The sequence below is a fragment of the Roseobacter sp. genome (assembly GCF_045106495.1).
Classification (GTDB): Bacteria; Pseudomonadota; Alphaproteobacteria; order Rhodobacterales; family Rhodobacteraceae; genus Roseobacter.
This window is the reverse complement of record NZ_JBGCEQ010000003.1, coordinates 283,545-514,230: the sequence shown is the minus strand read 5'-3', so window position 1 is coordinate 514,230 and position 230,686 is coordinate 283,545. Positions and strand designations below refer to the sequence as shown.

At 53.7% G+C, this 230,686-nt stretch carries 217 protein-coding genes and 1 pseudogene (2 of these 218 only partly in view); 92 read left to right on the top strand and 126 right to left on the bottom strand.

From position 1 onward, the window contains the following. The 9 genes from AB8B75_RS04380 to AB8B75_RS04340 form a co-directional block, all read right to left on the bottom strand. Positions 1-11: the 5' end (the start) of a hypothetical protein gene (locus AB8B75_RS04380; protein WP_405360126.1), read on the bottom strand. Its footprint begins 1,273 nt before the window's first position; the window shows 11 of its 1,284 coding nt (coding positions 1-11); the start codon lies at positions 9-11; its stop codon lies beyond the left edge, outside the window. After that, positions 8-1,531: a VWA domain-containing protein gene (locus AB8B75_RS04375; protein ID WP_405360125.1), complete on the bottom strand. Its 1,524-nt coding sequence runs from the start codon at positions 1,529-1,531 to the stop codon at positions 8-10. The genes AB8B75_RS04380 and AB8B75_RS04375 overlap by 4 nt, the downstream gene beginning before the upstream one ends. Then, positions 1,528-2,511, bottom strand: coding sequence for a VWA domain-containing protein (locus AB8B75_RS04370; RefSeq protein ID WP_405360124.1), 984 nt, complete (start codon positions 2,509-2,511; stop codon positions 1,528-1,530). The genes AB8B75_RS04375 and AB8B75_RS04370 overlap by 4 nt, the downstream gene beginning before the upstream one ends. Then, positions 2,508-2,993 (bottom strand): DUF4381 domain-containing protein, encoded by a 486-nt coding sequence (locus tag AB8B75_RS04365; RefSeq protein ID WP_405360123.1) that lies wholly within the window; start codon positions 2,991-2,993, stop codon positions 2,508-2,510. The genes AB8B75_RS04370 and AB8B75_RS04365 overlap by 4 nt, the downstream gene beginning before the upstream one ends. Next, on the bottom strand, positions 2,990-3,973 hold the full coding sequence (locus AB8B75_RS04360) for a DUF58 domain-containing protein (RefSeq protein WP_405360122.1): 984 nt from the start codon (positions 3,971-3,973) through the stop codon (positions 2,990-2,992). The genes AB8B75_RS04365 and AB8B75_RS04360 overlap by 4 nt, the downstream gene beginning before the upstream one ends. 11 nt (positions 3,974-3,984) lie before the next feature. Further along, positions 3,985-4,974 carry an AAA family ATPase gene (locus AB8B75_RS04355; RefSeq protein WP_405360120.1) on the bottom strand — a complete coding sequence of 330 codons (990 nt, stop codon included), beginning with the start codon at positions 4,972-4,974 and terminating at the stop codon, positions 3,985-3,987. Positions 4,975-5,008: 34 nt separating this feature from the next. After that, positions 5,009-5,977 (bottom strand): HAD family hydrolase, encoded by a 969-nt coding sequence (locus AB8B75_RS04350; protein ID WP_405360118.1) that lies wholly within the window; start codon positions 5,975-5,977, stop codon positions 5,009-5,011. Between the two features lie 68 nt (positions 5,978-6,045). Next, positions 6,046-7,674: an arylsulfatase gene (locus tag AB8B75_RS04345; protein WP_405360117.1), complete on the bottom strand. Its 1,629-nt coding sequence runs from the start codon at positions 7,672-7,674 to the stop codon at positions 6,046-6,048. Then, positions 7,667-8,611, bottom strand: coding sequence for a formylglycine-generating enzyme family protein (locus tag AB8B75_RS04340; protein ID WP_405360115.1), 945 nt, complete (start codon positions 8,609-8,611; stop codon positions 7,667-7,669). The genes AB8B75_RS04345 and AB8B75_RS04340 overlap by 8 nt, the downstream gene beginning before the upstream one ends. A gap of 997 nt (positions 8,612-9,608) precedes the next feature. Here AB8B75_RS04340 and AB8B75_RS04335 point away from each other — a divergent pair. The 8 genes from AB8B75_RS04335 to AB8B75_RS04300 all read left to right on the top strand — a co-directional run bounded on the left by AB8B75_RS04335 (position 9,609) and on the right by AB8B75_RS04300 (position 19,002). Beyond that, positions 9,609-10,319, top strand: coding sequence for a hypothetical protein (locus AB8B75_RS04335; protein WP_405360113.1), 711 nt, complete (start codon positions 9,609-9,611; stop codon positions 10,317-10,319). Positions 10,320-10,321: 2 nt separating this feature from the next. Then, positions 10,322-12,406 (top strand): flagellar biosynthesis protein FlhA, encoded by a 2,085-nt coding sequence (flhA, locus tag AB8B75_RS04330; protein WP_405360111.1) that lies wholly within the window; start codon positions 10,322-10,324, stop codon positions 12,404-12,406. Next, positions 12,403-13,173 (top strand): flagellar biosynthetic protein FliR, encoded by a 771-nt coding sequence (locus tag AB8B75_RS04325; RefSeq protein ID WP_405360110.1) that lies wholly within the window; start codon positions 12,403-12,405, stop codon positions 13,171-13,173. The genes flhA and AB8B75_RS04325 overlap by 4 nt, the downstream gene beginning before the upstream one ends. Further along, positions 13,170-14,246: a flagellar type III secretion system protein FlhB gene (flhB, locus tag AB8B75_RS04320; protein ID WP_405360109.1), complete on the top strand. Its 1,077-nt coding sequence runs from the start codon at positions 13,170-13,172 to the stop codon at positions 14,244-14,246. Before AB8B75_RS04325 ends, flhB begins: the two co-directional genes overlap by 4 nt. Next, the gene (locus tag AB8B75_RS04315; RefSeq protein WP_405360107.1) at positions 14,246-14,653 is read left to right on the top strand and encodes a hypothetical protein; all 408 of its coding nucleotides are present in this window, start codon (positions 14,246-14,248) and stop codon (positions 14,651-14,653) included. Before flhB ends, AB8B75_RS04315 begins: the two co-directional genes overlap by 1 nt. A gap of 1,335 nt (positions 14,654-15,988) precedes the next feature. After that, positions 15,989-16,129: a hypothetical protein gene (locus tag AB8B75_RS04310; protein ID WP_405360106.1), complete on the top strand. Its 141-nt coding sequence runs from the start codon at positions 15,989-15,991 to the stop codon at positions 16,127-16,129. A gap of 255 nt (positions 16,130-16,384) precedes the next feature. Then, on the top strand, positions 16,385-16,660 hold the full coding sequence (locus AB8B75_RS04305; RefSeq protein ID WP_405360105.1) for a PqqD family protein: 276 nt from the start codon (positions 16,385-16,387) through the stop codon (positions 16,658-16,660). A gap of 581 nt (positions 16,661-17,241) precedes the next feature. Further along, positions 17,242-19,002 (top strand): asparagine synthase-related protein, encoded by a 1,761-nt coding sequence (locus AB8B75_RS04300; protein ID WP_405360104.1) that lies wholly within the window; start codon positions 17,242-17,244, stop codon positions 19,000-19,002. Positions 19,003-19,045: 43 nt separating this feature from the next. Here the strand turns inward: AB8B75_RS04300 and AB8B75_RS04295 are convergent, their stop codons facing one another. The 19 genes from AB8B75_RS04295 to AB8B75_RS04205 all read right to left on the bottom strand — a co-directional run bounded on the left by AB8B75_RS04295 (position 19,046) and on the right by AB8B75_RS04205 (position 34,963). Beyond that, entirely contained in the window at positions 19,046-20,134 is a 1,089-nt protein-coding gene (locus AB8B75_RS04295; RefSeq protein ID WP_405360102.1) for an ABC transporter ATP-binding protein, read from the bottom strand. After that, positions 20,131-20,940, bottom strand: a complete 810-nt coding sequence (locus AB8B75_RS04290) for an ABC transporter permease (protein WP_405360101.1) — start codon at positions 20,938-20,940, stop codon at positions 20,131-20,133. The genes AB8B75_RS04295 and AB8B75_RS04290 overlap by 4 nt, the downstream gene beginning before the upstream one ends. After that, complete coding sequence (locus AB8B75_RS04285; RefSeq protein ID WP_405360100.1) at positions 20,940-21,884, bottom strand: ABC transporter permease; 945 nt, start codon at positions 21,882-21,884, stop codon at positions 20,940-20,942. The genes AB8B75_RS04290 and AB8B75_RS04285 overlap by 1 nt, the downstream gene beginning before the upstream one ends. Before the next feature lie 110 nt (positions 21,885-21,994). Continuing rightward, a complete protein-coding gene (locus AB8B75_RS04280) occupies positions 21,995-23,104 on the bottom strand; it encodes a PotD/PotF family extracellular solute-binding protein (RefSeq protein WP_405360098.1) in 1,110 nt (369 codons plus the stop codon). A 41-nt stretch (positions 23,105-23,145) separates the two neighbouring features. Continuing rightward, positions 23,146-24,252 carry an NAD/NADP octopine/nopaline dehydrogenase family protein gene (locus AB8B75_RS04275; RefSeq protein ID WP_405360096.1) on the bottom strand — a complete coding sequence of 369 codons (1,107 nt, stop codon included), beginning with the start codon at positions 24,250-24,252 and terminating at the stop codon, positions 23,146-23,148. Between the two features lie 114 nt (positions 24,253-24,366). Continuing rightward, entirely contained in the window at positions 24,367-24,954 is a 588-nt protein-coding gene (locus AB8B75_RS04270; RefSeq protein ID WP_405360094.1) for a peroxidase-related enzyme, read from the bottom strand. Further along, complete coding sequence (locus AB8B75_RS04265; RefSeq protein ID WP_405360092.1) at positions 24,951-25,406, bottom strand: hypothetical protein; 456 nt, start codon at positions 25,404-25,406, stop codon at positions 24,951-24,953. Before AB8B75_RS04265 ends, AB8B75_RS04270 begins: the two co-directional genes overlap by 4 nt. A gap of 23 nt (positions 25,407-25,429) precedes the next feature. Beyond that, a complete protein-coding gene (locus AB8B75_RS04260; protein WP_405360091.1) occupies positions 25,430-26,896 on the bottom strand; it encodes an NAD(P)-binding domain-containing protein in 1,467 nt (488 codons plus the stop codon). 30 nt (positions 26,897-26,926) lie between these two features. Continuing rightward, the gene (locus AB8B75_RS04255) at positions 26,927-28,276 is read right to left on the bottom strand and encodes an MFS transporter (RefSeq protein ID WP_405360090.1); all 1,350 of its coding nucleotides are present in this window, start codon (positions 28,274-28,276) and stop codon (positions 26,927-26,929) included. Then, the gene (locus tag AB8B75_RS04250; protein ID WP_405360089.1) at positions 28,273-29,004 is read right to left on the bottom strand and encodes a hypothetical protein; all 732 of its coding nucleotides are present in this window, start codon (positions 29,002-29,004) and stop codon (positions 28,273-28,275) included. The genes AB8B75_RS04255 and AB8B75_RS04250 overlap by 4 nt, the downstream gene beginning before the upstream one ends. Positions 29,005-30,307: 1,303 nt before the next feature. Next, on the bottom strand, positions 30,308-30,817 hold the full coding sequence (locus AB8B75_RS04245; RefSeq protein WP_405360088.1) for a flagellar basal body-associated FliL family protein: 510 nt from the start codon (positions 30,815-30,817) through the stop codon (positions 30,308-30,310). An 11-nt stretch (positions 30,818-30,828) separates the two neighbouring features. Beyond that, positions 30,829-31,560, bottom strand: a complete 732-nt coding sequence (gene flgH, locus AB8B75_RS04240) for a flagellar basal body L-ring protein FlgH (RefSeq protein ID WP_405360086.1) — start codon at positions 31,558-31,560, stop codon at positions 30,829-30,831. A 9-nt stretch (positions 31,561-31,569) separates the two neighbouring features. Continuing rightward, entirely contained in the window at positions 31,570-31,992 is a 423-nt protein-coding gene (gene flgA / locus AB8B75_RS04235; RefSeq protein ID WP_405360085.1) for a flagellar basal body P-ring formation chaperone FlgA, read from the bottom strand. Next, positions 31,989-32,774, bottom strand: a complete 786-nt coding sequence (gene flgG / locus AB8B75_RS04230) for a flagellar basal-body rod protein FlgG (RefSeq protein ID WP_405360084.1) — start codon at positions 32,772-32,774, stop codon at positions 31,989-31,991. Before flgG ends, flgA begins: the two co-directional genes overlap by 4 nt. A gap of 22 nt (positions 32,775-32,796) precedes the next feature. Continuing rightward, positions 32,797-33,510 carry a flagellar hook-basal body complex protein gene (locus AB8B75_RS04225; protein WP_405360083.1) on the bottom strand — a complete coding sequence of 238 codons (714 nt, stop codon included), beginning with the start codon at positions 33,508-33,510 and terminating at the stop codon, positions 32,797-32,799. 1 nt (position 33,511) lies between these two features. Further along, the gene (locus tag AB8B75_RS04220) at positions 33,512-33,781 is read right to left on the bottom strand and encodes a flagellar biosynthetic protein FliQ (protein ID WP_405360082.1); all 270 of its coding nucleotides are present in this window, start codon (positions 33,779-33,781) and stop codon (positions 33,512-33,514) included. A gap of 1 nt (position 33,782) precedes the next feature. Further along, a complete protein-coding gene (fliE, locus tag AB8B75_RS04215) occupies positions 33,783-34,109 on the bottom strand; it encodes a flagellar hook-basal body complex protein FliE (RefSeq protein ID WP_405360081.1) in 327 nt (108 codons plus the stop codon). Between the two features lie 48 nt (positions 34,110-34,157). Further along, complete coding sequence (flgC, locus tag AB8B75_RS04210; RefSeq protein WP_405360080.1) at positions 34,158-34,550, bottom strand: flagellar basal body rod protein FlgC; 393 nt, start codon at positions 34,548-34,550, stop codon at positions 34,158-34,160. A gap of 14 nt (positions 34,551-34,564) precedes the next feature. Beyond that, entirely contained in the window at positions 34,565-34,963 is a 399-nt protein-coding gene (locus tag AB8B75_RS04205; RefSeq protein WP_405360079.1) for a FlgB family protein, read from the bottom strand. An 81-nt stretch (positions 34,964-35,044) separates the two neighbouring features. Between AB8B75_RS04205 and AB8B75_RS04200 the strand changes: the two genes are divergently transcribed. Then, complete coding sequence (locus AB8B75_RS04200; RefSeq protein WP_405360078.1) at positions 35,045-36,412, top strand: FliI/YscN family ATPase; 1,368 nt, start codon at positions 35,045-35,047, stop codon at positions 36,410-36,412. 7 nt (positions 36,413-36,419) lie between these two features. On the opposite strand, the gene AB8B75_RS04195 is transcribed toward AB8B75_RS04200, so the two are convergent. From AB8B75_RS04195 to AB8B75_RS04170, 6 genes are all read right to left on the bottom strand, one after another. Next, positions 36,420-37,718: a DUF1217 domain-containing protein gene (locus AB8B75_RS04195; protein ID WP_405360076.1), complete on the bottom strand. Its 1,299-nt coding sequence runs from the start codon at positions 37,716-37,718 to the stop codon at positions 36,420-36,422. After that, complete coding sequence (flbT, locus tag AB8B75_RS04190; protein WP_405360075.1) at positions 37,718-38,122, bottom strand: flagellar biosynthesis repressor FlbT; 405 nt, start codon at positions 38,120-38,122, stop codon at positions 37,718-37,720. Before flbT ends, AB8B75_RS04195 begins: the two co-directional genes overlap by 1 nt. Beyond that, positions 38,119-38,490 carry a flagellar biosynthesis regulator FlaF gene (gene flaF / locus AB8B75_RS04185; protein WP_405360073.1) on the bottom strand — a complete coding sequence of 124 codons (372 nt, stop codon included), beginning with the start codon at positions 38,488-38,490 and terminating at the stop codon, positions 38,119-38,121. Before flaF ends, flbT begins: the two co-directional genes overlap by 4 nt. Before the next feature lie 69 nt (positions 38,491-38,559). Next, complete coding sequence (locus AB8B75_RS04180; RefSeq protein WP_405360071.1) at positions 38,560-39,807, bottom strand: flagellin; 1,248 nt, start codon at positions 39,805-39,807, stop codon at positions 38,560-38,562. A 209-nt stretch (positions 39,808-40,016) separates the two neighbouring features. Then, the gene (locus AB8B75_RS04175; protein ID WP_405360069.1) at positions 40,017-40,376 is read right to left on the bottom strand and encodes a flagellar biosynthesis protein FlgN; all 360 of its coding nucleotides are present in this window, start codon (positions 40,374-40,376) and stop codon (positions 40,017-40,019) included. After that, a complete protein-coding gene (locus AB8B75_RS04170) occupies positions 40,366-40,644 on the bottom strand; it encodes a rod-binding protein (protein ID WP_405360068.1) in 279 nt (92 codons plus the stop codon). Before AB8B75_RS04170 ends, AB8B75_RS04175 begins: the two co-directional genes overlap by 11 nt. Before the next feature lie 116 nt (positions 40,645-40,760). Here AB8B75_RS04170 and AB8B75_RS04165 point away from each other — a divergent pair, with 116 nt between their 5' ends. Together AB8B75_RS04165 and AB8B75_RS04160 are read left to right on the top strand one after the other, a co-directional pair. Next, complete coding sequence (locus tag AB8B75_RS04165) at positions 40,761-42,164, top strand: flagellar hook-length control protein FliK (RefSeq protein ID WP_405360067.1); 1,404 nt, start codon at positions 40,761-40,763, stop codon at positions 42,162-42,164. A gap of 10 nt (positions 42,165-42,174) precedes the next feature. Next, on the top strand, positions 42,175-42,840 hold the full coding sequence (locus tag AB8B75_RS04160) for a flagellar hook capping FlgD N-terminal domain-containing protein (RefSeq protein ID WP_405360065.1): 666 nt from the start codon (positions 42,175-42,177) through the stop codon (positions 42,838-42,840). A gap of 508 nt (positions 42,841-43,348) precedes the next feature. Here AB8B75_RS04160 and AB8B75_RS04155 read toward each other — a convergent pair. From AB8B75_RS04155 to AB8B75_RS04140, 4 genes are all read right to left on the bottom strand, one after another. Then, entirely contained in the window at positions 43,349-44,167 is an 819-nt protein-coding gene (locus AB8B75_RS04155; protein ID WP_405360063.1) for an ABC transporter permease, read from the bottom strand. Continuing rightward, the gene (locus AB8B75_RS04150; protein WP_405360062.1) at positions 44,164-45,039 is read right to left on the bottom strand and encodes an ABC transporter permease subunit; all 876 of its coding nucleotides are present in this window, start codon (positions 45,037-45,039) and stop codon (positions 44,164-44,166) included. The genes AB8B75_RS04155 and AB8B75_RS04150 overlap by 4 nt, the downstream gene beginning before the upstream one ends. Positions 45,040-45,067: 28 nt before the next feature. Next, entirely contained in the window at positions 45,068-46,195 is a 1,128-nt protein-coding gene (locus AB8B75_RS04145; RefSeq protein ID WP_405360061.1) for an ABC transporter ATP-binding protein, read from the bottom strand. 80 nt (positions 46,196-46,275) lie between these two features. Beyond that, complete coding sequence (locus tag AB8B75_RS04140; protein ID WP_405360060.1) at positions 46,276-47,358, bottom strand: polyamine ABC transporter substrate-binding protein; 1,083 nt, start codon at positions 47,356-47,358, stop codon at positions 46,276-46,278. 152 nt (positions 47,359-47,510) lie between these two features. Between AB8B75_RS04140 and AB8B75_RS04135 the strand changes: the two genes are divergently transcribed. From AB8B75_RS04135 to AB8B75_RS04105, 7 genes are all read left to right on the top strand, one after another. Further along, positions 47,511-48,200 (top strand): GntR family transcriptional regulator, encoded by a 690-nt coding sequence (locus AB8B75_RS04135; protein WP_405360058.1) that lies wholly within the window; start codon positions 47,511-47,513, stop codon positions 48,198-48,200. Positions 48,201-48,284: 84 nt separating this feature from the next. Beyond that, positions 48,285-49,682 carry an aspartate aminotransferase family protein gene (locus tag AB8B75_RS04130; RefSeq protein WP_405360056.1) on the top strand — a complete coding sequence of 466 codons (1,398 nt, stop codon included), beginning with the start codon at positions 48,285-48,287 and terminating at the stop codon, positions 49,680-49,682. 190 nt (positions 49,683-49,872) lie between these two features. Next, complete coding sequence (locus tag AB8B75_RS04125) at positions 49,873-51,021, top strand: ABC transporter ATP-binding protein (protein ID WP_405360055.1); 1,149 nt, start codon at positions 49,873-49,875, stop codon at positions 51,019-51,021. A 116-nt stretch (positions 51,022-51,137) separates the two neighbouring features. After that, on the top strand, positions 51,138-52,244 hold the full coding sequence (locus tag AB8B75_RS04120; RefSeq protein ID WP_405360053.1) for an extracellular solute-binding protein: 1,107 nt from the start codon (positions 51,138-51,140) through the stop codon (positions 52,242-52,244). 72 nt (positions 52,245-52,316) lie between these two features. Then, positions 52,317-52,604 (top strand): DUF1330 domain-containing protein, encoded by a 288-nt coding sequence (locus AB8B75_RS04115; protein ID WP_405360051.1) that lies wholly within the window; start codon positions 52,317-52,319, stop codon positions 52,602-52,604. Next, on the top strand, positions 52,604-54,244 hold the full coding sequence (locus AB8B75_RS04110) for an ABC transporter permease (protein WP_405360049.1): 1,641 nt from the start codon (positions 52,604-52,606) through the stop codon (positions 54,242-54,244). The genes AB8B75_RS04115 and AB8B75_RS04110 overlap by 1 nt, the downstream gene beginning before the upstream one ends. Before the next feature lie 3 nt (positions 54,245-54,247). After that, positions 54,248-55,426, top strand: coding sequence for an ABC transporter permease (locus tag AB8B75_RS04105; protein ID WP_405360048.1), 1,179 nt, complete (start codon positions 54,248-54,250; stop codon positions 55,424-55,426). 55 nt (positions 55,427-55,481) lie between these two features. Here the strand turns inward: AB8B75_RS04105 and AB8B75_RS04100 are convergent, their stop codons facing one another. Both AB8B75_RS04100 and AB8B75_RS04095 read right to left on the bottom strand, forming a co-directional pair. After that, positions 55,482-56,807: a lytic murein transglycosylase gene (locus AB8B75_RS04100; RefSeq protein ID WP_405360046.1), complete on the bottom strand. Its 1,326-nt coding sequence runs from the start codon at positions 56,805-56,807 to the stop codon at positions 55,482-55,484. Positions 56,808-56,877: 70 nt separating this feature from the next. Further along, positions 56,878-57,597 carry a helix-turn-helix transcriptional regulator gene (locus tag AB8B75_RS04095; RefSeq protein WP_405360045.1) on the bottom strand — a complete coding sequence of 240 codons (720 nt, stop codon included), beginning with the start codon at positions 57,595-57,597 and terminating at the stop codon, positions 56,878-56,880. Positions 57,598-57,675: 78 nt separating this feature from the next. Here AB8B75_RS04095 and AB8B75_RS04090 point away from each other — a divergent pair, with 78 nt between their 5' ends. Further along, entirely contained in the window at positions 57,676-58,368 is a 693-nt protein-coding gene (locus AB8B75_RS04090; RefSeq protein ID WP_405360043.1) for a glutathione S-transferase family protein, read from the top strand. Here AB8B75_RS04090 and rnr read toward each other — a convergent pair. From rnr to dapD, 7 genes are all read right to left on the bottom strand, one after another. Further along, positions 58,365-60,620: a ribonuclease R gene (rnr, locus tag AB8B75_RS04085; RefSeq protein ID WP_405360041.1), complete on the bottom strand. Its 2,256-nt coding sequence runs from the start codon at positions 60,618-60,620 to the stop codon at positions 58,365-58,367. The two genes, AB8B75_RS04090 and rnr, sit on opposite strands and share 4 nt — an antisense overlap. A gap of 4 nt (positions 60,621-60,624) precedes the next feature. Further along, on the bottom strand, positions 60,625-61,224 hold the full coding sequence (locus AB8B75_RS04080; RefSeq protein WP_405360040.1) for a TIGR04282 family arsenosugar biosynthesis glycosyltransferase: 600 nt from the start codon (positions 61,222-61,224) through the stop codon (positions 60,625-60,627). Next, a complete protein-coding gene (locus AB8B75_RS04075) occupies positions 61,221-61,643 on the bottom strand; it encodes a GNAT family N-acetyltransferase (protein WP_405360038.1) in 423 nt (140 codons plus the stop codon). The genes AB8B75_RS04080 and AB8B75_RS04075 overlap by 4 nt, the downstream gene beginning before the upstream one ends. Continuing rightward, a complete protein-coding gene (gene dapE, locus AB8B75_RS04070) occupies positions 61,640-62,785 on the bottom strand; it encodes a succinyl-diaminopimelate desuccinylase (RefSeq protein WP_405360037.1) in 1,146 nt (381 codons plus the stop codon). The genes AB8B75_RS04075 and dapE overlap by 4 nt, the downstream gene beginning before the upstream one ends. 173 nt (positions 62,786-62,958) lie before the next feature. Continuing rightward, a complete protein-coding gene (locus tag AB8B75_RS04065; protein ID WP_405360035.1) occupies positions 62,959-63,324 on the bottom strand; it encodes a hypothetical protein in 366 nt (121 codons plus the stop codon). 10 nt (positions 63,325-63,334) lie between these two features. Next, complete coding sequence (locus tag AB8B75_RS04060; protein ID WP_405360033.1) at positions 63,335-64,297, bottom strand: hypothetical protein; 963 nt, start codon at positions 64,295-64,297, stop codon at positions 63,335-63,337. Between the two features lie 47 nt (positions 64,298-64,344). Then, positions 64,345-65,172 (bottom strand): 2,3,4,5-tetrahydropyridine-2,6-dicarboxylate N-succinyltransferase, encoded by an 828-nt coding sequence (gene dapD, locus AB8B75_RS04055; protein ID WP_405360032.1) that lies wholly within the window; start codon positions 65,170-65,172, stop codon positions 64,345-64,347. A gap of 154 nt (positions 65,173-65,326) precedes the next feature. Here dapD and AB8B75_RS04050 point away from each other — a divergent pair, with 154 nt between their 5' ends. Next, complete coding sequence (locus AB8B75_RS04050) at positions 65,327-66,169, top strand: TIGR00730 family Rossman fold protein (RefSeq protein WP_405360030.1); 843 nt, start codon at positions 65,327-65,329, stop codon at positions 66,167-66,169. Between the two features lie 221 nt (positions 66,170-66,390). Here AB8B75_RS04050 and AB8B75_RS04045 read toward each other — a convergent pair whose 3' ends face one another. The 3 genes from AB8B75_RS04045 to AB8B75_RS04035 form a co-directional block, all read right to left on the bottom strand. Beyond that, positions 66,391-67,128, bottom strand: coding sequence for a DsbA family protein (locus AB8B75_RS04045; RefSeq protein ID WP_405360029.1), 738 nt, complete (start codon positions 67,126-67,128; stop codon positions 66,391-66,393). Then, positions 67,128-68,312, bottom strand: coding sequence for a 23S rRNA (adenine(2503)-C(2))-methyltransferase RlmN (gene rlmN / locus AB8B75_RS04040; RefSeq protein WP_405360027.1), 1,185 nt, complete (start codon positions 68,310-68,312; stop codon positions 67,128-67,130). The genes AB8B75_RS04045 and rlmN overlap by 1 nt, the downstream gene beginning before the upstream one ends. A 79-nt stretch (positions 68,313-68,391) precedes the next feature. Then, complete coding sequence (locus AB8B75_RS04035; RefSeq protein ID WP_405360025.1) at positions 68,392-68,922, bottom strand: invasion associated locus B family protein; 531 nt, start codon at positions 68,920-68,922, stop codon at positions 68,392-68,394. Between the two features lie 178 nt (positions 68,923-69,100). Between AB8B75_RS04035 and AB8B75_RS04030 the strand changes: the two are divergent. Continuing rightward, positions 69,101-70,081, top strand: a pseudogene (locus AB8B75_RS04030) (asparaginase). Between the two features lie 368 nt (positions 70,082-70,449). Here AB8B75_RS04030 and serB read toward each other — a convergent pair. After that, positions 70,450-71,328, bottom strand: a complete 879-nt coding sequence (serB, locus tag AB8B75_RS04025; RefSeq protein ID WP_405360023.1) for a phosphoserine phosphatase SerB — start codon at positions 71,326-71,328, stop codon at positions 70,450-70,452. Between the two features lie 157 nt (positions 71,329-71,485). Between serB and AB8B75_RS04020 the strand changes: the two genes are divergently transcribed. From AB8B75_RS04020 to AB8B75_RS04010, 3 genes are all read left to right on the top strand, one after another. Next, positions 71,486-72,625, top strand: a complete 1,140-nt coding sequence (locus AB8B75_RS04020) for a phosphoserine transaminase (RefSeq protein ID WP_405360022.1) — start codon at positions 71,486-71,488, stop codon at positions 72,623-72,625. Between the two features lie 97 nt (positions 72,626-72,722). Further along, positions 72,723-74,318 carry a phosphoglycerate dehydrogenase gene (gene serA, locus AB8B75_RS04015; protein ID WP_405360021.1) on the top strand — a complete coding sequence of 532 codons (1,596 nt, stop codon included), beginning with the start codon at positions 72,723-72,725 and terminating at the stop codon, positions 74,316-74,318. Positions 74,319-74,384: 66 nt separating this feature from the next. Next, a complete protein-coding gene (locus AB8B75_RS04010) occupies positions 74,385-75,113 on the top strand; it encodes a metallophosphoesterase family protein (RefSeq protein ID WP_405360019.1) in 729 nt (242 codons plus the stop codon). Between the two features lie 359 nt (positions 75,114-75,472). Here AB8B75_RS04010 and tdh read toward each other — a convergent pair whose 3' ends face one another. Both tdh and AB8B75_RS04000 read right to left on the bottom strand, forming a co-directional pair. Then, entirely contained in the window at positions 75,473-76,513 is a 1,041-nt protein-coding gene (gene tdh / locus AB8B75_RS04005) for an L-threonine 3-dehydrogenase (protein WP_405360017.1), read from the bottom strand. Then, the gene (locus tag AB8B75_RS04000; RefSeq protein ID WP_405360016.1) at positions 76,510-77,697 is read right to left on the bottom strand and encodes a glycine C-acetyltransferase; all 1,188 of its coding nucleotides are present in this window, start codon (positions 77,695-77,697) and stop codon (positions 76,510-76,512) included. The genes tdh and AB8B75_RS04000 overlap by 4 nt, the downstream gene beginning before the upstream one ends. A gap of 407 nt (positions 77,698-78,104) precedes the next feature. On the opposite strand from AB8B75_RS04000, the gene AB8B75_RS03995 reads away from it, so the two are divergent. Further along, positions 78,105-79,283 carry an acetyl-CoA C-acyltransferase family protein gene (locus AB8B75_RS03995; RefSeq protein WP_405360015.1) on the top strand — a complete coding sequence of 393 codons (1,179 nt, stop codon included), beginning with the start codon at positions 78,105-78,107 and terminating at the stop codon, positions 79,281-79,283. On the opposite strand, the gene ubiB is transcribed toward AB8B75_RS03995, so the two are convergent. Both ubiB and ubiE read right to left on the bottom strand, forming a co-directional pair. After that, positions 79,284-80,828, bottom strand: coding sequence for a 2-polyprenylphenol 6-hydroxylase (ubiB, locus tag AB8B75_RS03990; RefSeq protein ID WP_405360014.1), 1,545 nt, complete (start codon positions 80,826-80,828; stop codon positions 79,284-79,286). Position 80,829: 1 nt separating this feature from the next. Further along, positions 80,830-81,582 (bottom strand): bifunctional demethylmenaquinone methyltransferase/2-methoxy-6-polyprenyl-1,4-benzoquinol methylase UbiE, encoded by a 753-nt coding sequence (gene ubiE, locus AB8B75_RS03985; RefSeq protein WP_405360012.1) that lies wholly within the window; start codon positions 81,580-81,582, stop codon positions 80,830-80,832. Between the two features lie 86 nt (positions 81,583-81,668). On the opposite strand from ubiE, the gene mutM reads away from it, so the two are divergent. After that, on the top strand, positions 81,669-82,520 hold the full coding sequence (mutM, locus tag AB8B75_RS03980; RefSeq protein ID WP_405360011.1) for a bifunctional DNA-formamidopyrimidine glycosylase/DNA-(apurinic or apyrimidinic site) lyase: 852 nt from the start codon (positions 81,669-81,671) through the stop codon (positions 82,518-82,520). A gap of 64 nt (positions 82,521-82,584) precedes the next feature. Next, positions 82,585-83,361, top strand: a complete 777-nt coding sequence (locus AB8B75_RS03975) for an enoyl-CoA hydratase (RefSeq protein WP_405360009.1) — start codon at positions 82,585-82,587, stop codon at positions 83,359-83,361. 102 nt (positions 83,362-83,463) lie between these two features. On the opposite strand, the gene AB8B75_RS03970 is transcribed toward AB8B75_RS03975, so the two are convergent. Further along, positions 83,464-84,636: a Hint domain-containing protein gene (locus AB8B75_RS03970; protein WP_405360007.1), complete on the bottom strand. Its 1,173-nt coding sequence runs from the start codon at positions 84,634-84,636 to the stop codon at positions 83,464-83,466. 251 nt (positions 84,637-84,887) lie between these two features. On the opposite strand from AB8B75_RS03970, the gene rpsT reads away from it, so the two are divergent. The 6 genes from rpsT to gyrB all read left to right on the top strand — a co-directional run bounded on the left by rpsT (position 84,888) and on the right by gyrB (position 92,556). Then, the gene (rpsT, locus tag AB8B75_RS03965; RefSeq protein WP_405360006.1) at positions 84,888-85,151 is read left to right on the top strand and encodes a 30S ribosomal protein S20; all 264 of its coding nucleotides are present in this window, start codon (positions 84,888-84,890) and stop codon (positions 85,149-85,151) included. Positions 85,152-85,670: 519 nt separating this feature from the next. Next, positions 85,671-87,038, top strand: a complete 1,368-nt coding sequence (gene dnaA / locus AB8B75_RS03960; protein WP_405360004.1) for a chromosomal replication initiator protein DnaA — start codon at positions 85,671-85,673, stop codon at positions 87,036-87,038. 144 nt (positions 87,039-87,182) lie between these two features. After that, positions 87,183-88,301, top strand: coding sequence for a DNA polymerase III subunit beta (gene dnaN / locus AB8B75_RS03955; RefSeq protein ID WP_405360003.1), 1,119 nt, complete (start codon positions 87,183-87,185; stop codon positions 88,299-88,301). A 41-nt stretch (positions 88,302-88,342) separates the two neighbouring features. Continuing rightward, a complete protein-coding gene (recF, locus tag AB8B75_RS03950; RefSeq protein WP_405360002.1) occupies positions 88,343-89,446 on the top strand; it encodes a DNA replication/repair protein RecF in 1,104 nt (367 codons plus the stop codon). Further along, on the top strand, positions 89,443-90,063 hold the full coding sequence (locus tag AB8B75_RS03945) for a LysE family translocator (RefSeq protein ID WP_405360000.1): 621 nt from the start codon (positions 89,443-89,445) through the stop codon (positions 90,061-90,063). The genes recF and AB8B75_RS03945 overlap by 4 nt, the downstream gene beginning before the upstream one ends. A gap of 78 nt (positions 90,064-90,141) precedes the next feature. Then, positions 90,142-92,556 carry a DNA topoisomerase (ATP-hydrolyzing) subunit B gene (gene gyrB / locus AB8B75_RS03940; protein WP_405359999.1) on the top strand — a complete coding sequence of 805 codons (2,415 nt, stop codon included), beginning with the start codon at positions 90,142-90,144 and terminating at the stop codon, positions 92,554-92,556. Positions 92,557-92,626: 70 nt separating this feature from the next. Here gyrB and AB8B75_RS03935 read toward each other — a convergent pair whose 3' ends face one another. Both AB8B75_RS03935 and AB8B75_RS03930 read right to left on the bottom strand, forming a co-directional pair. Beyond that, entirely contained in the window at positions 92,627-93,433 is an 807-nt protein-coding gene (locus tag AB8B75_RS03935) for an enoyl-CoA hydratase (protein ID WP_405359997.1), read from the bottom strand. 77 nt (positions 93,434-93,510) lie between these two features. Then, complete coding sequence (locus AB8B75_RS03930) at positions 93,511-94,467, bottom strand: fatty acid desaturase (protein WP_405359995.1); 957 nt, start codon at positions 94,465-94,467, stop codon at positions 93,511-93,513. Between the two features lie 158 nt (positions 94,468-94,625). On the opposite strand from AB8B75_RS03930, the gene AB8B75_RS03925 reads away from it, so the two are divergent. Continuing rightward, a complete protein-coding gene (locus AB8B75_RS03925; protein ID WP_405359994.1) occupies positions 94,626-95,453 on the top strand; it encodes a transcriptional regulator in 828 nt (275 codons plus the stop codon). A 119-nt stretch (positions 95,454-95,572) separates the two neighbouring features. On the opposite strand, the gene AB8B75_RS03920 is transcribed toward AB8B75_RS03925, so the two are convergent. From AB8B75_RS03920 to AB8B75_RS03895, 6 genes are all read right to left on the bottom strand, one after another. Further along, complete coding sequence (locus tag AB8B75_RS03920) at positions 95,573-96,385, bottom strand: ferritin-like domain-containing protein (RefSeq protein WP_405359992.1); 813 nt, start codon at positions 96,383-96,385, stop codon at positions 95,573-95,575. A gap of 172 nt (positions 96,386-96,557) precedes the next feature. Beyond that, a complete protein-coding gene (gene cueR / locus AB8B75_RS03915) occupies positions 96,558-96,947 on the bottom strand; it encodes a Cu(I)-responsive transcriptional regulator (RefSeq protein WP_405359991.1) in 390 nt (129 codons plus the stop codon). Further along, positions 96,944-99,199, bottom strand: a complete 2,256-nt coding sequence (locus tag AB8B75_RS03910; RefSeq protein ID WP_405359990.1) for a heavy metal translocating P-type ATPase — start codon at positions 99,197-99,199, stop codon at positions 96,944-96,946. Before AB8B75_RS03910 ends, cueR begins: the two co-directional genes overlap by 4 nt. Positions 99,200-99,263: 64 nt before the next feature. Beyond that, positions 99,264-100,766 carry a heme biosynthesis protein HemY gene (locus AB8B75_RS03905; protein ID WP_405359988.1) on the bottom strand — a complete coding sequence of 501 codons (1,503 nt, stop codon included), beginning with the start codon at positions 100,764-100,766 and terminating at the stop codon, positions 99,264-99,266. Positions 100,767-100,779: 13 nt separating this feature from the next. After that, positions 100,780-102,297: a COG4223 family protein gene (locus AB8B75_RS03900; RefSeq protein WP_405359986.1), complete on the bottom strand. Its 1,518-nt coding sequence runs from the start codon at positions 102,295-102,297 to the stop codon at positions 100,780-100,782. Between the two features lie 69 nt (positions 102,298-102,366). Continuing rightward, complete coding sequence (locus AB8B75_RS03895; protein ID WP_405359985.1) at positions 102,367-103,077, bottom strand: uroporphyrinogen-III synthase; 711 nt, start codon at positions 103,075-103,077, stop codon at positions 102,367-102,369. Between the two features lie 75 nt (positions 103,078-103,152). Here AB8B75_RS03895 and tsaD point away from each other — a divergent pair, with 75 nt between their 5' ends. Genes tsaD through AB8B75_RS03870 form a run of 5 tightly spaced genes read left to right on the top strand, consistent with a single transcriptional unit; the run spans position 103,153 to position 106,348 of the window. After that, on the top strand, positions 103,153-104,250 hold the full coding sequence (gene tsaD / locus AB8B75_RS03890) for a tRNA (adenosine(37)-N6)-threonylcarbamoyltransferase complex transferase subunit TsaD (protein ID WP_405359983.1): 1,098 nt from the start codon (positions 103,153-103,155) through the stop codon (positions 104,248-104,250). After that, on the top strand, positions 104,247-105,209 hold the full coding sequence (locus AB8B75_RS03885) for an NAD(P)H-dependent glycerol-3-phosphate dehydrogenase (RefSeq protein WP_405359981.1): 963 nt from the start codon (positions 104,247-104,249) through the stop codon (positions 105,207-105,209). The genes tsaD and AB8B75_RS03885 overlap by 4 nt, the downstream gene beginning before the upstream one ends. After that, positions 105,210-105,482: a YciI family protein gene (locus AB8B75_RS03880; protein WP_405359979.1), complete on the top strand. Its 273-nt coding sequence runs from the start codon at positions 105,210-105,212 to the stop codon at positions 105,480-105,482. Beyond that, complete coding sequence (locus AB8B75_RS03875) at positions 105,482-105,901, top strand: EVE domain-containing protein (RefSeq protein WP_405360184.1); 420 nt, start codon at positions 105,482-105,484, stop codon at positions 105,899-105,901. The genes AB8B75_RS03880 and AB8B75_RS03875 overlap by 1 nt, the downstream gene beginning before the upstream one ends. A gap of 51 nt (positions 105,902-105,952) precedes the next feature. Further along, a complete protein-coding gene (locus tag AB8B75_RS03870; protein ID WP_405359977.1) occupies positions 105,953-106,348 on the top strand; it encodes a DUF1761 domain-containing protein in 396 nt (131 codons plus the stop codon). Between the two features lie 235 nt (positions 106,349-106,583). Here the strand turns inward: AB8B75_RS03870 and AB8B75_RS03865 are convergent, their stop codons facing one another. From AB8B75_RS03865 to AB8B75_RS03855, 3 genes are all read right to left on the bottom strand, one after another. After that, positions 106,584-106,925 carry a DUF2853 family protein gene (locus AB8B75_RS03865; protein WP_405359975.1) on the bottom strand — a complete coding sequence of 114 codons (342 nt, stop codon included), beginning with the start codon at positions 106,923-106,925 and terminating at the stop codon, positions 106,584-106,586. Between the two features lie 285 nt (positions 106,926-107,210). Then, a complete protein-coding gene (gene ahcY, locus AB8B75_RS03860) occupies positions 107,211-108,602 on the bottom strand; it encodes an adenosylhomocysteinase (protein WP_405359974.1) in 1,392 nt (463 codons plus the stop codon). A 133-nt stretch (positions 108,603-108,735) separates the two neighbouring features. Beyond that, entirely contained in the window at positions 108,736-109,050 is a 315-nt protein-coding gene (locus tag AB8B75_RS03855) for a hypothetical protein (RefSeq protein WP_405359972.1), read from the bottom strand. A gap of 221 nt (positions 109,051-109,271) precedes the next feature. Between AB8B75_RS03855 and AB8B75_RS03850 the strand changes: the two genes are divergently transcribed. Beyond that, positions 109,272-109,868 (top strand): HD domain-containing protein, encoded by a 597-nt coding sequence (locus AB8B75_RS03850; protein ID WP_405359971.1) that lies wholly within the window; start codon positions 109,272-109,274, stop codon positions 109,866-109,868. Next, complete coding sequence (locus AB8B75_RS03845) at positions 109,865-110,350, top strand: GNAT family N-acetyltransferase (protein ID WP_405359969.1); 486 nt, start codon at positions 109,865-109,867, stop codon at positions 110,348-110,350. The genes AB8B75_RS03850 and AB8B75_RS03845 overlap by 4 nt, the downstream gene beginning before the upstream one ends. A 16-nt stretch (positions 110,351-110,366) precedes the next feature. On the opposite strand, the gene AB8B75_RS03840 is transcribed toward AB8B75_RS03845, so the two are convergent. Then, positions 110,367-110,921 (bottom strand): ActR/PrrA/RegA family redox response regulator transcription factor, encoded by a 555-nt coding sequence (locus tag AB8B75_RS03840; protein WP_405359968.1) that lies wholly within the window; start codon positions 110,919-110,921, stop codon positions 110,367-110,369. An 87-nt stretch (positions 110,922-111,008) separates the two neighbouring features. Further along, positions 111,009-111,626, bottom strand: coding sequence for an SCO family protein (locus tag AB8B75_RS03835; RefSeq protein WP_405359966.1), 618 nt, complete (start codon positions 111,624-111,626; stop codon positions 111,009-111,011). 96 nt (positions 111,627-111,722) lie between these two features. On the opposite strand from AB8B75_RS03835, the gene regB reads away from it, so the two are divergent. The 12 genes from regB (at position 111,723) to AB8B75_RS03775 (ending at position 127,989) form a co-directional block, all read left to right on the top strand. Next, positions 111,723-113,111, top strand: coding sequence for a sensor histidine kinase RegB (regB, locus tag AB8B75_RS03830; RefSeq protein ID WP_405359965.1), 1,389 nt, complete (start codon positions 111,723-111,725; stop codon positions 113,109-113,111). 80 nt (positions 113,112-113,191) lie between these two features. Then, positions 113,192-114,742, top strand: a complete 1,551-nt coding sequence (locus AB8B75_RS03825; RefSeq protein WP_405359963.1) for a PAS-domain containing protein — start codon at positions 113,192-113,194, stop codon at positions 114,740-114,742. A gap of 48 nt (positions 114,743-114,790) precedes the next feature. Further along, on the top strand, positions 114,791-115,267 hold the full coding sequence (gene tsaE, locus AB8B75_RS03820) for a tRNA (adenosine(37)-N6)-threonylcarbamoyltransferase complex ATPase subunit type 1 TsaE (protein ID WP_405359961.1): 477 nt from the start codon (positions 114,791-114,793) through the stop codon (positions 115,265-115,267). Further along, positions 115,264-116,283: an aminoglycoside phosphotransferase family protein gene (locus AB8B75_RS03815; RefSeq protein WP_405359959.1), complete on the top strand. Its 1,020-nt coding sequence runs from the start codon at positions 115,264-115,266 to the stop codon at positions 116,281-116,283. Before tsaE ends, AB8B75_RS03815 begins: the two co-directional genes overlap by 4 nt. Next, positions 116,259-116,951 carry a nucleotidyltransferase family protein gene (locus AB8B75_RS03810; protein WP_405359958.1) on the top strand — a complete coding sequence of 231 codons (693 nt, stop codon included), beginning with the start codon at positions 116,259-116,261 and terminating at the stop codon, positions 116,949-116,951. The genes AB8B75_RS03815 and AB8B75_RS03810 overlap by 25 nt, the downstream gene beginning before the upstream one ends. Then, on the top strand, positions 116,944-119,901 hold the full coding sequence (gene addB / locus AB8B75_RS03805; RefSeq protein ID WP_405359957.1) for a double-strand break repair protein AddB: 2,958 nt from the start codon (positions 116,944-116,946) through the stop codon (positions 119,899-119,901). The genes AB8B75_RS03810 and addB overlap by 8 nt, the downstream gene beginning before the upstream one ends. Further along, positions 119,898-123,284: a double-strand break repair helicase AddA gene (addA, locus tag AB8B75_RS03800; RefSeq protein WP_405359956.1), complete on the top strand. Its 3,387-nt coding sequence runs from the start codon at positions 119,898-119,900 to the stop codon at positions 123,282-123,284. The genes addB and addA overlap by 4 nt, the downstream gene beginning before the upstream one ends. 36 nt (positions 123,285-123,320) lie before the next feature. After that, the gene (gene trxA, locus AB8B75_RS03795; RefSeq protein WP_405359955.1) at positions 123,321-123,641 is read left to right on the top strand and encodes a thioredoxin; all 321 of its coding nucleotides are present in this window, start codon (positions 123,321-123,323) and stop codon (positions 123,639-123,641) included. 146 nt (positions 123,642-123,787) lie between these two features. Then, positions 123,788-124,345: an ATP-dependent protease subunit HslV gene (gene hslV / locus AB8B75_RS03790; RefSeq protein ID WP_405359953.1), complete on the top strand. Its 558-nt coding sequence runs from the start codon at positions 123,788-123,790 to the stop codon at positions 124,343-124,345. After that, the gene (locus AB8B75_RS03785; protein ID WP_405359952.1) at positions 124,342-125,424 is read left to right on the top strand and encodes a hypothetical protein; all 1,083 of its coding nucleotides are present in this window, start codon (positions 124,342-124,344) and stop codon (positions 125,422-125,424) included. The genes hslV and AB8B75_RS03785 overlap by 4 nt, the downstream gene beginning before the upstream one ends. Next, positions 125,421-126,725 (top strand): ATP-dependent protease ATPase subunit HslU, encoded by a 1,305-nt coding sequence (hslU, locus tag AB8B75_RS03780; RefSeq protein ID WP_405359950.1) that lies wholly within the window; start codon positions 125,421-125,423, stop codon positions 126,723-126,725. Before AB8B75_RS03785 ends, hslU begins: the two co-directional genes overlap by 4 nt. 37 nt (positions 126,726-126,762) lie before the next feature. Then, complete coding sequence (locus AB8B75_RS03775; RefSeq protein WP_405359949.1) at positions 126,763-127,989, top strand: MFS transporter; 1,227 nt, start codon at positions 126,763-126,765, stop codon at positions 127,987-127,989. Here the strand turns inward: AB8B75_RS03775 and AB8B75_RS03770 are convergent. From AB8B75_RS03770 to AB8B75_RS03760, 3 genes are read right to left on the bottom strand one after another with little or no spacing between them, the layout of a single operon-like run. Then, positions 127,973-128,569: a Smr/MutS family protein gene (locus AB8B75_RS03770; RefSeq protein WP_405359948.1), complete on the bottom strand. Its 597-nt coding sequence runs from the start codon at positions 128,567-128,569 to the stop codon at positions 127,973-127,975. The genes AB8B75_RS03775 and AB8B75_RS03770 overlap by 17 nt on opposite strands. Then, complete coding sequence (locus tag AB8B75_RS03765; protein ID WP_405359947.1) at positions 128,566-129,603, bottom strand: murein transglycosylase A; 1,038 nt, start codon at positions 129,601-129,603, stop codon at positions 128,566-128,568. The genes AB8B75_RS03770 and AB8B75_RS03765 overlap by 4 nt, the downstream gene beginning before the upstream one ends. Continuing rightward, positions 129,600-130,259 carry a Tim44/TimA family putative adaptor protein gene (locus tag AB8B75_RS03760; protein ID WP_405359946.1) on the bottom strand — a complete coding sequence of 220 codons (660 nt, stop codon included), beginning with the start codon at positions 130,257-130,259 and terminating at the stop codon, positions 129,600-129,602. The genes AB8B75_RS03765 and AB8B75_RS03760 overlap by 4 nt, the downstream gene beginning before the upstream one ends. Before the next feature lie 105 nt (positions 130,260-130,364). On the opposite strand from AB8B75_RS03760, the gene AB8B75_RS03755 reads away from it, so the two are divergent. Both AB8B75_RS03755 and secB read left to right on the top strand, forming a co-directional pair. Next, positions 130,365-130,844, top strand: coding sequence for an FxsA family protein (locus tag AB8B75_RS03755; protein ID WP_405359945.1), 480 nt, complete (start codon positions 130,365-130,367; stop codon positions 130,842-130,844). Between the two features lie 59 nt (positions 130,845-130,903). Next, entirely contained in the window at positions 130,904-131,383 is a 480-nt protein-coding gene (secB, locus tag AB8B75_RS03750; RefSeq protein ID WP_405359943.1) for a protein-export chaperone SecB, read from the top strand. Position 131,384: 1 nt separating this feature from the next. Here secB and dnaQ read toward each other — a convergent pair whose 3' ends face one another. Genes dnaQ through AB8B75_RS03730 form a run of 4 tightly spaced genes read right to left on the bottom strand, consistent with a single transcriptional unit; the run spans position 131,385 to position 134,098 of the window. Beyond that, positions 131,385-132,071 carry a DNA polymerase III subunit epsilon gene (gene dnaQ / locus AB8B75_RS03745; protein ID WP_405359942.1) on the bottom strand — a complete coding sequence of 229 codons (687 nt, stop codon included), beginning with the start codon at positions 132,069-132,071 and terminating at the stop codon, positions 131,385-131,387. Beyond that, the gene (coaE, locus tag AB8B75_RS03740) at positions 132,064-132,711 is read right to left on the bottom strand and encodes a dephospho-CoA kinase (protein ID WP_405359940.1); all 648 of its coding nucleotides are present in this window, start codon (positions 132,709-132,711) and stop codon (positions 132,064-132,066) included. Before coaE ends, dnaQ begins: the two co-directional genes overlap by 8 nt. Next, the gene (locus AB8B75_RS03735; RefSeq protein WP_405359939.1) at positions 132,654-133,502 is read right to left on the bottom strand and encodes a shikimate dehydrogenase; all 849 of its coding nucleotides are present in this window, start codon (positions 133,500-133,502) and stop codon (positions 132,654-132,656) included. Before AB8B75_RS03735 ends, coaE begins: the two co-directional genes overlap by 58 nt. Next, positions 133,499-134,098: a Maf family protein gene (locus AB8B75_RS03730; protein ID WP_405359937.1), complete on the bottom strand. Its 600-nt coding sequence runs from the start codon at positions 134,096-134,098 to the stop codon at positions 133,499-133,501. Before AB8B75_RS03730 ends, AB8B75_RS03735 begins: the two co-directional genes overlap by 4 nt. A 402-nt stretch (positions 134,099-134,500) precedes the next feature. Between AB8B75_RS03730 and hemJ the strand changes: the two genes are divergently transcribed. From hemJ to AB8B75_RS03695, 7 genes are all read left to right on the top strand, one after another. Then, positions 134,501-134,950, top strand: coding sequence for a protoporphyrinogen oxidase HemJ (gene hemJ, locus AB8B75_RS03725; RefSeq protein WP_405359936.1), 450 nt, complete (start codon positions 134,501-134,503; stop codon positions 134,948-134,950). Between the two features lie 128 nt (positions 134,951-135,078). Continuing rightward, positions 135,079-136,386 carry a transcription termination factor Rho gene (rho, locus tag AB8B75_RS03720; protein WP_405359935.1) on the top strand — a complete coding sequence of 436 codons (1,308 nt, stop codon included), beginning with the start codon at positions 135,079-135,081 and terminating at the stop codon, positions 136,384-136,386. 30 nt (positions 136,387-136,416) lie between these two features. Continuing rightward, positions 136,417-137,703, top strand: coding sequence for a tRNA uridine-5-carboxymethylaminomethyl(34) synthesis GTPase MnmE (gene mnmE, locus AB8B75_RS03715; RefSeq protein WP_405359934.1), 1,287 nt, complete (start codon positions 136,417-136,419; stop codon positions 137,701-137,703). Positions 137,704-137,716: 13 nt separating this feature from the next. Next, positions 137,717-139,579 carry a tRNA uridine-5-carboxymethylaminomethyl(34) synthesis enzyme MnmG gene (gene mnmG, locus AB8B75_RS03710; protein ID WP_405359932.1) on the top strand — a complete coding sequence of 621 codons (1,863 nt, stop codon included), beginning with the start codon at positions 137,717-137,719 and terminating at the stop codon, positions 139,577-139,579. Beyond that, positions 139,579-140,181 carry a 16S rRNA (guanine(527)-N(7))-methyltransferase RsmG gene (gene rsmG, locus AB8B75_RS03705; RefSeq protein WP_405360183.1) on the top strand — a complete coding sequence of 201 codons (603 nt, stop codon included), beginning with the start codon at positions 139,579-139,581 and terminating at the stop codon, positions 140,179-140,181. Before mnmG ends, rsmG begins: the two co-directional genes overlap by 1 nt. Beyond that, positions 140,174-140,983: a ParA family protein gene (locus AB8B75_RS03700; RefSeq protein ID WP_405359930.1), complete on the top strand. Its 810-nt coding sequence runs from the start codon at positions 140,174-140,176 to the stop codon at positions 140,981-140,983. The genes rsmG and AB8B75_RS03700 overlap by 8 nt, the downstream gene beginning before the upstream one ends. A 10-nt stretch (positions 140,984-140,993) precedes the next feature. Further along, positions 140,994-141,893, top strand: a complete 900-nt coding sequence (locus AB8B75_RS03695) for a ParB/RepB/Spo0J family partition protein (RefSeq protein WP_405359929.1) — start codon at positions 140,994-140,996, stop codon at positions 141,891-141,893. Here the strand turns inward: AB8B75_RS03695 and hemW are convergent. From hemW to rph, 3 genes are read right to left on the bottom strand one after another with little or no spacing between them, the layout of a single operon-like run. After that, positions 141,890-143,047, bottom strand: a complete 1,158-nt coding sequence (gene hemW, locus AB8B75_RS03690) for a radical SAM family heme chaperone HemW (protein ID WP_405359927.1) — start codon at positions 143,045-143,047, stop codon at positions 141,890-141,892. The two genes, AB8B75_RS03695 and hemW, sit on opposite strands and share 4 nt — an antisense overlap. Further along, positions 143,040-143,651 carry an RdgB/HAM1 family non-canonical purine NTP pyrophosphatase gene (gene rdgB / locus AB8B75_RS03685; RefSeq protein ID WP_405359925.1) on the bottom strand — a complete coding sequence of 204 codons (612 nt, stop codon included), beginning with the start codon at positions 143,649-143,651 and terminating at the stop codon, positions 143,040-143,042. Before rdgB ends, hemW begins: the two co-directional genes overlap by 8 nt. Beyond that, positions 143,648-144,361, bottom strand: coding sequence for a ribonuclease PH (rph, locus tag AB8B75_RS03680; RefSeq protein WP_405359923.1), 714 nt, complete (start codon positions 144,359-144,361; stop codon positions 143,648-143,650). The genes rdgB and rph overlap by 4 nt, the downstream gene beginning before the upstream one ends. 112 nt (positions 144,362-144,473) lie before the next feature. Between rph and hrcA the strand changes: the two genes are divergently transcribed. Together hrcA and AB8B75_RS03670 are read left to right on the top strand one after the other, a co-directional pair. Continuing rightward, entirely contained in the window at positions 144,474-145,538 is a 1,065-nt protein-coding gene (hrcA, locus tag AB8B75_RS03675) for a heat-inducible transcriptional repressor HrcA (RefSeq protein ID WP_405359921.1), read from the top strand. A 9-nt stretch (positions 145,539-145,547) separates the two neighbouring features. Continuing rightward, positions 145,548-146,111, top strand: coding sequence for a nucleotide exchange factor GrpE (locus tag AB8B75_RS03670; RefSeq protein WP_405359919.1), 564 nt, complete (start codon positions 145,548-145,550; stop codon positions 146,109-146,111). A gap of 33 nt (positions 146,112-146,144) precedes the next feature. Here the strand turns inward: AB8B75_RS03670 and mutS are convergent, their stop codons facing one another. After that, positions 146,145-148,781 (bottom strand): DNA mismatch repair protein MutS, encoded by a 2,637-nt coding sequence (mutS, locus tag AB8B75_RS03665; RefSeq protein WP_405359918.1) that lies wholly within the window; start codon positions 148,779-148,781, stop codon positions 146,145-146,147. Positions 148,782-148,919: 138 nt separating this feature from the next. On the opposite strand from mutS, the gene AB8B75_RS03660 reads away from it, so the two are divergent. Continuing rightward, positions 148,920-151,175, top strand: a complete 2,256-nt coding sequence (locus AB8B75_RS03660) for an NADP-dependent malic enzyme (protein ID WP_405359916.1) — start codon at positions 148,920-148,922, stop codon at positions 151,173-151,175. Between the two features lie 3 nt (positions 151,176-151,178). Here AB8B75_RS03660 and msrA read toward each other — a convergent pair whose 3' ends face one another. Beyond that, positions 151,179-151,841, bottom strand: coding sequence for a peptide-methionine (S)-S-oxide reductase MsrA (gene msrA / locus AB8B75_RS03655; RefSeq protein WP_405359914.1), 663 nt, complete (start codon positions 151,839-151,841; stop codon positions 151,179-151,181). 191 nt (positions 151,842-152,032) lie between these two features. Here msrA and AB8B75_RS03650 point away from each other — a divergent pair, with 191 nt between their 5' ends. Continuing rightward, positions 152,033-152,725 (top strand): HAD family hydrolase, encoded by a 693-nt coding sequence (locus AB8B75_RS03650; protein WP_405359912.1) that lies wholly within the window; start codon positions 152,033-152,035, stop codon positions 152,723-152,725. 27 nt (positions 152,726-152,752) lie between these two features. Here AB8B75_RS03650 and AB8B75_RS03645 read toward each other — a convergent pair whose 3' ends face one another. Continuing rightward, positions 152,753-153,970: an argininosuccinate synthase gene (locus tag AB8B75_RS03645; protein WP_405359910.1), complete on the bottom strand. Its 1,218-nt coding sequence runs from the start codon at positions 153,968-153,970 to the stop codon at positions 152,753-152,755. Positions 153,971-154,101: 131 nt separating this feature from the next. On the opposite strand from AB8B75_RS03645, the gene ilvA reads away from it, so the two are divergent. After that, entirely contained in the window at positions 154,102-155,337 is a 1,236-nt protein-coding gene (gene ilvA / locus AB8B75_RS03640) for a threonine ammonia-lyase IlvA (protein ID WP_405359909.1), read from the top strand. Between the two features lie 9 nt (positions 155,338-155,346). Then, the gene (locus tag AB8B75_RS03635; protein WP_405359907.1) at positions 155,347-156,159 is read left to right on the top strand and encodes an SDR family NAD(P)-dependent oxidoreductase; all 813 of its coding nucleotides are present in this window, start codon (positions 155,347-155,349) and stop codon (positions 156,157-156,159) included. Here AB8B75_RS03635 and AB8B75_RS03630 read toward each other — a convergent pair. Further along, positions 156,156-156,488, bottom strand: coding sequence for an Hpt domain-containing protein (locus tag AB8B75_RS03630; protein WP_405359905.1), 333 nt, complete (start codon positions 156,486-156,488; stop codon positions 156,156-156,158). The two genes, AB8B75_RS03635 and AB8B75_RS03630, sit on opposite strands and share 4 nt — an antisense overlap. A gap of 147 nt (positions 156,489-156,635) precedes the next feature. Between AB8B75_RS03630 and AB8B75_RS03625 the strand changes: the two genes are divergently transcribed. Then, positions 156,636-157,910 carry a PP2C family protein-serine/threonine phosphatase gene (locus tag AB8B75_RS03625; RefSeq protein WP_405359904.1) on the top strand — a complete coding sequence of 425 codons (1,275 nt, stop codon included), beginning with the start codon at positions 156,636-156,638 and terminating at the stop codon, positions 157,908-157,910. On the opposite strand, the gene AB8B75_RS03620 is transcribed toward AB8B75_RS03625, so the two are convergent. Further along, positions 157,907-158,344, bottom strand: a complete 438-nt coding sequence (locus AB8B75_RS03620) for an NUDIX domain-containing protein (protein WP_405359902.1) — start codon at positions 158,342-158,344, stop codon at positions 157,907-157,909. The two genes, AB8B75_RS03625 and AB8B75_RS03620, sit on opposite strands and share 4 nt — an antisense overlap. Positions 158,345-158,425: 81 nt before the next feature. Between AB8B75_RS03620 and AB8B75_RS03615 the strand changes: the two genes are divergently transcribed. The 8 genes from AB8B75_RS03615 to AB8B75_RS03580 all read left to right on the top strand — a co-directional run bounded on the left by AB8B75_RS03615 (position 158,426) and on the right by AB8B75_RS03580 (position 167,653). Beyond that, the gene (locus tag AB8B75_RS03615; protein WP_405359900.1) at positions 158,426-159,415 is read left to right on the top strand and encodes an Hsp33 family molecular chaperone HslO; all 990 of its coding nucleotides are present in this window, start codon (positions 158,426-158,428) and stop codon (positions 159,413-159,415) included. Then, the gene (locus tag AB8B75_RS03610) at positions 159,405-160,001 is read left to right on the top strand and encodes a CoA pyrophosphatase (RefSeq protein ID WP_405359899.1); all 597 of its coding nucleotides are present in this window, start codon (positions 159,405-159,407) and stop codon (positions 159,999-160,001) included. Before AB8B75_RS03615 ends, AB8B75_RS03610 begins: the two co-directional genes overlap by 11 nt. Beyond that, positions 159,977-161,158, top strand: a complete 1,182-nt coding sequence (locus AB8B75_RS03605) for a CCA tRNA nucleotidyltransferase (protein WP_405359897.1) — start codon at positions 159,977-159,979, stop codon at positions 161,156-161,158. The genes AB8B75_RS03610 and AB8B75_RS03605 overlap by 25 nt, the downstream gene beginning before the upstream one ends. 172 nt (positions 161,159-161,330) lie before the next feature. Next, on the top strand, positions 161,331-163,169 hold the full coding sequence (locus AB8B75_RS03600; protein WP_405359895.1) for an ABC transporter ATP-binding protein: 1,839 nt from the start codon (positions 161,331-161,333) through the stop codon (positions 163,167-163,169). Further along, positions 163,166-164,998: an ABC transporter ATP-binding protein gene (locus AB8B75_RS03595; protein ID WP_405359894.1), complete on the top strand. Its 1,833-nt coding sequence runs from the start codon at positions 163,166-163,168 to the stop codon at positions 164,996-164,998. Before AB8B75_RS03600 ends, AB8B75_RS03595 begins: the two co-directional genes overlap by 4 nt. A gap of 40 nt (positions 164,999-165,038) precedes the next feature. After that, positions 165,039-166,268 (top strand): class I SAM-dependent RNA methyltransferase, encoded by a 1,230-nt coding sequence (locus AB8B75_RS03590; RefSeq protein WP_405359893.1) that lies wholly within the window; start codon positions 165,039-165,041, stop codon positions 166,266-166,268. 17 nt (positions 166,269-166,285) lie between these two features. Further along, positions 166,286-167,065, top strand: a complete 780-nt coding sequence (locus AB8B75_RS03585) for an ion transporter (RefSeq protein ID WP_405359891.1) — start codon at positions 166,286-166,288, stop codon at positions 167,063-167,065. 87 nt (positions 167,066-167,152) lie between these two features. Further along, positions 167,153-167,653, top strand: a complete 501-nt coding sequence (locus tag AB8B75_RS03580) for a murein L,D-transpeptidase family protein (protein ID WP_405359889.1) — start codon at positions 167,153-167,155, stop codon at positions 167,651-167,653. On the opposite strand, the gene AB8B75_RS03575 is transcribed toward AB8B75_RS03580, so the two are convergent. Further along, positions 167,650-168,174, bottom strand: a complete 525-nt coding sequence (locus AB8B75_RS03575) for a CAP domain-containing protein (RefSeq protein WP_405359887.1) — start codon at positions 168,172-168,174, stop codon at positions 167,650-167,652. The two genes, AB8B75_RS03580 and AB8B75_RS03575, sit on opposite strands and share 4 nt — an antisense overlap. Positions 168,175-168,341: 167 nt before the next feature. Between AB8B75_RS03575 and AB8B75_RS03570 the strand changes: the two genes are divergently transcribed. Both AB8B75_RS03570 and AB8B75_RS03565 read left to right on the top strand, forming a co-directional pair. Further along, complete coding sequence (locus AB8B75_RS03570) at positions 168,342-168,953, top strand: L,D-transpeptidase (protein WP_405359886.1); 612 nt, start codon at positions 168,342-168,344, stop codon at positions 168,951-168,953. A gap of 140 nt (positions 168,954-169,093) precedes the next feature. Continuing rightward, positions 169,094-169,270 (top strand): hypothetical protein, encoded by a 177-nt coding sequence (locus tag AB8B75_RS03565; RefSeq protein WP_405359884.1) that lies wholly within the window; start codon positions 169,094-169,096, stop codon positions 169,268-169,270. A gap of 73 nt (positions 169,271-169,343) precedes the next feature. Here the strand turns inward: AB8B75_RS03565 and hemH are convergent, their stop codons facing one another. Continuing rightward, complete coding sequence (gene hemH, locus AB8B75_RS03560; RefSeq protein ID WP_405359882.1) at positions 169,344-170,414, bottom strand: ferrochelatase; 1,071 nt, start codon at positions 170,412-170,414, stop codon at positions 169,344-169,346. Between the two features lie 54 nt (positions 170,415-170,468). After that, positions 170,469-171,281 carry a methyltransferase domain-containing protein gene (locus AB8B75_RS03555; protein ID WP_405359880.1) on the bottom strand — a complete coding sequence of 271 codons (813 nt, stop codon included), beginning with the start codon at positions 171,279-171,281 and terminating at the stop codon, positions 170,469-170,471. A 24-nt stretch (positions 171,282-171,305) separates the two neighbouring features. On the opposite strand from AB8B75_RS03555, the gene AB8B75_RS03550 reads away from it, so the two are divergent. Genes AB8B75_RS03550 through AB8B75_RS03535 form a run of 4 tightly spaced genes read left to right on the top strand, consistent with a single transcriptional unit; the run spans position 171,306 to position 173,600 of the window. After that, positions 171,306-172,028 carry a ComF family protein gene (locus AB8B75_RS03550; RefSeq protein ID WP_405359879.1) on the top strand — a complete coding sequence of 241 codons (723 nt, stop codon included), beginning with the start codon at positions 171,306-171,308 and terminating at the stop codon, positions 172,026-172,028. A gap of 41 nt (positions 172,029-172,069) precedes the next feature. Beyond that, positions 172,070-172,327, top strand: coding sequence for a glutaredoxin 3 (gene grxC, locus AB8B75_RS03545; RefSeq protein ID WP_405359878.1), 258 nt, complete (start codon positions 172,070-172,072; stop codon positions 172,325-172,327). Then, positions 172,327-173,160, top strand: coding sequence for a carbon-nitrogen hydrolase family protein (locus AB8B75_RS03540; RefSeq protein WP_405359876.1), 834 nt, complete (start codon positions 172,327-172,329; stop codon positions 173,158-173,160). The genes grxC and AB8B75_RS03540 overlap by 1 nt, the downstream gene beginning before the upstream one ends. Continuing rightward, positions 173,157-173,600 carry a MarR family winged helix-turn-helix transcriptional regulator gene (locus AB8B75_RS03535; protein ID WP_405359874.1) on the top strand — a complete coding sequence of 148 codons (444 nt, stop codon included), beginning with the start codon at positions 173,157-173,159 and terminating at the stop codon, positions 173,598-173,600. Before AB8B75_RS03540 ends, AB8B75_RS03535 begins: the two co-directional genes overlap by 4 nt. On the opposite strand, the gene ubiG is transcribed toward AB8B75_RS03535, so the two are convergent. Next, positions 173,597-174,343, bottom strand: coding sequence for a bifunctional 2-polyprenyl-6-hydroxyphenol methylase/3-demethylubiquinol 3-O-methyltransferase UbiG (gene ubiG / locus AB8B75_RS03530; protein WP_405359873.1), 747 nt, complete (start codon positions 174,341-174,343; stop codon positions 173,597-173,599). The genes AB8B75_RS03535 and ubiG overlap by 4 nt on opposite strands. 48 nt (positions 174,344-174,391) lie before the next feature. Here ubiG and pip point away from each other — a divergent pair, with 48 nt between their 5' ends. From pip to infB, 6 genes are all read left to right on the top strand, one after another. Then, a complete protein-coding gene (gene pip / locus AB8B75_RS03525; RefSeq protein WP_405359872.1) occupies positions 174,392-175,363 on the top strand; it encodes a prolyl aminopeptidase in 972 nt (323 codons plus the stop codon). Continuing rightward, positions 175,360-176,256, top strand: coding sequence for an ABC transporter substrate-binding protein (locus tag AB8B75_RS03520; RefSeq protein ID WP_405359870.1), 897 nt, complete (start codon positions 175,360-175,362; stop codon positions 176,254-176,256). Before pip ends, AB8B75_RS03520 begins: the two co-directional genes overlap by 4 nt. 133 nt (positions 176,257-176,389) lie before the next feature. Beyond that, positions 176,390-176,980, top strand: coding sequence for a ribosome maturation factor RimP (gene rimP / locus AB8B75_RS03515; protein WP_405359869.1), 591 nt, complete (start codon positions 176,390-176,392; stop codon positions 176,978-176,980). Continuing rightward, positions 176,981-178,597, top strand: coding sequence for a transcription termination factor NusA (nusA, locus tag AB8B75_RS03510; RefSeq protein ID WP_405359867.1), 1,617 nt, complete (start codon positions 176,981-176,983; stop codon positions 178,595-178,597). A gap of 22 nt (positions 178,598-178,619) precedes the next feature. Then, a complete protein-coding gene (locus tag AB8B75_RS03505; RefSeq protein ID WP_405359866.1) occupies positions 178,620-179,240 on the top strand; it encodes an RNA-binding protein in 621 nt (206 codons plus the stop codon). Between the two features lie 9 nt (positions 179,241-179,249). After that, positions 179,250-181,727 (top strand): translation initiation factor IF-2, encoded by a 2,478-nt coding sequence (infB, locus tag AB8B75_RS03500; RefSeq protein WP_405359865.1) that lies wholly within the window; start codon positions 179,250-179,252, stop codon positions 181,725-181,727. 71 nt (positions 181,728-181,798) lie between these two features. On the opposite strand, the gene AB8B75_RS03495 is transcribed toward infB, so the two are convergent. The 4 genes from AB8B75_RS03495 to AB8B75_RS03480 all read right to left on the bottom strand — a co-directional run bounded on the left by AB8B75_RS03495 (position 181,799) and on the right by AB8B75_RS03480 (position 184,558). Beyond that, a complete protein-coding gene (locus AB8B75_RS03495; protein ID WP_405359864.1) occupies positions 181,799-181,933 on the bottom strand; it encodes a hypothetical protein in 135 nt (44 codons plus the stop codon). Between the two features lie 127 nt (positions 181,934-182,060). Beyond that, positions 182,061-182,459: a (deoxy)nucleoside triphosphate pyrophosphohydrolase gene (locus tag AB8B75_RS03490; protein ID WP_405359863.1), complete on the bottom strand. Its 399-nt coding sequence runs from the start codon at positions 182,457-182,459 to the stop codon at positions 182,061-182,063. A gap of 5 nt (positions 182,460-182,464) precedes the next feature. Continuing rightward, positions 182,465-183,691, bottom strand: a complete 1,227-nt coding sequence (argJ, locus tag AB8B75_RS03485; RefSeq protein WP_405359862.1) for a bifunctional glutamate N-acetyltransferase/amino-acid acetyltransferase ArgJ — start codon at positions 183,689-183,691, stop codon at positions 182,465-182,467. Positions 183,692-183,694: 3 nt separating this feature from the next. Then, a complete protein-coding gene (locus AB8B75_RS03480; RefSeq protein ID WP_405359861.1) occupies positions 183,695-184,558 on the bottom strand; it encodes a peptidylprolyl isomerase in 864 nt (287 codons plus the stop codon). Positions 184,559-184,732: 174 nt separating this feature from the next. Here AB8B75_RS03480 and secA point away from each other — a divergent pair, with 174 nt between their 5' ends. Then, positions 184,733-187,438: a preprotein translocase subunit SecA gene (gene secA / locus AB8B75_RS03475; RefSeq protein ID WP_405359860.1), complete on the top strand. Its 2,706-nt coding sequence runs from the start codon at positions 184,733-184,735 to the stop codon at positions 187,436-187,438. Positions 187,439-187,450: 12 nt separating this feature from the next. On the opposite strand, the gene AB8B75_RS03470 is transcribed toward secA, so the two are convergent. The 15 genes from AB8B75_RS03470 to AB8B75_RS03400 all read right to left on the bottom strand — a co-directional run bounded on the left by AB8B75_RS03470 (position 187,451) and on the right by AB8B75_RS03400 (position 205,473). Further along, entirely contained in the window at positions 187,451-187,873 is a 423-nt protein-coding gene (locus tag AB8B75_RS03470; RefSeq protein ID WP_405359858.1) for a RidA family protein, read from the bottom strand. Further along, positions 187,874-188,302, bottom strand: a complete 429-nt coding sequence (locus AB8B75_RS03465; RefSeq protein WP_405359856.1) for an acyl-CoA thioesterase — start codon at positions 188,300-188,302, stop codon at positions 187,874-187,876. Between the two features lie 90 nt (positions 188,303-188,392). Next, positions 188,393-190,015 (bottom strand): AMP-binding protein, encoded by a 1,623-nt coding sequence (locus AB8B75_RS03460; protein ID WP_405360182.1) that lies wholly within the window; start codon positions 190,013-190,015, stop codon positions 188,393-188,395. Then, on the bottom strand, positions 190,015-191,175 hold the full coding sequence (locus AB8B75_RS03455; RefSeq protein WP_405359855.1) for an acyl-CoA dehydrogenase family protein: 1,161 nt from the start codon (positions 191,173-191,175) through the stop codon (positions 190,015-190,017). Before AB8B75_RS03455 ends, AB8B75_RS03460 begins: the two co-directional genes overlap by 1 nt. Continuing rightward, entirely contained in the window at positions 191,175-191,975 is an 801-nt protein-coding gene (locus tag AB8B75_RS03450) for an enoyl-CoA hydratase family protein (protein ID WP_405359853.1), read from the bottom strand. The genes AB8B75_RS03455 and AB8B75_RS03450 overlap by 1 nt, the downstream gene beginning before the upstream one ends. Next, on the bottom strand, positions 191,968-192,453 hold the full coding sequence (locus AB8B75_RS03445; protein ID WP_405359852.1) for a MarR family winged helix-turn-helix transcriptional regulator: 486 nt from the start codon (positions 192,451-192,453) through the stop codon (positions 191,968-191,970). Before AB8B75_RS03445 ends, AB8B75_RS03450 begins: the two co-directional genes overlap by 8 nt. Then, positions 192,450-193,205 (bottom strand): SDR family NAD(P)-dependent oxidoreductase, encoded by a 756-nt coding sequence (locus AB8B75_RS03440; RefSeq protein ID WP_405359850.1) that lies wholly within the window; start codon positions 193,203-193,205, stop codon positions 192,450-192,452. Before AB8B75_RS03440 ends, AB8B75_RS03445 begins: the two co-directional genes overlap by 4 nt. After that, the gene (locus tag AB8B75_RS03435; RefSeq protein WP_405359848.1) at positions 193,202-195,487 is read right to left on the bottom strand and encodes a bifunctional salicylyl-CoA 5-hydroxylase/oxidoreductase; all 2,286 of its coding nucleotides are present in this window, start codon (positions 195,485-195,487) and stop codon (positions 193,202-193,204) included. Before AB8B75_RS03435 ends, AB8B75_RS03440 begins: the two co-directional genes overlap by 4 nt. Positions 195,488-196,110: 623 nt before the next feature. Further along, the gene (locus AB8B75_RS03430; RefSeq protein WP_405359847.1) at positions 196,111-198,531 is read right to left on the bottom strand and encodes a methyl-accepting chemotaxis protein; all 2,421 of its coding nucleotides are present in this window, start codon (positions 198,529-198,531) and stop codon (positions 196,111-196,113) included. A gap of 197 nt (positions 198,532-198,728) precedes the next feature. Then, the gene (locus AB8B75_RS03425) at positions 198,729-199,646 is read right to left on the bottom strand and encodes a LysR family transcriptional regulator (protein ID WP_405359846.1); all 918 of its coding nucleotides are present in this window, start codon (positions 199,644-199,646) and stop codon (positions 198,729-198,731) included. 187 nt (positions 199,647-199,833) lie between these two features. After that, the gene (locus AB8B75_RS03420) at positions 199,834-200,808 is read right to left on the bottom strand and encodes a D-2-hydroxyacid dehydrogenase family protein (RefSeq protein WP_405359845.1); all 975 of its coding nucleotides are present in this window, start codon (positions 200,806-200,808) and stop codon (positions 199,834-199,836) included. Further along, a complete protein-coding gene (locus AB8B75_RS03415; protein ID WP_405359843.1) occupies positions 200,805-201,044 on the bottom strand; it encodes a hypothetical protein in 240 nt (79 codons plus the stop codon). The genes AB8B75_RS03420 and AB8B75_RS03415 overlap by 4 nt, the downstream gene beginning before the upstream one ends. Before the next feature lie 51 nt (positions 201,045-201,095). Further along, complete coding sequence (locus AB8B75_RS03410; RefSeq protein ID WP_405359842.1) at positions 201,096-202,187, bottom strand: 4-oxalomesaconate tautomerase; 1,092 nt, start codon at positions 202,185-202,187, stop codon at positions 201,096-201,098. 85 nt (positions 202,188-202,272) lie between these two features. After that, a complete protein-coding gene (locus AB8B75_RS03405) occupies positions 202,273-204,300 on the bottom strand; it encodes a tripartite tricarboxylate transporter permease (RefSeq protein WP_405359840.1) in 2,028 nt (675 codons plus the stop codon). Between the two features lie 66 nt (positions 204,301-204,366). Continuing rightward, a complete protein-coding gene (locus AB8B75_RS03400; RefSeq protein WP_405359839.1) occupies positions 204,367-205,473 on the bottom strand; it encodes a tricarboxylate transporter in 1,107 nt (368 codons plus the stop codon). Positions 205,474-205,605: 132 nt separating this feature from the next. Between AB8B75_RS03400 and AB8B75_RS03395 the strand changes: the two genes are divergently transcribed. Together AB8B75_RS03395 and AB8B75_RS03390 are read left to right on the top strand one after the other, a co-directional pair. Beyond that, positions 205,606-206,280, top strand: a complete 675-nt coding sequence (locus AB8B75_RS03395) for a response regulator (RefSeq protein ID WP_405360181.1) — start codon at positions 205,606-205,608, stop codon at positions 206,278-206,280. Then, complete coding sequence (locus tag AB8B75_RS03390) at positions 206,277-207,647, top strand: sensor histidine kinase (protein ID WP_405359838.1); 1,371 nt, start codon at positions 206,277-206,279, stop codon at positions 207,645-207,647. The genes AB8B75_RS03395 and AB8B75_RS03390 overlap by 4 nt, the downstream gene beginning before the upstream one ends. Positions 207,648-207,713: 66 nt before the next feature. Here the strand turns inward: AB8B75_RS03390 and AB8B75_RS03385 are convergent, their stop codons facing one another. From AB8B75_RS03385 to AB8B75_RS03295, 19 genes are all read right to left on the bottom strand, one after another. Next, positions 207,714-210,644 carry a hypothetical protein gene (locus AB8B75_RS03385; RefSeq protein ID WP_405359836.1) on the bottom strand — a complete coding sequence of 977 codons (2,931 nt, stop codon included), beginning with the start codon at positions 210,642-210,644 and terminating at the stop codon, positions 207,714-207,716. Between the two features lie 151 nt (positions 210,645-210,795). Beyond that, positions 210,796-211,827 carry an AraC family transcriptional regulator ligand-binding domain-containing protein gene (locus AB8B75_RS03380; protein WP_405359834.1) on the bottom strand — a complete coding sequence of 344 codons (1,032 nt, stop codon included), beginning with the start codon at positions 211,825-211,827 and terminating at the stop codon, positions 210,796-210,798. A gap of 175 nt (positions 211,828-212,002) precedes the next feature. Then, positions 212,003-213,607: an isochorismatase family protein gene (locus AB8B75_RS03375; protein ID WP_405359832.1), complete on the bottom strand. Its 1,605-nt coding sequence runs from the start codon at positions 213,605-213,607 to the stop codon at positions 212,003-212,005. Positions 213,608-213,613: 6 nt separating this feature from the next. Beyond that, positions 213,614-214,462 carry an N-acyl homoserine lactonase family protein gene (locus AB8B75_RS03370; RefSeq protein ID WP_405359831.1) on the bottom strand — a complete coding sequence of 283 codons (849 nt, stop codon included), beginning with the start codon at positions 214,460-214,462 and terminating at the stop codon, positions 213,614-213,616. Positions 214,463-214,475: 13 nt separating this feature from the next. Next, positions 214,476-215,351 (bottom strand): amidohydrolase family protein, encoded by an 876-nt coding sequence (locus AB8B75_RS03365; protein ID WP_405359829.1) that lies wholly within the window; start codon positions 215,349-215,351, stop codon positions 214,476-214,478. Then, positions 215,348-216,445, bottom strand: a complete 1,098-nt coding sequence (locus tag AB8B75_RS03360; protein ID WP_405359828.1) for a vWA domain-containing protein — start codon at positions 216,443-216,445, stop codon at positions 215,348-215,350. The genes AB8B75_RS03365 and AB8B75_RS03360 overlap by 4 nt, the downstream gene beginning before the upstream one ends. Continuing rightward, a complete protein-coding gene (locus AB8B75_RS03355; protein ID WP_405359826.1) occupies positions 216,442-217,323 on the bottom strand; it encodes an AAA family ATPase in 882 nt (293 codons plus the stop codon). Before AB8B75_RS03355 ends, AB8B75_RS03360 begins: the two co-directional genes overlap by 4 nt. Next, positions 217,324-218,346: a xanthine dehydrogenase family protein molybdopterin-binding subunit gene (locus AB8B75_RS03350; RefSeq protein WP_405359825.1), complete on the bottom strand. Its 1,023-nt coding sequence runs from the start codon at positions 218,344-218,346 to the stop codon at positions 217,324-217,326. Between the two features lie 2 nt (positions 218,347-218,348). Next, positions 218,349-220,220 (bottom strand): xanthine dehydrogenase family protein molybdopterin-binding subunit, encoded by a 1,872-nt coding sequence (locus AB8B75_RS03345; protein WP_405359824.1) that lies wholly within the window; start codon positions 220,218-220,220, stop codon positions 218,349-218,351. Beyond that, a complete protein-coding gene (locus AB8B75_RS03340) occupies positions 220,220-220,702 on the bottom strand; it encodes a (2Fe-2S)-binding protein (RefSeq protein ID WP_405359823.1) in 483 nt (160 codons plus the stop codon). The genes AB8B75_RS03345 and AB8B75_RS03340 overlap by 1 nt, the downstream gene beginning before the upstream one ends. A gap of 3 nt (positions 220,703-220,705) precedes the next feature. Further along, a complete protein-coding gene (locus AB8B75_RS03335) occupies positions 220,706-221,497 on the bottom strand; it encodes an FAD binding domain-containing protein (RefSeq protein ID WP_405359822.1) in 792 nt (263 codons plus the stop codon). Continuing rightward, positions 221,497-221,967, bottom strand: coding sequence for an SRPBCC family protein (locus tag AB8B75_RS03330; protein WP_405359821.1), 471 nt, complete (start codon positions 221,965-221,967; stop codon positions 221,497-221,499). Before AB8B75_RS03330 ends, AB8B75_RS03335 begins: the two co-directional genes overlap by 1 nt. A 49-nt stretch (positions 221,968-222,016) precedes the next feature. After that, entirely contained in the window at positions 222,017-222,376 is a 360-nt protein-coding gene (locus AB8B75_RS03325) for an SRPBCC family protein (protein WP_405359819.1), read from the bottom strand. After that, positions 222,376-225,570: a flotillin domain-containing protein gene (locus tag AB8B75_RS03320; protein ID WP_405359817.1), complete on the bottom strand. Its 3,195-nt coding sequence runs from the start codon at positions 225,568-225,570 to the stop codon at positions 222,376-222,378. The genes AB8B75_RS03325 and AB8B75_RS03320 overlap by 1 nt, the downstream gene beginning before the upstream one ends. Before the next feature lie 18 nt (positions 225,571-225,588). Beyond that, positions 225,589-226,413: a phosphoenolpyruvate hydrolase family protein gene (locus AB8B75_RS03315; RefSeq protein WP_405359815.1), complete on the bottom strand. Its 825-nt coding sequence runs from the start codon at positions 226,411-226,413 to the stop codon at positions 225,589-225,591. 3 nt (positions 226,414-226,416) lie between these two features. After that, positions 226,417-228,564: an ABC transporter permease gene (locus AB8B75_RS03310; protein ID WP_405359814.1), complete on the bottom strand. Its 2,148-nt coding sequence runs from the start codon at positions 228,562-228,564 to the stop codon at positions 226,417-226,419. Continuing rightward, entirely contained in the window at positions 228,557-229,354 is a 798-nt protein-coding gene (locus AB8B75_RS03305; protein WP_405359813.1) for an ABC transporter ATP-binding protein, read from the bottom strand. The genes AB8B75_RS03310 and AB8B75_RS03305 overlap by 8 nt, the downstream gene beginning before the upstream one ends. Further along, positions 229,351-230,412: a branched-chain amino acid ABC transporter permease gene (locus tag AB8B75_RS03300; protein ID WP_405359811.1), complete on the bottom strand. Its 1,062-nt coding sequence runs from the start codon at positions 230,410-230,412 to the stop codon at positions 229,351-229,353. The genes AB8B75_RS03305 and AB8B75_RS03300 overlap by 4 nt, the downstream gene beginning before the upstream one ends. Position 230,413: 1 nt before the next feature. Beyond that, positions 230,414-230,686, bottom strand: the end of a protein-coding gene (locus tag AB8B75_RS03295) for a branched-chain amino acid ABC transporter permease (protein ID WP_405359809.1). Its footprint extends 741 nt past the window's final position; only the last 273 of its 1,014 coding nucleotides appear in the window; the start codon falls outside the window, past its right edge — the gene reads right to left on this strand; the stop codon is at positions 230,414-230,416.

Sequence of the window (230,686 nt, the reverse complement as noted above, 5' to 3'; positions counted from 1 at the left end):
GACTGTCTCATGGCGTTCTGTTCGCTTCGAGCAGGAAGCGCGACCGCAAAAAGTCGCTGGTGCGTGTGTTCACAGTGTTCATCCATTGCTCCGTCGTCAGTATGGCGATGCCCTCTTCGGTAGGCACCTCCATCTGGGTATCCGCTCCGCGAGCGGCTTCGTTATCAAAAACAACGTCATCCGCCCCGATTCCGGACTCTTCGCCGGTGTCAGACTGTTCCCGTGTCGTTTCGACGTACTCGACAATCTCTTTGGCAATTTCGAGGTTCTCCGCCGCCCCGGGAAACGAGGGGTCGCGTTCAAGCACCGCTTCAAAGGCCCGGACGCCGTCACGGTAGTTGCGGTTTCTGATAAAGGCCACCGCTCGTATGAAATCCGCTTCGGCCGTATCGACGCGACCAAGAACTTCGGCGGTCTGTTCATAGTTCCCGTTACGAAACAGCGCGTAGCCTTGCCAGAGCGGGTCAACAAACACTTCCGAAGCCCGGCCATAGTCTTTGCGGTCATAGGCTAGCCGGCCCTGCTGATCCTGTGTGAAAAAGTAGTCCTTCCACCCGTCGGCGCGCGACGATGACGGTGCGGACAAGCATACTGATACCATAAGCAAGAGCCCCCACTGCATGGTCCAACCCCGCCGAAACCACAACAGCGTCAAAAGCGCGGCAGGCCATGCAAACCACCATGCGCGATCGTTCCATTGCTGGTTTTCGTCTTCTAGTAACGCTCTGCGGTAAGCAGCGTTCAGGCTGCGATCGATCTGTTGGACATCGCGGTCGTCCGGCGTTGCATAGATCACAGGCACATCACTGATCTGATCCAGCCCCTGATCATTGGTCCCTTCGGGTAGCATTACAAGAAAGGCGACACTGGCGCCTTGAAGCTGCGACACGATGGAAAGATCGGAGGTTTCAACACCATCTAGGACAAAGAGAACCCCGCCGGGTGTTTCCTGTGTTGCCAGAATGTCATCGGCGATCATCAGCGCCGCCGTTGCATCTGATCCATCTGCTGGCATGATATCGGGCAAAAGACCTTCGAGATACGGCAGCATGATCTGCGCATCCTCCGTCAGAGGCACCACCCGATGCGCAGTTCCGCTATAGGCTACCAGCGCTGTCTTGGCACCTGCACGCAGTTCGAGCAGATCGCGAATCTTTTGTTTGGCGCGCTCAAGACGCGAGGGCATGAGGTCGGTCGCCTCCATCGATGCCGTCACTTCCAGCACGATCACAACAGGCGCGGTTTGCGCCATGAAGGGATCGGGCACTCTGGACCACGTTGGGCCGGATGCGCCAAGAATGGTCAACGCCAGAACCACAGCCACCCCATCAATGGGTTGAAACCGTCGCGCAGATTTTGCCCCCAACAACATGGCGTCACGAAGATGTGGCGCAAGGCCATCATTGGCCATCGGCTCGACATTGGCGCGCTGACGAGCGCGCCACCAGACCAGCCCGATAAGAGGCAATAGAAGCAGCCAAAATGGCCGTATCAAATGAAAGGCTTCGAGGAACACGGACAGATTATTCATGCCACCGCCCCACGCCGTTGACGCAAATGCAGAAACGCCACGGCGAATACGCCCAAAACGGCCGCCAGTCCAAGCGGCAAGAAGGCGAGCGATTGACGCGGGCGATAAGACATTGTTTCCACGGCGCGCGGCGTGAGCGCATCAATCCGTTCATACACTTCGGTCAAAGCCGAGAGATCGCCCGCATAGAAGTATGATCCACCCGTGCGTCTGGCAATCTCTTGCAGCGTTTGGACATCGACCCTGTTTTCGCCGGATGCATCTGGATCGCCAACGGCAATCGTGAAAATTTCGACACCTTCCGTTTTCGCAATTTCGGCAGCGTTTACGGGGCTCATTTGGCTTGCGGTATCAGCACCATCTGACAGCAGTATCAGCAACCGTTGTTCAATCTCACTTGCTTCAAAGGTGCGGATCGAAAGGCCCAAGGCGTCTCCCAAAGCCGTGTGCGGCCCAGCCATCCCGACCTCTGTCTCTTCAAGAAGCTCGACAATGGTGTCGAGGTCTTCGGTCAAAGGCGATTGTAGGTAGGCTTGGCTCCCAAACACGATTAGCGCAACTCTGTCGCCCTCTCTGGCTTGCACAAATGAGCTGACCACATTCTGCACGGCGACAAAGCGTCGAATACGCTCTCCATCCTGTGCAAGAAAGTCGGCCTCATCCATTGAGCCGGAGATATCGATCGCCAGGATAACATCGCGCGCGGACTTAGTGATCTCGATCGGCGCGCCAACCCGTTCAGGTGCGGCCAGTCCGACGACGAGCAGGCACCAGATGAGCACTGCAATCACCATCTGAAACCTTGATCGGGCCAGAATAACTGACCCCGCTCGAGGTGTCGTGTCTGTTGCAGCAACAATCTGGCGGAAAAACGGGAAGCGCACTGCGGGCACTTTCTCCCGGTATGGCGGTGCAAATCGCCAAACCAGCCACGGCAGTGGCAAGGCGATCAGCGCCCAGGGGACGGCAAGCGAAATCATATGTTTGGACCGCGTTTGTGGTTCACGATCCAGTGGTGCGCCGTATCAATCAGTTCATCGGACACCGGAATTGCCGGATCGTAAGGCGCGCGGGCAATCTGCTCTGCGAGATCCTTCCGAATGGGTTTTCCTTCGCATGTGCGCTCTAAAAACGCCGCCCAGTCATCACCGTATAGGCTCGCAACCTCTGCACGGGGGAAGGTGACAAGGGCAGCATGGCGGATGATACGCGCCAGCATCCCGACATCTTTGGCGGCAAGCGGCAGGGCGGCGATGGCATCGCGCCTGTATGCATTCGCCTTGTGGCGTTTAAAAAGGACCCTGATCAGACCGAAAACACTTATGGTGAGCAACAACGCCAGCACGTACCAACCCGCTGTTTCAGGCACCAGCGAGATCGGCGCCGGTTCCGAAGGTGGAACCAATTTGTCCAGAAGATCTATCAGGTTCTCAGGCGTTCCAGTTTCAGTGTCGCTGCTCATCCCGGCCTGAGCCCCATAAGTCTTCGCATCTGTGTCAGGCTGTCTTCGGCAGACGACAGCGGGAGAACAGGCACTCCCGTCGCTCTTTGCCAATCCAGAATTTCGGCAAGCCTGCCGCTTGCCAGCTCCGAAAGCGTCTTATGAGTTTTGTGATCGCCCGTGTCGATCGCGACCTGAAGATTGCCGTCCGATACAACCAGATTTGCACCCGCGGGCAGGTCATCCGCAAACGGATCAGATACAAGACCCAAGATCAGGTCGTTGTGGCGCGACAAACCTGATACCAGCCCTCGGGTCTGTTCATCCGTCTCGCTGAAGTCACTTAGAATAATGAGTAAATGATTTCTTGGCGCAATCCGTGCCACAGCATGCAGGACCTGATTAATCGACACCGGCACAACGTCAGGAGCATCCGCGCGTAAAAGACTGTTTGCGTCCCCCAGTGCGGTCAGAAAGCGGTTCAAAGCGGTGCGACTTCTTTGTGGACGTACTTCTGCTATGATCTGGTCCCCAAAAACGATCCCGCCCACCCGGTCGCCTTGATCCAGAATGCGGAATGCTGAAAGGGCCGCGCACTCCGCCGCCGTTACCGATTTCATATTGTGTTTTGAACCAAAGAACATCGACATGCGCTGATCGACAACAATCAGCGCGGGCCGGTCACGTTCTTCGGTGAATACGCGCACGTAGGGTTTTCCGGTCCGTGCCGTGACTTTCCAGTCGATGGACCGCACATCATCCGAGGGTAAGTAGTCACGCAGTTCTTCAAAATTCAATCCACGTCCTCTGAGCCGGGATGCATGGCGACCGTTCAAAGCGCTTCTGGCGGGCTGACGCGGCAAAAATGTGAGAGACTTGGCCTGCCTTTCCAAGGACCGCAGGTGCGCGAGATCAACGTAGCACCGAGTATCCATACGAACTTCTGCCCATTCCGATGCTGGCCAAGTTCCCGTTCGTATCCTCGCGGCCTTATCCCGCATGTTGGTCTCCCTCAGGCCAGCGCCACTTGTCGAAGAATTTCATCGACGACCTGATCCGGCGTGACGCCTTCGCCCTGCGCCTCGTACGAAAGCCCCAAGCGATGCCGAAAGACATCCGGTGCGATTGCACGCACATCCTGCGGATCTACATAGTCTCTGGCTTTGAGCCAGGCGTGCGTTCGTGAACATTTGTCCAACGCCAGCGACGCCCTCGGACTTGCCCCAATTTCAATCCAGCGCTGCAGTTCTGGTCCAAACGCCTCAGGAATACGTGTGGCGTTCACCAAGTCGGCCATATAACGCTCAATGGCGTCTGACACGTGAATATCGACGATTTCCCGGCGCGCGGCAAATATTGCTTCCTGCGGGATTGCGGCGGCCTTCTTCTTGGTCGACTTTTCCTCATGGACCCGATTTGCAGCGGCTTCTTCTGAACGCACAAGACGAATGACTTTCACTTCGTCTTCAACCGGTGGGTAGGTGATCATGACATGCATCAAAAACCGGTCCATTTGGGCTTCTGGCAGCGGATAGGTTCCCTCTTGCTCAATCGGGTTTTGAGTTGCCATTACCATAAAAAGAGGCTCCATCGGGTGGGTCTTGCCCGCGACCGTGACCTGCCTTTCTTCCATTGCCTCGAGTAAAGCGGACTGAACTTTTGCCGGTGCTCGATTTATCTCATCCGCAAGCACAACGTTTGCAAAAATCGGTCCCGGCTCAAAACGGAATTCAGCGCCTTCGGCCGTCTGGTGATAGACTTCCGTCCCAGTGACATCGGCAGGCAAAAGATCTGGCGTGAATTGAATGCGGCTGAACTGGCATTCAAGGTTTTTCGCCAAAGCCTTGATAGCGCGTGTCTTGGCAAGGCCAGGCAATCCTTCGACCAGCAGATTTCCGTTGGCCAAAAGCCCAATAAGTAGACGTTCGATCACAGCCTCCTGACCGATAATCGACTGGCCCATGCGTGCTCGAAGCTCGCCGATTTGGTCCAAGGTTGACATCTTTTTCCCCGCTGTCAGCGGCCGTACAATCCGGTTAGGGCCAGATTTGCGACCAGTCTTCTTTCATGTCCACGATCAGCCATCCCCGGTCCGGGCCCTCGTCCAGACCCTGCGCCAGTTTTCCCACGGGACCGTCCCGATCATAGGCGAATTCTCGGTCTGCGTCCGTGTGATGCACAATCAGACCAAACCGGGGTCCATCACCGGCCGTCGACCACTCCAACATTGCGAAATCGCCGTCGGAGTTGCCCCCCACAAAAATCGGTCGTTTACCGATTTTTGCGTCGATTCCCACCGGCTTGCCAGCTTTGTCATCGATAAAGGCAATGCCGGGTTCTTTAACAACCGTCGGCACGCCCTCCAGCACTTGATAGCTTGATTCCAGTTGCGATCCGATCACATGCTCTGGGGGAATGTTGTAAGCTTCTTCTGCAAAAGCACGCATGAAGTGCACCCCTCCGCCGGAGACGATGAACGTTTTGAAATCCTGATCCCGCAGATAGCTGAGCAGTTCCAGCATCGGCTGGTACACCATCTCGTCATAGGGCATATCAGTTGTCGGGTGCCGAGCACGTTCAAGCCAGTCCCGTACATCTTCCTGAAAGGCATCAACGCTGAGGCCGGAATGGGAGACTGTCACGATTTCCAGAAGACCCTCTTCGCCCTGCGCCAAGGCACCTTGCATGTCCCCGGCGGCAGCTGCCTTCAGGGTATCGCTCGTCAGAATGGACGGTTCTGCATCCCCCATCCGAGCAATGCGATCAAAGGCGTAGAGCGCCTGAAAATAAAACGGCTGCTCTGCCCAAAGTGTGCCGTCATTGTCGAAAACCGCCACACGGTCAGCTGGAGTGACATATGTATCGGACCCGACGTCGGTTACGCCGGTGACAAATTCGATGATCCTCTCTTTCGCGTCCGTCTCGTTCCACGAAGGCAAGGGATCCGCAGACGCCGCTGAAACACCGGCCAGTATGATGACCGAGACGAATACACGAATGAGCATATCAGTTCTTTCTGATTGTTGGGTCCGGGCCGCCACATGTGGCGACCCATTTCAACTCGTTTGGGGCTTTATTGTGTACCGCCCGGCTGGGCCAGTTTTTCCATGACCTGTTCGAGGCTGAAGCTCGCCGCCTTCTGACGTGGCGGATACTCCTGGAATGTCTCGAGGAACCGGCCGACATAGGCCTGTGCCGGTACGAGCATGTAGGCACGGTCGATCATCCAATCGTAGTAGGTGTTGGACGTACGATAACTGCGTTCATACGGATCGCGCCGCAAGTTGAAGATCAGCGGCAAACGCAACTCGGTCCAGGGTTCGGACCATGCTTTGAGCGTCGTATAGGCGCGTTGCTCCAGGAAAATCAGTTTCCAGTCGTTGTAGCGCAGCGCCGTCAGGTCACCATCATCAGAGAAGTAGAAAATCTCGTCACGAGGCCCTTCTTCGGCTTCACCTGTAAGAAAGGGCAGAAAGTTGTAGCCATCCAGATGGACCTTGTAGTCACGCCCACCACCAACTTCAGCAATTGTGATGCCGTCAAGCAGCTCTTCTTTCACTGTTGGACGACCTGCGGCTGCGAGATACGTCGGCAACCAATCCACGTGATGCATGATCTCGTTCGAAACTGATCCGGCTTCGTTCTTGCCGGGCCAACGCACCATTGATGGGACACGCCAACCGCCTTCCCAGTTCGTGTTTTTCTCACCAAAGAACGGCGTCATCGCCGCATCCGGCCATGTGTTCATATGGGGGCCGTTGTCTGTGGAATAGTGGACGATGGTGTTGTCCGCGATGCCCAGTTCATCCAGCAGCTGAAGGAATTGACCGATGTGCAGGTCATGTTCCACCATACCGTCAGAATACTCATCCTGACCGGAAATGCCGCGCATCTCGTCTTTGACGTGCGTGCGGAAGTGCATACGCGTACCGCTCCACCAGCAGAACCACGGCACACCCTGTTCCGTCTTGCGCTTGATGAAGTCGATCGCCGCAGCGACTGTCTCGTCATCCACGGTTTCCATGCGCTTTCTTGTCAGCGGGCCGGTGTCTTCGATCTGACCATCCGCCGAGGATTTAATCACGCCGCGCGGTCCGTAGTTCTCCCGGAACGTTCGACCGTCCGGCATTATCGTATCGCCCGGGTAGTCCTCGTTTTCAGGCTCTTCCTCGGCGTTGAGATGATAGAGATTGCCGAGGAATTCATCAAATCCGTGGTTTGTCGGCAGCATCTCGTCTCTGTCGCCAAGGTGGTTCTTGCCGAACTGACCAGTCGCATAGCCTTGCCCTTTGAGCAGACCCGCAATGGTCGGTTCTTCGACGCGCATGCCAAGGTCTGAGCCCGGCAGGCCAACCTTCGACAGACCTGTCCGGAAAACGGACTGTCCCATAATGAAGGACGAGCGCCCCGCGGTACAGGACTGTTCACCGTAATAGTCCGTGAAAATCATCCCTTCGTTCGCGATCCGGTCGATGTTGGGAGTGCGGTATCCCATCAGACCCATGGTATAGGCCGAAATGTTCGATTGGCCGATATCATCGCCCCAGATGACAAGAATGTTTGGCTTGTCACCAGCGGATGTCTGTGCGGCGACCTCTTTCGCCGCGCCAACAACTGTTCCCGCGGCTGCGACGGCAGAAACGCTCGACAACAGCATTGCGCGCCGGCTGATGCCAACGCCTTCCTTGTTTTCATTACTCATTTGAACTATCTTCCTCTCCTGTTTTTGTTGGTCTTTTGATGCATCTGAAACCGATGTGGCTCATGCCACTGTCGACCATCTGTGCGTGTCTGGCCGCTGGCCGGTATCGGCGGCAATAACTCGGCGCGCAAAGAAATGAGCCGCCTTTCACGACTTTTCTTGGAATTTTCACATTGGGCTGGGCCGGATCATAGGATTGTTCAATCCCAACACCGCGGGGATTGTCCATCGTACAACACGCACCGTTTTCCTTTTTGGGATGATGGCTCGTATACCAGTCCAGCGTCCACTGCCAAACATTGCCTGCCATGTCGAAGAGCCCGTATCCATTTGAAGGATAAGACCCAACCGGTGCCGTTCTGTGCAGGTTTTTCCTGGCCGTATTCCGCCACGGAAAGTCACCCTGCCAGGTCTTGGCCATTATTTTACCATCTGGTTTAAACGTGTCACCCCATACATAATCCGCGCCATCAAGGCCCCCGCGTGCGGCAAACTCCCATTCTGCTTCCGTGGGAAGGTCGCAGCCGGCCCATTTCGCGTAGGCTTGGGCGTCCTCAAATGCAACCTGAACGACAGGGTGATCGCCGCGTGACGAAATATCGCTGCCTGCTCCCTCGGGCTGCTTCCAATTCGCCCGGGGGACATAGGACCACCAGTTGCGCATGTCTTTGAGATCTACCGGACCCTTTGTCATATTGAACACCAATGATCCCGGTACGAGTAAGAACGGGTCGGCTCCCGGGAAATCCGAAGGCTTCAGCGGGCGCTCAGCGACCGTGACATAACCGGTTTGCGAAACAAACTCGGCGAACATGTCGTTGGTTACCGCGACTGGACTCATCCAAAAGCCATCCACGGTCGTCTTGTGGATCGGAGCCTCGTCTGCGTAGTGGCGATCCGAACCCATTTGAAAGCTTCCGCTCTCAATCCAGACCATATTTTGATCATGATGTTTGATGAATAAATCCACTTTAGAGAAAGCGCGGCCAGACTGTTATTTTCCAAGTGTGATCGCCAAGCAAGCGTGCCGACTCAAACCGCCTAACGAACTGATAAATGTGTCCCAACTGTTGTGTTGGAAATCAATTTACCGCTTTGATTCAAGGTCTTGAAAACTAGAGCTCCGTTGAAGTCATATTCGTTAACAGTTTAATACATCTATGGGTGGTGTAAACCGGTTTGCAATCGTGTCTTAGATTTTCACCCGATTTTCTGCATATGAATTTACCCCACGAACGCAAATTGGCTTTTAAAACAATCCCGGTTAGGTGCCTTGGTTACACAAAAGCTTTGTTTTTCGTGGTTTCGATTAGTGAATATGTTCATGGAACAATTTTAACAAAAAAAATTATCACCTGCGGAATTCATATAGCCAGAATCTGCCTGCGAACGGAATTGAGTGGCCCAAAATATTACGCGACCGGTCCGTACTGAAGAAAGAAACGTTGCCTCGCCAAAAAATGGCTATGCTGTCGCCCATTCCACAGCAAAGTGTTGTTCTATCGCGAAGTGCGCCCTGTCCAAGCCGATGAAGCGTGCGATCACCTGACCAAACGGTCTGCTGTTCGATATGGTCAGAGCACCAGTCTTCGCTGCGCATTTCATCTACTGGTGCAAAGCTCATTCGCTGGTTTTTCAGTCGCGGATCGACAATCCTCGGTCAGCAAGATCGACGTGGCTTTCGGCATCACCGTTACTTTTTGTCTAGAGACTATCAAACCCCAGAAACAATCTGTGCTCTCGTCACCGGCGGTGTTTCAGGAGTGACACGCATGACGCCAGAGACGGTGTTGGCAATGCATTTTCGCGGTGTGGCAGCCGATAGGCGCAAAGTGACCACATGGCCGCTCTTCTTCAAGAACTGGTTACGCAAAATAAACTTTACTCAAATACGTTCTAAACGATGTGAAATACATTAGTCATGAAAGTGCAGAATGCAGCTTGGTTTTTCCTTTTTCCAATTCGCGTTGGTTAAGTGTACAATATTATTATCTTTAAGTATTTTTTCGTCGACAGCGCTTGCGGCGTCCAACAACATTTGTGACCAGGCGGCCGCTGTTGCTTCACGAGAATCCGGTGTTCCGCTTTCCGTTCTGCGTGCTGTAACGCGCACCGAAACAGGGAGAAAGCGCGGTACTCAATTGGAACCTTGGCCCTGGTCAGTGAACGTTGAAGGCAATGGATCTTGGATTCCCACCAGACTGGGCGCTGAAAACTTCGCTGCTGCAAAACTGAGTGCAGGAACGAGAAATATGGACATCGGTTGTTTCCAACTCAACTACCGATGGCACGGGCACGCGTTTTCGTCGATTTCCGAAATGTTCGAACCCGTCTCGAATGCGAGATATGCCGCGCGTTTCTTGACGGAACTTTTTGAGGAAAAGGGCGATTGGACCAATGCAGTCGGCGCATTCCATTCAAGAACGCAAGAGTTCTCTGATCGATACAAAAAGAAGTACTCCGCAATATATGCAGAGCTCAATGGCACGTCGCGCTCATCGTCTCTGGGCAGTTTGCAATCAGCAGAATGGAACCAGTTTCCACTTTTGAAACCCTCAACAGCAAAGCCGCGGAGAGGCTCGCTTGTTCCCCTGGCAAATGATTCCGGCAGAGGCAGCTTATTTTCTCAAAATGGAGGGATATAGCGTTGCAAAACCTCACTGTAAAAGCGTTTTTAAACCCGACAATCCTATTGGCCGTCGCGTTGATGGCAGTCATTGTCATGATGATTTTACCGATGCCGGCTTGGGTGCTGGACGTCGGGTTGGCTGCGTCTTTCGCGCTTGCCATTCTCATATTTACGATCACGCTGTTTATTGAAAGACCGCTGGACTTTTCTGCCTTTCCGACGATCCTGCTGGCATCTTTGATGCTCCGTCTTTCGCTGAACGTCTCGTCAACAAAGCTCATTATTGGTCAGGGACATACAGGCACAGATGCTGCCGGTGACGTCATTGAAGGCTTTGCCCAATTCGTAATGGGCGGAAGCGTTTTTCTCGGTTTGGTTGTCTTCTGTGTCCTCTTGATCGTCAATTTCATGGTCATTACCAAGGGCGCGACACGAATGGCAGAGGTTGGCGCCAGATTTGCGCTCGACGGGATGCCAGGTAAACAGCTTGCCATCGACAGCGATATGTCGGCAGGTGCCATTACGCACGCCGAAGCCAAAGAGCGTCGGGAAAGAGAGCAACAAGAGACTACTTTCTTCGGATCTCTCGACGGCGCATCCAAGTTTGTAAAAGGCGATGCGGTTGCTGGGCTTCTGATTACCCTTCTCAATCTGGCCGCCGGGCTCGTGATGGGCATTGCGATTCACGGGATGCCGCTTGGGCAAGCCTTCGAAACCTATGCGATTTTGACGGTTGGCGATGGGCTGGTTTCACAAATACCGGCCGTAGTAATCTCGATCGCCTCGGCCCTTCTACTGGCTCGGGGTGGCGCTCAGGGCGCCACCGATCTGGCCGTGTTCAGCCAACTGGGTAAGCACCCGTCTGCTCTTGCAACGGTCTCGGGACTGATGATCCTCTTTGCCTTGTTTCCGGGCCTGCCTTTCACACCATTTCTGTTTGGTGGCGCTATTTTGGGTTTCATCGCATACCGGTCCTACAAGACGTCGAATGCAAACTCAAAAAAGGCGGAAATCGACACGTCGACCGCCGAACTACCCAAAGAAAAGCCACTGGGCGACCTGCTTGAAATCGATGATATTCACGTCGAGTTTGCACCCGATCTGGTCAATATGGTTTTGGACCCAGGTACCGGCTTGGATGCCAGGATATCCAATATGCGCACCCACGTGGCCAAGGTTTTCGGCCTCATACTTCCCGAAATTCGCCTGACTGACAGCGCAGCTCTTCCGGTTGGAACCTATGTTGTTCGAATTCAAGGTGTTGAACAGGCGCGCGCGCAACTTAATCCAGATCAAATTCTGGCACTCGTTCCCGAAGAAACGGCGGCTCTTCCAAACGGCACAGATACAACTGAGCCTGTCTACGGGGCGCCGGCAAGGTGGATAAACAACCGCGATCAGGAACAAGCTTCCATCGACGGGCTGACTCTGGTTACACCGGCTGAAATTCTGGCCACGCATCTATTGGAAACTGTAAAAAGAAACTTCAGCCGTTTGCTATCGCTCAAGTCCTTGCGGCGGCTTCTTTCCGAAATGGTAAATGTTTCTGATCCAAAGCGCGCCGAAGCCAGCCGCAAGTTACTGGACGAAATGATCCCGGATAAAGTACCGATCGATGTTTTGCATTCTGTATTGCGGCTGCTTCTGGATGAGCAGGTTTCGATAAGGAACCTGCCCCTGATTTTGGAGGCTACCGCAGAAGCCCGGGCACAAAACGCGCAGCCCGAAGCAATTTGTGAACACGTCAGGCAACGCCTTGGGTTCCAATTAGTGGCCGAAATGAAACGCGAAGACGGTACATTGCCTCTGGTGCAGTTGGCACCGGAATGGGAAGACACGTTCAACACCTACCAAGTCGAAGCCGATCGCGGATTGGATATTGCGCTGCCGCCAGACATTTTCAATTTGCTTGCGGAGAACATGTCCGAAAAATTGCAGGCGGCCAGCCAAAACGGGATCAACGCTGCTATTGTAACAAACACACGCCGCAGAAGATTTCTAAGAACTGTCATGCGGGCAAAGGGGATTTCCAACCCAGTCCTCTCCTTCGAAGAGATTGGATTGGACGCACGGCCTTCTCTGGTCGGCGTTGTCGCGGCATGACAGCGCTTGCGGAACTCATGCCAGTTGTGAACGAAACACTGTGGCAAGGATTTCTGGTATTTTTGCGCGTCGCAGCACTGGCTTCAATGTTGCCGGCGTTTGGCGAGCAGTCGGTCCCGGCAAGGATCAAGCTGAACGTGGCATTGGCATTCACGGTTATTGTGACACCCGCAGTTGTAACCATGGGCATTCCACAGCAGCAAAGTGCTTTGTCGATCATAATTTTCACAGAAGTATTTGCCGGTCTAGCTCTCGGCATAGGTATCAGATTGTTTGTTCTCGCCCTTCAAACAGCCGGCACAATTGCGGCAAATGCAACGTCGTTGTCTCAGGTTTTTGGCAATTCTGGCGTAGATCCAATGCCTGCAATGGGTTACATCTTGATTGTAGGTGGCTTGGCTTTGGCCGTGATGTCCGGTTTACATGTAAAAGCTGCACAGTTGGTCATTTTATCCTATGAATTCATGCCAATGGGTCGCTTTACGGAAGCCACTGTACTGACCGATTGGGGCGTTTCTCAAGTCGCCCGCGCGTTCACGCTCGCCTTTACGCTTGCCGCCCCTTTCGTGATCTTGTCCGTTCTTTATAACGTCGCACTTGGCGCAATAAACAAAGCCATGCCGCAACTTATGGTCGCATTCGTCGGTGCCCCAGTAATCACGGCGGGTGGGCTTTTTTTGCTATTGGTTTCATCGCCTCTCATTCTCTCTGTCTGGCTTGAAGCCATGGACGGGTTTTTGAGCAATCCATTTGGACCTGTCCGATGAACGATGAGAGCGATAAGACCTATGACGCAACGCCGCAAAAGCTGCTCGATGCCCGCAAAAAGGGAGAAATCGCCCGGTCAACGGAGTTACTGACTGCCTGTGCATATGCTGGGTTATTGATCGCCTTCATCGGTGCAGGCGGTAGTGGTTTAATGCAGCTCGGTACGTCAATGATGGTCTTAATCGATCAATCTGCTGAACTTGCACCGCTTTTTTTTGGTGGTGCAGCCGCAGCTCCGACCCAAGGATTAATGCGCAGTGTTGCTGGGTCTTTGTTGCCAATTTTTCTCGTTCCCGCAGTGGCCGTATTGATATGTCTGGTCACACTTAAAGGCATCGTTTTCGCACCAACAAAGATCGCCCCAAAGCTTTCTAAAATATCCGTAATCGCAAATGCCAAGAACAAGTTTGGCCGCACCGGCTTGTTTCAGTTCGCTGTGAGCTTTTCGAAGCTGTTGATCTACTCGGCTTGTCTCGCATTCTTCATCAATGCACGTCTCGAAGAAATGGTTTCCGTTTTGCAAACCAATCCACGGATCATTGTTTCGCTTCTCGCTGAGATATGCTTGAGCTTTCTTCTGGTCGTAGTCATCGTTTCCGGTGTTATTGGCTTTATTGATGTGATTTGGCAGCATTTTGAACACCTCAGGAAAAACAAAATGTCCCGCAAGGAAGTTATGGACGAAACGAAAAATAATGAAGGTGATCCACATATGAAACAGGAGCGCCGACAGCGCGCTCAGGCAATAGCGGGCGCGCAAATGATGGCCGATGTGCCAACTGCTGATGTGATTGTCGTCAATCCAACCCACTTCGCGGTTGCCCTTAAATGGGAAAAGAAACCCGGCCAAGCCCCGATTTGCGTTGCCAAAGGTATTGACGAAGTTGCATTGCGGATACGCGAAGTTGCCAACGAGAATTGTGTCCCAATTCATAGTGATCCTCCGACGGCGCGTGCGCTTCATGCCACGACAGAAATTGGCGACGAAATCTCACCGGATCACTACCGGGCCGTTGCTGCCGCCATTCGCTTTGCGGAGGCCATGCGCCAAAAAGCGAAAGGTAGGATCTGATGCAATTGAATTCGCTACGGGAGATTCAGGCACTGGTCGAAGCAAAATACGAAGTGAGACGTCAGGCTTTTCAGAACCTGGTCAAAAGAGAAAATGAACTCCGCTCAGAAATTCGACGAATTGACGAACAAGCGGCGGGAGCAAATGCGCGAAGTGATACGGAAATGCAATCCATTGGTGCTGATGTCATTTGGAAGTCTTGGGTCGGAAAAGCAAAACTGTCTTTGAACCGAAAACTGGCCTTGGTTCTTGCGGAAAAGGAGCAACACATTCGTCAGGTGAAACAGGCATATGGCAAAGTGGTTGCAGCAGAAAAGTTGGTAGATGATCTTTCAGCTCAAGAGCGCAAGTCTCAGGAAGTGCAAAGACTTTCTGCTGCGTTAGATATGAGCCTCGATAAGCGTTAGTAAAATGCGGAGAATGTCATTTCCACCGCCCAATTCAGAGTTCCCAGATTTACTCAGCATGAAAATCTACTTATTCGAGTTCAAACTGTCATACTGGTTAGACAGCTTTCCCGACGACTGAAGAAAAAAGACAGCTTCGAGAAAGGCGTTGAAGTGTTTATCACTAAATGACCATTCCCGATCTCGTTGGTACCGCGCCAATTGCGGTGAAACGCATGCCAGTTACGTCTAAGATCAAATGGAAGTTCGCTGGGCCCAGTGGCAAGAGGAAAGCACGGTCAAAAATACCTTTCACACAAAATTGTTTTGAAAATGGAAAACAATTCCTTCGCCCGAGATGACATAGACGATCGATTCCGATCGTCTGGAAATGTTGTTTTGTTGATGTGGAAACAGCCGCGCATCTCTTGCGCTATTAGCGAGCTATTGAAAAGGTCGCCAATACCTGTGCGCACATACCGAACAACAGCAATGATTGCAGGTCAAGCTAAGCGCGGTCAGTTATGATGCCGAAATTTGAAAACTCTTTGTCACAATAGCCGCAGAGCCTGAGAGAAATGCGCAAGCTGCAGTAGTTGTTTCGCTTTTTCAAACACACCAAGGCACTGAAAGAGCGCCTTGGCCAGACTCTGGTTCTCGCACTCACAATCAATTGTAAGAGCAAGCTAGAAGCGTGTGGCTCCCGACTAAGAAAACGTCAGATCACCACGAGGTGTGTTCGAAGGAAATGACGCATCAAGGAAGTCTCCCGCGGAACCACCTTTAGTAATACTCTCAACCGAACCGTGTGACCGGATTAATGGTCTTTCATAAGCTAATTTCATGTTTATCCCTTTTTTTGTTAGAGAAGACAGCGAACGAATTTCTGGTCCTCCTGAGATACAATTTATGAAAGATACACGCTTTGATTGCAAGGCAAAATTCCGCTCATCACAATCTTCTTGTCGGAAAAATGTAGCCATGTCGAACTTGCAACACATAGGCTAAACAATTGGGCAAAGTGGTAGAGTAAATCGATTTGCCAGAGCGCGCCCGTATCTTCCAGAATAGAGCGACTCGCTGTTTGGCCGAGCATCTGATGCGAATTTTAATTCAGTGCCAATTGCACACATCTGACGCGTCCACGGGTCCGCAATCTCGATAGCATCAAGTGCTTCTCAGCGAATTCCTGCCAATATGACTGTTTTTTTGGCATACAATAAGCAAATATACGGTTAACGACTGATTAACACCTGCTTGACCCCGTTGGCGCAATTGACTGCTATGCAGTACAACTCCATGTTGTACAAACGTTCGCTGACTCGGCGATTGTTAGAACCTATTGGAGGACTATCGATGACGAAAGCGCCATATACGGCACCCGTTTTGCGTGCTCATGGGAAAGTGGAAGCCTTGACAAAAGGTGGCACTGACGGCGGTTCCACAGACGCCATGTTCCCACAAGGTACGCCATTTTCATCACTCACCTTCTCCTAAAAAGGTGTGGCCTCAGGATCTGTTTGGACAGGACCTGAGGCCAAAAAATGCGTCAGGAGGTTTCTGCGAATACTGACTTTTTTGAAGAAATAAATTTTTGGGGCCTCCTGACCTGTTGGGTTCAACTAGAGTCGTCTTTATTGATGTGGCGTAGACAGGCAAAACGTCGTAATTGCGCTTGTTCGTCAGTACCCTTATGGGCCAAGTTAGCCTGAAAACTCAAACGTACATCTTTTAGAAACCTGTTATTGAATTATGTCACCAGTCCACTTCAAAGCTAAGTCTGATGTCGTAGATACGGACATCGGCGAGGATCGCGTACTGCTCGATCTGGAGAAAAACACCTATTTCACACTCAACCCGACAGCTGCGGAAGTTTGGCAAGCCGTCAATGAGCCGAGTTCGCTGGAGGCCCTTGTTGCTGTTGTGACCGAGAAGTTCGACGTCACCGCTGATCTGTGCCGACCCGACGTTGAACGACTCCTTAAGGAGCTGTTGGACGCAGAGCTTGTGACAGAAGTCGACGCGTGAATGCGTCTTTTGCGCCAAACTAGACTCATTCTCTTCTATTTTATGGCAAGTGTTGTGTTTGGGCTTCTCTGGTTATTCGCGACGTATCAAGACATCCGTTCTTTGCTCTTGAAGAACCGCTGCGCGGGTACAACAACGCATCGTAGTTGTGTTCCGAGAAACACTGTGCGTGGCGTTCGTCGGACTACGCACTTGATAATCGGAACTTCGTACTTGACGCAAGCGACTGCCTGTCTGGCTGTGCCATACTGGCGCCTTGTTCCGAGTATAGGTAATGTGGCTTTGCGCAAAGAATATGGCGACGTTGCGCTTCGGGCGCGCGCCTGGCTGGTGTGGGACGACAAATCAGTTTTGGAAAGAGTCCGCGAGTTCTCGAAAAACTTCTGTCGAGTGCAAACTCCAAAATTCAACCCTAAATCTTAACTATGCATGGGGTTTTAGCGCGATTTTCCCTTGACCAGATTGGCTCAATCGACACCGTAACCGCGAAGCAGTGTGCACGTCTTGAAACCAAAGGTTGGCAGCTTCAAGAATTTGGAAGACCAAATGTTTTAGCAACCATAGGCGCTGCGGACCACCTCGTGCTCGATGGTGTGTTCTTTGCGGGTCTTACATGGGTAAACAATCGGTCTGAGCTACGGCAGAAGCTGGACGTAAACTTCGATGAAGCCGTAACCGACCTGGCTTTGCTCGCACAGCTCTGGCTAGAAAAGGGAGGCAAATTTCCCAAGGACGTGTCGGGTGCATTTTCCTTCATTGTATTCGATCCCCGGCACAACGAAGTTGCCATCTATCGCGATCACTTTGGCATTGTTCCGCTGTACTACTGCCAGCAGCCAGGGCAGTTGACCTGCGGCACAGATTTGCGAGCGGTGCTGCATCTCTCCGGTCTCCCGGTGAAGGCCAACACGAAACGCCTAGCCGACTTTATCGTTGGCGAAGAAATCGACAAAGAACAAACAGCATTTGCGGAACTCAAACGCCTGCCGGGCGCTCATCGCCTGTCATTTGATGTCCAAGCCCCTGAAGAAGTATGTGTACCTCAACGATATTGGGCGCTTCCACTTCCTGCAGAGATTCCTTTAAAGGATGCGCCAAATGCTCTCCGAACGCATTTGGAGAACGCCTGTTTGGCGTGTATCGACCCGCCTGGGCGTCTGGGCACGATGTTGAGTGGTGGACTGGATTCGTCGTCATTGACCGCACTGGTGGCGCACGCATTGTCCGATCAGGGGCGTCCGGCTCTACCTGCACTATCTTTTGGTTACCCCGGTAGACCATACGATGAGAGCGCCTACTTTAACGAACTTAACAGTCACTCGCATACCCACCCGGAACTCATCAGCGTATCTCATCCACCTGACTTGGCTGAACTGCCGTCAATCGTCGACGAGCAAATGGACGTGTTTCTAGCCTACGGCCTGCAGAAGAGCCGTGCGATTTACCATGCCGGGCGTGGTTGCGGTTTGACCTATCTGGTCGATGGCCATGGGGGTGACGAAGTTATTTCCCATGGCTATGGGCACCTGATCGAGCTTGCGACAACCCGCCGTTGGTACGCGCTCATTTCTGCGACGCGAGGTGCAGCAAGCGTGCATGGCGCTTCATTCGGCGGGCTTTACCTGTTGTTGATTGGACGATACGGCGGCCTGAGCAAGCGCAATTTAGTCAGAAGGATGATCCTGCGGGTCGCGCACATTTTACAGCGCAACAAAAAGAAGACATCCAGCATCTTTGACGCCAGCGCACTACTGGCGTCAACCGTGACATCGACGAATGCGCTGGATGAGGAAACGCGTTACGACTCCGAACGAGCCAACAATGCAGACGCAAGTGAGCCCGAGAATCGCGAGAAGACCGAGCATCGCAAAATTCTGCAAGCTCCGCTCATGGAACATGCGTTTGAGGTGTTGCATCGAGCGGCTTGCGCGGCGGATATCTTACCGGTTTATCCTTTCTACGACAGACAATTTGTGGAATTCTGCTTGTCCTTGCCGTCAGAGGCGAAGCTTCGCAACGGGACAACGCGCTGGGTATTGCGCGAAGGGCTAAAGGATATCCTCCCCGAAAAGATAAGAACCAGAAAGACCAAAGCTGATTTCAACGCCGAGTTTGAGGCGTCTGTTCGGAACCACGTCTCCTCGAACGATGCGCCATTCTATAGCGGGACAGAAGCATTTGTGGATATCGACGTTGCCAGACGCCTGGAGCAATCCATTCGGGATACGCCCCAAAGCGACGTGGCGGAACTGCGTGCATACTGGCGTGTTCTGGTGCTTCGTGAATGGCTTACAGCTCTGAATCAGTGGCGCAAGCTCCAGGAGTCAGGAGAACTTATCTAAATCTGCGAATTCTGTCAGGTGTTCGACGCATTGAGGCCGCGCCCTAATCCGCGAGTACTGACATACTGCCTGCGTCCCAACCCACCCAGATAGGATCGCTCCCGGTAACCTGACCGATTTCGGCGTCAACGAAGGCTTTCAAATGCATGGGATCATTTTCGCCCACCGCAACCTCTATCGTCATACGAGATCCCAGAAAGGTTTTCGCGACCACACGGCCTTGCACGGCGTTAGCGGTTTCAGGACGAGTTTTATGGAACCCAAGCTTTTCAAGGCGTACTGAGGCCGTAATGTGCTGGCCAATGCTTGGTGCTTCGCCAGAGGACACACCATGTAGGGTCAGTCCACGCCAATCCATCACAACCTCATTGCCTTGTGCCCCTCTGACCTTTGCAGATATCAGGTTCGTGTCACCGATGAACTCGGCTACAAATCGGCTTGCGGGACGAAAGTATAGGTCTTCTGGCGTGCCATCCTGTTCAACGCGGCCTTTGTTCATCACGACAATACGATCTGACATCGTTAAGGCTTCTTCTTGATCATGGGTGACAAAGAAGAAGGTTTTGTTGGTACGCCGCTGGATTGACTTCAGCTCTTGCTGAACCTGACCCCGAAGCTTCGCGTCCAATGCCGCAAGAGGTTCATCCAATAGCAGCAAAGCCGGATCCGGTGCCAATGCCCGCGCCAGAGCGACCCGTTGACGTTGGCCACCGGAGAGCTGCCCCGGGTAGCGATCCAGCAATTGATCGAGTTCAAGAAATGAGGTTATTTCATTGGAACGGCTTTGAATCTGACTTCGTGTCATGCCTTTTAGTTCCAAGCCAAAGGATATGTTTTGGAGAACCGTCATATGGGGAAACAAGGCATAGTCCTGAAAAACCATATTCACGTTGCGTTTTTCTGGCGGCTGATTTGTTACGTCCGTGCCATCAAGAATGATCTGACCGGTATCTGGTCGCTCAAACCCACCCAATATTCGCAGCGTTGTGGTCTTTCCGCAGCCGGATGGCCCCAAGAATGTCACGAACTCTCCGGAAGCGATATCAAGTTGAAGGTGTTCGAGGGCAACAGCATCTCCAAAACGTTTTGAGATACCGTCAATGCGGACCAATGGTGCGTGATCGGACGTCATGTATCGCCCTCCTTCTTCATGCGGCGGGTAAATCGCTCAGCCCAGATACCAATTGCGGCAGTCAGGATCAGTGCAATTGTTGCAATGGCGTTGATCTCCGGGCTCATGCCTGAGCGCAGCATGGCGAAAATATACACGGGCAGGGTCGGTTGGTATCCACCGAGAAAAAATGACCGCACAAAATCATCGAAGCTGAGCAGAAGACAGAAGATAGAAGCACCCAGGATCGCTGGTACCAGATAAGGCATGGTGATCCGCAAAAATGCGATGAACGGATCCGCTCCAAGATCGCGGGCGGCTTCAATCTGGCTTTTCGGCAAAGTCGACATCCGCGCCATCACGACGAGGACGACAAACGGCACGTTATGCACTGCGTGAGCCCAGATGACCGCCCCCATGCCGGGTTCAATCCCGAGCCAACGGGCATAAATGCGGAATGCTATTGCGGAGATGATCCCCGGGACCAAAGCCGGCAGAATGGTTAATCCGAAAATGACGGCGCGCCCGACAAATTTTTGTCCTTCCAAAAGCACTGCAATCCACGTTCCGATAATGACCGAGATCAACGTCGAAAGTACGGCTATTGCCACCGAGTAGCCGAATATGAACAGCACGTCAGTGTCCGCAAATACGCCCGTGTACCATTCCAGTGTCCATGAACGGATCGGGAAACCGATGAACTTGGAGTCCTTGAACCCCATCATCACCATCAGGATCAGTGGAACAAACACGTATAGGACAAATGCCCAATAAATGCAGGTCAAGAAGATCCGGTTGGAGCGGTTCTGTTCTACCCTGTAGTTCATCAGGTGTCACCCTTACGGAGCAGCTTCATAAATTTCTGGAATACCGCTGTAATGACCAACGCCGCCACGAACATGATCGTGGCGAATGCGGCCCCGGTAGGCCATTCATCACCAGCGACATGGAAAAAGCCGGCGATGGTCTCGGCGAAAACGGTTGTTGACGGGCCTCCAAGCAAAACTGGTGTGGCGTAAAAACCGGTCGAAATCAGAAACACAAGCGTGCATCCCGATGAAATGCCTTCGATTGTTAATGGCAGTGATATCCGGCGGAAACGGGTCCATGCGCCAGCACCGAGATCCGCGGCTGCTTCGTTCATGCTTTTTGGCAGCTTTTCGAGCGCAGAATACAGTGGCAGGAGCATGTAGAGCGCAGTCAGATAAACGATACCTATGCCCATCGAAAAGGTTGTGTACATGAAAGGGATGGGTCGCTCGATCAACCCCAACCATTTAAGTACTTGGTTCACGGCACCAGTATTGCCGAGAAGGATCATAATGGCGTACGTCCGCACGATCTCACCCACCCAGAATGGAACAAGAAGCAAGAGCAGTAAAAGCATCTGGTTTTTGCGGCTGACATGACGCGCTAAAAAATAGGCCACTGGATACGTGATGATAAGGGTGCAAAAGGTGAAAACGGTCGCGAAGATCAGTGTTCGGAAAAACGGCATCCAGAAAATGCTGTCTCCAAAAAAGCGTCCGTAATTGGCAAGCGTAAAGTGTTGCTCAACATCAGCGGCAACGGGATAGGCATCGGTAAGCGACACGCTCAGCATTTGTAGCATCGGCCCAAGATGCTGAGTCAGAACCCATATGATCGGAAGAATTGCAAGGACCTGAAATTGCCGGCGGGGGGATGATGTAGCCAGTTTCATCAGCGCCAGATACGGCCTCCAAAGAGCCAGCCGGCCCCAAAAGGTCGCGCGCGAAGTATCATGTGCCATTGGGTTGGGGGTCCTATCACCGAAATACGCGATGGATTATTTTGTTGTCCGAAGGTGGCGCATGGTTTCTGCCCGGCAAAGTGCAGGGCAGAAACGCGCCGCTTTGATTGTCAGGCAGCTTTGATGGCTTCGACGGCAGGGTCAACCAAGCTGTACTTCAGTTCGTTTGCTTCTGCGCGGAAGAACTGAAGATTGGCCAGTTGCTCATCCGGGAAAGACGTCGATTGTTTTTCCAATTCGGTCAGATACTGCGTCGAATCCTTGTAGGTCGAGATAAATCCGGAGGCCTTCGTCATCGATGCACCAATTTCGGCCGAAGCAAGGATCGCATCCAGGAATATGTAGGCGTTGTCCACGTTCGGCGCATTGTTCGCGATGTTGTAGGTATAGACAAAACCATAGGAACCTTCGCGCGGAATGGTCATCGCAATCGGAAATCCATCATTCATCAAAGCGGCCGCTGGTCCATTCCAGGAGTGACCCAGAACGATGTCCTGGTTCACCATCATCTGCTGAAATTCAGCACCACTATCATAATATTTGCGGACCAGAGGCTTGTTCGCAATCAAGAAGTTCTTTGCCTCTTCGACGATAGCTGCTGCTTTTTCCGGGTCGTCCAGATAAGCAACCATATTGCCATCATAGCCCAGCTTGAGCATCACCATCGACATCATATCTTGGATGATATAGGCGGTTTGCTTGGCGTATTTTTCACTGAACAGAGTGTCCCAGGTCAGAGCCTCTTCCTCGCTTACGACTTCGGTATTGTAAGAAAGCACTTGCATACCCGAAAGGATCGGAGCGCCCCATTTATTGCCGTTTATGGTTGCCCAATCGGACTCTGAGAAGGTCGGATTGATGTTGCCCCAATTGCTCAGACGGCCCGTGTCCAATGGTGCAAGTAGATCGCTGTCGATGAATTGAAGGAACCTGTGACCGGCCACGGTCATGATATCGACCGTGGGGTTGGGTTGTTCGGCTGCCAGCAAGTTGAACTGTTTGCCCTGATCATCAACCAAACGGATGTTGATTTTAATTCCGGTCTCCGCCTCGAATTGATCCTTGAAGGCCTCAGGTACGAAGTCGTTGTATGTCCATATGTTCACCTCTCCACCCGATTGGGCGGCCGCCCGTCGCAAGTAGACTGGAGACGCAAGAACTGTGCTCGCGGCGGCTGCCGTTCCTAGAAACCGGCGGCGGTTATATCTGATTTTTGTCATGTTTCTTCTCCTTGTTGGGTCATTGTATTTTTTTGTTTTAGTTAGTTTGTGTGTTGAGCGATCTTTTTAGTGTTGGCCAGAACACCGGTTATGGCCGCTGTTTTCAGATCGTTTAAGCTATACCGCTCAAGTTCAAGTGCCTCGAGTATCAGGTTTTCATCTTCAAAGTCCCGATCATACATCGCCGAAAAAATGCGAATGCCAGCTTCATGCAGCAGGGCCGGATGGCCAGACAACCTACCGAGCTTGGCCGTTAGCAAGAGCCCGTAAGGCACATCTTCAGTAACATAACGGCTATCTGCCGTCGCAGGGCCAATGCCACCATTGCCCTGAGCATGCATTTGCTGATTCATCTCCGAAATCGAAGCAACAGGCACGTGAAATGACAGGTGAAAATGCTCAAAGATGGTTTTCACCTCCAATCCAAGGGCTTTGGCAATGGCAAGGCGTTCCTGATCAAGCTTTTCAAGAAGCTGGCCGACTTTTGGAGTGACGTTCTGGCCCTGGCTCCAGGTCTCACCGCGCTCCATCCGCGTAATGTTGCCCAAAGCGATGCCCATATGATTTTGCGGATTCAGATTCGACAGTGTTATGGCGAGAAGCCCATCACGAGGTTGGAATCGATCCCCAAAGAGTCGCTTGCAAAGCGCCAGTGCGGTGTCTGAATACTGCGATGGAACGGTGCAGAGATCGATACGGCTGCGGACCGTGTTGATTTTCACTTCGACGCCCGACTGGCGCCGTCCGGTGCAGATTGTTGTGCCCCAGGCCGTGATGGGAACTGTCAGCCCACGTCGGGCCAAAAGCTGCGCCAAATAGATGGCGCCAAGTGATGCATGGGACGAAATAATCACTTGATGTTGCGCGCCGATATGCGGCGCAAGCGCATCCAGAACAGTCTTGTGACCATAGCCAGGCAAAGCGACAATCAGAACATCATTTTCCTGCGCCAGCATTTGTGCAGAGAGAGCGGTGCTTGGTGCAAATACCGCTTCGAGAGCACCAACAGCTGTGAGGGGCTGTCCGCTTTTCAGGTCTTGTGTACCTTCGCCAGAAGGCGACCAAAGCATTGCATCGTGGCCATTCTTGTAAAGGACTGCAGCTGTGCCAAACGCGATCGAACCCGCGCCGGCTATTCCGATATTCATTCGCGCAAACAACCTTTCCCAAATGGCATCATCACTCTTGCCATTTTACCAATCGGAAAAGACCCATTATCGGGTCTGCTCGATGCAAAAATAAGAAAAAGTAAGTGCATTGGTCTAAGATACATCATGTTTGCGCACCGGATCACCCAGCACGTGCATCAATCTGTTGGCCCAACCAAAGAGTGACGATGAGAGGATCAAATCCAATATCTCGGCTTCGTCCAAGCCAGATTGCTGCAAAGCTTCAATATGCTCCGGTCCCGCTTGGGAAGGGCACTGGGAAAGAGCAACTGCAAAATCAAAGATTGCTCGCTCGCGCGGTTCGAGATTTGCATTTGATCCATTCTGGAAAAGCTCATCGGTGGTTTTCGTCGAGTTTTCGAGTTGCGCGTGGCGCATTGCATGAACCGCAGCGCAATAGATGCAATGATTGACCATAGAGGCTCCCAATGCGCCCAATTCACGCTCCGATCGGCTCATGCCGCCTTTGTCATACATGATTGCGTTGAACAGCGGTGATCTCACTTTCAGGCTTTCAACGTCATGCGCGAGTGTTAGAACGTAATCAGAAACCTTGGTGTTTGATGGCGTGACTTTCAGCGCCTCAAGTTGCTCTTCGGTGGCCTCAGCGAGATCAACCGGAACGACGCGTGGTTGCCAATGCGGAACATTGCGGGTGTATTTCGTGATGACCTCACTCATTGCATTCCGCCGTTCATCAACCGCAACCCGGCAATCAAGCGGATCTGATAGGCCAGAAAGGCATTCAACTCGGCAAGCCTTACAATATCAGCATCAGTAATACCGGCGCTTTGAAGTGCCTTGATGTCCGCGTTCGTCACGTCGCGCGTGTCAGCGGCGACCTTGTCCATAAAACACAAGACTTCCTTAAGCCCGCTTTCGGGGCAGACAAAGGCTGGATCCGCCAATGCGGTATGCTCCCCCGCATCTTTTCGGAAGTGTTCAGACAGCTCGGTCTCGTTGTTGAGCAAAGCAATCCGCGCGGCCAATCCTGCGCGCAGGGCGCGGCTCCAACATCCAAAGTCTTTTGGGCGTAAAACCGCGTCTTCTGCCGCTTGCGTCATCTCAAAGATGTTGGAACGGCCGTCTACAGCTTTGCAAACCGTCGTGTCTGGCGAAAGAGACGTGGTCATTAACACGGTGTTCTCCAACAACATCAGACCATCGCTCCGGTCTTTGGTTTGATCTCAAGCTCTGACGGTTGCCACTCTGTGCCATCCAGTTCCGGCTTGCTGTAGTCTTTCATTGCCTGCCAATGCTCGGCGACATCTTCGGCATAGAGCCGGGCCGCGATTGCACGCGCCAGCCAACTTGCACCTTCGGAAATGCCAGGAATATCGCCGCTCACCTTACCCAAACTCGCGGACGCCCCATAGTTGAAACAATAGACATTCCCAAGCCATGGAGCCGATCCTGGAGTCTTCTCAAGGAATGTGAAGTCCGGATTTAGATAGGGAAAGCGGCCCAGATTGCTTGATGCTTCATCGATTGGGGGCGTGTAAACGTCTTCCCACAAGAGGATGTCGCCAGCAGCCTCGCCAAACTCGGTTCGAGACATGGGGTCAATGGTGAAACCTGTACCAAGAATGACAAAGTCGGTATCGTAGCTTGTCCCATCGGAAAACCCAACTTCGACCGTGCCGTTTTTCTCGCGTGTCGAAGAAACAGATTTTCCAAAGTGGAAATAGGCATTTGCATGACCGCTCACGCGCTGGGTTGAACCATGCGGTGGCGGTGTTTGGGTGTCAAAAGAGTATTGCATGAAGCGCCAGCGCCACTCATCCGTAAGCTCGGCGAAACCCGCGGTAAATCCAAACGAACCAATCCCCATCATCTTGTTGATGATTGGCATTTCCTTGCGTCTGATCAGATGCCGCACTTCTGCCGCACCGTGTTCCAGCGCCTCAGCGGAGTTGTCTACCGCAGAAGCACCAACGCCCACGACTGCGACACGTTTGTTTTCGAGTGCCGAGAAATCGATCTCATGGGCACTGTGGGCCCATTGATGACGTGGCAGTTCCTTGACAAACTCAGGTATGTTTGGCTCACCTGTGCCATCCCGACCCGTTGCAAAAACCAGCTTACGCGTCAGGATTGTCTTTTGCGACGGGCCGGAGACATGAAGGCGTAGCAGATCGCCTTCAGGTTCGACCAAGTCAACCGAAACGCCATTTTCGATATCAATGTCCAAGACCCGGCGATACCATTTAAGATAATCCATCCACATCGGACGCGGTATCTTGTCGAGCGAGTTCCATGCGTCAGTTCCGTATTGTGACCTATACCATGCCTGAAAACTCAGCGCGCCGTGACCGTAAGCCGGGCCGGTCAACTCTTTCGGTGACCGCAGCGTTTCCATGCGAGCATAGGTGACCCATGGACCTTCTAGACCTTCCGGGCTGCGGTCAAGAACCCGCATGTTATGAATGCCGCCCGTTTTCAATGCCATCCAGGCAACCATACCACACATGCCGCCGCCAATAATGACCACGTCGCTGACGCCCTCGCGCGCAGGAACCCAGTCTTTGCCAGGCCAACATAGAAAGCTCAGGTCTTCTTGCAGACGCGCTTCCAGCGCGGGCAGTCCCTGCGCGTCAATCTTAGGTGCAGGCGGTGTCGTCATTGCGTTTGTCCTGTTTGCCTTCAGTGCGTCTTACTGTGCTGGATTTACGTCGTTCCACCTCGGATGCAGCACATTGATCCGGTACGCGTGTTTATGCCTATGGCGTGACCCCGAGGCCGGGGTCTCCAGCAAATGAGCGTGATCGGGGGGAAGCTCGGGGTGTTCATGCTCTCGCACCAAAGGATCGTGCGCCGGCCACACTTGTGTTGAAAATATCGTAAGGAGTGCTGTCAACAAAGACAAGGCGAGCAGAGCATGTTCCAATCCAATCCAAAGCGCCGCTTGCCCAGCCAGCGGATAGGCAATCAACCAACCTGCGTGTGACAGCGAGAATTGCGCCGCGAAAACGGCAGGCCTGTCAGCCGTCTCAGCAGATCGTGCGATCACCAGACCACCCGGTGTGAGTACAAGAGATGACGCAATGCCAAAACCAATCCAAAGTCCTGCGTATCCCCAAAGGCCCAGCGGTAGGACGACACCAAGACCCAACGCCGCGTGAAGCAAAGCGCCATGCACCATCGTACTACGGTCGCCTTTCCATGCAATATGTTGCGGTACCAAGACAGCTCCGATGGCCACACCCAAACCGTAGAACGCCATCAAAATGGGCAAGAAACGTTCGGGATCGCCCAATTTGGAACCAGCGACCACCACGGTGTTCACAAGAACCCACGCCATGCTGAGCGACAGCGCAAAGTTCAAGATGAACAGCCCTCTCAATCGTGGTGTATGGCGATAGATGCGGAGGCCCTTGAGAGCGCGATCAAGAAAGGGCCCTTTTTTCTCGAGAGGCGCGTCTGCCGGGAAACGTGTAGCTGCGAGCGCAACAACAGACATGACAAAAGCACTTGCCGCGAACCAGAAAAGAAATTCCGCCGCAACCAGTTGCAGCAAAATAGCAGCGATGATCGGGCTGGCGATTGCCTCTAGCGTGTACGCGAGCCGGGACCAAACAAGCGCGCGACTGTAAATTTCTTCATCAGGCAAAATTTCTGGAATCAGCGACTGAAAGAGCGGCGTGAAACCTGCCGAAACTGCAAAGAAGAACAATGCGAGTACCGCAATCTGCCAAACGTCCGTAGCAAATGCCATCGGCAACAAGAGCGCCATTCTACTCAAGTCAAGCGCGATCATCACTTGCTTTCGTTTGCGACCCGCCAGTATCGCTTCAGCAATTGGGGCAATACCAACATATGCGACCATCTTCACAGCCAGCAAAAACCCAAGGATTTGCCCGGCAGCGGCCACGCCGCCGATGCGGTATGCCGAAAGGGACAGCGCTACCGTCATGAGACCGACAGCCAATAGAGATGAAACTTGCGCAGCAAAGAGACCGCGAAAAGACGGATTGGCAATTGGACTGATCCGAACACGTTTCATGGTGCCAGAGCGTTCCAAGGCGCTGAGAAAGCACTAAGTCGGACCGTACCCTTTTCAATCTGGCATTTGACTGCACAATCCAGAGCATTTCTGGCCCGGGTGCCGACCGGCTCATCGATAATATTCGCTTTGCCAACTGCCAGAAACGCAGGCAGATCTGATCTGAACCAACCAAGGTTGGCAATCTCTTTGCTGCGGGCCAGCGCGGCGAATGTCGCTTCTGCTTCAGCTCGCCTCAATCCTCTCGGTCGATAACCATACGGTCCGGAGCAGACGCAGCCATCATGTGCCTGGTTGACATATCGGTCGCTCAGCAAACGGGTGAAAAGCCGGTTATTGACGATGTGTCCTTGATAGTACTGAAATCTAAGAGAAATGATGGCCAAAACTTCGGCGTCCAGGTTGCACAAGAGCGCAAAACCATCATTCATTCCCGAGGTAGCCAGCACGCAAAGGCGCAAGTCTGCCTGCCGCGTGGCGAGCAAGCTTTGTCCAAACGTTTCTTTGAGCATCTTCGGAAACTCCACGCGAATACCATCAATGGCGTAGAGCGTACCGCCTTCGCCTAGTGTAGCAAGGACTTCTGAGTTGATATGCCACCAAAATGTAACGAACTTTACGGTAACTCTCCCAGATAGAGTAGGCGTTTCAACATAACTAACTTCGTTTCTAGGGCCCCTGGTATTCCTCTCCCTCGAACTGCCGGAAAACTTGTGAGGAGAGAACACGATCGCTTCCTTTCTGACACCGAACCCGGATTTCTAGTCATTTCGCGGAAAAATCCTAGGCAATCATAGCACCAAATGAACAGGGTAACATGTGTCCAGCGCAGTCGTCTGACCTCATCAAAATCTTCAAGAATTCCCGTCAAGTTTAGCGCTGATGCGAAAGATTCAACAATCAATTTAGCGTTCCGAGCTATTCCGAGAACGTCCAAAAGGCCTTACTCGTCAATGCTGCTCTTCTCCGTTTCGTTGATTTTTATCACTTCGGCACCGGTTTCGCGTCATGGTAAAATGCAAGAATGATTTTCAAACGGACCGGTTACCAGAACGACGCACTGTCAGCGTGCCATAAGTACACGAAGATTGTGCAAGCCCACTATTCGTCTTACGGGGCCCTTCAAACCCGAACCGGCGAAAATAAAACTGATCGCGCGTCGCCTGGCGCAAACGTGCCATGCATCGGCCAAGGTAAGATGACTGAGTGTGTGTTCGCAAAAAAGGGCAACACACGCTCGCAAATGAAATTTTCTACGAAAGGAAGGGCGCGACCGGACGCCACGCAGTCGGCATAAATCAAACGCGGTAGGACAAGATGACCTTCAATCTATATGTCTTCACCAATGATAGCGGCGCGAAACTTATCAAGAAACTTTTTTGTATCAAGCGCATAAGCAAATGTCTCAAGCGGTGACATCAGGTTACTCAAGCTCTCTCATATCAATGACGCAAAATCCGAAAGACTTCGAAGTTCTTTGGTGGCAATTGTCCATCGCGGTGTTTTTGATCGGGTGAAGTTCAGAAAACGAGACCAAATTGGTTGTCCGGAACTTGAAAAGCTGCAGTGCAAAGCATCAAAACCTCATCGTGAGCTTGCGGATCGAATCTGTCTCTCGCAGAACACCTGTTGACGGCGCCTTATGGCGGCTTGGCCTACATGAACTTTTCGTCTGTTTTCGAAGTTGACAATCTACGTATTGAACATCTTGCGCGAGAGTCGAAACGTGTCCATCAGTTTCCGCCGCAGACTGCCGATGGATCCAGTCATGCCCCGAACTCAATCTAGTTAACTTTACGGCTCCACTTCAAAAAATCGCTGCCTTGTTCTCTCAAGGGCCCGCAACATCGATAACTTGCTTTCAGAAGATCGCACCTGCGTCGTATTCCCTGACGTATTCAATCGTCATTTCGTAAAGTACAAGGTTTCACAGTTCATTCAATAACAGGTGGCAAAGGCTCGTTTTTCTAAAAAAATTGCTTGGAATTAAGGTGTTAACAGAAAATATTACTCTCGGTCGTTCGCGCAGTATTAATAGTCTTGGCGTGCAATTTCAAAGATTAACACATCATTTGCGACATCTGGCCCCATCACCATTTGCGCGACTTCACGCAAATCGCGCCTCAAGACATCAAGATTTTCATTATTAACAAAAGCGCCATCGAAACCGCCAACGCTCGCGTGATCGAAGAGAATACGCAAAAACTCATTCCTAAGCTTTGGCTCTTTGTCAAAAACTTCCTCTCCGTAACCCACGGCAACTTCGATACTGAGAGCCATTACCACCATCGCGGATATTCGATCCTCATCCACTAACGGAACAACAAATTGGTTGGGAAGCTTAACGTACTCCATACCAACGGAGGAAATTTCTTCTTCGTTTGTTTCGTCCTTGGAAGTGGCTTCGTTTTGATCTTTTTCTTCATCCTCCACAGCAACTTCCTGCTCGACCACTTCAACAGCAGGGCGCAAGAAAATTCCCGCCCCGACACCTGCTCCTGATCCAATGAAAAGCATCAATATTGGCAATAGCTTTTTCATGTTTCTGTCTCCTAAAATGGCAATACAGCGTCGAGAACTTGTTGGCCGATACGCGGTTGTTGGACATCGCTTATTTGTCCGCGGCCGCCATAAGACACGCGAGCGGTCGCTATTTTGTCATAGGTAATTTCATTTTGGCGAGAGATGTCTTCTGGGCGCACATAACCTGTAACCAGAAGTTCCCGCATCTCGAAATTCACGCGAAGTTCCTGACTACCCGAAATCGAAAGGACGCCGTTTGGTAAAACATCAACGATCGTTGCTGCCACACGAAGTGTGAGCTTTTCGTTACGCTTTACAGATCCATCACCTGAAGAATTACTATTCGAGTTGATACCAACGGCCTCTGATGTCGAAGCACCTTCCGGCAAACGTTCGTCAATACGTTGTGGCAAACCAAAAAGACCGGAAATGCTAAGGCTCTCGGAACCCGATCGCGATCTGTCCGTCGCATTAGAGATTTCAGCTTCTTCGTCAATTTCAATGACAACGGTTAGGATATCACCTTGTTGCACGGCACGTCTGTCGCCGAGCAGAGACTGGCGCGCACCGGACCAGAGTGACGCCCGCTCCGTCGGCCCTTGCGCATCGGCGCGCAAAGGTAAACCTGGAGACAGCATTGCGTTATGTTCAGCTGTGCCATTCGGCGTACTAAAGGAAGGCGCTTTTCCGATGTGGTCCATGCGACTACAAGCGGCAATCAATGCGATGCACATTACGACAGAAATATTTCGAACGTTCATTTGTGACCTCTAGTTTTTTACGTGTACCGAACCGTCGGCGTGGATTTGTCCGAATAAAGTCGCCCTGGAAGTCAAGTTCATGATGCGCACCCGGTCACCAACTCCGCCTCGCTCCAGCGATCGACCTTCCGTGGTGATCACCAGGCCATCGGTCTCAAAGCGAAGCATTACAATCTGGTTGCGGGTTACTAGAGCAGGTGGTCCAACGTCGTCGAACAGGATCGGACGTCCCGCATAGAGCGTTGTCTTGGCTTCTTGCCCAATTACATCAATTGCCCGATCAAAACCGTTCCCGGTTTGGCCAGCTTTTACAATGATATCAACGTCGCTGATAATGGCATTAGCGCGGATTGTACGCGTTGGTACAACCGTCTCTGCCAAGGCCTTCGTGCCCAGACATAGGGTCAGAAAAATGAACCAACAACGTATCATCGGATTTGCGTCGTAGCGCCCATCATTTGATCGGCGGCAGAAATAACTTTGGCATTCATTTCATAACCCCTTTGTGCTTCGATCAACTCTGTAATCTCACGCACCGCGTCGACAGAACTGTCTTCCAGATAACCTTGCCGCACCGTACCAAGGCCATCCTCTCCCGGAGTTGAAACAAGTGACGGGCCAGAAGCTTCTGTTTCTACGAAAAGGTTACTTCCGAGGGCTTCGAGGCCTTTTGCATTCGTAAAACCCGCCATGTTAAACTGACCCAGCAATTGCGCGTCCGGTGCATCTGCAAAATACGCATAGACCTCGCCAGCAGCGTTGATCGAAATGCTGCGCGCGTCATCTGGAATGACAATTTGCGGTTCCACAGGAAACCCATCCGACGTTACAATCAAACCTTCGCCCGTGCGCTTCAGCGCACCATCTCGCGTATAGGCCGTTTGCCCGGAGGGCAGCGATACTTCCAGGTAACCCTGCCCCTCAATTGCAAGGTCAAGGTCACCACCCGTTGCACTTAGGGAACCCTGTTGCAACTGGACAGACACCGCTGCCGGACGGACACCCAATCCCAATTGTACCCCTGTTGGCATCACGGTTCCGTCAGTTGCGCTGATGGTTCCAGGGCGGGTCAATTGCTGGTAATGCAGATCAGCGAATTCAGCGCGTCGCGCATTATAGCCTGTCGTGCTCATGTTCGAGAGGTTGTTGGAAATCGTCTCAACTCGCATTTGCTGAGCGCTCATACCGGTTGCTGCAATCTTTAGGGCGCGCATTTGGCACCTCCTGTTGTAATGGTTACTGTGAAAGCGCTTTCAACGCCTGGCGAACGCGTTGATCTTCCGCATCCAGAAAACTCGCACCTAGTTCATAGGCACGTTGCACTTCGATCATTCGGGTGATTTGCAAAACGGCATCGACGTTGGAGTTTTCGACAAACCGCTGAAGGACGCGTCCATTTTCCGCTGGCTCATATCCATCATCCGCACGGAACATAACGCCATCTTCTCGGATCATCTCACGCGCATTCAACGGTTGAACGACACCAATTTGCCCGACGGGGTTGCCTTCACTGGAAATCGTTCCGTCAGCGGACACAGCAATATCTTCTGCACCGGGCGGAATGAAAACCGGCGCACCGCCCGCATCTAGCACCCTGTATCCATCGAATGTAACCAAATCACCGTCAGCATTCGGAGAAAACACACCTGATCTGGTCAGTCTCTCGCCTGCTGGTGTCTCCACCAAAAAGAAACCTTCACCTTCAATTGCAAAGTCAAATGTACCGCCAGTTTGCGTGAGCGCGCCTTGTTGAAAAGACGTATGACGCACGTTGCCTTGTCCCATCGACAAGCTTGAACCCCCATCAACAGCCTTAACGTATTCCGAAAATACAAGACCTTCCTGACGGTAGCCTGACGTAGCGGAGTTGGCAATATTGTTCGCCACAATACGCATTTCGCGCATCAGACCTGCCTGCCGGGTCAATGTAGTATAACCAGTGTTTTCCATCCTAGCCTCCGATAATCAACGGGACGATCCGATTATGGAAAAATGACACCAATGTTTGTGTCATGAACCCCATCGACATCCAAAAAACGATAATGATGGCCGCCAACTTTGGTACAAAAGTCAAAGTCATTTCCTGAATTGATGTCAGAGCTTGAACCAATCCGATGGAAACGCCGGTTATCAGCGCCGCCGTCAAGATCGGCAGCGATATAATCACCGAGATCCACAGCCCCTGCCGCAGCGTGTCAAAGAAAATGACTTCATCAAGCATTCTATACGGGCATCCGTAGAATTTCTTGATAGGCTTCCACAACTTTGTTGCGCACCGAAACCGCCGCTTCTACGGCAAGCTCTGTCTGGGCCAAAGCCTGAACAAGGGCGTGCGGGTCCGCATCTCCAATCATCGACTGTTTAGCGGTCTCTTCAGTTTGAGCGAGCGTTTGCGCAAAATCCAACACAGCCTTGCCAGCCGTTTGCGAGATACTCGGTTCGTCCGGTGCAGGTTCCGTCGCAGGGCGCGCCTGCACATAACTGCTAATCGCAGCTGTGGATCGCGCGTCGGTGAATTTCTGAATTGCTGAAACAGCTTTCATATCCATTCTGGATCTCCTTAAAGGCTAGCGGCGATTCATACCGCTTCGTCATGGTTACTTCCGCAGCAAGTCCATTAAACTGGCGGACATTTTACGGGTTTGTTCAAATACTTTGAGGTTTGCTTCGTAGCTGCGCTGCGCTTCACGCGCATCACCAAGTTCGATCATCAGATTGACATTGGAACCGTCGAAGTAACCAGACTCGTCCGACATAGGATGCGAGGGATCATAGACACGCTCCAAAGACGACTGGTCTAATCGAACACGACTCGTCTCAACTTCTGAAACACCACTACCCCCATTAAAAGAAGTCTCGAATGCCACAAGCTTCCTGCGGTAGCCTGGCGTATCAGCATTCGATATATTCTCAGATAGATGTCGCAAACGCGTGGCCTGCGCCTTCAAACCACTCGAGGTAACTGTCAGTGCTTTTACAAAATCGTTCATGATACGTTCCCCAACTAAGTTCTTCTGAGCGTTGAGCGCAGGATGTTGAGGGAAGACTTATAGATCGCCAGAGCACGATCATGCTGACGCTTAGCGCCCAATGACTTCAACATCTCGCCTTCCAATGAAACGGTATTTCCGTTCGGAGACGCGACTGTCGTGTCATCAATGATTGGCGCGGCAGTCGAACCGTTTGGCGAACCATGAAGATGATTTGCCCGCGTCGCGCGTTGCCCTGAGACATCGCGATTGGCCATGTTATTTTGATAGGTTTCAGCGAAGGGTGCGAGATCCCTCGCCTTGTAATCAGGTGTATCGGAATTGGCTACATTCTGCGCTGATACCGCTTGCTTTTGCCCGGCGTGCACCGCCATGGCATGCGAAATCCTGAAGACTTCTAAATTTTCAAACATCCGGGCTTCTCCCTCATGTGATTTCATCAAGACTTAACCCTGATTCCTTTAGAAAGAGTTTGCGAAACTCAAAGGATTGACATGAACAAGCCGCTTCCCTTCGATGGATTGACCGCCCAGATCACAGATCTGAACCCAGTGCGGGCCATAGGCCGCGTAACGCGCGTCGAAGCCGGCGTAATTCACGTCTCAGGTCTGGCCGGTAAAGCACGTATTGGCGATCTGATTATTGTTTATCGACAAGGAGAACCCCTGTCGGGTGAAGTCCTCCAGTTGGAGGGCGATAAGCTTGTTTTGTTGCCGGACCAAGCGCCAGATGGTGTCGCCCTGCAGGATCGTGCGGCATTGTTAGAAGCCCGCGGCATAGCGCCTGCTGCTTCATGGATCGGCCGGGTAATCGATCCTTTTGGGAATCCAATTGATGGCAAGCCATTGTTGCGAGGAAAGCTAGCCAGAGCTCTCAGGAGCGCGCCGCCTGACCCGGCAGTCAGGCGCGGCATGGGCGACCGTCTCAATACAGGGATGGCCGGAATGAATACCATGTTGCCCATCGTAAAAGGACAGCGAATCGGTCTTTTCGCTGGTTCCGGCGTTGGCAAATCCAGCCTCTTGGGTCATCTTGCACAAAATATGTCTGCTGACATTGTGGTTATTGCAATGATCGGTGAACGTGGACGCGAATTGCGCCATTTTATTGAGAACGTTCTTGGCCCTGAAGGTTTGAAGCGGGCCATAGTTGTATGTGCTACATCTGACCAGTCGCCATTGATCCGCAGGCGTTGCGCCTGGACGGCAATGTCAGTTGCTGAACACTTTAGGGATCAAGGCCAATCTGTTTTGCTTTTGGCAGACTCCGTAACAAGATTTGCTGAAGCACACCGTGAAGTCGCTGTTGCTTCAGGCGAAGCACCAGTGCTTCGCGGATATCCGCCATCGACGGCACACCTAATTATGTCATTGTGTGAGCGTGCAGGGCCTGGTCAAGATGCACAAGGCGACATCACCGGAGTATTCAGCGTGCTTGTCGCGGGATCTGACATGGAAGAACCTATTGCGGACATATTACGCGGCGTGTTGGACGGGCACGTTGTGCTCGACAGAGCAATTGCTGAACGCGGCAGATACCCTGCAATCGACGTATTGCGTTCGATTTCGCGCAGTCTGCCTGAAGCGGCCTCGGACGCGGAAAATGCTTTGCTATCTCGCGCTCGCACCTTGCTGGCGGTTTATGATCGAAATGCTATGATGATCAGAGCCGGACTCTACTCGGTTGGAAGCGATCCGGAGATTGATGCAGCTGTCCAGATCTGGCCTGAACTAGACGCTTTTCTGGCCAAAGTGGAAACACAAAGCGTTAAAAACAGTTTTTCCCAACTGGAATTAATCCTAAGACGAGTAAGAGGCGCGAGTCCTTCTGGGAAGCAAATCCATCCGAATTCTGCCGCGTAGTCTTCCTCTAGGATTGCAGCAATGTCAAAGCGATCGAAGCGGAGGAAGCGCTCCCGTTAAATTCATTCAACTGTGAACGCACGACAAACTTGGTAATTAGATCATCGAGCACATCCGGATCAGAGAATTGGTTAACCTGATCGCTACCAAATACAGCTTTCGCCCTTTCCTTGAACACAGTTAGTTGCTGATCGATGTCAATCTGGCCGAATTCAGATGGCAGGTTTAACGCGTTCTCAAAAAGGCTGCGCAGAGGTGGCTCACCCATTATCGTGAACCACTTTGCGTCATTGGACATATCTGTTTCGTCGATTGCTTCGAGTTCAAAACTTCCGTTGCTTATGACAACAGGTAAGTCGTATTCAACGTCCGAAGGAAACTCAAAGTTCTTAGAAATGTAGCTATCTATAATCAAATCCGAAAAACCGATTTGCCGTACCTGAACATCTTCCGCGATCCCAAATCCAAATGCGCTTGCCAAATCTCTATACGCGGGGTTATCGAGTTGGTTTGCAAGTGCAGTGTTCGCTACAGAGCCTTCTTCAAGAACGCGCTGAATCTTTTCAAGTTCGGGACTGACTGGTGTGTTTTCATCGGGTTCGAAAGAAATAATCGCTTCAAAATCCTCCTGCAAGCCAAATGCTCCCAGTACAATCTCCAAAAGCTGAGTATCGGCGACAAGATCTTCAGCTGACGCCACCAAACCAATATTGCCAGCAAAGTAATCTGTCTTATCTTCCACCTGCGTTGAAAACTCGGTTACTGCGGATGCAATTTGTTCAGCTGCCTGTCTCTGTTCAGACTTAACCGGAGGGCTTGCAAGCTCGCCAAGTACACGTTGTGCATAAAGAGCTAAACGCATGGAATCGTTCTGTTGCCCTGCTGAGACTTCGAAACTGTTTGCGTTGTATCGTGCAACAATATCATCAACGAAACCGCTGTTCTCGATCGGCGAAGATTCACCGGGGCCCAAACCGAAAGCTTTCGAGAATTCTTGATATCGGTTGTCGGAAAACCTGTTTGCAAGTGAATCCCGCGCAGTCGTGCCTTCGTCCAAAATTTTCTGAATGAAGTATTTGTTGTCAATGTCGTCCTGAATGCCAAATGCTCCTAAAGCGACCTCAAGAAGTCGCCTGTCTGAAGTTAAATCTTCAGCGGTTTTTACTTTGCCGATGTTTTCTTTGAAATACTCGGTGCTCCGAGTAATTTGACTACTGTTGGCAAACGACTCGATTTGGGTGTCGTAAGTTCTTTGCAAGAACCTCCAACCCGTTAGACCGCTGGATGGGACAATTGGCGTAAACATCAGAACGGTCGTGCTGCGAGCAGCCTGTCTTCGCGAGGTAGAAGAGCACGTAACGCTTTCAGAGCACGATAATGCTGTTTTTCGACCAGTCCACACGTGGCTTCTGCAAGAACATTCCTACTGTCTGCGTCAGTAAAAACTTGGCTCAACTCTTCCAATTGACGCAAAAGAGAAAGATGGGCATCGTCCGGATCTTTGTCGCCAGACAATACCAGCTGCATTGCAAAGCAAGCTCGACGCACTGGTGTTTTGGCATCCTCAGGATGAATTGCATCTCTCAGGCGCAAAATATTTGCACCGGGCGTCATAATAGCCAGGCGGCTTCTCCGATCACCATTTTCGATCACAACACCGTTAATCAGGACACGTTCTTTTGGGCTCAACTTGAGGACAAGACCACTCATTTGACTTCTCCCTCTTGTTTTAGGCCACCCAGGATCATTGCATTTATTTCCAACAGCGGAACTGCTGTTTCTTTTTTGCGAAGGACTTTGTGCGTGTGCAGCTGAGTAAATTCCGCGAGATAAACAATCCGTGCTCTCAACTCATCAGGCAGCATGTTGTTGTCGTCCATTACGTCAATGGCCAAAGCAGTCCAAAGCTTATTGTTTTCGTACAACGCCTCCGCCAACAAATTGAAATCGTCGTTTTTTATTGCCTTTTTCAAGCGGTGAGAAATACGCGCAATTACTTCATATTCTGCACTGCGGGCCGTTCTGGTCGGGGCCGCTGCTGGCGCGTATGCGCTTTGGGCCTGTGCGTAAGCGTTCACGATGCCACCTTTATTGAATACCTGTTAAAAAATTCAGGGGCGCGGAAACCCGCGCCCCTGAAGTAACGCTTAACGGAAGAGAGACAGAATTGTCTGCGGTGCCTGGTTAGCAATCGACAGAGCCTGAACACCCAATTGCTGCTGTGTTTGCAGAGCCTGCAGTTTCGCAGAAGCAGCTTCCATGTCCGCGTCAACAAGTGCACCAATGCCCGATGTCAGACCGTCTGTCATCTTGCTCACGAAGTCAGCCTGCGTCTCAATCCGACGACCATTGGAACCAAGCGAAGCGGCTGAATCGATCGAAGACTGGATCAGACCCTCGATAGCGCCCAGAGCTGCGTCGGCACCTGCTTCGGTAGTCACGTCAAAGGAGTTCAGCAAAGCCAAGTTGCCGCCGATTGTTGTGTTACCGTCATCGGTGGCACCTGTAAGGCCGTTAACGCCAGCCGCCGCAAAGGCCGCAGCTGCACCGGAATTGTTGGTTGCATCGATCTGTCCGGCGGTTGTTGCATTAGCCTCAAAAGTGAAGTCGAGTTCCATCCGATCAGCAGCGAATTGAAGCGCCGTGACCATTTTGGCTTGAATGCTGGCTTGCGTATCCCCATCAACCACACTGACGGCGATCTGATCGGCGGCAGCGATAGCTACGCCATTGATGGATTCGATGTTGAACATGTCTCCTGCAACAAGGTTCGCACCGACGGTCATAACGGCACCTGTAGCCCCGTCTGCGCCAGTAAAGGCAGTACCTGCCGCAGCTGCGGTACCGGTGCCCGCAGCACTGAAAACACCAGCTGTAGTTGACAGATCCTGCTTCGCGACGTCAATGTTGGACGAAACTACACCAGTTGCATTTCGATCAAGCGACGAAAGGATGCTTGATGTGCCAGTGCCTGCATCATAGCTGTCGTTCGACAGCAGGTTAAGGCCATTGAACTGAGCTGCTCCGGAGATAGAACCGATCTGAGCCGTCAGTGCTTCGATGTCTGTTTGGATCTTGGCCCGGTCAACGTTTTCTTCTTGCGAGTTTACGACTTTACCTTTGATTTCAGTCAGTAGGTCTGTAATGCTTTCGGCAGCGTTCAGCGCAACACCTACGGTGGACTGGCCCAGAGCAAGTGAGTCGGAGATAGCTTCAAAACCAGCAACGTCCGAAGACATCACTTTGGAGATGGCCCAGGTTGCCGCGTTGTCTTTTGCGCTGTCGATCGTTTTACCGGTGGAGATCTCGCTTTGGACTTTGCCGAGGTTCATGTTGATGGATTTCAGAGTCTGCAGCGCGACCATTGCGCTGTTATTGGTAAGAATGCTGGACATAGCATGTTCCTTTGATCATTCACGCTTTGCGTGGATTGTGCTCGTTCGTATTTACGTCAGAGCGAAACAGTCTTTCTGACCAATGCGACCGCCTGAGTTTAGACGACGCGCCACCCGACCTCGGATGCATCTCAAACATGCACCGTCAAAGGCTAATGAGTGCTTAAGTCGCAACTTTCCAATCGTTCCGTTTTTATTCAAATCGCGCTTCAGGCGCGTTTCTCCACAACGCCCTCTGGCGTTACATCAATGGTGCGCCGTTCGCCTTTTTCATCATACGTATCAAGTGAACTTCGTACGCGACGCATTGCAGCCAATCTGCGGGCGACTGTACGGATGCCTTCTAATGCCTGGTCGAGCAACGCCTGATTACGTTGAACCTTGGAATTCAGGTTTTCCAACGGCTCGCGAGAAGCCAATTCTAATTGGGACAATTCGTCGATCAAAGCTTCTTTACGCTCAAGTAGGCGACCAACTTCATCCAGGTTGCCTTCTAGCAGCGCGGCGCGCTCCGACTCCAATACATCGTCCAAGGCGTCGATGACGTCTTTAAATTCTTCATTTGTCATTTTGCTTTTCCTTCAGTGCTTGAAACAGTGATTCGCTTAATCCGATACCGCCGGCCTTGACCATCTGCATGGCTTGCTCCTGGACGAGAAAGGACCCGAATTGTTCTTCTCCAGCGCCACCGCCAAAGTGGTCGCTTGTCTTGCCTAACCCTGCTGATTTCAACATTTCTGCTAAAAAACTGGCTTCGAGTTTCTCTGCAACATCACGCAGAGCTTGATCGTTTTTTGCAGTCACTGGCGGACCGCTGATCGGTGGAATCGCTGACATCTCAAGTGTCTCCAATTGCAACTATTTTTTTCCAGCATGCGCGCAATCGGTAAAGATGCAGTAACCAACCAATGTCATACAGTGCTCGAAACGTGGAAGAACTCCCGGAGATGCCTGTGCTTGAAATTCCAATGCTGCAAACAACGGCGAAAGCCGACCGAAATGCCACCTCGCAACCGAAAGAGGTGAAGACCAACGCAGAGAAGGATACATCTGACGTTGATTTTGAAAGTGCCTATGCCAGTGAAACGGAAGAAAAACCGGTGGAACCTGACAAGCCCAAGTCAGATGCAAAACCCGATGATCCGGAAAAAGTACAACAACCGAAATCAGAAAAAAACAATCCGGATTCTGACGAGGTTTTAGTGGCCAAGAAAGGCGCGATAACTGAGTCAGAAACTGTCGAAGGCGCAGACCTTTCAAGCAATAAAGTCAAAGAGCAGGAAGCCGCCCAAAAGCCAAAATCTGGAATGAACGAATGGGCCATTACGCAGAATTTTGTGACGGGTAGCGAAAAAGAAAGAGCGCAACCTGTTGCGGATACCAAACCTGAACAAAAATCATCTGAAACGCTTCAGAAAGCGCCCGTACAAGAAATGGCAATTGCCGCGAAAGTATCCGCTATTGATGAAGCAAAGGCAAAAGACGCCTCAGGAGGCAGACAAGAGCTGCGACCCGTCGCTTCGTCACAGGAAGTCGTTGCCGTCCCCGAAACAACCACTAAGCGCGCGCAACACGCAGGAGACACAGGTTCTCCAGCGACAGCGCAGTTGACCGCGCTCACTCAAGCAAAAAACCCGGAGCAGTTGAACATACCTCAAACGGTTGCATCACCAGCCGTAGAGAAATCCGCTGAAAGAGCTTTGAGAAAGGGCATAGATGAGCGAAATTTTTCCGAAACGGAAATGAGTTCGCGTGCAGATCCCAAAATCAAATTGCCGGCAGCGCCTTCAATTCAGTCTTCACCAACTACCGCGGCGCAACCTTTGACGCAGCTCACAGCGCACCAAGATGGTAGCGGTCTGGACATTCCTTTAACAGTCAACAGTGACGCGGAGGGCCCAATTCCTTGGGATTCTCGCGCTTCCGCATCGACTGCGCTTGCTCAAACCATTGCGCGACCAGAAACACCCGGCATGATCGGGCGGCAAATGGCGGAAGTACTTCAAAGAATGCCGGACCGCCCGGTCGAATTGGCATTGAACCCCGAAGAGTTGGGAAGAGTACGACTGAGCATATCTGCTGCTGAAGGGGGTATCACAGTCAGTGTCTTGGCCGAACGGCCTGAAACGCTCGATCTGATGCGACGCCATATTGACCAGCTTGCACGAGAATTTCAGGCTTTGGGTTACAACAGTATAAACTTCGCTTTCAACGAAGGGCAGTCAGAACACAACAAGGGCAACAGTGACGGCTCTCAATCCGGTCCAAACTCCAATCTTTTGGCTGCGGAGACCTCTGAGAACACAGTCGCCCCAATTCAACTTGCTGCGTCGACCGGCGTGGATCTTCGGCTCTGAGGAGACAAAAATGGAAATAACCAATTCGCAAGCATCCCAATCAGTGGATAGAACTGCATCGGCAACGGCCCAGACTTCAGCAGTATTGTCGTCGGATTTTGAGACATTTTTGCAAATGCTGACGGCTCAGGCCAAGTATCAGGATCCATTGGAGCCAATCGACTCATCTGAATACGCAGCTCAGCTTGCTCAGTTTTCGATGGTCGAACAACAAGTGTTGTCAAATGAATTGTTGGAAGCCCTTACGAGTCAAGTGGGCGCCGGCAATATCGGCGAAACGGCAAGTTGGATTGGTATGGAGGCTCGGACTATGGCAGCTGCGCAATTCGACGGGAAGCCCGTGACCGTGGCTCCGAAGATTGAGGCTGGAGCAGATCAAGCCTTTCTTGTCGCCTACAATGCCATTGGGGAAGAAGTTCAAAGAAAAGAGATTTCAACTTCTGATTCATCCGTAGAATGGTCCGGAGTTGGGGACGATGGCGCGCCGCTCCCTTTTGGCCTTTACACTTTCAAAGTTGAAAGTCGTTCCCTCGGCCAAACGGTAGGAACAAGCCCTGTTGAGTCTTACACTCGAATAACCGAAACGCGCCGTCAGGATGATGCAACTGTCCTCGTCTTACAAGGTGGCGTGACAGTTAAGGCTGATGAGGTGACGGCCCTGCGAGAAGCGCTTTGAATTCTGGCGGTTTCCCGATCTACACGTTTTGGTGCCGCACATAGTGGTGGCATCCATCCAAAAGTTCGCAAAGAGCGTTATTTCATGAAGTGCGCAGTACTGAATGTAACCTGCAAGCGAGTGAACTTGAATCAGACCTCAAGGTTGCCACTGGCTCTCCCAAAACATGCTAACTCCGTCTTCTCGATGACTTGAAGAGAAATATCTTTTGGTTTTGCCGAACAACAAAAACCTGTGTCGTCGTTCCCGCGCAGCTGCGCCACTCAAATGGCGAAACCTACTGTTTTAGCGAAGTTTTTCCCGATCTTAGCGATTGCTTTTTTCAGTCAAAAACATGTGCGGCAAACTGCGCTGAGTATTTTAGTTAACGCCAATACAACCAGATTTAGAAACCGCTGCACACACGTGAAAAAACAAAATCGAAGACCTTTCAGGCATTTCGTAGATTTAGGGTCATAGTAAATAGTGACGTCGGCCATTGGTAAAAAGGGAACCAAAGGAGAGTCAATTATGCAGTCCGGGCCGCAGCCTGTTCGTCTCGTTGCTGTTTTACGCTGTTGTGCTTGGTGACCAACGACGCTGCAATCACCCCAATGGTCACAATGCCGATCATGATTGTCGAAAGCGCGTTTATCTCTGGTGACACGCCCAAACGCACTGCAGAGAATATTTTGATCGGTAGTGTTGTCGCAGATGGACCAGCGGTGAATGAAGCAATTACCAAATCGTCGAGGCTAAGCGTAAAGGCCAAAAGCCATCCGGAAATCACAGCCGGGGCTATGATGGGAAGTGTCACCAGTCGAAACGCGTCAAAATTGGAACATCCAAGGTCAAGTGCAGCCTCTTCAAGTGAGCGGTCAAAAGTCATCAATCGCGAAGAGACCACAACGGAAACATAGCACATAGAAAAAGTGGTGTGCGCCAACACGATGGTTAAGATACCGCGATCCAGTCCAATCCCGATAAAAAGCAACAGTAAGGACAAGCCAGTAATCACTTCCGGCATAACCAAAGGCGCATAGATCATACCTGAGAAAAGTGTTCGCCCAAGAAACCGCCCGCTCCGCACAAGCACAAGAGCGGCCATAGTGCCGAGAACCGTGGCAAACGTAGAGGACAGCACACCCACTTTTAAAGTCACCCAAGCCGCATCTAGAAAGGCTTCGTTCTGGAGCAACTCACCGTACCACTTTGTCGAAAAACCTGCCCAAACGGTCACCAATTTGCTTTCATTGAAAGAATAGATGATCAAAATCACCATTGGCAAATAGAGGAACACAAACCCAAAGGTCAGCGAGACGACATTGAACCAACTGAGCCTGTTCATCCCTCTTCCTCCGCCTGCCGCTGCTGGTTGCGCTGGAACAGAATGATGGGGATAATCAGGATCAGCAGCAAGATCACGGCAACCGCACTTGCCACAGGCCAATCGCGATTATTGAAGAATTCCTCCCAAAGCACTTTACCGATCATTAATGTGCCAGATCCACCGAGCAAAGATGGGATAACGAATTCGCCTAGTGCCGGAATGAAAACAAGAAAGCTGCCAGCAATGATACCGTTTTTGGATAGAGGGATGGTCACCAGCCAAAAAGCCTGGAACCTCGAACAGCCGAGATCTTCAGCCGCCTCGATCAAGGAACCGTCGAGCCGATCAAGCGCAGCATAGATTGGCAGGATCATGAAGGGAACATAGGTGTAAACGATACCGATATAGACCGCCAGCGTCGTATTTAGGATTGTAAGTGGCTCGGAAATCAAACCGGTCCAAAGCAGAAGTTGGTTGAGAAGACCTTCCTGACTCAAAATGCCCATCCAAGCATAAACGCGTATCAGAAAAGACGTCCAGAAGGGCAAAATAACCAGCATCATCAGGGTCGCACGCCACTCTTCGGGCGCGCGTGCCATGGCATAAGCCACCGGGTAGCCAACCAGCAACGTTAAAACGGTTGAAACTATCGCGATACGTAAAGAACTGACATATGCCTTCCAATAAAGATCATCGGAAGCCAAAAACGCGAAATTCTCAAAATCGAGCGCCGCAAAAAATGGGCCGAAACCATCGTCTAAAGTGGGCGTATACGGCGGAATTGCCAAGTCGATGTCTGAAAGTGATATTTTAAAGACGATAACGAATGGAATTAGGAACAAAGCCAGAAGCCAAGCATAAGGTACCGCAATCAATGCAAATCTCTGCATCAGATGGTTTCCCTTTTGAGCAGCACATTCATTTTTCCAAAAGAACCCCGGCTGTGGCCGTCCAGGCGACCCAAACCGGATCTTCCCAGGTAAAACTACGCCGAGATATGCGGCGCGTGTTGGCAGTCTGCGCTTTAATGATCTGACCGCCAGGCAATTCAACATGATAGGTCGACAAATTGCCCAAGTATGCGATGTCCAATACAGTACCTTGCACAGCGTTTTCTTGGTCAGCAGGCCTTTCAGCGCTGATCGAGATCTTTTCCGGTCTGATGGCTAAGTGACAGGACTGACCTTCAGAAAAAACCTTTTCGGATGCAGCCAAAAACGGCGCGTGACCGTCCGCCCAATGTACTTCCTGTTTGCCGTCAGCCTGGGGTTTAGACGTGCCATTGATGATATTCACATCACCAATGAAATCTGCGACATAGACGCTGTCAGGCGCTTCATAAATACGCTCCGGCGTCGCCACTTGCATGATACGGCCTTCATCCATAACGGCCACACGACTTGCAACCGTCATCGCCTCTTCCTGATCATGCGTCACGATCACAAAAGTGGTGCCTGTCTTCTCTTGGATGTCCATTAATTCAAACTGGGTCGCTTGACGCAACTTGGCGTCCAATGCGCCAAGGGGCTCGTCCAGCAATAACAGTTTAGGCGACTTTGCGAGGCTGCGGGCAAGCGCAACGCGCTGGCGTTGGCCACCAGAAATCTGGTGAGGCTTACGGCGCGCAAATTTTTCGAGCCGTGTCAGCTTGAGCATTTCGCCAACACGATCGTCAATATTGTCCTTTGACATGTCACTGCGTCGCAAGCCAAATGCAATGTTTTCGTAAACGCTCAGGTGTGGAAACAGCGCATAGGACTGAAACATCATATTGACCGCGCGTTTGTTCGGCGGCACCGGTGCAATGTTCTGTCCTGCAAGTTCGATCAGACCCTCTGTCGGAGATTCAAAACCGGCCAGCATACGCATCATGGTCGTTTTACCGCAGCCTGAAGGCCCCAGCAGAGCAAAGAATTCCTGCTCAAAAATATCGAGAGTCAGATTGTCAATTGCCGTGTAGTCACCGAAACGCTTAGTCACATTCTCAAAGCGTATCAAAGGTTTCTGTGAAGGGTCATCCCACGGGGCAAAGACGGTTTGGGTCACGTCATGTCCTTTTTGCACCCATAGAATGGGCAAATGAAATGGGGCGGCGCACTCTGGCCCCGCCCAATCTGCCTATCCACTTACGTCCCGGATTTAACCTTGGTCCATAACCGAGTAACCGTCCGTTGCACCTTCGCCGGATAGGGTGAGAACGTATATAGGTTTTGCACGGTTTCATCGTCAGGATAGATTGCCGGATCACCAATCACGTCCTCGGAAAGCAATTCCTGCGACGCTTTGTTGCCATTCGCAAAGTACACGTAGTTGGATGCATCCGCCATGTTTTGCGCATCCATGATAAAGTTCAAGAATGCATGCGCCGCGTCGGGGTTCGGCGCATCGGTTGGAATGGCCATCATATCGAACCACATCAGTGATCCTTCCGCGAAAGCATTATATGCAATTTCTACGCCGTTGTCGGCTTCAGCCGCGCGATCACGCGCTTGCAAAACATCTCCCGACCAGCCCACCGCAACGCAAATATCGCCATTGGCCAGCGCGTTGATGTATTCAGAACTGTGGAATTTCTTGATATAAGGCCGAACGGCCATCAAAGGCGCTTCAGTTTTTGCAATGACGTCGGAATCCTGACTGTTGGGATCTTCTCCCAGAAATTTCAGGACCATCGGGATGATTTCGGTCGGCGCATCCAGAAAGTACACACCACATTCGGCGAGTTTTTCCATGTTTTCAGGCTGCAAGACGAGATCCAGGCTGTCCAAAGGCGCGTCCTCACCCAAGATCTCTTTGACCTTGCCAAGGTTCAGGCCAACGCCGGTTGTGCCCCACATATAATTGATCGCATATTCGTTGCCAGGATCATATTGATCAGTGCGCTCCTGAATTACGTCCCACATGTTCTCAATATTTGGCAGCTTTGACTTGTCCAATTTCTGGAAGGCGCCAGCAGAAATTTGACGTTGCAGGAAATCCGCAGTCGGCACCACAACATCATAGCCAGATCCACCCGCCAGCATTTTGGTTTCCAGAACTTCATTGCTGTCGAAAACATCATAGATGAGGTCAATGCCAGTTTCGGTTTCGAATTTCTCAAGCAATGCTTCGTCAATGTAGTCCGACCAGTTGTATACGCGTACTTCGTCTGCAAAAGCCACGGTCGCGCAGCACGCAAGCACTGCACTGCTCATCATGAGCTTATTCATAACACTCTCCCGTCTGTATTGACCGGGTTTGCCCCGGCTCAATTGAATTTGATCAAGTTTTGCCTCTGTGGGCAAGATGCTCTATGCTTTCACGCGATCACACCCTGTGCAAGGGATCTGCCTGTTTTCATCGCAAACACTAAAAACGGATCATGCAAATGCTTAGAAATCCAGCACCCGCCGATCCGAAACTCGAAGGAAAACTGCCGGCACACCGGCATGTCTACGAGCAGCTCAAATCGCGCATCCTGTTTGGCGATCTGGTACCGGGCCAGGCTGTCACGATCCAGGGCCTGATCGAAGATCTCGACGCAGGTATGACACCAGTACGCGAGGCCATTCGGCGGCTCACATCAGACGGGGCGTTGTGCATGATGGGCAACCGCCGGGTAATCGTTCCCATGTTGACTTCAGAATGCATAGAACAAATTGATTTCATGAGACAATCCATGGAACCACAGCTTGCCAGACTGGCCGTCAAACACGTAGATGTACTTGTATTGGACCGCCTCCGCCAAGCTGATGAAACCTTGAATCAAGCAATTTCAATGGGAGATATACCGGGGTATCTTACACAAAACTATCGTTTCCACATGATACTCTACGACGCGGCGCAAGCCCCCATCTTGAGCGCTACAGTGGATCGTCTCTGGTTGCGCTTTGCGCCTTCTTTGCGCGTCGTGTGTGGTCGTTTTGGCACGTTGAACTTACCTGACAAACATGCCGATCTTTTGGTCGCGTTAGCAGACCGCGATGCGGAAGCTGCGGCGCGAGCCATGGCTGAAGATGTTCACCAAGGTATGTCGCAAATCCGAGCCTCACTTGAGCTCAACGCCACATGAGGGCGATTCGATTGACTCTCAATAATTTGATCATATTGTGACGAAAGGGCTTTGAGCCTTTATCTCCGCAGCACGGGTTTTGTCATGTCCACAATCACGAACCATATGCCCACCGCCGAATTGCAGCCATTGGATGCGGCACATCATATGCATCCGTTTACTACCAACGATGAACTGGCGGACAAAGGCGCACGTATTATCACGCGTGCGAAGGGTGTGTTTTTGACCGACAGCGATGGCAATCAAATCCTTGACGGTATGGCAGGGCTGTGGTGCGTCAACATCGGCTATGGCCGCTCCGAAATGGCTGAAGTCGCCGCGCGTCAAATGATGCAACTACCGTATTACAACACGTTTTTTATGACCACACATGTTCCGGCAATCGCTCTGGCGCAGGAGATCGCAAAATTGGCTCCTGAAGGTCTGAACCACGTATTTTTCGCCAGCTCTGGTTCAGAGGCCAACGACACAAACATTCGCATGGTCCGCACCTATTGGACGGAAAAGGGCAAAGCTTCTAAATCCCACATCATCAGTCGCAAAAACGCCTATCACGGGTCCTCGGTAGGGTCTGGGTCACTCGGTGGGATGGCATATATGCATGCGCAGGGTGGACTCCCAATTCCCGGTATTCATCATATCAATCAACCCGACTGGTGGGCCGAAGGCGGTGACATGACACCAGATGCCTTTGGTATGTCGCGCGCTCAGGAATTGGAGGACAAGATCCTCGAATTGGGAGAGGACAAGGTCGCGGCCTTTATTGCGGAACCAATTCAGGGTGCGGGTGGCGTCATCGTACCACCCGACAGCTATTGGCCGGAAATCCAACGGATATGCGACAAATATGAAATTCTATTGATCGCGGATGAGGTCATCTGCGGTTTTGGCAGAACGGGAAATTGGTTCGGCAGCCAGACCATGGGTATACGCCCGCAAATCATGACAATCGCAAAGGGTTTGAGCTCTGGCTATCAACCCATCGGCGGTTCGATTGTTTGTGACGAAGTGGCTGAGGTGATCGGCGCCACGGAGTTCAATCACGGCTATACATATTCCGGGCATCCTGTCGCCGCCGCGGTCGCCTTGGAAAACTTGCGCATCCTGCAAGATGAAGAGATCATCACACATGTGCGAAACGTGAGCGCGCCTGCTCTGCAAGAAGGTCTTGAGAAGTTGCGCGAGCATCCGTTGGTCGGTGGGGTTTCATTGAAAGGCATGATGGCCTCTCTCCCGCTTACGCCGCACAAAGAAAGCCGCGCCAAATTTGCCTCCGATGCCGGAACTGTTGGATACATGTGCAGGGAGAGGTGTTTTGCCAACAACTTGGTAATGCGGCACGTGGGGGATCGCATGATCATATCGCCGCCTTTGGTCATTCAACCCGAAGAGATTGATGTATTGATCACCCGTGCAGCCAAGGCACTGGATGAAACCTACGCGCAGTTGAAAGATCAAAATCTTTTACGGTCAGCTTCATAAGACGATGTATCTCGCGCCTCGGGTGCACTTCTGACCCTTTAATCTGCAGGAAATTATCGCTGTTCTGGCTATTTTCCCAGAATTTTAGCGCATTTTCTTGGCGAAATTCCGGCAAATAGCCTTGAATCTAGCCAGAATACACTTACGCTCAGTTAAGCTCTTGCAACTTTCCGAGTCTATCGTGTTACCTATGTCGCAATCAGCGCGGGAAACGCCAGACACAAACGGGGAGCCAATTTTGGCAGAAACATCCAAATCAGACGCGTTCGTGGAATTCGATCGCGTTCAAAAAAGCTATGACGGCGAGAACCTCGTAGTAAAAGACTTGAACCTGTCGATGCCCAAAGGCGAATTTCTGACAATGCTGGGGCCATCGGGGTCCGGAAAAACCACCTGCTTGATGATGCTGGCAGGCTTTGAGACAGCTACACATGGCGATATTCGTCTTGACGGCGTATCTATCAACAATATTCCGCCCCACAAGCGTGGGATTGGCATGGTTTTTCAAAATTACGCGCTTTTCCCACATATGACTGTAGCAGAGAACCTCTCGTTCCCGCTTGAGGTCCGCAAGATGGGCAAATCCGACCGCGAGGCGAAGGTAAAGCGTGCATTGGACATGGTTCAGATGGGCAGTTTCGCGGGCCGCAGACCGGCTCAGCTCTCTGGTGGACAACAACAACGGATCGCCTTGTCGCGTGCATTGGTGTTTGAACCGGAATTGGTTTTGATGGACGAACCGCTCGGTGCTTTGGACAAGCAATTGCGCGAAACGCTGCAATTTGAGATCACCAAACTGGCCCATGATCTGGGTATCACGGTCGTATATGTGACCCATGATCAGACGGAAGCCCTCACAATGTCAGATCGGGTTGCCGTGTTCGACGACGGTCGCATTCAACAATTGGCGCCACCAGACAAACTCTATGAGGAGCCGGAAAACAGTTTCGTTGCCCAGTTCATCGGGGAGAACAACACGTTGGAGGGCGTCGTGAAGGAGATCAAGAGTGGCTCAGCGCTTGTTCAACTCGATGGCGGTGAAGTCATCGACGCCAAACCTGTGAACGTCGCCGCTGCCGGGGAACGCACACGCGTATCGATCCGCCCCGAGCGCGTTGAATACAACAAGGAACGCCTCAGCGAGGATGCGCATACTCTAACGGCGGAAGTACTCGAATTTGTATACATGGGCGACATTTTTCGCACGCGGCTGCGCGTTGCAGGAACAGATGAATTCATCATCAAAACGCGAAACGCGCCAGACGTGGAACGCCTGACACCGGGGCAGCAGATCGAAATCGGCTGGCTGCCCCAAGATTGCCGCGCATTGGATGCCTGACGGGCGATGCGCGAGATTTGTCGTGTCCCAGAGGGCGCGATCAAAAGAGAGGCGGGGATCATGCCCGTTGTCGTCAGCCTCTGGACATCAAACGGGCCCATAATGGGAGACAACCAATGAAACTGACCAAGACGCTTTTGGCATCCACTGCACTAACACTTGCGGCTGGTATGACTTTCGCCGATGGGCATATGGCATCTGAGATGACCATCGTCAGCTGGGGGGGCGCTTACTCGAACTCGCAGTTGCAGGCCTACCATAAGCCCTATTCCGAAATGACCGGCGTTGAGATCATCAACGATGAATCCTCTGCCGAAGCGGTGGCCAAACTGCGCGCGATGAACGAGGCTGGCAATATTACTTGGGACGTTGTCGATGTGACGGCTGCAGACTCAATTCGCTTGTGCGATGAAGGCCTGGCCATGGAAATCGACTTTGACGAGCAACTGGCGCCTGCGCCAGATGGCACCCCCGCAAGTGATGATTTCGGCGATACGCTGATCAACGACTGCGCCATCCCACAGATCGTGTTTTCGACAACCTTTGGTTACCGCACCGACATGGTTGGCGACACGCCCCCCACAACCGTGTGTGACGTATTCGACACAGCGACCTATCCGGGTCAGCGGTCGCTAGAAAAGCGCCCCATCGGCAATATGGAATGGGCGTTGCTCTGCGATGGTGTTGCGAAGGCAGATATCTATGACGTGCTTGAGACTCCAGAAGGACAGGAACAAGCGCTGGCCAAGCTCGACACGATCAAGGACGACGTAGTATGGTGGTCCGCTGGTGCGGACACGCCGCAATTGTTGGCTGACGGCGAAGTCGTCATGGGTTCGACCTACAACGGACGTTTGTTCAGCGTCATCGTCGAGCAAGAGCAACCTGTTGCGATGCTTTGGGATGGTCAGATGTTCGATCTAGATGTGTGGATCATTCCCACTGGTCTGCCAGCAGATCGCGAGGCCCGTGCTTTGGACTATGTGAAATTTGCCACGGACACGCAGCGATTGGCCGATCAGGCGAAATACATCAGCTATGGCCCTGCGCGTGCATCCTCCGCACCTCTGGTCGGGCAACACGCGGAGTTGGGCATCGAAATGGCCGAGCATATGCCAACTGACCCTGCCAATGCTACAAACGTGTTCAACTTCAACTACGAGTTCTGGGCGGATTATCGCGACGATATCGACGCGAAATTTCAAGCCTGGCTGGCACAATAATCCCATTTAGGGACCAATAGCCTTGATGGGGGCCAGGAACTGGCCCCCATCAAACCAAAAAAGGACCTTACCATGCCCAAAGGCTACATCATTGCCCACGTCACCGTAACGGACCCTGAAGCGTATAAGGAATACGTGATCAAGGACACGCCGATCCTCGAAGGATTAGGCGGGCGTTTTGTCATTCGTGGTGGCCAGTCCCAAGTGGTCGAAGGCGAAAGTCACGAGAGGCATGTTGTCATCGAATTTCCGTCTTACGAGGCAGCACAAGCGGCCTACAATGATCCCGACTATCAAGAGGTTGCCAAAATCCGGCGCCGGACAGCACAAAGTTCTATCATTCTGGTGGAAGGTACCTAATGACTGACACCACGCAAAACGCCGGCCCGATGATGGCCGCAGATGGCACAACGCTGAAATCTTCACTGAACCGCGCTCTGCGTCGTCAGAAACTGCGGGCGTTAATGTTGATTGCGCCGTTGCTGCTTTTTGTGTTGTTGACCTTTATCGCCCCGATTGCGGACATGCTGTTTCGCTCTGTTGAAAACCAGATCGTTGCCGAAACATTGCCGCGCACCACAGATGCCATAAAGGATTGGGATGGGGAAACCGGTGACATCCCACCGCCTACAACATTTGAGGCGCTCTACAAAGACATCTTTATCGCCAAGGAACGGAAACTGCACACGCGTCTCGGCTCGCGTCTGAATTATGAGCTGACGGGTGTTTCTTCCCTGTTCCGCAAGTCCGGTCGCAAGGTCGAGGATATGGGTGAGGTTTACCAGGATCAGTTCGAAGATCTGGATGCTTTCTGGAAAGACAGCGAAAACTGGAATGCCCTGATGGGCAGTGAAGACTGGTACAAGGAACAAACAGCGTGGGATCCCAAATCTGGTGCAGCACAACCAGCATTTGAGATACGCCCTGAAATCAAAGCCTTACTTCCAGAAACAGCCACGTTCTTTGAGGCTTTCGCAGACTTCGTACAGAACGAAGACGAAAAAAACCTCGCAAAACAGGATCCGTGGGCGCTTGTTTATTCAGGGCTCTATTTCGACCTTGAAACCAAGCCTGACCTGTCATCTATATCCGGGCCCGGATCTGCTGAATTGCTTGAAGCGATGGGGGCAATCGGCGCTTTTGAAACGGTCGACTTTACGGCCGCCTTTGAAGATGTCGACAAGGATTGGCACGATATCGCTGTCTGGCAAATCATCCAGACTTATAGCCCGGCCTTTACCTCGGGGTATTTCCTCAACGCCATAGATATGAAGAAATCGCCAGAAGGCGCTGTCATGCGACCGGAGAACGAACAGCTTTATATCAAACTGTTTGTCCGCACGCTCTTCATGTCACTGGTCATCACCGGCAGTTGCATTTTGCTGGGGTATCCGGTGGGATGGATCCTCGCCAACCTGCCGGCACGCACGGCGAACCTTCTGATGATCCTTGTCCTTCTGCCGTTCTGGACGTCATTGCTGGTCCGTACGTCCGCCTGGAAGGTCATGTTGCAGCAGCAAGGCGTCATTAATGACACCCTTGTTTGGCTGGGCGTTGTGGCGGACGATAGCCGTCTGGCGCTCATCAACAATCAGACCGGTACGATCATCGCGATGACGCATATTCTCCTACCATTCATGATCCTGCCACTTTACTCGGTGATGAAAACCATTCCCCCCTCCTACTTGCGCGCGGCAAAATCGTTGGGAGCAACCAACTGGACCGCTTTCTGGCGGGTTTATTTTCCGCAATCCGTACCCGGCATTGGCGCGGGTTCGATCCTCGTCTTCATCTTGTCGATTGGCTACTATATCACACCTGAGCTGGTCGGTGGTACCACCGGTACCTTCATCTCCAACCGGATAGCCTATCATATTTCCAGCTCTCTAAACTGGGGCCTTGCGGCGGCACTGGGGGCGATCCTCCTCGCTGTGGTTCTGGGTCTCTATTGGGCTTATGACAGGATCGTTGGCATTGATAACGTGAAGTTGGGGGGCTGAACCATGGCGGCACTCACACCAATATCCCGCACGCCTGTATCCTTCTATGTACCCGTTGTTGCAGCGGCAGGTGCCGTGGCTGGTTTGCTGGTCGGCACAGCCCAGGGCAGTTCTCTCCTCGGGATCGTCGCAGGCGCCATCCTGATCGGTGGTCTGGCCTATATCATCACCCAGGTGATCAAAGCCAAACAACCGTCAAGATGGGCTTTGGTGGTCCTCTTGGCCATCGCCGGGTTTGCTTTGGGAGGTATTGCGGCAGGTATCATCGGTGCTGCATTTGGATGGTTCTTTGGTTGGTTCAGTTTCTGGCTTTTCGAAGGACGATACCGCGCGTATGTAGCCCCGTATCTCACGCCGGGCCAGGTTCTGTGGCACTACACTTTTCGGGTGATCTGCGGCGCCATTCTTGTATTTTTGATCACACCAATACTCGTGGTCATGCCACTCAGCTTCAACGCACAGGACTTTTTTACCTTTACACCTGAGATGCTGCGATTTGATCCAGCTGGTTATTCTCTGAAACACTATCAAGACTTTTTGACCAACTCCGATTGGCAAAACGCTCTCGCGAATTCCGTGAAGATCGCCCCGATGGCGACGCTTCTCTCGGTTAGTTTTGGCACTTTGGCAGCCATCGGCCTCAGTCAGCCGCATGTTCCCTTCAGGCGTGCAATCATGGCAATCCTGATTTCGCCAATGATCGTACCGCTGATCATCTCCGCTGCTGGCATGTATTTTTTCTACAGCCGCATCGGACTGCAAGGCACATATATCGGGGTAGTTCTGGCACACGCGGCACTGGGCATTCCCTTTGTGATCATCACGGTCACAGCGACACTTGTGGGATTCGACAACTCGCTGACCCGTGCCGCCGCCAACATGGGTGCCGGTCCGGTCACGACGTTCTTTCGCGTCCAAATGCCACTCATCCTGCCAGGTGTGATTTCGGGCGGCCTCTTTGCGTTCATCACAAGCTTTGACGAAGTCGTTGTCGTTCTGTTCGTGGGGTCCGCAGGCCAGAAAACGCTCCCATGGCAAATGTTCACGGGGTTGCGCGAGCAAATCAGCCCGACCATCCTCGCTGTGGCGACAATCCTTGTGGTGGTCTCAATTGCCCTGCTGACGGTTGTGGAATTGCTCAGGCGCCGGTCGGAAAGGTTGCGAGGCATGTCACCTACTTGAGACCGCATCGCACCTTCAAATACCCTGAGACCATAAAATACGCGGTGCTCTCGCCCTAACGCAAACGTTTCAACAGCGCCAATGAAGCATATCCGTCTGGCGCGAGCCCTTGGCTGCGCTGATAGGCTCTTACCGCGTCGATCGTGTTGGGACCAATTCGACCATCCACGCCCTGCGTGCTGAAACCCGCGCGCGTCAGACGTTCTTGCATCTCCTTGCGTTCGGCAAAGGTTAGTGCGCGATCACCGCGCAGCCAGCTGGCCTTGATGGCTGGGCCCCCCTTGATACGGTCGCTCAGATGACCCACGCCAATGACATAGGCATCGGCTGCGTTGTACCGCTCTATCACGCTGAAATTCTTGAAGATCATGAACGCCGCACCCTGTCCGCCTGCGGGCAGTAAGATCGACGCCGCACCATGATTGGGAACGTTGCGTCCAGTCATATCAACCACACCCAGGCGCGCCCATTGCCGAGGCGACTTGCTGATTTTGCGGTCGGCAAGTGCATAGTCAAATTCTTGCGGCAACTGCACTTCAACGCCCCAGGGTTGGCCCGTCGCCCAGCCAAAGCGCGACAGATAAGCAGCCGTCGAGGCCAGCGCATCCGTCGGGTCGTCAGACCAGATGTCACGTCGTCCGTCGCCTGTAAAATCAACGGCATAGTCGAGAAAGGACGTGGGCATGAACTGCGTATGTCCCATTGCACCCGCCCAACTGCCGGTCATGTTACGGGGGCTGGTGTCACCATTTTGCAGGATCTTGAGCGCCGCAATCAATTGCGCTTCAAAGAACGCACCGCGCCGTCCATCGTAGGCCAGTGTCGCAAGAGAACCGATGATATCATTGTTACCACGGTATGACCCATACGCACTTTCCAGACCCCAGACCGCGACGACAACTTCCTTTTCAACACCAAAGCGTTTCTCAATGGCATCCAATGTGCGGTTGTGCTTCTTCAGCGCAGATTTGCCGTTTGCAATCCGCGTGCTGGAAACGGCGCTGTCCAGATACTCCCAAAGTGTTTTGCTAAATTCCGACTGGTTGCGGTCGCGGCGGATCACATCCGAATCGTATTGCACACCGTTGAAAGCCGCGCGCAAGGTGTCGTTCTGAATGCCTTCGGCACGGGCCCGTGCAGCGAAGCCTTTGATCCAGTTGTCAAAACCCTCATTGGATGCCGCAGGTGTGACCGCGGGTTTTGGTTGCGCCGCCAGCTCCGGTGGTCCCAATTTGGGACGCAGCGAAAGACTTGCTGGCGAGATGACTTCTGGTCCTGGCCGAACAACCGGTCGCGTTGTTTCGGTCGCACCAATGGCAATCGAAGTGTCGCCAAATACCCCAGCTGCCAATACAGCCACGCCCAAGATGTTCCACCGCATGATATGCCCTACTGCTGCACTATTTTTTGTTTGATTCAGTGTAGCTCGAATCCGTAATTTTCAAAAGAATTCAATCAGAGGTTTTGCGATCATTTGCCGATTGATCCACATAGCGGCGGATGATCTCAAGGTGTTCACGCAACATCGGCACGCGACGAGGCCGGAAACTGTGTTCGGTGCGCTGCAGGGCGCTCATCCGATCCAACCTGAATGTCCTAAAATCCTTCCGAAGATGGCACCACGCCATCAGCACATTGGTTTTATCGAGATAAACCAACCCTAATGGATCGACCTGCCGCACGGTTTCCGCGCCCAGCCTGTCCTGGTAATCAAATTTTACGGTGACTTCTTCCCATGTTGCCGCACGTAACGCGGCAACATCGATGGAGATTTCCGGTAATTTCACAAACCGATGCGCGTCCAGTACCGCGTGTTGCAATCTATGTGCCTGACGGGGTGGTACACGCGCCTTGATTTTTGCCAAGGCAGAACGCGCGGCCTTGGCCAATGCCGGGTCACCAATCACGGCAACATCGCGCAAGCCCAAAACCAATGCCTCCAACTCATCATCTTCAAACCCCAGCGGCGGCAGGGTCGCGTCTTCGATCAAAGTGTAGCCAAAACCTGCTTCGCCATCGATCACGGCGCCCATGCTGCGCAATGCGTCGATGTCACGGTAAATGGTCCGCTCCGACATATGCATCTCATTGGCCAGTTGCATGGCCGTAATCGGAGGCGGCAGTCGACGCAGTGTCTGCATCATTTGGAAAAGGCGGTGTGTTCGGCTCATGGCACCATCGTATCACAAGTGCTGACAGAAACTGACAGGATAAGCGGCTAAATTCTTCAACAGCAAAAGGAGCACATCATGATCACGCTGTTAACCTACCCACCCGCCTTCGGTCAGTTTTCTGGTAGCCCTTTCTGTACCAAAGCCGCACATTTGCTCAAGCTCTCTGGTCAGCACTGGAAACGCGAGGACACATTGGACCCGCGCATGATGCCTTACAAGAAACTGCCCGTGATCCGCGCCGAAGATCAGTTGATCGGTGACAGCGATATGATCCGGGCGTTTTTGGAGTCCCGTGGCGCTGCATTCGACGCAGGGCTTTCAGAAATGGATAAATCGACGTCGCGTGCTTTTATCCGCATGGCAGAAGAGCATATCTATTTTCATATCGTGTTGGATCGTTGGGGCAATGACGACATTTGGCCCAAGGTGCGCGAGACCTACTTCGCCACCATTCCAAAGTGGATTCGGGGTGTGGTGGCGCATAGAATCCGCAAAACCCTTTTGTCAGGAATGATGGTGCAAGGGCTTGGTCGCTTTACACCAGAACAAAGATTGGCCCGGTTAGAGCCTGATCTGGATGCGATTTCGACACGCTTGTGGCAAAATAAATTTCTCTTTGGCGACAGACCAACGGCCGCAGACGCGTCTGTGGGTCCGATGCTCAGTGCCAGCATCGCAAGCCCCGGTGAAACCCTGCTGTCATCCCGTATCAAGGAAAATGCCATCCTGATGGGATACATCACTCGGGTAGAGGACATGCTCGATTAACGTCGGGTACGTTTGACTTTGCGCTTGGTTTTGTCCGCTTTGCGCTTTGCCTTGACGCCGCCTCGTTTGGGCGTACGTCCAGCAGGCGACCTGCGGCCTTGGGGGATCGCATCACCCTCCAAAGCCAGTAGTTCGAGCGCAATTCCCCCGGTAACGGGTGCTGCTTCTGCCAGTCGCACCGTGGCGCGCTGCCCCAGACTGATCATCATGCCGGTATCAGAACCCATCAGCGTTCCAGCCTCGGCGTCATAGTGGAAGTATTCCCGCCCGATCGAACGCATCGGAATGAGTCCATCGGCTCCGGTTTCGTCAAGCTTCACGAAAACTCCGAACCGCGCGATGCCACTGACCCGGCCGGAAAACTCATTGCCGACGCGCTCGCTTAAAAAAGATGCCATGTAGCGATCTGTGGTATCGCGTTCGGCAATCATCGACCGTCTTTCGGTCTCGGAAATATGCGTACCAATCTGCTCAAGCTCGTCGTAATCCTCCGGTCGCAATCCGTCCTTGCCCCAACCGTGCGCGGCAATGAGCGCGCGGTGCACGATCAGATCAGCATAGCGGCGGATCGGCGATGTAAAATGCGCGTAGCGGGGCAAAGCCAAACCGAAATGGCCGAGATTGTGCGGTCCATAGTAGGCCTGTGTCATAGACCGAAGGGTGGACATATTGATCAGCTCGGCCTCATCGGTCCCTTCCGCCTCTTTCAAAAGCCGGTTCAAATGCGCGGTCTTCAAAACCTGTCCCTTGGCCAGATTAAAGCCGTTGGCTTTTGCAGTCTCGCGCAGCGCATCCAGCTTCTCCGGACTGGGCTCTTCGTGAACCCGGAATAACAGAGGAACTTTCTTGGCAATAAGCGTTTCGGCGGCGGCCACATTGGCCAAGACCATGAACTCTTCAATCAACCGGTGCGCGTCCAAGCGATCTTTGAAATTGACCGCTGTGACTTTGCCGTCTTCGGTCAATTCAATACGCCGTTCCGGCAAATCCAACTCAAGGGGCTGGCGCCTTTTGCGCGCCGAGACCAATGCGTCATAAGCGGCATAGAGCGGTTTCAAAACCGGCTCTAACAAAGCACTACAGCGGTCATTGGGCGCGCCGTCCACTGCTTGCTGCACCTCTTCGTAATGCAGCGACGCAGGCGAACGCATCACTCCGCGGTGAAACCTATGTGAGAGCTTGTTACCGTCGGCGTCCAACTGCATCCGGACGGCTATGCAGGCGCGCGGCACGCCTTCGTGCAGCGAGCATAAGTCACCCGACAGACGGTCCGGCAACATTGGCACAACCCGGTCCGGGAAATAGGTCGAATTGCCCCGTTTGCGCGCCTCGCGATCCAGCGCTGAACCGGGCGTCACATAAGCTGCGACATCAGCGATCGCAACCCAGACAATATGACCGCCGACATTTTCGGGGTCCTCATCTGCATGGGCAAAACAGGCATCATCATGGTCCCGTGCATCAGAGGGGTCGATGGTGATCAAGGGCAAATCCCGCAGATCTTCGCGCCCTGCAAGGCCAATCGGCTCAGCGCGGTCCGCCTGTGCAATTACATCGTCGGGGAAAGCGTCCGGAATGCCTTGTTGATGGATTGCAATCAGCGACACAGCTTTGGCCGCTGACGGGTCGCCAAGTCGCTCAACAATGCGCGCGCGTGGTAGTCCCAAACGCCCTTTCGGACCGGCCTGTTCGGCCTCTACCAATTCACCGTCCTTTGCGCCATGCGTGGCATCGCTGGCCACCTGCCATTCCTTGTCGGACCCTTTATCGACCGGTAGAATGCGACCACCCTCCGCCGTTTTGCGGAAAACGCCCATGACGCGCCGTGGGTTTGTCCCGATGCGCCGGATCAGTCGCGCCTCATAATGGTACGCCTCGCCCTTAATCAGCGTCAATCGCGCCAGAATACGATCACCAGCTCCCAAGGCGGGATCCGATGCCCGGGGCACCACAAGGATAACGGGCTCGACCCCAGCACCCTGCCATTCCATCGGTTTGGCAAACAGATCGCCATCCTTGTCCGGTCCCGTGATCTGTAAAACACTGACGGGCGGCAAGCGATCAGGATCCTGGTAACTGCGTTTGCGCTTTTCGAGATGGCCTTCGGCTTCCAACTCCTTTAGCACCCGTTTTAGGTCAATGCGCGCCGCACCCTTGATGCCAAAGGCCTTCGCGATATCCCGCTTGGCGGTCAGCGCCGGGTTTTCGCTGATCCAATCGAGAATTTCTGATTTTGTGGGGATGCGCGTCATGCCCTCAGGTAACACGCACACCGGGTGGCGTCATGCGCAAATCGCATGCCTTGTCCACATCGTGCAGCGTATCGACATAGGCAATCCGCGCATAGGGCAGCGTTGCAACTGTATCTGCCAATGCGTGTTTGGTAGACCAGCGCACATCTTTGAAAATTTGTGGTGAAAACGCGCGCATGCGCTTTAAACCAATCAACCAATATCCGCCATCTGGTGCCGGGCCAAAAACCGCGTCCGAAGGCCCCAAGGCACGAAAAGCGCGCGCAATATGAGTGCGTTCAATTCCAGGTATATCGGCACCGATAATACACATTGGCCCGGGTCGATCCATGGCAAAGACGCGCGCCATACGGTTTCCCAGATTACCGCGCCCCTGCGGCATGCGAGCAATCTGCATAGGCCAAACACGACTTTTGACGCCGATGCCATCCGGGCTTACCGCAAGGACCAACTGCCAACGCGGGTCTTGAACGCGCCTGACCAACCGCAACGCTTGATGGCGAAACCACCATGCCGCCGGGATCATACCAATATCCTGACCCAGGCGCGTTTTGACGCGTCCAGGATGTGGTTCCTTGAGCATCACGACCAGTGTCCGCGTCACAAAATCAATTCCATGTCGCGATGATCAATGCCCGCGTCATCATAAACCGGACCAAAGGCGTTGAAGCCAAGCTTTTCATAAAAGGCCAAGGCATGAAGTTGCGCTCCCAGCTGCGCCCTTTGCACATGCGGATGACCCCTGGCGACCTCTAGCGCGGCTTGAATGAGCGCGGCACCCAAACCGGTTCCCCTTTGGGTTTTAAGCACGCAGACGCGTCCGATTTTAGCCGTATCTTCAATGATCAATATCCGTGCCGTGCCGATAGGTTTTTTTTCGCGTTGCGCTAGAAGGTGAAGGGCGCCGTTATCGCGGCCATCTACCTCATCAGTTTCCGATACACCTTGTTCATCAATGAAAACGCTACGGCGCAGAGCCAGACAGGTATCAATGTCATCCGTAAGCCCGATGTCGAAATTCATGCAAAGTAGTCTTTCAATACTCGGGTGTAGATGACCTTTAGTTGATGAATGTGGTCGACGCGCACGTGCTCATCTACCTGATGCATTGATCGCCCGACCAAGCCAAATTCCACTACCGGGCAGTGATGTTTTACAAAGCGCGCATCAGACGTGCCACCCGTCGTGGACAAAGCGGGCACAATGCCGGTTTCAGCCTCAACTGCCTTGGCAACAAGATCAGATAGCGGGCCCGGTGGTGTAATAAAACTCTCCCCGGAGATTTTGATCTGAATATCGGATTGGACGCCGAACTCAGTCTCTATCTTCACCAATTCGGCTTCTAGCCAGGCGCTCAAGGACGCACCGGTGTGGCAATCGTTGAACCGGATATTGACCGCGGCGCGACAGTCCGCAGGGATCACGTTATTCGCCGGATTGCCAGTATCCACGGTAACAACGGCCAATGTGGAGGGATCAAAATGTTCGGTTCCTTGATCCAACGTATGGCTGGCCAAACGGTCCATCAGGCGCATCATGGCGGGAATGGGGTTCAAAGCGCGGTGCGGATAGGCTGAATGCCCTTGTTTGCCGATGATCTTGATCCACGCGGTCATGGACCCGCGGCGCCCAATTTTCATCATATCACCCATGACATCTGGGCAGGTCGGCTCCCCCACAAGGCAGACATCCATGCGTTCGCTCGCATGTTCCATATGCGCCAGCAAAGCCTTGGTGCCGTCTTGCGCGTCACCCTCTTCATCGCCGGTGATCGCCAGAATGATGGCGCCATCTGGTGGTGTGTCTTTGACAAAATCCACAGCCGCTGCGGCAAATGCGGCCACACCGGATTTCATATCCGTGGCCCCCCGGCCGTAGAGCACACCGTCTTCGATCTGCGCACCAAAGGGCGGTTTGGTCCAGGCATCGGCGTCTCCAATGGGAACAACATCAGTATGTCCATTGAAACCAAAGGTCTTTTCATGCGCCTTGTCACCCCACCGCGCAAACAGGTTTTTTACCCCGCCTCGATCCGCCCAGACACAATCAAAACCCGCGCTCTTCAGCAGGTCATGGAGGATGCTGAGCGCTCCTTCATCTTCGGGCGTAACGGAGCGGCAGCGGATCAAATCAGCCGTCAGGGAAACAGGATCAAGACCAGCCATCAGGCATTCCTTTTTGGTTCATGTGTTTGTCACGGATAGACTTGTGGCCAAAATGCGGAAATGCCAAGGGGCATAAGAAAAAAGCCTTCCATGACGTTGTTCTGGTACCCTGATACTTCATCGCAACAGCGTTTCAGCGCCCAGTTTGAATGCGGTCACAGCGCACGACGGTTTTAGGGTGTATACCAGTCGGTTTCTGTTTCTGGATGCGTGCCATAAAACGGCTCCATTTGCGCAATAATCACAGCATTTTCATCCAGTGCGCGCCGCATCAGGCCACGTTCTTCATCGTCAATCTCATGGCCCTCGGCCAAACGATCTTCCAATGTGCCGTAGCCGGTTACATCAAGCGGCGCGGTGTCCGCCTGCTTCAGGACTGCAACCGTTTCGCGCACGGCCTCGGCCTCATCAACACCACTGGCAAAGATTACCAATCCTGCGCCTGTCGCTTTCTTAGGCAGACCATCGCCCGCTTTCCGTCCAATCTGGACAACAAGGGTATAAACTTTTTGGCGCGAGGGCTTCTTTGGCGAGGTCATACCTTGCTTGTTATGACTTGGGGAAAGGCACCACAACGGCTTTTTCAACCAATGCATCAGGCGCCCAGCCCGAATAAGGTTTCCATTCCATCGCCATTTCATGCAGATGGCGGACACCGGCAAGGATGGCGGTGCCGAGATCTGATTTCATTTGCAGATAACCTGTCGCCTGTTCTTCCCAACGAAAAGCCATGCGACCTTTGGCATCATGCGTCTCGATTGAATCGAGCAATATCAGAGCGGTGCAAGCAGAGTGGGCGGGATGCGAAGTGTCAAGTGACACGATTTCGACGACTTCGCCCGGAAACCACCCCCCATATTCGGACAGGATGCAACTGCCCTTCAAGCAGTTTTCCAGGGCTTTGCGATGGACTTCGCGTGTGTCCTCCGGGCCTACGGCAGCCACCAGGTCGCGCAATTCCGACGACATTGATCGCGCTATCAGTTGCAGGATGCGCGACAGGTCATTGCCGTCATAGGTTTGCAGATCGTGACCTTCGGGCAATTTGTCAAGTTTAACCCGACGCGTATTATGCGCCCAACGAAACCCGTTCATCAAAGCAGCCCGGATCGGCGACGGTCCCTTGCGGTAGTGTTCCTGAAACGCGTCCCAATTCCAGTAAAGATCATCCGCACCTGCGCCGCCTTGCAATCTGTCAGCCAACAGTAAAGCCGTGGCAGTCAGGAAACTGTTCAATCCTTTGTCGGGCAGGGCCGCGATAAGCAAAAGATCGGCGTGCAGCGTTTCTGCGTCTGACATCGACAACATGCACTTTTGGTCGAATACGATCTTGCGGAGCAGCGTCCTGTGTCCCGGCTTCAAGCGTTCGGCCAACTCTCCGAAGCCAGTTGCTGAAACGGACCGCAGATCAGATAAAACCTGCATCGTTTGGAAAGATATCGGTACAGAGGCGTGCTGCATATGATCGGGATAAACATAGAAAGAGGCTGAATTGCTGCGCAAAACGAGCAATTGGCGGGAATTCCCTAGGCAATACTGCCTCAGGTATTGAGTTCTGATTAATCCCGCAGCAATTCGTTGATCGATGTTTTTGAGCGTGTCTGCGCATCGACCTTTTTAACGATCACCGCGCAATAGAGGCTAACGCCATTTTTGGAAGGCATCGACCCTGCCACAACGACAGACCCGGAAGGCACCTCGCCATAGGTAAACGCACCCGTTTCGCGGTCCACAATTTTGGTGGATTTTCCAATGAACACACCCATGCCCAAAACCGATCCTTCGCGCACGATACAACCCTCGACCACTTCTGAGCGCGCGCCAATGAAACAATTGTCTTCGATAATTGTGGGGCCCGCCTGCATCGGTTCCAAAACGCCGCCAATGCCAACTCCGCCAGACAAGTGCACATTCTTGCCGATCTGAGCACAAGAGCCAACGGTGGCCCAGGTGTCGACCATTGTGCCCTCGTCCACATAGGCGCCCAAGTTGACAAAGGAGGGCATCAAGACCACGCCCGGCGCAATGAATGCAGACTTGCGCACCACGCAGTTGGGCACCGCGCGAAACCCGGCTGATCTCCATTGGTTGTCACCCCAGCCGGCAAATTTACTGTCGACTTTGTCCCACCAGCCGCCTTCTTGCGGGCCGCCACCCTGGCGCTCCATGTCCTTGATGCGGAAACCAAGCAAAACGGCCTTTTTGGCCCATTGGTTCACATGCCAGTCGCCCCCTGCCTGCTTCTCTGCAACGCGCAATTTGCCACTGTCCAAAGCAGCCAAGGTATCTTCGATCGCATCGCGGGTTTCGCCGGTCGTAGCAGGCGTTATGTCTTCTCGTGCCTCCCAGGCGGCTTCGATGGCGGTTTCAAGCTGTACGTTGGACATAAGGACCCCAAAGGAAAAAAATGTTAATGCAGCGGCTATACAAGGGCCGGAGTGGACGCGCAATCGTTCAAGACTGTGATGACGACGCCAAACCCATTGCATCTTGAGGCACAACATGGCCCCCTAACCCAAATGAGTTTCCGGAGTATCCGAGATGAACAAGCCCCGCCACCCTTTGCGTGACGCACACACCGACCGCGATGCCATCAAAGAGGTGCCCGACACGCCCCAGACAAGGGCACCCGCCTATCGTTTGGCTTTTGCCGACGTCGATTTCATGTGTCGCGAAGAATTGCGCCCGGTGCGTTTGCAGTTGGAGCTTTTGAAACCGGAAATGATGCTTGATGCTCTGAACATCACAAGCACGATCGTGCTATTTGGTGGCGCACGAATTCCGAGCCCCGACAACAAGCATAAAGCGCGCACCAAAACACTGGCGGATTTGTCCCATTTCTATGATGAGGCCCGCGAGTTCGCGCGTCTGATGACGCTCAAAAGTCTCGAAAGCGATGGCCGCGAGAATGTGATTGTCACCGGCGGTGGACCGGGTGTGATGGAGGCAGGCAACCGCGGGGCCGTTGATGCGGGAGGCCATTCAATCGGGCTCAACATCGTGTTGCCGCATGAGCAAGCACCAAATGAGTACGTCACGCCGGAGCTTTGCTTCAATTTCCACTATTTCGCGATCCGCAAAATGCACTTTTTGATGCGCGCGCGGGCCATCTGCGCCTTTCCCGGCGGCTTCGGCACGATGGACGAGTTGTTTGAAACACTTACGCTGATCCAAACCGGGCGCATGCAGCCGGTGCCAGTGCTGCTCTTTGGGCGAGACTTTTGGGAACGCATTATGGATTGGAAAGCTTTAGCAGATGCAGGTACCATATCCGAAGAGGATTTATCGCTATTTCGGTTTGTGGACAGCGCATCCGAAGCAATGCATCTCATCGAAAACTGGGAAGACCTGCCAGCGCGCGACGCCCTTCCAGGCCGTGGCTAGTGCATCGCTATCCTGCGGCTCCAATCTTGCCTCTCGATGATGAACCCGGCCCTGTCTGATTGCCTTTCTGGACAAGGGGATCGGCGATAAATGAGGAACAGGCAATAGGGCGGTTGTCTTTCATTCATTAGAAAAGACGGTCGGTCACTTGTTCGGCAAAAAAAAGGTCTGCGACACAGCCTTGCGAATTGTTTCAAAGTGACGTTCCGAGCTCTCTGAATTCATCGACATTCTGTAATCAGATCTTCTCGCTCCATCGCAACAAGTTGCTCAAGGTCCTTTTCCGACAGCGCGCCAACCACCAAGGTACGACCGATCATCAGTCCCGGTGTGCCAGGGATGCCCAACCCACGACCCAAAGCCAATGCGTCTTCAATTCGTTCTGCCATCACTTCGCTTTCAGCGTCGGCCATCACTTTCTCTGCATCCAGACCGTGCCTCTCGGCCAGGCTCCGCACGCCCGGCAAGCCCGGGCGCAAAACACGCTGCATCATGTCCAGGTGGATCGTGGTGTGATCCGCTTGATTGGCGGCCGCCAAAGCAACACTAGCGGCCCATCGTGATCGTTCACCCAATAGTGGCAACTCATGAAAACTGAGGTCGATGGACATCTCAGAACTTTGCAAATCCGCAAGACGTTTGTCCAAAATCGCGCAGTAGGGGCAATAGTAGTCGCTAAAAACAGCAATCGGCACGCGCCCGGGTAGCGGCGTTTGAGGAAAGACGGCTTCACAAAGATTAAGCGGTAGACGCTGCGTCGCTGCCGCCTCCTCAGGTGTCTCAAGTCCGGTAAACAGATCCGGTGCCGCACTTATTTTGCCGCGCTCCAACCTGCGAAATCCGGGTATAGCGGTCAAGTCGGAGAACGCCATGTCTTGACGCCGATGGCGCAGAATTTGCGGAATCGACAGCGCAATGAAGCCGGCGCCTCCAATCACCAGTGCGTCCCGGCGTCGCATTATTCGCCTGCCAGACCCGCTTCGGCTTCGATCTGGCGACGTGACTTACGCGCGCGCTCGGTTGCCGATTTCAGCTGTCCACAGGCCGCCATGATGTCTTCGCCCCGCGGCGTACGCACAGGGGAGGCGTATCCCGCGTTGTAAATAATATCAGCAAAGGCGCGGATGCGGTTATTGGAAGAACGCTGGTAAGGCGCGCCCGGCCATTCATTGAAAGGGATCAGGTTGATCTTGGCGGGGATACCCTCGATCAGCTTGATCAGTCTGTGCGCGTCTTCATCGCTATCGTTCACGCCTTTTAGCATCACATATTCAAACGTGATCCGCTCGGAATTGGAAACTTTCGGGTAGCTGCGCAACGCGTCCAGCAACACTTCAAGGTTCCATTTCTTATTGATCGGCACGAGCTTGTCGCGCACTTCGTCAGTTGTTGCGTGAAAGCTGATTGCCAGCTGGCAGCCGATCTCCTGTGCCGTGCGCGCAATCTCCGGCACAACGCCAGAAGTGCTCAATGTGATCCTGCGGCGGCTCAGTTGAATGCCTTCGGGATCCATCGCAATGAGCATGGCATCCCGCACATTTTCAAAGTTATAGAGCGGCTCGCCCATGCCCATCAGAACAATATTGCTCAGCAACCGCGCTTCATAGGTGCGCGTCCCGGTTTCGGGCCATTCGCCAAGATCATCGCGTGCCATCATGACCTGCCCAACAATTTCTGCAGCGGTCAAATTGCGCACCAGTTTCTGTGTCCCGGTGTGACAGAACGAACAAGTCAGCGTACATCCGACTTGAGAGGACACGCACAAGGTACCGCGCCCTTCTTCCGGGATATAAACGACCTCGACTTCATGCCCACCGGCAATTCGCACCAGATATTTGCGGGTGCCATCTTCACTGATCTGTTTGGACACAACTTCCGGCACGTCGATAACAAAACGTTCCTTGAGATCCGCGCGATAAGCTTTGGACAGGTTCGTCATCTGATCAAAATCACGCACGCCCCATTGGTAAATCCACTGCCAGATCTGCCCGACGCGCATTTTGGCCTGCTTTGCCGGCGTACCGGCTTCAGTCAAAACGTCTCGCAGCGCGTCGCGAGTCAAGCCGACCAGATTGACGGGCCCTTCCGGCAATTTACGCGGCATGGTGTGTACATCTTGCGTGATCGGCGCGGAGGCAGACATGGCGATTCCTAACGTGGCGAAGATGCGCTTCTATATAGAGATTCACGCAAGGATCAAAACGAAAAGACCTGATGGCGTCCTAGCTGGCGCAGCGTTTCTCGGCGGTTTCCACAGCGGCCGTGAAACCGCGCAGCGAGAACGTGTCTTTGGTGTTAGTGCCGCGTGTGGAAACACCTGTTACGACAGCGACTGCGCCTTTTTTCATTGCGGCAACAATCTTTGCATCCTCAGCAGTGTTTTCCGGCCACGCCCATTCACCATCAGTGAAAAGGCCAAAATCCGTGCCGCCGATGTTGATGTTCACCTTGGATCCGGTAGCGAAAGTATACCCGCCGCGGAATGTCACCTGCGCATTGGCGTTTGCTGCAGGGTTAAAGAGAACAATCAACAAAATATCGCCACGCGTTGCCGCAACAACCCGACCATTGCGCGTGTTCACCGTTTTGTCTGGTACTGCGACGCCCCAGCATTCTTTAGGATTTGTATCCTCGAAAACGCTCCAGTCTGTCTCAACTGCCACCAGATTGCTGCTTTGCTGTTGAGCCTGTGCAGCCACCGATATCATCAGCAGCGCTGAGATCAGCCCAACAAAGAAACCTAAAATTCGCATGTCAAACAGCCTCCAGCCGTCTCTACCTCAATATGTAAATGGTCCGCTTGGCACGTGTTTTTTATGCGCGCTCTCTTGCATGACCCATTAATCTTCTCGACAAGAGGTATAGTAGCGCAAAATCTGCAGGACACGAAAGAGCGATTAGCAGGTTTTTGCCAGATTCTTGAGGGATAAAATGACGCAAGCTGCGGCGATGGTCGAAATCTGGCGAGGAGATTTTCTGGAAAGCGCGCATTCCGGCCATGCGGTGATCTGCGACGATACCGGCCAGATTGTTGAGGCCTGGGGCGATCCTGAAAAAACAGTGCTGCCGCGAAGTTCGTCCAAAATGATTCAGGCTTTGCCACTGATCACGTCAGGCGTCTTTGACCTGGCTGGCCTGACATCCGAGCACTTGGCGCTCGCCTGCGCCTCTCACAGCGGCGCCGCCAGTCACACCGATCGCGTGCGCGCTTGGATGGATACCTTGGGCTTAGAAGACGGTGCGCTGCGCTGTGGACCGCAGATACCAGATGATCGCGAAGCCCGGGAAGGACTGATCCTTGCTCACACAGCTCCGTGCCAAGTTCACAACACTTGTTCAGGCAAACACGCGGGTTTTTTGACCCTATCGCAACATCTGGGCGCGGGGTCTGAGTATATTGACCCGGACCACCCAGTGCAAAAGGCCTGCCTTGAAGCTTTCTAGACAACTACACAGGAAACTTCACCCGGCCATGGCATTGACGGGTGCTCGGCCCCTAACCCTGCCGCCAGTCTGCATGGTGTCGCGCGTGCCATAGCGCATTTTGCGGCGGCCCCTGCTGACAGCCCAGAGGCGCGCCTGCACCAGGCGATGCGCCTGCACCCGGAACTTGTCGCCGGTGAAGGGCGCGCTTGCACCGAATTGATGCGGGCTATGGACGGCAAGGTTGCCATCAAAACCGGAGCGGAAGGGTTCTTCGTTGCTATTCTGCCCGAACAAAAACGCGGCGTGGCGCTAAAAATCACAGATGGCACGACGCGGGCCTCAGAATGTGCCATCGCGGCCATTTTGATCAAGTTGGGCGTTCTAGACCCTGAACATCCAGCTGCCCGCAGGCGCATCAACGCGCCAATTGCGAATCGACGCGATATTCAAACAGGTTGGATCAAACCTGCAGCGGTGCTTGCTTGACGAAAATTGGTGAATTTCAGCGAGCTCGGTAGAGTCACCCGCCCCAATGTGCAGACTTTGATATTGTCGACGGTTTCGTCAACGTCATTGGTCGGCAAGGCGCAACATCCTGGCAATGGCTTGGAGCCTTTTTTGTTTCCGACGCCTGTGCCGTTACGGTCTTGCACATGCCGAATCGGTTGTCTGGATTGCCCTGGGCCTTGCCAGTGTTTTCGAACCATCCATTCAGGCCGCCATGATTTTGGTGCCCTTTTGTTCGGATTTCAGTGTTTTTGCTGACATGATTGGTGAATACGAACTCTGGCAAACCCTTTCCTCCTGATTTCGCAGGCTGAAATAGAGCACGGTATCAGGATGAGCCGTCTTGCCTACGCCACCGCAAAATCGCTTTTTGCGTAGCCTTGCAGGTACAAAAGCGCCGTAAGATCACCATGGTTGATTCGGACGTCGCATTGCGCGGCGACCACAGGTTTGGCGTGAAGGGCGACACCCATTCCGGCACGCCCGAGCATGCCAAGATCGTTGGCGCCATCCCCAACCGCCAGGACGTCTTGATCCGACAATTCCAAACGCAAGGTGATCTGCTCCAGAGCATCCACCTTGGCTTGTTTTCCGAGGATCGGAGTACCAACCTTGCCCGTCAGATGATCCCCTTCGAACAAGAGCGAATTTGCGCGGTTTTCGTCAAACCCGAGCTGAACGGCCACCTTGCTTGTAAAATCCGTAAAACCGCCGGAGACCAGCGCAGCATAGGCTCCGTTGGTCTTCATCGTGGCAAGCAAAACCTGGCCGCCGGGCATGAGGGTAATCCGCTCTTTCAAAACCTTTTGAATGGTTGTCACGGGCAACCCTTGCAACAACCCCACACGCGCACGCAAAGCTTCCTCAAAATCCAACTCGCCATTCATCGCGCGGGCTGTGATGTCTTTGACCTCTTTACCGATCCCGGCTTCATCCGCCAGTTCGTCAATGCATTCCTGTTGGATCATCGTGCTGTCCATATCGGCCAACAACATCTTTTTCCGCCTGTTTGTCGCGGGCTGAACCACCAGATCCACACCCTGACTTTGAAGGTCTTCCCAAACACGCCACTGATTGTCAGGGATTTCGACAACTGCAAATTCCGCAGCCTCGTTAGGCGCCAACCACATCACGTCTCCGCCGCCCCATGCATTGCGCAACGCCCCCACAAGCGCCGCTTGTAAGTTGCGCGCACACGGCGCAGCTATCAAGGTCACAATATACATGCGCAAAGTTTCCGATCGGCACAGAGGTGTCGCAAAAAAGCGAATTCGCGGCGTTCTAGCTCCGTTTTTGCCATTGCACCAGACCGACGTGCCCCATAGACCCTCCCGTGGGACACCCTTCCCCAACGAAGGGCGCTTATCTGGAAGGATAGCATTGATGGCTATACAACAACCGGTCACGCGGCCGGCCAACCCGCGTTTTTCTTCTGGCCCCTGTGCCAAACCCCCAACACATGATTTGACGAAACTGGCTTCCGCGCCTTTGGGCCGGTCGCATAGAGCAGCCCCAGGCAAGGCCAAGTTGCTTGAAGCGATTGAAACGACGCGGGAAATTCTCGGCGTCCCGGGTGACTACCGTATTGGCATTGTGCCAGCCTCGGACACCGGTGCTTTCGAGATGGCGATGTGGTCGCTTTTAGGCGAACGCCCCGCGCAAATGGTTGCGTGGGAGAGCTTTGGCGCAGGCTGGGTCACGGACGTGGCCAAACAGCTCAAGATCGAGCATTCGGTTCATACAGCGGACTATGGCGAGATCGTCGATATGGCCGCATTGAACTATGACAATGATGTTTGCTTTACCTGGAACGGGACCACTTCTGGCGTGCGTTTGCCGTCCGGTGATGTGATCCCCGCAGACCGAAAAGGGCTGACCCTTTGTGATGCGACATCAGCTGCATTTGCTGTCGATCTGCCTTGGGACAAACTGGATGTGAGCACATTCAGTTGGCAGAAAGTGCTTGGTGGAGAAGCGGCGCACGGCATGTTGATCCTGTCGCCCCGCGCCGTTGAACGGTTGGAAAACTACACACCCGTATGGCCCCTGCCGAAGATTTTCCGTCTGACCAAAGGTGGCAAACTGATCGAAGGCATCTTCAGGGGTGAGACGATCAACACGCCTTCGATGCTGTGTGTTGAAGACTATCTGCAGGCGCTGGCCTGGGCAAAGTCTGTTGGTAGTCTGCCGGGCCTCATTGCTCGGGCGGACGCCAATACCGCTGCGATTTCGAAGTTTGTGCAAACCCATGATTGGATCGAGTTTCTGGCTATTGACCCGGCAACACGGTCAAACACGTCCGTCTGCCTAAAGTTCACAAGCGATCTGATTGCAGATGGCGCGCGTTTTGCCAAAGCGGTGGCAAGTCGGCTTGCCGATGAAGTCGTCGCGCTTGATATCGGCGCATACCGGGATGCCCCTGCCGGGTTACGTATTTGGTGCGGTGGTACGGTAGAAACAGCAGATATCGAAGCAATGTTGCCGTGGCTCGCATGGGCTTTTGAAACCGAAATCGCATCTTGAACAAGAATGGCTTGAAGCCCGCCCTACCGGCCTTTGGCAATGCGGGTGCTCAAGCCATCGCTCTTACCTCTCATTCTTCACTTCATAGGACCACAAAATGGCCCCCAAAGTACTCATTTCCGACAAGCTCTCAGAAGCCGCCGTTCAGATCTTTCGCGATCGCGGCATTGACGTCGATTTCCAGCCGGATATTGGCAAAGACAAAGAAAAGCTTGCCGCCGTCATCGGCAATTACGATGGCCTCGCAATACGCTCTGCCACCAAGGTCACTGAAAAGATCATCAACGCGGCAACCAATCTCAAGGTGATTGGTCGCGCTGGCATCGGGACCGATAACATTGACAAGGATGCCGCCTCCAAAAACGGCGTGATCGTGATGAACACGCCTTTTGGAAACATGATCACCACTGCAGAACACGCCATTGCCATGATGTTCGCCGTCGCGCGACAAATTCCTGAGGCCTCCGCTTCGACGCATGCGGGGAAGTGGGAAAAGTCCAAGTTCATGGGAGTCGAGCTGACAGGTAAAACACTAGGCGTCATCGGTGCTGGCAACATCGGCGGTATTGTATGCGACCGCGCGCGTGCGTTGAAAATGAAAGTCATGGCGTATGATCCCTTCTTGGGCGAAGAAAAGGCCAAGAAGATGGGCGTTGAAAAAGTCGAGTTGGATGACCTGTTGGAACGCGCCGATTTTATCACATTGCACGTGCCCTTTACCGATCAAACCGCCAATATCCTCAGCGCTGAAGCCATCGCCAGAATGAAACCCGGTGTGCGCATCATCAACTGCGCGCGGGGTGGGTTAGTAGACGAAACGGCCCTGGCCGAGGCCTTAAAATCAGGCCACGCGGCAGGCGCTGCTTTCGATGTTTTCGCCAAGGAACCCGCAACGGAAAACCCGCTGTTTCATTTGCCAAATGTTGTATGCACCCCGCACCTGGGAGCTGCGACATCAGAAGCACAGGAAAACGTGGCGTTGCAGGTTGCAGATCAGATGTCCGACTACCTGCTTACCGGAGCAGTAACCAACGCGTTGAACATGCCATCGGTGACAGCTGAAGAGGCGAAAGTCATGGGTCCATGGGTCAAGCTGTCTGGTCATTTGGGCAGCTTCATCGGGCAAATGACAGATGAACCCATTAAGGCCATCAACATTCTTTATGATGGTGCGGTCGCTGAAATGAACCTCGATGCACTCAATTGCAGCGTCATTGCCGGTATCATGAAAAAGGTAAACCCGGATGTAAACATGGTGTCCGCACCCTTTATTGCCAAAGAGCGCGGCATCCAGATTTCGACCACAAATCAAGACAAGTCTGGCGCCTTCGAAGGCTACATCAAGGTGACAGTCGTGACGTCCAAACGGGAACGTTCGGTCGCTGGTACCGTTTTCTCGGACGACAAACCGCGCTTTATCCAGATCAAGGGCATCAATATCGATGCTGAGATTGGCGCGCACATGCTTTATACTACCAACGAAGATGTGCCAGGCATCATTGGGACGCTGGGTCAAACCATGGGCGACAATGGCGTCAACATCGCCAACTTTACGCTCGGGCGGGCAGAAGCGGGCGGCGAGGCGATTGCGTTGCTTTATGTGGATGAACCCGTCCCCGCTGAAGCGCGTGCAAAACTGGCGGAGACGGGCATGTTTACACAAATCAAACCACTACAGTTTGACGTGGCCTGAACCTCTGGTATCTGAAACCATGTGTCGCCCGTTGGCGGGCGGCGCGCCATTCATCAAAGGCCTTTTATGACCCATCCGATCTACGCCATCGGCGATGTCCATGGCCAGCTTGATGAACTCCATCGCGTCCTCGCCTTGATCGATGCGGACAGCGGCCCAGATGCCAAAATCGTTTTTGTCGGGGACTACGTCGATCGGGGTCCGGAAAGCCAGGGTGTTCTGCAGTTATTGATCGAAGCACAAAACGAAGGGCGCAATTGGGTGACGATCAAGGGTAACCATGATCGCTACCTCAGTCGGTTTCTGGAAAACATGATTGTGCAGGACCCTGCGACGCGGGCCGATCTGACATGGTTCAATCCGCGGCTGGGCGGGGACAAGACCCTGGCGTCCTACGGGGTGTCAACGGACGAATGCATCCCGCTTGAGGCTATTCAGCAGGCCGCCATCCAAGCCGTTCCTCAGGCACATCGGGAGTTTCTGGCGCAGCTTCCCTTGATGCATCAAACCGATGAATTATTGTTTGTACACGCCGGAATCCGACCTAGGATCGCTTTGGACCAACAGGTCGAAGATGATCTGATCTGGATCCGCCAACCGTTTCTGGAATACCACGCCTCGCATGGTCCACTTGTCGTGCACGGACATACGGCGCTGGAACAGCCCGAACATGCCGGGAACCGGGTAAATCTCGACGGCGGTGCTGGATATTTCAGACCTCTGCATGCGGCGGTTTTCGAAGGTCGGGACTGCTGGTTGTTATCGGACGCGGGCAGGCAACCGTTGCGACCATAACGCAGCCAAGATCATAGCCCACCCCAGGACAGCTTGCCCGTGAAGGCTCAGATTATTTCGCGCTGAAAAGAAGAGAAGATCGACTAGATCTTTTAATGAGGGTGGTGCACCCACAACCAATTGTACCGGCAAACCATCTAATATGAGCAGATAGTAACCATAGTAGATTTGTGGCGATGCCCAAACGAAAACCCAAAACAGAAAAAGTGCAGTTAGCCCCCGCAAAATGAGGGTTTGATCTCGGGCAAGGTACCGAACCAAGCACACCGCACCCAAGCCCAGGACAAGAGACAGGATCGCCAAACCAACCTGTCCCGGCATGGTGAGAGTGAAAAAGCTGTCTTCTGCGTAGATGTGAGCTACCCCGTCCAGTCCAAGACAACTTTTCCGGATCCGCCCGACTTCATTGCGGCGAAACCCGCTTCAAAATCGTCCACACCAAATCGGTGTGTGATGACACGGCTGACGTCCAACCCGTTTTGCAACATTGCAATCATCTTGTACCAGGTTTCAAAGATCTCTCGACCATAGACCCCCTTAATGGTGATCGCTTTGAACACGATACGGCTCCAATCCACTGGGCTTTGACCCGGCGGAATCCCAAGCATGGCAATGCGCCCTCCCATCGTCATGGCTTCCACCATCTGATCCAGCGCCCGCTGGTTTCCCGACATCTCAAGGCCGACATCAAACCCTTGCTTCATCTTCAGCTCGGCAATGGTCTCGGCCAAATCGGCCTCCGCGACGTTCACGGGTACCACGTCCGAAACCCGGCCGGCCAGCTCGAGGCGGTCGGGGTTGATGTCGGTGATGACCACATGCCGTGCCCCAACATGGCGCGCAACGGCGGCGGCCATAATCCCGATGGGACCTGCTCCGGTGATCAGCACGTCCTCGCCCACCAGATCAAAGCTCAACGCGGTATGCACAGCGTTGCCTAACGGGTCGAGGATGGCACCAATGTCATCCGAAATCTCATCCGGCAGGGGAACCACATTAAAGGCCGGCAACCGAAGGTATTGCGCAAAGGCTCCCTGTTCGTTGACACCAATCCCGCGCGTGGCAGGGTCCAGGTGGAATTTCCCGGCCCTGCTTTGCCGCGAGGTCTTGCCAATCAAATGACCTTCACCAGAGCAGCGCTGCCCGATTGCCAGATCAGTGACATTGCGCCCAAGTTCGACGATTTCTCCAGCGAATTCATGGCCGGTGATCATTGGAACAGGTACGGTTTTTTCCGCCCAGGCGTCCCAATTCCAGATATGAATATCGGTGCCACAAATACCGGTTTTATTTATCCGTATCAGCACGTCGTCCGCGCCGATTTCCGGCACCGGGGCATGGGTCATCCAGAGGCCTTCGCGGGCATGTAGCTTCGACAGGGCTTTCATCTCATTGGTCATGCAATCACCCCGCAGGCCTTGCCCGCTTTTTCAAAAGCTCTCAGAGCCCGGTCTAGATTTTCGCGGGTCAATGCAGCGTTCATTTGGGTGCGAATTCGGGCCTGACCTCGCGGCACCACCGGAAAAAAGAAACCCGAAACAAAGACCCCTTCGTCAAAAAGCTGTGCCGCCATGTCTTGCGCCCGCTGCGCCTCACCCAGCATCACCGGGATAATAGGATGCGCGCCAGGCAGCAGGTCGAATCCCAGTTGTTCGAGCCCGGCGCGCCAATAGGTTGCGTTTTCAAACAACCTGGCGCGCAAGTCATCTCCCTGTTCCGCCAGTTCAAGCGCTGCGAGGCCTGCGGCGACAATTGAGGGCGGTAGAGAATTGGAGAACAGATAAGGCCGCGCGAGTTGACGCAACAAATCAATGACAGGTTGCGCGCCAGAAATGTAGCCGCCGATGGCACCACCCAGTGCCTTGCCCAATGTGCCAGTCAGAATGTCCACATCCACACCTGCATGGGCGGGTGTGCCAGCCCCTTTTGGCCCCATGACGCCGGTCGCGTGGCAATCATCGACCATGACCATGGCGTCGTACTTATTCGCCAGCGCTTTAATTTCTGGAAGTTTGGCAAGCGTCCCATCCATGCTGAAAACACCGTCCGTGGCAACGAGAATGAAACGCGCTCCCTCTTCACGCGCCAGTTTCAGCTGACCTTCCAGATCAACCATATCAGAGTTTGCATAACGGTATCGCTTCGCCTTGCAGAGCCTGATGCCATCAATGATGGAAGCATGGTTCAACGCATCAGATACAACGGCATCCTGTGGTCCCAACAAGGGTTCAAACAATCCGCCATTCGCGTCAAAACAGGCGGCAAACAGGATTGAATCGTCTTGTCCGAGAAAACTTGCCAACTTTTGTTCCAAGTTTCGATGTAAATCTTGAGTGCCGCAGATAAAGCGAACTGAGGCCATTCCAAACCCGCGAGGGTCCATCGCGTTCTTGGCGGCGTCGATCAATTTCGGATGATCCGCCAAACCCAGGTAGTTGTTGGCACACAAATTGATCACATCCCGGGTGCCAACGGATATCTGTGCACCTTGCGGCGAGGTGATCAACCGCTCACGTTTTGTCATCCCATCGGCCTCGATCTGCGCGAGGGTGTCTGTTATGTGGTCCAGATAGGCTTGCGTCATTGTGCGACTCTCCCGATTTCCACATTTCTACCATGGCGGATTGAGTTCCGAAATAGAGGGATTACAGAATAACGGATTAATTCCCATATCTCGGAATCAAGTTTTTTGCGCAGCCAAGAAAGCACGGATTTCGCCGCCGATTGCGGCACTCCGTTCGATTTAACTGACCATGGAGCGAGACGCGCCAGATAGCTTTTGACCGCATCAAGCGAAAGACCCTGCGTGCGCCGCGTTTCTTTAAGGCGAAGAGGAAGCTGCTTCAAAATAATATGATTATTTTCCGACTGTCGGGACTTCACCGGTGTGCAGAAGCTGTCAACTGAAAGAAGCACGCCGACGGGATATCGTTGCTGAGTGCGCCGCAATCGGTCAACATGGTCGCAACGCAAAAATTTCGGGAGATCACCATGGCCAAAGAGATCGTCATACTCGACGGTGCACGTACAGCAATTGGCACGTTCGGCGGGTCCCTTGCGGCGACGCCACCAATTGAACTGGGCACTGTTGCCGCCAAGGCCGCGCTCGAACGTTCTGGTGTCGAGGCTGCCCAAATTGGTCATGTTGCATTCGGGCATGTGATTAACACCGAACCGCGAGATATGTACCTCAGTCGGGTCGCGGCGATGCAAGCAGGTGTGCCGGAGACGGTGCCAGCCATGAACGTCAATCGCTTGTGCGGTTCGGGTGTGCAAGCAATTGTATCTGTCATGCAATCCTTGATGTTGGGCGACGCCGCTTTTGGTCTGGCAGGTGGCGCCGAGAATATGTCCCGCTCGCCTTTTGTTGTGCCTGACCAGCGTTGGGGCGCTAAAATGGGCGATGTCCGAACTCTGGATATGATGCTCGGCGCGCTGAACTGTCCCTTTGGCACTGGTCATATGGGAGTGACGGCGGAAAATGTTGCCGACGAGCACGGGATCAGTCGCGCGAATCAGGATGCCTTCGCCCTCCAAAGCCAGGCACGCGCCGCTGCCGCCATGGATGCTGGCCATTTTGCCAGTCAGATCGTTCCAGTTGATGTGCGCGTGAAACGAAACACCATCGCGTTCGACAGGGACGAACACCCCAAAGCCACAACACCAGAGGCACTGGCAGGATTGCGCCCCGTGTTTCAAAAGGATGGTTCCGTAACAGCTGGCAATGCCAGTGGGATCAACGATGGCGCTGCAGCGATTGTGCTTGCGACAGCCGAGGCCGCAGAAAAAGCGGGTCTCAAGCCCAAAGCACGGATCTTGGGCTACGCACATGCGGGTGTCCGGCCAGAGGCTATGGGAATCGGACCCATTCCTGCGGTCGAAGACCTGCTGCGACGCACCGGCCTGAGCGCTGGTGACTTCGACGTGATCGAAAGCAATGAAGCATTTGCGGCTCAAGCTCTGGCCGTCAGCCAAGCGTTGGGTCTGGACCCAACCCGGGTCAATCCGAACGGCGGCGCGATTGCGCTGGGCCATCCGGTTGGGGCCACAGGTGCCATCATAACCATCAAGGCGCTCTATGAATTGGAACGTATTGGTGGCTCAAAGGCGCTGGTGACAATGTGTATTGGTGGCGGACAAGGGATTGCACTGGCATTGGAGCGGATTTGATCAGAAAGCCAGATCAACCAAAATCAAGCACGCCGCACCCCCGATACCGATGGAAACACCAAAGAGCACAGCCAGGAACATACGTTCCAGCAAGCCGCGCCGGGATGTCGGCGGCTCGGGGTTGTTCTGCTTGATCAAGGCTGCCTCGACCATACCCGGCAATCGTGGACCAAATCGTGCGATTACCCGCGCGGTATTGGCAAGATCGGTCAAAACAGCCTTGGGCCCAATAGATTTGGAGATGTAATCTGTCACAATTGGGCTAGCGACCTGCCAAATATTGATCTGCGGATTCAATGAACGTGCCACGCCCTCGACCACGACCATCGTGCGCTGCAACAAGATCAACTCGGTCCGGGTTTCCATCCCGAAACGCTCGGTGACTTCAAAGAGATAGCTTAAAAGTCTTGCCATTGAAATATGGTTGGCATCCATCCCGAAAATCGGCTCACCAACAGCACGCAGCGCACGGGCAAAATCATCCACATCCTTGTCGGCAGGCACATATCCAGCTTCGAAATGCACCTCTGCCACGCGTTTGTAATCCTTACGGATAAAGCCAAACAAAATCTCGGCATAGACACGGCGGGTGTATTCATCAATGTGGCCCATGATGCCAAAATCATACGCAATAATATCGCCATTGGGCGCGACCTTGAGATTGCCTTGATGCATGTCCGCATGAAAGTAGCCATCGCGCAGGGCGTGGTTCAGGAAGAGCTGCAACACGCGTTCGCTGAGCGCCACCCGGTCGTGACCTGCTGCATCGATGGCGGCATTGTCACCCATCGGCGCACCGTCTGCCCATTCCAGCGTCATGACACGGCGCGCTGAGTACTCCCACTTGATCACAGGCAGTTGAAACCCATCGTCATTCTTGGTGTTGGCGGCGAACTCCGATGCGGCGGAGGATTCGAGCCGCAAATCCAACTCGCCACGCACCACACCGTCGAAATGTTCGATCACTTCGATGGGTCGGAGGCGGCGTGAGCCGGGCGAGAAAATCTCCACCATGCGTGCGGCCAGGTAAAAGGCATCAATATCCTTGCGAAAAGCGCGTTCGATGTTGGGACGCAGCACTTTGACGGCCACAGCTTCATTGTTCGACGCAAGTGTCGCTTTGTGGACCTGCGCAATGGAAGCTGCGGCAACGGGTGCGCTAAAGTCGGAGAAGATCTGATCAACCGGCAGACCCAGTTCGCGTTCGACTTCAGCCTTGGCCTCCTGAACGGAAAATGGCGGCAACTTATCCTGCAGTACGCGCAGTTGAATCGCCAGCTCGTCGCCAACCACATCAGGCCGAGTAGACAGGATCTGGCCGAATTTGATGTAGGCGGGTCCCAGGGCAGTCAAGGCTCGGGTTGCGGGCGGCATGTTAGGATCACCTGCGTAGCCCAGCCATTTGAAGGGCAGGCCCAGCGCACGTGCAACAAACCGCAATGCGGGTGGTGCTTCAAAAGCATCCAGAACAACGTTCATTGCACCAGTGCGTTCCAGAGTTGCCCCGGTTCGGATCAACCGCCAAATGTTGTGCGGTCCTCTCATCTCAGAGTTTCCAACCTGAATGCAGCGCTGCGATGCCCATTGTCAGATTGCGGTATTTGGCGTTTCCAAAACCCGCATCTTTTACCATCTGCAAAAACATTTCCTGATTTGGAAAATTGCGGATCGATTCCACGAGATATTGGTAACTGTCCCGGTCGTTCGCAATCATCTGACCCAAGCGCGGGATCACGTTGAAGCTGTAAAGATCATAGGCTTTTTGCATCATCGGGTTTGGCAACTGGCTGAATTCCAGTACCATCAAACGTCCACCAGGTCGCAAAACGCGGTACGCCTCGTTCAGGGCTTCCTGCGGACGGGTCACATTCCGAATTCCGAAGCTGATCGTATAGACATCGAAGCTGTTGTCTTCAAACGGCAGCGACATGGCATCGCCCACAACCCAATCCAGGCTGTCGTGCATCTGCTCGGCCTCGGCCCGCTTGCGTCCTTCGATCAACATCGGTTCCGTCAAATCCAAAACCGTTGCATGTCCCGAACCAGCGCGCTTCAAAAAGCGGAAAGAGATATCGCCTGTTCCCCCCGCCACATCCAATAGCTTTTGCCCAGCGCGTGGGGCCAGCCAGTCCATCATCGCATCTTTCCACAGACGATGAACACCACCAGACATTACATCATTCATAACGTCGTATTTGCCTGCGACGGAACTGAACACACCCTGCACACGCCCGGCCTTTTCACCCTCAGGCAGAGTTTCAAATCCAAAATGAGTGGTTTTGTCGCTGTGATCGGTCATCGGCTCTTGTGGTCCTTGCGCTTCGCGCTTTGTTATAGGGCTCTGGGTGCCATGCACAATGCGGCCCTTTGGCCACAGGGGGGAATATGCCGGAACTGCCTGAAGTTGAAACCGTCCGTCGTGGGCTGGCCCCGGCAATGGAAGGGGTCGTAATCGCCAAAGCCGATGTCAACCGACCTGATCTGCGCTGGCCGTTTCCCGTCGATATGGCGGCACGCCTGTCCGGTAATCGCGTCGAAAAACTGAGGCGCAGGTCCAAATACATTTTGGCTGATCTGTCTTCGGGCGAAACGCTGTTGATCCATCTGGGCATGTCTGGGCGCATGATGGTGTCTGGCGATCCCTTGGGTCAGTTTGTGCACTTCCATCCCGCACCCGAAAAGCATGACCATGTTGTCTTTCACATGGAAAACGGCGCGCGAATTACGTTTAACGATCCGCGTCGCTTTGGTGCCATGGATCTGATGGCAACTGCGACAGCTGAAACTCACAAACTTCTGGCTGTGCTGGGGCCTGAACCCTTGGGCAACGATTTTCACGAAACACATCTGGTTTCGGCCTTCAAAAACAAGATGACGCCGATCAAGTCCGCATTACTGGATCAGAGAATTGTTTCCGGTTTGGGCAATATTTACGTGTGCGAGGCGCTTTTCCGGGCAAAAATCCGCCCGACAAAAAAAGCGGGAAAACTGACTAAACCTAAGGTTGCAAGCTTGGTTCCGATCATTCGCGAGGTGCTGACCGAGGCCATTTTGGCAGGCGGGTCTTCGCTAAGGGATTTCCGACAAGCCGATGGAGAGCTTGGGTATTTCCAGCACAGCTTCGATGTCTACGGACGGGAAAGCGAACCTTGCCGCACCCCGGATTGTACCGCGCAAATCAAGCGAATCGTTCAGTCGGGACGCTCATCTTTCTATTGCGCGCAATGCCAAAGATAGCTTGAACCCAGACAAACAGGTGTTATTGACTCGAAATTCAAGACAACAATCGAGAGCTTCTCAAATGGCCTATGAAACGATCATCGTTGATGTAGAGGACCATGTGGCCCAAATCACGCTGAACCGGCCGGACGCGCTAAATGCCCTGAATGACGACCTGATGAAAGAATTAGCGGACGCTCTGAGCGCCGCGCAAGCAAACGATAAGGTTCGTTGCATCATCATCACCGGATCGGAAAAAGCATTTGCGGCTGGCGCGGACATTGCCATGATGAAGGACAAGTCATTTGTCGAGGCTTTTTCAGGTGATCTGTTCACGCCGGAAACTGAGCAGATCATGCGGGTGCGCAAACCTATTATCGCCGCTGTGTCGGGGTACGCCTTAGGCGGCGGGTGCGAATTGGCGATGATGTGTGATTTCATCATCTGCTCTGAAACCGCCAAATTTGGTCAACCCGAAATCAATCTGGGCGTGGTGGCTGGCATCGGCGGCACCCAACGTCTGACGAGAATTGTTGGGAAGTCCAAAGCAATGGACATGAATCTGACCGGCCGTTTTATGGATGCGGAAGAAGCTGAGCGCTCGGGTCTCGCATCTCGTGTTGTTCCATGCAAAAAACTGCTGGAAGAAGCCAATAGTGCTGCACAAAAAATCGCTGCAAAATCGATGATATCCGTGATGGTTGTCAAGGAATCCGTCAATCGCGCCTATGAAGTTCCTTTGCGGGAAGGGCTCTTGTTTGAACGCCGGATGTTCCATGCGCTGTTTGCAACTGAGGATCAATCCGAGGGCATGTCAGCATTTTTGGAAAAGCGCGAAGCGCAGTTCCGCGACAAGTAAAACATCGCTTCTGCGGCTATTTGAAACTGCGGCGCGGGAATTTTTGCATAGACATCGCGACGGGCAGGACATCGGAGCGGCTATCTCGTTGACTTCGCCGTTTCACAAGAGCGCGGCTTGATCGCAATCTTGCAAATGAATACGGGTTTCTGCGACTGTCAGGCATTCACGGGCTGGTTTTGGATCGGCCTTCGCAATTCTCATAATTTTCAAACGGTCCGCAATCGAACAGCGCGACAAGAAGGTGCGCCCAGGCAGAAAAGTTTCGACGTGTGCTCCTTCCGCAAAAATAATGTGGTGGTCATCAAGAAGAAGGTGGTGGTAACTCACCTGCAAACACCCTTTCATGATGCGCACTTTCGGCAGATCCGTGAGTCCGCGCGCAGGCATCAGATAATCTTTGCCAAATAAGAGGCGGTGCTGCGGCGACAAGCGCAAAGTTCTTTGTGGGCGGCCAGGACCCAGGCTCCCGGGTTTAAACTCGATCGGGTATTGACCGTATTTTACCAGTTCCGTTGTGTTGAGGTGACGAACCCCGACCCATCTGACCGGCAATGCCCCGGCATCTTTCGTCACAATCAGATCCCCAATTTCGAGATCTTCCACGGGAATTTGCCCTTCTGGTGTTAGGATCAGTGTCCCGCGCACAAAACAGGGCACGGCAGGGGATCCCGTTACATAGCTGTCGGTATTGGCATCATAGCGGTATCCGATACCCGACATTTGGTCTGCCATAACCGAATCTCCATCGACGGTACCTACATTGTTCGTTCCCGGAAACCCGGATAGGTTTTGAACTTCCGGCGGGTCAGAAGACATGTTGAAAACGATGTAGTCACCGCTATCCGGGTCAACCAATGCGATGGATTCTGCATGCGCGCCGCTGTTTCCTTCGGTCAGAAGGTTAGTGCTGACGCCCCCAGCTCCGGATTCAACGCCCCCTTCGGAGGCCTCTTGCGCCCAGTCTGGCACCGTTCCGGAAATTTCGTTGATGATAAAAAGCGTTTCGCCGGGTTGTAGAACCGTACCGGGCGGAAAGGTGTGATAAAGGCCATCTTGCGCCGTGTCAGGTGCTCCTGATCCCGTGGAATCGGAGTAGATCTGCCAACCCGAGATGTCTAGTGACGTGCCGTTCGTGTTTGTAAAAGAGACGAACTCATCTTCCTGCGTTGCGGTACCATCACCGTCAGTATCGTGTTCTTGCTCACCGCTGTGTCGAGCGCTGTTGTCCCCGTACACCTGATCGAATTGGACACCTTGAAGATTTGCCGTCATGCTGCAGCTTTCGATACAAATTTGCGTTGTTGGCTATCAGAGGCCAATTGCGATTTGCTTAACGTGATCTAAAGACGTGTGGGCATGATAAAATTTCTGATTTGCAATCCTTCAAAACCTGCTTATAGAGCAGCCCATACATGCGCGTGCAGCCCGCTTTGGCTAGAATCACCTTTGGTTGAACCTCAACCGGATCGGGTCGGCATCGTGCTATGATGATTTAAATCGACCAGAGAGAAGGTTAAGCACACATGGCAAACTCGCCACAGTCCAAAAAACGCGCCCGTCAAAACGAAGCCCGTTTCCAGGTCAACAAAGCCCGTCGTTCGCGGATCCGCACATTTCTTCGCAAAGTAGAAGAGGCGATTGCGTCCGGCGACAAGGAGGCTGCAGCCGCGGCTCTGAAAACAGCCCAACCCGAAATGATGCGGGGTGTGACAAAAGGTGTGTTCCATAAAAACACCGCAGCGCGAAAAGTCTCTAGGTTGTCTTCGAGAGTCAAAGCACTCGGTTAACGAGAGTTAACAAAAAGTTAACAAAAGCGCTCGGTTTCGAGCGCTTTTTTGCATTATTGGGACTCTTTTTGGGGTTTTAGAGATTCTTTTATAAAAATTTAGAGTCAAGATTGAAGTTCAGTTGCCGGGTCGCTTACGAAATTGCTACCAGTGTACAGCGATTCATTTCGCCATGGGGGGACAGGCTCTGATCGTTAGGCTCGCACTGCTGCGAACGTCAATGACGTGAAGAACTGGGTGTTGCGGGTAACGTAACACAATCAGTCTGCAAGCGTTGCTAAACAGCGTTTTGCCCTGTCGTAAAAAATACGGACGGCGTCGTCTGACATGACAATGGGCTCCTTTGCGCGGGGTTTGGTCGGTTGGGTTGTGCCTAATCTGTACATGTCGGTGGGTGGCATTCCATTCCCTTTCGGGGAGTGGTGGGGTGGTACATTGGCGAATGGAAATGCGGGCTGGGTACTTCAAAAATGGAGACCTGCTTCAACTGGGAACGCTTAAAGGGAAAACAGGTCAAATATGACGAAGGAAAAATGGGGGCAGTTGAGGCACAAGCTGCTTAAGACTGTAGGGCAAAACAATTACACCAACTGGATCGAGCCAATCGAGTTTCGAGCGAGCGGCGACGGCATAGCGACATTCGATGTGCCGACAAATTTTCTGGGAAACTATGTAAACCAGAATTTTTCTGATCTGATACTTCATGAATTGAGGGCTGAAGACCTCAGTGTCTGCCGTCTGCGATTTGCGGTGCCGGTTCCAGTGGCTGCTGAAAAGAATTGCGGTTCTGTGGACATCGCTGCTCAGAAAAAGCCCCGACCAGCCACTTCAAAATCAAATGGTGCCATGTCCACGGCGCCGTTGGACAAGCGTTTCACCTTCGACACCTTTGTCGTCGGCAAACCCAACGAACTGGCCCATGCTGCTGCCCGGCGTGTTGCAGAAGGTGGTCCCGTCACTTTCAATCCCTTGTTCCTTTATGGCGGCGTTGGCTTGGGTAAAACACACCTGATGCATGCAATTGCCCATGAATTGCGCCAGCGACGTCCAGATCTCAATGTGCTCTACTTGTCTGCCGAGCAATTCATGTATCGGTTCGTGCAAGCCCTTCGCGACCGCAAAATGATGGATTTCAAGGAAATTTTTCGTTCCGTCGATGTGTTAATGGTGGATGACGTGCAGTTCATCGCCGGCAAGGACAGCACGCAGGAAGAATTTTTTCATACATTCAACGCCCTCGTTGATCAGAACAAGCAGATCATCATTTCAGCAGACCGTGCGCCGGGCGAGATCAAGGACCTTGAAGATCGCGTGAAGTCCCGCCTGCAATGTGGTCTGGTTGTCGACTTGCACCCCACGGACTACGAACTGCGTCTTGGTATTTTGCAAAGCAAGGTTGAACTGCAGAAAGCCAACTATCCCGAGCTCAAGGTCGAGGCAGGCGTGTTGGAATTTCTGGCACATCGCATCTCGACTAATGTGCGGGTTCTGGAAGGCGCGCTGACGCGGCTCTTTGCCTTCGCCTCGCTGGTTGGTCGTGAGATTAATATGGAACTCACGCAGGACTGCCTGTCAGACGTTCTGCGCGCCTCCGAGCGGAAGATCACCGTAGAGGAGATTCAACGCAAAGTGTCGGATCACTACAACATCCGTCTGTCCGACATGATCGGACCAAAGCGATTGCGCAGCTACGCGCGCCCACGTCAAGTGGCGATGTATCTTTGCAAAAAGATGACCAGCCGGTCACTGCCTGAAATTGGTCGTCGGTTTGGAGGGCGTGACCATACAACGGTAATGCACGGCGTCAAACGGATCGAAGAGTTGAAACAGCAGGACGGTCAAATTGCCGAAGATCTGGAGTTGCTGCGCCGCGCACTGGAAGAATAGTCACACATTTGACCTGCGACTGTGCAAAGTGGTCGCAGGTCTTGACGCCCTGAACTTTCCAACACACAAACAATAAAAGTCTTGTGAAGTCGGTAGAACAGGGTAACTTGCCTTTCCCGACTGGTGGGAAGGATAAAAAACACCATGAAGATCAGCATTGAACGCGCGGCCTTGCTAAAAGCGGTGTCCCAGGCTCAATCCGTTGTTGAACGGCGCAATACAATACCAATTCTTGCCAATGTGTTGATTGAAGCCGAGGGAAGTGATGTTACCTTCCGCGCAACGGATCTCGACATCGAAGTTGTCGACAGGGCGCCGGCGCACGTAGAGCGTGCAGGCGCGACCACAGTTTCAGCCACAACACTACACGAAATTGTCCGAAAACTGCCAGATGGCGCGCTTGTGTCGCTGACCGCAGACGGAACCACTGGCCGGTTGACTGTGGAAGCCGGGCGGTCCAATTTTTCCCTGGCCACCTTGCCAAAAGAAGACTTCCCGGTGATGGCGTCTTCAGAATACGCTTCGAACTTCTCCGCCCCGGCGCCGGTTCTAAGACGGCTGTTCGACAAATCCAAATTCGCCATCTCGACAGAAGAAACGCGGTATTACCTGAACGGCGTTTACATGCATATCTCCTCCACAGATGGCGGTGGTGTTTTGCGCTGTGTTGCCACCGATGGCCACCGCCTTGCCCGGATCGATGCGGATTTGCCAGATGGCGCCACAGACATGCCGGGCGTTATCATACCCCGCAAAACAGTCGGCGAATTGCGCAAGCTGCTTGAGGACGACGAGATGAAAATCGCCGTGTCCGTTTCCGAGACCAAAGTGCGCTTTGCCACACCCGATATCACGCTGACATCGAAAGTCATCGACGGGACGTTCCCGGATTACACGCGGGTCATTCCGCAAGGAAATACGCGCAAACTCGAGGTAGATGCCAGCGACTTTGCCAAAGCCGTAGATCGCGTGGCCACCGTGAGCTCAGAACGCTCACGCGCTGTAAAACTACAGCTGGATGAGGACCGCCTTGTGCTTTCGGTGAATGCCCCGGACAGCGGTGCTGCAGAAGAAGAATTGGCAGTCTCTTATGGCGACGAACGTCTTGAGATTGGATTCAACGCCAAGTACCTGTTGGAAATCGCCAGCCAAGTGGACCGTGAAAACGCGGTGTTTATGTTCAACTCGTCGGGCGACCCTACTCTGATGCGGGAAGGCAATGACCAATCTGCGGTCTATGTTGTCATGCCAATGCGCGTTTAACCTATAACACCGGGCCACTTTCCCAACCTCAAGGTGATGTCGTGACACTTGCGCTGACATCTCTCACCATATCGCATTTCCGATCCCACAAAGTGGGTCGCATGAGCTTAGATGCACGCCCTGTGGCCCTCTACGGGGCCAATGGCGCAGGCAAGACCAACGTGCTGGAAGCGGTTTCCCTGTTCACGCCAGGGCGCGGTTTGCGACGGGCCAGCGCCGAAGACATGACCCGACGGCCCGAGGCCTTGGGGTGGAAGATCACCGGCGTTTTACAATCGCTGCATCAAGTGCACGAAATAGACATCTGGTCAGAGCAAGGCGCCGCGCGACAGGTCAAAATTGACGGCAAGGCCGCAGCGCAGACCGCATTGGGACGCATTGCGCGCGTTTTATGGCTTGTCCCGGCCATGGACCGGCTATGGATCGAAGGCGCCGAAGGCCGGCGACGGTTTTTGGATCGTATGACCTTGAGTTTTTTCCCCAGCCACGCTGAAGCATCGCTTGCCTATGAACGCGCCATGCGCGAGCGCAACAGATTACTCAAGGATGGGGTGCAGGATGCGGCATGGTATGGCGCATTAGAAAACCAAATGGCGCAATCGGGTGCGGCGATCGATGCCAGCCGGCGCGAGACCCTGGCGCTACTGGCCGACGCGCAACGGAATGCAGCAACAGCTTTTCCAACCGCTGATCTTACATTGACCAACGCAGAAGGTGTCGTGCCGTCAACCGAAGACGATCTTCGCACAGCGCTGGCTGAGAACCGATCTCGCGACATGGCCGCTGGTCGCAGCCTGATTGGGCCGCATCGGGCGGATCTCAGTGGGGCCTATAGCGCCAAAGCTATACCCGCCAAGGATTGCTCCACCGGAGAGCAAAAGGCACTCTTGGTGTCGTTGATTCTTGCCAACGCGCGCGCATTGTCCCGGGATTTTGGCGCGCCGCCCCTCTTATTGCTGGACGAGGTTGCAGCCCATCTGGACGCGAACCGCCGTGCGGCATTGTATGATGAGATCGGGGCACTTGAGGCTCAAGCCTGGATGACGGGGACCGGGCCGGAACTATTTGAAACGCTCGGACCGCGCGCGCAATACATTCACGTTACCGAAACTGACGGCATGTCACATATCTCAACGCCGCGATGACCATATCATTGGCAGATCTGTTGCTCTATTCAGGAGCGCTGGTAATCCTGTTCATGACGCCAGGCCCGGTCTGGCTCGCACTTATGGCGCGCGCCCTCTCCGGCGGCTTTGCTGCGGCCTGGCCACTTGCCCTTGGCGTCGCGGTGGGCGACGTCATCTGGCCGCTCGTTGCAATACTGGGCGTTTCGTGGATCCTGTCAGTATTCGATGTCTTTATGGTGGTCATGCGATGGGTCGCTTGCGGCGTTTTCGTCGTAATGGGCGCTCTCTTGATCAAACACGCAAGGGCACAAATCAGCACGGACAGCAGACTGACCCGTCCCGGGCTTTGGCCGGGCTTTCTTGCGGGTTTGATAGCCATCCTCGGCAATCCCAAGGCGGTGTTGTTCTACATGGGGGTGCTACCCGGGTTCTTTGACCTGCGTGCCGTGACGCGCTGGGACGTTGCAGCCATCCTGGCTGTTTCGGTTGCAATTCCCATGTTGGGCAACCTAATGCTTGCCGCCTGTGTGGGGCAGATCAGGTCGATCATTACGGCCCCGCAAACACTTGTGCGCATCAATGTCACATCCGGAATACTACTCATTTTGGTCGGTGTGCTTATCCCCTTAATCTGACACAAAATATTGTGCCAATTGCGTGACATTCCCGACCAAAAATCGTATACAATTACAAAAATATGAAGGTTGAGCGGCATGACCGACAATGAGCAGGCGCCTGAGGAATATGGCGCTAATTCCATCAAAGTTCTCAAAGGCTTAGAGGCTGTCAGAAAACGTCCTGGCATGTATATCGGCGATACCGATGACGGGTCGGGTTTGCACCATATGGTGTATGAGGTCGTCGACAATGGTATCGACGAGGCTTTAGCCGGTCATGCCGATGCCGTCACGGTCACAATTCACGAAGATTCGTCGGTTTCCGTGGGAGACAACGGACGCGGCATCCCGGTAGGCATTCATGACGGAGAGGGCGTTTCCGCCGCCGAAGTGATCATGACACAGCTGCACGCGGGCGGAAAGTTTGACAGCAATTCCTACAAGGTGTCAGGGGGTCTGCACGGTGTGGGCGTCTCCGTTGTAAACGCGCTCAGCGATTGGCTGGAATTGCGTATTTGGCGCGAAGGAAAAGAACATGTCGCACGTTTCGAAGGCGGGTTTACGACTGAGCATCTAAAGGTCGTTGGCCCTACCGAGCAGACAGGCACACAGGTGCGCTTCATGGCTTCGACAGGGACTTTTTCAAACCTGGAATACTCCTTTGAAACGCTTGAAAAGCGGTTGCGCGAATTGGCGTTTCTGAATTCCGGTGTCAGGATCATTCTAACAGATGAGCGCCCTGCCGAACACTTGCGTTCGGAGCTCTTTTACGACGGTGGCGTCAAGGAATTTGTCAAATATCTGGACCGTCATAAAGCTTCGGTAATGCCAGAGCCCATTTTCATAACAGGCGAAAAAGACGAAATTGGTGTTGAAGTCGCCATGTGGTGGAACGACAGCTACCATGAGAATGTGCTGCCCTTCACCAACAACATCCCGCAACGTGACGGCGGTACCCACATGGCCGGCTTTCGGGGCGCTCTGACACGGACAATCAACAACTACGCCCAGACCAGTGGCATTGCCCGCAAGGAAAAAGTGAGCTTCACCGGCGATGACGCCCGTGAAGGGTTGACCTGTGTTCTGTCCGTGAAAGTGCCGGATCCAAAGTTTTCCTCGCAGACCAAAGATAAACTTGTGTCCTCCGAAGTGCGCCCTGCCGTTGAAGGATTGGTGAACGAGAAACTGGCAGAATGGTTCGAAGAGAACCCCAGTGAAGCCAAGATTGTGGTTGGCAAGATCATCGAAGCTGCCCATGCCCGCGAAGCCGCGCGCAAAGCACGGGACCTGACGCGCCGCAAAACCGCGATGGATGTGAATTTCCTGGCTGGGAAGCTCAAGGATTGTTCCGAAAAAGACCCGGCCAAAACCGAGGTCTTTCTTGTCGAGGGGGACAGCGCAGGTGGGTCTGCGCAAACGGGGCGAGACAGGCAAACGCAAGCAATTTTGCCCCTAAAGGGCAAAATCCTGAATGTGGAACGCGCACGGTTTGACCGCATGCTGGGTTCACAAGAGATCGGCAATCTGGTGATGGCTCTGGGCACCGGCATTGGCCGTGACGAGTTCAACATCGAAAAATTGCGGTACCACAAGATCGTTATCATGACAGATGCCGATGTGGATGGGGCGCATATTCGAACCCTGTTGTTGACATTCTTTTACCGCCAAATGCCTGAATTGATTGAAAACGGACATCTATATATCGCGCAGCCCCCTCTTTACAAAGTGTCCCGAGGCAAGTCGGAAGTATACCTAAAGGATCAGGCGGCGATGGAGGATTACCTGATCCAGCAGGGCATTGACGGGGCCATGCTCAAGCAAGGTAATGGCGAAGAAATCACCGGTGCTGATCTGTCCCGTGTGGTTGATTTGGCGCGGCAAATGCGCCGTGTGTTGGAAGCCTTCCCAACGCATTACCCCCGCCATATTCTGGAACAGGCGGCCATCGCCGGAGCCTTTACCCCTGGTGTTGTCGATGCCGACCTACAGGGGACCGCCGACAAGGTCGCAAAGCGCCTGAACCTTATTGCCGCTGAGTATGAACGCGGTTGGCAGGGGCGGATCACACAAGATCATGGCATTCGTCTGGCCCGTATTCTGCGCGGCGTTGAAGAAGTACGTACTCTGGACGGTCGGATCTTGCGCGGTGGCGAAGCTAAGCGCACAGGCGGCTTTACCCAAAGCCTGCAGGATGTCTATAACTTACCGGCCACTTTGGTGCGCAAAGACCGCATGCAATCGATCCTTGGACCCATGGACCTGCTCGACGCGATTTTGCAAGAAGGCGAAAAAGGGCTGTCCTTGCAGCGCTACAAAGGCCTCGGCGAGATGAACCCGGATCAGTTGTGGGAAACGACGTTGGATCCTGACGCGCGCACGTTGCTGCAGGTCAAAGTGAACGATATGGCTGAAGCGGATGATCTCTTCACCAAGCTGATGGGTGATGTTGTGGAACCCAGGCGGGAGTTCATTCAGCAGAACGCGCTGAGTGTGGAAAACCTGGATTTTTAGGGCGCCGAAGTCGCATTGAACCGCGGGGATTATGGTGCCGTGTGTTTCGTGGCAGCCCAAGGGCGATGCCCTATTCGCCTGTCCACTCCGGCATTGGTTCTTTGGCGAGAAAGGATTGAATTCCGCGTTCAGTGTCAAGAGCCATCATGTTTTCCGCCATGGCCGCGCCCGTGAAGCTATAAGCTTCAGCGAGATCCATATCTGCCTGTTTGTAAAAGCCTTCTTTCCCAATTTTGATGGCAACAGGAGCTTTGGAGACAATTTTTTCAGCCATTTTGCGGGTGCTTTCCGCAAGTAGTTCTTGTGGTACAACTTGATTGACAAGACCGATTTCTGCAGCGCGTTTCGCGGGTTGAAACTCGCCCAGCAACAACATTTCCATCGCGTGCTTTCGCGTCACATTACGCGATAATGCGACCATTGGCGTCGAGCAAAAAAGCCCGATATTCACTCCGGATGTGGCAAAAGTGGCCGTGTCAGACGCAATCGCCAAATCACATGTGGCAACCAACTGGCAACCGGCCGCCGTCGCGATGCCCTGAACCTCGGCAATAACGGGTTGCGGCAATTGAACGATGGACATCATCATTTTGGAACAAGTGGCAAACAGCTTGTTGAAATAGGCTTGACCACCATCCGCATTCTGCCGATGCCCAGTCATTTCTTTTAGATTATGGCCTGCACAGAAATGTGCCCCCTGCCCGCGCAGAATGACAACTTTTATAGTTTGGTCTTGCCCAATCCGATCAAGCGTCGATTGCAGCGCAGCCAACATTTCTTCGGACAGCGCATTCAGGGTCTTGGGCCTGTTCAACGTAACGGTGGCAATGCCATCCGATTGATCCAGCAATACGGGTGCGTCTGGATTTTGCGTCATGAAACCTCCGGGGCTGCGCCATTACTTCCGACATCAAAGCGGGAACCGGGACACATCTGCAAGCAAATTATCGGTTATTACAATGTAGCCGTCTCGGCAATTTTCTCAGGTTGCGCCGCTCGTGTATCCGCAGCCCAAAGGCTATGCGGCACGGGGTCTTTTGCTTTGAGTAGGAACAAGCGCGCAATCTGTGTGTAAGATCGGTACGCATATCCTCCGTTTCTCTCCAGAAATGCGGCGCGTCGCGCCTCATAGAACGGCTGCAACTGATACCATGGCAAACTAGGGCATGCATGGTGCACGGCATGCAGATTGTTCTTCAGAAACAAAAAAGATAATAGACCGCGATCTTCGATGATCACGCTGCGACAGCGGGCTTTTTCATGGGCACAATGTTCGAGAAAAGTGCGGATTTTCAGAACTGAATGACTGACATAGACGCAAACCAGATATAGCCAAACCGGCATATCCGCCACCGCAAGCCACCAGAGCAACAACGGTATTAATCCAAAGAAATGAAAGACATATGCGTCTTTTATGGGTTTGTTTCGCTGAAAGATCTCAATGCCATCCTGCCTGTAGAATCCCCACATCGAGATCATAGGCCCAATCAGGATACGCCCAAGCAGTGTGTTGTTCCATTTGTAGAGCATCTTCCTCGTGATGGACCAAGTCTCCCAAACTGCCGGATCGACAAAGTTACTCTCGGGATCGTCATAAGGGTCGGTCAATGTCGGGTCGTGATGATGCGCCAGATGGGTGTCCCGGAAACGAAAATAGGGAATGAGAAGACCAAGCGCAGGAAAAACCAAAGCCGTGTTCAAACGTTCGTTTTTGAAGGGGTGACCATGCAGAACTTCGTGATTGAGAGACGAATACAAGGCCAAGGCGAGCACCAATATGATCGCGCTGATCATGGGCCCTAATATGTCATAGGCTGAAGTCGATACAAAAAAACCGGTGTAGCAGATCAGGGCGATGATCAGAGTGGGCCACTCGAATGATCGGGTCGCAAAATTATTGGCGTCGTTCAACTAGTCTCTTTCTCATTCAGTTTTCCAAATTGTCTCCCCACGTGACTGTGTCAGGCGACCAGTATGTGGCAAGAGCGTGAATCTGTCAGGAATACATTACATATGTAATGATAAGCACTTTTTGTTGTGGAAAATTATTTATGATGTACTTAAGCACCATGGATAAACGCCTTCTTTCTGCAGAGTTCAAAAAGCGACTTGAGCAAGTACTCAATTCGCATCCTTCTGGCAAAGGTCAATTTCTACGCGACGTTGGCATGGATCGATCTGCGTTGAGCCAATTTCTGAACCCTGATCTTGATCGGCTGCCGCGCGCCGAGACGCTGCGCCGTATCGCACGGGTCAGTGGCGTTTCGGTGGATTGGTTACTTTGCCTGGAAAATGCGCCGGAGGGGCGTCAGGAAGTCGCAGAAAGCGTTCAGATCGAACAGGCGGTACAGCCGGATGGTTCCACGCCGCTGGATCAATGGCGCAGTGCGGCGGCTGGGTACAAACTACGTTACGTGCCGTCGACCCTGCCCGATATGGTCAGCCTGTCGTCTGAAACAAACGCCGAGGTGTCAGATGCGCGGGGCGAAGGTGTTGAAAATGTTCTCGGGCAGATTTCTTTGGACGACATGGACGTCGAGATTGCGATGCCGATCCAAACCTTGAAAGACTTGTCCGCGCGAACCGGATTGTGGCGTGACGCAAATGCCGATGCGTGCCGCGCGCAATTGAACTATATGGCGCGAATGTGCAACGAAAATTACCCCACGCTGCGTTTGCATCTATACGATGGCACGAAAACATTTTCGGCACCCTTCACCGTTTTTGGAAAGCAGCGCGTGGCGCTCTATATTGGCGACGCCTATCTGGTTGTCAGCGGCCCCGAACAAGTCAAGGATTTTGCCAAACAGTTCGACCGCCTTGTAAGGCGCGCTGTTGTCGGAGCTGATCAAGCACACGTGTTTCTCCATGATCTAGCCCAGAAAATTCGCGGGTAACCGTCTCGCTGCATAATAAATTTAGGGTTTCAACGCTCCCAAAGACCTATATCGCATCAGTCGTCAATGACTCAGTTGAGAACGCCGACGATCGCCCCCAGAAACTTTTGACTGCGGCTTCAATCCACGAGCGGCCAATAGAAATCCGGTGGTATCCCGGCCTCCGCGCGTTTTTCTTCGTTGAAGGGCGGTTTCAGACCACCTTTGAAATACTTTCTGACCAGCGCATGAAAAACCTCCTTCGGGTCCGCGTCTTCCCTGCCGCAGCAAAAGTTGAACCACTTGGAGCCATAAGCCACGTGGCTGACCTCTTCGGCGTATATGATTTTGAGAGCGTCGACGGTCTGTTGTTCGTCCACCTTTTCAAACAGCTGAATCATGCCCGGGGTAACATCGAGGCCACGTGCTTCCAGCACCATGGGCACAATTGCGAGCCGACCAAGAAAATCCTCTGCGGTATCGTCCGCGGCACGCCACATGCCGCCATGCGCCGGCAGAGCGCCGTAAAAACTACCCGCCGTTTCGAGACAATCGCATAGAAGGTTGAAATGCTTGGCTTCATCATCCGCCGCGCGGACCCAATCATCATAAAAACCCATTGGCATACGAATATGCGCAAAACGGGCAATGATGTCCCAATGCAAATCCACTGCGTTCAGTTCTATATGCGCGATGGCATGCAACATCGCCTGACGGCCAGTCGGGGTACCGGGTTTGCGTTTGGGCATATCACGTGGGCTGAGCAATTCGGGCTTTGCTGGACGGGCGGGATGCGCTGGCGCAGGCGCTGATCCGAGTGCGATGGGTTGATCATTTTCCCGTGCGGCCTGCCAAGTAGCTGCATGTGATCTAGATTTTTCAGTTTTCTTGCGCCCATCCGCAGTGCTCAGCACATCGACGGCCATATCGGTTAGGGTAGCTGCGTGAGACATGCATGTTCTTTCTTGAGATAGCGCAAGTTTGTATCAGTCGGACAAAAGAACCCCTATCAAGAAGGCCCAAAGATCAGAACCCGTGAAACACCCTGCGACGCTGAGATCAAAAAAGAATTGTCGTAGTTGCCATAGCGATTAGACTTCCAATTGCAAATTCTGGCACGTCAGATCATCGATCAGATGCAAGATCAGCCAAGATGGGGCAATCAGGTCGCTCATTTCCGGCGCACGCATCAATGAGGTGTGAAAGTGTGTCGCGCATTTGGCCAAGTGCGTCGATTTTTTGATCAATCTGAGCGAGATGCTCCTCTGCCAAGGCCTTCACGTCGGAACTGGCCCTTTGTTGATCGTTGTAAAGACGGAGGAGTCCACGGCAGGCTTCAATCCCGAAACCCAAAGAGCGCGCGCGACCGAGAAAGGCGAGCTTGTGCAAGTCGGTATCACAAAAACTGCGGTACCCATTCGCGCTGCGCGCTGGCGCAACCAATCCTATCTCTTCATAGTAGCGGATGGTTTTTACGGGAATTCCCGTACGGTTCGCCACGTCAGAAATGTTCAAGACAGACTCCTTTTCAGATCACGCAGTCGTAACGCATTGCTGAGAACAAACAGGCTCGACAAGGCCATCGCGCCTGCTGCCAATTGTGGCGACAACGAAAGACCGTAGGGAGCATACAAAGCACCGGCCGCCACCGGGATGAGTGCTGCGTTGTAGCCAAAAGCCCAAAAGAGGTTTTGCTGGATGTTGCGCATTGTCGCTTTGCTTATATTCACTGCGGTCATCACACCATTCAAATCGCCCGACATCAGCACAATATCTGCGGCGCTGATCGCTACATCTGTACCGGTTCCGATGGCCACACCCACATCTGCCGTGGCAAGAACCGGCGCGTCATTGATGCCATCGCCCACGAAGGCCACCTTTTGGTGTTTGTGGCGCAGCTCAGTCAACGCCGCAACTTTGCCCTCAGGCAAAACGTCAGAGACAACCGTATCGATGCCCATTTCGCCGCCGACGGATTGTGCGGTTTCTGCCCGGTCCCCCGTGATCATCGCGACACTGACGCCCTGTGACTTCAGCGCACGCACCATCTTTGCGGCATCTGGTTTGATCTGATCGGATACGGCCGTCAAGGCAGCCAGCTGTCTGTCGATCGCTACGAAAAAAACCGTGGCGCCTGTCAGGGCCAGTCGCCTAGCCTCCGCATCAAAGGTTTCGGTGTCAACATTGTTTTCGGCCATCAATTGCATCGTTCCGACCAGCACTTCACGTCCTGCCACTTTACCAACAATTCCCCTGCCCCCGAGAGCCTCGACTTCTGTGGCGTCTTGTGTGGCGACTTCAGCTTCTTCTGCAGCAGCAACGATCGCGCTGGCAATGGGGTGTTCAGCTCGGGCTTCGATGCTCGCGATCAGACCCAAAACTTCCACGCGGTCAAACCCATTGTGCAGGATTAAGGACTTCAGGACAGGCTTGCCCAGGGTCAGAGTCCCGGTTTTGTCAAAAGCAATCAGGTCCACATCCGCCAGCGATTGCAAAGCATCGCCTTTGCGAAAAAGCACACCCAGTTCCGCAGCACGTCCAGTTGCGACCATGATAGACGTCGGTGTCGCAAGACCCATCGCACAGGGGCATGCGATGATCAAAACGGCAACACCAGCGACCAAGGCGTGTGATACTTGAGGCGCAGGTCCAAAACTGAGCCATGCGACGACCGTTGCCAGAGAGACCATCAAGACCACCGGCACGAACCAGAGCGTAACCCGGTCCACCAATGCCTGAATGGGAAGTTTTGCGCCCTGGGCGTCCTGAACCATTTGGATGATACCAGACAGAACCGTATCCTCACCGACGCGTGTGGCCTTGAGGGTCAGGCTACCTGATCCATTGATGGTGCCACCGGTCAGATCATCACCGGCCGATTTGCCGACCGGCAAGGGTTCGCCTGTGATCATGCTCTCATCCACATGGCTCGTACCTTCGGTGACCACACCATCTACGGGGATGCGCTCTCCAGCGCTCAGAAGAATGGCATCGTTCACCGCGATCTCTTCAACTGCAATCGTACTGATTTTCCCCGCCCGCAACACACGTGCGGTTTTTGGTCTGAGGCCCATCAATGTTTTGATCGCGGCCCCGGTACGCCCCTTTGCGCGCGCCTCTAGCCACCGTCCCAACAGGATAAAGACCACAATCACTGCTGCAGCTTCAAAATAAACGGCCTGAGCGTCCGCGGGCAGCCAATTCGGCACCAGTAGAACGCAAAGAGAAAACCCGAAAGCCGCCGCTGTTCCCAAGGCAACAAGGCTATTCATATCTGGTGCGCGCTTGGCCAATGCCGCAAATCCTGTAGCATAAAACCGGCGACCGGGTCCGGCCAGAACGGCCGCTGTTAAAACGCACTGCAGCCACCAGCTGGCTGTCAGTCCGATGGTTTGCATAATCAAATGGTGGAAACCTGGCAGCACATGCGACCCCATTTCCAACACCACCACCGGGGCCGCCAAAAGCGCGGCTAAGCAGGTTTGATTGCGCAGGTCCCGCGCTTCATCGACGCGTCTGGTTTCCTGTTCGTCGAGGGTGCGACTATGCACGACTTTTGCCGGGTATCCTGCGTTTGTAGCAGCTTGCGCCAAAGCCTGCGCATCAATCTTCGCGCCGTCCAGCGAAACAGTAGCTTCCTCCGTTGCCAAGTTGACCGCGACGTCCAAAACGCCATCGAGCCCTGCAAGAGCTCGATCAACGCGGCCGACACACGACGCGCAGGACATTTTTTCCACAGATAGAGTAACGGTTTGAGAATCCAGCACACCAGCTTCCCCGTATTACGGACAAGTTAGTACATAAGGGTTCCAGTTACTGGAAGGTCAACCCTCAGGCTTGTTTTTCTGCTTCTTTGAGCTGATCTTGGGAGTTATCAGCTTCCGGCGGCAATATTTCCGCGTCTTGGATCACTTCGCCCTCAGGTGCCTCATTCGTTGGTTCAGAGCCACTTTCCTCCAAGGCACCGACAATCAAGGGTAGCATTTGCACCCCACCAGGCATGGCCACTTCAGATGTCGGCGGCGTTTTCCAGGCAAGGGTATCAAAACTATCGCAGTTTTCACATATCGACGCCCATTCCGAATGGATATGTTGGCAATTGTCGCAAATCCATTGAGGGCCACGCGATACCGTCAGGGCTTTTGCAAGCCACCCCCGAACCACGGCATCGTCGGCTCCCTCACCACGCTCAATAGCCGCCAACAAGGTGACAGATCGTGCTGTCGGATTGGTCTCTACCAAATCGCCCAGCGCCCGACGTGCTTCAGGGAAGTCTTCATTCGCGATGTGCAATTCCGCCAACAACATCCGCGTTTCGGCGTGGTGCATATTCAGGCGTGTTAAGGCCACGAACCGTTTGATCCTCTGCGGCGGCGTCTCGTCAGGTGCTATGCTAGCAAATGCTGCGGCAAGATCTGGGTGTGGCGAGGTTTCCCAAGCCTTTTTCAGCAAGCGCGTCGCCAAACGCGGTTTACCTTTCGAAATGTAACTTTCCGCCGCCATGACCGCTGCCGGAATGAGATCCGGCGAAAGTTTGTTGGCTTCAATTGCCTTTTCTTGCAGATCGATAGAGCTGTCCTCTGCGAGAATGTCCTTGGCTTGCGACAACGCAAGCACCGCGTCGCGTCGTTTGTGAACATCACGCGGCAGACTACCATGCTTGAGTTTCGCGCTCAGGGTCTGACGGGCACCAGACCAGTCTTCTTTCTGGGCCTGTAACCGCAGCAAAACATCTTGCGTTTCTTCATGCTTGGGTTTGATCGCAAACGCACGTTCCGCAAGCTGCAAAGCTGTTTCTGTATCGCCATCGGCCAGTTTCTGTTTCAAGATACCCCGCACCCCGACAAATCGCGTCGCATCATTGGCCACCAATTTCTTGTAAGTCTCCTCGGCCTTACGCCGATCTCCCGCCATTTCAGCGGCCTGGGCGGTGAGCAGATTGGTCAGCGCGGGTTTGTTCAGGTATTTGTCGGCCTTAGCGGCCTTTGCCATCGCAACCCTGCCCTCCCCACTTGCAAGCGCCATCATGCCTTCGGACAAAGCATCAAACCCTTTGCGTTCACGGTTTCGATCGAAATAACGTGACAACGCCGTTTCATCACCATTCAAAAACCGCCACGTTGCCAACAACAATGATAGCAGTTTCAGCATCAGCCAGACCGCAGCCACCAGAGCAATGACGGCCAGCACAGACTGGATCGGGCTAAACGTGAATTCGCTACCCATCACGGTAACCTGTACGCCACCTTCGCTTTCCAGAAGGTAGCCCGCACCTAGCGCCAATGCCGCCACTGCGGCGACAAAGAGAACAATTTTTATCAAAGACCAAAGCATAATAACGTCTTTCTCAGTTTACCGTCAGGCTGTCTGCCATTTCTTGGGCGGCTTGGCGTGCGTCTTGCCTTGCAGCGGCGCCATCTAGCCAACCCTGCATGGCGGCTTTTGCCACTTCGGGCAGCGCATCAAGCTCGACCAGAGTGCCCTCAAGGTCTTCCGCGTTTAATGCAGCCTCTGCGCGCGACAAGACAGCATCTGCGTCATCGCCTTCGCGCGGGGTCACCGACCTTATGCTCAATTGGCGGCGAAAGAAGTCACCCACACCGCCGACTTCGGTCTCAGGCACTTCCGCGCGCGCCGCTGCGAGTCCCGCCCGGGCCGCGTCCGGAAAGTTTTCGCGAAGGAACGACATGCTTGGCACACCTTCAGCGGCCGCGATCCGCAATGCATCGGGAACATCGACCGGCGTGACCTCTTCCAAAGCGGACAAAGCAGGCTCAAAAGTTTCACCGCTCTCGACAGCAGTCACCACACGCGTCAATGCAGCTTGGGCAAGAAGGCGTTCGGCCTCCGACCTTGCACGAGCTTCGTCTTGTGCAATCTGGGACTGCAAAGTTTGCACCGCCGATTGCAGTGACGCAATTTCCTCAGCGTTCTGGGTGTTGTCAATTGGCTGTTGAACAATGGTTTCGACGGTTTCTACAGGTCGTGCCTCGATGGTTTCGACCTGTTGGCCCATTTCTTCGACACGTTCGGCCAATTCCGATAGCGCGGATTTGACCCCATCAATATCTGTCAAAGCAACGTCGAAGGCTTCCAATGAAGGTGCAGGGTCTTGGTTCGGTGGTTCTGTCTCCAATAGCGCAATACGCTCCTCAAGTGCAGAGGCTTGGTCGACAAGCGGCGTCAAATCAGCTGTCTGGCGTTGTAACGACGCTGGCAAATAAGCATCTAGTTGATCACCGCGACCAGCGACAAAACCAATCACCGCAGCAACGATGCCGCCGAAGACCGCAGGCCAGATAGAACTTTTTTGCACAACTGGCGGTGGCGCCACCGGTTGCGGTTCTTCAACAATCGTATCTGAGGCCTCTTCCGAAACTACTTCCGCATTTTCCGCGTCGCGGTTTTCGGTCTCCGCGACAAGGTCGTCTTCACGTGCGTCCGTCGCATTGTCCGTTTCGTCAGTCAGGACTTGCTCTGTCTCTTGATCTTGCTCCAACAGCTCTACAGAGTCTTCTGGTGCGTGCGTCAGTTCATCAGCCTCTGCGACACCTTCGCCGTCAGAAGTGTAGGCCGCACTGTCGGTTTCGTCAGACAGGACTTGCTCTGCCTTGTCGTCCTGCTCCAAAAGTTCTGCAGATTCATCTGACGAATCTGTCGGTTCATCTGTCTCTGTAATCTCTGCGTCGTCGAGCTCTTGTTCCTCGGCGGCAGGCTCGCCATCGATCTTCTCATCCTGGTTCAGTTGCGCATCTTCCAGGACTGGCTCGATGGCATCCAAAGGCGTTTCGGGCGTGTCGGCGTCTGTTTTGGTGTCAAACGACTCTGCTTGAACATCCTCTTTTGAATTCTTTGCTTTCGCCAAATCCCTCACCCTTTTCGAATCTTCATGTGCGCCACCCACTAACAACCTTACTCGCGCATACCTTTCCCCTCAACCCAAGCTGATGCGACAGGCAAGCTTTTCAAGGCTTTTAACCATCGCCTCCGCTGTAGGAGAGTGAGCTGTTTCAAGTTGTGCTTCACTCAAAACAAGGAGTGGTTGTGCAACCGCATCACTCATGGCAAGCAAATAAGGTCGCGCCCGACTTGGACAGTTTTCTGAAAATTGCTGCGCCGTGCGCGGTGAAAAAATGGGCACAACAACGGGCGTCTGGGCCGCCAGCAAGGAATACGCCTCTGAAGTCAATTCCATCAGTATTTGTTCATACAAAACCGCGCGTTTCGCTCTCATTCCGGCTTGTGACAATCTGTCTACAATGTCCCCTCGCACATGAACCCCGGAGAGGTGCCAGAGAAAAGCGGCCGTTGGATTCGCGATCAACTCAGCAACCAATTCATCAGAAGTACCGCCCAGACAAGATCCGCGCCATCCTGCGCGAATGGCCTTCGCACATGTTGCCGCCCCGACGCAAAAGGCAACCCGCCCCTGCCCTTCTAGCGCAAAATCAACTGCATTGGAGGAGGTGAAAATCGCAGCATCTTCTGGGCCAATGTTTGGCTTTGCAGGTGTGGGAACAATTCGGACCAATGGGCTGAGCACCACCTTAAAATGCGCGCGCAATGCGTCAGGCATCTGGCGGATAAAGCGCTCGTTTGCCCCCTCTGGTCGGGTCATGATTAGCGGGATGCGCGCAGTCTTCAAGAAGGAGCCTCAGCATTGTTTGCGACCGACTATGGTGTTACCTCCCCGCACAAGCGCATGCAACGGGGTCACCTCTTGACAGTTTCAACCACCGTTCTTGGAATAGAAAGCAGCTGCGATGACACCGCGGCAGCAGTTTTGCGCCGTGATAAGACAGGTAAAACGGAGATCCTGTCATCTGTTTTATATGGACAATCCAGCTTGCATGCAGAATTTGGGGGTGTTGTGCCCGAGATCGCAGCGCGCGCGCATGCAGAGATGCTGGATCATTGCGTTGAGGAAGCGCTTGCGCAGGCCAACACATCGCTGGAAGCCGTAGATTTCCTGGCGGTTACGGCCGGACCAGGCTTGATCGGTGGAGTGGTGTCGGGTGTGATGTGCGCCAAAGGATTGTCGGTCGCCACCGGCGCGCCGCTCTATGGGGTCAATCACCTTGCCGGCCACGCGCTGACCCCACGCATGACGGACGACATCGGGTACCCTTACCTCATGCTATTGGTCTCCGGCGGCCATTGCCAGTTTTTGGTCGTACGGGGTCCGGATGATTTCGACCGTCTGGGCGGGACAATTGATGATGCGCCCGGTGAAGCGTTTGACAAGATCGCGCGTTTGGTTGGCCTGCAGCAACCCGGGGGCCCGGCTGTGGAACGCGCCGCGCGTAAAGGTGACGCCAATATCTACACCCTGCCCCGACCGCTTCTGGATCGGCAAGATTGCGACTTGTCCTTCTCCGGGCTTAAAACCGCCGTTTTAAGAGCCCGGAACAACATTGTTGCAGAGCATGGCGGGCTTCCCGAGCAGGCCCGATCCGATTTATGCGCAGGATTTCAAGCAGCTGTTGTTGATGTACTCGCGGAAAAAACATCACGTGCTTTGCGCATCTATTTGCAATCCAATCCGCCGCAGCCCGCTCTATGTGTAGCAGGAGGCGTCGCGGCCAATGGCGCCATCCGAATGGCCTTGGAACGCGTTTCCAAGAAGTTTGGCGCAGATTTCATTGCGCCCCCCATCGCCCTATGCACTGACAATGCAGCGATGATCGCATTTGCCGCGCTGGAACAGATGGCAGACCGCCCACCCGATGATCTGACTCTTTCCGCGCGGCCACGTTGGCCGTTAGATCACACCCGTCCCGCTATGCTTGGCAGCGGCAAAAAGGGGGCCAAGGCATGAATTTGGCCGTTTTGGGTGCGGGTGCCTTTGGTACGGCGCTGGCCATCTGCCTATCGAAATCCACGCCTGTGGCGCTTTGGTGTCGCAACCCAGACCAGACCAGACAAATGGATCTAGACCGTGAAAACGCCGCGCGTTTGCCAGGGTGCCCGTTTCCCGATGATCTGTTTCTAACTAATGCACTTGATAAAGCTTGCGCGGCCGACGCTGTGCTGCTGGCCGTGCCCATGCAGCAGTTGCGCCCCTTTGTTCAGTTAAACAAGGATGCTCTCAACGGCAAAACCCTGGTGGCCTGTTGCAAAGGGATGGACCTCGAGACCGGTTTGGGACCCTTGGACGTGATTGCGCAAGCGCTGCCTGATGCCAAAACGGCTCTGCTGACAGGGCCGAGTTTCGCCCATGACATTGCAATCGCCCTGCCGACCGGCCTGACCCTCGCTTGTCGCGATGATGACTTGGGCCGTGCATTGCAACTTGAGCTGTCGACACCAACACTGCGCCTCTATAGGATGCATGACACAATTGGTGCATCCTTGGGTGGAGCGCTCAAAAACGTGATCGCCATAGCCTGCGGCACCGCAATGGGCGCGGGTCTTGGCGAAAGCGCGCGCGCGGCTCTAATGACCCGCGGCTTTGCAGAGATGCAGCGATTGGCTCGGGCCAGGGGTGCAGAACCCAAAACACTGTCGGGCCTCTGCGGTTTTGGCGACTTGGTGTTGACATGCACGTCTGCTCAGTCACGAAACTACAGGTTCGGTGTCTCGATTGGTTCAGGAACTGGTTTTGATCCTGCTACAACAATTGAGGGTGCCGCAACGGCCTGTGCCGCAGCCCAAGTCGCGCTGCAAACAGGTCTGGACCTCCCGATCACTTCCTGTGTTGCGGCTCTGGTTGAAAAAAGATTGGATGTATCAGAGGCCATACGTAGCCTCTTGTCCCGTAGCCTGAAGGAAGAATAGATGCTTGTTGCTCTCATCGCTCATGACAATCCCGGCGCTTTGCCAATCCGACAGGAGAACCGCCCAGCGCATGTAGAATACCTGAAAGCAGGCGATGCGGTGCAACAGGCCGGTCCTCTTCTGGACGAAAAAGGCGAGATGGCCGGCTCTTTGATCATTCTGGATGTCGCGGATATGGATGCCGCTCGCAGCTGGGCCGCAGGAGATCCATATGGCAAAGCAGGTCTGTTTGCGTCTGTTCAGCTGATCCCCTGGAACAGGGTTATCGGATGATGGCGTACTGGCTATTCAAATCCGAGCCCTCCACCTGGAGCTGGGACGACCAATGCGCAAAAGGCGACGTTGGCGAGGAATGGGATGGCGTGCGCAACTACCAGGCACGAAATTTCATGCGCGAGATGGCCATCGGTGATCTGGGATTTTTCTATCACTCGCAAAAGGAGCGTGCGATCGTGGGCATCGTTGAGGTTTGCGCCGAAGCGCATCCCGATAGCACAACCGACGATGCGCGCTGGGAATGCGTAGACATAAAAGCCGTAAAGCCGGTGAAAACGCCTGTAACTCTAGATGATGTGAAAGCGAAAGAAGAGTTGTCAGAAATGGTTCTGGTGCGCAATTCGCGGCTTTCGGTTCAGCCGGTATCAGCAAAGGAGTGGCAGATCGTCTGCGCCATGGCTGGTATTTCCGACTAGCGCAACAGCTTCGCCGATGGCAATCTGAACCAAATGAAGGAGGAGTTTGCCATGGAATTCTTGAGTGTCTTGGTGGCGGGGGTCGCAGGCTTTGCGTTTGGTGCAATTTGGTACACGGTGTTAGCCGAAAAGTGGATGGCTGCATCTGGCGTACCGCTCGACGAAAGTGGCGCGCCTGCGAATAGATCTGATCCAGTGCCCTATGTGACAAGCCTTTTCGGCGCCATTTTGGTGGCAGGCATGATGCGCCACGTGTTCGAACTCAGCAGCATCGATACGGTTGGCAAAGGTCTAGTGTCTGGATTTGGCATCGGGCTGTTTCTCGTAAGCCCGTGGATTGCAACATTTTACAGCTTTGGCGCGCGCTCAAAAAGCTTGATCCTGATCGATGGCGGATATGCAACTTTTGGATGTACTGTGATTGGTCTGATGCTGACGCTGTTCTGATCAGTTGTAGGTGCCAAAAAAATGAAGGGTCCTGACGCAGCGCCAGAACCCTTCTTCACCCCACGTGCACTTCACCCACAGCACGAGATTGAAACTGGTCCTGGCCATGCTGGCCGGATGACTAAGCGATACACGCAACTGCGCGAAATCTCAATCTCTCAATAGTTTAAAAGCCGTGCAAAAATGAAACGCCTCCTTAACAAAAGAGGCGCTCCAAACAGCATTGCCTTCGACATCAGCCGTAGACGGATTCTTTGCCGAAGTGCTTGGTCAGCATGTAATAAACGACAGCGCGATACTTGTTGCGCTCGGATTTACCGTAAGTTTCAATGGTCTTGTCAATTGCAGCAGTCAGCTCAGGCCCGTCAGACAAACCAAGTTTCTTGATCAAAAAGTTGTTTTTCACCGTTTCAATTTCACCGGCCTGGCTGCTCGCAACAGTAGACGCGTCTGCATTATAAATTGACGGACCACAGCCAATTGTGACCTTGGTCAGCAGATCCATATCCGGTGTCATACCGCATTTATTCTTCAGATCGTCTGCATATTGCGCAATCAAATCATCCCGTTTGCCCATAAAAAATCTCCCACCTTGGACTTTTGGTCAGTCAAATCTGACCTCCAAGAAAGCCTAAAGGCTAAAGGCAGCCCGCAAAAGGGGTTTTTGCAACTTGGTTTTCCCCGTCACTCTTGTCGGCGACTGCCCGCCAAAGCGCCGATCGCAAATTTTTGGGCGCTTGGGTATAAAAACGTTGTCGGTGGAAACACCAGAAGAGTTGGATTTAGTTTACAGTAAGGACACGGCGCAAAAAACCCCGCCACACGGATTGCATGGCAGGGCTCTTTTCAAATTGCTCGGAAATCAGTAGCGGTAGTGCTCCGGCTTGAACGGACCTTCCGGCGCGACACCGATATACGCAGCCTGGTCGGCATCCAACTCAGTTAGTTTCACACCAATGCGGTCAAGATGCAGGCGGGCCACTTTTTCGTCCAGATGCTTGGGCAGGATATAAACGTCGTTTTTGTAGTCATCCCCCTTGGTCCATAGCTCAATTTGCGCAAGGACCTGGTTGGTAAAGGACGCAGACATTACAAAAGACGGGTGACCCGTGGCGTTTCCGAGATTCAGCAAACGTCCTTCAGACAAAAGTATCAAGCGATTGCCATTTGGCAGCTCGATCATGTCCACTTGTTCTTTGATGTTGGTCCATTTGTGGTTTTTCAGTGCCGCGACCTGAATTTCATTGTCGAAGTGGCCGATGTTGCCAACGATCGCCATGTCTTTCATCGCGCGCATGTGCTCGATGCGGATCACGTCCTTGTTTCCGGTGGTGGTGATGAAAATGTCAGCGGACCCAACCACATCTTCGAGTAAAACAACTTCGAAACCGTCCATCGCAGCCTGCAGCGCGCAAATTGGGTCGACCTCGGTTACCTTTACCCGTGCACCAGCGCCACTCAGAGATGCCGCTGAGCCTTTGCCCACATCGCCGTAGCCCATAACGACAGCCACTTTGCCCGCCATCATCGTGTCGGTGGCGCGACGTATGCCGTCCACCAAGGACTCTTTGCAGCCGTATTTATTGTCGAACTTCGACTTGGTGACAGAATCGTTTACGTTGATCGCCGGGAATGGAAGTTGTCCTTGACGCACCAGTTCATAGAGACGGTGAACACCTGTAGTTGTTTCCTCGGACACGCCCTTGATCTGATCGCGCATTTTCGTGAACCAGCCAGGGCTGGCGGCCATGCGTTTTTTGATCTGCGCAAAAATAGCTTCTTCTTCTTCGGATTTGGGGATCGCGATCAGCTCATCCTCACCGGCCTCAACCCGCGCACCCATCAGAATGTACAGTGTTGCGTCACCGCCATCGTCCAAGATCAGATTGGGTCCTTCGTCGAACATAAAGGATTTGTCCAGATAGTCCCAATGCTCTTCCAGCGTTTGACCTTTGATCGCGAACACAGGCGTACCGCCTGCAGCGATCGCCGCCGCAGCGTGATCTTGGGTTGAGAAAATGTTGCATGACGCCCAGCGCACGTCCGCCCCAAGAGCAACCAACGTTTCAATCAAAACGGCGGTCTGGATGGTCATGTGTAGCGAGCCGACAATCCGCGAGCCCTGAAGCGGCTTGCTTTCGCCGTATTCTTCGCGCAACGCCATAAGGCCTGGCATTTCGGTTTCGGCAATGTCGAGCTCTTTTCGCCCGTATTCTGCAAGGGCGATATCTTTTACGATGTAGTCATTAGCCATTGGGTGCGGTTCCTATCCGTGCGATTTGCAGCGCAGATAGCACCCGCAATGCAGCGAGACAATGCTTCAGGTTGAATCGACATGAATACAAAGTAAAAGCCGGTTTTTCGGCGCCCACTCAGTCGAAGAAAAACTAGCTCGCAGTGCCTTCAACGTCCGGTTCCTGAGGTCCTTCGAAGAAATCCGTACCTGCTGCAACAATGCAGCTGACACCGTTTGGCGCGGTTACTAACACGGTAAACGTGCCGGATTCCGGGGACGACCAGATTTCCATAAAAGATTGAGCAGAACGGGATTTCTGCAAGCCACCGGCGATAAAATGCTCGGCATATTTTTTCTTTAGCCCGTCAATGACTGCTTGGCGCGGGCCGCAATTGGCGGCCTCAGCCGGCGGCGATATGCCGGCCATACCAACAGTCAAACAGGCGAGGGTGAGTTTCTTGAACACAGCAAGATCCTTTCATCTTCGCTTCTGACAGAAGAGGAAAGCGCTCCAATTGGAAAAACATACGCCTTCCCCCGATGATTAACATCGAGACCACGGCTATGGTTTACAAATGGTTTACAAAACAACGAACATCAATAAGTAGTGGTAGTCAGTGGTAAGATACACACGATGCTGCTTTAATTTTTGGCATAATCTAAATACAGACATCAGGCTTTGACATTATGGCAACACCTAAACGTGCATGGCAGCGCATGCTTTCAGGTCGCAGGCTGGATCTGCTGGACCCGACGCCTGTCGATATCGAGATTGAAGACATTGCGCATGGCTTGGCTTTTGTGGCGCGCTGGAACGGACAAACGCATGGGGATTATGCCTACTCTGTTGCAGAACATTCTCTTCTGGTGGAGAGGCTTTTTGCGCGCATCGCACCCAAGGCGCCGGCCAAATGGCGGTTGGCCGCACTGCTCCATGATGCGCCTGAGTATGTGATTGGCGATTTGATTTCTCCGGTAAAGGCCGCGGTTGGTCCAGGCTATGGCGCGCTGGATGATCGGCTTGCCGCTGCAGTTCACATTCGATTTGGTTTACCCGCAGCCATTCCAAAACACATTAAGAGACAGATCAAGAAAGCGGATAAGATCAGCGCATGGATGGAAGCTACTCAGATCGCAGGTTTCTCCAATTCAGAAGCAAATAAGTTTTTTGGCACGCCTGATGTAGCAATTATCAATGATTTGACGATTGTTCTGCGGGCACCGGTTGAGACGCGCAACGCATTTACAGACCGCCATGATGACTTATTGAGGCTCATGGGATGATCAAAGTGCGCCCCGCAATGGAGTTGGACAGCGGGTCCATGGCAAGACTTCTCAATGACATCATTGAAAAGGGCGGTACAACGGCACTAACCAGACCCGTCACCGATCGGGATCTGGGAGAATGGATGGCGAGCGCACCGGGTCAATCGGCCTGGAGCGTCGCCGTAAACGAAAGTGAAGCGGTTGTGGGCTTTCAATGGATTTCGCCGCATTCGAAATTGCCGCCCGCGGCCGCAGATATCGCGACATTCGTGCAGTTGGGTCAGACCGGAATTGGAATCGGTTCCGCGTTGTTTGAAGCCACATCAAAAGCTGCAAAAATGCTGGGGTACCGCTGGATCAACGCAACAATCCGCGCGGATAACGAAGGTGGACTGACCTACTACCAGAGCCGTGGATTCCGGGACTGGCACTTCGAGGAGAAAGTTGGCCTTGAGAGCGGGCAAATTGTTGATCGAATCAGTAAGCGATTTGACCTCTAGGCCGCCCGTTCCAGCTCTATCGCGGCGATCGCTTTGCCAGAATCCGTTGCAAAGTTCTGCGGTGCATACTGAGCCTGCGGGCCGTTTCGCTGACATTCCGATCACATAGCTCGTAAACCCGCTGAATATGTTCCCAGCGCACTCGATCCGCACTCATCGGGTTTTCAGGAGGCGGCGGCATGTTGTCACCATGTGCCAGCAGCGCATTTACAATATCCGCCGCATCCGCTGGCTTAGACAGATAATCCGTTGCCCCGATTTTCACGGCCGCGACCGCAGTCGCAATAGCGCCATATCCTGTCAGTACAACAACACGCACGTCCGGACGGTATTCTCGGAGCACTTCGACCACATCGAGGCCATTTCCATCCTCCAGCCGCAAGTCAACGACTGCGAACGCTGGCGGTCTGGCCGTTGCAATGGCTTTGCCTGCTGCAACCGAACCGGCAGTTTCAACTGCAAAACCACGTTTTTCCATTGCTTTTGCGAGGCGTCGCAAAAAGGGTTCGTCATCGTCCACCAACAAAAGGCTGGTATCTTCTTCAAGGTTCAATTCAGATGCATCCAGCATTGGAAGCCTTTCTTTGCGCACATATTTTACACTATATGTTGCAGAGCGGGCAAATCGTCAAATTTGTTGCCCCTAAAAATGGACTTATCAGGCGTTTTCGGCAAAACACGCCACTGTGGCAGCCATGTCTTCAACGGCGGTTTCGCGGCGGAAAAATTCCACAAAACCGTGCTCGGGCAACACCAAGTAGCTGAACGTGGAATGATCCACCAGATAGTAGTCGTCTTCTCCGGCCTGTGCTTTGTAATAAGTGCGATAGGCTTCGCTCGCGGCCTGGACCTGCTCCGCTGAACCCGTGAGTCCAATCATGCGTTCATGCAGGTTCTGGGCAAAATCACCAACGACCTCCGGCGTATCCCGTTTGGGATCGATCGAGATAAAAACCGGCGTCACGGAGATGTTTTTTTCTGCGAGGGCATCAACAACTTCTGCATTTCGCGCCGTATCAATGGGACAGACATCAGGGCAAAAAGTATACCCAAAATAAATGATCGTAGGTTCGGTGATTACGTCACTGTCGGTTACGGTTTCACCTTGTCCATTCACCAATTCGAACGGACCGCCAATCGAGGCGGCCCCGCCCGCGATCTGGCTTGCACGACACTGTGCGAATTGGTCATCACTTTGCGTGGATTGAGTAGCATACCAGACACCTCCGAGAAGTCCGATAACCGCGACAATGGACAATACAGCGACATAGCGCATGGGTTTCGCTTCTCCTAAAGTACGTTAGGGTGTTCCTATCAAATCGCAGTCGTAACGTCTTGCGACATCTATGCAACTCAATAAGCGGTGAGTGAGATGCCGGACACCAATGTCAGACCTATGAGCGGCGACACCCGCGCAAATTGGATCCGGCTCCGGACCATGATTTTGTTGCGCTGGTTTGCCATTGGCGGACAACTGTCAGCAATTGCCGTTGCGCACTATGGTTATGGGCTGCAACTGGAAATCGGGCTTTGCTATTTTGTGGTTGGCGCCTCCGTGATTGCCAATCTTGTGTCCATATTCGTTTTTCCGGAAAACAAACGCTTGAGCGAAGTCGAAAACATGATGATGGTCATGTTCGACCTTCTGCAGTTGAGTTTTCTCTTGTTCCTTACCGGCGGCTTGCACAATCCTTTTGCGCTTTTGATGTTAGGGCCAGTCACGATTTCAGCCGCAGTGTTGACGTTGCGGTCTACCGTCGTTTTAGGCAGTACTGCAATTGTTCTGGTGTCGTTTTTGTCGCAATTTTATCTTCCGCTTCGCACGGAATCCGGGCTCGTCCTGGAATTTCCACAACTCTTTGTATTTGGCAATTGGATCGCTTTGATCATCGCCATCGTCTTTATTAGTGCCTATTCAGTGCGGGTAACTTCTGAAATTCATTCCATGTCAGATGCGCTGGCGGCCACGCAAATGGCGTTGGCACGGGAACAAATGCTCACCGATTTGGGCGGTGTGGTCGCCGCCGCTGCCCATGAGCTCGGCACACCCTTGGCAACGATCAAATTGGCGAGCGGAGAGCTTTATGAAGAACTGTCTGAACACCCGGATCTGCGTGACGATGCCGCTTTGATCCGCCAACAGGCGGATCGGTGTCGGGACATTTTGCGCGACATGGGGCAGACGGGGAAAGATGATTTACACCTGCACCGCGCGCCTTTGATGGCGGTTATCGAAGAAGCCGCGGCACCACATATGGGGCGCGGCAAAACCGTTCATTTTCAGCACCTGGAAGACGCTGCGCTGCAGCCCGTTATTCTCAGGAAGTCCGAAATCATCCATGGCTTGCGTAATCTTATTCAAAACGCCGTAGATTTTGCGGAAGCCGAGGTCTGGATCGAAGCAAGTTGGAACTCCGAAACCATATCTTTGCGTATTATGGACGACGGTCGTGGCTTTCCTTCACAGCTTTTGGGCAGGATCGGAGATCCATTTATGCGGCGGCGCCGGCCAGAGCCCGGAAACCCTATGCGTCCTGAATATGAAGGTATGGGACTGGGCCTCTTCATTGCCAAGACCCTGCTGGAAAGATCGGGCGCGGAGCTACAATTTGCGAATGGGCGGGACCCGGCAAATCCAAATGCGAAAATGCCGTTCGATTTTGGGGCCGTCGTTAAGGTCACCTGGCGCCGGAACAGAGTCACCGCAAAACAGGACGATCATGAATTTGGGCTAGGTGAGAATCAGCACATCACGGTCTAGTTGCACGTAAAATTAACCCACCGTTAACCAAGCTAGGCAAATAATGTGCTGTTTTCAAACAAGACAGGAATCTGCGGCCTATGCCTCTATGGGACATCGCTGCTATCGTAGGTGCGGCTGGTTTAAGCGCGCTAGTGGCCTTGCTGTGGATCAGCAGGACGCCCAAACAGGCTGCGAACTCGACATCTGATAGACGAACGGCATTGAGCCCGGACGGCGTTTCCTTTCTTTTTGACCAAGAAGAATTGCAACACGTCTCAGAAACCGCCCAACAGCTCTATCGTGTGACGCCGGGCCAGGATGACTGGCAGTCATGGCGCGAAAGGATGCTGAATAGATTTCCTAGCTTGCCGGAAAGGCCACCGCTCAATCATCCCGGTTGCATGACCGTTGAAGCACGTCACGCCGAGGATATCGCAACGCTGAACTTCACGCATCGCGGTCAATACATTCAAGTTCATATGAACGATGATCGTATGATCAATGCGGCGCAATCGCAAAAACTGCGGGCAATTCATCGCGAGCTGGCTGATCTTCGTCGGGCCAGTGACACAACGCCGCATGCCGTCTGGCAAGTTGATGCGCAAGGCAAGGTGACATGGTTCAACGCGGCCTATGAGGATCTCTACGAACGTTTGCACAAAACTGCGCCGCAAGCGACCAAGCCCGTCTTTGAAATCATCGAACAGCAAAACCAGAAGGTCGGACGTCAGAGGGTTTCTACCCGAACTGCATTGGACGGCGGTAAAGACTGGTTTGACGTAAACGCTGTCACCGTTGGCGACATCACCATTTTCCACGCTGTTAATGTCAACGCTATCGTCAAATCGGAAGCAGCGCAGCGAAATTTCGTACAGACGTTGGCGAAAACTTTCGCCCAACTTTCAATTGGGTTGGCAATATTCGACCGTAACGGACAATTGGTCCTGTTCAATCCTGCTCTGATTGACCTGACGGATTTACCAGCTGACTTCCTCAGCGGTCGGCCGACGCTTTTGTCATTTTTTGACCGTATGCGCGAAAACCGCCGCATGCCTGAGCCAAAGAATTACCATTCCTGGCGCCAAGAGATCGCTGATGTGATCTCTGCCGCAACGGACGGCAGATATCAAGAAACATGGACCCTCGAAACTGGCCAAACTTACCGTGTGCGCGGCAGACCGCATCCCGATGGTGCCATCGCTTTTCTGATTGAGGACATCAGCGCCGAAATTTCCCTAACCAGAAATTTCCGGGCCGAATTGGAACTGGGTCAATCTTTGATGGATACATTCGACGAGGGTCTTGTCGTCTTTTCGTCCACTGGAGTGCTGACTTTTTGCAATGTCGCATATCGGGACCTTTGGGGGCTGGACCCAGACAACTCTTTCGCCGATGTGACAATTCTGGATTCTGTGCAGGAGTGGAAACGGTCATGTAAACCAGGCGCGCGCTGGGCAGCGCTGACTGATTTTGTTCGCAACATCAGCGATCGAACGAGCTGGAACATGACAGCGACGTTAAACAGTGGAACGTCATTGTCTTGCACGGTGTCACGGATTGCATCTGGCGCGACCGTGATCCGGTTTGCCACTACCGAAAGCGCTACAACCAAACCAAAGCTCCCTAATCCAAGCGCGCGTGCATCTTAAACTGTCTTAAGCCTTGCAGCCGGTTCTGCGCAGAGTAAGCATAGGGGAATGGCGGGGAACTCTTTTTCAATGTTGTTGTCATCCGGCGCGGCAACAACCGATGCAGCGGCACAATTGGCGCCAACTCTGGCATCAGGCGATACAATTTTGCTGCACGGACAGGTTGGTGCTGGCAAAACCCATTTTTCCCGGGCGATGATCCAATCGCTGCTTGCAGTACCCGAAGATGTGCCTTCACCAACTTTCACATTGGTGCAAACCTATGACACAAAGGCAGGCATAATTTGGCACACCGATTTGTACAGGATCGGCTCTACAAACGAGATCGAAGAACTTGGTCTTCTGGATGCGTTCGAAACTGCGATATGTCTGGTTGAATGGCCTGACAAACTTGGCGTTCTGAACCCAAGCGCGGCGCTCAATCTGACGCTGACTGATGGCCCCGACGAAGATTCCCGCATGATGACCGCTCATTGGAAAGATGCACGCTGGACCGACAAACTGAAGTGCTGGATACCGAAATGAGCCGACGCGCTGAGATAAGTGAATTTGTCAAGCGGGCCGGGTGGGGTGATGCACATATCACGCCCTTGGCAGGCGATGCTTCAAACCGTCGATACGATCGCGTACTGCGGCAAGATGGGACAACCGCCGTCTTGATGGATGCACCCCCGTCAAAAGGGGAAGACGTCCGGCCTTTTGTAAAAATTGCAACCTTCCTCACGGTAGCCGGGCTGAGCGCGCCACGGATTTTTGCGCAGGATACAGCGCGCGGGTTTTTGTTGATTGAGGACCTTGGTGATGATCTTTTTGCGCGGGTGATTGCGACCGATCCTTCTCTGGAACTGGCTCTCTATCAATCCGCGGTAGATGTCTTGTGTCACCTGCATCAAGAGCCACCGCCTGATCTGGCGCCATATTGCGCCTCAGTTACCGCGCCGCTCGCCGCATTGGCTTTCGACTGGTACTTGTTTGGCGCGACGGGATCTGTTGATGCTGCCGCGAAAACCGCCTTCGGCGAAGCTTTTCATGACTTATTCCGACCTTTGGACGCACAGCCACAGGTCTTGATCCAGAGAGATTATCATGCCGAAAACCTTCTTTGGTTGCCGGAACGAAAGGGAGTCCAGAAGGTTGGCTTGCTTGACTTTCAGGACGCCATGCTTGGTCATGCAGGCTATGATCTGGTGTCGATATTGCAAGACGCGAGGCGCGACGTATCGGCGGAATTGGAAAAGCAGATGATTACGCGATTTCTGGCACAAAGCACGCAAGATCCAGAACAATTCGCCGAAAGCTATGCAATCCTTGGGGCACAACGCAATCTTCGCATTCTGGGCGTCTTTGCGCGTTTGTGCCTACGTGATGGAAAGACGCATTATGTCGACCTGATCCCGCGCGTCTGGGAGCACATTCAAACCAACCTGAAACATCCCGCTTTGCAAGACATCGCGAAGGTACTCAACAACACGCTGCCACCGCCATCATCGGAAATTCTGGATAAATTGAGATCACAATGCGCGACATGCCCAGATCGTTGATGCTTTTTGCTGCGGGCTTTGGCGCGCGGATGCGACCTCTGACCAATGACCGACCAAAACCGATGGTTGAGGTGGCCGGTAGACCACTGATCGACTACGCCTTGGACCAGGCGGCGAACATGCCATTGGACAGTATTGTCGCCAATACGCACTATAAACCCGGACCGCTTGAGAAACACCTAGCAGACACGGGCGTTCAGACGCTTCTGGAAAGTCCGGACATACTGGACACGGGCGGCGGTTTGCGCAATGCGCTGCCAATTCTGGGCGACGACCCGGTGTATACGCTCAACACAGACGCGGTCTGGGTCGGGCAAAGCCCTTTAGATCTTCTGCGTGACGCGTGGCAACCGGATGCCATGGACGCTTTGTTGATCTGTGTGCCAGTTTCCCAAACACTTGGCTATGATGGATCGGGAGATTTCCAAATCGATCCGCAAGGGCGCTTGATGCGCGGGCAGGGGCATGTCTATGGCGGCGCCCAAATCATCAAAACCGACCGCCTTAAGGACGTGGACCAGACTAAATTTTCGCTCAATCTGATCTGGGATCTAATGTTGGCAGAGAACCGGCTGTTCGGGCTAAGCTACCCTGGCGAATGGTGCGACGTAGGTCATCCGGCAGGTGTCGACATCGCCCAAGCCAGGCTGGCGCAAGGCAGTGTTTGACCCCAACGCCAAACACCGCCTTTTCGGCATCGCACCAGGCATCGATTTTCCACGCGAACTGGCAGAAGGGCTACTATCGCGTCTGGAAAACCAACCCCCGGAGGCCATGGCGCGCATTCAGTTGATCGTGAACACCCGCCGCATGCAAAGAAGATTGCGAGGATTATTTGACGCAGGCCCGGCAATTCTTTTGCCGCAAATTCGTCTGGTCACGGATCTCGATCTGCTCGATCCGGCCATCACGATACCAAAAGCCGTAACGCCGTTACGTCGCAGGCTGGAGTTGATTGCGCTGGTATCTCAACTGCTCAACCAGGAAAAAGACTTAGCGCCACGCTCTTCGCTCTACGACCTGACCGACAGTCTGGCCGCCTTGATGGACGAGATGCAAGGCGAGGGCGTGACCGGCGATGTGATCGCCAACCTGGACGTGACGGATCAATCCGGACACTGGCAACGCGCCCTGAAATTCATCCAGATCGCACAAGCTTACCTGGATGACACCCGTTCATCTCCGGACAGCGAAGCACGTCAGCGTTTGATCGTTACAACGCTTGCCGCCAAATGGGTGCTCGATCCCCCGAAACACCCCGTCATCATTGCAGGATCTACAGGGTCACGCGGGACAACAATGCTGCTAATGAAGGCCGTTGCCAAGTTGCCCCAGGGTGCCTTGATCCTACCCGGTTTCGATTTTGAAATGCCCCGCTGGGTCTGGTCCCATCTCGATGATGCGCTTTTGTCCGAAGACCATCCTCAGTTTCGGTTTCACCGATTGATGTCCGAGCTTGGTGCAGACCGTAATGACATATCAGCTTGGCACGACACGCCCGCACCGTCGTCAGCTCGAAACGCCCTTGTTTCGCTGTCGCTTCGACCAGCCCCAGTGACCGATGCGTGGTTGACCGAAGGCACGCAGCTCAATGGAATCGCAGACGCAACTAAGGATGTAACGTTACTCGAAGCTTCGAGCACACGCGACGAAGCTATGGCGATTGCCTTGCGTTTACGACAGGCGGCTGAGCGAGGCGAAACTGCGGCGCTGATCACACCGGACCGGACTTTGACCCGCCAAGTCACGGCCGCATTGGATCAATGGGACATCCTGCCCGATGACTCCGCCGGGATACCCTTACAACTGTCGCCGCCGGGGCGGTTTTTGCGTCATGTCGCCGGGCTGTTTGTGCGAAGGCTCGATGCGGAGACGTTGCTGACCTTGCTCAAACATCCGCTGAGCCACAGCAGCGTGGATCGGGGTCCGCATGCGCTCACTACGCAAAGGTTCGAATTGCGCATACGGCAAAAAGGCTTGCCTTACCCCGATCCTGACGGTGTGATCCGGTTGCTGCAAAAATCTGTGATTAAAACCGAGGAACAAGCCAAAATAGACGATTGGGCGCGGTGGGTAGGACGTACTTTTTGCGGCCACATGACCAGCGAAACGCGACCTTTGACGACATGGGTGGACGCGCATGTCGCGCTTGCGGAGGCAATTTCCTCCGGCGCAAACGGGCTTGACACAGGTGAGCTTTGGCAAAAGAACGCAGGCCAAAAAGCGCATGAGGTCATGGAAAACCTCAAAGAGCATGCCGTTTTCGGCACCGCCATGACAGCTTCTGACTATGCCGATCTCGTCGGCGCGCTGCTCTCTGGCGAAGAGATCCGCGACAGGGACGCACCGCATCCCAACATCATGATCTGGGGCACGCTGGAGGCCCGGGTTCAAGGCGCGGATCTGGTTATTCTGGCCGGTCTGAATGACGGCACCTGGCCCGAAGCCCCGTCGCCTGATCCCTGGCTGAACCGCGCACTACGACACCAAGCCGGCCTGTTGCTGCCAGAGCGGCGCATTGGACTATCTGCGCATGACTACCAACAGGCGATCGGGGCTAAAGAAGTTTGGCTGACACGCGCCATCCGTTCTGATGGCGCGGAAACGGTAACGTCTCGATGGTTGAACAGATTGCAGAACCTGCTTGCGGGGTTGCGCGAGCAGAACGGCCCGTCAGCGCTCCGCGAAATGCGGATGCGTGGCAACCTGTGGCTGGCAAAATTGCGCGTCTTTGAACATGTGGAGCGCACAAACCCTGCGGCCCGGCCATCGCCACGACCGCCGATAGCAGCAAGGCCACATGCGTTATCGGTGACAGAGATCAAACGTCTGATCCGCGACCCCTATGCAATTTATGCGCGCCATGTGTTGCATCTGAACCGCCTCGGCCCGCTTGTTCAAAGCCCCGATGCCCTGATGCGTGGCAATGTAGCTCACGACATCATGGAGCGCTTCGTTAAAGATACTCTGTCTGACCCGGAACTCTTGACAGCGGGCCATCTGAGCCATGTTGCCCGTCAGGTTATGACCAATGATGTACCCTGGCCAGCAGCGCGTGCCATGTGGCTGGCCCGGATCGACAAGATTACCCAGTGGTTTGTGGACCGCGAAAGCGCACGCCGGACTTATTCAACGCCCGTGGCTTTCGAGGGGCAGGCGAAGGGCGCGCTTTATTGGCCGGACATCGGTTTCACGCTTTCAGCGCGCGCGGACCGTCTGGACAAGACGGAGCAGGGCGATGTGCTGCTTTACGACTACAAAACCGGCAAGCCGCCGACCAAAAAACAACAAGCCACCTTTGATAAACAACTGCTGATCGAAGCTGCGATGGTTGAGCAAGGCGCGTTTGAAACGCTCGGCATTTGCCATGTTGCGATGGCCATTTTCATCGGCTTGGGCACATCGCCAGCAGAGGTACCAGCGCCCATCGAAGATGAACAACCCCGCGAGGTACTGAGCAATCTGCGCAAGCTCATCGACGCCTATCTGACACCGGAACAGGGGTTTACTGCACGGCGCATGATGCAAGAGGACAAGATCGAAAGCGATTATGATCAGCTGGCGCGGTTTGGCGAATGGGACGCCACCGACGAACCCGTGCCCGAGGATTTGACATGACGCCGCGCAACGAGGCCTCGGACGCGCAGGTGCGCGCCGCCCGGCCGGATACCTCAACCTGGCTGGCTGCAAATGCCGGGTCGGGCAAAACGCGGGTGCTCACAGATCGTGTAGCGCGACTGTTGCTCGATGGGGTACAACCGCAGCATATCCTGTGTCTGACCTACACCAAGGCCGCCGCCTCGGAGATGCAAAACCGGCTGTTCAAGCGCCTGGGCACCTGGGCCATGTTACCGACGCAGGAACTGGCAGCATCGCTGCACGATCTTGGCATTGCAGGGCAGATCGGTGCGGACAGGTTGCGCGATGCCCGAACACTCTTTGCCCGCGCCATTGAAACGCCGGGCGGTCTGAAAATCCAAACGATCCATTCGTTTTGCGCCTCTTTGTTGCGACGGTTTCCACTCGAAGCGCGGGTCAGCCCGCAGTTTACCGAGATTGAAGACCGTGCAGCTGACCTGCTACGGGCCGAGGTTGTTGATCAAATGGCGGATGGTCCCGAAGCCAAGCTTATTGATGGCATCGCAAAGCATTACACCGGCGAAGATTTTAGCAAACTCACGCGCGCAGTGGTTGCCCATCGCGACACTCTTTCCCAACCGATGTTGTGGCCAGACATACTGTCTCTGTTTCGCCAGCCGCCTGACTTGTCGGAAGAAAGTATCGCAGACACTGTCTTTCTGGGCGAGGAGGCCGACCTAATTGCAAAGCTCCTTCCTTCGATGCTTGAAAAAGGCGGCAATGACGCGAAAGCAGCTGAAAAGCTGGCCCGGATCGGGCTTCTTGACGTGAGCGCTCTGCCCGACCTGGAGAGCATATTTCTGACCGGTGCCACTGCCAAATCACCGTTTACAGCCAAAGTCGGCAGCTTCCCAACCAAAGCGACACAAGGCGCTTTGTGCGATCACATGCCAGCGCTCAATGCCTTCATGGAACGGGTTGAGAACGCACGCGAGGCCAGGCTTGCGCTTGCTGCAGCACGCAAAACCCAAGCGCTCCATGAATTCGCTGCGCCCTTCATCGCCCGCTACGAAGAGCAAAAACTCCTGCGCGGTTGGCTCGATTTTGATGATCTGATCTTCAATGCCCGCGATCTTTTGAATGATCCCGCAGTGGCCGCTTGGGTACTGTTTCGCATCGATGGCGGCATTGACCATATTCTGGTGGACGAAGCTCAAGACACAAGCCCAGCGCAATGGGATGTCATCCGCAAGCTGGCTGCCGAGTTTTCCAGCGGCGAGGGCGCGCGCAAGGAAGTGGCGCGTACGCTGTTTGTGGTCGGAGATAAAAAACAGTCGATCTATTCTTTTCAAGGCGCCGATCCAAAGGAATTCGACCGAATGGAGGCGGAATTCAAGGATAAGCTTGAAGCCGCCGGAAATGAATTTCAGAGCCTGACACTGGCCTATTCCTTCCGGTCTTCCGACGCGATATTGCGCGTCGTCGACACCGCTTTCGAACAGCAAACGGATGCAGGGTTCAGCGACGACGCCAAACATATTGCTTTCAAGGGTGTTTTGCCGGGGCGCGTTGACATCTGGCCACTGATCGAACGCCAGCCCAATGAGGACAACCGCGTTTGGTATGAGCCCCTGGATCGACGCGGCGCACATCATCACACGGTTGTTCTGGCCCGGCAGATCGCGGATCAGATCCAGCAGATGATCGAAACAGAACAAACCATTCCGATCAGTTTGCCTGATAATGCAGGGCATGTAAGACGGCCGGTCGCGCCCGGAGATTTCCTTATTCTGGTGCAGCGCCGTTCCGATCTCTTCGCAGAGATCATCCGCGCCTGCAAAACGAAAAACCTGCCAATCGCTGGGGCGGACAGGCTTAAAGTTGGCGGCGAACTGGCCGTTCGGGACCTTGCCGCTCTTTTGTCCTTTCTGGCCGTGGCCGAAGACAGCCTTTCGCTCGCCACCTCGCTCAAATCGCCGTTGTTCGGGTGGTCCGAACAAGACCTGTTCACACTCGCGCATGGCCGGTCAGAAGAGCACCTTTGGCAAACCCTGCGGAATCGTGCAGAGCAATACCCCGAAACGCTATCCGTTTTGAACGATCTGCGGGCCAATGTTGACTTTCTGCGGCCCTATGACTTGATCGAGCGGATTTTGACGCGCCACAAAGGCCGCCGAAAATTGTTATCGAGGCTGGGGCATGAGGCTGAGGACGGGGTGGATGCGCTGTTGTCCCAAGCGCTTGCCTATGAGCGCAATGCGATTCCAAGTCTCACTGGGTTTCTAGTCTGGATGGAAACGGATGATCTTGAGATAAAACGGCAAATTGACAGTGCGTCTGACCAGATCAGGGTCATGACCGTGCATGGCGCAAAAGGTCTGGAAGCGCCGATTGTTATCTTGCCCGATACCGGGAAGCGCACGGTCCAGATCAAGGATGATATCCTCAAAATGCAAGGCCATGCGGTCTGGAAAACGCATGCGGCGGATATGCCGGGCGTGATGAAAGAACGCACCGATCAGATGAAAACCTCCCAGTATGAAGAGCGGCTCAGACTTCTTTATGTCGCGCTGACGCGGGCAGAGAAGTGGCTCATTGTTGCGGCGGCGGGCGAGCTTTCGAAGCAAAACGACAGTTGGTATCAGATCGTTGACGCGGCCTTGGATCGCACAGACGGCGTCGATGTGACGTTTCAAGGCTTGGATATCAAACGCCACGCCCATGGGGAGTGGGATGGGCTGCCAATCGCAGAAGCGAAAAAGAGCGATGATCTGGAAATCAGCCTGGAAAACTGGTTCTGGAAAGCGCCGCCCGATGCAGCCCCCGCGATGGAAACTCTGTCGCCCTCCGAACTTGGCGGGGCAAAGGCGTTGCCCGGTGACAGCGGCAGAGACGAAGACGCCGCCATGGCTTACGGCACGCTGGTGCATAGCTATCTGGAACACCTGAGCAGAATGCCGGAAAACCAATGGCCGGTGACCGCAACATCACTAAGTTCCTCCGGGCCAGATGATGACAATCACGCAGAGGCCTTCCAGGAAGCACAACGGGTTTTGCGATCTGATGCCCTGGCGCCTCTTTTTGCGGACGACTCGCTGGCAGAAGTCGCGATTTCAGCGCCCTTTGCCAAAGCACGTCTTTCGGGCGTGATTGACCGGCTGATTGTGTCTTCCGACCGGGTTTTGGCCGTGGATTTCAAAACCAACCGGATCGTTCCGCCAAGCCCCGAGGACTGTCCCGACGGCATTTTGCGTCAAATGGGCGCTTATGCTCATGCTTTGGCCCAGATTTACCCAAACCACCGAATTGAAGTCGCCATATGTTGGACCTTTGCTGCGACCCTGGTGTATTTGCCGCACGAAATCGTGACGCGGGCGTTAGAAAGCACGCTACATCTTGACGCGGGAGAGGCGGCTACATAAGTTCATCCCTCAAGCATAGCCAGTCAGGAGATCACGATGGCCACCCTTGCTGTAACTGATGAAACTTTCGACACCGAAGTGAAAAATTCCGACATCCCCGTTGTGGTCGATTTCTGGGCTGAGTGGTGCGGCCCCTGCAAGCAAATCGGTCCGTCTTTGGAGGAGCTCTCCACCGAAATGGACGGCAAGGTGAAGATCGTAAAAGTGAACGTGGACGACAATCCGAACTCCCCCGCTCAAATGGGCGTGCGTGGCATCCCTGCCTTGTTCATTTTCAAAGACGGCCAGGTCGTATCCAACATGGCGGGCGCAAAACCGAAGGCCGCCCTGCAAAGCTGGATCGAAGAGTCAATCTGAGACGTAGTGATGATTTGACTTTCAAGGGCGTTCCAATGGGGCGCCCTTTTGCCGTCTGCGCACACCGTTTAAGCGACGGCGGGCGGATGCACTTGTACCCCTGAAACCGGCGCGCCATATAGAGCATCACTAGTAAGGAGGCCGAAATGGCACGAGAAGAGTTCCCCGGTTGGCATGGCACAACCATCATTGGCGTGAAGAAAGCCGGTGAAGTGGTCATCGCGGGTGACGGACAGGTATCACTAGGTCAGACCGTGATCAAAGGAACCGCACGCAAGGTGCGACGCCTGAGCCCCGGCGGATTTGACGTCGTCGCCGGGTTCGCCGGATCCACCGCGGATGCATTCTCCTTGTTGGAACGCCTGGAGACCAAACTCGAAGCAACGCCTGGTCAGCTGGCACGCGCCAGTGTCGAGCTTGCAAAGGACTGGCGCACCGACAAGTACCTGCAAAAGCTCGAGGCCATGCTGATTGTTTCAGATGGCAAAGACATCTTTGTGATCACCGGCGCAGGTGACGTTCTGGAACCAGAACATGACGTGGCCGCCATCGGATCAGGCGGCAATTATGCATTGGCTGCGGCGCGCGGGTTGATGGGCAGCGACCGCGACGCCGAAACGATTGCGCGCGACGCCATGGCCATTGCCGCAGATATCTGCGTCTACACAAATGGCAATCTGACGGTTGAAAAGATCACTGCATGATTGACCGAGACGATCTTCGGGCCTCTGTCAGCGCCGGGATTGTGACAGAAGCACAAGCCGCAGCTTTGATAAGCCTTGCTCATAGTCGCAGTGGCGCGCGCGAAAACCTGGCACCGGGCGATGAGCCGTTTGAACTCTTCAAAGGCTTCAACGAAATCTTTATTGTGGTCGGCCTTATCATTCTGGCCATGGGCTGGGTTGGTATCGTCACCTTTAGCATGACGTTCGACCCTCTGAGTCTGCGCAATACCCTGATCTTCTCTGGCGTCTTTGCCGCCGCATCCCTTTGGATCTTGTCCGAATACTTTGTCCGACGTCGCCGGATGGTGGCCCCTGCCATTGCACTGTCAATTATGTTTGCCATCAATGCCGCTTATGGGTTTGCGGGCGCATTTTCCGAAATATTCATGGTCGCGCAGGGCGACAACAGCAGTCTGCCCCGACCTTTGATCTTCGCAACACTCGCGTTGTTCATTTACTGGTGGCGGTTTCGGGTTCCCTTTGCGCTAGCCCTCATCGCCATCGCAGGTTTTGGCGTGGCCATCCTCATCGCAGGCAACAGCAGGGGGTCGCCTAACTCCATTGAGGCGCTGTTTCTCTTGTCAGCTGGCGGTCCATTTGCGTGGATCACCTTGGCAGTGGGCATTTTTGTTTTCTCCATCGCCATGTGGTTCGACATGTCAGATCCACACCGCGTGACACGTCGGGCCGCGAACGGGTTCTGGTTGCACGTGGTCGCGGCACCTGCATTGGTAAATACCATTGCACTGACACTCTTGGACAGCGATCAGGCTTGGTCGAACGCCGCTCTTGTGGCTGTGTTGACGCTTTTCGCGTTGGTGGCGATTGTCATCGACCGGCGATCCTTTCTGATTGCGGCCATTGGCTACACGGTGATCCTAACCGCCGCGATCTTCGAGGGCGATGGCGCTGTGTTCACCGTTTTCTTTCTGGGCGTTGTGCTACTTTTTCTGGGCGCTCGCTGGGAACGCATCCGCGGTCGCCTTCTGACATTTCTGCCAGGCTTCATCCCCTTGCACCGGTTGCCGCCGTCTCATCTTACAAAGGCCTTATCATGACTGACCTTACCCCCCGCGAGATTGTCTCGGAACTGGATCGATTTATCATCGGTCAAAAGGATGCGAAACGCGCCGTTGCCGTGGCCCTGCGCAACCGGTGGCGGCGCAAACAGCTCAGCGATGATTTACGCGATGAAGTCTATCCCAAGAACATCCTCATGATCGGTCCCACTGGTGTCGGGAAAACCGAGATCAGCCGCCGTCTGGCCAAATTGGCACGCGCGCCGTTTCTCAAGATCGAAGCCACCAAGTTCACTGAAGTCGGCTATGTAGGTCGCGACGTCGAGCAGATCATCCGCGATCTGGTGGACAGTGCCATTGCGATGACGCGCGATTACATGCGTGATGACGTCAAGGCCAATGCAAGGCATGCTGCCGAAGAACGCGTCATTGACGCCATTGCAGGCGCAGACGCCCGTGAGGGCACCCGCGAAATGTTCCGCAAAAAGCTCAAATCCGGCGAGCTGGATGACGAGATGATTGACCTTGAAGTTGCGGATACGTCGAACCCTTTCCCGACGATGGACATTCCCGGACAACAGGGTGGTATGGGGATGATGAACCTTGGCGATATCTTTGGCAAAGCGCTGGGCGGTCGCACCACACGAAAAACTTTGCGTGTCTCCGAAAGCTACGATGTTTTGATCAGCGAAGAGGCGGATAAGCTGCTGGATGACGAGACCGTCACCAAAGCGGCCATTGATGCGGTGGAACAAAACGGCATCGTATTCCTCGACGAGATCGACAAGGTTTGTGCCAGATCCGACGCGCGCGGCGGCGATGTCAGCCGGGAAGGGGTGCAACGCGACTTGCTGCCTTTGATCGAGGGGACAACCGTTAGTACCAAACATGGGCCGGTGAAAACCGACCATGTGTTGTTCATTGCCTCTGGCGCCTTTCACATCGCCAAACCTTCGGACCTGCTACCGGAGCTTCAGGGTCGTTTGCCCATCCGCGTGGAATTACGCGCCCTGACAGAAGAGGATTTCGTGCGCATCTTGACGGAAACGGACAACGCCCTGACCCTTCAGTACACCGCACTCATGGGAACCGAGCAGGTCAATGTCACCTTCGAACAGGATGGTATTGCTGCCTTGGCCAAGATTGCCGCAGACGTGAACCAGTCGATTGAGAACATCGGCGCGCGGCGGCTTTATACCGTCATGGAGCGGGTTTTTGAGGAGTTATCTTTCAATGCCCCTGATCGCGCCGGGGAAGACATTGTCGTTGACGCCGCCTTTGTGGAAAAAAACCTCGGCGAACTGACGCGGTCCACCGACATCAGCCGATACGTGCTTTAAAGCTTTCAATCCTGCGGCATGCCTGCGACACCGGGGCATGGGATATATGCGCTTCCTAATTGAAAACCGGCTGTTTTTGACAGCCGGCTTTTTACTGTCTTTCAATTCGTCCTTTGGTCAAACCTATTTTATCTCGCTTTTTGCGAACGAGATCAAAACCGCGTTCTCCTTAACGGATGGTGGCTGGGGCGGCATTTATGCCATCAGCACAACGCTTTCCGCGATCACCATGATCTGGGCAGGTTCGCTGACTGACAGGTTTCGTGTCAAAAACCTCTCCTTTGCCGTCATGGTTTGTCTGGCCCTATCTTGCGTCACAGTGGCGGTGGTACCCAACGGCTTTTTTCTCATCATAGTGGTTTTCGCATTGCGCCTGATGGGTCAGGGAATGATGTCTCAACTCAGCGCGGTTGCGATGTCACGATGGTTTGTCGCCACGCGCGGACGGGCGCTTTCGCTCGCGTCAATGGGATACGCGGTCGGACAAGCGCTTTTACCGGTGATATTTGTTGGTTTGTTAGCATTTTTCGAATGGCGGCTGCTCTGGATTTTTGCGGCAGTGTGCGTTGTGGCCTTTATCCCGATCATTCAAATGTTGTTGCAACAGGAACGCACACCGCAGTCTCTGGCGGACAACACGCAGCGTTTTGGCATGGGTGGCAAACACTGGACACGCAGAGAACTGCTGAGGCACCCGCTGTTTTTCTGTCTTATCCCTCTTGTTGTAGGCCCCTCTGCTTTCGGGACTGCGTTGTTTTTTCATCAGGTGCATTTGACAGAAGTGAAAGGTTGGAGTTTGGGCTCTTATGTTGCTCTGATGCCGATCTACACGCTGGCTACGATATCGTTTACTTTTCTGACCGGGTGGGCCATCGACCGCTTCGGCGTGAAATGGATAGTGCCGTTTCAGTTGATCCCTTTTGGTCTTTCATTTGTCGTGCTGGCCTTCGCGGATAGCATCTTCATGGCCGCTATGGGGCTGGTGATTTTTGGCATCGGGCAGGGAATGCAAGGCACGGCAACCACTGCATTTTGGGCCGTGTTTTATGGCACCAAGAATCTGGGTGCCATCAAAGCCACCGCTGCAGCACTAATGGTTTTCGGCTCGGCGATTGGACCCGGCATAACCGGTGCACTAATTGACCTTGGAATTGATTTTTCGGATCAGATGTTCCCGATCGCATTCTTCTACTTTGGCGGCGCAGCACTTGCAGGATGGGGCATCTTTCGCTTTCAGCGCGAACTGCCTAACGCCGCCGTTTGAGATAGACGTAAAACGCGCCGCCGCCGCCATGGCTGACATGTGCCTCGCTCACCTGCATGACCGCCGAAGCCAAAGGCGAAGTACTTAACCATTGTGGCACCTGATGGCGCAATATGCCAAATCGAACAGGGATCGGGCCACCCTCGTCTCTGTTCTTCCCCTTGCCGGTAATCACCAGAACCAATCTCTTTCCCGATGCGCTCGCACTCAGAATGAATTTGGTCAGCGCTGAATGTGCATGATCCAGGGTCATACCATGCAAATCTATGCGCCCTTCAGGTTTCAGTTTTCCGCGTGTCATCTTGCCAAATGTCTTCTTGTCCATTTGCACGGGCGCATGACGCAGCATATCGGGCAATGACGGAGACAAAGAGATCGTGCTTTTCTTCGCCTGTCGCTCCTGTGGAAAGGTTGCATTTTGCCTACCAAATTCTGGTTTTTGGACCTGATTGATTTTGGTCGCACGTTTTGGCGTCAAGGCGTCCGGGTCAAACGTGCTGCGGCGATCGAACGCTTCTGTTCTGTCTGTTACCTTCCGCCAGAGCGCAACATCCTCTGCCGAAAGCTTGCGCCTGGTCACAGCGCACCATCTGGCGCCATGGCATAAGCGCGCTGAATGGGAAGCAGGACAATCATGCGACCGGGGTCTTTCAGTTTTCCCGCTTCACGTCCCGCCTGATCTCCAGTGCCAAAAAAGACATCGGCGCGCTGCGCACCCTTGATCGCAGATCCCGTATCTTGTGCGACCATCAAACGCCGCAGCGGGTCCTCGCCGTCCTTTTCAATCCAAACGGGTGCGCCCAATGGCGTGAATTTCGGATCCACCGCAATACTGCGCAGAGTCGTCACCGACCGGTTCATCGCCCCCAGAGGCCCTCGATCTGATGGAACCTCGCTTACCTCCCGAAAGAAAACATACGACGGATTGTGAAAAAGCAGCTCGCGACCGGCCGCAGGATTACGTCGCACCCAGTTCTTGATCACTTCTGCGCTGACCTGATGTGGTTGATAGGTCCCGCGACGCACGAGCTCTGCGCCGATGGATTTATATGTGTGCCCGTTAGCGCCAGCATATCCGACCCGCAGCTTTTCACCGTCTGGTAGATTGACTCGCCCGGATCCTTGAATTTGCAAAAAAAACAACTCAACTGGATCATCGACCCAGGCAATCTCCAACCCGCGCCCGCGCAAAACACCGCCATCAAGAATCTGTCGCCTGGAATACCAGAGACCAGTTTCCTTTGCCTCCGGTGGCATTGCATAAATCGGGTATCTGAAACGCCCTGTCTTTTGTCGCGATCCAGTGAGTTCGGGTTCAAAATACCCTGTAAAAAGTGCAGGGTTGCCATCTTCGATTAAGACCGGACGAAACAGCAGTTCAAAAAATGCCTTTGGATCGGGATTGGAAGTTGCATAGGAACACACGGCGCGCCAGTCTGGGTTGTCCATATCCTGGCACGTTGTGCGAAACGTCTCAAACGCCGCAGCGTGATCGTCCGATTGCCACCCATCGAGATCGTCAAAGGACAAAACATTTATGCTGGTTTCAGCGGTGACAGGGCCGATCATTCCGAACGACCCCGCCAAAATCGCCGCCGCCAGCGACAGTTTCATGCGTCCGTGGAAACAAGCAGCCAGTTTGGATCATCTGATCCCATGGCGCGCGCGAAAGCCCAGGTGTCTTTCTGGCGCTTTAACTCACTCGCGTTGCCATCAACTACTTCACCTTCGCTGTTACGCACCACCGACGTAAGTTCCGCGACAAAGCGAATGGTCAATTCCGCCTCTTTGGTTACGTCGTCAAAAGTTGCTTCCATCAATTTCAATTCGCTTACGCCAATGAAGTTGGCCTCAACGGACAAGCCCTGATCTTCACGTGCGGCAATCCCATCGACAAAGGAATCATAGATGTCCTCTGCCAAAAACGGCTGGATGTCTGTCAATTCGCCGTTCTCATAGCCCATCACGATCATTTCATAAGCACCACGTGCCCCGCCAAGAAATTCGGTGACACTGAATGATGGCTCGATCCGCTTCATGGCAGCCAGCGCTTTTGCAGCAGAACTGTCTTCTTCCACGTGATCGACAATATCCAGATCCGGCCCACCTTCGATGACTTCGAATTCGGGGCCTCCCAAACGGTTTGGTTGTTGTTTGGGCGCTGGAGGCTTCTCGAACCCGTCACGCGTTCCCAGCACGTTTTTCAGACGCAATATCAGAAAAACAGCGATGCCAGCGAGCACCAAAAGCTGTATCAGGGGCGAATTCATAGAAACCTCATGTCGGGTAAATCGTGGAAACGGGCGTATACTGTTCTTATGTAGGTGTCGGGCTTGTGCAAGTCCACTCCACGACTGACGAAAGGAAGCATCAAAATGTGGCTATTTATCGCTTTTCTCGCGGTACCACTGATTGAAATTGCGCTGTTTATACAAATTGGTGGCGCAATCGGTCTGGGTTGGACATTGTTAACAGTTGTTTTTACGGCTGTTCTCGGGACTTGGCTGGTCAGGAATCAGGGTCTTATGGCCATGAATCAGTTAAAATCTTCTTTTTCTGATCTGAGAGATCCAACCGAACCACTTGTGCATGGCGCTATGATCCTGTTTTCGGGCGCTTTGTTGCTCACGCCAGGATTTTTTACCGACGCAGTCGGGTTTTTGCTCCTCGTTCCGGGGTTTCGAACCGCGATCTACACAGCGATCCGCGCCCGTGTGAATGTTCAGTCCTTTGATACAGGACCACGACAGCAACGGCAACGCCCGTCGAGCGATGATATCATCGATGGCGAGTACTCCGAGGTGAAACCAGACATGGATCGGGTCAACAAACCATCCAAGTGGTCCGACCATTGAGAACTCATTACCAAACTGTTAAGGCTCGCCCGATTTATTTATCACCTTAGGAGCAACCCATGGCTGAAGCCCAAGCACAACAACAAGCGCCACAAATGCGCGTCCTCGGACAGTTCATCAGGGACATGTCTTTTGAAAACATTATGGCGCAAAAAGGCGCCCCCGCCGATGTCACACCTGATGTTCAGGTCCAGGTCAATCTCGACGCCAAAAAACGCGGCGCTGAGCATCAATACGAAACGTCAATCAAGCTGAATGTCACGTCAAAGGCAAAAGACTCCGATACAACTCTTTTTGTTTTGGAAATTGATTACGCCGGAATCTTCCACATCGACAATGTACCCGAAGATCAGCTGCACCCGTTTTTGTTGATCGAATGCCCTCGGATGATCTTCCCTTTCCTGCGTCGTGTTGTCAGCGACGTGACCCGCGATGGTGGCTTTCCACCACTCAACTTGGAAAACATCGACTTTCTAGCACTTTATCGGAACGAAATTGCTCGTCGCCAAACTGAGGAACCGCCCAAAGCGGACGCCTGAGTTAGCCTTTTAGCCACAGAGCGTCGCTGCCCAGTTTAGCCACAAATTCGGCATGAGCGGCGGCCTCTTTTTCGGTTAGCCGAGAGACCAGTGGCTTTGCGCGCGGCCGGGGGGTCCACTCCACACCGCCCGAAGCAACCGCATTCTGCGATGCCGTGGAAAGACCGAAATCCGGTTGCCGACCCCCGATGAGCTCAAGATAGACCTCGGCGAGGATTTCACTGTCCAAAAGAGCGCCGTGCAGCGTGCGCGATGAGTTATCTATGTTGAACCGTCGGCACAGCGCGTCCAGTGACGCTGGCGAGCCTGGAAACCGTTTGCGCGCAATTTCAAGCGTATCAATGGCCTGTTCCCAAGGAATTTGCGGCAAACCCATCCATTTCAGCTCAGCATTGAGGAATTTGATGTCGAAAGCCGCATTGTGGATGACCAGCTTGGCGTCGCCAATAAAATCCAAAAAGGCCCGGCCTACTTCAGCGAATTTCGGTTTGTCGCGTAGAAAATCGTCGCCGAGCCCGTGCACTTGAAACGCCTCTTCCGGCATTGCACGTTCGGGGTTGATGTATTGATGATAGGTTTCGCCAGTGGCCATGTGACCCATCAGTTCAACCGCGCCAATCTCCACAATCCGATCGCCTGACTGCGGGTCAAAACCTGTGGTCTCGGTATCCAGAACGACCTCACGCACAACGCATACTCTCTTTGATCTGTTTGACGATACTCTGAACCTGCAATCGGGCATGTTCAACTGTATCTGTCACGATTACAAAGTCGGAACGCGCGCATTTTTCAGCATTGGGCATTTGTTTCGCTCGGATCTGATCAAAGGTTTCACGCGTCATCTTACCCCGCTCCAAAACACGTTTTTGCTGTTCATCCGCGTCAACCGTAACACAAGCAACCGCATCCATCGCGGTATTTCCGCCTGTTTCAAACAACAGGGGAATGTCCAAAACAACGATATTTGCAGCTGTCTGAGATAAAAACTTTTCCCGGTCGCTGGCCACCAAAGGGTGTACAATACTTTCGATTTTCTGCAAAGATCCGGGTTGGGTTTTAATTATTTTTTTCAATACGCTACGTGAAACTTCACCCGCTTTCACGGCGTCTGGATATAGTCTCGAAATCGGCGCGACAGCTGCCCCATTTTTCGCATAGAGGCGGTGCACGGCGGCGTCAGCGTCCCAAAGCCCACAGCCTTCTTCAACGAACATCTGAGCAGTCGTCGACTTGCCCATCCCGATCGAGCCGGTCAATCCAAGCTTGAACACTAACCCGACACCGCGCTGCGCGCATCCGCGTCGACCTCGGGTCTGCGTCCGAACCATCTCTCGAAACCGGGTACCGCCTGATGTAGAAGCATCCCAAGCCCATCGACAGTAACACAGCCCTTATTTTCGGCCACTTGCAACAACCGTGTTTTCAATGGGGTATAAACAAGATCCGTCACGACAGCAGCTTTCTTGATACCGTCCAGCGGCAAGGACATTTCAGGTTTTCCAACCATCCCGAGCGATGATGTGTTCACGATAAGGTTAGATTCTTCGAACATGCTGCCCGCCTCGGCCCATTCAACCACGCGTACCTGACTACCAAAATCGGATTGCAAATTGTCGGCGCGTGCGCGTGTTCTGTTTGACAAAAGAATTTCGGGAACGCCTGCTTCTAACAAGGATACGATAACCCCACGTGCCGCACCACCGGCTCCTAAGACAGCGGCCGGGCCTTGCTTGGCATTCCATAGCGGAGCACCGGCTTTCAGGTTTTCTATGAAGCCGTAACCATCTGTATTATCTGCATGAATTTCGCCATCTTCACCGAAAGTCAAGGTGTTCGCTGCGCCGATCAACTTGGCCCGGTCTGTGATCTGATCCGCGAAGCCCAGAACAGCTTCCTTATGCGGTATGGTGACGTTCACACCAACGAAACCGGCTTTGGGCAGTGCTGTCAAAACGCCTCGCAAATCTGACTCCGCAACATCCATCGGAATATAAAACCCCCTAATGCCATGTTTTTTCAGCCAATGCCCATGCAATTGCGGCGATTTGGAATGAGCGATCGGAGATCCGATGACGCCGGCCAGCGGAATTTTCCCAATGTGCTCTGCGGTATTCGTCATTGTTGCAAATCTCCACGCAGCGTCAGATAGGCCAACAACTGCAGCAAGGGCAATCCCAGAACATTGAAGTAGTCGCCCTCAACGCTGGTGAAGAGCCGGACGCCTTCTTCTTCAAGCTTATAGGCACCAACCGAATGTTTGATGCTGTCCCAGTTGCGCGCGACATATCCCTTAATATAGGCGTCGCTGGCATCTCGCATCCTCAGCCGGACTTGTCCGACATGTCGCCATATTGGTTTGCCTGCCTCACAAATAACCACAGCAGACAACAAGCTATGGCGGTCATTACGAAGCTGATGCAGCTGTTGTTCCGCCTGCTCTGGTGTTTCGGGTTTGGAAAACAAAACGCCTTTGTGATCCAGTACCTGATCGCATCCCAATACCAGCGAACCAGGGTTTTTCTCGCTGATCTTACGAGCTTTGATTTCCGCCAACATATCAGCGATGTCTCGCGGCGGGGCTCTCTCTGCCAACATCCCTTCTCGCACGAGTTCCTCATCGACATGTGCCGGTTGAATAGTGAACTCAACCCCTGACTGGCGCAAAAGTTGTGCCCTGATTTCAGAACCGGAGGCCAATATCAAAGGCTGAGACATGTGGATAACTCTGTGAACAGCATTAAGGATTTCTTAATTATTTCTTCTGAGCAAAACAGCGAGATTTCACAAGTCGTCCTTACCCTGTGATCTAAACTCTGTTTTGCAATACTTGCTCTATTGCGGAAAAGGACAGTCTTGGCCATGTGTACAAATCAGTTTGTCTGATTTTACCCACAGAATTGTACAACGGCTTTTTCATTCTCAATTTTTCAACCCGTTGATGTCGCTCGCCTTCTCCACAATTTCTATTTTGTCCCCCTCCGAGATTACAACTTTTCCCCACACGGATAACCCGATGAACAAATCAATAATCCACAGAAATCTGACGGCCTACTAAATCATCATCCTTTTATCTTTCTTATTATATTAATACTTAGGTTGGGCAGAACGGAGAAATGAATGACAGACCTTCTCGCCGTCGGATATCCTTGGATCAAGGCATTCCATATCATGTCGGTCATTGCTTGGATGGCAGGCCTGTTCTATCTGCCACGTCTCTTTGTTTATCATGTTGAGCAGGTGGATCAAAGCAGTGAGACGCATGGGTTGTTCCTGACGATGGAATTGAAACTGCTACGGGTGATCATGAACCCTGCGATGATTGCGACATGGGTTTTTGGACTGTGTTTGGTTTTCACGCCCGGGATCGTAGATTGGTCTGACATCTGGCCCTGGACCAAAGCTGCTGGGGTTCTTGCTATGACATGGTTTCATCATTGGCTGGGGCTGCGGAGGAAAGATTTCGTTGCGGGCGCAAACAGCCTGACCGGACGGCAGTACAGAATGATGAATGAGGTACCCACGTTGCTGATGGTGCTGATTGTTTTGTCCGTTGTCGTTCGCTTTTGAATGAATTGACTTAGGCCTGAACCCGGCCTATGAAGCGTTTACCATCCCGTCCGGGAATGGCGCAGACCAAACATTTCCAATAATCACATCAGCTGGCTGAGACGCCATGGCTGGTTACAGGTATTTCCATGACATCAGATATAATCGACGCACCAACTGCTCCCGAGACGCTTGAAACTCTCAATCTCGCGGATCTGAAGCGCAAAAGTCCAAAAGATCTGTTGTCGATGGCAGAAGATCTGGAGATCGAAAACGCCTCGACCATGCGCAAAGGCGAGATGATGTTCCAGATTCTCCGCGAACGTGCTGATGAAGGTTGGCAGATTTCCGGGGACGGAGTGCTGGAAGTACTTCAGGACGGATTTGGGTTCCTCCGCTCGCCAGAGGCGAACTATCTGCCGGGCCCGGATGATATTTACGTGTCGCCAGAAATGACTCGGAAGCATTCTTTGCGGACTGGAGACACAATTGAGGGTGTTATTAAGGCACCTGACGACAATGAGCGCTATTTCGCATTGATTGACGTTACCAAGATTAATTTCGAAGAACCTGAAAAAGCCCGGCATAAAGTTGCTTTTGAAAACCTGACACCGCTTTACCCGGATGAGCGTCTGACGATGGAAGTGGATGATCCAACCGTCAAGGACAGGTCATCGCGTATTATCGATTTGGTAGCGCCAATTGGGAAAGGTCAGCGTTCGTTGATCGTGGCGCCGCCTCGGACAGGTAAAACAGTTCTGCTGCAGAACATCGCAAACTCGATCGAAAAGAACCATCCAGAATGCTATCTGATTGTTCTGCTTATTGATGAACGGCCTGAAGAGGTCACGGACATGCAGCGCTCTGTGAAGGGTGAGGTTGTATCCTCAACCTTTGATGAACCTGCGACCCGGCACGTTGCGGTCTCCGATATGGTCATTGAAAAAGCCAAACGGCTTGTTGAACATAAACGCGACGTGGTTATTTTGCTGGATTCGATTACGCGTCTAGGTCGGGCCTTTAACACGGTTGTGCCATCTTCAGGTAAAGTTTTGACCGGGGGTGTGGATGCGAATGCGTTGCAACGTCCAAAGCGCTTCTTTGGTGCGGCTCGAAACATTGAGGAAGGTGGATCCCTGACGATCATCGCAACAGCCTTGATTGATACAGGCAGCCGAATGGATGAAGTGATTTTCGAAGAGTTCAAGGGCACCGGTAACTCGGAAATTGTTCTGGACCGCAAGATCGCGGACAAACGCGTCTTCCCGGCGATGGACATTCTGAAGTCAGGCACCCGGAAGGAAGATCTGCTGGTGGACAAAATTGATCTTCAGAAAACATTTGTTCTACGCCGAATTCTCAACCCCATGGGCACGACAGATGCGATTGAATTCCTGATTTCTAAGCTGAAGCAGACCAAGACCAATTCAGATTTCTTCGACTCTATGAATACGTAACTTATTGTTTAAAAACAGTGAGTTAACCAAATGGATACGATTTACGCTTTGGCATCTGGTCAGGGAAAGGCAGGCGTGTCTGTCATTCGTATTTCTGGCCAGGATGCATGGAAATATGGTGAAGCCATATGTGGTAAACTGCCTGAGCCCAGGCGTGCCGCGTCGCGTTCTCTAAAGGACGAAAGTGGGGATTTGATCGATCATGCATTGGTGCTTTGCTTTCAAGCGCCTGCGAGCTTTACGGGCGAAGACATCGTTGAATTTCACGTTCACGGAAGTGTTTCAGTGGTTCAGGCTGTCTTTACCGTGCTTTCCCGATATGACTCTCTGCGACTTGCTGAACCTGGTGAGTTTACAAGGCGTGCGTTGGAAAACGAAAAACTAGATCTGGTTCAAGTCGAAGGATTGGCCGATTTGATTGACGCTGAAACCGAAGCGCAGCGAAAGCAAGCTGTTCGGGTTTTGTCTGGTGCTTTAGGCGACCGTGTCGAAGGGTGGCGCAAAAAACTCATTCGCGCAGCCGCTCTTCTAGAGGCAACGATTGATTTCGCGGACGAAGATGTCCCAGTTGATGTTACGCCAGAGGTTGACGATCTGCTGAGTGAGGTCATTTCGGAAATTTCGAAAGAGATTGCAGGCTCTTTTGTTGCTGAGCGGATACGGTCCAGTTTTGAAGTGGCTCTCGTTGGGCCACCGAATTCTGGTAAGTCTACTTTACTCAATCGCCTCGCCGGGCGAGACGCTGCAATTACATCAGAAATAGCTGGTACCACGCGTGATGTGATTGAGGTTCGAATGGACTTGCAAGGTCTTCCCGTTACCTTTCTGGATACAGCAGGCTTACGTAAGACCAATGATGAAATTGAAACAATCGGCGTTTCTCGAGCCATCAGTCGCGCTACGGCGGCAGATTTGCGTGTGTTTCTACGAGAACCGGGAGATGAATTTATACTTCCTCCCTTGGAGCATGACATCGTGTTGCGACCGAAAATCGACATGTCAGAAGAGAAAGAGGGCGGTATTTCTGGTAAGACCGGAGAGGGGCTTCAAGCGCTTGTGCACCGAGTTCAAACCGAATTGAAGGATCGAGCTGGATTGGCGGGAATTGCGACCCATGAAAGGCACCGCACTGCCATGGAGCGTTCTTTTGAAGGTTTGGTGGCATGTCAGAAGATCGTCGCGCGAGGGCCAGACGTCTATGATATAGCTGCAGAAGAACTTCGATCGTCGATTCGAGCTCTCGAAGCACTGGTTGGCCGTGTTGATGTAGAAAACCTATTAGATGAAATTTTCTCGAGCTTTTGTCTTGGGAAATAAGGGAGTGTTTCACGTGAAACATTTTGATGTTCTGGTTGTTGGTGGTGGCCATGCGGGCACAGAGGCAGCACATGCTTCCGCGCGTGTTGGGGCAGATACTGGTATGGTGACAATGACGGAAGCCGGAATCGGGGTAATGTCCTGCAATCCTGCTATTGGTGGCCTCGGAAAAGGTCACCTTGTGCGGGAAATAGACGCTTTGGATGGCGTGATGGGTCGTGTGGCGGATAAGGCTGGAATTCAGTTTCGTCTTTTGAATCGTCGTAAAGGGCCAGCCGTACAGGGTCCCAGGGCTCAATCGGATCGTCAAATCTACCAAAAAGAAATGCTGACTGAAACGAAATCGCAGGAAAATTTGACAATCGTCTTGGGCGAAGTTGTTGACTTCTTAATGTCGGGGCAACGAGTAGAAGGGGTAGTTCTGCAGGACGGAAGTCACGTAAGAGCTGCGTCTGTCGTATTGACCACGGGTACCTTTTTGCGAGGGGTAATTCACGTGGGCGATGCTTCCCACTCTGGGGGGCGCATGGGCGAAAAGGCGTCGATTAAGCTGGCAGAACGTATGGATTCGTTTCAGTTGCAGACAGGACGCCTTAAAACTGGCACGCCGCCACGATTGGATGGAAAGTCAATAAATTGGGCTATTCTGGACTCGCAACCAGGGGATGATGAAGCCACTTTATTTTCTTTTATGTCGACGGGCGTTTCGGCTCGACAAGTTTCTTGCGGAATCACCCATACCAATACGCAAACTCATGATATTATTCGTAAAAATTTAAATCGATCTGCGATTTATGGCGGTCATATTGATGGTATTGGACCAAGGTATTGTCCGTCGATTGAAGATAAGATCGTGCGATTTGCGGACAAAGACTCGCATCAAATTTTCTTGGAACCCGAAAGCCTGACGACAACAACTGTTTACCCAAATGGGATTTCAACATCTTTGCCAGTGTCGATTCAATGCGATTATGTACGATCGATCCGTGGACTTGAGGAGGCGGACATCCTTCAGCCGGGGTACGCAATAGAATATGACTACATTGATCCAAGATCTCTGAACAGCGACCTGTCTTTGCCAACCGTACCGGGGTTGTACTTGGCAGGTCAGATCAACGGCACAACCGGTTACGAAGAAGCAGCGGCACAAGGGCTGGTTGCCGGTCTAAATGCGGCGCTTGCAGCCAAGAAGCGTGAACCGATCCTGTTTTCTCGGGCTGAAAGCTATATCGGTGTGATGATAGATGATTTAACAACGCGAGGTGTTAGTGAACCGTATAGAATGTTCACATCCAGAGCAGAGTATCGTTTATCTTTGCGCGCAGACAATGCGGACCAAAGACTTACTCCCATAGGTATGGAATTAGGTTGCGTTGGCAGCGAGAGGTCTAAGATGTTTCTGGAGAAAGCTGACAAGTTAAACAACGCTCGGGATTCATTGATTAATTCGAACTATACGCCGTCCGAGGCCGCGCGCGTTGGAATAAAAATTAACCAGGATGGGTCGCGTAGAACAGCAATGCAACTGCTCGCATTTCCCGATGTTACTTTTGATGAAATCAGGGTTCTCGATTCAAAGTATTGCGGCATTGACGAGCAAATTGGTAAGCAAATGGAGCGAGAGGCGCTCTATGCAAATTATATCGAGAGACAGCGGCGGGACATCGAGTCACTTCAAAAGGACGAAGCGTTGGTGATTCCTAGCGATTTTAACTACGATTCCCTTGACGGACTCTCCAATGAGCTAAAATCAAAACTCAAAGCGATCCAGCCGGCTAGTTTGGCTCAAATGTCGCGGATTGATGGGATGACGCCGGCTGCCTTGACTCTCATTCTTGCCAGACTGCGCAGAAAGAAGCGAAGGCAGACTGCTTGATGGATTGTGAGTTAAATGTTTCACGTGAAACACTGAACAAGTTGGAATCCTACGTCGAGCTGATTAAAAAGTGGAACCCGACCATTAATTTGGTTTCCAAAGGAAGCGTGGCAGAGTTATGGGATCGGCACATACGGGATTCACTTCAGGTGTATCGCTTTGCTTCTGAAGGTGAATATTGGGTGGATATTGGAAGTGGAGGTGGGTTTCCCGGCTTGGTGGCCGCAATTCTCGCGCAGGAGTGTCACCCAAATCGACATATTGCGATGATCGAAAGCGATGTTCGCAAATCTACATTCCTTCGTAGCGTAATTCGGGAGTTGGACTTGCCCGCTTCTGTGATCGTAGGTCGTATTGAGAAAGTTGAACCTGCAAAAGCTCATGTATTGTCCGCACGTGCTCTGGCTGACTTGAACCTCTTGCTGGAATTCGCACAGCGTCACTTGGTTGTCGGAGGTCAGGCGCTATTTTTTAAAGGAGAAACCTGGGAGAAAGAGGTGGCGATTGCGCGCGAAACATGGTCATTTGAGTTAGCCGTCCATAAAAGTGAAACGAACGCCAAATCAGCCATTCTAGAGGTTAAGGATATAAAACTTGTCTAATCCATCGAGCCAGGCTGCCCCAAAAATCATTTCAATCGCAAATCAAAAAGGTGGGGTTGGAAAGACTACGACAACGATCAATCTTGCCGCAGCCCTTGCAGAAGCTGGAAAGCGGGTCTTGGTTGTTGATCTCGATCCTCAAGGCAATGCGTCCACAGGCCTCGGAATTGATTCAGAAGACCGCGAGTTCACAACCTATGACCTTTTGCTGGAAGATATTGATTTAAAATCAATAATTTTGCCAACTACGACTGCGGGTTTACATATAATACCTGCGACCGTCGATCTGAGTTCCGCAGATATTGATCTTATTTCAAACGAAAAACGCAGTTTTCTTTTGCACGATGCTTTGCGTCAAACGGCAATGGATGAATTTGAGCTGGATTATATTCTAATTGATTGTCCGCCATCGCTTAACTTGTTGACGGTTAATGCGATGATTGCGTCGGACTCAATTCTGGTGCCGCTTCAAAGTGAGTTTTACGCCCTGGAAGGGCTGTCACAATTGATGTGGAGTATTCGCGAAGTTCGACAAAGCGGGAACAAGGATCTTCGGATCGAGGGGATCGTATTGACGATGTACGACCAGCGTAACAACTTGTCCTTGCAGGTCGAGCAGGACGCGCGTGATAATCTGGGCGAACTTGTTTTTAAAACACGGATACCACGAAATGTCCGGGTCAGTGAGGCGCCCTCTTTTGCGATGCCTGTCCTGTCCTATGACACAGCTTCAAAAGGCGCGCAGGCTTACAGGGCCTTAGCTCGTGAAGTTCTTGAAAACAATGAAGAAAAAGTTGCCTGAGGGGGCCAAAATGGCAAGTGGAGCAGATCGAAAACGAGGTCTTGGACGGGGACTCTCAGCGTTGATGTCAGATGTTGCGGAAACCGAACGGGTCACAAGTACTGGTCCGTCCGCGGCGGAGCGTCTGGTTCCCATTGAGCAGATTTCTCCCAATCCTGATCAGCCTCGAAAGAGATTTGAAGAAGGCCATCTTGCAGATTTGGCGGCGTCGATACGAGAAAAAGGTGTCATACAGCCGCTGATTGTGCGTGCGTTGAAAGGTCAGGAATACCAAATCGTAGCGGGCGAGCGACGGTGGCGCGCAGCTCAGATTGCCAAGTTGCATGAACTCCCTGTCGTGGTCCGTGAATTTACGGATGTTGAGGTTCTTGAGGTCGCAATTATTGAAAACATCCAACGTGCTGATCTGAATCCGATTGAAGAGGCCGTCGGCTATCGGCAACTCATGGATCGCTTTGGGCATACCCAAGAAAAAATGGCGGAAGCCCTGGGTAAAAGTCGCAGCCACATCGCCAATTTGCTCCGTCTTCTGAATCTACCGGATGAGGTGCTGGAAATGGTGCGTGGCGGCGGTTTGAGCGCTGGTCATGCGCGCGCGTTGATCGTGGCGCAAGATCCATTGAGTATCGCAAAAAATATCGTAAAGAACGGATTGTCGGTCCGTGCCGTGGAGGCTCTGGTAAAAAAGGAAAATGCGGTCGCTCAAGACCGACCACCGTCGCAAAGCAATGGGCGTAAGACCGATGCAAAAGACGCGGACACAAAAGCGCTTGAGGGTGACCTTTCGGCGGCTCTCGGCATGAAGGTCGAGCTAAATCACGCGTCGGGTGGCGAAACAGGTCAAATGGTTTTGCACTACCAGTCGCTCGAAGATTTGGATGAACTATGCCGTATGCTCGGCGGAAGCTAATCCTCCAAGAGCTTTGAAATTACAGCATTTGATATTATAAGTCCTTGATTTAAAATCATTAAATTTCTATCTTTGATTTCAACAAAACCCATTTCTCTCAAGTCAGTGACTGTCGAAGGATCTAGTGGTGAGCCGGCAAGTGCCTCGTAACGATTGAGGCTTATGCCCTCTTTCAACCGCAGGCCCATCAGCAAGAACTCACTGACTTGTTCGGTTGCTGTGAGGCGGCTGCGAGTGCTTTCACCCAAGCCTGATGCTACTGACTGAAGCCAGCGGTTTGGATTCGAATAACATTCGGTTGCATACCGTTGACCATTAAGAGTCAGCCGACCATGTGCTCCGGGTCCTATGCCAATATAATCGCCATAGCGCCAATAAATGAGATTGTGCCGAGACTGAGCACCGTCTCGCGCATGGTTCGACACTTCGTATGCTGGCAGCCCATGCCGATCACAAATCTCTTGAGTCATGGAAAACAGATCTGCACCTAGATCTTCATTGGGCAAGCCGCGTAGATTTCCTGCATTGTAGCGGTCACCAAAGGCTGTGCCTTGTTCAATGGTTAATTGGTAGAGCGACAGATGATCCACACCCAAGGCCAGCGCGCATTCCAATTCGGATTTCCACTCAGCCAGAGATTGGTTTTGCCGGGCGTAGATCAGGTCAAAACTCACCCGGTCAAATGTCTTTCGCGCAATCTCGAAGGCTTGCATTGCTTCGTCCGCACTGTGGAGCCGTCCGAGGCGTTTAAGATCCGGATCGTTCAGCGCTTGGATACCCATGGAAATCCGATTGACGCCTCCATCACGAAAAGCGAGGAAACGACCGGCCTCTACTGAACTTGGGTTTGCCTCAAGCGTGATCTCCAGGTCGTTCGCGCAAGGCCAATTATACCGGATTCTCTCGATGATTTTGGAGACTGTTTCGGGGGACATCAGGCTGGGCGTGCCGCCGCCAAAAAATACCGAGAGCAATACGCGACCGTGTGTTTCTGCGGCGGTGCGATCCAGTTCTTTCAAATAGGCTTCGCACCAGGCTTTCTGATCGATTTGCCGCGACACGTGGCTGTTAAAATCACAGTACGGGCATTTGGCTTCGCAAAATGGCCAATGCAGATAAAGACCGAACCCACCCTGTTCCCAATCTTCAGCCAAAGCAGCCTGCGATCAATTGGTGGAATGCTTCTGCGCGGTGACTTATCCGATTTTTTTCAGCAGGCTCCATTTCGGCAAAAGTCAGGTCATAACCATCCGGTTGGAACATGGGATCATAGCCATGGCCAACTTGACCCCGCATGGGCCAGACCAATGTTCCGTTAACTTTGCCTTCAAAAACCTCGTCATGCCCGTCTGGCCAGGCAAGCACAAAGGTAGCTCGGAATCGTGCGCGACGGGGGTGCCTTGCGTTTCTCTCTTCAAGAAGGGTGTGAGTTTTCGTCATGGCCAAGAAGAAATCTCGACCCGCAGGGGTTTCGGCCCAATCGGCGGTATACACGCCTGGTTGATTGTCCAGCGCTTCGACTTCAATGCCTGAATCGTCCGCCAAGGCGGGAAGACCGGTTGCTTCGACGGCAGCCCGCGCCTTGATCCGCGCATTGCCCACGAAAGTCGCCTCCGTTTCTTCCGGTTCTTTCAGGTTCATTTCCGCCGCACCGACAACGGCCACACCATAGGGTTCAAACAGCTGCTGCATCTCTTCCAGCTTACCCGCGTTATGGGTGGCAATCAGAATGCGTTTGCCGTCGAACTGACGCGTCATGCCGTCGCGGCTCTTTGAGCGGCTGCCAATTCAGACACACCTTTTTCCGCCAGATCCATAAGGGCGTTCATTTGATCTCTTGAAAAAACAGAACCTTCTGCGCTCATTTGAACTTCGATTAGTTGATGCGAGGCGGTCATAATGAAGTTACCGTCCACACCGGCTTCAGAATCCTCGGGGTAATCAAGATCCAATACGGGCTGGCCAGCATAGATCCCGCAGCTGATCGCGGCCACAGGATCGGGCATCGGATCACTAATCACGTCACCTGTTTTCATCAGTTTATTGACAGCCAATCGAAGTGCCACCCATCCACCGGTAATTGACGCACAGCGCGTACCGCCGTCGGCCTGTAAAACATCACAATCCACGGTGATTTGCCGCTCTCCTAGTGCCACACGGTCTACACCAGCCCGCAAAGACCGCCCAATCAGCCGTTGTATCTCAACTGTTCTGCCGCCCTGCTTGCCCGCTGCAGCTTCGCGACGCATGCGGGTATTGGTTGCGCGGGGCAACATGCCGTATTCGGCCGTGACCCACCCCAGCCCCGACCCTTTGATAAACGGTGGAACCCGGTCTTCTATGGTAGCCGTGCACAGGACATGTGTGTCGCCCATTTTGATCAGGGCGCACCCCTCGGCGTGTTTCGTGAAATCCGTTTCGATGGAAACGGCCCGCATTTCGTCCAGGGCTCGACCGGAAGGGCGCATGAGATCTCCTTTGCTATCTGTCTCCCCGATACCGTTCTCATACGTGTGTATGCAACCCCGATTGAATTCTCCGCCCTATATGCTTTTAATCAGTTTCAGATAGGATACCGCCATGAACGATGTGCCAAATGTATTGGGAGAAATGAACGAACGTTCGCGCGAGGTCTTCCGCCGTGTTGTTGAGGGTTATCTTGAGGACGGCGCGCCCGTGGGATCACGAACTCTGACGCGGGATTTCAGCGAAAATGTTAGTGCGGCAACAATTCGCAACGTGATGCAGGATCTGGAATTCATGGGGCTTCTGGACAGCCCGCATGTCAGTGCCGGCCGTATTCCTACGCAGCAGGGTTTACGCATGTTCGTGGATGGTTTGCTGGAAATTGGTAATCCCGATGAGACAGACCGTGAGAAGATAGACGCGACACTGGGCTCTAAAGAGCAAGATGTCAGCGGCTTGTTGGACCGGGTCGGTTCTGCGCTTTCTGGTGTGACTCAAGGGGCTTCATTGGTTCTAACGCCCAAACACGAGGCGCCGATAAAACACATTGAATTTGTATCTTTATCATCAGATCGGGCTCTTGTGGTGCTGGTTTTTGGTGACGGACATGTGGAAAACAGGCTGTTTACACCGCCGCCGGGACAAACGCCAAGCTCCATGCGAGAAGCGGCAAATTTTCTGAATGCATTGATCGAAGGCAAAACCTTGGGTCAGCTGCAAACCACCATTCAGCACGAAATTCAAAGCAGGCGGCGCGAAATCGATTCGTTGGCTCAAGCTTTGGTGGAAAGCGGGATGGCGGTTTGGGAGGGCGATGGCGGCCAAATTGAGCGGCTGATTGTTCGGGGGCGATCGAATCTTTTGAGCGACGATGGCGAATCCGAAGATCTCGACCGGATCAAACACCTCTTTGACGACCTGGAACGCAAGCGCGACATCGCCGAATTCCTCGAACTTGCCGAAGGTGGCGACGGTGTGCGCATTTTTATTGGTTCTGAGAACAAACTTTTTTCACTTTCGGGTTCCTCTCTGGTGGTTTCCCCATATATGAACGCTGATCGTAAGGTTATTGGCGCTGTTGGTGTCATTGGCCCGACGAGACTGAATTATGGACGCATCGTGCCGATTGTGAACTACACGGCGCAACTGGTCGGGAAACTGATTTCGGACCGGAGCTAGAGGTGAAATATGGCGGAACCCAAGAACGAAGAGTTTCTAGATGACATTGAGGATGCGGAAGCCGAGGCTTTTGCAGAGGAAATGGAAGAGTTTGACGATGAGGCCCTTGAGATCGACGAGTTGCGGGCTGAGCGTGATCAACTGCGCGACCGGTTTATGCGCGCACTCGCGGATGCCGAAAACGCGCGCAAGCGGTCTGATAGGGATCGTCGCGAAGCGGAAAACTATGGTGGCTCGAAGCTGTCGCGCGATATGCTGCCCGTTTTCGACAATATGAAGCGTGCCATTGAAACGATCACTGACGAGCAAAAAGAAGCAAACAGTGCTCTGATCGAAGGTATCGAGCTGACAATGCGCGAACTTTTGAGCGTTTTCAAAAAACACGGCATCGAAATGATTGCACCAGAGGTGGGTGATCGCTTCGATCCGCAACATCACCAGGCAATGTTCGAGGCGCCGGTGCCAGGCACCAACGCGGGAGACATCATACAGGTTGCTGCTGAAGGTTTCATGCTGCATGACCGCTTGTTAAGGCCAGCTCAAGTTGGTGTGTCGTCCACGCCCAAATCATGATCTGAACACGACGCGTTCGTTCTACCGGGGCGGTCAGGACTTGGCCGCCTCTTTCAATTTGTAAAGAATGTCCAAAGCTTGTTTCGGCGTCAACTCATCTGGATGAACATCCGCGAGAGTATCGGTTAGTACAGATGATTTTGGTGGCGTCGGTGCCGGTGATGATGCCGCTGAAAACAATGGAAGATCATCGATCAGCGTCTTCTGGGTCGCGCCACCTTCGCGTTCCCCTTTTTCCAATGCATCTAGAACAACACGCGCGCGGGCAATGACTGACGGGGGTAATCCTGCGAGCTGCGCAACTTGAACACCGTATGATCTGTCTGCCGCGCCGCGTTTGACCTCATGCAGAAAGATCACCTCACCTTCCCACTCTTTTACCGAGACAGTTGCGTTTTCTACGCCGGGCAATTTGCCAGCAAGAGCGGTCATTTCGTGGTAATGGGTAGCAAAAAGCGCCCGGCTCTGATTGACGTCATGCAGATGTTCCAATGTGGCCCAAGCGATCGACAATCCGTCATAGGTTGCCGTACCCCGACCGATTTCATCCAGAATGACTAGCGCTTTATCATCCGCCTGATTCAGGATCGCAGCCGTTTCAACCATTTCCACCATAAACGTGGACCTTCCTCGTGCCAGGTCATCTGATGCTCCCACCCGACTAAATAGTTGACTGACCAGACCGATATGCGCGGATTTTGCCGGGACAAAGCTGCCCATTTGCGCGAGCAAGGCGATGATTGCATTCTGCCGCAGGAATGTGGATTTACCGGCCATGTTTGGACCGGTCAGTAGCCAGATATTTGCCGCAGAGGTCTCTGCGCTCAAGTCGCAGCTATTGGCAATAAATGGGGTGCCGGATTTTTCTTTCAGAGCCCGTTCGACCACAGGGTGCCGACCCGACACAATGTCAAAGGCGCGCGTGTCGTCCACTTTTGGGGCGGACCAGTGTTCCGTAACGGCCAAATCGGCGAGTGCGGTGGCCAAATCTAATTCTGCTAAACCTCCCGCTGTCTGAGCAATTTGCGCGGCTGAATTAAGAACAGTTAAGCGCAAAGTTTCAAACAGGCGCTTTTCAATTTCAAGCGCGCGCGTCCCAGCATTCAGGATTTTGACTTCCATTTCCGACAGGTCCACCGTGGTGAATCTGATCTGATTTGCCGTTGTTTGACGATGAATAAACAGGTCTGAAAAAGGCGGTGAAAGCATTTTTTCTGCGTGCGTGGCGGGCGTTTCCACAAAGTACCCAAGCACATTGTTGTGTTTGATCTTTAGAGACGAAATGCCCGTATTAGAGACGAAGTCGGCCTGCATGCTTGCTATTACACTGCGGCCTTCATCACGCAGTTTGCGGGCCTCGTCCAAGTCGTTGTCGACACCAGACGCAATATAGCCGCCGTCACGTGCCAATAGCGGCGGTTCAGCGACAAGTTCAGTCTCTAACTTTTCAATTAGATTTATGTGGCCCGCCATTGCATGCAGTGCATCTGTCAACAATTCCGGTAAGCCCGCGTCAACTAATTCGTCATGCAACGTCTCTGCTTGCGCCAACCCATTCCGAATGGCCGCTAAGTCCCTCGGCCCTCCGCGATCAAGCGACAACCGTGACAAAGCGCGATCAAGGTCAGGCACCTTCCGGAGCTGTTCACGCAGCTGCTGGCGTTTGGAGGTTTCGTCTACGGCCCAGGTAACGGCTTCCAGACGGTCGCGGATGGTGGAAAGTACACGTGAGGGGCTAGACAAACGGCGCTCCAACAAGCGGGCACCCGCTGCCGTGACTGTTTTGTCGATGACCCAGATCAAAGAACCGGAACGTCCGCCAGACAGTGATTGGGTCAATTCAAGGTTTCGGCGTGTGGCAGCGTCAATCTGAATGGTGCGGGCCTCCGTTTCTTTTTGAGGCGGGCGGAGCAGCGGCAGTTTGCCTTTCTGCGTGATCTCGAGATATTGAATAACCGCGCCCATAGCAGCGATCTCAGCACGGTCAAATGCGCCGAAAGAACTCAAGGTTTTTACGGAGAACAGATTGCAAAGGCGTTTTTCGCCACTTGTACTGTCAAAGGCGGACCGCGCGAGCCCCGTCAAAGCGATGCCGAAATCCTCAGCCGTTTCGCGCAAGGTTGCCTCTTTGGCTTCACTGACAATCAATTCGGATGGGGCAAGACGCGCCAACTCAGGAGCCAATCGCACTTGGGTTACCGACATCACATGAAAAGCGCCGGTTGAAATGTCGACCCAGGCCAAAGCTTGCGCATCTCTGACTTCGGCAAAAGCGGCCAGGTAATTATGACGGCGCGCTTCCAACAAGGCTTCTTCGGTCAATGTTCCGGGCGTCACCAGCCGGACCACATCGCGTTTGACGACTGATTTGTTGCCGCGTTTTTTGGCCTCGACAGGGCTTTCCATTTGCTCACAGACGGCGACGCGAAAACCCTTGCGGATCAACGTCAAAAGATATCCTTCGGCCGCATGTACGGGCACACCACACATCGGAATATCGGCCCCGTCATGCTTGCCCCGTTTGGTCAGCGCAATATCAAGCGCTTCTGACGCGGCAATCGCATCGTCAAAAAACATCTCATAGAAATCGCCCATGCGGTAAAAGAGTAAGGCATCCGGATAGTCAGATTTCAGGTCCAGATATTGCGCCATCATTGGCGTGACGGTCATGTGGTGCCCCCCGGCGGTTTCAGCGGACCTTACAAACCGGAACCGCGACGTAAAAGCCTCAAATGCTGCGTGCTTGAGGCTACCTGCCCGCTGGGCTAGAGGTTATGCGCTCAGATTAACAGTAAAGGCTTTTGTCCCATGTCCAAAACCCGAGTGACATCCGAAGAGGCGCTGGCCTTTCACCTGGAACCGACGCCCGGAAAGTTCGAGATCACAGCAACGGTTCCAATGACAACACAGCGAGACCTAAGCCTTGCCTATTCGCCAGGTGTTGCCGTGCCTTGCGAGGCGATCGCGGAGAACCCGGAAACAGCATATGACTATACCAACAAGGGCAATCTGGTTGCGGTTATTTCAAATGGAACAGCCGTTTTGGGTCTGGGCAATCTGGGCGCTTTGGCATCGAAGCCCGTCATGGAAGGCAAGGCGGTGCTGTTCAAACGTTTCGCGGATGTGAACAGCATTGATATAGAGCTGGACACCGAAGACACGGACGCCTTTGTCGACGCGGTAAAATTGATGGGTCCGACGTTTGGCGGGATCAATCTTGAGGATATCAAGGCGCCTGAGTGTTTCATCATCGAGCAGCGTTTGAAAGAACAGATGGATATTCCTGTTTTTCACGACGATCAGCACGGTACGGCTGTGATTTGTGCGGCCGGTCTTTTGAACGCGCTGAAAATCTCGAGCAAAAAAATCGAAGATGTTCGGATTGTGCTGAACGGGGCAGGGGCGGCTGGAATCGCTTGTCTGGAACTGCTGAAAGCGATGGGCGCACAACACCAAAACTGCATCATGTGCGATACAAAGGGCGTTATTTATCAAGGCCGGAGCGAAGGTATGAACCAGTGGAAGTCTGCGCATGCGGTCGCAACAGACCTACGCACGCTTGAAGATGCGATGCACGGGGCAGATGTTTTCCTTGGTGTCTCCGTTAAGGGTGCCGTGACGCAAGCGATGGTCGAAAGCATGGCGGAAAACCCCGTGATTTTTGCGATGGCGAACCCTGATCCGGAGATCACTCCCGAAGAAGCCCATGAAGTGAGGCCGGATGCAATTGTCGCTACAGGGCGCAGCGATTATCCCAATCAGGTGAATAATGTGCTGGGGTTCCCCTATCTGTTCCGTGGAGCCTTGGACATTAATGCACGTGCCATCAATGACGAGATGAAAATAGCTTGTGCCCATGCCCTTGCAAATCTTGCACGAGAAGATGTGCCCGATGAGGTCGCCTTGGCTTATGGCAAAAATCTCACTTTCGGGCGTGATTATATCATTCCGACACCCTTCGACCCGCGCTTGATTTACCGTGTGCCGCCCGCCGTGGCAAAAGCAGGAATGAGCACAGGTGCTGCGCGCCGACCGATCATTGACATGGAAGCGTACGAGCTTTCGCTGAAATCGAGGATGGATCCTACCGCAAGCATATTGCGAGGCATCAACACGCGTGCACGTGCCAATCAGGCGCGCATGATTTTCGCCGAAGGCGATGACCCGCGCGTGCTGCGTGCCGCTGTAATGTATCAACGTGCGGGGTTAGGAAAGGCCTTGGTGGTAGGGCGAGATGAAGATGTAAAAGCCAAGCTGCTCGCTGCTGGCCTGGAAGGCGCAGATCGTGAGATTGAGATCGTGAATGCAGCCAATACCCTCCATTTAGAGACTTATAAGTCTTTTCTCTATAACCGGTTGAACCGGGGTGGTTTTGATGCCCAGGACATCCACCGGCTTGCCGCGCGGGACAGACATGTGTTTTCCGCATTGATGCTGGCGCATGGTCATGGCGATGGCTTGGTGACCGGTGCCACACGCAAATCGGCACATATCATGGATCGGATCAACCACGTCTATGACGCCGATATTGCAAATGGGGCGGCGGGGATTACGGCTCTTTTGCACAAAGGACGGATCGTTTTCATCGCAGACACATTGGTGCACGAATGGCCGGACGAAGAAGATCTTGCCAATATTGCTGAACGCGCGGCAACGGTTGCGCAAAATATGGGGCTTGAACCACGCGTCGCATTTGTGAGTTTTTCGACCTTTGGCTATCCGGTATCCGAGAGGGCTGAGAAAATGGCCAAAGCGCCTGAGGTTCTCGACAGGCGGGGTGTCAGTTTTGAGTACGAAGGTGAAATGACCGTCGATGTTGCTCTAAATCTCAGGGCGCAGGCGTCTTATCCGTTTTCACGCCTGACGGGCCCCGCAAATATTTTGGTGGTTCCTGCCCGACATTCGGCGAGCATTTCGGTCAAGCTGATGCAGGAAATGGCGGGTGCAACGGTCATCGGACCGATCCTGGCAGGGGTGGACGGGTCGATCCAGATCTGTTCAACAGTTTCCACCGCCAATGATATTTTGAACATGGCGGTCCTTGCCGCCTGCAAGGTGGGTTAAACGTCAGGTGCCTACAAAAGGCGCGGCACTGCCCCAAAGCTCTTTGACACGCGCATCACGACCGCAAGCCTTGCGATAGGCATTGTAAGCCGCTGCCTGCCGTTTCGGACCAAACCGTGTGATGATCAGCTTGGTGCCTTTGTAGTAATCCTGATGGTAGGCATCAGCAGGATAGAATTCAGACGTGCGCAGGATCGGCGTAACGATGTTCTGACCCAAATCGGCCTGGGCTTTCGCTTTGGCAGCTTTCGCGACGTTTTCTTCTTTGGCGGAGCTTACAAAGATAGCGGTGCGGTAACTTTCGCCTCGATCACAAAACTGACCTTCAGCATCCGTGGGGTCAACCGACCGGAAAAACAGGTCCAACAATCTGCGCTGATCAACGACAGATGGGTCATATGTTATCTGCACGGCTTCATAGTGTCCGGTGCCACCTGCCGTGACTTGCTTGTAGGTTGGATTGCTTACTTCGCCGCCGGTAAAGCCGGAGACAACTTCAGTGACCCCGTTCACCCTCTCGAAATCGGATTCGACACACCAGAAACATCCTCCCGCAACGGTAAGCGTTTCCAAACCCGACGCGTGGGACTTGTGGGTTTGAGCCACCAGGCCAAGGGCGATCATGCCAGCCAGCGCCAATGATTTTAACGTATCACGATTAAGCATTTTGCGTCTCCTTCGCGCCAAGAATGTATTTTTGAACCCCGCACGGCAACTCACGAGCATGCGATGTCACATCCTGGTGAAGACAATTTACATATTGGCATTCTCGGTGCGGTTTTTTAGCGTCATATGAAACATCAAGGATTGTTCGCGATGCGCATTGAAACAAAAATTCATATGAACTGGGCGTCGTGATGCAGGTTGCGATGTGGTCAGGACCGCGCAACCTCTCGACGGCAATGATGTACAGTTTCGGCGCACGTCGGGACTTCTCGGTTATGGACGAACCATTTTATGCGGCCTATCTTGCGCAGTCACGGGCGGATCACCCGATGCGCGACGAAGTTCTCGCCAGCCAGCCCCAAGATCCAGAAAAGGCTGCGTCTTTGTGCGCCGGCGCGTTTCCTACGCCACATCTTTATATGAAGCATATGCCGCACCACATGCTGGACGGTTTTCCTCTCGCCTGGGCCCGCGATTGCGTGAATGTTCACCTTTTGCGGCACCCTGCACGGGTGATTGCCAGCTACGTCGCCAAACGCGAAGCGCCTACTTTGGATGACATTGGTTATGTCCAGCAATTGGCCGTGTTCAAAAGCCTCGGCGGCATCGTTGTCGACAGCTCTGATATCCGCGCAAATCCTGAGAAAGCGTTGCGTCGGCTATGTGCTGCGATTGACTTGGAATTTGATCCCGCGATGTTGCATTGGCCCGCAGGCCCCCGTGTTGAGGACGGCATATGGGCGGCGCATTGGTACAATTCGGTTCACAAAAGCACCGGGTTTGCCGGTCCCGAGGGACCTCTTCCCAAACTGGACGGGTCTGCGGCCCGATTATGTGAAGTGGCCCTTCCTTATTATGAAGAAATGAAAGCTCAAGTTCTTTAGCGAAGCCTGATTTTAGAGCTTGTCCTTCTATTTCAAGCGGCGATCCCGAGCTGCCAGAAGTTTCAGGCGCAACGCGTTCAGCTGAATAAAGCCTGCCGCGTCCTTTTGGTCATAGGCCCCGGCGTCGTCCTCAAACGTGACATGCGCTTCGGAATAGAGACTATGGTCGGACCAACGACCAACGGTTCGCACATGTCCTTTGTAAAGCTTCAGGCGCACTGTACCAGTGACATGTGATTGGGATGCATCTATTGCGGCCTGCAACATAGTGCGCTCTGGGCTGAACCAGAAACCATTGTAAATCAACTCGGCATAGCGCGGCATTAGCTCGTCCTTGAGATGCATGGCACCTCGGTCAAGTGTGATCGATTCAATGGCCCGGTGTGCCTCGAGCAGCAAAGTACCGCCGGGCGTTTCGTAAATACCACGCGATTTCATACCAACAAAGCGCCCTTCGACCAGATCCAGTCGCCCGCACCCATGCTTGCCGCCCAGTTCGTTTAGCTTGGTCAGCAACGATGCAGGTGACATTGCTTCGCCATTGACGCTTACGGCATCTCCTTTATCAAAACCAACTTCAATGTACTCTGGTGTGTCGGGGGCCTGCTCTGGGCTGACCGTGCGCTGGTACACGTACTCCGGCGCATCAACTGCGGGATCTTCCAGAACTTTTCCTTCGGATGATGTATGCAAAAGGTTGGCGTCGACACTAAATGGTGCTTCACCGCGTTTGTCTTTCGCAATCGGGATTTGGTTTTTTTCTGCAAAATCAAGGAGCTTAGTTCGGCTGGAAAGATCCCATTCCCGCCAAGGCGCAATGACTTTGATATCGGGGTTCAGCGCATAGGCCGCCAGTTCGAACCGCACTTGATCATTGCCTTTACCTGTCGCACCGTGGGCGACCGCATCCGCACCGGTTTCTTCAGCGATTTCAACGAGACGTTTGGAAATCAACGGTCGGGCTATGGAAGTGCCCAACAAGTACAGCCCTTCGTACACAGCATTTGCACGGAACATCGGGAACACGAAGTCGCGCACAAACTCTTCGCGTACATCTTCGATGTAGATATCCGAAGCGCCCATGAGCTCCGCTTTTTTGCGTGCGGGTTCAAGTTCTTCTCCCTGACCAAGGTCGGCAGTAAACGTCACGACATCGCAGCCATATTCTGTTTGCAACCATTTAAGAATAATTGATGTATCCAGACCGCCAGAGTAGGCGAGCACGACTTTTTTGGGCGCAGACATGGTTTCTTCCTCAGCCAGATTTCTCGCTGCCGATACCGTTTTTTGTTAAGCGCAGCAAGGTTGAACCGCGTTGACCGGATCCCCATGCGCGCCTAGAGATCAAAGACCCTACGGATCAAAAGGAGTGGGCAATGCCCTCAAGCGAATTTGCCATGGCGGCCCAAGCCGCTGAGCAGGAAATGCGCGCCGTTTTTCCGCCCACGCCACTGTTGAGAAACGACCATCTGTCAGAGCGGTTTGGAGCGGATATCTGGTTGAAACGCGAAGATCTGAGCCCTGTACGCTCTTACAAGCTGCGGGGCGCGTTTAATGCTATGCGTAAGGTGATTCCTGATCAATCCGTCTTTGTTTGTGCCAGCGCGGGGAACCATGCCCAGGGCGTGGCGTTCATGTGTCGGCATTTTGGGGTGACCGGGGTCGTTTTCATGCCGGTGACAACGCCGCAACAGAAAATCCAGAAAACACGGATGTTTGGCGGGGATCACGTCGAAATTCGCCTTGTTGGCGACTATTTCGACAACACGTTATCCGCGGCTCAGATGTTCTGCGCGGAAGTGGGCGCGCATTTTCTTTCCCCTTTTGACGATGAGGATGTGATCGAAGGCCAGGCGTCTGTCGCTGTCGAGATCGAGGCCCAAATGGGTCGTGTCCCCGATCGGGTGATTTTGCCCGTTGGCGGCGGCGGGCTATCTGCGGGCGTTCGCAGCTATTTTGGCGATCAATGCAATTATACGTTTGTTGAGCCGACCGGCGCGCAAAGCCTCGGGTTCGCCCTGAAAGAGGGCACGCCTGTTGATGTGTCGCCGATCAACAGTTTCGTTGACGGCGCTGCTGTCGCCAAATTGGGTGCACGCACGTTTCGGCGCTTGAGCACGATTAGTTCCAATGATGTCATCCACATATCAGAGGATCGAATTTGCACCACGATCGTGGAGATGTTGAATGTAGAAGGCATTGTGTTAGAACCCGCTGGCGCCTTGGCGATTGAGGCGCTTGCGGATCTTGCCAAGGAGCTCAAGGGTAAAACAATCGTATGTATCGCGTCGGGTGGAAATTTTGATTTCGAGCGCTTGCCGGAAGTAAAAGAGAGGGCGCAGCGCTATTCTGGTATTAAAAAGTACTTCATTTTGCGAATGCCGCAGAGACCCGGCGCACTCAAAGAGTTTCTGAACATCTTGGGGCCGGATGACGATATTGCGCGGTTTGAATACCTTAAGAAATCAGCGCGAAATTTTGGCTCTGTACTGATCGGAATAGAGACGACTCGGCCGGAGAATTTTTCAAGATTTCTGGCTGAGTTGGACGATGCCGGGTTCACATACACTGACATCACTAACGATGAGACACTTGCACAATTTGTAATCTAAGGGGGTCGGATGGATTTCGCCGATAAAACGGTTGTCATCACGGGCGGGGCCAGCGGTATTGGCGCGGCACTTGCAGAGCTGCTGGTCGAGAAAGGTGCCCGGGTCGCGCTCGCGGATCGGAATATTGAGGCTGTTCAGGAGGCTGCATCGCGGATTGGGTGTATGGGTTTTTACTGTGATGTCGCCGAAGAAACTCAGATTTTAACCTTATTAGGCTCTGTTCAGAAAGAATTGGGCGAAGTGGATTGTTTCGTCTCTAACGCGGGGGTTTTTGACTCTCAACCAAGCCATGTAGGCTCTGCATCGAATGAAGATTGGTCTCGTAATTGGTGCGTCCACGTGATGGCGCACGTCTATGCGGCGCGCGCGCTTTTGCCACAAATGCTAAAACGTGGGTCAGGCTATTTTGTGAACGTCACTTCAGCGGCAGGTTTGCTCAATCAAATTGAAAATGCGGCTTATTCTGCCACCAAGCACGCCGCGGTTAGCTTCGCAGAATCTCTGGCCATTACGCATGGTGACGCAGGTATTGGTGTCTCTTTAGTATGCCCACAATATGTGGCGACGCCCTTGATTGGGCTGACAGACCAAGACGCAAAAGCCTCAGCCGGCCTTTTGACCAGCGCGCAGGTTGCCGAGTCGATTGTTGTCGGTGTCGAAGCCAATCAATTTCTCATTTTGCCGCATCCGGAGGTCGCCAATTTTGCGCAAAGGCGTGCACAAGATCATGACGGCTGGATTAGCGGTATGCAGCGGATGAGAAAGACGGCGGTGTCGAAACTGGGTCGTGCAAGCATTGCCGATCTTTACAAGATTATCTAACCAGCGAGTTTCAGTGAAATCTCGTTAATGAAAACCGTCCGGGATTGATCGTAGGAATTCAATATTTCATCAATATCAACTGCGGCTGATGCATCTTTTGCAACGGCGGTTTCGCCCGCCTGGCAAAGACCCGAAAAGTGCTGGAAGCCAAGGCTGAGCGCGCTGCCTTTTAAGAAATGCAGTTTTTCTTCGAGGGAGGTCTGGTTTTCTTTGACAGATAGCTCCGAAATAGCGGCGTCCACTTCTTCCAGAAAAAGCTCGACAACTTCATCAAAATCTTCGGCACCGACTTCTTCCCGAAGCGTTGCAACCCTATCCCAATCAATCATCTTGTTCTCCATCATTGGTTGAGGGAGTATGTGCCAAAGGTCCTAAAACTTTGTATCTTTACGCAAAATATTTAGTCGGTTTTTCAAGTTCATTTGGTTTTAAGCATTGTACGTCTATTAAACGCAGATGTTTTAAGTAGAGATTTAATGGCGCACCATCTCACCACAACAAACGATGCGGATGTTCCCGATTGTCGGGAGTCGCCTCTGCTTGTCCTGGTCGTAGACGACAGCCGGTTGCAGCGTAAAATACTATCCAGTTCGCTCAAGCGTTGGGGTTATGAAGTTTTGGAGGCGGATTCCGGTGAAGCCGCCATGGAGATTTGTACCACGCATTCCCCGGCGCTTGTCTTGAGCGATTGGATGATGCCCGGTATGTCTGGCATTGATTTCTGCAAGGCATTTCGGGAAATGTCCGGTGATGAATACAGCTATTTTATTCTGCTGACGTCCAAAAGCGAGAAGAATGAAGTAGCGGAAGGTCTTGACGCCGGCGCAGATGATTTCCTGACCAAACCTGTGGATGGTCATGAGTTGCGCGCGAGGATGACTGCAGGTGAACGCATTTTGGCAATGCAGCGTGAATTGACCCAGAAAAACCAGGTGATCACTGAAACTCTGGATGAATTGCAACGGCTTTACGATTCACTCGATAACGACCTGATTGAAGCAAAACAGTTGCAACAGTCGCTTGTACCGGAACGGTTCAAGTCATTTGGCACCGGTGATCTGTCACTTTGTTTGCGTTCCAGTGGACATGTCGGTGGCGATTTGGTTGGGTTCTATCCGGCCGCTGAAGGCCATCTTGGAATCTATTCGATTGATGTCTCGGGCCATGGGATTAGTTCTGCGTTGATGACAGCGCGCCTGGCTGGCTATTTGTCCGCAAGTGCATTGGATCAGAACGTAGCCTTGGAAAAACTGCCCGATGGCAGCTACCGTTCGCGTCAACCAGAACAAGCTATCCAATCTCTGAACGAACTTGTTCTCGATGAAATGGAAACTGAGCATTACTTTACCCTTATGTTGGCAGATATTGATCTTAATACCGGGAAGGTCGTTTTGGGTCAGGCCGGACACCCCCACCCGGTGGTACAACGAAAATCAGGTGATCTTGAACAAGATGGTTCTGGTGGATTTCCCGTTGGCCTGATGTCTGGTGTGACTTTCTCGCAATTTGAATTGGAACTACAACCAGGTGACAGGCTTTTGATCCTTTCGGATGGGGTGACGGAATGCCCCTTGTCTGATGGTGAGTTTTTAGGCGAGGATGGACTGGAAGAAGTTATGAAAGACCTTCAATCCGTTTGTGGACCCGCGTTTTTCGATCGTTTGATTGACGTGATGACCGAACTTTCCGGCGTTTCAGAATTTCCTGATGACGTGTCGGGCTTGCTTTTTGAATTCAGCGGCCCTCACTAAGAAAAATACTGCGCGACAAACCTACGATCACCATCATTCCCCAACATCGCAATGGCATCGCTAGCGGAGACAACCAGGGTTTCATGATCCGGCTCGCTCGGCAGGCAAAGTTGATAGACCGGGCGTGCCACAAACACATGACAAATTTTTTCCGCCCATAGGTCGTACTCTGGCATAAAGGCAAATCTGCGAAATGTGCCAAGCTTTTGTGGTCGCGAAACACGCCAGCCAGTTTCTTCCATTACTTCTCGATGAAGAGCCTGTATTGCGCTCTCGCCACGGTCAATCCCGCCCCCGGGTAACTGGATGTCGATCTCTTCAGCAATTTGTGCGGTAAGTAGAACACCGCCGTTCATCGGCAAAATCGCATAGGCTCCGGGCCGTCTGACATACCGTTGATTTGCCTGTGGCGATCGTCCGACGCGGATTATCATTCTGTACTGCCCTCTTTTCATCGCTTGCAGGACGTTTATATGGGGCTGGTATGCCAACCACTTGGCGATAAGGAAACCCCAATGACACTCGGACACCAGATCGCATGGGACGATACTGTCCTGCCTTTTCAGCTTGACGCAAGCGATATTCGCGGCCGTGTCGCACGCTTGGATGGCGCGCTGAACGGCATTCTTAAACAACATGATTACCCGCCACAGGTCGAAGCTTTGGTGGCGGAAATGGCACTGTTGACGGCGTTGATCGGTCAAACCATCAAGCTGAAATGGAAACTGCAGTTACAGGTCCAATCCAAAGGCGCAGTCCGCATGATCTCCACGGATTACTATGGTCCCGAAAACGACGGAGATCCCGCGCGTATCCGAGCCTATGCAAGTTTTGATGCCGATCGTCTTTCGGACGCAACGCCGTTTGATCAAGTCGGCGAAGGCTATTTTGCGATCATGATTGATCAGGGCAAAGGCACGACACCCTACCAAGGGATCACGCCGCTTGAGGGCACGTCTCTTGCAGCCTGCGCCGAAACCTATTTCGCCCAATCCGAACAGCTACCCACGCGGTTTTCATTGAGCTTTGGGAAATCGACCGAACCGGGCGTATCAGAGCGTTGGCGTGCGGGGGGTGTGATGTTGCAACATATGCCCAAAGCCTCGCCGTTCGTGGCCAAAGGCGAGGGGTCGGGTGAAACGCTTTATGCGTCTGATCTCGTGCACGATGACGAAGCTGAAAATTGGGGTCGTGCAAACATTCTGCTCGATACGGTTGAGGATCTCGAACTGATTGGTCCCAGCCTAGGGCCGAACGACCTATTGGTGCGTCTGTTTCATGAGGAACAACCCCGGGTCTTTGATGCGCAGGCTGTGCAATTTGGGTGCACGTGTTCCGAGGAACGCGTGCGCCAGAGCCTTTCGATTTACTCCTCTCGAGACATTGAGACGATGACCACGGATGAAGGACGGGTCACGGCTGACTGCCAGTTTTGCGGCGCGCATTATGATCTAGACCCTATGACGGTTGGTCTCCAAGCGCAGCAGGATGGAAATGACTCCTAACGTGGAAACGATCCGGGCGGCTCTTTTGCGGCCCGGACGTCCCTCATCTGATTTTGATTTGAATCCCGAAACAGTGCTGCCCGCCGGTCGCAAATTGCGTCAAGCAGGAGTTTTGGCACCAATAATTGAAAAACAAAACGGCCTCCACGTTGTTTTGACCAAAAGATCGTCGGCCCTGAAACATCACCCCGGGCAAATCGCGTTTCCTGGCGGTAAACAAGATGAGACAGATGCAGATGTAAGTGCTGCGGCTCTGCGCGAGGCACATGAAGAAATCGGATTGCCCGCTGAAAATGTCGATGTACTGGGTACCTTGCCCGCGCATGAAACCGTCACGGGTTTTGTCGTGACACCGGTTATTGGTCTGGTGACGCGCGATTTCACGGTTGTGCCGGAACAAGGCGAAGTGGCAGAAGTGTTCTCTGTGCCGCTGTCGCATGTGCTCGATCCCACCCGGTATGTAATTGAATCCCGGCGTTGGCGCGGAACACGGCGCTACTATTATGCGGTGCCCTACGGGCCCTATTACATCTGGGGCGCAACTGCGCGTATGTTGCGAGCATGGACAGACCAGATACTACAGTAATCCCTCCTGACACGGTTTGGCTCAGTGATCCGGCTGTACAGTCGGTGTGTCGGGCCATCAGTGCTGAGGGTGCCGATGTTTACTTTGTAGGCGGATGTGTGCGTGACGCACTCCTCGGTCTGGATGGCAGTGATGTTGACATGGCAACCAATGTCTTGCCGCAACAGGTCATGCAGCTGGCCGAGGCGCAAGGACTGAAAGTTGTGCCGACGGGCATTGATCATGGCACTGTTACTGTGGTTGCCGGTGGTCGAGGCCATGAAGTCACAACGTTCCGAAGAGACGCTAAAACCGATGGTCGCCGCGCCGACGTCACATTTTGTGATGACATCACCCTGGACGCGGGACGGCGTGATTTCACCCTTAACGCCCTCTATGCGACACCCGACGGGGCAGTTATCGATCCTCTCGGGACGGGTGTCGTGGATTGCCTGGCGCGTCGGATCAGGTTCATCAATGATGCCGACGCCCGCATTCGCGAAGACTATTTGCGGGTGCTGCGGTTCTTTCGTTTTCATGCCTGGTATTCTGACCCTCAACAAGGTCTCGATACGGATGCATTGGATGCGATTGCTCAGAATGGTCGCGGATTAGAGAATCTTTCGGCTGAGCGCGTAGGCGCGGAGATGTCCCGATTGCTGGCGGCGCCGGACCCCACGCCTGCCGTTGCGGCTATGCAGCAAACCGGAGTTTTGCAGCGCGTCTTGCCGGGGAGCGACCTGGCCTTGCTTGGTCCGGTGGTTCATCTGGAGGCGTCCGTGCAATTGCCCCCGGATTGGCGCCTCAGACTTGTGGCGCTGGGCGGAGAAGACGTGCAGCCAAGGCTGCGTATGACCAACAAGGATGCCAAGTTCGTCTATAAACTCCGGGAAACAATAGGCGATTTGAAGTCTTTGCGAGAAATCGCTTATCGTTTTGGGTTGGACATCGCACAAGGAACGCTCATCCTCAGAGCTGCTATGGCAAATGAAGTGCTGGCGCCGTTTCAGCTCGATCCGCTGGAAATGGCATCTAAGGCGCGGTTTCCTGTGTCGGCAATGGACTTAATGCCGGCATTGCAGGGAAAGGCGCTGGGGGATCGGCTGGCCGACTTGGAGGCTCAATGGATTGCATCGGATTTTCAGCTCTCACGTGATGCTCTGATAACGGGCAAATGAAGAGGTCGACAAGTCGGGTTCTGTTTTGTAAAAGGCCCATATCAACACGGAGGAATACGAAATGTATCGCGGGATCTGGTTCAGCTGAGGCTGTCATAACCTAACCGTCGCAGGTTCTGCCAAGCAGCGCCTGACCATTTCGTATGCTATTTCCTAGTAAGGCCTCCTTGTCATGCTCCGCTATTTCGAACGTCTCGTTGACCCATATACCCCTTATGTTGAGACCGATCATCCTCCACAAAAACTTTTTGCATTTTTGTGGCAATACTCTCAGCCGTTCAAAAAGGTGTTTTTCTGGACAGGTCTGATGTCCATCGTTGTGGCTGCGATTGAGGTTGCCTTGATCTTTTACATGGGTCGGGTGGTTGACCTTTTGGACGGTGATCCAGCGGTGTTTTGGGAAAACTACGGCTTGGAGTTGGTTTTGGCGGCGCTTTTCATTCTTTTGATCAGGCCTTTGTTGCAAGCTATCGACGTCGCCTTGTTAAACAATGCGATTTTGCCGAATTTTGGCACTTTGATCCGGTGGCGGGCGCACAGGCAGGTCTTGCGGCAATCTGTGGGATGGTTTGAAAACGATTTTGCTGGCCGCGTTGCCAATCGGATCATGCAAACACCGCCGGCTGCGGGAGAGGTGGTGTTTCAGGTCTTTGATGCCATTTCCTTCTCTCTGGCCTATTTGCTGGGTGCGGCGATTTTGTTGTCCAGCTCCGATCCGCGCCTCTTGATCCCATTGCTGGGGTGGTTCGGGCTCTATCTTTTGTTGCTGCGATGGACGGTGAAACGCATTGGTCCTGCGTCGCAGGCCGCTTCCAATGCGCGGTCTATGGTTACCGGTCGGGTGGTGGATGCCTATACAAACATCCACTCCGTCAAGATGTTCGCGCATCACGAACAAGAACTGGAATACGCAAAAGAGGCCATCGAGGAATCGCGCGTCACTTTCCAGAAAGAGATGCGGATCTTTACGGTAATGGATGTCACCCTTGTGGCTTTGAATGGGCTGCTCATCATAGGAATCGTTGGATGGGCGATCTTGTTGTGGGTGCAGGGCACAGCCAGCGTAGGGGTGGTCGCCGCGGCAACAGCGCTTACGCTGCGCCTGAACGCGATGACCGGATGGATCATGTGGGCGCTGACCACGTTTTTCCGCGAACTTGGTGTTGTTGCGGAAGGCATGGAAACGATTGCGCAACCGATCACCCTGACCGATTCCGATCGTGCAAAGCCGTTGAAACTGACTGAGGGTACAATTGCTGTCAAACAGGTATCGCATCACTATGGGCGGTCTTCAGGTGGGTTAGATCACATCGACCTGACGATACGTCGGGGTGAAAAAATTGGTCTGATTGGCCGATCTGGCGCCGGTAAATCCACGCTGGTGAAACTGCTTTTGCGGTTTTACGACCCGGAAGCCGGACAAATTCTGATCGATGGTCAGGATATCACAGCTGTTCGGCAGGATAGCCTGCGTTTGTCGATCGGCATGGTGCAACAAGACAGTTCGCTTTTGCACAGGTCGGTGCGTGACAACATCCTCTATGGTCGCAATGACGCCAGCGAAAAGGATGTCATTGCGGCGGCCAAGCAAGCACAGGCACATGAGTTCATTCTTGATCTGGAGGATCCCGAAGGTCGAACAGGCTATGATGCCCAGGTTGGCGAGCGCGGAGTAAAACTGTCCGGTGGGCAACGCCAGCGGGTGACGCTCGCGCGGGTGATCCTGAAAGATGCGCCGATCCTGCTGCTTGATGAGGCCACAAGTGCGCTCGATAGTGAGGTTGAGGCGGCCATTCAGGATACGCTCTATGGTATGATGGAAGGTAAAACCGTGATTGCCATTGCGCACCGGCTTTCCACCATCGCCCGAATGGACCGTATCCTCGTCCTCGACAAAGGGCGTATTGTGGAAGACGGCAGTCATGACGCGCTTTTGGCGCGGGGCGGGCTATATGCAGACTTCTGGGCCCGGCAATCAGGCGGGTTTTTGACCATTGAGGAGCCGTCTTGAAGTTACCAGACTGGATTGACGCGTTTCGCGCTGCCGAAGGTCCGCCGCCTGAAACATTGGGCAGCTTCATGCTCTGGTGCCTGTCGGGCGCATGGCCGGCGCTTTGGATGGCGGCCTTTTTCTCGGCGGCTGCGGGGGTATTGGAAGCAGGCACAGCGCTGATTTTGGGTATGGTCATTGACGCCACGGCTCAAATTGGACCGGAAGCCTTTTGGGAAGGTGGTAACATTGCCTTGGTGGCGGGCGCGATTGCGTTTTTTCTGATTGCGCGGCCCTTGTTCTTTGGCCTCTCAGCGTCGGCTAATGCGATCATCGTGCAGCCAAACGTGAACCCGCTTGTATTGTCACGATTGCATCGGTGGACATTGGGCCAGACGGTTGGGTTCTTCGAAGATGATTTCGCAGGCCGCATTGCGCAAAAACAGATGCAAACCGCACGCGCTGTCACCGATGTGGTATCTGAGGTCATAAATGTTGTGGCCTTCGCGCTCGCCTCTCTGGCCGGGTCCGTTATGCTATTGTTGTTGATTGACTGGCGTGTGGCTTTGGGTTTCGGCATCTGGTTGATCGCCTATTTTACCATGATCCGCTGGTTCTTGCCGCGCATTCGCACGCGATCGGCGGGTCGGGCTGGTGCGCGGGCCATGGTATCGGGACAGGTGGTCGATACCATCACGAACATCAAGACGGTCAAACTGTTTGCCCACGCCGATCACGAAGACCGGGCCGCTTTGGGCGCGATGCAGACGTTCCGATCGCGCGCCTTGGAGTTTGGATATCTGGCGGCAGGGTTTCGCTTTGCGTTAATGACACTGGCGGGATTTTTGCCCGTATTGCTGTTGGGCGGAACCCTCGTACTGTGGCAGTCTGGCCAGGCGTCAGAGGGAGACATCGTTGCCGCGGGCGCAGTGGCCATCCGAATTGCCCAGATGACGGGCTGGGTCAGTTTCACTCTGATGGCAATATACGCCAATATTGGCGAGATCGAAGACGGCATTCGTACGCTCACCCCGCGTAACCGGCTGGAGGACAAACCAAATGCTCGCAATCTTGTCGTGCCCGATGGCGAAATAGCGCTTCGGGACGTCGGGTTTGCCTATGGTCGCGACAAGGGCGGCGTTCAGGGCATTGATCTGACGATCCTTGCAGGCCAAAAACTCGGGATCGTTGGCGCGTCGGGTGTCGGTAAATCTACACTCGTGGCGCTTTTGTTGCGGCTTTATGATGCAGAAGCCGGCGCGATTGAAATTGACGGTCAGGACATCAGGCACGTCACACAAGAAAGCCTGCGGCGCAACATTGGCATGGTCACTCAGGAAACGGCGATGTTCAATCGCTCGGCCAGTGACAACATTATGTATGGTCGGCCAGATGCAACAATGGACGACGTAGTCGCAGCTGCTAAAAAGGCGGAAGCGCATGAGTTTATTATGGAATTGGTCGATCACCAGGGGCGCACCGGGTATCATGCAAATCTGGGTGAAAGGGGCGTCAAGCTCTCTGGCGGCCAACGCCAACGCATCGCGCTTGCACGTGCCATTCTGAAAGATGCACCTATTCTTGTGCTGGATGAGGCAACAAGTGCATTGGACAGTGAAGTCGAAGCTTCCATTCAGACTGCTCTTGAACGGGTGATGGAGGGCAAAACCGTTTTGGCCATTGCACACCGTTTGTCGACGTTGACAGAGATGGACCGCATCATTGTCATGGAAGGCGGGCGGATCGTTGAAGACGGCGACCATGACACGCTTTTAGCGAAGGGTGGACGGTACGCGCAGTACTGGGAGCGTCAATCGGGTGGTTTCATCCGGACGCAAGCGGCGGAATAGGGGCTGTTTTGCGGATCTATCCTGTCGTAAGTCCGGGCGCATGACAGAAATAACAATCAAACGCCTTGGCATGCAGGGCGACGGTGTCGCGGATGGGCCGATCTATGTGCCTGTAACTCTGCCGGGCGAAGTCGTTACTGGCACTCTGGATGGTACCGTGTTGCGCGATGCGAAAGTCCTTCAACCTTCAGAACGTCGCGTGACTGCGCCTTGCAAGCATTTCAAGTCCTGCGGTGGCTGCCAGTTGCAGCACGCCGATGATGACTTTGTTGCCGAGTGGAAGGTTGATGTGGTGCGCCATGCGTTGCAGGCACACGGATTGGAAACTGATTTCAAGCCGATCCAAACCTCGCCCCCGCTGTCGCGCCGACGCGCTGGTTTCGCGACGCGGCGCACGAAAAAGGGCGCAATGGCAGGATTTCACGGCCGCGCTTCGGACACGATTGTCGCGGTTCCCGATTGCAAGCTGGTCGATCCTGCGGTGTTGAAAGCCATCCCCGTGGCAGAGGCGCTTGCCGTCATTGGCGCAAGCCGCAAAACAGCGCTGTCAGTGATGGTGACCACGACCAAGGCAGGTTTGGATGTGGCGGTCACTCAGGGCAAGCCATTAGATGGTCCGCTGCAGCAACATCTCGCATCGGCCTGCGACCAACTTGGGCTTGCGCGTCTAACGTGGAATGGTGACGTCGTTGCCATGCGTACGCCGCCTGTTCATTCTATCGCTGGCGTATCAGTAGCACCACCGCCCGGGGCCTTCCTGCAAGCGACGTCCCACGGCGAAACAGCTCTGACGCAGGCTGTAATGGATATCGCCGGCGATGCAAAGCGGGTCATCGATCTCTTTGCCGGGTGCGGGACCTTCACCTTGCCGCTTGCATGCGGCGCGGAGGTGCATGCGGTGGAGGGGATGCCCAAAATGGTTGAGGCGTTGGACTATGCTTGGCGAAATGCACCGGGGCTGAAGACAGTGACCAACGAGGTTCGAGACCTCTTTCGCCGCCCTCTACAGCCTGATGAAATGGCCAAGGCCCAAGCACTCGTTCTCGATCCACCGCGCGCAGGAGCTGCGGCGCAGATTGCTGAGATAGCGAAGGCGAAACTTGCGCGTGTTGCCTATGTTTCGTGCAATCCGGTGTCCTTTGCGCGCGATGCTCTAACGCTGGTAAACGCGGGCTTTACACTTGACTGGATACAAGTCGTTGACCAATTCCGATGGTCAGCACATGTAGAGCTTGTTGCCAGCTTCACCGCGCCACAGGGCCGCGGGTAAAGGACGAGGAGATGCCGATGAACTTGCGCCAAAAACTGGATGTCTGGCTGGATCAGACCTGGGTGACGAACCTGGTCATGGCAGTGATCATTTTCAACGCAATCATTTTGGGCATGGAAACCTCGCCGGACCTGATGGCCCGCGCCGGTGGGGTCATCGTGGCGCTCGATACTGCATGTCTGGGTTTTTTTGTCGCTGAAATCCTGCTGAAAGTTTTTGCGCGCGGCGCGCGGTTTTTCAAAAGTGGCTGGAACCTCTTTGATCTGGCCATTGTTGGCGCAGCGCTTTTGCCGGGCTCGCAAACCATGTCCGTGCTGCGGGCTTTACGTATTTTACGTGTATTGCGTGTGATTTCTGTGGCACCGCGGTTGCGCCGCGTTGTTGAGGGATTAGTGACGGCGCTACCTGGCATGGCCAGCGTTTTCGTTTTGATGGCGATCATTTTCTACATCGGTGCTGTGATCGCGACCAAACTCTTTGCCCAGAGCTTTCCTGAATGGTTTGGTTCCTTGCCGATGAGCGGCTATACGTTGTTTCAAATCATGACGTTGGAGAGTTGGTCCATGGGAATTGTGCGCCCGGTCATGGAAGTCTACCCCTATGCATGGGCCTTTTTTGTGCCATTCATCATGATCACCACGTTTGCGGTTGTGAACCTGTTGGTAGGCCTCATCGTCAATTCGATGCAGGACGCGCATCAGGAAGAAGCAGGGGCTGTCACGGATGCCTATCGTGATGAGGTTTTGACGCGCTTGATCGCGATAGAGAAACGTTTGGAGGTGAATTCAAAGTCTTGACCTTTTTGTGATCTTGATTAACCACTCATCCATGGTACCTGTGCCAAAAGAGCAGAACGTCGAAAAGACAAACAGGACAGCAGCAAAATGCGTCGTAGAGATCTGATTTTATCATCCGCAGCTACAGTTGCGTTGGCCGGGTGTGCGGGAAATCCGAAACTCCGCAGGTATAATGGTCCGGAAGTGACCTTTCTGGTTGTAAACAAATCCGACCGCAGGCTGCATTTGTTGCATCACGACTCGCTGTTAAAAAGCTACGATATCAACCTTGGTTTTGCGCCAACCGGGCACAAACAGTTTGAGGGCGATGGCCGTACACCTGAAGGGGTTTACCGGATTGACCGCCGAAATCCGAATTCGAAATTCCATCTTTCACTCGGCATATCCTACCCCAATGTGAATGATGTCGCCGCCGCCAAAGCTTTGGGGAAGTCCGCGGGGGGCGATATTTTCATCCACGGACAGAAGAACCCGTTCAAGTCGGATTCCAAAGATTGGACTTGGGGCTGTATATCCGTCACCAACGAGGAAATGGAAGAGATCTACGCTATGGTGCAGACGGACACATTGATCGCATTGAACCCTTAAACTGGGCCTGCACTGACGCTCGGGTCACCGGTGATCAACGTCCACCAGATTTTACCATTTGATTCCTGAAACCAGGCAAACCCCATCTGTTTCGCATCGGGCGACAAGATCACCCTTCGCGTATCAGGTTGCTCCATCCAGGCGGCGAGCGTCTCAAGCTCCGATTCGTAGGTTTCGGAGATATTCTCGCCAACCAAGCTGCCTGCGTATCCAACGCGTTGAACGCGGTCGATGGGCGATGATCCATCAGAGCCAAAGTGCCAGGGCCTGTTTTGGACCGACATATCACGCGAATGTGTTGCCGCCGCAGCATTTAGGTTCGGGTCCATCTCCAATGCTGGCTGACCGGAGGCGCTACGCAATGCGTTGATGGCATCCAGCATACGGAATTGGACCTTGCCAGCGTCACCGCGACTGATTCGGTAGATTTTACCACCGCTGGCGCCATCGTTAATGCCTGAAGACGGCGCGCAGGCTGCCAAAACCAAGCCAAAAGCGAACAAAATCGATAACCAGCGCATTTTTTGACTCCTTATTCAGCAAGATCGCTCATATATCGACAAGCGTCGTTTTTCAAACGCACATGGGCCGCGCAGTGCGAGATGACAAGCGTTTGATTTGCGACTGCGACTTTCCCGCAATAGACTGAGGCAAATTATCTGAACGCCCGTATTCATGGAGGCACTTGATGTCCGACAAACGTTTCGAAATACCCAGCCGACGCTCCTTCCTGGCGGGTTCTGCGGCCATGCTCGCGACACCTGCGATTGCGCAAGACGCATCTTCGGTTAATTCGTCGGCCACAACTCAGGGCGAGCGAGATCTCAATGAAGTCGTGCCGCGTAACATATCAAGCTTTCGAAAACTGGATTGGCAGCCCTATTTTTCTAATCTGAAAAATGGGGCCATTTTGGTCGATATTGACAGTCGAGCTCTGCATTATTGGGCAGAGGATGAGAGTTTCTACAAACTATACCCGTCGAGTGTTCCGTTGACAGAAGAGTTGACACGTCGTGGGCGCACAAAAGTTACCCAAAAAGTGGAGGGCCCCAGTTGGCGTCCAACACCTTCCATGTTGAAACGTAATCCTGAATGGCCACCATTTATCGGTCCGGGGCCAGATAACCCGTTGGGAACTCATGCACTTTACCTGAGCTGGACGTATTACCGTATTCACGGGACGCACGATACCCGGAAAATCGGACGCCAATCTTCCAACGGTTGTATTGGTCTCTACAATGAACATATCTCGGAGCTCTTCGCCTTTTCGAAGGTCGGAACTCAAGTGTTGCTTATTTGACGACATCCGAATTCATCTGAGATTTGATTTTGGAATCCAGTTTGCAATGACCGAGGTATGATGCTTTACAAGGAGTTACGAGGTAAGTCTTGGGTGCGTGCCATCGCTATGCGGTGCACGCCGATTCTGGAGGTTATGATATGAAAAAACTCGTTCTGGCAGCTGCTCTGACAGCCGCAGCATCGACAGCTTATGCAGGTTCGCTTGCCGAGCCGGTCGTCGAAGCACCCGTAATTGTTGAAGAAGCAACAGGCTCGTCCACAGGCGCGCTTCTGCCAATCCTTCTTCTGGTTGTGGCTGCTGCAGCACTGTCGTAAGTTCGACAGCGATGCAAATACTCAAAAAGGCGGCGCAATGCGCCGCCTTTTTACGTTCTGAGGGACTGAATTTTCAGTCTTTCCAGCCTTTTAGGTTGTCATCAATGATATTGGCCAGCGCGTTGATGTGGAAATCATCATCGTTGAGGCAGGCGATATACATGAATTCTTCACCCCCGGCCTCTTCGAAGCTTTCTTTGATTTCCTCGTTGATTTCTTCGAGCGTTTCGATGCAGTCCGCAGAGAATGCAGGTGCGCAAACAGCGATGTTCTTCTTTCCGGCCTCGGCAAGCCTCGCAACTTCTTCGACAGTGTACGGTTGCAGCCACTCTTCGGGTCCGAATTTGGATTGGAAAGTCGTACAGATTTCCGTGTCGCCCCATCCCAACCGTTCCTTCAGAAGCCGCGTCGTTTTTTGACACTGACAATGGTAGGGATCGCCTTCCATTAAGTAGCGGATTGGCACACCGTGATAAGAACACACCAGAATATCTGGTTTCCGCTCAACCCGCGCATAAGCCCTCTCAATCGATTGCGCCAGCGCCTCGATATAGTCAGGGCGGTCGAAGTAAGGCTCGACCGTGCGTGTTACGGGTTGCCATTTTTCATAAGTTAGAGCCCGAAAAAATTCATCGTTTGCCGTTGCTGAAGTTGCCCCTGCATAGTGCGGATACAGCGGAAAAAACAGTATCTTACGGCAACCTGCCGCCGTCATTTCCGCCACCTTGGATCGTGTGGAAGGATTGCCGTACCGCATGCAGAAATCGACCATGACCTGATCGCCATTACGTTTTTGCATTTCAGCTTTGATTTTAACGGTCTGCGCCTTGGTGATCGTCATCAACGGGCTTTCGCCCTCGGCTTCGTTCCAAATGGACTTGTAGGCCGCTCCGCTCGAAAAGGGTCGTTTGGTCAGAATAATCAGTTGAAGCAACGGTTGCCAGATCCAGGGGCTGTAGTCGATGACTCTTCGGTCCGACAGGAACTCATTGAGGTAGCGCCGCATCGACCAATAGTCATAATTGTCTGGCGTGCCCAGATTGGCCAGCAAGATGCCTATTTTTGGCTTCGCGATTTCCGGATGATCGTCTTGGGCATGTATCGGTCGATCAGCCGTTTTCGCAGGGGCGCTGCTATCCAGCATTTGGTATTCCTTGTGAAGCAAACTGAGCCTGAGATAGACGGTTTTCAGCGGGCGTCAATCGGGCAAAGGCGTTTCTGGTACGACCAGCGCGTCTGCCAGTCTTTGTTTAGCTGACCCTGGTCGCAACGGTTTTTGCTGGCTTTCATCAGGCGCCCAACCGGTTAAGAACAGCACTTCAAAGGTTGCGGCAATCCGCGCGTCCGCCGTCGCAAAGTGATCCGAATAGAGTTCTGCGGCCTTATCAAAGACGCCTTTGGGTGTGAATTTGCGCTGGCGCGCCTGCAGCGCATTGCTTTCACCCATCGCCCGCAAGTCGCGCAGCAAATGCCACATGTCTTGGTATTCGACATTGAGGCAAAAGCTGTCCGCCACCGGCAAGGCAAGGCCCGCACGCTGCAGCAATGCGCCAAGGCCCCTAATTTCACCCATTGGAAGGATGCGTGGTGATAAGCCGCCTGTCCTGGCAATTTCGGACTGCCCAAGACAACTCCGCAATTCCTCCAGCGTCCGGCCACCCAGGCTCGCCGCCAGCAACAGACCGTCAGGTTTCAGCGCACGACGGCATTGAATCAACTGGCCAACGGGATCGTTTGCCCAGTGCAAACCCAAGGAGTGAACAACAAGGTCATGATTGCCCGCTGTCAGGTCCAGGGTGTCGTGGTCAGGACAAACTGTCGCATCTGGCATCCGTCTGGCCCAAACTTCTGGAAAAGGGGTAACGAAGGCGGGCTGTGTAAACGGCCTGTTAACCAAGCGCAGGCGATCTTGAATTTCATCCGCAGCGGCCTCTTGCAAAAAGAGTTCCGTCGCGCGAGCACGGTGCAGTCGCAGTGCATTTACATCAGTCAGTACATCAGGTGCGGTCATAGACCGGAGAATAGGGTGGTAGCAGTGAGTTTTCAAACGGCGGTATCGCTAATTTATCCGCCGCGTTGCCTGGGATGCGGTGGCAAGGTGATGAGCGACTTTGGATTGTGCGGCCCATGCTGGCGCGAGACGCTCTTTATCGGAGGGGCAATATGTGATTGCTGTGGAGCGCCTCTGCCCGGCAATGATGCCCGTGAAACACTAAAATGTGATGATTGCATGAAGACGCCACGTCCCTGGAAGAGCGGGCGTTCTGCCTTGGTTTACAAGGGCAATGGACGGCGCCTTGTGTTGGCCTTGAAACACGGTGACAGGCAGGAGATTGCGAAACCTGCCGCTTTGTGGATGGCTCAGGCAATTTCTGATTTTCCGCAACAAGACATGATCGTTGCGCCGATACCCTTGCATTGGACGCGAATGGTGAAACGGCGCTACAATCAATCAGCTCTTTTGGCGCAAGCCCTTGCCAAACATTCCGGTTTGCCGGTTTGCCCGGATCTATTGGTCCGTGACAAACGCACCAAACCACTGGAAGGAATGACCAAGGAAGTGCGGTTTTCATCCATCAAGGGCGCAATTTCAATTCATCCCAGGCGCAGGCACCGCTTGGTGGCGCGCCCCGTTTTACTCGTGGATGATGTGCTGACCTCGGGGGCCACGTTGGCGGCATCGGCGGATGCTTGTATTGCGGCAGGATCAGGACCGGTATACGTCGTGACACTGGCGCGCGCTGTCAAGGATACCTAAGTTGCGTTTCAAAGCCGTGTGCGTAAAGGAACGACCAAGAAATGCAAACTGTTGAAATCTATACATCGCCTCTCTGCGGATTTTGCCACGCGGCAAAACGCTTGCTGACACAAAAGGGTGTCGACTTCGCCGAAGTGGACGTGTGGGCCAACCCGGAACGCAAGCCTGAAATGATCAAGCGCGCCAGCGGTGGCCGTACTGTTCCGCAGATTTTTGTGGGAGAGACCCACGTCGGCGGTTGCGATGAGCTTTATGCGCTGGAGCGTGCGGGAAAACTCGACGGCCTGCTCGCGGCCTGATGAAAACCGCACTGCTGCAATTGAATGCCTCGGATGACCCGAGCGCAAACCTTGATAAGACCCTAACTTATTTTAACGAGGCGGCGTCCAAGGGCGCGCAATTCATTCTGACACCTGAAGTCACGAATTGCGTATCTACAAGTCGCAGACATCAAAGTGATGTGCTTCAGCATGAAGAGTCGGACATTACACTGGCTGCTTTGCGCGGTGCGGCAAAATCAAAGGGTGTTTGGTTACTTATTGGATCGTTGTGCCTGAAGACCAACAGTGAGGATGGGCGGTTTGCGAACCGGTCCTTCATGATTTCACCTGAGGGCGATATTGTTGCGCGCTATGACAAAATCCACATGTTCGATGTAGATGTGTCACCTGAAGAAAGATGGCGCGAATCGGATGGCTACCGACCAGGATCGCAAGCTGTTGTTGCGCAAACTTCTTTTGCGCCTGTGGGCATGACGGTCTGTTATGATGTACGCTTCCCGCACCTGCTTATGGCACTTGCCAATTCCGGTGCTGAGATTCTCACCGTACCTTCTGCATTTTCGCCGGTCACCGGCGCTGCGCATTGGCACATACTGATGCGCGCCCGCGCCATTGAAACCGGTTGCTTTGTACTTGCCCCCGCTCAGACCGGCGAGCACCAAAGCTCAAGCCATAAAACACGACGCACCTATGGTCACTCCCTGGTCATCACGCCTTGGGGTGAAATCCAAATGGATGCAGGGGATGCGCCGGGCGTTTACATGACCGACCTCGATATGGGAGAAGTGGCTAAAGCGCGGAAACGCGTGCCCAGCCTTGCGAACGCGCGACCTTTTGATGGACCGGAATGAACGAAGACCGAAATGCTCTGGCAATTGCGCTTTTTAGTGAAGTGCTCGCCGCGGATCAAATGGTCCGTGCACGTTTGACGCGCGTCTTACCTAAAGGTATGGAAATATCCCATTTTTCAGTTCTCAACCACCTTGCGCGTAATATGGACGAACGCACACCGGCGCAGCTCGCGGATACGTTCCACGTGACGCGTGGCGCGATGACCAACACATTGAGCAAGCTGGAATGGGCCGGATATGTTCACATTCGTCCGGACTGGGATGATGCACGACGCAAAATGGTGGCGATCAGTCCCGCGGGACGCCAAGCGCGGGATCAAGCCGTGGGATCGATTGCGCCGGTCATCAACCAAGTGGTTGCAAAGATGGGCGATGACAAAGCCCGAGCAGCGCTGCCCATTCTGCGTGAAATCCGCATCCAACTGAGCGAAAAGCCTTAGTTGGAATTTAAACTGGCCGTGACGTAGTTCACACTGAGGTCACGATCCGACAGCCGCCAAGACCACGTCAAGGGATTGAAAACAAATCCCTTTCGGTCCACCGGATCAAGGCCCGCCTCCTGCATCAGGGCGAAAAGCTCTTCGGGCGTAATGAATTTTGACCATTCATGCGTGCCTTTGGGCAGCCATCGCATCACGTGTTCTGCCCCGATAATCGCCATCATGTAAGACTTGGGGTTTCTGTTCAGTGTCGAGCATATATGCAGACCGCCGGGTTTCAGCAGCTGGCGGCAAGCAATCAGATAATCGATGGGGGAAGCGACGTGTTCGACGACCTCCATGTTCAAAACGGCGTCAAATTTCTCACCATTGGCCGCCATATCCTCGGCCGTGGTGTGACGGTAGTCGATGTCCAGCCCCGATTGCTCGGCATGGATACGAGCAACCGGGATGTTTCTCTCAGCGGCATCCGCGCCTACCACGTCTGCTCCAAGTCGCGCCATGGGTTCCGCCAGCAAGCCGCCGCCGCATCCGATATCGAGAATGCGCAGATCCTCGAAGGGATGAGGCGACTTGAGATCGCGGTCAAATTCGCCTGCAATCTGGCTGGTGATGTAGTCCAAACGGCAGGGGTTCAGCATGTGTAGGGGTTTGAATTTCCCGTTTTCATCCCACCATTCTGCGGCCATTGCCTCAAATTTGGCAATTTCCAATGGGTCAACAGTGCTTTGAGACGCTTGCATTCTGATCTCCATGTGCTCAAGTTCGTTTTCGTATTATATAGGCCAGTAATGGACAAGTTCTCGGACCAAAAGCGCGCAGTACAATATTTGTACCCGCCGATCGACCCTTTCGATCAGCGGATGCTCGACGTGGGCCAGGGCCATAAGATCTATGTAGAGCAATGCGGTAACCCCAACGGCATTCCGGTAGTTGTACTGCACGGCGGGCCGGGTGGGGGCTGCTCACCGGCCATGCGCCGTTACTTTGATCCTGAAATTTACAGGGTGATTCTGTTTGATCAGCGCGGATGTGGCCGCTCGCGGCCGCACGCAAGCGTGACACACAACACCACGTGGCACCTGGTGGCCGATATCGAAACCATTCGTCGCAATCTGGACATTGATCATTGGATTGCCTTTGGCGGCAGCTGGGGCGCCACGTTGGCGTTGATATATGCACAGGCGCATCCCGATCATGTGCGTCATCTCATTTTGCGCGGTGTCTTTTTGATGACTCAGGCGGAACTTGATTGGTTTTACGGGGGCGGTGCGGGAAAGTTCTGGCCCGAAGTGTGGCAACGCTTCACAGCACTGATCCCCGAGGACGAGCGTGGGGACATGATCGAAGCTTACCGGCAGCGTCTGTTCTCCGGAGACATTCCGAGCGAAACGCGTTTTGCCAAAGCCTGGTCTTCATGGGAAAATGCACTGGCGTCCATTCATTCGTCCGGTTCCACAGGCGAAAGTCCGGGTGAGTACGCCCGAGCCTTTGCGAGATTGGAAAATCACTATTTTTCGAATGCCGGGTTTCTTGAATTTGATGGTCAGATTTTAGCGCATGCGGGACGTATTGCACATATTCCAGGTGTCATTGTGCAGGGACGCTATGACATGATCTGCCCGCCGGAAGGTGCTTATGCCTTGTCGCAGGCCTGGGGCAATTGCGAGCTCAAAATGGTGCGGAACGCGGGGCATGCCCTTTCCGAACCCGGAATCAGTGCCGAGCTTGTGCGCACCATGGACCGGATTGGTGGCAAATGAAGACACCCCGACCACATATCGACCGACGCGCGCTTTTTGCGTCTGGTGCGGCGGCTGCATTGCTGGCGGCGACTGGGCTTTCGGCACAAACTGCGCCACAACGCGGCGGTGATCTCAGGATTGCGCTGTCAGGCGCTTTGCGGTCAGACAGTTTTGATGCGTGTGCATCTCAAGGCCTCTTCATGCAAGTTGCCATGGTGGGCTCTGCTTTTGAGACCCTCACAGAAGTGGCCGCAGATGGTACGCTCCGCGGTGAACTGGCGACAGCGTGGCAGGGTAGCGGAGATGCGCGGGAATGGATGTTCAACCTGCGCCAAGATGTGTCGTTTCATCACGGCAAACCCTTTGGCGCCGAGGACGTTGTCGCTTCTTTCGAGCTACATTCTGGCGGCGCCCTTGCCGATATCGCGCAGATCACCGTTCTGAGCACACATCGTATTCAGATCGTGCTCACTGTGCCAGATGCAGATTTCCCCTATCGTCTGAGTGGCCCTGAGATGGTGATTTATCCAGCCGGGGACATTGCTAAATCCATGGATGAGGGGATTGGCACGGGGCTATACCGTACGCGCCGATTCCTGCCGGGGCGGCAATTTGTTGGTGAGCGGATCGAAAACCACTACAAAGACGGGCAAGCAGGCTGGTTTGACAAAATCGAACTGGTGTCCTTGCCGGCTGATGCGATCCGGGCCGAAGCACTGCGAGATCAGTTTGTGGATGCTGTTGATCTAACACATGCGGCCGATTTGGGCGCGTTGGACGATTTCATACTGCTACCCGAAGAAAAGTTCATGACCTGCGCGGTTCGAAAAGAAATAGCGCTGCCTCGCGGCGTGGGGACGAGATGGCCAATGGACAATTTCCGCGCGGGTCAGCGGTGGTGGATGACCTGACACGATCGGGGGTTGCAGACTCCCTCGCTCCTGCGTATATCCATTGCAACAGCGGCACGTTCGGGTCCAAACCAAACGCTCCACCGAAACACGATACGGGCCGCGCGCCCGTTTTTTTGTGTCTGAAAGTACAATGACCAACGACCTGATTGCAAAAGCTGCCATTGATCGCCGCATGGCCGAGATCATCACACCGGTGATCGAGGATATGGGGTTCGAGTTGGTGCGCGTGCGCCTGATGTCTGCCAAGACGACAATCCTTCAGATCATGGTGGATAAGCCGGAGGGCGGGATTGAAGTGGATGATTGCGCCGAAGTCAGTCAGGCTGTCAGTGCAATTCTCGACGTTGAAGACCCTATACTGGACGAGTATACGCTCGAGGTGTCCAGCCCAGGCATTGATCGCCCCTTGACGCGACTCAAGGATTTCGAAGCGTTCGAAGGCTATGAGGCGAAAATTGAAACGGGCGATATGGTCGACGGTCGCCGCCGGTTCAAAGGCGAATTGGCGGGTGTTGAAGGCGACGAAGTGCTGATCAATGTGGCCGAGGGGACAATTGGCCTCAAGTTTGACTGGCTGTCTGATGCCAAGCTCATTCTGACCGATGACTTGATTAAAGAAATGTTGCGCCAACGCAAGGCGGCTGGTGTGATTGACGAAACAAAGTTTGACGAAATTTCCGATGAAGTCGTGTCGGGCGATTCCGCTGAGGGAGACCAATAAATGGCAATTACATCTGCAAACCAGCTTGAACTGCTGCAAACGGCCGAAGCCGTAGCGCGCGAAAAGATGATCGACCCCAATCTGGTGGTCGAGGCGATGGAAGAATCGCTAGCGCGGGCCGCGAAGTCTCGTTACGGCACTGAAATGGACATCCGTGTCGCCATCGACCGCAAGACAGGGCGCGCGACTTTCACCCGTGTTCGGACCGTTGTCGAAGAAGAAGATTTGGAAAACTATCAGGCTGAATTCACTGTAGAACAAGCCAAGCAGTACATGGCAAATCCTGAGGTGGGACAGGAATTCATCGAAGAGGTGCCGCCGGTTGAAATGGGCCGAATCGCTGCGCAATCTGCCAAGCAGGTGATTCTGCAAAAAGTGCGCGAAGCCGAGCGTGACCGCCAGTTCGAAGAGTTCAAGGACCGCGCCGGTACAATTATCAACGGTCTGGTCAAACGCGAAGAATACGGCAATGTCATCGTTGATGTTGGTGCGGGTGAAGCGATCCTGCGTCGCAATGAGAAAATCGGCCGCGAGTCATACCGCCCAAATGATCGCATTCGTGTCTACATCAAAGACGTGCGGCGCGAGCAGCGTGGCCCTCAGATTTTCCTGAGCCGCACAGCGCCGGAATTCATGGCTGAATTGTTCAAGATGGAAGTACCTGAGATTTACGACGGCATCATTGAGATCAAGGCAGTTGCACGTGATCCCGGCTCTCGCGCCAAGATCGCCGTCATTTCCTATGATGGGTCCATAGATCCGGTGGGCGCTTGTGTCGGGATGCGCGGATCCCGCGTGCAAGCGGTGGTGAACGAATTGCAGGGCGAAAAAATCGACATCATTCCCTGGAACGAAGATCAGCCCACGTTTCTGGTGAATGCGTTGCAGCCAGCGGAAGTGTCCAAAGTGGTTCTGGATGAAGAGGCTGGTAAAATTGAGGTTGTTGTGCCCGAAGAGCAGCTGAGCCTGGCAATTGGCCGCCGGGGTCAGAACGTGCGGTTGGCTTCTCAACTGACGGGTCTCGACATCGACATCATGACCGAAGAACAAGAAAGCGCACGTCGACAGGCAGAATTCGAACTGCGTACCAAACTCTTTGTGGACAATCTCGATCTGGACGAGTTCTTTGCACAACTACTGGTTGCAGAAGGTTTCTCGAACCTCGAAGAGGTCGCTTACGTCGAGATTGACGAACTGCTGGTAATTGACGGTGTGGACGAAGACACGGCCAAGGAATTACAGGCGCGTGCCCAGGATGTTCTGGAAGCCCAAAACAAAGCCGCATTGGAAAATGCGCGCGCTTTGGGAGTTGAAGACAGCCTGGTTGAATTTGAGGGTCTGACTCCCCAAATGATTGAAGCGCTTGCAAAGGATGACGTAAAAACGCTGGAAGATTTTGCAACTTGTGCGGATTGGGAGCTGGCGGGCGGTTGGACAACCACCGATGGCGAGCGAACCAAAGACGATGGCGTTTTGGAGCCCTTTGATCTGTCTTTGGAAGAGGCGCAGGCAATGATTATGACCGCGCGTGTTATGTTGGGCTGGGTGGACCCGGCTGATCTGGAGGCGGACGCTGAAGAAGACACGGCAGTGGAAGCGGAGGAAACCGAGGTCTGATCTCAGGCCTTGGGGTCAACCGATGGGTCGCGGTGGCGTTCCAAAAGACCGCAATGACGGTCCCGAACGCAAGTGCATTGCCACAGGTGAGGTGCACCCGAAATTTGGGTTGATCCGCTTTGTGGTTGGGCCGAATGGGCAAGTTTTCCCGGACATCATGGGAAAACTGCCCGGGCGGGGCATTTACGTTTCTGCAGACCGGGCAGCACTGGAAAAGGCTATCAGCAGAGGTCTTTTTGCGCGGGGTGCTAAACAGCCGGTTACGATTGCGGACGATCTGTTGGACGAGGTTGAGCGGTTGCTGGTGCGACGTCTGGTCGAGTTGATTTCGCTGCAGCGAAAGGCAGGCAAGGCCGTTGCGGGCTATGAAAAGGTCAAGAGCTGGCTTCAGTTGGAAGAAGCAGAGGTACTGATCCAAGCGCTTGATGGTTCCGGGCGTGGGAAATCGAAATTGAGTACGCCCCACTATGGGTCGTACATTGGCTGTTTGACAGCGGATGAATTGGGTTTGGCATTTGGGCGCCAAACTGTGATACATGGGGCGCTCGCCTCTGGTGGACTCACTCAACGTGTTGTAGAGGAAGCCCAGCGACTTGTAGGCGTGCGCGAAAACGAGGGTGGCAACGGCCACTCGAAAGGATAGACGAGCTTCATGAGCGATACTGACGGCAAAAAAACATTGGGTCTGCGCGGCGGCGGCGCGCGTCCGGGCAACGTAAAGCAAAGCTTTAGCCATGGGCGGACCAAAAACGTCGTGGTGGAAACCAAACGCAAGCGCGTTGTGGTGCCAAAACCTGGTACGGGTAAAACCGGAACGGGCGGTGCTTCCATTGGAGACCCTTCGAGACGGCCTGCGGGCATTTCCGACGCGGAGATGGAGCGGCGCTTGAAAGCGGTTCAAGCGGCAAAGGCGCGTGAAGTTGAAGAGGCCGCCGCACGCGAGGTTGAAGAAAAAAACCGCGCGGAAGAACGCGAGCGGCGCCGGGCGGAGATCGAAGAGAAAGAGCGTGTTGAGCGTGAGCGCGAGGAAAGTCTCAAGGCCAAAGCTGAAGAAGACGCACGCCGCAAGCAAGAAGCAGAAGCGGCCGCCAAAGCCGCTGCAGCACCTGCGGAAGAACCTGTTGTTGCGCGTCCAGTAAGCACAAAAGCGCCAGAAGCCGCGCCGCGCAAGCAGCAGGATCGTGATCGCGATCAGAACAACAAGCGCGGCAAAGGCAATGACGACAATCGCCGATCGGGCAAACTGACATTAAATCAGGCCTTGGCTGGTGGCGAAGGCGGTCGTCAACGGTCAATGGCCGCAATGAAGCGCAAGCAAGAACGTGCCCGTCAGAAAGCCATGGGTGGTTCCGTCGAGCGTGAAAAGGTAGTGCGCGAAGTGCAACTGCCTGAGGCAATCGTTGTTTCCGAACTTGCAAACCGCATGGCCGAACGTGTGGGCGAAGTCGTGAAGGCTCTGATGAACAACGGCATGATGCTCACGCAGAATGAAACGATCGATGCGGATACCGCAGAACTGATTATCGAGGAATTCGGGCATAAGGTGGTTCGGGTTTCTGATGCTGACGTTGAAGATGTGATCAAGGAAATCGAAGACGACGACAAAGATCTTGAGCCACGTCCGCCGGTCATCACCATCATGGGCCACGTGGATCACGGCAAAACATCGCTGCTCGATGCGATTCGAAATGCAAAGGTTGTTGCCGGTGAAGCAGGTGGAATCACGCAACACATTGGCGCGTATCAGGTGAAAACCGAGGGCGGTCAGGTACTGAGCTTCCTAGACACGCCAGGCCACGCAGCCTTCACATCAATGCGGTCACGCGGCGCACAAGTGACAGATATCGTTGTCTTGGTTGTTGCTGCCGACGACGCGGTCATGCCGCAGACCATTGAGGCAATCAACCATGCCAAAGCGGCACAGGTGCCAATGATCGTCGCGATCAACAAGATCGACCGCCCTGCGGCTGATCCGACCAAAGTGCGCACCGATCTGCTGCAACACGAAGTGATTGTTGAGCAAATGTCGGGTGAGGTTCAGGACGTTGAAGTTTCTGCCATCACCGGGCAGGGGCTGGATCAGCTTCTCGAAGCAATTGCGTTGCAAGCAGAGATACTGGAACTCAAGGCAAACCCAAATCGTGCCGCGCAAGGTGCGGTCATTGAGGCGCAGTTGGACGTAGGTCGCGGACCTGTTGCTACGGTTCTGGTCCAAAATGGTACCTTGCGCCAAGGCGATATCTTTGTTGTGGGAGAGCAATATGGGAAGGTGCGAGCGCTGATCAATGATCAGGGCGAGCGCGTCAAGGAAGCAGGCCCCTCGGTGCCAGTTGAGGTGCTGGGTCTCAATGGCACACCGGAAGCTGGTGACGTGTTGAACGTGACATCCACCGAAGCTCAGGCGCGTGAAATCGCGCTCTACCGTGCCAATGCCGCGAAAGACAAACGAGCAGCGGCGGGCGCTGCGACCACGCTCGAACAGCTGATGGCAAATGCGAAGGCAGATGAAAATGTCAGCGAGTTGCCAATCCTGGTCAAAGCGGACGTGCAGGGCTCGGCGGAGGCTATTGTTCAGGCGATGGAAAAGATCGGCAACGACGAAGTGCGCGTGCGGGTTCTGCATTCCGGTGTCGGTGCGATTACCGAAACCGATGTTGGGTTGGCGGAAGCCTCCGGCGCGCCGATCATGGGCTTCAACGTTCGGGCCAATGCTTCTGCGCGGAACACTGCCAACCAGAAGAGCGTAGAAATCCGGTACTACTCGGTGATTTACGATCTTGTAGATGATGTGAAAGCCGCAGCGTCAGGTCTGCTAAGTGCGGAAATCCGCGAGAACTTCATCGGCTACGCAACGATCAAAGAAGTCTTCAAGGTTACCGGCGTCGGAAAAGTTGCGGGCTGCCTCGTGACCGAAGGTGTCGCACGTCGATCTGCGGGTGTTCGATTGCTGCGTGACAATGTTGTGATACATGAAGGCACGCTGAAAACACTGAAACGCTTCAAGGATGAGGTGGCCGAAGTTCAGTCTGGTCAGGAATGCGGTATGGCGTTCGAAAACTATGACGACATACGTGCCGATGATGTGATTGAGATATTCGAACGCGAAGAGATTACGCGCACTCTCACTTGAGACATCAACGTGAACAAAAAAAGGGGCGGCTCTTGCGAGACCGTCCCTTTTTCTTTTGAGTGGGTAAGTGTTCAGGCGGCTTTGATTACCGGCGCGCCTGCATAGCTGGTATCATCTACCCTCACCACGATACGTCCATCTGGCAAAGCCCGAACGTATGTGCCTTGGATAGAAACAGCGCTCCCCAAAGTGATAGTCCGCAACATGCACTTCCTCCCCAGGATAATGACTTGCCTAAGAATTACCTAAGATTGCAAAGGTTGCCAAAAATTTAATTCAAAGTCCCTCAAATAGGCGAAAAATCGCGAATGTTGTTGACTTGCAACACATTCGTCAAAGCCAGTCGCGCAATATTGGGACAAGCGGTATATCCGCGGCAGGCATCGGATATGTTTTCATCGCATTGGGGCGGACCCATTTTAGTGTCTGGTTTTCTCGTGACATGGGCGTGCCGTGCCACTTTCGACAGGCAAACAGTGGCATCAATAGGTGAAAATGATCGTAACTGTGACTGGCGAAAGTCAGTGGCGCTAGACAGGACTCCCAGGTATTAATCCCAAGTTCTTCTTCAAGCTCCCGGATTAATGCAATCTCTGGCGTTTCGCCGTCTTCCACTTTGCCGCCTGGGAACTCCCACAGACCCGCCATCGATTTGCCTTCAGGGCGTTGCGCCAACAATACACGGCCATCAGGATCGACTAAAGCTACGGCGGAAACGAGAACGATTTTCATTTTTATCAAGACCGATAGTCGGCATTTATGTCTATGTAACCGTTCGTTAAGTCACATGTCCAAACGGTTGCTTGTCCGGTACCCAATCCAATGTCTACGCCGATAAACAACGTATCACCTTTCATATGGTGCGCAGCTTTGGCTTCATCATAAGTTGGACTGACCCACCCCATTTCTGCAACCACGACATCGCCAAATCGGATCGACAAAAGATCACGGTCCGCTGCTGCGCCGGACTTGCCAACCGCCATAACGACCCGACCCCAATTTGGGTCTTCTCCCGCAATTGCAGTTTTGACCAAAGGAGAATTGGCGATCGACAGGCCATGCGTTTTGGCATCTGCATCAGAGGCGGCTCCGGTGACTTCGATTTCGACGAATTTTGTCGCACCTTCACCGTCCCGTACAACCTGGTGGGCAAGGTCAAGCATCACTTGGTGTAGGCTGTCGGAAAAGGCGCGTTCGCCACTTACATCGATACCTGATTTACCAGTTGCGGCGACCAAAAGCGAATCCGATGTCGAAGTGTCGCTATCGACAGTGATGCAATTAAAGGTTGTGTCATTGTGTTCAGAAACCAAAGTCTGAAGGTCGGCTTGTGATATCTTCGCATCGGTAAAAATGTAGACCAGCATCGTCGCCATATCTGGTGCTATCATACCGGAGCCTTTGGCAATGCCCGCAATCGTCACATTGTTGCCATTGATGTCCGCTGTGGCACTTGCGCCTTTGGGGAAAGTATCCGTTGTCATGATTGCCCGCGCAGCGGACTCTATCGCATTTCTTTCCAATGAGGCCGCAAGCCTCTCAAGATGTGCGGTGATCCGTTCAAACGGGAGAGGTTCACCGATAACACCCGTCGATGACGAAAAAACGCGTGATTCCGGCAAATCGCAAGCCAGCGCTGTTGCCCTGGTAATAGCTTCCACAGCAGCTAAACCGTTCCGACCAGTGAAGGCATTGGAATTTCCTGAGTTGACCAGAATCGCAGCTCCGGCATCTGTCGTGCCACCCAATTTCGCCTGACAATCGAGCACAGGCGCGGATCGTGTCGCGGATTTGGTGAACACACCGGCAATGGCTGTACCGGGAGCCAGTTTTGCCAGCATGACATCGTCTCGATCCTGATACTTCACACCGGCGGCGACAGTTGCAAATTCAACACCCGCTACTTCTGGCAGATCTGGAAATGACACGGGTGCCAAAGGAGAAACAGCGATAGGAGCGCTCATTTTTTATTCCAGAAGCTCGACCTGCTTGAGAATTGCTGGATCGATCTCCAAGTCTGCAGGTATTTTGACGTCAGCTTTGTCGGTGGCTTCTTTGATTGCGTTCTGTGCAGCTTCCTGGCGGATTTCGTTCGCGAGATTTTCACGCACATCTTCAAGTGTAGGGATTTCAGCCTTACGGGTCTCGTTCAGCTTGATAATATGCCAGCCGAACTGTGTCTGAACCGGCGCAGACACCTCGCCCGGGCTCAACGCGATTGTCGCCGCTTCAAAACTAGGCACCATCATGCCAAGACCGAACCAGCCTAGTTCGCCGCCGCCCGGACCGGAAGGCCCGGTAGACTTTTCGCGTGCAGTATTTCCAAAATCTGCACCGCCATCGATTGCTTCCTTTACGGCGATTGCTTCTTCTTCCGTCTCAACCAAAATGTGCGAGGCATTAAACTCCTCTTGCGGATCGAAATCGCCGTACTGTCCATCGTAACGTGCTTGCAGAACATCCTCTGTGACAGCTTTAGCCAGCACACTTTCCACCACTTCGGCCGCCGTCAGCGAACGACGTTCATTTTCCAGTGACTTCGTGACGCGCGCCGGCAACTCTCCTTCATAGCTTTGTGCTAAAGCGCTTTGTTGTACCAGCTGTTCCAAAATACCGTCGTAAAGAACTTTGTCGTCAAGCTCCTGATACTGTGGTGGCAAGGATGCGCGCGCAGCGATCATATGGCCCAGCGAGATCTCAACACCGTCTACAACGGCGACAACAGTATCAGCCGTGGGAGGTTCGGGTTCAGTTTGATCCTGCGTCCAACCCTGGGTGGCGATGGTGATTGCAAGCACTGCGCTGGCCGAAATGTTGAGAAGTTTTGGCATCGATGGGTCCTATGAATGCGTCACGGCGGTGCGCGACATTGACACGGTTTGGCGTGACCCTTACATCGCCCTATGGACGTCGCGAGAGCGCTGCGTTCTTACTCTATCTATGGGCTGTTACGCAGACGAGCAAGCAGATCAGCGCCATTCACTACTACTTCGGCTGGAGAACGCATGCTGGGCATCGGAACACTCGCGAAAAAGGTCTTTGGAACTCCGAACGATCGAAAGGTAAAAGCGACCCGCCCCCTGATTGAGCATATCAATGCACTTGAGCCGGAATTTGAAAAGTTGTCCGATGCTGGCATCCTCGAGAAAACCGAAGAGTTTCGCAAACGCGCCAACGACGGAGAAAGTCTCGATGCGCTTTTACCCGAGGTTTTTGCAAACTGTCGCGAGGCCGCACGGCGCGCGCTTGGTTTGCGGGCGTTCGACACCCAGTTAATCGGCGCATTATTCCTGCATCAAGGCAATATTGCCGAACAAAAGACGGGCGAAGGCAAAACTCTGACCGCGACTTTTGCGGCTTACCTCAACGCGCTGACTGGCAAGGGTGTGCATATCGTCACTGTGAACGAATATTTGGCCAAACGGGATGCCGCCTGGATGGGCCAGGTTTTTGGTGCCTTGGGTTTGACCACAGGTGTGGCGCATGCGGATATGTCCGAAGAAGCCAAACGCGATGCCTATGCCAGTGATATAACCTACGCGACAAACAATGAGCTGGGCTTCGACTATCTGCGCGACAATATGAAATCTGAGCTGAGTCAAATCTTCCAGAAACATCACAATTACGCGATTGTCGATGAGGTTGATTCGATCCTGATTGATGAGGCCAGAACGCCATTGATCATCTCGGGACCGTCGCAAGACAGATCTGAAATGTACAAAGTGATTGATGTGGTCATCCCTGAACTGAAAGATGACCATTTCGACTTGGATGAAAAAACCCGCAATGTCACCTTTACCGATGACGGCAATGAATTCCTCGAAGAACTATTGCGCGCGCGTGACTTGCTGGAAGAAGGGCAAAGTCTTTACGATCCTGAAAGCACCACCATAGTGCACCACGTGAACCAGGGTCTTCGGGCGCACAAGCTGTTTCAACGCGATAAAGATTACATCGTGCGCGACAACGAAGTCGTATTGATTGATGAATTTACCGGACGGATGATGGCAGGTCGGCGCCTTTCGGATGGCTTGCACCAGGCCATCGAAGCGAAAGAGAACGTTGCCATCAAGCCCGAAAACGTAACGCTCGCCTCGGTGACATTCCAAAATTACTTCCGTCTTTATGACAAGCTTGCAGGTATGACGGGAACGGCTCTCACCGAGGCAGAGGAATTCCAGGAAATATATGGTTTGGGTGTGGTCGAAGTACCCACGAACAAACCTATCGCTCGGGTGGATGAGGACGACCAAGTCTACCGCACAGTCCGCGAAAAATACGCTGCCATGCTCGAACAGATCAAAGAGAGCAACGCGAAGGGCCAGCCCGCTCTTGTCGGCACGACGTCAATTGAAAAGTCCGAAGCGTTGAGCAAGATGCTGTCGGAAGCGAATATCAAACACAACGTTTTGAATGCGCGCCAGCATGAACAGGAGGCGCAGATTGTGGCGGATGCTGGCAAGTTTGGCGCGGTGACTATCGCGACAAACATGGCTGGACGAGGCACTGACATTCAGCTGGGTGGGAATGTTGATATGCAGGTCCTGAACGCCGTGGCTGCGGATCCTGAGGCTGACCCCGAAGCTCTGCGCGAAAAGATTGAAGCGGAGCATGCAAGCGAAAAGCAAAAGGTCATCGAGGCGGGTGGTTTGTATGTGCTTGCCTCGGAGCGACATGAAAGCCGCAGGATTGATAATCAGCTGCGCGGGCGTTCTGGTCGGCAAGGAGATCCAGGGCGGTCGTCGTTTTACTTGAGCCTCGAAGACGATTTGATGCGCATTTTCGGATCCGAACGGCTTGAAAAAGTGCTGACCACGCTTGGTTTGAAAGAGGGTGAATCCATCGTCCACCCTTGGGTCAACAAGTCTTTGGAACGTGCTCAAGCCAAGGTCGAAGGGCGCAACTTCGACATTCGAAAACAATTGCTGAAATTTGATGACGTGATGAACGAGCAGCGCAAGGTGATCTTTACGCAGCGCCGCGACATCATGGAAGCGGCGGATTTATCCGAGATCACCAAAGACATGCGGCATCAGGTGATTGATGACGTTATCGATACTTACCTGCCGCCAAATTCTTATGCGGATCAATGGGATGCCGATGGGTTGCATGAGGCGGTCAAAGAGCAATTGGCTTTGGATTTGCCGGTCGGTGATTGGGTCGAAGAAGAAGGAGTTGATGACGACGCCATACGAGAGCGTCTGGTAAACGCTACAGACGCGTTCATGATCGAAAAAGCCGAGCAGTTCGGCCCGGAAAACATGCGCAACATCGAAAAACAGTTGCTGCTGCAGGCCATCGATACCAAGTGGCGCGAGCATCTTTTGACGCTTGAACATCTCAGATCCGTCGTGGGTTTTCGTGGGTATGCGCAGCGCGACCCTCTGAACGAATACAAAAATGAATCCTTCCAGTTATTTGAAAGCATGCTCGACAGCTTACGTGAAGATGTAACCCAGAAACTGTCGCAGATCAGACCGCTGACCGAGCAAGAGCAACGGGACATGTTGGATCAAATGCGTGCGCAGCAGGTTGCCGCGCAAAGCGCCGCGGCAGTGTCAGCCAGCGGTGCCGCGGCGGCTGCTGCTGGGGAAGCGGCGGAGGGGTTTGTCGAAGACGATCCGTCCACCTGGGGCAATCCTGGGCGTAACGAAGAATGCCCCTGTGGATCCGGCAAGAAATTCAAACACTGCCATGGGCGTCTGGTCTAACGGGGACCCGTTTCATGCATCGGTAGTATCGTCCTGTCTGTTTTGTAAAACGGCCGTGGCTTCTATTTCCACAAGCGCTTCATCCTCGATTAAATCGGCAACCACAACCATTGTCATTGCCGGGAAATGTTTGCCCAGTACGCGCTGGTACGCTTGACCCACTTCGCGTTGCCGCGCGAGGTATTCATTTTTTTCCTTAACGTACCAGGTCAATCGGGTCAGGTCCGAGATGCTGCCGCCCGCCTTGTCGAGGATCGTGGCGATGTTTTTTAACGCGACTTCCATCTGGCCAACAAATTCATGTGTTTCAAAAACTTGATCGCTGTTCCATCCGATTTGACCGCCAATAAACAAGATTCCATCCGTTGTCAGTATACCGTTGGCATAGCCTTTTGCCGGAGCCCATCCATCAGGGGAGATTTCTTCATGTGCCATTCAACCCTCCAGTTTAATGTGCGGCACAAAGGCGTCGCGCAGCGGATGAGACCATGGCTGCGGCCTACCTTTGGTGTCGACATTTACCAATGTCGATGAAAACACCATGCGTTTTTCATCGCGGCAATATGTATCAATTTCGAGATGTAGACTGGTTTTGCCCATTTTTTGAATTGCCAGGCACAGCCGCAATTGATCGCCATGGCGACTCGGGCGCAAAAACTCTGCGTTGATTCGGGCGGTCGGAACAGCGCCTGTTTGGTGGAAGTCTTCGAACGCACACCCGATATGATCAAAGAATGCCTCCACGCAATCGTTCATAATTTCAAAGTAACGCGGGTAGAAAACGATCCCGGCGGGATCGCAGTGTTTGAACAATACTTTTTGATGCACTTCAAACACAAACTGTACCTCTCCCCAGGTTTCCATTTGAGCGTTTCAGGGCAAGTAGAGTTTGTTTTTGCTTGAACGAATAATCCACTGGGACGCGGGTTGTTGTATCTAAAATATCAAACCTCATTATTGGGTGCTTTGTCGTAATCGGAAACGTTGGATCTTCCCTGTGGCTGTTTTGGGAAGCGCCTCTATGAATTTTACTGATCTTGGATACTTGTAAGGCGCGATCGTCGCCTTGACATGATCTTGCAGCAGTTTGGCCGTTTTTTCACTGGGGTCATAGCCATCGGACAGAACGACATGCGCTTCGACAATCGCACCGCGCGCATCGTTGGGCGCACCGACGACGCCGCATTCTGCCACTGCTTCATGAGCGAGCAGAGCAGCTTCCACCTCGGGTCCTGCAATGTTGTATCCCGATGAGACGATCATATCGTCGTTTCGGGCGGCAAAGTGCAGATAACCGTCGTTGTCCATGAAAAATGTATCACCGGTGATGTTCCAACCGTCTTGAACATAGATGTTCTGTTTGTCACTGCCCAAATACCGGCACCCTGTGGGCCCACGCACGGCCAATCGTCCTGGATCACCCTGCCGGACTTCTTGACCGGCTTCATCCAGAATTCGGACGTCATAACCGGTAACAGGCTTACCGGTGCATGCGGGTTTGTGGTCATCGAACCGATTAGATATGAAAATGTGAAGCAATTCAGTCGCCCCAATACCATCCAGCATCGGTTTTCCGGTTCTTTCTATCCACTCGTTGTAGACGGGCGCTGGCAGCGTCTCCCCAGCGGATACCGCAGCACGCAGGCTGGAAAGATCGGCGCCTTGATCCATTGCGCGCATCATCACTCTGTACGCTGTGGGCGCTGTGAAACAGACCGTAGCTTTGTATTTTTCAATGATCTCAATCATGTTGGGCGGAGATGCAGTTTCAAGCAGTGTTGCAGCCGCCCCAAATCGCAGCGGAAAGATCGCAAGACCGCCAAGTCCGAAGGTGAAAGCGAGCGGAGGCGAACCGACGAAAACATCATCTGGCGAGACATCGAGCACCTCCTTGGCATATCCATCTGCAATGATCAGCAGGTCGCGATGAAAATGCATCGTAGCCTTTGGCGCGCCAGTTGTGCCTGAGGTGAAACCCAATAGAGCAACATCATCCTGCGCGGTTTGAACAGCATCAAAAGTGACCGGCTTTTCCAAGGCCAGTCTATCCAGTTCAGCGTCATGGTTTGACGTTCCATCAAAACCAACAACTGATGTAAGAAAGGCCGAGGATTTGGCGCATGTCGCGAGCTCATCCATCAATCGGGTATCACACAGTGCATGTGTGATCTGGGCCTTGTCGACGATTTGCTTAAGCTCACCTGCCCGCAGCATGGGCATCGTGTTCACAACCACTGCACCGGCTTTGGTGGCGGCGAGCCAACATGCCACCATGGCCGGGTTGTTGGCGGAACGGATCAACATCCGGTTGCCCGGCTTTAGATCCAGGTCTTCAACCAGAACGCGGGCCAGGCGATTTGTCCAGTCGCTGAGCTCCTTGTAAGTTCGCTGCCGTCCGTTGCCGATCAAAGCGGTCCGGTCTCCGAACCCTTTGAGAACCATCGCATCGGTCAGTTCAACTGCCGCGTTCAGCTTTTCGGGATAGTGGAATGCGTCAAGCAAAAAGTCAGGCTGCAGCGAGGCATCTGGCAGGTTGTCCCGCGCAAAGGTGTCCAGGTGACCTGTATAGTTTCCCATCATTGCCTCTCTCGAAAGCTTCCAATCTCCTGGCGTGCGATCACAACACGTTGCACATCAGACGCACCTTCATAAATGCGCAATGCTCTGATATCGCGATATAATTCCTCAACTTTGGAACCATGACGCACACCGTCGCCGCCGTGGAGTTGAACGGCGCGATCAATGACTTGCTGTGCCTGATCCGTCGAAAACAGCTTTGCCATGGCAGCCTCACGGGTGACCCTTGGCGCGCCACTGTCTTTGGCCCAGGCCGCGCGGTAAATCAAAAGAGCGCTGGCATCGACGTCCACTGCCATATCGGCAATGTGTCCCTGAACCATCTGCAGATCACAAAGCGGTGCATTTTGAATGTGGCGGGTGGTCACGCGAAGCAAGGTTTCGTCCAACGCGCGTCTCGCAAATCCCAAGGCAGCGGCGGCTACGGTTGATCGAAACACATCCAAAACTGACATCGCGATTTTGAAGCCCTGCCCAGGTTGCCCGATGACTGCGGTGTTTGGTACCCGAACGTTGTTGAACCGTAATGTCGCCAATGGATGAGGCGCCAGGGTCTGCAAGCGTTCGACAATCTCGAAGCTAGGCAAATCGGGCGTAACGATAAAGGCGCTCAGGCCTTTTGCACCAGGTGCCTCACCGGTCCGTGCGAAAAGGGTATAAACATCGGCAATGCCGCCGTTCGAAATCCACGTCTTTTCGCCATTCAGCACATAGTGGTCCCCCTCTTTCGTTGCCGTCATTGACGCATTGGCTACGTCCGAACCAGACTGTGGCTCTGTGAGCGCAAATGCAGAGATGACCTGGCCAGTTCGGGTCAGAGGCAACCATTGGTCACGCTGGGCTGCAGTGCCAAATAGGGACAAAGCGCCGGTGCCCAAACCTTGCATGGCAAACGCAAAATCGGCCAAACCATCATGTCTGGCCAAAATCTCGCGGCTTAAACATAGTTTGCGCACGTCCAACGTTTCGTTTTCGAGGGCGCTGGTATGTTGAAGCCAGCCTCCGTCGCCCAGTTTGCGCACCAGATTACGGCAAGAGTCATCAACATTACCATGATCCACTCCTGAGAGGTTGGAGGCCGCCCATTGGTCCAATTCGGCAGCGAAGCCGCGATGACGGTCTTCAAAAAATGGCCATGTCAAAAAGCTCTGATCTGGCATCAGTTACCCTCGAAAAGGGGTTTTTCTTTAGCTACAAATGCACGATAGGCGCGCTTGAAATCTTCTGTCTGCATGCAGATTGCCTGCGCTTGCGCCTCAGCTTCAACGGCCTGTTCGATGGACATAGACCACTCCTGTGCCAACATTGTCTTGGTCATCATATGCGCAAAATTCGGCCCGGCCGCGATCCGTGCCGCCATGTCCGACGCTGTCTGAGCCAGCGTTTCCGACGGAACGATCTTGTTGAAAAACCCCCAGGCAACGCCTTCCTCAGCACACATTGAACGTCCGGTAAATAAAAGCTCAGATGCCCGACCCTGGCCTATGATACGTGGCAAAATTGCGCAGGCCCCCATATCGCATCCGGCCAGACCGACGCGCGTGAAAAGAAAGGCGGTTTTTGTTTCCGGCGTGGCGATACGTATGTCAGAGGCCATCGCAATGATAGCGCCGGCTCCCACGCAAATCCCATCTACGGCCGAAATCATTGGTTTGCCGCAGTTGATCATCGCTTTGACCAGATCGCCCGTCATACGCGTGAACGTGAGCAATTCCTTAGTGTTCATCTCGGTGAGAGGACCAATGATCTCGTGAACGTCCCCGCCAGAGCTAAAATTTCCCCCGTTTGATCCAAAAATCACGACATCTATTTCGTCGCGGTAGGGTAGCGACCGAAACCAATCCCGCAGTTCGGCGTAGCTGTCAAATGTCAGCGGGTTCTTGCGATCCGGTCGGTTTAGGGAGACGGTCGCAATCCTATGATTCAGGGCCAACAGAAAGTGTTTTGGCATGTCAGTCATCAGAAACACCCGTTGTGTTGAGGGTCACGGCATCCGACAGCAACGCTGCAGCTTCGGCACTGGCACTGGCATTTAACCCGCCCAGCAGTTCGCTGACCCAGCGTTCGTGGGCCTCTGCCTGCAGCAGAAACTCATCAATACCCTTTTGCGTCAATCGAATGTGATGCGCGCGCCGATCACCGGGTACCGGTTCGCGCAACACGAGCCCGTTGTTGAAAAGACGATCAACGATTCCTGTCACATTTCCATTGGACACCATCAACATCCGGGACAGTTCACTCATCTTCATCCCACTTCGATGACGGTAAAGGGCCGACATCACATCGAACCGCGGAAGCGTTGTATCGAATTTAAGCCGCAGCCTTTCGCGCAACTCAGCTTCAATCAACCGATTGGTTTTTAAAACGCGCAACCACAAACGCAGACGTTCTTTAGAATCTGTGCCCACTGAAGAGCCGTGTTTTAGCGTTTTTGTCATACTTCGCCTCCAGACAACGCAAGTGCATGCCCATTGACCGATGCCGCAGCGTCAGAGCAAAGCCAAAGCGCGGTTTGTGCGACTTCTCGCGTGCTGACAAATCGCTTCTGAGGGTTGCCGGACAAAAGCGATTTATGCGTTTCTGCAGCCGTCATTCCCGTCTTGGCGGCAATGGCCTCCACAGACTTTTCCAATAGAGGGGTTTCGATAAACCCGGGGCAGATCGCGTTGGCGGTGACACCGGATGTGCCTATTTCCTGCGCCAAACTGCGTGTCAATCCGACGACCCCGTGTTTGGCGGCACAATACGGGCTTACATAGACGTAACCCTTGAGGCCTGCTGTGGATGCGATTGCGATCAGCCGGCCCCATCCATTAGCTTTCATGTCGGGTAATGTCATTTGCCACAAGTGAAATACACCACCCAAGTTGACGGCGAGGGTTTCATTGAAATCATGCGCAGAAATCTTTTCAAACGGCGCCGAAGGAGCCGTTCCTGCATTGGCGACAGCAACTGCAACAGGTCCAAATTCTTCACGCGCGGTGTCTAGTGCCGCCTTCAAGGCCGCCGGGTCGGTGACATCCGCAGACACAGGTAAACCGCCAATTGATTTGGCCAGTTTTTCCAATTGCGCAATGCGCCTTCCCAAGACTGTCACACTTGCGCCTGCGTTGGCAAAGACGCGCGCGGTTTCGGCTCCCACACCGCTGCCGCCTCCGGTGACAACAATATGTTGGCCGACCATGCTCATGATCTGCTCGTTTCGACATTGCGATCCGCATTACGCCAGCTTTGATCACGGCCAGCAAGGTACGGCAGCGGCCATTCTGCGTTTCTATCGCCGATTTGTGTCCCGGCATGCAGCGTCCAGTAGGGATCTGCCAAATGTGGACGCGCCAGACAAACAAGGTCCGCGCGCCCGGCCATCAAGATCGAATTGACATGATCCGGCTCAAAGATATTGCCGACGGCCATGGTCGCAATCCCAGCCTCGTTCCGAATACGATCTGAAAAAGGGGTTTGGAACATGCGTCCATAAACGGGACGTGCATCGGGTGACGTTTGGCCTGCTGACACGTCAATGATGTCAGCACCAGCTGCTGAAAACAATTTGGCGATCTCGACGGCCTCTTCCGGGGTCACACCGTCGGCACCCACCCAGTCGTTGGCCGAAATGCGGACGGACATGGGTTTGTGTTCAGGCCAGGCGGCCCGCATGGCAACAAAGACTTCCAGCGGAAAGCGCATGCGGTTTTCAAAGCTGCCGCCGTAGTTGTCTTGGCGCTGGTTCGACAGCGGCGTGATAAACGAGGAAATGAGGTAACCGTGGGCTGCATGAAGTTCGATCATGTTGAAACCAGCCCGTTCAGCCATAAGGACCGACGCCACGAACTGATCCCGCACCTGGTCCATTTCGGTGCGTGTTATGGCGTGGGGAGATGCGTTGCGCTGAGACCAGGGAATTGCCGAGGCAGAGAGGGTATTCCAATTGTCTGATTGCAGCGGCGCGTCCATCTTTTCCCACCCTAGTTGAGTGGAGCCTTTGCGCCCCGCATGGCCAATCTGACAACAAATTTTGGCTGGTGTTTCGGCGTGTACAAAATCGGTCAGGCGCTTCCAAGCGGCTTCGTGTTCAGGAGCGTACAGACCTGGACAACCCGGAGTGATGCGCCCCATCGCGGATACGCATGTCATTTCTGTGTAGACAAGGCCAGCACCGCCTTTGGCACGTTCGGCATAGTGCACGAAATGCCAATCGGTCGGTGCACCATCGACCGCTTTGTATTGCGCCATCGGCGACACCACCACACGGTTTGCCAGTTTCATGTCGCGTAACTTATAAGGCGCAAACATCGGGGCGCGCACGGGTGCAGCTGGTCCACCAACCCGAGTTTGAAACCATTTTTCTGCACTTTCTAGCCAAGTGGCATCTCGCTTGCGCAGGTTTTCATGGCTGATCCGCTGCGATCGAGTCAGCAAGGAGTAGTTAAACTGCACAGGGTGAAGTCCAAGATATCGGTGGACATCTTCGAACCACTCCAGCGAATTCCGCGCAGCGGATTGCAAGCGCAAAACCTCAAGGCGGCGATCGTTTTGATACCGAGCAAAAGCGTCTTTTAAGGGCAAGCTGTGCACATATTCTGCTAGTGCAATAGCACTTTCCAACGCGAGTTTGGTACCGGATCCGATGGAAAAATGTGCTGATGCAGATGCATCACCCATCAAAACAATGTTTTCGTAGCTCCAGTTTTCGCACAAAACCCGCGGAAAACTCAGCCACGCTGACCCGCGAATGTGGTGCGCATTGGTCATGAGACTGTGTCCGCCGAGATATTCCTTAAAGATTTCTTCGCAGGTGTCGATACTCTCCTGTTGGCTCATTTGGCCAAAACCGTAAGCGTCCCAAGTCGCCTGATCGGTTTCCACAATGAAGGTCGCCGTATCGCTATCAAATTGGTAGGCGTGCACCCACAACCAACCTTTGGCCGTCTCTTGAAATATAAATGTAAAGGCGTCATCAAATTTTTGATGTGTTCCCAACCACACGAATTTGCAGGCACGCATTTCAACCTCTGGCTTGAAGTGCATGGCGAGATCACTGCGTGTTTTTGAATTCAATCCATCAGAGGCGACGACAAGGTCATATTCCTTGGCGTATTCGGTTGCGCTGACTGCTTCAGTTTCAAATCGCAAATCGACGCCTAGTTCAGTCGCGCGGTCCTGAAGCAATAAGAGTAATTTCTTGCGGCCAATGCCGCAAAACCCGTGACCAGTCGAAACTGTTTTTTCGCCGCGATAATGAACTGCAATGTCATCCCAATAAGCGAAGTGGCTGCGGATGGATTCGGCACTGACAGGGTCATTTTCTTGCAGGTTGTCCAGTGTCTCATCCGACAAAACGACGCCCCAACCAAATGTGTCGTCATGCTTGTTGCGCTCAAATATGACGACCTCGGCATCGGGCCGGCGCAGTTTCACAGAGATTGCAAAATACAGTCCGGCCGGACCGCCTCCCAGGCAAGCAATACGCATCTTGTGCTCCCAGAGCGATTTCCCGATGCATTAATCGATAAATTATATGTTTAAAAATTTCAAGTATATATAATTAGTCTTAGACCTAACGTCGTTTGAAATTTGGCTCAGATAGATCGTAAAAAGAGGCTCGCCATCAAAGCCAATCACGAGCTGATTGACGAGGCTCACGCACGTAAGAAGCTGGCGGTGGATTGATCATGCTAAGCCGGGCGTTGGCTTGCCGCTTTCGAACTTTTTCCCAAAAACCTGGAGTTTGCGTCTTTTCCGCGTTGTCGAATGCCGACTCCGGTGCAGCGTTTTCAATTGAGAGCTCGGAGATAGATCGGCCAGTTGGTCTTATTTCACGGATTGGTCTTAGGCATAATTCAAACACTACCGCACCCAGATCAGCAATGTGTAGAGTTCTCTCCGAACGTTGAAAAGTTCCTCAAAAATCGGTGTTGTTTGGAAAACCTGAAAACTTGATTTTAGGGAAAGGTAGACTGGGACAAGGTGTGTTTCGGCATGCCCGGAAAGTGTCACCGAAAATCTATGATATCAAATTGGCAATCGGACCTGGAGAGGCCCGATTGCTTTTGGCTGAAGCGCGCAGAATGAAATTCTTCTACTGGCCAGCTAGTTTAAAACTCTTCCCAACTGGCATCTTCTACAGGTTCACCTCCTGCAACAGCCGCTACCTTTGGCTTTTGATCGGTAAAGCGCTCTGGTTCTGGCTCGAAAGCAGTTTCTTTGGACGGTACGGACTCTGACGCAGAGTCAGAAACACCATGAAACTGTTCTAAAGATTTCGACAGCGTAGTGGCCTCTTTGCTCATAGACACACTGGCCGCTGTCATTTCTTCTAAGGCTGCTGCATTCGTTTGAGCGTTTTTGTCGATGGAACGCACCGCAGTATTTACTTCTTCAATTCCGATCGACTGTTGTTCAACGGCCATCGCAATTTCAGAAATCTGGTCAGATGCAACTTCGACGTCAGAGATGATGCTCTCCAATGCCTTTCGCGACAGTGCGACTTGCTCAACGCCTACTTCGACGCTCTGATTGTTCTTCTCAATCACTTCGCTGATTTCTTGCACTGCGTCTTGAGACCGCTGTGCCAACGCACGGACTTCAGAAGCCACGACCGAGAAACCACGTCCCGCTTCCCCGGCGCGCGCCGCTTCTACACCGGCATTTAGGGCCAGTAAGTTGATCTGAAAGGCAATGTCTTCGATGACTTTGACCACGCGATTGATTTGCGCTGAAGCCTCCGCCATTCCATTGATCGACGCTTCCGTTTCGTCCGAAACCTTGCGAGTCTCATCAGCACTACTGCGCACCTTTTGAGTTGCGCCATTCGCGGATTTTGCATTGTCGACAACTTGACGGATGCTTGCCGTGATCTGTTCAACTGCGGCCGAGGTTTCTTCTACAGCAGCGGCGTTGTCTTCCGCACGCTTCGCCATATCTTCAGAAGACGACTCCAGATGCGTGGCTGTCTCAGACACGTTTCTACCGCTGTCCATAATGTCGGCCATAGTTTTCGACAGCGTTGTCAATGCAGCGTTAAAGTCATCTTTCATCCGCAAGAATGCCCCCTGGCGGTCACCAGAAATTCGGATGCCAAGATTACCTTGAGATAGCTCGCCAATGCTTTTGACCACGTCTTCAATGTTTGTCTCCGTCACCTCCAGCAGCTGGTTGATAACTTTGGCAAGGGCTGCAAGGCCATCGTCTTCGACATCGTCAGACATACGGTTCGAAAAGTTCCCCGACGCTGCATCGCCCAGCACCCGTTCCATGTCTTTCTGGAAGTTTTCTAACGTCTGCATCCGCTGACGCTCTATTTCTCTTTCGCGCTCTTCGGCGGCGTGTTTCTCTTTCTCAATTTCTGCCTCACGCGCGCGGTCAGCTTCCTGGCGCTCACGTTCCGCTTTTTCTTTTTCTTTCACTTCAAGATCAAGATCGCGGGCCTTGCGGGCATTGTCGAGGAACACAACCATGGCATTGGTCATCTTGCCAATCTCATTGTTGTCCTGGCTTTCGACGATGTCCACTTCCAAATTCCCATCAGCTAATTCACCCATGTTTTCGGTGATTTGGTTCAATTGAGATGCAATGATTCTGCCAGTAAAGAAGGCCAGAATCGCGCCAATAATCGTTCCGATTGCCACAAGCACAGACACGACTAAAATAGAGCGTTCCGCCATAGCAGCACCAGCTGGGCCTAAAGTGTTTTGCGTTTCAACTATGGAATCCACAGCGCGTTCAACACGAGCCAACGCATCGGGGCCAATTTCGTCCATCCGGTCATACTGGGCATTTCGCGCGGCAATGACCTCAGCCACGGCAAGCGATGCTGTATCAAAGGCGTCAAGATCTGCCATTGTCGCCTGCGTCAGCTCGCGCCGCCGGGGGTTTTGCAACTCTTGCATCAAAGCAGTCAGTCCACTGCGGGCGGCTTCGACTTCTTCTTTTGACCGAACCGCATCTTCGTTCTTGTTGTCGACAAGAAAACGTTCGAGGTAATAGCGAGCGAGCATCAGGTTGGTTGCGGCGAACCCGGCAGCCGCGCTGGCCTCAGCGTCATTGTCGCGTAGAGCGGATTCCATCACTTCCGAAAGTTGTTTCCGCGCTTTCAGGCCCAACTCCTCGGTTTCATGTACCAAGGTATTGCGCTGTTGTTGAAGTTCGTAGGCTTGCAGCATTGCTTGCTCATACTCTTCCAACATCACAGGGATCTGGTCCAATCCATCGAGACCTTCGTGTCTCTTCATAATCTCATGAAGTTCAGCCTCTAACACGGTGATCTCTGCTATGTTCTCTTTTAGCAATTCAATCTGAGCATCGTCTTTGGTGAGCCTGTATTTGCCGGCAGCCATACGCGCCTCGAACAAATCTTCCATGATGTCGGCACTGAGCAGGCTTTCGCGCGCCGTGGTCCGATAATCTACAAATGTATTTGCCAAGTTGCTGGTCTGAAAAGAGGCGATGCCTCCAACAGCAAGGATCAGAGCAATCATTGCTCCCATACCCAGATAAATTCTCCGTACTAAGGACATAGCGTCACCTTCTTGTTTCTCCGCGAACGCTAGACTTGTGCGAACAAAAAGTTGACAATCTGATAATCAACGCGATTTCAGATTTTTAACGCCTCATATGCCCGAATAATGTGATCAGTGGCGATGCAGGCAAAGACGTTATGCGTCTAAGTATATGAAATTAAATTAAAAAATACTCTCTAACGCGAAGTATGGCTTTAAACGCTGCCTTCCAACTCGGAAACCGTCTTTTTCATAATGTTTCTTAACCAGATGTGGCGAGAACTGTCCGTCGCGCGGCGGTGCCACACCAGGTCATATGTTACCATCGGCAGTGTCAGGGGTGGCGGGTGCGATGAAAAACCTTTGAAAGCGCTTGATTGCAAACGTTTGGGGAGTGTCGCGACCAAATCAGTTCCAGCGGCGAAGTTCGCTAGCGCAAAGGAATTTGATGTTGCGACATATACTTTGCGCTTTCGGCCAGAGGTATCCAGCGCCGCATCTACAATGCTTTTTGTGTGCCCACCGAAGTCCAGGGCGGCATGCCGCGACGTGCAATAATCTTCGATTGTCAGGGGCGCTGTTCTTTGCGACGCGTCATAGAAGCAATATATGTCATCAGAATAAAATTGCTCGCTGGACAACTCGAGTGGATAGCCTCCGATTGAGGCGGTTATGGCCACGTCGGCTAAGCCTTCATTCAATGTACGTTGGGCATTTTTACGTGCACCTAGTTCAATGAAGCGCATCGAAACTTCACGGGAAATACCCCGAATTGCTTTCTTGATAGGGACCAGGATTGGCAGTAATTCAGTTACGTTGGTTGCGATCGTAAAGCTCGCTTCATCCTGTTCGGCTTGGTATTCAGTGTGGAGTGTGAGCCCTTCGATGTCGCTGATGATCCTGGAAACTTTGGGAGCGATCGAGAGGGCCACACCGGTTGGCATGATGCCCCTGCCTTTTTTTACAAACAGCGGGTCTCCGATGTATTGACGAAGCCTGTCCAGGCTATGACTGACCGCGGATTGGCTAGACCCCAGATCTTGCGCCGCACGCGTGACAGACTGAGCTTGAAAAACAGCAAGAAAGGTTTTCAGCAGCTTTCCGTCAAGCGCCAATACATCAATTTCCTTCATATGTTTTCTGCTCATTTCGTGCCTATTGTGCGTCTTTTTTTTCCGTCACCCCGCAAAATCGATACCACTAGTCCCGAGTTACTGTGCATTTTCAAAGTTTCCAAGTGATTTTATTCTGCAAAAATGCAGCGATTCGAAGGGAGTTCCGTTGAAATCGCGCACGTTCGACCCGCTGCATTTCTAGAGGCTATTGCTCACGCCAAACATCGGAGTTGATCATATTGATAGGAACGCCTTCTCGATAGGCGATGATTTGATCGAAGATATCCGCGAATTGCAGGTCAAATTCGTCTTCGGTGACGTAACCGATGTGTGGCGTTGCCAACACGTTCGGATGGCACAAGAGTGGGTTCGAAACGTCGGTCATTGGTTCATCGTCAAAAACGTCGATGGCAGCATGGATCCTGTCACGGGCAACCTCGCATTCCAAAGCCCCCTGTGCGACCAGATGCGACCGCGAGGTATTCACAAAGAGAGCCCTTGGTTTCATCAAGGCCAGGTCCTCGCCAGTGATCAAACCATGCGTCGCCGGTTTGAGCCGAACATGAATGCTGATGATGTCCGAGGATGAAAAGAAGGCGCTTCGCGACTCGGAGACACTTTCGCCGTCGCGTGCTGCCCGGTCGCGGCCATCATCAGAGGCCCACCATTGCACTTTCATACCCAGTGCCTTCGCATATTCGGCTACGCTGTTGGCAATTCTACCGTAGCCATAGAGGCCGAGAATCCTGCCACGCAAAGTGCGACCGACGCCAGATTGCCATTGACCACTGCGCAAAGAGGCCACCTGCTCCGGGATTTGGCGATAGCTGGCCAGAATGAGTGCAAGCGTGTGTTCAGCAGCCGCATAGGACGGTGTGTCGGAGTGCATATTGGAGCAGAGCAGAACATGGTTAGTTGTGCATGCATTGACGTCTATATGAGGATAGACACTTCGTTGCGAAATCAGTTTGAGGTTAGGCAGTTGTTGCAACAGCGGCGCGCCGATTTTGGTGCGTTCGCGAAAGAGGACCAAAGCCTCGGCGGCTCGTACGCGCTCGGCAAGAAGATCCGGGTCCGGTTGGTGATCGGTCCACACGGTCACATCACAATCGTCCAGCTTTGCAAAACAGGGTAGCGTGCGCAGCGTATCGAACCAATCGTCCAGGATGTGAACTTTCAACGGCTCTCAACTCCGGCGCTGGGTGCCGGTGACCGTGGTGTTGGCACAAATACATCTGTGTCCAGCGAGTGGATCGCAGCCAGAACCTTTTGACGCTCAGCCAGCAAGTGATTGAATTGCGCGTCGCAGCCCGAAATGGGTGTTGGGTAGGAACTGATCTCGGCGTTAAGAAGTGTGCGCGCAACTGCCAATTCGGATTTGGCGGCGATGATGCAATCCTGAAACTGGTCTGTCATAAGATCACCTTTCTTATTTTGTATACCATTGTATACCGAAATTCGAATAAGTCAATTCCCTTCCCACACTTTCGCCGGCACGAAAAGCGTGCCCGAGGCCAGTTTGCGCGCCGTTCGAACCAGACCAGCCGATTTTATTTCAAATCCGGCAGCGCTGTGTTCATAGTCGACCGCCACATCAATCTTTCCAGAGGCGTGTTCCAAAACAATCAGTGCCGGCGATTCATTGGAGAGGGGAGCTAGCCCGTTGGCCACTGTACCGGGCGTCAGTACGCAAGAGGCCAGGCACTGAGCGCCAGTCACCGCCATCGTCGGGTGACACTTCCACGGCATAAAGTAACGTGCCGCAACACTGCCGCCTTGCGTTGCTTTTGCAAGAAGCCCGAACTTGGGCGTAACGGAATTTGAAACGTCTCCCATCCCCATGAGACGCGCGGCTTCTCTTCGAATGGCTTCCATATGCGTATAGAAACCCTTGTTGTCATCCAGTTCCGTGGCGCTTTCATACCCTTTCAGCCCAAAACTATCTGCACGAGCGATCACCATAGGCATCGCCACATCCATGCAGGTCACATCTATGCCATCAATTGTGTCAATCACGTTTCCGGTCGGGAGAAATGATCCGGTCACGCCGCCGACGGTTTCCATAAACTGCAATGCAACCGGCGCCGCTTTGCCGGGTACCCCGTCTATTTGCGTGTCGCCATCATAGGAAACAACACCGTGCGGGGTTTGAACAAGAGCCGACACCTTGGCCCCGGTATTTACAGCATGGATATTGATCGTGGTCTCACCATCTCGAGCGGTAACCAACCCCATTTCGATCGCTGCAGGGCCGACGCCTGAGAGAATGTTGCCACATGTCGGCTTGAAGTCAACGCGCCGTTCTTCGACACCTACTTGCGCAAAGAAATAGTCCACATCGGCCCAGTCCCCGTCAGACCTGGAAAGCATTGCCACCTTTGTGGTGACCGCGACCCCGCCGCCAATTCCGTCAATGTTCAAGGGATGTCCCGAGCCAACAGCGGCAACCAGAACATCTGCAAGCACATCAAGATCTGCAGGTAGGTCGTCTCGGTTAAAATACGGGCCCCGCGACGTGCCGCCCCGCATGAAAAAGAAAGGAATGGCGGTTTGGCTCATGTCGCGGCTACCTGACGTCTTTCCACGGCGCTGCGGGAAGCTGAGTCACTCTTGCCGGAATGGTCCTTCGACAAACAGGCGCATGTCATGTCAGTGGCCAGGGAAGATCGACATACTCCTGCAGAAGCCCAGGCGGGAAATCCCGGTTCAAGAGCCAGGCCATGCCGCACATAAACGCGATGCCAGCACCTGTGTAGGCAGCCGCAAACGCCGTGCTTACGCCTGCGCGGAACTTCATGAAGGAGAACAGGAATACGCCCAAAGCGAGGATGAAGCCGAACAAAGCTGTCAGCCCCAGAAGGGCTGCAAACCAAGCCAGAGTAGGCCAAAGACCATGCGTTGCATCTGCATCCTCTCCATTGAGTTCGCGGTCTGCAAAGATAGTGTCGGTTTCTGGTTTGAGCATCATGCGAATGACCAGCATTGCACTACCGACCAGACAAACACCCGCTACAAACATCGGGAAAGTCCTATCGCGGCTGAAGCTCGGGATCGACGCCGCGTCGTAAAATGCGTAGGCGATGTAGCCGGTGACCACCAAAAGGAAGATAAATGGAGCGCGCTTTGAACCGGACTTGACATCACCTTCGGCCAGGATGTTTTTGGCTTGGCGCAGGCCCAAGACGACCGAGATGATCGTGATGATCAGCAAAATGATGACAATAGGCGAAAAGATGTACTCAAACCCGTCGCCCAGTCCTTTACGGAAACGCGATTGTGCAATTTGCAATGCCTGGTTGGCATAGGTTTCCGCCGGATTAGACAGCACAAAGCCGATCAGGAATGCAGGTCGCGACCAATCAAAACGTCGCATCATGATGCCCAGGAACCCGATGCACAAAAGTGCCACCAGATCCATCAGGTTCTGACCGGATTGGAAAGCGGCAAAGCTGATAATCATGAAGAGGAATGGCGCCAGAAGCGCAAATCGGATCGTTGTGAGTTTTGCAATGCCGCCAGATGCTGCGATGCAGATTATGGTCCCGACCACATTGGCAAGCGCCAGCAACCATACGATAGAGTATGTTATGTCGAGGTTGTTTTTCAACATCGCCGGGCCAACTTCGATTTGCCCGGACCCAAGAAGAGCAATCGCACCAATAAAGATGGCCATGGAGCCGGAGCCAGGAATGCCAAATAACAAGGTTGGCACGAGACCGCCGCCTTCTTTGGCGTTGTTTGAACTTTCCGGCCCGATGACACCGCGCACTTCGCCATTGCCAAAATTGGACTTGTCTTTGGTGGTTTGAACGGAGTGACCATAGGCGATCCAATCGACAACCGATCCACCCAAACCCGGTATCACCCCAACCACGACGCCAATAATGGAGCAGCGCACAGAGAGCCATATGTTGGCGAACCAGTCCTTTACGCCATCGAGCCAGCCGCCTCCCAATTGAGGTTCGCGCGAGATGGCGCGATCCTGTCTTAAAAGAGAGATGATCTCTGGTATGGCGAAAATACCCAGACCAACAATCACCAACTTTAGCCCGTCAGTCAGATAGGGAAAATCATAGGAAGACATGCGCAGATCACCTGACGATGCACCTTCGCCGATAGTCCCGATCAACATGCCCAGTCCGGCGGCAACGATGCCCTTGATGGCGACGCGCCCCGCCAGAATACCGACCATGGACAGACCAAAAATCGTAATCATCAACAATTCCGGTGTGCGGAATTCAAGCACAATCGGGCGCGCGATCAAGATAAAGACCGTTAGAAAGGCAGCACCGACCAAGCCGCCAAACAAAGATGAGGCGAAGGCCGCAGAAAGCGCCCGCGCGGCCTGGCCGCGTTTTGCCATCGGGAATCCGTCAAGCACCGTCGCCTGACTTGCGGAAGATCCAGGTATCCCCATTAAAACGGAAGCAAAAGTGTCCGACGTGGGAACAACGGCAACCATGCCGACCATCAAAGCAAGACCCAGTATCGGGTCCATGCCGAACATGAAAGGCAAGAGCAGAGACAGGCCGGCTATGCCGCCCAGCCCGGGAAAGACCCCGATGCACAGACCCATGACTACGCCGAGTACAAGATAGCCCAATACAACCGGTTGCAGTATCAGCCCCCATGCATCGCTCAACGCAGGCAGCGCCTCCATGACCACTTCCATTGTTCTCTCCCCCAGGCATTACTTAAAGAGACGCCCCGCATGCGCAAGGCGTCCAGAAAGTAATGCTTAGTTCAGCGATACGCCGTACTTTTCTTGTAGCCAGTTCACCACAAAGTCCTTGGCGGAAGGCGACACATTGGTTCCGCTGTCTAGCGCGACTTTGGCCGCGTCACCGGTCATTTGCGGATAAATGCCCAACCGACCACTGGAGATTTCTGCGAAATCAGCACGTGCCTTAACGGCTTCAAAAGCTGCCGTGTAGGTCACAATGGCATCATCAGACGCACCATTTGGCAGGAACACCATCTTTTGTGCCGGAAATCCCGCAATGAAAAATGCCTTCCAGGCATCCCATGCTTCGCCTGAGGTTTCACAGCCATCTGTGGCTTCGCAGACTTCTTTGAAGGTTGGGATGTCCGGGAATGTTGGGTCGCGTACGATACCCCCTGCGTCATCCAAAGCGCCCCATGTCATCATGGGAACAGCTGTGCCAGCCTCGACGAGCGGCGCGACACCACTCAGAAAGGACGACGACGTTTGGTAGTCGATGTTCGCTTCACCACGTTCAAACATCAAACGACCATCGCCGCGACCCTTGATGCCCATCACGCTTTCTACGTTCAGGCCCAGCATTTCCCACGCCAGCGTCGGCACAAGATCAAGCCGGGTCGCTCCCTGGTTGCCGTAGATGAAATCTTCGCCCTGCAACGGTGCTGCGTTTAGCCCGTCCATTTTAGCGGCCAGCTCGGGCGTCAAATAGGCAACACCGCCGGTGCCGGAGGCAAGGACCACGTTCCAGTCCGCATAGTTGTATTTGACACGAGGATCACCCAACAGGAATGGAAACTGCGTCGAACCGGAGGATCCGAAGATCAGCGTACCATCTTCATATTCCTGATCCTGAAAAAAGTTGGCGCCTTTGGTCGACCCGGCACCTGGCATGAATTTTACCACAACCGTGGGTTCGCCCGGCAAGGCCTCTGACAGGAGCGGGGCGTAAAAGTTGGCCCATTTGGCCGATCCGCCGGTTTCGGAGAATGGGATGATCCATTCGACTGTCTTGCCCGCAAGATCGATGCCATGCCCATCCGCATGTGCTTGAAACGAAAATGTTGCCGCTGCAGCAGCGACAAGCCCGCAGGCCACGCGACGCGTGGTTTTGAATAAGGACATTGTTTCCTCCCTAAATTACAATGCTCGCTGTTCAGCGCGCACTATTACATCATTCGTCGGGCTGTCCTTGCCCGGTTGATCTCGCGAACGTGACCTGCGAACCTTGCATGAAACTTTCAAATGCGGAAAAAGATGCGGATCACTCTTGTAGAAGACAACGTGGGCCTTGCCAAAGGTATCGCTTACCGACTCGAAGACGAAGGTCACGCCGTCGACGTGTTGCACGATGGGCATGATGCAGATGCTTTTTTGCGCGATGACTCGTCCGATCTGATCATCTTGGACATCAACTTGCCGGGCACAGACGGGTTAAGCTTGTTGAGGGCTCTGCGTACAAGAGAAGACTTCCGCCCGGTGATCCTTTTGACCGCCCGTGCGGAAACTGAAGATCGGGTGATCGGGTTGGATGCCGGGGCCGACGACTACCTCATCAAACCCTTCGAGATGGCCGAACTTGAAGCGCGCGTGCGCGCATTGTCGCGACGTCGGTCTCTGCCACAGCGCGCTTTGCTCTCGTTGGGGCCGTTGCGCTTTGATGCTGGAGCGCGCCAATTGTTTGCTGGTGAACTGCCGCTGGAATTGCCACGTCGTGAACTGTCGATGTTTGAGTGTCTCCTGTCCGCAGAGGGCAGGCTTGTCTCAAAGACGGCGCTTTTGGACTATGTTTATGGTGTTGGCGCGGATGTCGAAGAGAAAGTCGTGGAGGTTTATGTCTCGCGCATTCGGTCACGATTGAAACCCTACGGTGTGACGATCAAATCTCAACGCGGGTTGGGGTATCAATTGCTGCTAGAGGCTCCGGAGTGAAAGCAAAATCGCTGCGCACGCGGCTGATCGTCATCATTCTGACGCCACTCCTGATCATCGCAGCACTGGCTGCGGCTTGGCAATTCCGAAATGCCACCCATCGTGCCGAAGAGATATTCGACCGCGGCTTGCTTTCGGCCGCTCTGGCAATTTCGCGGGATGTTTCTCTTTCGGGCGGCGATGCTTTGAGCCCGGCAACGCGCAGCCTCATCAGTGACACCTCTGGCGGAGAGATGTTCTATCATGTTTTCGCACCAGATGGTGTTTTTGTGACAGGATATTCGACGCCTCCAACACCGCCTACGAAGGACATTCGTGATCCGGTTGAGCCCCTGTTTTACAACGCTGTCTACCAAGGACGTGACGTTCGAGTATCGAGATTTATGGATGCCACATCCGTCGATGGTGTTTCGGGGCTTTTCACCATCACGGTCTGGCAGGACATGCAGGTTCGCACTTCGTTTATACGCGATGTGACTACACGCGCGTTTTCCGTAATTGCCTTGCTGTTCGTTTCCGTTGGGTTGATTGTCTGGTTCGGCGTCGGTTTAGGCCTCAGACCTTTGCTGGACTTGCAAGACGCGATCGCAAAGCGGACCGCCCGGGAATTGGAACCCATTCGCCGTGATGTGCCGGAAGAAGCCGAAGGTATCGTCTCAACGTTGAATGCACTATTGGATAGAATTTCACGCCGGATCAGTTCCAAAGACGAGTTCATTTCAAACGCGGCGCACCAGCTTCGGAATCCAATTGCGGGTGTACTGGCGCTGGCGGAAGCTGTGGAAAACGCCCCGTCACCAGAAGCGGCCAAATCACGGAGTTCGGAATTGGTGGCTGCAGCGCGGGAAGCAACCCATCTGACGAACCAGCTTTTATCATTTGAGCGGGCAGGGGGCGCAGATTTGGCGCGCACCGGTGCAGCGTTGGATTTTGCGACGCTTGTCAGATCGGTCGTGGATCGTTTTGAAAAAGAACCGCGTCACAAATCGCCCAAAGTCGAGTTTACCTGCTCGGGTCAGCCTTCTCCTGTTTGGGGTGATGCAGTCATGCTGCAAGAAGCGTTGCTCAATCTGCTGACAAATTCAGTTTTGCACGGAGGCCCTGATGTATCCGAAATCGTATTGACCTTGACGTACGGTACCGCATCGTTGGAGCTTCTGGTGGTGGATGATGGCGTCGGTATTCGTGCGGAAGAATACATTCTGGCCATTGGGCGTTTCAGTCAGGCAAATTCAGGTCCCGGCAGCGGTTTGGGGTTGCCGATTGCAGCGCGCGTGATGGAGAACCATAACGGCCAACTTACGGTAAAGCCGAATCCCAACGGGGCATTCATGGTCATCACTTTGCCTTTGAGTTCTGCAGAGTAAACGGGCAAACCAATTGGCGGTTTGCACCATGGGCGGTTTGTCCGCCCACGGTACTTGCGCACTTAATTACCCTAGATCGAACCCCAGGTCATTGAGAGAATTCATGAGCTCACTATTTTCTTCCAGTAAGGATGAATTCGCGTCTGCAGTGAAGTTGGCCAACGATAAATCTTCCGCTTGCAACCCTAGAACCGTGTAGGTGTGACCGCCGTTTTCGAGAACTTCGATCACCAGGTTTTCGCCTTGCTCATCGATTTCGACTTGTGCTGCAGTCAATGCGCCGAAGTCAAATGTGTCGGTCGCAATATCAAAGTCCCCGATTACGTCCTGGACGCCCCAGTTCCATGTGACTTCCAACACATCTGGTGTGTCATCGGTATCGGGTTCGGCATCACCTGCTCCCTCATCCAAGGTCATCTTCCCCTCGCGCACTTGTTCGCCATCCGTGGTCGCACCAGCGGGTGCAGTTGGCGTGAGTAATTCCGCCCGTGATACCAGACTGACATCGTCTTGAGCCAAGCCAAAGGGATCTTCGAGATTGTCTTCCATGACCTGATCGTGATGGAATTCCACCCGCCCGGGTACAAGGTCGGCAAGTTTGACGCCGGTGAGGGTCATGCTCTGTCCTGTCGGCATGCTGGAGATCACCAGCCCCGCGTCCGTGTCCTCGACATTCAATCTTTCTCGGGTACCAAAATATAGAAAACTGATTTTCATGGTTGCCGGATCAAAGCCATCAACGGTTTCATGCACACCGTATTCGTGGCTGCGGACGTAGACGGTGTCGTCTTCGCGCGGGCCAACGCCTTGCTCCCAACTGATCACACCACCCATGTCCTGACGGAAGTGTTCATTTCCAACGATACCGAAATTGTCCAAGGTGACGTCCTGATAAGTGATGCCTTGGACGATCTGGGCGGCGTCCGACCATGGGCTGTCGATGACAATCTCACCGGTTGCGGACTTCGTGACGATCATGCCGTGCACGGAGGTGCCGCCAAAATCCAAAGCGTCTTTGGCCGGATCGAACCCGACAATGTCATCTGCATTGCTGTCGGATTTGAACTTGGTGCCACCCTGCGTCGTGGTGCCTGTGCTTTCGACCGGGTTGGAACCATCGGCATCGTATTCAGGGGACGCAATATCGCCGTCACCCGGAGACACGATGACCGACCCAAGCGCGTTGGCGACCTCGTTCAAGACGCCTTCATTCGCGATGGAAAAGTTGCCAATGTCCAGGTCGTCCAACCCAAAGCCGGTCAGGATGATCTGTTTGATCGATCCACCTTCAGTGATTTCGATACGAACAGTTTGTCCCAGCGCTTCACCGGATTCTTCGAAAATCGCAAAGTTCTCTGCGTAAATGTCACTTTCCACTTCGATCACATCGCCCATGTCAGGCATGAAGCCGGAAATCGTCTGTGCTGGCGTCGCAAGGTTGACGGTCACATGCATGTGCATGTGGCCCATTCCGCCATCGTGACCACCCTCGCCCTCGCCATCACCATCGCCTGTTCCGCCGTCCGGATCGGGGTCGTCTTGACTGATCAACGACAGGATCTCGGTCGCGGCCGTCGCATCCAGAATGGTGAAATTTGCTGGAGATAAATCGGCCAAGGCAACACCGGTGAGGGTGGTCGTTTGAACATTTTGCGGAACAGAAAACACCACCCCATCTCCGGTTTCCTCGATCACCAGTTCATCGGCGGAGATCCAATCTACAAAGATGGTGCCACTCGTGGTGTCAAAACCCGAAACAGTCGTATTTGTGCCGTAAGCCCAGGTTATGACAACGTCGGCTGTGTCTTTTGTGACCTGTGCGGTTCCGTTGTCTGGGACCTCACCGTCACCGTTTTCTCCATCCCCGGTTTCCCCATCGGTTTCGCCGCCCGTTCCATCGCCGTCGCCATTTCCCCCGTCACCGTTTTCGCCGTTGGAGTTATCGCCATTTCCTGACCCATCGCCTGTATTGTCTTCGGGCTCGGCACCCACGAGTGACAACACTTCTTCCGCTGCAGTCGCATCCAGAAACGTGAAGTTGGCCGCAGACAGCGCGTCAAGTGTCACGCCTTCCAACGTGAGTTTTTGCAGATTCGCCGGAATCTCAAATACAGTATTGCCGTCAACTTCTGTGACTTCCAGATCGCCCGCGCCAACCCATCCCACAAAGATCGTACCGGTATCTGCGTCAAAATCTGATATGGTGATATCTGCGCCATAAGACCAGGTGATGACCACATCCGCGGTTTCGGCAGTCACATTCGCGGATCCGTTACCTGTTTCGTTGCCTTGCGCGGTATCTGTGTAAAACTCGGTAATCTCTTCAGCGCTGGGCGCATCAAAGCCGCCAAACCTGTTGATGTAACTCAGGATGGAAGTTCCGTTTTCGTCGGAGGAAACCGCATCGCTGAGCAACAGGTTCAAGGTCCCGTAGGCCCCGCGCAGATGTGCGGCGGACAAAAGGCCCGTCATGGTGATGGTGACAGGTACTTCGACCCCTTGATCAATGTAGCTGGTTGTTGTGCCGATGAATTCATCTAGTGACCGGCCGGCGTCGGCCAAGCCGTTTTCGATGATCTGCAGGTTGAACCCGAAAGCCTCACGGATCGCGATTTCCTGAGCGGCTTCGGTTTTGAATTCTTCAAGAGACTCTATGCCATTCTTACCTGTCCATGTGCCCTGCCAGGTGTTGGTCGCAGCGCCGTTGCCGTAAAACGTGTCTGCCTCGTAGTAGCCCAAGTCGATCATCAACGCTTCGCCGAATTGATATCCAACAAAACCCAACGAGTTTTCCGACCGGTAGGACATCTCGTCCCACTGAGCTTGAGTCATTTCACCCCAGCTGCTGAGCTCCGGGTAGAAATCTGAAACAACCCCGCCGGCCCATTGGTTCAGTTGTGCATCAACTATGTTTCCCGTGGCATAGCGTGCGCTGTCCCAACCTGATTCAAAGGCGCGCATCGCGTCGAGAAAGTCATCGAAAGTACCGTTGGACATCAAAAATCTCCTATATGTAAAACCATGGCGAGATCGGTCAACGACGTGACCGCATCCGCGCTTGCGAACGGCAGATATGGAGATGGAGGGGGCTCTTGTATCGTTTCAACGTGCCAATCTCTGTTGAATGCACGCCAAAGTAGAATATTTGCTAGATCACAACGCCTGCGAGCTTTTGCAGCACGCGGTATTGCTTGGGCGTCTGCCCGACAGCACGTTTAAAGGCCGCGCCAAATGCGCTTTGGTCGGCATACCCCAACAAATAGGTGATCTCCGCCAATGGTTTGTCGGTATCGCTCAGCATTTCCTTGGCCGCTGAAATACGCAAGCTGTCCCGCAGGGCTCTGTAGCTGGTGCCTTGACGTGACAGGCGTCGCGCCAGAGTCCGCGCCGACAGCCCCAGCGCGTCTGCCGTTTCTTCTATGCCAGGCGGAGTTCGGGTCAGATGCTGCACAACAAAATCCCCAACCTGCTCTTGCAATGACGCGGGTCGACGCGGCGTATTTTGCAAAAGTAGGCGTCCGTAGCTGAGCATTTCGCGGTAGAGGTTCGGGTCCCTGTGAATCACCGGTCGTCGCAGGTCCGCAGCGTTTAACGTGATTGTGGTAATGCTGGCGTTGAACTTGACTGGGCAACCAAATAGCGCGCTCAGCTCATTCGCGCCTCCGGGTCGGTCGTGGACCAAGGCGACGGCTGTTGGAGAAATCGGCAGTTCAGAGGCGCGCCGGAGCGTATTGATCAGCATAGCCACGCAAAATTCGATGTATTGCGCTTGCGTCGTGACCTCCCGATTTTGATTATCAAAACGGATCATCTTGCCGTTAGCGACATGTTCGATGTTCACTTTCGACGCCGGTCGCATCAACGGCAGGAAACGCACAAGGTTTTGCAGGGCATGATCCACGGTTTGCGAGTTGAAGAGCAAATAGGACAAAAGCGTTGTCTGGCGGATGTCCAGACGTAGCCCAACATTCGCACCAAAACTGGGCTGTTCTACAGCTTGCGACATGATGTGCAAAAACGCAGCCTCTTGATCCTGGCGTACTTTGAAACCTGGATCCTTAAGATTGGTCTCATTCACCCCGATCTTCTGCAAGACCGAAGTCACGAGCGTCGCGTGCTCGCACAACTCCGCGACCAGATGGCGCAGCCAGAAAACAGGCACCAATTGAACGTTTGGCATGTAGAACCCCGTGAAAAAAACGGCTGTTTAAAGGCGAGACCTAGTACAGTTTGGCGCGGTTCAACAGGTTTCAAGTACTACGCACAATAGAATCTTTGAGTCCACTGCACGCAAAACATGCGTCCTGAAACGAAAAATAGCCGGTGCATAGCAGGGGGTCGGGGGCCACAGGACCTCAGCGGAGCGCGGCAATCGCTGCCGCAACTGTCGTGACGGTCGCCACATTCTGCATGCCGTATTCAATCGAGGCGCGATGCCAATCGGCGTTCATTGTCGAACAGGCATCTTCGGGTACGATCATCCGAAAGCCCTTGTCTGCACCCGTGCGCGCTGTGTGCTCAACACTCATGTTTGTCCAACTGCCGGTGTTGAGGATCGTATCTCTGCCGCCGCCATGAAGGTAGGCTTCCAGACGCGAGGTTTCCCAGGCGGACATGCTCATCTTCTCAACGACCAGATCCCCCGGTTTGGGTTCCAATCCCGGAACCGGCGCCACGCCCCAAGTACCGCGCACCAGTGCTTTGTGTTCTTTCAGGCCCTGCTGCAGCGGCGCGTGTTGGCACAAATAGGGCGCACCCGGTTCCAGAACCATCCAGACATGAACGATCATCACACCCTTTGCGCGCGCGGCCTCTGCCAGCTTCGCGACATTGGCCACCACATCCTGTTGGCGTGCGTGCTCGGGTGAACCGGTGAATGCAAAAGCACCCCCGTCGATCATGACATCGTTTTGCAAGTCCTGAATGATCATTGCCGCCCGTTTGCCATTGATCGGATCTATGGCAGTTTGCACAACCGGGCTCGGTACTTGCGATTGGTTCGCTGACGTGTCCTGCGGCGAAACTGCATGCGGGGTCATGAAGGGCTCTGACCTGCCGGTCGTTTTGGTGTCCAGCGAATAGAGACCGGTGCTGGCGCAAATATAGAGTGTGCTCCAACTCGACCCGCCCCAATGCATGTTGGCCGTCTTTTCTGGCACAGCAATTTTACCAATCAGTGCGCCGTGGAAATCATAAACCCAGATGCCGCCCGGGGCTGTCACAAAGACGTTTCCCTTGTCATCGGACTTCATCCCGTCGGGTAAACCTTCAAGCTGGCTGTCTTTGATGCCGCTGGCAAACAAGCGAGCATTGGTCAAGCGCCCATCCCCATCCCCAGCCACATCGAACATGCGGATGTTGGCTTGATCGGTGTCGTTGACCCACATCCACCGCTGACAGGGACTGAAGGTGAGTCCGTTGGGTTGGTTGAACATATAGCGGTCGGTGACCAATTGCGGTTCATCCCCCGGGGTGTGATCCGGCGGCAGGCGGTAGACACCCTGAAACCCCTGTTGCAAAGGCCGCGGTACGCCAAAATGTTCCATGCGCCCATAGGTGGGATCGGTGAAGTAGATCGACCCGTCATTGCCCACCACGATGTCATTTGGGGAATTGAGCTCTTTGCCTTCGAAGTGCGAACACAAGACAGTGCGTGTCCCATCCGGTGCGATTTTGACGACTGAACTGGTGGCATGTTCGCAGACCAGCAAATTTAGCTGGGCATCATACGTCATCCCATTGCCCTTGTTGGAAGGGCGGGCAATCTCAGTGATCTGACCGCTTGCGGGGTCAAATCGACGTCGTACATCCCCCGGCATGTCGGAAAAGACCAGATCGCCATTGACCGGATGCCAGAGAGGGCCCTCGGTAAAGGTAAACCCGGACCCTAAACGACGCACCGGTGTGTCTAGATCAAGGATCTGCTGGAAGCGATCATGCAACGCTGTATGAGCCATCATGCAATCTCAGACCGGGAACCAGGCACGGTCAGGCAGCGTCTCGGTCATCGGTCCCGGAACGGTCATGCCCAAACGCCCAACTACTTTTTGGCGCTCGATTTTGGCAGGTTTGTCGTGGATCGGCAGCAGGAAGGTGGAGTTGTTCAACAGCTTTTTGATCGCCCCCTTCTCTTCGCGCTTGGATTGCGAGTGATTGCCGGTCACGCGCGGTTCCATCCAGTTGTTGGTATGCACGTGGTTCACGATCTGGTCATTGAAGTCATAAATCACATCGCCGCAGATGCAGGCCAGACCTTCGGCCGTTTCCACCACCACATTCATTGATCCCTCGGTGTGCGCACCTGCGTGTTCACACCAGACACCGGGAATGATCTCTTCGGCGGTGGTAATGTCGAGGTCCAGAAACCGGATCGCCTCCGGCTCGTAGATGCGGTCGACAAGATGTTTGATATCGGGCTTGGGGTACTGGGGGAACATGATACCCGAGACAGAGAATTCCATTTCGCGCCGGTTCAGCACCACGGTTGTGTTCATCGGAAACAGATCATCTTTGCCTGCATGATCGATGTGCAGATGCGTGTGCAAAATGTAGCGGATGTCGCCCAGTTTCAGGCCATGCTTTGCGAGCTGTTGCTCAATCATGTTCTCGTGAAACTGCAGTCCGCGCATGCCCAGACTTTCCATGATCGCATTGTCGCGGTAGCCGGTATCCACCAGCACGGGATACTCGCCGCCCGTGATCAGGAAGCCGTAAACCGGGACCCTACGGATTCGCCCGCATTCGTGGCCCAGAACCAGAAAGCTGGTTTCCAATTCGATGTCACCATAGTCGAGAATGTGAATTTGCAAGGCCATTTAGGTTCCTCCCTTAGAGCCGATAGACCCGCATTGCGGTGTCATTGAAGATGAGTTTTTGTTGCGGTTTCGTCAGAGTTGATGCGCCTTTCTGAAAAGCCGCGAAAAGCTCCGCGTAGCTGGTCCAAATTTTCTCAATCGGAAAATTTGATCCGAACATGCAGCGTTTTGCACCAAAGATAGCAACGGTTTCGCGGATCATGTCGGCAATCAGCGCCGGGTCGTTGCGGTGCACGAATGTGCCAAAAGCCGACAGCTTAGTCACGACATTGGAGCATTTTGCCAGCTTGGTCATTTGCCCGCGCCAATGGTCCCAACCAGCAGCACTTAAATCGGTCAGCATGCCTGCGTGTTGCAGGATGAACGTCACATCGGGGCAGGCGTTCGCCAGCTCGATCGCGCCATCCATCTGGTCGGGAAAGACCTGGAGATCAAAGCTCCAGCCATATTGGGCCAAAAACGCGATGTTCTTTTGCACCCGAGGGTCGCGGGCGACATCGCCATGGGGGGCAAACCGGTACATGGGCTTTTCGTGCCAGTGCAATTGCTGTCGAATGCCGCGCATGAGGGCAAAGCCCTCCAGCTTGTCCAGCTGTGGCCGGACATCATCGACCATGAAATTCGCGTAGCCAATGATCCCATGTGGCCACCCATGTGTGTCGGCCACTGATTGCACCCAGGCGGCCTCGTCGACAAACCAATTGGGGCTCCAATTGGCCTGTACATAAACGGATTTGGTGATGCCGGTACCCTGGATGTCTGCCAGAAACTCGTCGATCTCATAATCCCGCACGATCGAGCGGTAGCTGCCAAAAATGCGTGGCTGTTCGGGACCAAGCAACCATGGCAGGTCCTTTTGCAACCAGATGTGGTGATGGGCGTCGATCATGCGGCTCTCGCTAAATTGAGGATATGGGCGGTGATGGCTTGGGTATCTGAACCGTCGCCGAGCTTATGGATATGTGGCAGGATCGCCTTGAGCGCCTGAGTTTCCGGTGTGAATTCGTCTTCGGCAAGCGGCGTCAACCAATCCACGCGCCATGCCAGGCGCGACAGGCGGCGCACGGCCTCGATCATTGCGTCGGGCGTGCCGCGCTCTAACCCGTCCGATAGCACAACAACCGCGGCGCCACGGGCAAACCCGGCGTATCGTGGGACGGCCAGATAGGCCAAAAGCGCATCACCGATCCGCGTGCCCCCGTCAAAATCTGCCACCGATTGCGACACGCGCGTCAGTGCCAGTGTTTGATCGGCAGGTTTCAAAGCGGAGGTAATTCGGGTCAACCGTGTGCCAAGTGTGAAAACCTCGGCGCTGTCCGCGGCCTGAGTAACGGCATGGGCCAGGCGCATGGAGGCGTCGGATCGGTCTTTCATCGAGCCAGATACGTCCACCAACAAAAGCACACGTCGCTGTCGGGTTTTCCGTCTGGTCTCAAATAGATGGATCACTTCTCCATCACGCTTTGCAGCCTCTTTCAGCACCCGGCGCATGTCGAGGGCCGTGCCGTTTTTGGCGGGTTGATTGCGATAGGACAAGCGTCGCGGCAGTGCGTTGGGCGCAAGCCGCACGAACCGGCGCAACGTCTCGTCTTCGCCTAGATTGGACAGGTCCCGTTGGCCCAAACGCTCGGTAACCGTCGCTTCGGCGCCGACCTCGGCGTCTTCATCCGGCACCTCGATGTCGCGGCCGTCGCCTGTTGGCTCATGGGCGTCGACCGCATTGCTGTCGTCGTCTTCAACCGGGGCGGCCACGGTTTGACCTAAAAACACCGCCCTAAAAAGGGCGTCGTATTGCGTCCTTTGCTCAGGCTGTACCGAAAACACTGCCAAGCCGCTGAGGTAGATATCGTTTAACTCACGCGGACCCAAAATGCCCACCGCCGCAATAAAGCTCTCCGTCTGGTCTGGCGACACGGCGAAACCGGCGCGCCGCAAGGATTGCGCAAAAGTCACAAAGGGATGTAGCGCGCGGGGCAGTGTCATGCGGCTTCTCCCGGCAAAATGCCTTCAAGGCGTGGGGCCACATAGGCCAGGTCATCGTGGTCCTTCAGCGCGACCCCAATGGCCCGACCAAAAGCTTCGGGCCAGCGCGCACCCTGTGCATTAAGCAATGTTGCTGCTTCCGCCCATTCGATGGTTTCGGCCACACCGGGCGGTTTTGCCAAAGGTTCGGTACGCAACCGGTTTACAGAGGCCACCACGGCGACGGCCGTCGCCTGTGCCACGGAAGAGGCCCGCGCCATCACGATCTCGGCCTCCAGTGCAGGGTCGGGATAGTCGATCCAGTGATAGACGCAGCGGCGCCGCAGCGCTTCGTGCAAATCTCGTGTGCGGTTGGAGGTCAGAACCACAACAGGGGGCTGCGTCGCGCGCACGGTGCCCGTTTCGGGAATGGAAATGGTGAAATCCGAGAGGAATTCCAGCAAGAAGGCTTCAAACTCGTGATCGGACCGGTCGATCTCATCGATCAGCAAGAGGGTGTTACCGGGATTTTTCAAGGTTTCCAGCAAGGGGCGTTGTAGCAGGTAGTCCTCGGCATATAGGTCGATGGTATTTTGCTCCGCTTGCCGGATGGCCAGCAATTGTCGCGGGTAGTTCCATTCGTAAAGGGCAGCGGCGGCATCAATCCCTTCATAGCATTGCAAGCGGATCACATTGCGCCCCAACACCCCCCCCAAAGCCTTGGCAGCTTCGGTTTTTCCAACCCCCGGTGCCCCCTCAAGCAGCATCGGTTTGCCTAGCGCCAACGACAGGTATGCCGTTGTCGCCAGCGCGTCATCAGCTAGGTATTGCGCTGCAACCAGCGCCTGCCTGAGCTCTTGAGGTGACGTAATGCCCGCGACATTTGACTGAACGGCCATCTAGAGAACCGACTGCGGTTGTGCGCCGCCGCGCGCCTGAATACCGCGCAACACTTTTTCAGGTGTGATCGGCAAGGCATCTACACGCACACCAACAGCGTTATAAACCGCATTTGCGATCGCGGGCAAAACTGGATTGGCGCACATCTCACCAGGACCTTTGCCCCCAAACGGCGCGTCCTCAGCAGGGCGTTCCAAAACGGCGATGTTATGCGGCACAACCTCACCGGGGCCGGGCATCAGATAGGTGTTGAAGTCTTCTGGCCCATGGTCACGGGCCGGGTAATAGGGCTCGGTTGTTTCATAGAGCGCGTGTGACACACCCATCCACGCACCGCCGATGAGCTGTTGTTCGACCAGTTTTGGGTTCAAAGCGCGCCCCACCTCATAGGCCGAATTGATTTGTGTGACCACGACTTCGCCGGTTTCATCGTCTACCGTGAGGTCGATCACCAGCGCGGCGTGGGCAAAACAGCTCACAGGGGTCATTTCCCCGGTTTCCGGGTCCGCTTCAGACGGCGGGATCAAAAAGATGCCGCGTCCCGACAAGGTGCGCCCCTGTTTGAATTGCGCAGCAATCGCCGTATCCGCGACAGAGATCGACCGGCTTGGCGCGCCTTTGACATGGATATTCCCGAGACCATCCGTATCCAGATCGGAGGCATTGACCTCCAGTTCTTCGGCAGCGGCTTCCAGCATCTGCTGCCGCGCTTCAGTCGCCGCGCGGATTACGGCATTGCCAACGCGATGTGTCCCGCGCGAGGCGAAAGAGCCCATATCATGCGGGCCAGTATCGCTGTCGGCTGTGTCCACATAGACATCTTCAACTGGCACGCCAATGGTTTCCGAGGCGATCTGACGGGTCACGGATTTCATGCCCTGTCCCAGATCAATCGCCGACAGTGCGACCATGAATTTGCCGTCCGGCGTCGAGTGAACTAAGGCTTGCGAGGGATCGCCACCCAAGTTCATGCCGATGGGATAGTTGATGCAGGCAAAACCGCGCCCTTTGTGAACAGCCATGCCTATCTCCTCCTTGAACCGGACAGGAACCGCGACACGCCCGGTTTGTTGACGCCACGCGAAAAGGGTTTTTCAGGCGAATAGGGCTCCGTCTCTGCCGGTGGAGGAGAAGGTTCGGGTTCAGATCTGGCCGGTTCCGGTGGTGTGTATCGGTAAGCGGTTTGGGCCATTGACGGAGATACCGGGGCAGGCGGCACCGGCGTTGGTGCAGGCGCAGAGGCTGCCCGGGGTGGAATGATTGTACCCGGCGATTGCTCAGGCGCTGGATCTGGAAGGCCCCCAGTGCCACTGCTGATCTTGTGACCAATACGCTCCGCGGCAATCTGCATGTCCTCGCGTTGGACAGGAGCCGCAACCACGGCCTCTGACGCGGTTCCGGCGGCGACGCGCCCGGTGCTTTGCAACGCAGGTGCCGTGGACGGCGCACGACCAGCGCGGCGTTCTCCAATTTTGCCCTCTTCATCTGTCACTGTTTCGGGGATGTGCGCACGTTCTGCGGTGCCGCCGCTCGCGCGTGACGAAGCCGCCTGCGCATCGCCAGAAATTGCCCAACCCGCCTTGCCCGCGGCGACCTGGCAGCATTCGATCAAAGCCGTGTTTTTCGCAACCCGCCGATGTGCTTTCATGTCGCCGTCGCGGTAGGCGTTTTTGATGCGCAACTCGATCGGGTTCATGCCGATCTTTTCAGCCACCCGGTCCATCTGAACCTCGATGGAGAAATCGACACCCGTGATCCCAAATCCGCGCATTGCCGTAGCGGGCGTACGGTTGGTGATGCAGCAAAACACGTTGGAGCTAACATTGGGGATTGTGTAGGGCCCGGGCAAATGCCCTGTCCCCTTGATGATCGCGTAAGAACTGAGGCGAATATAAGCGCCACTGTCAAAGAACCCGGTGAATTCACGGGCCACGATCCGCCCGTCGTTCATCACCCCATCCTTGATCCGCCAGCGTTCCGCCCCGCGCGGCGCACCGACCTGCATTTCTTCTTCACGATCCCAGGCAAATTTCACCGGGCGTCCTGTCAGCACGGCCCCCAACACGGCGGTGGGTTCGACAATGGAATCCACCTTGCCGCCAAAGCCACCACCCGCCGTGCCACCGATGAAATGCAAACGCGAAGAGGGCATATCCAAAAGCTTGGCCGTCGTTCCAAGCGAGAAGAACAGCGCCTGGGTGTTGGTATGGCAAACAAACCGATCATTTTGTTCAGGGGCTGCGATGGCGCCACATGTTTCGATCGGGGCCTGTTCGATGGGCGACATCTGGTATTCGGCTTCAATAATGTGATCGGCTTCGGCGAAGCCTTTTTGAACGTCGCCAAAACGCAGTTTCTGGTGATCATACTTGCCGTGATAGTCGAAGGTGTTGTTTGGGTAGATGTCATTGACGACAGGTGCATTTGGGGCCAAGGCCTCTTCAGGGTCCAGTACATGGTTCAGGACTTCGTAATCCACCTGAACTTGCGCCACCGCATCGCGGGCCTGTCGTTCGGTATCGGCAATGACCCAGGCCACCGCCTCGCCTTTGTACCGGGTTTTGTCATATGCGCAGAGCGGTTCGTCATCTCTGCCAAATCCGATCAATGACAATAGGGTGTTGAGATTATTGGGCACATCTTTGGCGGTGGCAACGCGGCGCACACCGGGCATGTTTTGGGCGGCGTTTGTATCGATTGATCGGATTCGTGCGTGGTGATGCGGGGAGCGGACGGCGCGCATATGCAGCAGCCCGTCAAAAAGGTGATCGTCATAATACGGCGTGCGCCCGGTGACATGGCCCAGAATATCTTGTCTGATCGTGGGTTTGCCGATCTCATTCAGCGTGTCGTCCCGTTCATCGGCAAAGAGATCCTTGCGAAACTCGATGGGCATCAGGCCGTCCTCCCTTGCAGACGCGCCGCAGCGGTCAAGATCGCGTCAATGATCGGCTCATACCCCGTGCACCGGCACAGATTTCCGCTGATTGCTTCGGCCACATCTTCACGCATCGGGTTGGGGTTGGAAGCCAGTAGAGCCTTGGCGGCCATCAACATGCCAGCGGTGCAAAACCCGCATTGTGCAGCGAATCCTTCCATGAAGGCGGCTTGCAGGGGATGCAGATCCGGCCCGGTCGCCAGACCCCCTGTTGTCTCAATCATTTTGCCATCTGCTGTTTCGGCGAGTGTCAGGCAACTGAGATGCACGTCTCCGTCTATGAGCACTGTGCAAGCGCCACAAGTGCCCTGACCGCATCCATGTTTGGGTGTCAGATCGCCCGCGCCACGACGCAGCACGTCCAGCAGATTGGCACCCTCATCGACAAACAGGGCTGTCTCGGCATCGTTCAAATGAAACTGTATGGGTCGTTTGGCCATTGCTCACCGCCCCCCGTTCAAAAGAAGACGTTTGAGATGAACCGGGGCCACCTCACGGCGGTACCATGCAGTAGCCAGCGGGTCGTCCTGTGGTTGCAGATCTTGCGTGCAAACCGCAAGTGCCGCACCAATGCCTGTCTCGTCGAGTGGGGCATTATTGAGGGCGGCTTCGGCGGCCTTGGCCCGCAAGGGCGTTGGCCCCATTGCGCCAAAGGCCAGACGTGTGTTGGTGGGCCGCGCACCGCCCGGCAGCCAGGCGGCTATGGCCATCACGGATATTCCCTTGGGTTTCACGCGGCTGACTTTGGACCAGCGAAAATCCCCCCGATTGGGACGCGCAAGCGTCACGGCCTGCACCAATCCGCGCTGGGCGCCGCGCGTCGAAAAAAAGCTATCAATAGGTTCTATACGCCCGTCGACCCAGATCACTTCCGCATCAAGCGCGAGCAACGCCGTAGCAAAATCGCCGTAGGGGTGCGGGGCGAAGAGATTTCCGCCAACCGTCGCCATGTTACGAATGGCCGGACCGCCGATTTGCCGCGCCACAGGGTGCAAAAAGTCAAGATCATGCGCGGCCATGACATCGCGCATCGTGGCGCCCGCCCCGATACGAATACGCCCGCTTTCCTGGGAGATCTCGCGGTCCACCTGCGCCACGCGCAGGATCTTGTCGAACCCTTGATCGCCATAATTGACGGCGCGCATCAACAACGTACCGCCCGCCAGATATTGCGAGGTGGCTCGCATATGCGCGGCAGCTTCCGTCATGGAAGAGTAGGTTTCTACGCTCAACATCAGGTCAGCCCCATATGAGACCGGATTGCATCAAACCCGGCTTGATAAATGTCATTGCCAACAAGGGCCGCCATGTCATCGGATTTGCCTGTGGTCGTGTCGAACTTGGATTGCCATTCCCAAAACGTCTGATCACCGTCGGTGACGGGTACCAACCGGACATGTGCCACGTAGTTGAAAAGCGGGATCGGCGTTTCAAGCAGGCAATAGCTGAAAGCGGTTTCCATATCCGAGAGGGTTAACAACTGCTCGCGCAGCTCTGAGCCGTCCTCCAGATGAAACTTGCGTATACACCCAACGCGGTCAGCATCGCGACCTCTTTCAATCTGACTGTCAGCCACGGCGGGATGCCAACGGTCATGACCGTTAAAGTCGCGCAGTTCTTCCCAAACTGCCTCAAGCGGTGCGTCGAGAATGGTGCTGCGGGTAACCGTGACCATTTCAGCCTCCGAAATGACGTTTGAGCGCATCAAAGCCGCCCTGAAATACATTCGTGCCGACACCGCCTACCAGATCGGCTTAATCACTCGGATCACAGGAAAACTCTGCGGACCACTCTGCGAAACAACGCGGACCATCGGTGACTGGAGTGAGCCGGAGCGTGGCGACATAGTCCCAAAGCGGCATTGGTCCTTCGAGCATGCTGTAGGTGCAAAACATATCATAGTCACTGAGCCCCAAAAGTTGCTCCCTGATCGTGTCGCCCGACTGCAAGTTGAAATTGCGGATACAACCGACTTTGTCGGAGGGCAGAGCATCTTCGATCCGGCTGTCCCGGATACGTGGGTGCCACTTGGGCAACGCATTGAAATCCCGCACCCTTTCCCAGACTGCTTCCGCCGACGCATTGATCACACTCGACACAAAGACGCGCGCCATTATTTCTCATCCTTCTTTTGCTGTGCTTTGGCACGGGCAATTTCGGAGGTTGACCGGGTCATGTCAGAGGCGTTTCGGAAAATATCCGACTTGGCGATGTTGGAACCGTCAATACCGATATCGGTCAGCAAGCTATCGACAAACGGCGCTTGTACTCGGTAGCGCAAGGCGGAATTCATCACCTCGTCCGTGGGACTTGAACCGCCACCGCCTGAACCGCCCTGTCCACCTCCGCCATTGGCCCAATCGAGACCTTGGGTGCCAGAACCCCCCAGTTGCATGATCTTGATGTCGTTGATCTTTTCCAGCGGCTTGGCGGAGGCTGTTACAATGCCCTCGACATGCTCCAGCATTTTGCGTTTGAAGAGAGAGTGCCGGGCTTCATCGCTGAGCACGTTCTCGGCCTCGTTGATAAGACGCGCAGCTTCGGCTTCGACTGCAGCGCGGATCTTCTCGGCTTCTGCAGCAATGCGTTTTTGCTCCGCCTGCAATTCGGCGGCGGTAACACCCACGACCTTTTGCCGGGATGCGATTTCTGTATCGGTGGCGGTTTTGACCTTTTCGGCCGCCTCTACCGCACGGGCGCGTGCGTTTTCCGCTTCAACCGCTGCCGCACTTTCATCCAGCGATTTCTGGTAGAGCGCGATGGCTTTTTCCATGTTTGCTTCTTCAACCGCTTTCTCGCGACCAATTTCCAAACGTCTGCGTTCGGTTTGATGACCAATGCGCGCATCATCCAACCCGCGCTCGGAGGCGATCTTGGCGCGTTCTACGTCTTCCTGGCTGGAAATCTCTGCTTCGCGCAGGGCCTGCACCCGTGCGATTTCCAGTTGCTCCAGTGCTTTTTTGCGCTCCAGCTTCTTGGTGTCGATTTCTTGCTCGGCCAGAATGCGTTCGGCATCGACTGTCTTTTCCTTTGCGACACGTGCTGCTTCTACCGCCTCATCTGCTGCAATCTGTGCCGCATCCAGGGCTTTGTTGCGGGCAATCTCCAGGTCACGGATTTTCTGATCGCGCGCGATTTTGTCGGCAGTTGTCTCCGCCTCTTTCTCGATCCGCTGGCTGTCCACCAAACGACGGGAACTGATCTCGGCCGCCTCCACCGCCTCATTCTTCTCGATCTCGCGGGATCGCACTTCTGCTTCTTTCTCGATCTCAGCCGCGCGGGTTTTGGCCTCTTCCGCGATCCGGGCGGCATTCACCGTTTCCTGAGCGGTCAGATTGGCCACATCAACCGCACGGTTCTTGGCAATTTCACGCTCACGTATGTCCTGCTCGTAGGCGATGCGTTCTGCAGCAACCTTCTTTTCCTTGGCAATGCGTCCGGCCTCAATGGCCTCGGCCTTTGCCGTTTCCGCCTTGGCCAGCGCACGGGTCCGCGCCACGTCGCGTTCTTCGGTTTTCTCCTGCGCTTCAATACGATCAACCGCCAACACGCGTTCCTGCGCAATACGCGTTTTTTCTACCTTTTCGCGGGCGGCAATCTCCGCCTCTTCAACGGCCCGGTTGCGGGCGATTTCCAACGCGCGAATGCGCTCTTCCTGCGCAATGCGTTCTTTCGAGGTCTCTTCATGTGCGGCAATCTCCGCCTGATCGAGTGCCTTGCGTTGTTCAATTTCCAGCGCCCGGGTGGTTTGTTGAGACGCAATGCGCTCTGCGGCAAGAGTTTTCTCCCGAGCGATGCGGGCGGCCTCGGTGGCTTGTTGCGAAGCAATCTCAGCCTCTTCCAGAATTTTCTGGCGTTCGATCTCGAGTTGGCGCGTTGCCTTGTCGGAACTGATCCGTTCGCGGCTGATGTTCTGTTCCTGAGCAATACGCAACCGCTCAGAGGCTTCACGCGAGGCGATTTCGGCCTCTTCAATGGACAGATTGCGCTCGATCTCCTTTTCGCGAGTTGAGCGCTCCAATTCAATCCGCGCTTGCGTCACAGACCGCTCCTGTGCGATCCGCGCTTTTTCGATCACTTCCTTGGCAGAGATATCGGCCTCATCGACAATCCGCTGACGCTCTATCTCTTTGCTTTGGGTCTCTTGATCTCGGGCAATCCGCGCCTCTGTCAGGTTTTTTTCCTGCGAAATTCGCGCCTTCTCGATTGTCTCCTTTGCCGCAATATCAGCGGCCTGAGTATCTTTCTCTGACTTGATCCGCGTTTCCGTCAGAACCCGCTCCTGCGAGATACGTGCCTTTTCGACGGTTTCTCGGGTGGCGATTTCGGCCTCATCAATCACTTGCTGGCGTGCAATTTCTTGCTGTCGGATTTTACGCTCAGAGGCGATGCGGGCTTCGGCAATCTGTTCTTCATTGGCAATGCGCGACGTCTCAATGGCTTCCTTCGACAAAAGCGATGCCTGTTCCGCATCTCTTTCCCGTTCTGCACGCTCCCGTGTCAATTCTGCCCTTTGCTGTGCCCGTTGAAACTCAATGTCGCGTTCCTGATCAAGCCGTGCAGATTCCGAGGCGCGTTCGATATCGAGAGATTTGCGCTCCGCCTCCAGATTGCGCTCGCGGATCTTGATCATTGTGTCCTGCTCAATGTCGTTACGCAGCTTGCGCCGCTCTTCGACTGCCGCAATAACCGAGGTCAGACCTTCGGCATCGAACCGGTTGGACGGATTGAAATACTCGATATCTGTTTGATCAATGTCCAGAACCGCGACACTTTCAAGCTCCAGACCGTTGGCGTTTAGTCCCTCCTGGGCCACTTCGACCACTCGGTTGAGGTAGTCGTTTCGCTGCATGTGCAGCTCTTCCATGGTCATTTCCGCGGCCACCGTGCGCAGCGCTGAGATGAACCGACCTGACAGCAATTGGTGAATACGTTCAGGTTCCAACGTACGGCGCCCTAGCGTTGAGGCGGCGAGGGCAACAGATGCTTTCTCCTGTTTTACCCGCACATAAAAGGACGCGTCGACGTCCACGCGCATGCGATCCTTAGTGATCAGAGCGTTTTCACGCGAGCGCACCAGGTTCATATCGAGCGAGTTCATGTTGACCGGCGTTATGTCGTGAATGATCGGCCAGACAAACGCGCCGCCATTGATCACAACCTTTTCACCCAAAAATCCGGTACGTACAAAAGCAACCTCTTTGGTTGACCGACGATAGAGCCAGTTCATCACCCAGTAGAGGATGAAAACGACGATTACCGCCATGATCAGCCACAAAATCAGCTGTCCAATCAGTTCTCCGGTCATGACATGTCCTCCTTCGGCTTAGCGGCCGATTTCCTTGAATTTCCTGGTTTGCGCGGTCAGGGCGACTTCGGTCGGCAAGCGTTCCATCGAGGACGCGCCGTAAAACCCGTGGCAATACTTAGTGTTCTTCAAAACATACTCGGCGTCCTCCGGCATCGCGACGGGGCCGCCATGAACCAACACAATGGCGTCTGGGTTTACGTCCAGCGCGGCCTTTGCCCAGGCGTCGGTCAATGCCGGGGCCTGTTCGAGAGTACAGCCGGTTTCAGCGCCGATGGACCCGCCGGTCGTGAGCCCCAGATGCACCACGATGATATCGGCACCAGCTGCGGCCATGGCTTTGGCATCGGCCTCGCTGAACACATAAGGCGTGGTCAGCAGGCCTTTTTTATGGGCGGCAGCGATCATGTCGACTTCGAGTTGGTAGGACATACCAGTCTCTTCCAGATTGGCACGGAAGTTGCCGTCAATCAGTCCTACTGTTGGGAAGTTTTGAACACCGGAAAACCCGGCGTCCGCCACCTGATCAAGGAACTTATCCATCAAACGAAAAGGATCAGAGGCGCAGACGCCTGCCAGAACGGGTGTGTGTTTGACAACCGGCAGCACCTCTCCCGCCATTTCCATCACCACGCCGTTTGCGTCACCATACGGCATCAGGCCAGCGAGCGATCCGCGCCCTGCCATACGGTAGCGTCCGGAATTGTATATCACGATCAGGTCAATACCGCCTGCCTCTTCGCATTTTGCAGATAGCCCGGTTCCAGCGCCCCCGCCAATGATCGGCTCGCCAGCGTCGCGCATGGCGCGGAATTTCTGCATTAGTTTGGTGCGGTCCATCATGGATCAGGCTCCTTTGGCATATCGGGGTTGCGTGTGAAGCGACCGGAAAGTTTGGATCACAAGCGCTGCAAATTCGGGGTCATTGATGTGGTGCGGTGTTCGGATGAGTTGCCGAGTAGAAGTTGCGCGCACGGTCTCTTCAAGAGTTTTGAACAACGCTTGGTCCGCTTCGGGGTTCCAGAAGGCTTGGTCTGGTGCATCCAACGCGGAGACCCCGCCTTCCGGCAGGAAAAACCGCACAACGCCATTCATCTTATTCAGCTTTTCACCGATAAAACGACCCATCTCGATATTTTCGGCAACGGTCGTGCGCATCAAGGTAATCTGCGGATTGTGCTCGTAAAACAACCGCCCTTGATACTGGGCCGGCACTGTATCAGGGGCGTTAAAATTCACCATATCCAGTGCGCCGCATGCACCAATGAACGGCAGGTGACTTTGGGCAGCCGCGTCAAAACGGGTGGTATCCGCCGCAAAAACGCCGCCGGAGACCATGTCGCAGACCTCGGTGGTGGTCAGGTCCAAGACGCCTGAGAGCATTCCGGAGGACAGTAGTTTTTCCATGGATCGCCCACCTGTTCCAGTGGCATGGAACACGAGGCAGTCGTAGTCTTTTTCGAGATCAGAAACGATTTGCTGAACACAGGGCGTCGTCACGCCAAACATCGTGATACCGACCGCGGGCATGTCGGTATCGGCCTTGCGCGGGTGCTGTCGGGCTTTGACCATCCCTGCAATAGCATGTGCCGCATTTCCCAGGACCTCGCGGGTGATCGAGTTGATGCCTTGAACATCCGCCACCGAATGCATCAGCGTGATGTCGGAAGGCCCGACGTATTGCTCGGTGTTGCCACTTGCGACGGTGGAGACGATCAACTTGGGAACCCCCACGGGCGGCACACGAAAGGCCGGAGACACGAGCGCTGTGCCGCCAGATCCACCGGCACCGATCAACCCCGCAATGTCCTGTCGCGTAGTCATCCAGCGCTCGAATGCGAGGGTCATGCCTGCAACGGCGGTGCCGCGATCTCCGGTGAAAACCGCGGTGGAGCCGCGTGGATGAAAACCCGCCACAGCGTGCGGCGGCACGTCCGCGCCCGATGGCTTGCCGGAGGTAGAGAGATCGACCAGAGCAACCCTGACACCATGATCCTTGATGATATTACGCATGAAGCGCAGCTCGTCACCCTTGGTGTCCAATGTCCCGCAAACATAAACCGTCCCGTTTTTCGCGGTATCGATGCGCGTAGGTGCTGCTTGCTGAACACTGGCAACCTGCGTGACGGTGCAGGCGGCGTTTTCGATCACATGAACCGGAACAGGCGGCGTCCACCGGGTGGGAACCTTCGGGTTAGACAGATATAGCTTTATGGGGCCTTTGTGGTGCTGTTCATCGGTTGCGGGTTGCGTGGTTTGTCCAGGCTCCGGTGTCTCGTCATGGGCATGACGCCCCACACCCAAAAGCGCCTGTTGCAAGTCCCGATCCGCAGCCAACACACCAGCATCCATGCGCCGGTTGATTTTGCCGTTGACCATGATGGCGACCTGTTCCGCCACCGCACAGGCGACGCCGATGTTCTGCTCAATCACCAGCACGTCAATGTCGCCTTCCTGACCGAGACGGATCAGCATTTCTTGGACTTGGGTCACGATCACCGGAGCCAGCCCTTCTGTCGGCTCATCCATCAGCAACAGTTTGGGGTTCAGCAAAAGCGCCCGCCCAATGGCCAACATCTGCTGTTCACCACCCGACAACTGTGCGCCGCCATTTGATTTGCGCTCCGCAAGTCGTGGGAACACGGAATAGATCCGTTCCGGCGTCCAACTACCGCCTTTGGTGGCTACCAGCTTGAGGTGTTCATCGACGGTCAAGGATTTCCACAACCGGCGTCCTTGCGGCACATAGCCTATGCCAAGCCGCGCGATTTCAGAAGGCCCAAGACCCGCGAGGGACTGGCCCTTGAAACTGATGGATCCGGCGGCTGTCGGCTCCAAGCCCATGATCGCCTTGCACATGGTCGTCTTGCCCATACCGTTGCGCCCGACCACCGAGAGCACTCCGTGATCCAGAGTTAGGTTCACCCCTTGCAAGGCATGCGACTGGCCATAATAGACGTTGAGGTCCTTGATCTCGAGAGTTGGGCTACTCATCCTCGCCGCCCCCAAGATAAAGCGCCTGTACCTCGGGATCATCTTCGATCTCGGCGGGTTTACCCTCTTTGAAAATGCGCCCGTTGTGCATCATCGTGACCGTGTCCGAGACGCGCAGGGCCACATCCATATCATGCTCGATGATGATGTAGCCAACATGAGCGGGCAGGCCGGTCAAAATCTCGATCAACTCGGAGCGTTCGGTTGGGCTAAGCCCCGCAGCGGGTTCATCAAACAGGATGAAACGCGGAGCGCCCGACAGCGCCATGGCAATTTCAAGTTGACGTTGCTGGCCGTAGCTTAGGGCGCTGACCATTGTGTCCTGCACGCCGTCGAGATGCACCATGTGCACAAGGTCCCGCGCAGTGGCCATCAGCGCATCATCCCAGCGCGGCCGGATCAGGGAGAACCTGCCGCGCGACACCCCACGACAGGCCAGATAAATGTTGTCGATCACGGTGAGCCCATGAAACAACAGTGATATCTGATAGGTACGGCGTAAACCGCGGCGAATGCGCTCCTGCGCGGGAAAGGCGGTTACGTCCTCGCCAAAGAAACGAATGGCGCCCGAAGAGGGAGAGAAATCCCCGGTAATGCAATTGAACAGAGTTGTTTTTCCTGCACCGTTCGAGCCCAGCACAGCACGCCGTTCGCCGGGATGCACAGTCATGTTGATATCAGCAAGTGCAACAAGTGCGCCAAACTTTTTTGACACGTCGCGCAATTCAAGCGCATGTTCCGTCCCGGTGGATTTCATCCGGTCTGCGACATTTGTTGCAGCTACATTCATAGCGGCGCTCCGCTGTCACGTCCGGTCAGGGGATCTTTGTTGCGGCTTTCCTTAAGGCGTTTCCATAGTCCCAACAGGCCGTCTGTAGAAAAGAGTACAATGATCAGAAACCCCAGCCCTACCAGCAGCTGGAACCGCTCTCCCGACAAGCCCAGAGCGATCAACACGTCGATGGCAAAAGTTTTCAAAAGCACATAGATAAAAGCGCCCAGAAAGGCACCGATGGGATGGGACAGACCACCAATCACCGCAATGACCAAGATGTCGATGGCGGCTTGAATGCCAACCGTGCCGGGGGATATCTGGGCAGATTGCCAAGTTAGAAGGATACCACCGACACCGGCAGGGATGGCGGCAAGTGCATAGGCGGCAACCCGGTGTGCGGTCACATTGTAGCCCAGGGCTGCCATTCGCCGCGGGTTGTCGCGCACACCTTGCAGGGCCAGTCCGAAAGGCGCGCGTGAGATATATAGAACGCTTGCGTAGCTCAGTACCGCAAAGAAGAGCGACATGTAGTAGAAGGCTCTGGGGCTCCGCCAGTCCACGCCGAAAAGCTCTGGTGGGAAAACCCCGTTAAAGCCCTGAAATCCGTTGAATAGATCGTAATTCTGCCGGGTGAAGTAGAAAAAGGCCGCCGCGATCGCCAGGGTGATCATGATGGTGTAAATACCTTCAGTACGCACCGCCAACCAGCCGATTGCTGTGGCAAAAATCACCGTCAACAAAAGTGCAAGCGGGATCGTCAGCCACCAAGGCATGCCCATGGATATCTCGCTGATCGCGCTGTCACCGAAGATCGCAACCAGGTACCCTGCCAGGCCTGCAAATGTCATCTGCGCAAGGCTGACCATGCCGCCGTACCCGCCCAGAAACATCAGACTCAGCGCGATCATACCCAGAATGAACGTCCAACCAAATATCTGATACATCACGAAGTTGGACGCAAAGCTGGGGATGATCAGCAAGATGACACCGCCAATCCAATAGGGCGCGGGGATGCGTTCGACCCAATTCCGTTGGTCTGGAATTTGCGCGGGGTGGTTCTCTGCGATGCTCATCTCAAGACCGTCCCATCAGGCCCTGAGGCCGGAATGCCAGTACGATCACCATGATCAGGAAGGTCAGGACAACAGCATAGGTCGGGAAATAGACGGACCCGAATTGTTCCGCCAGACCGATCAGAAGTGCGCCCAATGCTGCACCCGGGATTGACCCCATACCGCCCACGATCACCACCACGAGGGAGGCCAGCAAGAAGCGAATATCCTCGCCGGGTGCCACGGACTGAAAAGTCCCGCCCACAACGCCCGCAATACCGGCCAGACCGGCACC

Bases quoted from the DNA above. Each gene is read 5' to 3' on its own strand.
- AB8B75_RS04375 (WP_405360125.1), bottom strand. From the start codon at position 1,531: ATGAATAATCTGTCCGTGTTCCTCGAAGCCTTTCATTTGATACGGCCA.
- AB8B75_RS04370 (WP_405360124.1), bottom strand. From the start codon at position 2,511: ATGATTTCGCTTGCCGTCCCCTGGGCGCTGATCGCCTTGCCACTGCCG.
- AB8B75_RS04365 (WP_405360123.1), bottom strand. From the start codon at position 2,993: ATGAGCAGCGACACTGAAACTGGAACGCCTGAGAACCTGATAGATCTT.
- AB8B75_RS04360 (WP_405360122.1), bottom strand. From the start codon at position 3,973: ATGCGGGATAAGGCCGCGAGGATACGAACGGGAACTTGGCCAGCATCG.
- AB8B75_RS04355 (WP_405360120.1), bottom strand. From the start codon at position 4,974: ATGTCAACCTTGGACCAAATCGGCGAGCTTCGAGCACGCATGGGCCAG.
- AB8B75_RS04350 (WP_405360118.1), bottom strand. From the start codon at position 5,977: ATGCTCATTCGTGTATTCGTCTCGGTCATCATACTGGCCGGTGTTTCA.
- AB8B75_RS04345 (WP_405360117.1), bottom strand. From the start codon at position 7,674: ATGAGTAATGAAAACAAGGAAGGCGTTGGCATCAGCCGGCGCGCAATG.
- AB8B75_RS04340 (WP_405360115.1), bottom strand. From the start codon at position 8,611: ATGGTCTGGATTGAGAGCGGAAGCTTTCAAATGGGTTCGGATCGCCAC.
- AB8B75_RS04335 (WP_405360113.1), top strand. From the start codon at position 9,609: ATGCAGCTTGGTTTTTCCTTTTTCCAATTCGCGTTGGTTAAGTGTACA.
- AB8B75_RS04325 (WP_405360110.1), top strand. From the start codon at position 12,403: ATGACAGCGCTTGCGGAACTCATGCCAGTTGTGAACGAAACACTGTGG.
- flhB (WP_405360109.1), top strand. From the start codon at position 13,170: ATGAACGATGAGAGCGATAAGACCTATGACGCAACGCCGCAAAAGCTG.
- AB8B75_RS04315 (WP_405360107.1), top strand. From the start codon at position 14,246: ATGCAATTGAATTCGCTACGGGAGATTCAGGCACTGGTCGAAGCAAAA.
- AB8B75_RS04310 (WP_405360106.1), top strand. From the start codon at position 15,989: ATGACGAAAGCGCCATATACGGCACCCGTTTTGCGTGCTCATGGGAAA.
- AB8B75_RS04305 (WP_405360105.1), top strand. From the start codon at position 16,385: ATGTCACCAGTCCACTTCAAAGCTAAGTCTGATGTCGTAGATACGGAC.
- AB8B75_RS04295 (WP_405360102.1), bottom strand. From the start codon at position 20,134: ATGACGTCCGATCACGCACCATTGGTCCGCATTGACGGTATCTCAAAA.
- AB8B75_RS04290 (WP_405360101.1), bottom strand. From the start codon at position 20,940: ATGAACTACAGGGTAGAACAGAACCGCTCCAACCGGATCTTCTTGACC.
- AB8B75_RS04285 (WP_405360100.1), bottom strand. From the start codon at position 21,884: ATGGCACATGATACTTCGCGCGCGACCTTTTGGGGCCGGCTGGCTCTT.
- AB8B75_RS04280 (WP_405360098.1), bottom strand. From the start codon at position 23,104: ATGACAAAAATCAGATATAACCGCCGCCGGTTTCTAGGAACGGCAGCC.
- AB8B75_RS04275 (WP_405360096.1), bottom strand. From the start codon at position 24,252: ATGAATATCGGAATAGCCGGCGCGGGTTCGATCGCGTTTGGCACAGCT.
- AB8B75_RS04270 (WP_405360094.1), bottom strand. From the start codon at position 24,954: ATGAGTGAGGTCATCACGAAATACACCCGCAATGTTCCGCATTGGCAA.
- AB8B75_RS04265 (WP_405360092.1), bottom strand. From the start codon at position 25,406: ATGACCACGTCTCTTTCGCCAGACACGACGGTTTGCAAAGCTGTAGAC.
- AB8B75_RS04260 (WP_405360091.1), bottom strand. From the start codon at position 26,896: ATGACGACACCGCCTGCACCTAAGATTGACGCGCAGGGACTGCCCGCG.
- AB8B75_RS04255 (WP_405360090.1), bottom strand. From the start codon at position 28,276: ATGAAACGTGTTCGGATCAGTCCAATTGCCAATCCGTCTTTTCGCGGT.
- AB8B75_RS04245 (WP_405360088.1), bottom strand. From the start codon at position 30,817: ATGAAAAAGCTATTGCCAATATTGATGCTTTTCATTGGATCAGGAGCA.
- flgH (WP_405360086.1), bottom strand. From the start codon at position 31,560: ATGAACGTTCGAAATATTTCTGTCGTAATGTGCATCGCATTGATTGCC.
- flgA (WP_405360085.1), bottom strand. From the start codon at position 31,992: ATGATACGTTGTTGGTTCATTTTTCTGACCCTATGTCTGGGCACGAAG.
- flgG (WP_405360084.1), bottom strand. From the start codon at position 32,774: ATGCGCGCCCTAAAGATTGCAGCAACCGGTATGAGCGCTCAGCAAATG.
- AB8B75_RS04225 (WP_405360083.1), bottom strand. From the start codon at position 33,510: ATGGAAAACACTGGTTATACTACATTGACCCGGCAGGCAGGTCTGATG.
- AB8B75_RS04220 (WP_405360082.1), bottom strand. From the start codon at position 33,781: ATGCTTGATGAAGTCATTTTCTTTGACACGCTGCGGCAGGGGCTGTGG.
- fliE (WP_405360081.1), bottom strand. From the start codon at position 34,109: ATGGATATGAAAGCTGTTTCAGCAATTCAGAAATTCACCGACGCGCGA.
- flgC (WP_405360080.1), bottom strand. From the start codon at position 34,550: ATGAACGATTTTGTAAAAGCACTGACAGTTACCTCGAGTGGTTTGAAG.
- AB8B75_RS04205 (WP_405360079.1), bottom strand. From the start codon at position 34,963: ATGTTTGAAAATTTAGAAGTCTTCAGGATTTCGCATGCCATGGCGGTG.
- AB8B75_RS04200 (WP_405360078.1), top strand. From the start codon at position 35,045: ATGAACAAGCCGCTTCCCTTCGATGGATTGACCGCCCAGATCACAGAT.
- AB8B75_RS04195 (WP_405360076.1), bottom strand. From the start codon at position 37,718: ATGTTTACGCCAATTGTCCCATCCAGCGGTCTAACGGGTTGGAGGTTC.
- flbT (WP_405360075.1), bottom strand. From the start codon at position 38,122: ATGAGTGGTCTTGTCCTCAAGTTGAGCCCAAAAGAACGTGTCCTGATT.
- AB8B75_RS04180 (WP_405360071.1), bottom strand. From the start codon at position 39,807: ATGTCCAGCATTCTTACCAATAACAGCGCAATGGTCGCGCTGCAGACT.
- AB8B75_RS04175 (WP_405360069.1), bottom strand. From the start codon at position 40,376: ATGACAAATGAAGAATTTAAAGACGTCATCGACGCCTTGGACGATGTA.
- AB8B75_RS04170 (WP_405360068.1), bottom strand. From the start codon at position 40,644: ATGTCAGCGATTCCACCGATCAGCGGTCCGCCAGTGACTGCAAAAAAC.
- AB8B75_RS04160 (WP_405360065.1), top strand. From the start codon at position 42,175: ATGGAAATAACCAATTCGCAAGCATCCCAATCAGTGGATAGAACTGCA.
- AB8B75_RS04155 (WP_405360063.1), bottom strand. From the start codon at position 44,167: ATGAACAGGCTCAGTTGGTTCAATGTCGTCTCGCTGACCTTTGGGTTT.
- AB8B75_RS04150 (WP_405360062.1), bottom strand. From the start codon at position 45,039: ATGCAGAGATTTGCATTGATTGCGGTACCTTATGCTTGGCTTCTGGCT.
- AB8B75_RS04140 (WP_405360060.1), bottom strand. From the start codon at position 47,358: ATGAATAAGCTCATGATGAGCAGTGCAGTGCTTGCGTGCTGCGCGACC.
- AB8B75_RS04135 (WP_405360058.1), top strand. From the start codon at position 47,511: ATGCAAATGCTTAGAAATCCAGCACCCGCCGATCCGAAACTCGAAGGA.
- AB8B75_RS04130 (WP_405360056.1), top strand. From the start codon at position 48,285: ATGTCCACAATCACGAACCATATGCCCACCGCCGAATTGCAGCCATTG.
- AB8B75_RS04125 (WP_405360055.1), top strand. From the start codon at position 49,873: ATGTCGCAATCAGCGCGGGAAACGCCAGACACAAACGGGGAGCCAATT.
- AB8B75_RS04120 (WP_405360053.1), top strand. From the start codon at position 51,138: ATGAAACTGACCAAGACGCTTTTGGCATCCACTGCACTAACACTTGCG.
- AB8B75_RS04115 (WP_405360051.1), top strand. From the start codon at position 52,317: ATGCCCAAAGGCTACATCATTGCCCACGTCACCGTAACGGACCCTGAA.
- AB8B75_RS04110 (WP_405360049.1), top strand. From the start codon at position 52,604: ATGACTGACACCACGCAAAACGCCGGCCCGATGATGGCCGCAGATGGC.
- AB8B75_RS04105 (WP_405360048.1), top strand. From the start codon at position 54,248: ATGGCGGCACTCACACCAATATCCCGCACGCCTGTATCCTTCTATGTA.
- AB8B75_RS04100 (WP_405360046.1), bottom strand. From the start codon at position 56,807: ATGCGGTGGAACATCTTGGGCGTGGCTGTATTGGCAGCTGGGGTATTT.
- AB8B75_RS04095 (WP_405360045.1), bottom strand. From the start codon at position 57,597: ATGAGCCGAACACACCGCCTTTTCCAAATGATGCAGACACTGCGTCGA.
- AB8B75_RS04090 (WP_405360043.1), top strand. From the start codon at position 57,676: ATGATCACGCTGTTAACCTACCCACCCGCCTTCGGTCAGTTTTCTGGT.
- rnr (WP_405360041.1), bottom strand. From the start codon at position 60,620: ATGACGCGCATCCCCACAAAATCAGAAATTCTCGATTGGATCAGCGAA.
- AB8B75_RS04075 (WP_405360038.1), bottom strand. From the start codon at position 61,643: ATGAATTTCGACATCGGGCTTACGGATGACATTGATACCTGTCTGGCT.
- dapE (WP_405360037.1), bottom strand. From the start codon at position 62,785: ATGGCTGGTCTTGATCCTGTTTCCCTGACGGCTGATTTGATCCGCTGC.
- AB8B75_RS04065 (WP_405360035.1), bottom strand. From the start codon at position 63,324: ATGACCTCGCCAAAGAAGCCCTCGCGCCAAAAAGTTTATACCCTTGTT.
- dapD (WP_405360032.1), bottom strand. From the start codon at position 65,172: ATGTCCAACGTACAGCTTGAAACCGCCATCGAAGCCGCCTGGGAGGCA.
- AB8B75_RS04050 (WP_405360030.1), top strand. From the start codon at position 65,327: ATGAACAAGCCCCGCCACCCTTTGCGTGACGCACACACCGACCGCGAT.
- AB8B75_RS04045 (WP_405360029.1), bottom strand. From the start codon at position 67,128: ATGCGACGCCGGGACGCACTGGTGATTGGAGGCGCCGGCTTCATTGCG.
- rlmN (WP_405360027.1), bottom strand. From the start codon at position 68,312: ATGTCTGCCTCCGCGCCGATCACGCAAGATGTACACACCATGCCGCGT.
- AB8B75_RS04035 (WP_405360025.1), bottom strand. From the start codon at position 68,922: ATGCGAATTTTAGGTTTCTTTGTTGGGCTGATCTCAGCGCTGCTGATG.
- serB (WP_405360023.1), bottom strand. From the start codon at position 71,328: ATGTATATTGTGACCTTGATAGCTGCGCCGTGTGCGCGCAACTTACAA.
- AB8B75_RS04020 (WP_405360022.1), top strand. From the start codon at position 71,486: ATGGCTATACAACAACCGGTCACGCGGCCGGCCAACCCGCGTTTTTCT.
- serA (WP_405360021.1), top strand. From the start codon at position 72,723: ATGGCCCCCAAAGTACTCATTTCCGACAAGCTCTCAGAAGCCGCCGTT.
- AB8B75_RS04010 (WP_405360019.1), top strand. From the start codon at position 74,385: ATGACCCATCCGATCTACGCCATCGGCGATGTCCATGGCCAGCTTGAT.
- tdh (WP_405360017.1), bottom strand. From the start codon at position 76,513: ATGACCAATGAGATGAAAGCCCTGTCGAAGCTACATGCCCGCGAAGGC.
- AB8B75_RS04000 (WP_405360016.1), bottom strand. From the start codon at position 77,697: ATGACGCAAGCCTATCTGGACCACATAACAGACACCCTCGCGCAGATC.
- AB8B75_RS03995 (WP_405360015.1), top strand. From the start codon at position 78,105: ATGGCCAAAGAGATCGTCATACTCGACGGTGCACGTACAGCAATTGGC.
- ubiB (WP_405360014.1), bottom strand. From the start codon at position 80,828: ATGAGAGGACCGCACAACATTTGGCGGTTGATCCGAACCGGGGCAACT.
- ubiE (WP_405360012.1), bottom strand. From the start codon at position 81,582: ATGACCGATCACAGCGACAAAACCACTCATTTTGGATTTGAAACTCTG.
- mutM (WP_405360011.1), top strand. From the start codon at position 81,669: ATGCCGGAACTGCCTGAAGTTGAAACCGTCCGTCGTGGGCTGGCCCCG.
- AB8B75_RS03975 (WP_405360009.1), top strand. From the start codon at position 82,585: ATGGCCTATGAAACGATCATCGTTGATGTAGAGGACCATGTGGCCCAA.
- AB8B75_RS03970 (WP_405360007.1), bottom strand. From the start codon at position 84,636: ATGACGGCAAATCTTCAAGGTGTCCAATTCGATCAGGTGTACGGGGAC.
- rpsT (WP_405360006.1), top strand. From the start codon at position 84,888: ATGGCAAACTCGCCACAGTCCAAAAAACGCGCCCGTCAAAACGAAGCC.
- dnaA (WP_405360004.1), top strand. From the start codon at position 85,671: ATGACGAAGGAAAAATGGGGGCAGTTGAGGCACAAGCTGCTTAAGACT.
- dnaN (WP_405360003.1), top strand. From the start codon at position 87,183: ATGAAGATCAGCATTGAACGCGCGGCCTTGCTAAAAGCGGTGTCCCAG.
- AB8B75_RS03945 (WP_405360000.1), top strand. From the start codon at position 89,443: ATGACCATATCATTGGCAGATCTGTTGCTCTATTCAGGAGCGCTGGTA.
- gyrB (WP_405359999.1), top strand. From the start codon at position 90,142: ATGACCGACAATGAGCAGGCGCCTGAGGAATATGGCGCTAATTCCATC.
- AB8B75_RS03935 (WP_405359997.1), bottom strand. From the start codon at position 93,433: ATGACGCAAAATCCAGACGCACCCGTATTGCTGGATCAATCGGATGGC.
- AB8B75_RS03925 (WP_405359994.1), top strand. From the start codon at position 94,626: ATGGATAAACGCCTTCTTTCTGCAGAGTTCAAAAAGCGACTTGAGCAA.
- AB8B75_RS03920 (WP_405359992.1), bottom strand. From the start codon at position 96,385: ATGTCTCACGCAGCTACCCTAACCGATATGGCCGTCGATGTGCTGAGC.
- AB8B75_RS03905 (WP_405359988.1), bottom strand. From the start codon at position 100,766: ATGCTTTGGTCTTTGATAAAAATTGTTCTCTTTGTCGCCGCAGTGGCG.
- AB8B75_RS03885 (WP_405359981.1), top strand. From the start codon at position 104,247: ATGAATTTGGCCGTTTTGGGTGCGGGTGCCTTTGGTACGGCGCTGGCC.
- AB8B75_RS03880 (WP_405359979.1), top strand. From the start codon at position 105,210: ATGCTTGTTGCTCTCATCGCTCATGACAATCCCGGCGCTTTGCCAATC.
- AB8B75_RS03875 (WP_405360184.1), top strand. From the start codon at position 105,482: ATGGCGTACTGGCTATTCAAATCCGAGCCCTCCACCTGGAGCTGGGAC.
- AB8B75_RS03870 (WP_405359977.1), top strand. From the start codon at position 105,953: ATGGAATTCTTGAGTGTCTTGGTGGCGGGGGTCGCAGGCTTTGCGTTT.
- AB8B75_RS03865 (WP_405359975.1), bottom strand. From the start codon at position 106,925: ATGGGCAAACGGGATGATTTGATTGCGCAATATGCAGACGATCTGAAG.
- ahcY (WP_405359974.1), bottom strand. From the start codon at position 108,602: ATGGCTAATGACTACATCGTAAAAGATATCGCCCTTGCAGAATACGGG.
- AB8B75_RS03850 (WP_405359971.1), top strand. From the start codon at position 109,272: ATGGCAACACCTAAACGTGCATGGCAGCGCATGCTTTCAGGTCGCAGG.
- AB8B75_RS03845 (WP_405359969.1), top strand. From the start codon at position 109,865: ATGATCAAAGTGCGCCCCGCAATGGAGTTGGACAGCGGGTCCATGGCA.
- AB8B75_RS03840 (WP_405359968.1), bottom strand. From the start codon at position 110,921: ATGCTGGATGCATCTGAATTGAACCTTGAAGAAGATACCAGCCTTTTG.
- AB8B75_RS03835 (WP_405359966.1), bottom strand. From the start codon at position 111,626: ATGCGCTATGTCGCTGTATTGTCCATTGTCGCGGTTATCGGACTTCTC.
- regB (WP_405359965.1), top strand. From the start codon at position 111,723: ATGCCGGACACCAATGTCAGACCTATGAGCGGCGACACCCGCGCAAAT.
- AB8B75_RS03825 (WP_405359963.1), top strand. From the start codon at position 113,192: ATGCCTCTATGGGACATCGCTGCTATCGTAGGTGCGGCTGGTTTAAGC.
- tsaE (WP_405359961.1), top strand. From the start codon at position 114,791: ATGGCGGGGAACTCTTTTTCAATGTTGTTGTCATCCGGCGCGGCAACA.
- AB8B75_RS03815 (WP_405359959.1), top strand. From the start codon at position 115,264: ATGAGCCGACGCGCTGAGATAAGTGAATTTGTCAAGCGGGCCGGGTGG.
- AB8B75_RS03810 (WP_405359958.1), top strand. From the start codon at position 116,259: ATGCGCGACATGCCCAGATCGTTGATGCTTTTTGCTGCGGGCTTTGGC.
- addA (WP_405359956.1), top strand. From the start codon at position 119,898: ATGACGCCGCGCAACGAGGCCTCGGACGCGCAGGTGCGCGCCGCCCGG.
- trxA (WP_405359955.1), top strand. From the start codon at position 123,321: ATGGCCACCCTTGCTGTAACTGATGAAACTTTCGACACCGAAGTGAAA.
- hslV (WP_405359953.1), top strand. From the start codon at position 123,788: ATGGCACGAGAAGAGTTCCCCGGTTGGCATGGCACAACCATCATTGGC.
- AB8B75_RS03785 (WP_405359952.1), top strand. From the start codon at position 124,342: ATGATTGACCGAGACGATCTTCGGGCCTCTGTCAGCGCCGGGATTGTG.
- hslU (WP_405359950.1), top strand. From the start codon at position 125,421: ATGACTGACCTTACCCCCCGCGAGATTGTCTCGGAACTGGATCGATTT.
- AB8B75_RS03775 (WP_405359949.1), top strand. From the start codon at position 126,763: ATGGGATATATGCGCTTCCTAATTGAAAACCGGCTGTTTTTGACAGCC.
- AB8B75_RS03765 (WP_405359947.1), bottom strand. From the start codon at position 129,603: ATGAAACTGTCGCTGGCGGCGGCGATTTTGGCGGGGTCGTTCGGAATG.
- AB8B75_RS03760 (WP_405359946.1), bottom strand. From the start codon at position 130,259: ATGAATTCGCCCCTGATACAGCTTTTGGTGCTCGCTGGCATCGCTGTT.
- AB8B75_RS03755 (WP_405359945.1), top strand. From the start codon at position 130,365: ATGTGGCTATTTATCGCTTTTCTCGCGGTACCACTGATTGAAATTGCG.
- secB (WP_405359943.1), top strand. From the start codon at position 130,904: ATGGCTGAAGCCCAAGCACAACAACAAGCGCCACAAATGCGCGTCCTC.
- coaE (WP_405359940.1), bottom strand. From the start codon at position 132,711: ATGGTTCGGACGCAGACCCGAGGTCGACGCGGATGCGCGCAGCGCGGT.
- AB8B75_RS03735 (WP_405359939.1), bottom strand. From the start codon at position 133,502: ATGACGAATACCGCAGAGCACATTGGGAAAATTCCGCTGGCCGGCGTC.
- AB8B75_RS03730 (WP_405359937.1), bottom strand. From the start codon at position 134,098: ATGTCTCAGCCTTTGATATTGGCCTCCGGTTCTGAAATCAGGGCACAA.
- hemJ (WP_405359936.1), top strand. From the start codon at position 134,501: ATGACAGACCTTCTCGCCGTCGGATATCCTTGGATCAAGGCATTCCAT.
- rho (WP_405359935.1), top strand. From the start codon at position 135,079: ATGACATCAGATATAATCGACGCACCAACTGCTCCCGAGACGCTTGAA.
- mnmE (WP_405359934.1), top strand. From the start codon at position 136,417: ATGGATACGATTTACGCTTTGGCATCTGGTCAGGGAAAGGCAGGCGTG.
- rsmG (WP_405360183.1), top strand. From the start codon at position 139,579: ATGGATTGTGAGTTAAATGTTTCACGTGAAACACTGAACAAGTTGGAA.
- AB8B75_RS03695 (WP_405359929.1), top strand. From the start codon at position 140,994: ATGGCAAGTGGAGCAGATCGAAAACGAGGTCTTGGACGGGGACTCTCA.
- rdgB (WP_405359925.1), bottom strand. From the start codon at position 143,651: ATGACGCGTCAGTTCGACGGCAAACGCATTCTGATTGCCACCCATAAC.
- rph (WP_405359923.1), bottom strand. From the start codon at position 144,361: ATGCGCCCTTCCGGTCGAGCCCTGGACGAAATGCGGGCCGTTTCCATC.
- hrcA (WP_405359921.1), top strand. From the start codon at position 144,474: ATGAACGATGTGCCAAATGTATTGGGAGAAATGAACGAACGTTCGCGC.
- AB8B75_RS03670 (WP_405359919.1), top strand. From the start codon at position 145,548: ATGGCGGAACCCAAGAACGAAGAGTTTCTAGATGACATTGAGGATGCG.
- mutS (WP_405359918.1), bottom strand. From the start codon at position 148,781: ATGACCGTCACGCCAATGATGGCGCAATATCTGGACCTGAAATCTGAC.
- AB8B75_RS03660 (WP_405359916.1), top strand. From the start codon at position 148,920: ATGTCCAAAACCCGAGTGACATCCGAAGAGGCGCTGGCCTTTCACCTG.
- msrA (WP_405359914.1), bottom strand. From the start codon at position 151,841: ATGCTTAATCGTGATACGTTAAAATCATTGGCGCTGGCTGGCATGATC.
- AB8B75_RS03650 (WP_405359912.1), top strand. From the start codon at position 152,033: ATGCAGGTTGCGATGTGGTCAGGACCGCGCAACCTCTCGACGGCAATG.
- AB8B75_RS03645 (WP_405359910.1), bottom strand. From the start codon at position 153,970: ATGTCTGCGCCCAAAAAAGTCGTGCTCGCCTACTCTGGCGGTCTGGAT.
- ilvA (WP_405359909.1), top strand. From the start codon at position 154,102: ATGCCCTCAAGCGAATTTGCCATGGCGGCCCAAGCCGCTGAGCAGGAA.
- AB8B75_RS03635 (WP_405359907.1), top strand. From the start codon at position 155,347: ATGGATTTCGCCGATAAAACGGTTGTCATCACGGGCGGGGCCAGCGGT.
- AB8B75_RS03630 (WP_405359905.1), bottom strand. From the start codon at position 156,488: ATGATTGATTGGGATAGGGTTGCAACGCTTCGGGAAGAAGTCGGTGCC.
- AB8B75_RS03625 (WP_405359904.1), top strand. From the start codon at position 156,636: ATGGCGCACCATCTCACCACAACAAACGATGCGGATGTTCCCGATTGT.
- AB8B75_RS03620 (WP_405359902.1), bottom strand. From the start codon at position 158,344: ATGATAATCCGCGTCGGACGATCGCCACAGGCAAATCAACGGTATGTC.
- AB8B75_RS03615 (WP_405359900.1), top strand. From the start codon at position 158,426: ATGACACTCGGACACCAGATCGCATGGGACGATACTGTCCTGCCTTTT.
- AB8B75_RS03610 (WP_405359899.1), top strand. From the start codon at position 159,405: ATGACTCCTAACGTGGAAACGATCCGGGCGGCTCTTTTGCGGCCCGGA.
- AB8B75_RS03605 (WP_405359897.1), top strand. From the start codon at position 159,977: ATGGACAGACCAGATACTACAGTAATCCCTCCTGACACGGTTTGGCTC.
- AB8B75_RS03600 (WP_405359895.1), top strand. From the start codon at position 161,331: ATGCTCCGCTATTTCGAACGTCTCGTTGACCCATATACCCCTTATGTT.
- AB8B75_RS03590 (WP_405359893.1), top strand. From the start codon at position 165,039: ATGACAGAAATAACAATCAAACGCCTTGGCATGCAGGGCGACGGTGTC.
- AB8B75_RS03585 (WP_405359891.1), top strand. From the start codon at position 166,286: ATGAACTTGCGCCAAAAACTGGATGTCTGGCTGGATCAGACCTGGGTG.
- AB8B75_RS03580 (WP_405359889.1), top strand. From the start codon at position 167,153: ATGCGTCGTAGAGATCTGATTTTATCATCCGCAGCTACAGTTGCGTTG.
- AB8B75_RS03575 (WP_405359887.1), bottom strand. From the start codon at position 168,174: ATGCGCTGGTTATCGATTTTGTTCGCTTTTGGCTTGGTTTTGGCAGCC.
- AB8B75_RS03570 (WP_405359886.1), top strand. From the start codon at position 168,342: ATGTCCGACAAACGTTTCGAAATACCCAGCCGACGCTCCTTCCTGGCG.
- AB8B75_RS03565 (WP_405359884.1), top strand. From the start codon at position 169,094: ATGAAAAAACTCGTTCTGGCAGCTGCTCTGACAGCCGCAGCATCGACA.
- hemH (WP_405359882.1), bottom strand. From the start codon at position 170,414: ATGCTGGATAGCAGCGCCCCTGCGAAAACGGCTGATCGACCGATACAT.
- AB8B75_RS03555 (WP_405359880.1), bottom strand. From the start codon at position 171,281: ATGACCGCACCTGATGTACTGACTGATGTAAATGCACTGCGACTGCAC.
- grxC (WP_405359878.1), top strand. From the start codon at position 172,070: ATGCAAACTGTTGAAATCTATACATCGCCTCTCTGCGGATTTTGCCAC.
- AB8B75_RS03540 (WP_405359876.1), top strand. From the start codon at position 172,327: ATGAAAACCGCACTGCTGCAATTGAATGCCTCGGATGACCCGAGCGCA.
- AB8B75_RS03535 (WP_405359874.1), top strand. From the start codon at position 173,157: ATGAACGAAGACCGAAATGCTCTGGCAATTGCGCTTTTTAGTGAAGTG.
- ubiG (WP_405359873.1), bottom strand. From the start codon at position 174,343: ATGCAAGCGTCTCAAAGCACTGTTGACCCATTGGAAATTGCCAAATTT.
- pip (WP_405359872.1), top strand. From the start codon at position 174,392: ATGGACAAGTTCTCGGACCAAAAGCGCGCAGTACAATATTTGTACCCG.
- AB8B75_RS03520 (WP_405359870.1), top strand. From the start codon at position 175,360: ATGAAGACACCCCGACCACATATCGACCGACGCGCGCTTTTTGCGTCT.
- rimP (WP_405359869.1), top strand. From the start codon at position 176,390: ATGACCAACGACCTGATTGCAAAAGCTGCCATTGATCGCCGCATGGCC.
- nusA (WP_405359867.1), top strand. From the start codon at position 176,981: ATGGCAATTACATCTGCAAACCAGCTTGAACTGCTGCAAACGGCCGAA.
- AB8B75_RS03505 (WP_405359866.1), top strand. From the start codon at position 178,620: ATGGGTCGCGGTGGCGTTCCAAAAGACCGCAATGACGGTCCCGAACGC.
- infB (WP_405359865.1), top strand. From the start codon at position 179,250: ATGAGCGATACTGACGGCAAAAAAACATTGGGTCTGCGCGGCGGCGGC.
- AB8B75_RS03495 (WP_405359864.1), bottom strand. From the start codon at position 181,933: ATGTTGCGGACTATCACTTTGGGGAGCGCTGTTTCTATCCAAGGCACA.
- AB8B75_RS03490 (WP_405359863.1), bottom strand. From the start codon at position 182,459: ATGAAAATCGTTCTCGTTTCCGCCGTAGCTTTAGTCGATCCTGATGGC.
- argJ (WP_405359862.1), bottom strand. From the start codon at position 183,691: ATGAGCGCTCCTATCGCTGTTTCTCCTTTGGCACCCGTGTCATTTCCA.
- AB8B75_RS03480 (WP_405359861.1), bottom strand. From the start codon at position 184,558: ATGCCAAAACTTCTCAACATTTCGGCCAGCGCAGTGCTTGCAATCACC.
- secA (WP_405359860.1), top strand. From the start codon at position 184,733: ATGCTGGGCATCGGAACACTCGCGAAAAAGGTCTTTGGAACTCCGAAC.
- AB8B75_RS03470 (WP_405359858.1), bottom strand. From the start codon at position 187,873: ATGGCACATGAAGAAATCTCCCCTGATGGATGGGCTCCGGCAAAAGGC.
- AB8B75_RS03465 (WP_405359856.1), bottom strand. From the start codon at position 188,302: ATGGAAACCTGGGGAGAGGTACAGTTTGTGTTTGAAGTGCATCAAAAA.
- AB8B75_RS03460 (WP_405360182.1), bottom strand. From the start codon at position 190,015: ATGGGAAACTATACAGGTCACCTGGACACCTTTGCGCGGGACAACCTG.
- AB8B75_RS03455 (WP_405359855.1), bottom strand. From the start codon at position 191,175: ATGCCAGATCAGAGCTTTTTGACATGGCCATTTTTTGAAGACCGTCAT.
- AB8B75_RS03450 (WP_405359853.1), bottom strand. From the start codon at position 191,975: ATGACTGACATGCCAAAACACTTTCTGTTGGCCCTGAATCATAGGATT.
- AB8B75_RS03445 (WP_405359852.1), bottom strand. From the start codon at position 192,453: ATGACAAAAACGCTAAAACACGGCTCTTCAGTGGGCACAGATTCTAAA.
- AB8B75_RS03440 (WP_405359850.1), bottom strand. From the start codon at position 193,205: ATGAGCATGGTCGGCCAACATATTGTTGTCACCGGAGGCGGCAGCGGT.
- AB8B75_RS03435 (WP_405359848.1), bottom strand. From the start codon at position 195,487: ATGCGTATTGCTTGCCTGGGAGGCGGTCCGGCCGGACTGTATTTTGCA.
- AB8B75_RS03430 (WP_405359847.1), bottom strand. From the start codon at position 198,531: ATGTCCTTAGTACGGAGAATTTATCTGGGTATGGGAGCAATGATTGCT.
- AB8B75_RS03425 (WP_405359846.1), bottom strand. From the start codon at position 199,646: ATGAAGGAAATTGATGTATTGGCGCTTGACGGAAAGCTGCTGAAAACC.
- AB8B75_RS03415 (WP_405359843.1), bottom strand. From the start codon at position 201,044: ATGACAGACCAGTTTCAGGATTGCATCATCGCCGCCAAATCCGAATTG.
- AB8B75_RS03410 (WP_405359842.1), bottom strand. From the start codon at position 202,187: ATGAGCCAAACCGCCATTCCTTTCTTTTTCATGCGGGGCGGCACGTCG.
- AB8B75_RS03405 (WP_405359840.1), bottom strand. From the start codon at position 204,300: ATGGAAGTGGTCATGGAGGCGCTGCCTGCGTTGAGCGATGCATGGGGG.
- AB8B75_RS03400 (WP_405359839.1), bottom strand. From the start codon at position 205,473: ATGTCCTTATTCAAAACCACGCGTCGCGTGGCCTGCGGGCTTGTCGCT.
- AB8B75_RS03395 (WP_405360181.1), top strand. From the start codon at position 205,606: ATGCGGATCACTCTTGTAGAAGACAACGTGGGCCTTGCCAAAGGTATC.
- AB8B75_RS03385 (WP_405359836.1), bottom strand. From the start codon at position 210,644: ATGTCCAACGGTACTTTCGATGACTTTCTCGACGCGATGCGCGCCTTT.
- AB8B75_RS03380 (WP_405359834.1), bottom strand. From the start codon at position 211,827: ATGCCAAACGTTCAATTGGTGCCTGTTTTCTGGCTGCGCCATCTGGTC.
- AB8B75_RS03375 (WP_405359832.1), bottom strand. From the start codon at position 213,607: ATGATGGCTCATACAGCGTTGCATGATCGCTTCCAGCAGATCCTTGAT.
- AB8B75_RS03370 (WP_405359831.1), bottom strand. From the start codon at position 214,462: ATGGCCTTGCAAATTCACATTCTCGACTATGGTGACATCGAATTGGAA.
- AB8B75_RS03365 (WP_405359829.1), bottom strand. From the start codon at position 215,351: ATGATCGACGCCCATCACCACATCTGGTTGCAAAAGGACCTGCCATGG.
- AB8B75_RS03360 (WP_405359828.1), bottom strand. From the start codon at position 216,445: ATGACACTGCCCCGCGCGCTACATCCCTTTGTGACTTTTGCGCAATCC.
- AB8B75_RS03355 (WP_405359826.1), bottom strand. From the start codon at position 217,323: ATGGCCGTTCAGTCAAATGTCGCGGGCATTACGTCACCTCAAGAGCTC.
- AB8B75_RS03350 (WP_405359825.1), bottom strand. From the start codon at position 218,346: ATGGCTGTTCACAAAGGGCGCGGTTTTGCCTGCATCAACTATCCCATC.
- AB8B75_RS03345 (WP_405359824.1), bottom strand. From the start codon at position 220,220: ATGCCCATCGAGTTTCGCAAGGATCTCTTTGCCGATGAACGGGACGAC.
- AB8B75_RS03340 (WP_405359823.1), bottom strand. From the start codon at position 220,702: ATGGCCAAACGACCCATACAGTTTCATTTGAACGATGCCGAGACAGCC.
- AB8B75_RS03335 (WP_405359822.1), bottom strand. From the start codon at position 221,497: ATGTTGAGCGTAGAAACCTACTCTTCCATGACGGAAGCTGCCGCGCAT.
- AB8B75_RS03330 (WP_405359821.1), bottom strand. From the start codon at position 221,967: ATGCGCTCAAACGTCATTTCGGAGGCTGAAATGGTCACGGTTACCCGC.
- AB8B75_RS03325 (WP_405359819.1), bottom strand. From the start codon at position 222,376: ATGGCGCGCGTCTTTGTGTCGAGTGTGATCAATGCGTCGGCGGAAGCA.
- AB8B75_RS03320 (WP_405359817.1), bottom strand. From the start codon at position 225,570: ATGACCGGAGAACTGATTGGACAGCTGATTTTGTGGCTGATCATGGCG.
- AB8B75_RS03315 (WP_405359815.1), bottom strand. From the start codon at position 226,413: ATGATGGACCGCACCAAACTAATGCAGAAATTCCGCGCCATGCGCGAC.
- AB8B75_RS03310 (WP_405359814.1), bottom strand. From the start codon at position 228,564: ATGAGTAGCCCAACTCTCGAGATCAAGGACCTCAACGTCTATTATGGC.
- AB8B75_RS03305 (WP_405359813.1), bottom strand. From the start codon at position 229,354: ATGAATGTAGCTGCAACAAATGTCGCAGACCGGATGAAATCCACCGGG.
- AB8B75_RS03300 (WP_405359811.1), bottom strand. From the start codon at position 230,412: ATGAGCATCGCAGAGAACCACCCCGCGCAAATTCCAGACCAACGGAAT.